Here is a 230,686-nt window from a genome sequence, read left to right on the forward strand (position 1 = left end):
GCCGCATAATTTTTAAACGTTTAAAAAAAGTCTAACCTTTAGGGTGCACTTCATAGTAATTAAATAATCGCTTCTGTCAACCGCTTCAATAGCTTTTTGCTTTACGCTTTCTGCTTTCTGCTTCAAAAAAAAACCGCCCTGGCAAAGCCGGCGCGGTTTTTTAAATACTTTTTAGCCTTAATTACTGGGCATCTTTTGCTACAAAACTTTCCTTAATCTTCTCCAGCAGTTTGCTATCAATCATTTGTTGTGCCAGCTGTATCATGTTTTTAAATGCGGTTCCTTTGGAAATACCGTGACCAATGATCACTGGTTTGGAAACGCCTAAAACGGGAGTACCGCCGTATGATTCAGAATCAAATTTGTTGATGTAGTCATCATGAATATTGCGTTTTAACGCGATTTCATGGAATGATTCAGCCATCTTAAGAACGATGTTACCGGTAAAACCTTCACAAACGATTACATCTGCTTTTTCAGAGAAGATATCTCTACCTTCAATGTTGCCGATGAAATTAATTTGTTTGTTTTCTTTTAACAGCGGATAAGTGGCTTGCGCAAGGAGATTGCCTTTTCCTTCTTCTTCACCGATATTCAGTAAGCCGATCTTAGGATTGTTTACCTGGAGGATGTGCTTTGAATAGAGAGAACCCAGAAGAGCAAATTGCGCGAGGTTTTCAGGTTTGCAGTCGGCATTGATACCTACATCAAGCAAGAGGCCGTACGAGCCGTTTTCACGGGGTACCAGAGTAGATATAGTAGGACGTTGCACTCCATCTATGGCTTTAATGGAATAATAGGTGCCTACCATCATGGCGCCGGTGTTACCAGCACTGATGAAAGCATCTATTTTTTCATTTTTCAGTAAATGAAAACCGATAGAGATGGATGATTGTGGCTTCTCTTTCAGTGCCTTAGTAGGGTGTTCATCCATCCCAACTACCTGGGATGAATGAACAACTGAATATTTTGATTGGTCCAGCTGTGCTTCTGCTAATAAAGGAGCTAACTGTTGCTCGTCCCCTATCAAAACCAGATGCACATCAGATGCAACAGCGTCTAAATATAATTTTACTCCTTTTACTGCTTCTGTGGGCGCGAAATCGCCACCCATCATATCAAGCCCGATTCTCATGTAACTCAAGTTTGTCTTGTTAGCTTCGGGTAAAAATAGTAAAATAATTATTTAGCAGCGCTCTGTTTTTCCAACACTACTTTTCCTCTGTAGTACAGTTTGTTTTCCACCCAATGAGCACGGTGTCTCAGGTGCACTTCACCGGTTGCGCTGTCTGTGCTTAAAGTATCCGCTACCGCCTTATAATGCGTTCTTCTCTTTGCTGATCTTTGCTGAGAATGTCTGCGTTTAGGATTTGGCATTTTATTTAATTTTTAATTGTCCTTAAATTTATCCAATCCTTTCCAGATTGGGTTATCGTTTTCTTTTGCCTGCTGGTTCATCTGTTCCAGCATTTCAAGCACTTTCGGATTACACCCGCTTTTGCCATCGGCATTGTCAGGATGTATACGCTGCATTGGAATGCTCAAATGAATGAATTCGTAAATATAGTCCGCCACGTTTAAATGGCTTTCGGTCCTTAATATGTACGATACATCCGGATCTTCTTCGGTACTCGCCAGCTCTTCCGGGTTATCAACCAGTTTTACAATCTGGTTGAAATCATCCCATAACTGCATCTCGAAGGGCTCTCCACAACGGTCACATGTAACCGTTACTTTGCCGCCTATTTCAAATTTCAGCAAAAAGAAGTTACTCTTTTTGTCCAGGGTGAGATTTACAGTCGCCACACAGTTGCTGAAATCCTTCGGCTCTTCAAAATTATCAAAGAAACTATCTCCGATTGCATACTGAAATGAATGCACCCCTGGATTTAGTCCTACAAAGGCAATATCAAATTCGCGGAGTGGTTTCATATCAATATCCTCACTTTTAGAGGGATGCAAAGGTAATTAAATATTTGCAATTGCAAAAATTTCATAAATTTGTTCACTAACGATATCTTATTTATATATATATTTATATCATAAAATATCAGCCATATTGACGTGTGAGCATCCAGGCGTGAGGCGCAAAGGTACATAAATTGAGCTTAAACTTATGCCTGTTTTTCACAATTCATCCTATTTTAATTGAAAACCCGTATTCCCCATTTCACCCGGAATGATGAAGGCCACAGGAAGAAACAGTAAGAAAAAAACTGCTACTGGTAGTACCGGCATGCCATTAAATGGGGCCCCGGACATCTTTTCCCTGCCCATAACTGCCTGGCTTAACAGTACCAATGCCGGCATCTTGGTAACGAATGAGAAACACCGCTGCATTTGGGTAAATGATATCTTTTCACAATATATGGGTGGCCAAAGCCCCCTCCACCTTCCTTATACAGCCCTCATCCGCTTCTTTAAACCAATGGTAGCCAATTCCCTGCTACTGGAAGAAAAAATGAAGACCCTCCGCCGGGAAAAAAAGCCCTGGTTCGGCTGGGAAGTGCCCTTCTTAAACGGACAAATCTGGGAAATCACTTACCTGCCCGTTTTTAATGGCGACGACTTCAGAGGGGCTATCTGGCAGGCTATTGATGTTACCCGCCGTCACAACGGACAGGAAGAAATAAGGCGTAATGAAGAGAAATTCCGGGTAATGCTCAATAACCTCAACGCCGCCATGTGCGAAACAGACGTAAAAGGCAACATTACCCGCGTATACGAAAGCTTTTGCCGCCTCTCCGGCTACCAGGAAGAAGAACTGATTGGCCGCAATATCACCGACGTATTTGTGCCGGAAAGCAACCGCGCCTTTGCCCGCGCTCTCCGCAGGAAACGCCTCGAGGAAAATGTGCCGCTCGTATACGATATGGAAATAAAGCTGAAAGATGGATCCTCCCGCTGGATCCTTGCCAGCTCCGCCAATGTCTACGACCGCAACGGTCAGATCACCGGCGGCGCCGGCATCCACATGGATATCACTGATCAGAAAAAATTACAGCAGGAACTGGAAGAAGCCCGCCAACAGGCAGAAGAAGCCCGGCATGCACAAAAAGATTTCCTCGCCAGCATGAGCCACGAAATCCGTACACCTCTCAATGCCATCATCGGGATGGCACACCTGCTGGAAGAAACCAACCTGGACACACAACAAAAAGAATACGTCAATATCCTTAAACACTCTTCCGGCATACTGCTGGGCATTGTCAGTGATATTCTCGATATTTCCCGTATAGAAGCCGGGGAAATACAAACAAACCAGCGCGAATTCAACCTCCGCGAACTGATTCAATCACTCCGGCATACCTTTGAACTAAAACTGGGCCGCCGCCCCGTGAAAATAACCGCCGAACTGGACGCTAATCTCAATACTTGGCTGATTGGCGATGACGTGCTATTGAACCAAATATTAATCAATTTGTTAGGAAATGCAGAGAAGTTTACCAGCGAAGGTGCCATTGCGATCAAGGCTACCCAGGAAAGCTGGCAGGATAATAAACTCTGGATCCGCTTCCGGGTATGCGATACCGGTATAGGCATCCGGAAAGATAAATTGGAACTCATCTTCCGGAATTATAAACAAGCAGAAGGCGATATCCGTGAAATGTACGGTGGTACCGGTCTCGGACTGGCGATCGCTAAACAGTTGGTGGAATTCCAGGGAGGCAGCATTGGTGTAGAAGACGTCCCCGGATTTACTACTTGCTTTAGCTTCAATATCCCCTTTATGGATAGCCGCAGATTGCTGACCACCCCTACCGGCAAATTAAGCAGGAAATTACTGCAACGCTCCTTTGAAGCTGCCAGGGTATTTGTAGTGGAAGATAACCCGATGAACCTCCGCTACATTATGAGCCTGCTGGAAAAATATAAAATTAATTATCAGCTCGCCACCAATGGACCTGATGCAACCTATTTCCTGGAATCCCGGCAATACGACCTTATCCTCATGGATATCCGTATTCCCGGTATGAACGGATTGGAGCTGGCGCAGAAAATCAGGGCAGATGAAGAACAACCCAATGTAGCTACACCCGTAATTGCCACTACAGCAGTTGCCATGGAAGGAACAGCCACCATGGCACGGGCAGCAGGAATAACAGACATACTCACTAAACCTTACACACCGGATCAGCTATTACAGATTTTTAATAAATATCTCAACGAAGACGAAACAGAACTAATAATGGAAGAAGTGCAGAACTTAAGTGGATTCGAGTTCAACAACGATTTGGATGTAAAGTACCTCACAGATCTCTATGAGAGTAATATTTCCTATGCCGCTGACCTGTTTGAAATTTTTATCAGAACCATCCGCGAGGAAATCGCCAAACTTAGTGAAATGGTCGATCAACGCGAATGGGAAAAAATGAAATTCCAGGTGCACAAACTCAAGCCCAACTTTGCTATGGTAGGCCTCACCTGGATCAGCGCCAAAATGCAGGAACTGGAAAACCACCTCCGCATTAACCAGGAATTATACAGCGCGGATATTGCCCGCCTTTTTAACGAAATTCAGGAAGATGTCAACAAATATTATCCACTGGTAGAAGAAGAATACGGCAAAATGCGTGAGTTTATTGATACACGCGGCGAAGAATCAGTAGGACTCTAAAATCTCCCGGATACTGTTATAATAATTCCCTCCAAATAAAATCATATGCACCATCAACGGATATAACTGGCAGATGCCTATCCGTTGTTGCCACCCCGGCAACAATGGGTAGGCTGCCTGGTAGGCATAATAGAAACGGGTGTCAAAACCGCCGAAAAGCCGCGTCATCGCCAGATCCATCTCCCTATGACCATAATATACCGCCGGATCAAACACACAAGCCTTCCCGTTGGCTCCCACCATAAAATTCCCCGACCATAAATCTCCGTGTAACAACGCCGGCACTTCTGCCGGAAATAATTGCGGTAACCGCTTGCACAACGATTCTACCTGCTGCACCATTTGCTTATCTGCTATCTGCTGGTCGTACGCCATCCGGATCAGTGGCAGCAACCGGTTGAACGCATAAAATACAGACCAGCTGCTATAAGGCGTATTATATTGTTTTAACGTGCCCAGGTAATTAGGGCCCGGGTTGCCAAAATGAGGCCTGGTAATACGATGCTGCTTTGCGAGAGATATAGCAAAATCTTCCCAGAAATCTCCCACAGCCTGCCCCTTTGTCAAAAATTCCAGCATCAGGTAAGCACGCCCATTCACGGAACCATAAGCCAGTGGCTTCGGGACAGGCAATGCCTTCGCTCCCTGTAATTCCAGTAACCCCGCATATTCCTGCGCAAACATATCCGGATAAAGCTTCGCATCATTCAGCTTCACAAAGAAATATCCCTCGTTGGTGGCTATACGAAAAGATTCGTTAATATCGCCGCCATGAACGGTTTTTGCATCATTTATATGTACTTTTACCTTCAATTGTTCGGAAAGCGCCGCACTTAATTGTTTTTGTAGAATTTCATCTATCATGTTCTGCCACATTATATGGAGACAAAAGCCCTGATTAAAAAGAAAATTGTCCGTATTGTACTAACACTTACGGCTATACTGTTGTTAAAAGGATTTTTCGCCTGGAGTAACCGCTTCAGCGATTTCTACTTCCATAGGTGGTATGAGTGGAGTAGTATGACGTTCAGACAAGTAACAGGTATAGTGCCATTTAGCATTGGTGATGTAATATATACCGCCTGGATTATTGGAGGAATATTTTATTTGTTAAAACTATGTTATAAAGTCATTCGCCTCCGTTGGGAACAGGTTGGTTTACAACTACTACGGGGTATACATTTTCTATTATCACTGTACCTCGCCTTCCTGGTACTGTGGGGATATAATTACCAGCGCAATTCCCTCACCATCGATACCGGCCTGGTAACCGGCCATTACAACACACAGCAACTGTACCAACTGTCAGATACCCTCCTTCGCCTCGTGAACCAGGATAAAGCCAATACCGGCGATACCCTCCACGCTATGAAGGCAGATACTGCCGGGCAACCTGTTTTCGCCAAAGCTATAGCCGCTTACGAGTCCGCTGCCAAAACCTGGCCCGCCCTGCGTTACCGCCATCCCAGTGTTAAACGTACGCTGTACGGCCATTGGCTCAACTACATCGGTATTACCGGCTATCTCAACCCCTTCACCAATGAAGCACAGGTAAATACTACCACACCCGCTGTATTGCAGCCTTATATTACTTGTCATGAAATAGCGCATCAGCTGGGATACGCCCCGGAAGAAGAAGCTAATTTTGTTGGGTACCTGGCCGCCACCAGCATTCCGGATAGCCATTTCCGTTATGCTGCCAATTTTGATATGTTTATGTATAGCGTAAGACAACTGGGGCAACGGGATACTACCCTCGCAAAAAGTATCTGGAACAGGGCAGTACCCGGCGTAAAAGCAGATCATAAAGCCATCATCGACTTCTATGAACCCTATACCGGCAAAGTGGATGAATACTCCGCCATCCTCTATGATAAATACCTGAAGGCCAATCAGCAGGAAAAAGGCATTCGCAGTTATAGCGAAGTAACCACCTGGCTGATGGCGTATTTCAAAATCCGCTAGTTGCCAGTTAGCAGTTAGCAGTTGGACTAAAGCGAATATCCGGAACGATGATGTTTAGCTACTAAAAGCTAATGGCTAATAGCTAACAGCTAGTTCATCATCAGCACGTTCACACTCCGCTGCAGGATATTAAAGGCAATTTCTGCCATCAGGTTCTCACGATCCAGCGTAGGATTTACCTCTGTGATTTCAAAGCAGCAGATTTTGCGATGCTGCATGAATTTGGCAATCAGATCTTCCGCTTCCCTTTCTCTTAAGCCATTACTAACCGGTGTACCCGTGCCTTTGGAAATAGACGCATCCAGGCTATCCACGTCAAAGGAAACATAAATGTATTCACAATCACTCAGGTAACGGAATACGGATCGGGAAATATTCTCCGGTCCCTTACGGCGTACTTCGCTGGTGGTAATCACCTTCATGCCGTATTGCTTGATCAGGTAGTCTTCTTCCTTCTCGAAATCCCGCAGGGAAATGAATACGATGTCTTCCGGTAACACCTTCGGTGCTATTTTACCGATGTTCTTCAACGCATTCCACATCCTCGCTGTATTCTCATCAATATCATGCACTTTGCAGTCCATGTTATCCTCTGCAATGGCGGTAGCCAGTGGCATCCCATGCATATTGCCGGAAGGAGTAGTGTAAGGCGTGTGCAGGTCGGCGTGTGCATCTATCCAGATCACTCCCAGTTTGGCTTTAGGGTGTGCCATTTTCAGCCCGGCAATAGTAGCCCCGGCGGTACTGTGGTCACCGGAAAGTAATACCGGGAACCAGTTGGCTTTTACTGTTTCTGCTACACTCTTGCTGATACGCTCATACATATTGAAGGTACCCTTGATTCTTTTGGCATAGGGCGATTCAATAGGTTCAAATAACAGCTTATTTTCCGTTTCAATTGCTTCGGTGGGGAAGTGCACAAAAAAGTTGCTCATGAAGTCCAGTGCAGCTATTTTAATAGCGTCTACGCCTAAACTGGCGCCCCGGGTTCCGGCTCCGATTTCTGATTTAACTTCTATTATTTTGATATTCTTCATAAACACATCATTATAGGCAAGCTACAGGATTTTAAGTGAACGCCCAAAGCAGTGTACCTTGTAATGGTGAAAAATTGGTATATATTAACTGAACCAAATCCAATACAGTAGCGTTATCGTAGCGATTTGTTCAATATTTTCCCAATTCTGGTTGACAATGTTGAATTTTATCCGGCCCATTTTTTTACGTCCTGATTTCTCAATAATTTGAGAGGATTACATTATAAAAATATAACCATGGATTTTCAATTGACGGAAGAGCATCTGATGATACAAAAGGCGGCGCGTGATTTCGCTATCAACGAGCTGCTGCCAGGTGTAATAGAAAGAGATGAACACCAGAAATTTCCTGCCGAACAAATCAAGAAACTCGGAGAACTGGGCTTTTTAGGTATGATGGTAGATCCTAAGTACGGGGGAGCAGGTCTGGACGCCATTTCTTATGTACTGGCAATGGAAGAAATTTCCAAGATAGATGCTTCCGCTTCTGTGGTCATGAGTGTAAATAATTCATTGGTATGCTGGGGCCTCGAAACCTTCGGCACCGAAGAACAAAAGCAAAAATACCTGGTGCCACTGGCTTCCGGTCAAATAATAGGGGCTTTTATGCTGAGTGAGCCGGAAGCCGGTTCTGACGCCACTTCTCAGCGTACTACTGCCGAAGATAAAGGAGATCATTACCTGCTGAACGGTACCAAAAACTGGATCACCAATGGTAACTCTGCCAGCGTTTACCTGGTGATGGCCCAAACCCATCCTGAAAAAGGTAGCAAAGGTATTAACGCCCTGATCGTAGAAAAGAATATGCCAGGGGTTACTATCGGCGCCAAGGAAAACAAACTCGGTATCCGCGGCAGCGATACACACAGCGTGATGTTCCAGGATGTAGTAGTACCTAAGGAAAACAGGATTGGAGAAGATGGCTTCGGGTTTAAATTTGCCATGAAAACCCTGGCGGGCGGCCGTATTGGGATTGCTTCCCAGGCATTGGGTATCGCCAGTGGCGCTTATGAACTGGCACTGAAATATTCCCAGGAAAGAAAAGCATTCGGTAAAGAAATATCCCAGCACCAGGCGATCCAGTTCAAACTGGCAGATATGGCTACCCGCATAGAAGCTTCCCGCTTGTTATGCCTCAAAGCCGCCTGGGAAAAGGACCAACACCTGGATTACACGCTCAGCAGCTCCATGGCGAAAGTGTTTTCTTCTGAAACGGCGATGTGGGTAACCACAGAAGCAGTACAGGTACACGGCGGATATGGCTACGTAAAAGAATACCACGTAGAACGCCTCATGCGGGATGCTAAAATTACCCAGATATATGAAGGTACGTCTGAAGTACAGCGTATCGTGATCAGCCGGTCTATCTTAGGATAGCAGAAAGCAGAAAGCAAAAAGCTATTGTAGCGAGTGATTAAAGCGTATATCCGCAGTGATCACTCGCTACAATAGCTTTTTGCTTTCTGCTTTCCGCTTTCTGCTTATCTTTGGCTGATGGCAATCAACATAGCAGCATACCAACAGATCATATCCGAACTGCAACCTTTCCATGCGCAACTGGTGGCCGTTTCCAAAACGAAACCAGTAGTAGACATTGCAGCGTTTTATGAAGCAGGGCAAAGGGTTTTCGGGGAAAATTACGTACAGGAGTTAGTCGAAAAACAGGCTGTTTTACCGGCAGATATAACATGGCATTTTATTGGTCACCTGCAATCCAATAAAGTGAAATTTATAGCGCCATTTGTACATACCATCCATGCAGTAGATAGTTTAAAACTATTGCAGGAAATCAACAAACAGGCCGCTAAACATCAGCGGATTATCCATTGCCTGCTACAGGTACATATTGCAGCGGAAGAAACCAAGTTTGGGTTAGATGAGCAGGAGTTACAGCAACTGCTCCAGGCATACGCCGCAGACCCGGCCGCATTTGCTGCTGTTCGTATTGCCGGTATGATGGGGATGGCCACCAACACCACCAACGAAGCACAGGTCCGTAAAGAGTTCCACCAGCTCCACCAGTTATTCGGATCTGTTAAAACCACTTATTTTAACAACGAAGCGTACTTTAAAGAACTGTCCATTGGCATGAGCGCTGATTATCCCATCGCCCTGCAGGAGGGAAGCACGATGGTTCGTATCGGTAGCCTGCTATTTGGAGAAAGGAACTATTCACAAAAGTAGTATTATGAAAAAATTTTGGATCTATTGCCTTACAGGTATTGGGTTAGCTGCCTGCAATAACGGCAACGCCATGAAATACCTGGCCGATGGTGTATGGCAGGCAAAACTTCACCGCAAAGATGGCGCCGACATCGTTTTCAACTTCGACGTAAAAAATGCCAACGGTAAATCTACGCTCTATGTTATCAATGCCACCGATAAACTGTTAGTAGATGAAGTCACCACGAAAGGCGACTCCGTGTTTATTAAAATGCCCTTCTTTGATTCTGAATTCAAAGCCCGTTTAATTACCAACAAGCAGCTCGAAGGCGAGTGGATCAGGCACCTGGCAGATAAAGACGTAAGCATTCCTTTTACTGCAGTGGCAGGAAATGCAGAACGCTTTGCAGTGAAAACACCCTCCACCGCCAATGTTTCCGGCCGCTGGGTGACACAGTTCGTATCTGCAAAAGATAAAGATAAAACGCCTTCCACCGCTATCGGAGAGTTTAAGCAATCAGGGAATATTGTGCATGGTACTTTCCTCACTACTACCGGCGATTATCGCTTCCTGGATGGGGTGGTTGACGGAGATACCCTTCGTCTCTCTACTTTCGACGGCTCACATGCCTACCTGTTCACCGCCCTGGTAGGAAAAGATAGTATCACCAATGGCCGCTTCTATGCTGGTATTGGTGATGGCCTCGAAAACTGGTCGGCTGTAAAAAATGATACGGCTACTTTGCCGGATGAAAGAACGATTGCCACTATGAAACCAGGTCAGCAACAACTGGATTTCACCTTCCCGGATCTGAATGGACATAAGGTGAGCCTTAAAGATGATCGGTTTAAAAATAAGGTAGTCATCATCACACTCATGGGTTCCTGGTGTCCTAACTGTATGGACGAAACCGGCTTCCTGAGCAAGTGGCATGAAAAAAATAAACACCGTGGAGTAGAAGTAATAGGCCTGGCTTACGAACGTACTACAGACTTTGAAAAGTCAAAGAAAAGCCTGGAAAATTTCCTCAAACGTTTCAATGTAAACTACCCGGTGCTTATTACAGGTGTAACACCAGGTGATCCGGACAAAGGAGAGAAGACACTGCCACAACTCACTGGTATCAAGGGTTTCCCAACCACTATCTTTATCGATAGGAAAGGGAATGTGCAGGAAGTACATACCGGTTTTTCCGGCCCCGGTACCGGCGAACACTACGAACAGTTCCAGGCAGATTTCAACCGGCTGGTATCCGGCATGCTGGACGAAATATAGCCTTAAATACACATGATGTTTTTAATAAAATGATCGCAATTTCATAATATATAGTAATTGTATAATATGTTTGCGCTATAGCTAAATCCCCGCTGGAATTGACTTTCGGCGGGGATTTACTTTTTAATAAAATTTATTATTTCATTTCTTTCAATAAAGTTTGAAAAATACGAGAATGTAATTATTTTACTGCTCCGTTTGACTTTTATAAATTCCATTATCTAATACGCTTATCTTATCCACCTGCCGGGACAATGTCAACTCTGATATTGTCCTGGATAGCGTTTCCACTGATGTTTTACGTTATTGAAACTTATCTTTAGACTTCTTTAATAGCAGGTGGTTTTTCTTCCCCTTTGGTTTAATAACATTTCTTTAAGACAGCTACCGGCTGTACTGGCCTGATATTTGAAAAATTCGTTTTCAAGTGTGAATGAACTACGCACCGCAATCATTTGTTAAACCATAAAATCCAGTAACTATGTCTACCACGAAATTTTTAGCTGGCGCCATAGCCGGGTTAACTACCGGATTAGTAATCGGGTTATTGACAGCACCGGATAGCGGCGATAGAACCCGCAAAAAAATCAAAACAAAAGCAGATGACTGGCGCCATAAAATCAATGGCCTTGTAAGAAAAAACGGAGAAGACTTATCGGAGCTGAAAGAGGTATTTGAACATGAAATCAGCGGTTTACAGGATGATGTTCGTGAGCGGGTATTGAAACTGATCAATAAAAGCCAGGGAACCTTTAACAGGTTTAAAAAGGAAGCACTGTCGTAGAGCAGAAAGCATAAAGCATAAAGCAAAAAGCTATTGTAGCGGGTGAATAGAGCGGATATTGTCTACGCTTTCATCACTCGCTATAATAGCTTTTTGCTTTATGCTTTATGCTTTCAGCCCTTCTGCTATCCCGCTATTTCCCCAGTCTCCATATAATTCTTAAAGCGCCTTACGTCTTTTACAATCATATTTTCGAAGGCGGGGTTCAATAGCCAGGCCAGCCCGGAGCCTACATAGCCGGCCGGTGGCCGGTAAGTAATCATCACATCTATTTCAGTACCACCATTAAAGGTTTCACGAAAAGTAATTCTACCGGCTGTGGCTATCGATGATCCTGGCAGGGAACGCCAGCCAATAATTTCTCCGGGTACTTCTTTCACTATTTCAGCATCCCATTCCAGCGTACCAATTCCTCCGGGACCCTTTACGATCCAGTGCGAATGAAACGGATCCGTTTCTTCAACAGATTGCAGGTGCTTCATAAACACCGGCAGATTGCTTAATTGCCGCCAGAAATAATACACTTCTTCCTTTGGATTATCAATACTGACAGAAGTACGGATATTTACAGACGCAGTATGCCGGTCTGGTTTTCTTTTGCCCATAAGCCCGTTAATCAGGTCATTGCCACTAATACCCCGGTACAATAAATAACCGGCGCCTAAGAGCTTTAAAAGGCTGGCCACAGGGCTTTTATCTATTTTGCTGATAGCATTGCCTACCAGCCATGCACCTGTGAAAATAGATACAATTCTACCTTCAGCCGTTACATTAATGATGTTCGAACTTTCGTATAAGGAGCCCGCTTTAGGTTGTTCTGCGTAACGATCGTGTTGTTGAGTTAAGGAATTCATATATACAGTTTGGGGAACCCACAGCTAAAACCCTGCACTTTTGTGTAAATGTATTTAACTGTTTGATATTTAGTGAGATAGATACGCACTTCATTCACTCGTTCCTGTGGCACATCCGGCACGGTGCGTATTTTCTTACACACTTGCTATTGATAAGAAGCCTGTAATGTTTCAAAAATAGCACGGCCCCAGTTTGGCGCCAGTGCATTGGCCGGTTTAAAAGCGGCAAACTTGGTCGCCGTAATATCTTCTACAAACCGTGCGCGTTTTTTACCACCACCGAAAATATATGCCAGCTGTTAATCAGCTTGGATATCTCTGCAGTATCTGCTATCTTAACCGGTCAAATCAAAAGAATATATGAAAAAAGCACTAACCGCGTTATTGTTACTCGCCGGATTGCACAGTTCCGCGCAAAAGGAAATTGCCCCCAACAAATGGCTCAAACTGTTCAATGGCAAAGACCTCACAGGATGGGATGTAAAAATAACAGGGCATGACCTCAACGATAATTTCGGTAATACCTTTCGCGTAGACAGCGGCATGATGAAAGTGTCCTACGATCAGTATGATGATTTCAATGGCCAGTATGGTCACATCTTCTATAATAAAAATTTCTCCGCTTACCTCGTCGTGGTTGAATACAAGTTTACCGGTGAACAGGTAAAAGGCGGCCCCGGATGGGCTTATCGTAACAGCGGTATCATGCTTCATGGCCAAACGGCTGCCAGCATGAAAAAAGACCAGGACTTCCCCATTTCCCTGGAAGATCAGTTGTTGGGAGGAAATGGCAAAGACCCGCGTTCTACGTCTAATCTCTGCACCCCGGGTACTAACGTAGTCATGAATGGTAAACTCATCACCGACCACTGTATCAGCTCTACTTCCAAAACTTACCAGGGTGATGTGTGGGTACATGCAGAAGCACTCGTACTGCGCGACTCCGTCATTAAACACATTGTGGGTCACGATACTGTAATCGTATACAATAAACCACAGGTAGGCGGTGGATCTGTATCTCATGCAGATCCAAGCCTGTTGCAGGATGGCCGCTTAATAAGCGAAGGCTCAATTTCCCTGCAGAGTGAAAGCCATCCTGTGGCATTTAGAAAAGTAGAACTGTTCGATCTTTCCCCTTATGTAAATGACCCTGTTAAACTGAATAAAATCCTGCATATGCTGCAACATCGTGCAGACGGTAAAAAGAAGGGTAAATAATAATACTACTATGACGGTGAGGCCTTGGTGGTCTTGGCGGTCTGGGTGGCCGGGGTGGTAAACAGCCGGCTGCCAGCAGTAATGCGCAGACAGCCAGGGCTGGCAAGGTTTTTCTTTTCATCACTTCCTGGTTTATAATGAATAGGATTGCTACTGATACGCCAAAGTCAGGCAAATCCGATACCATATTTGTTGGCTTTAAGTTACCTTTGACCCCTCGAAAAAAACAGCATGGAAAATTGTACCCTCTATACACACGAGATAGACATGGAGAAAGTGTTGACCCGCACGCGGGCGCACTTTGGAGAGAAAGCGGTAAAAGTAACAGGCCCGGAACATCACTGGGAACAGTTAACTATTACTTCCGGGAAAAAACTATTGCGTAAAGGAAATACCCTTACCATCAGATATCGTCAGCGTGCTATTCCCGGTTATCAGCTGGTAAGAAACGATGACCCGGTGACCACTAACCTGTTGGGGATGCATGGTTTTATACAGCAACTGCCCGCAGAAAATTCCAGGTTACAGGAACTCTTACTGGCCAAAGTGGCTACCATCAATACGGAAATCATTTTTCTCGCGGAACCTGCTTTTAATGGAGACCTTAGAACTGCGGTGATGGACCTCGCGCAGGAACTGGATGGTTTCTTCTTTTGCGAAAAGAATTTCATTTTCGATACAGATGTACAAGGATTCTGGGATAAAACAGGTGCTTTGCTACTTGATGTAAACGGACATTCAACGGCTACCAATCTCACCGTCAATATCAACGCCGTTTACTTCGATAACCAGGAAGCTCCTTCTGACGCAGCTACTGCCAGAAAACAAAAAAGTATCGCTCAGTTGAAACAGCTGCAGGTGAAAACAACACCTAACCTGCCAGTGATCACGGATGAAAGCCAGGTAACGCTTCGTTCCGTCAGGGAAGTGGCGGAGCGTGTAGCCGTACTCGCCGCCGTAAATGCCGTGGCATTCGATTATCTCGAAGGTGACACCGTGATCAGTTATTTACAGCAACATCAACTCTGGGATAAAACCACCCCTGCTGAAAAAGCATTCCTGGCAGATCCACAGGAAGAGCAGAAAACAAGGGAAACCTGGAAGTGTGAAGATATTTGGGTGCTGCTGTGGGCGTTGAATAAAGTGCCTTCCCTCGGAGAAATGGATACACTTTGCAACCTGGACATGGTACCAGAAGCAGAATTCCCTTTCCGTGGTTTGGATAGCGATCCTGCTGTATTTCTTGCAGGCGCCACTTCATTGCGTACTGCCGGTGATATACTCGATGCCAACGATTTGTATTATCGTGCTAACTGGGCCTGTGTAGATGCCCGTTTGAAAGGAGAAGAAGCACCGGTGCATCCCGGCATTGTATACGAAAGGCACTACGCCTTAAATTGGTTGATTAACTACAGAGAACAGCCATGGGATGACGTGAGCTGTGATACCTGATTGATAGCAATAATTAAGAAGGGGGAAGAAACAGTTGTTTCTTTCTCCCTTCTTAATTATTGTTGAAAGTATTTTATTTACTCCGCTGTTTATTCTCCACTTGTAAGGCTTCTACTTTTTTGTTCAACTCAATAATATACAATGTGAGTTCTTCTACTTTCTGTAACAATTTGCTGTTCATTTCTCCAAGGTCAACGCCATCTTTTTTCACTTCTTCAGCAGCAGGAATACCTGGCAGGTGTTGGTGAGTTTGCACATATTGCTCAAGCTCCGCTAAGCTGGGTAATTCATATCCCGCATGGAATACGTAGTCTGGCCAGTTGGCAAAGTCTTTTACTTTAATACGGGTAAATATGCCACTGCCATTTACCGCCAGTTTATAGCCTTTGGTATCTGTAGTACCAATACCTAAACTACCATTGGCTTTAAGTAGCAGAAGATTTTGTCCATATGAGTTAACGGCCAGCACATTGTTTTTAGTGAGTGGCGTATTGCCTTTGCTTCTACCATCCAGTACAACTGCAGCAGCATATTCATCTCCGGAGGCAGGTACGATATCATCGGATTCACCATTCAACATAATGCCGAAAGGTCGGCCAGCAGAATAGCCGCGTCCAACAATTGCGGGTATGTAGGCTCCTGTGGCGTTAGTAGCATTTACAATACTCAGGCAAGCATCCGAGATAGGAATATTTTCCTGAGAGAATTTAGCGAAGCTGAGCGCTGTCGCTTGAGGTGCGCTGACATGTAATCTACAGGCCGGGGTCGCCAGACCAATACCGACACTTCCCATATTATTGATTCTCATTCTTTCTGTTAGGTCTGTTGCCAGCAAACCAGTAGAGGTAGAAAAAACAAGATCCATACCCTGTATCAATGCATTGTCCGGGGCATAACGATTAATCCGCTCAGCCCTGATCCGTGCACCAATTTGATTGGGGGTATTATCGCGGTAGGTATGAAAATCGATATTGTAGCCACCAGGAACACCTCCCACTGGAACAGCCAGTTTCCCGGGATCTCCGGCAAAACCAATCCGAATAGCCGAACTATCCAGTAGCGATGAGATGGCAATATGCAATTTGCTTGTAGGCGCAGTGGTACCAATACCAACGTTCCCAGAAGTTTCCAGCTTATTACTATAGGTTTGACTAAACGATGTTGCAGCAAACAACAAGCTGACACTCGCTAAAAAAGTGAATTTCATGTATAGAGATTTTTAAAAAAATAGAATGAGGTAATAGTTGATATAGGTTTACGGGTTAACTCGTTTACAGAGCGAATATAAAGTAAAAAAGCATCCCTTTTACAAAAAAAGGATGCTTTTTAGGTAGATAAGATTGAACATTATTTCAACATCAGCAACCGGATATCTTTCACCGGCGCACTGCCATAGCTCAGGAATTTCTCATTAAATGCTTTCAGGCTGTAATCCTTGCCTTGCTGCTTTTTATAGGCTTCCCGCAAATCAATAATTTCTTTATAACCGGTGAAGTAGCTGGTTAACTGTACACTGGTGACACTCACTCTTTTCCATTTTCCTTCTGCTTCTGCTGCTTGTTGGAAAGCTTCTTTGGTTAATAAATGGATCGCCGCTTCCTTACTCATTTCTTTTACATGTACGCTGTAATCCAGGATGGTATTGCATACCGCGCGCAGATTCCATTTGTACCACATCAGCCACATTTCCGGTGCATTATTGCCATAGCCATTTTCCAGCATCATTTGCTCAGTATACACTGCCCATCCTTCAATCATGGCGCCATTGCTCATGAGTGATTTAATCAGGCTGGGAGATTGATTGGCATATACCAGTTGCGTGTAGTGGCCGGGAATAGCTTCATGGATATCCAGTATTTGCAGGATATACTGATTGTATTCACGCAGAAAACTTTCTGCTTTATCTTTTGGCCATCCTTCCAGACTGCCTACATTGTAATAGGTGTTGCCGCCTTTGTCGTAAGGGCCAGGTGCACTGATAGAGGCACCGGCTACACCCGCCATGTAGGCTGGTTCTTTACGCACTACCAACGGTTTGGAAGGATCAATGTATAAGAGATCTTTTTCTTTGATAAACGCAATGAGCGTAGGGAGCTGCTTTTCAATAGCTGATTGGAACTCTTCCGGTTTTACGTGTTGTACGGAAAGGGTGTCTATCATCCGGCCTACCAGCTCGAGAGAATCCGCAGGTATAGGTGCCTGGCCAAAGTATTTGGGCCAGAGTTGGCGGCTGATTTTTACCATCTCTCCATGGATAAATGCTTTACGGGCAACGGCGGAATCATAGATTTGTGCTGCGGTAAAAGAGGATTGTATGTCGAAGCTGAATTTTTTATCGTACAATGCTTTGCCCAGGCGGAAGCTACGTGGGTTGGCTGGTTTCAGTGCCTTTAACCAGTCAGCATAGTCGCGGATAGCTTTGGCCGCTGCTTTGGCATTGGCTATCATCGCGGTTTGTTCTGCTGCCGGAATAGTGGTTTTTTTTAGTGAATCTGCAAAGTCTTTTTCAAAAACTGACAGGCCGCCAGTATTCTGATCAATGGCCAGCGAAGTCAGTTCCGGCACCGGATTGTTGATCTGTTTTTTAGCTGCCTCATAATAAGCCGGTACGTGCTGTAACCTGCTGCCAAAGCTACGCAGCCTGGTTTCCAATGGCGCATAGTTTTCATTTAAGATAAAGGCAAAGGTACCACTGACGTTAAAGGAAGACGGGTCCCATTCATTGCTTTTTTGCTCATTGATAGCCCATTGTACCGACTGCAGGTAGTTCTGTATCAGTTGGTAGTCAATTTGGTTAGCATCACTCAATGCTTTGAGATCAAACGATTGGAGGGAATCCAGTTGTTGTTTCGCAAAAGCCAGCCGCGCTTGTGCGTCGGTGCTATCCGGTACCAGTAATACGCTGTCGTAGGCGTGATACCCTACACTGGTGGCCCAGTCGGGGCTTACTTTCCACAGGGCATCAATAAATCGTGCTTCGTATTTACTGAAGGCATTGTTCAGCGTGCTGTCGGAACCGTTGCTTTGCTTGCTGCTGCCGCTGTTGTTACAGGCAGCCATAGCTGCCAGGGCGGCGGCACAAAGGAAGAATTTTCTCATGGCGTTAGATTGGTGGTTGTTTTCAAAAAGCCTGCGTAATATACTATTAAATTATTTTCCTATTTTTGCTGCTCATTAATTAAAACGATTAACACTTGCGCCATGTAATCTCACAGGCATATTAACCGCTTTCCTTTCGCCGTTCCTTTCCGGAACCGGCCTGTGATTTTATTGTTTAATTTAAACCCCCTGACATGGCAATTTCTCAGAAATATGGCCGTACCTGGCATTATCCGTTTTCGCCGGGAACTACCAGCGATGACCGTATTCAATACGAATACTGGCAGCAGCTGCAACAGATTCCTGTGTTGATTCATACGGAAAAACTGGACGGTGAAAATAATTGTCTTTCCCGCTACGGTGTATTTGCGCGTTCCCATGCGGCGCCTACTACATCTGCGTGGTCAGAAAGCATCCGCCGTTACTGGCAAAGCATAAAGAATGATTTGGGCGACCTGGAAATTTTCCTCGAAAATTTATACGCCATTCATTCTATTGAATATAAAAACCTGGATCATCATTTTTATGTATTTGGTATCCGGGAGGGAGAGCGGTGGCTGAGTTGGGAGGAAACCCAATTCTATGCCGCTATGCTGGATCTACCTGTAGTGCCGGAAATTAAGCGGATAACGCCGCCGGCTACACGTAGTGAGTTCGAACAGGATACCTTGTCGCTTGTTAGCAGCCGTGGAACGTTCGATCCACATGATGTACATACCGGCATGCCCGCTACGATTGAGGGAATTGTGTCCCGTAATGCCGCAGGTTATGCGGTCAGCGATTTTGCAAACAATGTGTTTAAGTATGTCCGCAAAGGACATGTAAAAACAGACCAGCACTGGACCCGTCACTGGCGCCGTGCAAGGTTAAATAATGAAGGAGGTAGTTATGTGGCAGCTCAGTAACAATAAATCGTGGGCCGCGCTGGAGCAGGATTTTGAATGGGTACGCGTGATGCAGCAGGTACCACAGGATGCCCGTCACCATGCGGAAGGGAATGTAGCCATTCATACGCAAATGGTGTTGGCGGCGCTGGAACAGTTGCCGGAATACCAACAATTATCTATGGCAGACCAGGAGTTGCTATGGGCCGCCGCTTTGCTGCATGATGTAGAGAAATACAGCACTACGGTGACAGAGCCGGATGGTCGTATAACTTCTGCCGGTCATGCACGCAAAGGAGAGGGGCGGGCCCGGCAAATCCTTTACAGGGAAGTGCCAACGCCTTTTGCGATAAGGGAACAAATCGCTAAACTGGTAAGGTATCATGGCTTGCCGTTGTGGGTATTCGACAAACCGGACCCGCAGCGGGCGGCTATTATCGCCAGCCTGGAAGTAGATACCCGCCTGCTGGCCTTATTGGCCCGCGCAGATGCCCTGGGTAGGATATGCTTCGACCAGGCCGATTTGTTGTACCGGTTGGATTGCTTTGAAGAACTGTGCCGCGACAATGATTGCTGGGGGCAGCCACGGGCTTTTGCTACACCGGAAGCACGCATGTATTATCTCCGGAAAACGGACTCGCCGCCATACTATGTACCGTTTCAACAGCCGCAAACGGAAGTGGTCATGATGAGCGGCCTGCCCGGAGCTGGCAAGGATACCTATGTGCAGCAACATTATCAGCAGTGGCCGGTCATATCTCTTGATAATATCAGGAGGGAGATGAAAATCAGCCCAACAGATAAAAGCGGTAATGGTATTGTGATTCAGGCGGCCAAAGAACAAGCCAGGGCTTATCTGCGCCGGCAACAGCCTTTCGTATGGAATGCAACGAATATCACCCGGCAAATGCGGGAGCAACTGATCAGCCTTTTTACTACCTATCAGGCGGCGGTCACCATTGTATATGTGGAAGTGCCCGCGGCAAAGTTACTGCAACAAAACCGTCAGCGGGAGGAAGTAGTGCCATTGGCGGTGATGGAGCGCCTCATGGATAAGCTGGAAGTGCCTACGTTGGCGGAAGCACATGTAGTGGAGCATAAAGCATAAAGCTAAAAGCAAAAAGCTATTGCAGCGAATGAACGGAGCGATTATTTATACGCTTTGATTATTCGCTGCAATAGCTTTTTGCTTTCCGCTTTATGCGCTATTAAAATTCATTCTTCCACATCATGCTCTCAACGGGCTTGATGGTGCGGCCATTATATTTAGCGTTGCCTTTTTTATTGTAAAAAGTTTCTACATCACCTTCTACTACAAAATAGATCAGCTGCCCGATAGGCATGCCAGCGTATATACGTACGGGTTGTGCGCAGGAAATTTCCAGGGTCCAGGTGTTGCAGAAGCCTACATCTCCTTTACCAGCGGTAGCATGAATATCGATACCTAAACGGCCGGTGCTTGACTTGCCTTCCAGGAAAGGCACATGGGCATGTGTTTCAGTATATTCTTCTGTTACGCCCAGGTACAAGGTACCGGGTTGTAACACATATCCTTCTTCCGGTATTTCAAAATGCTCAATTTCATTGTGTTTGCGCGCATCCAGTACACGGTCTTTGTAGGTAGCCAGGTGTTTGCCCAGGTGTACATCATAAGAATTGGTACCCAGGTATTTCCGGTCATAGGGAGCAATGACGATAGTGCCTTTTTCAATTTCCTCCAATATCCGTTTGTCTGACAGAATCATGCTTAGGTTCGTTTAGTTTTAATAGCTTTTTGGTTTTCAGCTGTTAGCATTTCGTTAAACACGTGCTGCCAAAAGCTGTTTTTTCTGCTTTTTTGCTTTAATTTGGCAAGATATGCCATTAATACGAACGATACAAATTGATCCGGAAACGAAGCTGGGTGTATGGAAGATAACAGAGGAAGAAGACTTTTTCCGGGAGAAGGTAAATATCAGCCCATCGATTCATCATCCGCACAAGCGCTTACAGCATTTTGCGGGCAGATACCTGCTGGTAACGCTTTTTCCTGCTTTTCCTATTGGGCAAATCACTGTCACCAACAGCCGTAAGCCTGTGCTGGTATGTGAGAGCTACCATTTTTCTATTTCCCATTGTGGTGATTATGCCGCAGCTATTGTAAGCACCAAAGCCGCAGTAGGCATAGATATTGAAGAAGTGAAGCAAAAAATAGAACTGGTATCACATAAGTTCCTGTCGCCTGCCGAACGGTCATTTATAGACCCTGCACATGAACTGACCCATAAAACCATTTGCTGGAGCGCCAAGGAAGCGATGTTTAAGTGGTACGGACGGGGAAGCGTTGATTTTAAGGAAAATATGAAACTGCATCCCTTTGTGTATCAACAGGCAGGTTTTATTACCGCTGATTTTAACAAAGAGGATAGAAATACCCGGTTATATTTGCAATATATTATGGAAAATGACCTATGCCTGGCATGGACTCATCCTGCGTGAGGAAAGAATTTATTAAGCACTGTTGCGTTATTTATGAAGATATACTTACTCGGTTTTATGGGTGCCGGAAAATCCTATTGGGGAAAACAACTGGCAGATCACCTGCATCTTCCCTACTATGACCTGGATGAAGTGATTGTAGAAGCAGAAGAAATGGCTATTGCCGACATCTTTGCCACCAAAGGGGAAGATTATTTCCGTGAGAAGGAAAGTAAACTGCTCCGGGATTTATCAGAACAGGAAAACTTCCTGATCTCCTGTGGCGGTGGCACACCCTGCTTCCAGGAAAATATGGATTTCATGAATGAACATGGTACTACCGTATGGATCAATCCTTCTGTGGAAGCCATGGTAGAAAGATTGCAACGTAAAAAATCCAAACGTCCGCTGATTGCTGACCTGGATGACGAGGACCTGGTGGGATTTGTGGAAAAGAAAATGGCAGAGCGGCTGCCCTTCTACCAGCAATCCAGGCATATAATTTCATCAGATAATATTTCATTGGATACCTTTACGCAAAATTTCTAGTATGCATAAGAGTTTTTTAGTTTGGGCGGCGGTTTTAGGCGCATTGGCAGTTATCTTAGGTGCATTTGGTGCACATAAGCTGAAAGAACTGGTGCCACCGGAAACCGTATCTACTTTTCAGACAGGCGTTACTTATCAGTTCTATCACGTTTTTGCGTTAATAGCTACCGGCATTCTCTTCGCACATATTCCCGGTGCACAACTGGAATGGGCCGGCAGATGCTTTATTATCGGTATCATTTTATTTTCCGGTTCCCTTTATGCACTTACCATGCTCAAAATGACAGGTAACGTAGGCCTGAAAGGAATTGGTATCATTACGCCTATTGGTGGTGTATTCTTTATAGCAGGCTGGGTAAGTCTGTTGCTCGGTGTTTTAAAAATAAAAGCATAAAGAGGAACGCATATATGTACAGAGGTTTTTGGGTGTTGTTGCTGGGAATGCTGACAGGATCAATGGCGATGGCCCAGGATAATGCGGGCATCACCGGTAAATGGTATGGTACCTTCAAACATTACTACGGTGATAAATACCGCATGATAGTGCAGCTGGAAAAAGATGCCGCTGGTGGATATAAAGGCCTGATGGAATTACCAGACCTGGCAGCCGACGAAAAGTTTGACCTGGAAACAGTTGTATACCGGAAAGATACCCTGCTGCTCCGCATCGATGAGGTCCATTTTTCCTACACCGGTGTATGGGATCCGGCTACCAGGCAGTTCAAAGGGATCTCCAGCTTCGGCAGTGATGAAAACGAAGTAAACCTCGGAAGGAAGGAAATTACCAGGGAAGATCTGTACAAACGGCCACAGGAGCCGAAGCCACCGTACCCTTATTATACAGAAGAGGTTCGGTTTAATAATATCAAAGATTCCGTATCACTGGCAGGTACCTTTACCCGCCCTGCTGCCGCCGGCAGATACCCGGTAGTAGTAATGATCAGTGGATCAGGACCACAGAACAGGGATGAAGAAATCGCAGGACATAAGCTCTTCCTGGTATTGGCGGATTATTTCGCACGGAATGGAATCGCCTCGCTGCGGTTCGATGACCGCGGTACCGGAAAATCTACCGGCGACTATTCTAATGCTACTATCTATGATTTTGCGCATGATGTAAGTACCGCCAGCGCTTACCTGAAAACGAGAAGGGATGTGGAGCCCCTGAATGTAGGCCTGTTGGGACACAGCGAAGGTGGTGTGGTGGCACAAATAGTAGCGGCAAACAATCCGGGCGTGGCTTTTGTAATATCCATGGCCGGCGTCGGTATAACGGGCAGGCAACTGATAGATCAGCAGATGGCTATCCAACAAAGTATGGCAGGAAAGTCCGATAGTTTTATTGTGGCCGACCGTCAACGAATGAAACCATACTGGGACCTGCTGGCAAGCGATAGCAATATAGCTGTCATCCGGCCCAAAGCCATTGCCATCATCCGGGAATTGTACCGTACCTCTGATGAAACCGTGAAAAAGGAAATGTCCGAGAACGAGATGGTGAATAACGCCGAATTCAGTCCCGAAGTATTATCAATTCTGAAATACAATCCATTAACGTATCTTAAACAGGTGAAATGTCCGTTTATGGCGATTAATGGAACGAAAGATATACAGGTGGATGCCACTACCAATCTGAATGCTATTGAACGCGCATTAACCGAAAATGGGAATATGCTGGTAACAATCCGTAAGTTTGATGGATTAAACCATTTGTTCCAACGTTGTAAAACTTGTACAGCAAACGAATACGGAGAGCTGGAGCAAACCATTGATCCCCTGGTACCCGAATTTATTGCACACTGGATTTTACAGTTGCCATAGTTCACCAGGTAGTCCCAAAATTGAAAGTTATATAGCTGTCATCTGTTAGTAGTAGCCATGCTATCCACTAAAGTTGGCAGCTGGCAGCTAAAAGCTAATTATGTCCAGGAATAAACTGAAAACCGAAAAACCGGAAAGCAAGAAACCGAAAGGCCCCACACCGAACCCTGATGTGTTGACGAAAGACAAGGAGCCTGAGGTAAAAGTAAAAGAACTGGTGAAAGATGAACGTACCCATAAAGTAATGGGTGTGTTCTTCCTTTTGCTGTCTGTGTACTGTTTCATTGCTTTCACTTCTTACCTTTTTACCTGGGAAGATGACCAGGATAAAATATTCCATTACACTACCCGGGAACTTTTTTTCGGTGATGTAAAAGTTGATAACCTGCTCGGCCGCCTGGGCGCTTATGTTTCCCACAATTTCTTTTTCTACGGGGTAGGTATTGCGGCCTACCTGTTTTGCTATTTCTTTTTTATCATCGGTATTAACTTCATCGTAGGACGCCGCGTATTCCGCATCTGGCGCAACGTGAAATATATTTTGTTTGGCCTGCTCTTTATCAGCATGTCCATGGCATTTATGGCCGGAGGAAACGATTTCCCCTGGGGCGGTGCATTGGGAGATGCCCTGAATAAATGGACTTCCGGCTTTGTAGGGAAAACAGGTACCGCCCTCTTGCTACTTGTTGTGGGCTTCTCCTGGCTGATCTGGAAATTCAATTTTGAGTTTAAATGGCCGGAGAAGAAAGTAAAACCACCTAAACCTGTACCAGCAGCGGCTTCTCCTGCTCCTGTACCGGCCGCAACTGCTGCTACAGCTGCGGCTTCCGCTGCAACACCGGTCAAGGAAGACCCACGTGGAAATGGACTCAAAGGAGATGGGGGCGTAATGGTGATTCCGCCGCATGAAGAAGAGGAAGAAAATGAAGAAGACCTGCCGCCTATGCAGTTGGTAGAAAGAGAAGATATTACCGTGATTCCTTCCCACGCGCCCTATATGCCACCCGTAGCCCCTGTGGCAACGCCGGAACCGGAAGAACAATACGAACTGCCACCACTGGAGGAAGAAGAGGAAGAAGAAGATCCTGGGCCGTTGTTGTATATCGAGGAAACGGTAGAACAAACGCCCCCAGCCAATAAAAAGAAAAATGGTCCGCAGGAAGTAGCGTTTGAAATTAAACAAACTTTCCAGGACGAAGAAGATGAGATAGAAGAAATTCAGCCATCACGGCCGGTAGAACCAGTAGATCCTTATGATCCTTCGCTGGACCTGAGAGATTACAAGTTCCCCACATTGGACCTGTTGGAAAATCATAATGCAGATAAAGTAATTGTACAGGATACTTCTGAGCTGGAGAAAAACAAAAACCAGATCATTGATACCCTGAAAAACTACGACATCTCCATACAAAAAATAAGTGCTACCGTAGGACCAACAGTGACACTGTACGAAATTGTGCCGGCTGCCGGCGTTCGTATCTCCCGTATTAAAAACCTGGAAGATGATATTGCCCTGAGTTTGTCGGCGCTTGGTATCCGTATCATTGCGCCTATCCCGGGTAAAGGCACCATTGGTATAGAAGTGCCGAACGTGAAGAAAACAATTGTGTCGCTGAAAAATATGCTGGCCTCGGAGAAATTCCAGACCAGCACTATGGACTTGCCCATCGCTATTGGTAAAAAAATCGACAATGAAAACTTCATTGCCGACCTGGCTAAAATGCCACACCTACTCATGGCAGGTGCTACCGGTCAGGGTAAATCTGTTGGTATCAACACTTTGCTGGTATCATTGCTGTATAAAAAGCATCCATCCCAGCTGAAGTTTGTACTGGTAGATCCGAAGAAAGTGGAACTATCGCTCTATAAGCTTATTGAGAAGCACTTCCTGGCTAAGCTGCCGGGGGAAGACGATGCAATTATCACTGATACCAAAAAAGTAATTCATACCCTGAATGCGCTGTGTATTGAAATGGACCTGCGCTACGACCTCCTGAAAGAAGCCGGTACCCGTAATATCCGTGAGTACAATGGCAAATTTACCCAGCGTCGCCTGAATCCATTGAAAGGCCATCGCTACCTGCCGTTCATTGTGCTGGTGGTGGATGAGTTTGCCGATCTGATCATGACAGCCGGTAAGGAGGTGGAAATGCCGATTGCCCGTTTGGCCCAGCTGGCCCGTGCAGTGGGTATTCACCTGATCATTGCCACCCAGCGTCCATCTGTAAACATTATTACCGGTACCATTAAAGCGAACTTCCCGGCGCGTGTAGCCTTTAAGGTATCTTCCAAAATAGACTCCCGTACCATCCTGGATATTGGTGGGGCTGAACAGCTTATTGGCCAGGGCGATATGCTGGTTTCCTTCAATGGAGAGCTGGTACGTTTGCAATGTGCTTTCGTGGATACGCCGGAAGTGGAAAGCGTGGCAGAATTTATCGGTAACCAGAAAGGCTACCCTGATGCCTTCCTGCTGCCGGAATATGTAGATGACAAGGATCCGGATGGCAAAGAACTCAGTATTGCCGACCGTGACCCGCTGTTTGAAGAAGCTGCGCAGGTGATTGTTACCACGCAGCAAGGCTCTACCTCCTTGTTACAACGCCGTATGAAGCTGGGATACAACCGGGCAGGCCGGCTCATGGACCAGCTGGAAGCTGCTAATATTGTAGGCCCGAACATGGGTAGTAAAGCCAGGGAAGTGCTGGTGAGAACAGAAAGCGAGTTACAGGAAATCCTTAATAATTTGTTATAATATGTTAAGGTCTTTTGAAATAATTACCCTTTTTCAGGAAATATGCTGAATTTTGCAGCCTGTAAAAGACCAACCCGCTATACCGGCATGGCATTTGCCTAGGCTGGGAGAGCACAAACTAAAAAAAATTACGATGAAGAAACTTGTATTAACAGGAATGTTGTTGAGTGGTATCATTTTCAGCGGCATGGCACAATCCAAAGGCGCCTCTGACCCTAAGGCCAAGGTGGTATTGGATGGTGTTAGTAATAAATTCAAGTCATTAAAAACAGTAGTAGCTAATTTTATATTGAAAGTGGAAGGCGCCAATAACAGTGTATCTGATTCCAAAAAAGGAACTGTTTACCTGAAAGGCGCAAAATATAAAGTAACGCTGCCAGGTCAGGAAATTATCAGCGATAATAAAACTTCCTGGACTTACGCTAAAGATGTAAACGAAGTAACGATCAATAACGTAGACCAGAGCAGTGGCTCTATGACACCTGCCAAACTGTTCACCAATTTCTACGACAAAGATTATCTGTACAAACTGGAACCTGAAACCAACGAAAAAGGTAAAGTATTTCAGAATGTAGAGTTAACACCTACCGATAAATCCAAGAACGTATTTAAGGTAATTGTGTCTGTAGATAAGAAAAGCCAGAGTATTGCAAAAATGAAGGTTTTTGAAAAAAATGGCAACCACTACACCTACGAGATCACCAACTTTACACCAAATACCAACCTGAGCGACGCTACTTTTACATTTGACGCTAAGAAATACCCAGGCGTTGAAGTAGTAGATCTGCGATAAGCAGAAAGCTGAAAGCATAAAGCAAAAAGCCACCGAAAGGAATGATTAAAGCGAATAATCGCGCTGGTCATTTGCTTCGGTGGCTTTTTGCTTTATGCTTTGTGCTTTTAGCTTAATTAGCTACCTTTGGCGAGTTCAATTTAAAATTAAACAATATGGCATACGACGTAATCGTAATTGGTAGTGGCCCCGGCGGATATGTGGCTGCTATCCGTGCTTCTCAGCTGGGATTTAAAACTGCAATCGTGGAAAGAGAGAGTCTGGGTGGTATCTGTTTAAACTGGGGCTGTATTCCAACCAAAGCTTTATTAAAAACTGCACAGGTCCTTGAATATGCACAGCATTCAAAAGACTATGGTATTACTATAGGCGATGCACAGGTTGACTTTGAAGCTGTAATTAAACGTAGCCGCGGTGTTGCTGATAAAATGAGCAGGGGCGTTCAGTTCCTGATGAAAAAAAATAAGATTGATGTGATCATGGGCAATGGTAAAGTAAAAGCCAAAGGCCAGGTAGAAGTAACCGATAAAGACGGTAAAACTGCAGTACATGAAGCAAAACACATCATTCTGGCTACAGGTGCACGTGCACGTGAACTGCCTAACCTGAAAATTGATGGTAAAAATGTAATTGGTTACCGCGAAGCAATGGTATTGCCTAAGCAACCTAAATCCATGATCGTAGTAGGTTCTGGCGCTATCGGCGTTGAATTTGCTTACTTCTATGCTACCCTGGGTACCAAAGTAACCATCGTTGAATTCCTCCCACGCATTGTACCGGTTGAAGACGAGGATATCTCCAAAGAACTGGAAAAAATATACAAAAAGAAAGGTATCGATATCATGACCAATGCTTCTGTAGAAGCTGTGGAAGCAACTGGTAACGGTGTGAAAGCGAAAGTGAAAACTCAAACCGGTGAAATTACCCTCGAAGCAGACGTAGTACTGAGCGCTGTGGGTATTGCTGCGAATATCGAAAATATCGGCCTGGAAGGTATGGGTATTAAAACCGATAAAGGCCGTGTACTGGTAGATAAATACTACCAAACCAACGTTCCGGGTATCTACGCTATCGGCGACATGGTTCCTGGTCAGGCCCTGGCACACGTTGCTTCCAAAGAAGCGATCGTTTGCGTGGAAGCTATCGGCTACAACGAAAAGAAATACGCACACAAACCTGCTACTATCGACTATATGAACATTCCGGGCTGTACTTACTGTGCACCAGAAATTGCTTCTGTAGGTTATACTGAGAAAGCAGCGAAAGAAGCCGGCTACGAAGTGAAAGTTGGTAAATTCCCATTCTCTGCTTCCGGTAAAGCTTCTGCAGCAGGTGCTACTGAAGGTTTCGTAAAAGTAATCTTTGATGCTAAATACGGCGAATGGTTAGGTTCCCACATGATTGGTGCGAACGTTACTGAAATGATCGCTGAAACAGTTGTAGCACGTAAACTGGAAACTACTTACCAGGAAGTGCTGGATGCCATCCATCCACACCCAACTATGAGCGAATCTGTAAAAGATGCCATAGAAGTAGCTTACGGCGAAGCAATACATTTGTAATAAAAGCAGAAAGCTGAAAGCATAAAGCAAAAAGCTATTGTAGCGAATGAAAAAGCGAATATTAATCCGCTTTAGTCATTAGCTACAATAGCTTTTTGCTTTATGCTTTCAGCTTTCTGCTCTACCGCCCCTGTTTAACAAATTGTCTGGCATACACCCGTTTCCCATCCACATAAATACTACAGTTGAAAACGCCGTTGGGCAGCTGTTGTACGGGAATAATTTCCTGGCTGTCTTCCAGGTTGCGTTGCATCATAATACGACCACTCATATCTGTAATCACCATTTTCCGGCTGCGTGCCTGTTCATCCAGGATGTACAATTGTGAACTAACAGGGTTAGGAAAAAGGAGTATTTTATTATTTAGAAAGATATTCACGGAAGCAATATCTGAATAAATACTCCGGGCATCTATAGTGAGCAAACGCACGCGGTAATGTACCACGCCTTCAGAAGGCTGCTGATCCAGGAAGTTAAAATTCATGGCTTGCCCGATAGCCGTAGAATCCAGTGCTATCCACCCTTTAGGGGATGACCGCTCCCAGTAAAGGTTTTTAAGATGCCAGGTACTTCCGAGGGTAAGGGAAAGCAGTACCTTGTTTTCAGTGGTTTTGTCAGCCAGCAGGTTTTGCACATAGCAACCTACTCCCTGCTGTGCATAATTAGTAGCATAGCTACGCATGCCGCTCCAGCCGGCTGCCGCTACCGGGCTTACTGCAAAGTACAGGGATGCTGCTGTTGATTTCGGTACAAAAAGAAACGTATCACGGACCTGGCTATACGGAATGAGCGTACTATTTCCCATTGTATACAACTGATAGGCCGTGGCACCGGGTTGTGTGTCCCAGTAAAGCAATACCGTATCGGTGCAGTTAAAGCCGGTGCGTATCGTTAGTTGTGGTGAAATATAACAGGGTGCACTGATAAATGCGGTATCCGGTAAGGAGAATTTGAACCATGTCCGTTGAAAAATGTTAGGGGTGATCCAGTTGTAAATGCCGGAGGTCACCGGCACATTTTGCACAACGGGTAACCAGGTATGGCCACTATCGGTACTGTACGAAATATCACCGTTACCACTATACGTAGTTTCCCACTGCAACGGTACATTTTGTGCCGCACCCAATATGTTTTCCGGTGCAGGGCTTTGCCACTGAAAGCTTTGTAGTGGCGTAAATTCATAGACCAGGTAAAACGACTGTGTAGGAGTAGCCAGGGAGCTGCCTTTTACGCGTAGCTGTAATGGCCCCGCTACGGGACGATCGATGGTGATTTGCTCCGTGTTATTGATACTGTCGCGGCCACGTTTGGCAAGGGCTTTTAGGGAATCGGCGGCAGGGTAGGCAGAAAGCACCCACGGCAGCCAGGTGTTGCTACCGGTAGCGGCTACCAGGTCCAGGTCATTTATAAGCGCTTTAGCGGCGTTTACCGTTGCGGGTGGATCATTCCAGCACAAGGTTATTTTTACCTGCTGTAAGCCCGCAGGAACGTTGATCGTGAAAAGGGAAGAGGCACCGTTACTGACAGATCCTGTCAATACCCTGTTTTCCCGTAAGGTTTGCAAGGCTGCCAATGTATGAAAACGACCATATCCCTCCGTATAAGATGGCGCCACTCCCGCAGGACGCCTGGCACTGTTGATCAGTATCGCTTTTACCAGTGCGGAAGACATGGGAGCGTTGTGCTGTTGCAGCCACGCATCCTGTAGCAGGGCTGCCGCACCGGAAGTGAGTGCTGCCGCGCCGGAAGTACCATCTTCACCATATGCGGTGATATCCGGTTTAATACGGCCATCATAAGCAGGACCCCTGGAGCTCAGCGACATGATGCTTCCAATGCCGTCTGTTCCACCTGCTACAATTACATTTTTCGCCTGTTTAAAATTACCGGACAAGTTAGCATAGCTGGCAATGCCCTGGTAACGCCCGTCGGCAGGCGCGCTGTTGCCAATATTGCCGGAAGAATATACATGCACAATGGTATCTGCTTCATATATCTGTTGATCATAAGCGACTGCTTCTGCACCATAGTAATTTTCTATGCCCGTGCCGTAGGAATGGTTTTGTATGGTGATGCCGGATTGTTGGTAATACTTATCATCATCCGGTAATAAGCTATTGTTGTAATCTGCAGAACTCAGCTTTACCTGTGGTGCCACACCTTTTCCGTTTTGGCCGCTGTTGCCGGCGCCACCGATCAGCGTAGCCATGATCACAGCATGAGAGCTACTTAAGGCAGATGTATAGGCAGAAGGAAGATATCGCCCTTTTAAATCAATATCAGTAGTGTCAAAAAGATCTTCTTTAACGGAAACGGCTATACGTTTTCCCTGCACCAACGGAAATTGTTGTTGCGCAATAAGTACGCCGTTGAGTGTAAGATTACTGGTGTTGATAATAATTTCCGGTGCCGGACGTCGTACGCGGTCGGCAAACAGCAGCGCTGGTTGATTAATAAACGCTTTCCAATACCGCTTTTGCACGGTTACTACTGCGGTGGAAAAACGATCAGAACGGCTGTGTACACTGGCGTATGCCAGTGTAGCGTGTGGACTATAAGACACCTGTGCCAGGATACTATCGGCATCCGCGGTATGTTCCAGTTGTACCAGTAACAGCGCGCTGGCTTTATAATTAGCATTGGCGCTGTAACAATATCGGAGACTGCTGTCTGCAGGTGGCGTTTGCAGAATATAATGATACCGGCTGATAGCCTTTATTAATCCATGTTGCAGCAGTATCCCTGATGTGGGGGCTTTTTTGAATTTAACCAGGTAAGGCGGACCGGGATGTGAACGGGAAAACGTATCGGCTGCATATCGTTGCAATATGCTATCGGTTGAAATTTTTTGTTGTGCAGCAGTACTGCAACAGTAACATAACAGCAAAGTTAGCAGGGGCCATATTTTCAGAGGAGTACATTTCATGCGGCGTTGTAACAATAGTTCGTTGATGCAGGGTTTTATGTTGCTGCTTAAAGCTACTATATTTACGTTTTTAACGCAATTTTACCCGGATAAAAAACAAAATATTTTTTTTAAATAAAACGAAAGTTGTAATATTGAAACAGGGAAATCCTAAGAGCAAATTTTCGACAAAATCTGAACAATCTAAACAACGATCTGGAAAACCATTTCACAAGTTAGTTAATCTGTTAAGCAAATCCTTGTATCCGGAAATAGCCGGTATTACTGAATCAGAGCCAATCCATTGAAAAGCTGATGCTGTTTATTATAAGCATCATAGCTGTTGTAATTATCCAAAAACGAGAGCACACTTCACCGTGGTTTTTTGGGATTATAAACAAAGCGGAGCAATTGCATTTGTGGCAATAAGCCAGGTATTTTAATAAGTGTATGAGATGCGCTTATTAATCATGTTCCTGTTGCTGTAACACAAATCCTTGCGGGCATATTGTAGCTGTTAAAGCCGGAGAGATTGCGCCAGCAGCAATTAGCCGGGCATTATCCATGTGTGTCAACTGTACGCGTAATAACATGATGTGCCTGGAAATCATCGCCGGTATTGCCTTGATGTAGAATTGCCTGTTCACAGGAACGGGTAATCGGGATATCTTTTTTTTAAACCAAAACCCAAACAAACCAAAATTTGGATCTATGAGAAAACAATCAATTCCTGTTCTTTGCTGCGTGGCAGCTACTTTCCTGTTCGCCTCCTGCCAAAAAAATGGCGCACAAAAAGAAGAAGTAAAGCCTGGTGTATCAGCAGAAGTGTTAGCCCAAATTAAAGACAATGGTTTCAGTACAGATAATGTAGTGAAAACAGAAGATGGCTACCTCGTTGAAGGCGATATTCTGTTAACTGCAGATCAGCTGAAAGTGAAAGTAGTAAGCCCTGTACTCAGGGTGGCAAAAACAGAACAATACCGCACTAACTTATTAGTGACCGCCTTGCCACGCGTTATTAAAATTAAAGTAACTAACCTGGGTACTGCCTTTATTACCGGTACAGATACGGCAATTGCCCGCTACAACCGGTTAGGACTGCGTTTTACCTTCCAGCGTATCACCAGCGGTACTCCTGACATCACTATTAAAGGATTCAACCAGGGACCGAGCGGTGGTTACATCACACTGGGATCTTCCGGTTTCCCTACCAGCGCCGGTAATCCTTATGGCACTATTAAAATGAATACTAACCAGTATGCTTATGGTTCCAATCCTAACGTACTGTATGTAGGCTCTGTTATCCAGCATGAAATTGGTCACTGTATTGGTATGCGTCATACCGATTATATGGATCGTTCCTACAGCTGTGGTGGCAGCGCTGTAAATGAAGGTGATGGCGGCGTTGGCGCTGTATTCATTCCCGGTACTCCTTCCGGTCCGGATGCTAACTCCTGGATGCTGGCCTGCTCTAACGGCGGTAACCGCACCTTCAATGCCAATGATATTATTGCTCTCAATTACCTGTATCACTAATCGGTGTAAGTGCTAATCTGTTAAGGTATTTCCGGCTCCTGGAATTTTTTGATGCTGGAGCAGTACCAGAGCGGGATCTCTCTCCCGAAATAAATACTGTTATCAAAAAATTTCAGGCCGGAAATACTGTTAAGTAAAACACATCGCTATACCTGTAGTTGTAATGTAATCGCATACGCCCCATTATCTTCACTGATTTGTAATTCATATTTATCCGGATAGAGGTGATCCAGCCTTTGCCGCGTATTGGCAATGCCAATACCAGCATGCTTATTGTCCGATACCATCCGGAATAACTTATTACTGCAGAAAAAATGGATATGATTTTCAGAAGTAGCCAACTGGATATTAATTTCTGAAGGTTCATGATTGCTAACCCCATACTTAAAGGCGTTTTCCAGGAAAGGAAGTAATACCAGCGGCGCAATGCATTTGATACCCGGACTACCGCTAACAGAAAAGTTTACCTGTGTTTTAGTGGTCAGCCGCAGCTTTTGCAGGTCTATATAATTCCGCAGGCAATCAATTTCATTCTCCAGTAATACGTAGTCATGCCGCGTGTCTTCGGTAACATAGCGTAGCATCTTCGATAGCTTCATAATGCTCAGGGCCGTATTTTCATTACGCATTATGGCGAGCGAGTAAATATTGTTAAGGGTGTTAAATAGAAAGTGTGGATTGATCTGGGCTTTCAGGAAAGATAATTCAGCCTGTGTTTTACGTGTTTCTGCATACAGCGCCTGTTGTTCAGTTTGTCGGCGCCGGCGGGTAATCGCAATAGCAACGCTTAGGGAGAGGGTGAGCAGCAATAGGAAATCACTGACGATATCCAGTTTCAGTTGCGGCAACCAGCTGCCTGCTGCGGTATGTGGTACCCGGCTGAATAAATGATCAAACGGCCGCATATAGTTGATCATCAACAATAACAATAATACAGAGAAGCCATACAACACATATTGCTTACGAAAGTACAGGCGGGGCAGGAGAAAGTAAGTATGAAAATAGAATAATGCTACATACGTTACCCCGAAGACAAGGTAATGGGTGGAAAATAGTATGGAAAGTGCCGGATGGTCGCCCGTTTGCCCGCTAATAAAGAGCAGCGGTAAACTAAGGCATATCAGCCACCCTGTGATGTGTGCTATTACTACCGAAGATTTTAACCGGAACATTTGCGACAGATAGATAGAAAATGAAATTGCGGGAATCCGTCCAGATAAGCAATGGCATCTCTGTAAATAGCGGGTTTATGTCGATGAATCAGAGGAAACGCCGGGTTATCTTTTCCAGCCTCCCCGAATTATAGTAAATTGCCTGTTTTATAAAAAGAATATCAGATATGTTGCAACGAATCGTAAAACGGGTGCTAGTATTAGTATTCCTTGTACTGGCGCAGCAAACCTATGCTACTGAAGGCATGTGGCTGCCGCAGCTGTTATCCGGTCTTAATGAGAAAGAGATGAAAGGAATGGGCATGAAAATCAGTGCCGCGGATATTTACAGTATTAATAAAGGGAGTTTGAAAGACGCCATTGTCAGCTTCGGCGGCTTTTGTACGGCAGAAGTGATCTCTGAGCAGGGATTGCTGCTCACCAATCACCACTGTGGTTATGATGCCATCCAAAAGCACTCTTCCCTGCAGAATAATTTCCTGGAAAATGGTTTTTGGGCGAAATCAGCCGTAGAAGAATTACCTAACCCAGGTCTCTTTGCCACTTTCATTGTCCGCATTGATGATGTTACCAAAGCTGCCCTGCAGGATGTAAAACCTGGTATGAGCGAAAGAGAGCGTCAATCCGTAATTGATAAGCGTTTAAACGAAATTAAACTGGCCGCCCGCAAAGAAAGCTGGCAGGATGCCATGATAAAACCTTTCTATGAAGGCAACCAGTATTTCCTGTTCGTTACAGAAACTTATCGCGACGTACGACTGGTAGGAGCCCCACCATCTGCTATCGGGAAGTTCGGATCTGATACCGATAACTGGGTGTGGCCACGTCATACAGGCGATTTTTCGATGTTTCGTATCTATGCCGGTAAAGATGGTCGCCCGGCCCCTTATTCAAAAGATAATGTGCCTTTAAAGCCTAAATATGCCCTCACCATTTCCCTGAAAGGCGTGAAACAAAATGATTTCACCATGGTAATGGGATTCCCGGGCCGTACTACCGAGTACCTTCCGTCAGAAGCCGTTAAACAAACAGTGGAAGTTGTAGATGCTGCAAAGGTGGAAATGAGAGACGCTGCCCTCAAAATCATGGACGGCTACATGCGTAAAGATGAACAGATTAAAATTCAATATGCTGCCAAATACGCCGGTACTGCCAACTATTGGAAGAAATGGATGGGAGAAATGCAGGGCGTAAAACAAACCAATGGCATCGGCAAAAAGTTACAATATGAAGCTACTTACCGGCAACTCCTGGACGCAAACCCGGTATGGAAACAGCAATACGGTGGCGTACTCGATTCCTTGAATGGCTACTACCAGCAATTGCAGCCCTATGCACAAACACGCGACTATTACAGCGAATTAGTGAAAAACGTTGAACTGTTTACCATAGGCGATCGCCTCATCACTTTCCTGAACGACGTACACGAAAGAGGAGAGGGACAGTATGAAACCATGCGGGAACAATTCCTGACGTCGATGCAGTCGTTTTACCAAAACTATAATGCCAAAGTAGACCACGACATTTGTGTAAGCCAGGTAGCGCTTTACGCCAAAGGGGTACCTGCGCGATATGCCGGCAGTGATTTTACGCAGATCTGGCAGGAGAATAACAAAGACAGCCGCGCATTAGCGGATAAAATGTATGCACTTTCCGGTTTAACATCTCCCGAAAAACTCAAAACTTTTGTACAGCAACCCTACAATACGGTAGTAGCGCAAATGTGGACGGACCCGGCTACCCGCCTGATGATGGCTATGCGCAAAGGATTTGTAGACAATGTAAGTAAACCACTGGCAGACATCCAGGCCAATATCAACAATCTCCAGCGTACCTATATGCAGGCGCAAATGGAGGTGATGGGCAGCAAAAAAGCATTCTATCCCGATGCAAACAGTACGCTGCGCGTTACTTACGGGAAAGTAGATGGCTATAATCCCCGCGACGCTGTGCACTACGATTATTACACGTGGCTCGATGGTGTCATGGAAAAATATATTCCGGGCGACTATGAATTTGATGTACCGGCCCGCTTAATTGAGTTGTACAAGAAAAAGGACTACGGCCGTTATGGTGTTAACGGAAGAATGCCGGTGTGCTTTATAGCTTCCAACCATACTACCGGCGGTAATTCCGGCAGTCCTGCACTGGATGCCTATGGTCGTTTGATTGGCCTGAATTTCGACCGTACCTGGGAAGGTACCATGAGCGATATTAATTTCGACCCTTCTATTTGCCGCAATATCATGGTAGATATTCGCTATGTACTGTTTATAGTGGATAAGTATGCAGGATGTACCCGTTTAATAGAGGAGATGAAACTACAGTAGCTTTTAGCCATTAGCTTTTAGCAAAAATGCCGAGAAGATCATGCAATATGTTCTTCTCGGCATTTTTGCTAAAAGCTAAAAGCTAAAAGCTAACTGCTATATCCTGCATTCGTATACAATCGAGCTACATTGATCTACTACTTTTAATCCCTTTCTATAAGAGCGGAAACCATGGAAGAATCCCTGGAATAAGCGACTCTTACCGGTTTTATATTTTTCACTAAGTAAGCTTACATAGAAGCCATCAAACACCATCGGGTGTTTTTTTACCAGTTTGATCTGATGTTGTGTGAGTAATTTCTCCATGGCACCGGGAGAAAAATGATAAAGGTGCCTGGGTACATCATAGGCCGCCCAGTATTCTTTGTAGAAGGCAGCATCAGAAGACGTGTAGTTTGGAACGGCTATCAGCAAGGCCCCGTTAGGTTTCAGCAGGGTACGGATATGATCCAGGTAACGATGCAGGTCATGTACATGTTCCAGTACGTGCCACATCGTAATGGCATCATATTGTTGTGCCGGCAATGTATACAGGTCTTCTACAGGCAGTGCGGTAATATCATAAATTGTTTTAGCATTGTGGCGGGCATTTTCATCGGGTTCCAGGCCGGTAACGGTCCATCCACCTGTTTGCATATAATGCAGGAAAGCGCCGGTGCCACTGCCAATGTCTAACAGGTTACCTGTTTTCATACCGGCCGCATTACGTACCCAGTTTTGTTTGGAGCGCAACGTAATTTTTCTGACACTGTGGTATAAACGATTGATGAGGCCTTGTTTGGTTTCTGAGTGAGAAATATATTCCTGCGATTGGTAATAACGGCCAATAGATGCGCCGTCCGGTATATTTTGGGTAAACCGGCCGCCACAGCCTCCGCAATGGAAGATATTAAATGTTTCTTTGGATACAGTAAAGTCTTTGGCAGTTAGCGCTTCATGAATTTGTGAAGATCCACAAAGCGGACAGGTGTTGTGATAGATTAAACTCATTTGTTTGTTGAATACGCTTATATAATTATTTATACTCTCCCCATACTTCTCTCAGTACATCTGCTATTTCACCCAGTGTGGCCAGGTGTTCTACTGCGGCCACTACTAATGGCATCAGGTTTTCACTGCCGTTGGCTGCTTCACGGATACGGGCCAGCGACTGTTGTACTGCTGCATTATTGCGGCGCTCGCGTAGGGATTTCAGTCTTTCAGATTGTATTACGCGAATACTATCGTCGATACGGAATACTTCCGGTGCCGCCTGGTCAGCCGCTGTAAATTTATTAACACCGATGATAATTTTTTCATTATTCTCAATCTCCTGCTGATAGCGATAGGCGCTACGGGCAATTTCATCCTGTACAAAGCCTTGTTCAATAGCACTAACGGCGCCACCCATCGCATCAATTTTGTTGATCAGTTCCCAGGCTTTGCTTTCTACTTCATTGGTGAGTGCTTCAACGTAGAAAGAGCCGGCCAGCGGATCTACGGTGTCGGCTACACCGCTTTCGTAGCCAACAATCTGCTGGGTGCGGAGGGCAATGCGGGCTGCTTCTTCCGTGGGCAGCGACAATGCTTCGTCATAGCCGTTGGTATGAAGCGATTGTGTACCTCCCATGGTAGCTGCCAGTGTTTGGATGGCTACCCGTACAATGTTGTTGTGTGGTTGTTGGGCGGTAAGCGTGCTACCACCGGTTTGGGTATGGAAACGCAGCATCTGCGCTTTTGGATCTGTTGCACCCAGTGATTGGGTGATATGCGCCCACATTCGTCTCGCTGCGCGAAACTTGGCCACTTCTTCAAAGAGGTGGTTGTGTGCATTAAAGAAGAAAGACAACCGTTTGGCAAAAACGTTGATATCCAGCCCTACGTCCAATGCGGCTTTCAGATAGGCTTTACCGTTAGCAAGTGTAAAAGCAAGCTCCTGTACAGCATTAGCGCCTGCTTCGCGGATATGATAACCAGATATGGAGATGGTATTCCACTTGGGTACTTCTTTGCTGCAATAAGCAAAAATATCAGTAATGACCCGCATAGACGGTTTCGGCGGATAAATGAAAGTGCCTCTGGCCGCATATTCTTTCAGGATATCATTTTGAATGGTACCGGAAATTTTCTTCAGATCGGCGCCCTGTTTTTTAGCGAGGGCAATATACAATGCCAGCAATATAAAGCCCGTAGCATTGATGGTCATTGAGGTAGATATCTGTTCCAGTGAAATGTCTTTGAACAATATCTCCATATCTTCCAGTGAATCTATGGCTACACCTACTTTACCTACTTCGCCTTCAGACATCGGATGATCTGAGTCATAGCCGATCTGTGTAGGGAGGTCAAAGGCAACGCTGAGTCCCATTACACCCTGACTGAGCAGGTAATGATAACGCTTATTCGATTCTTCTGCCGTGCTGAATCCGGCATACTGCCGCATGGTCCACAGCTTATCGCGGTACATGGTGGCATGTATTCCCCTGGTGTAAGGGAAGCTGCCCGGTTGCTCTTCCATGGCTACCGGCTGGCTATACACCGGCGCTATCACAATGCCCGAATCAGTTTGAATGGTTTTTTCCATAGTATCAAAAACTAGCGTTGCAATGTTACATAATTATTATGGTACTTCGCCGCTGAGAAAAATATTGATAATTTGTGTGAAAGTTGGCAGGCAATTATGATCATTTATTGTTTATTAGGCATTACCCTCGTGCTGGCGCTATATAGCTTATACCTGGTATGGAAAGCTGGTAGCAGGCCACTGCGCGCTACTTATACATATTTGTTGCTGGGATTGTCGCTGGCGGTATTTCTTTATTTATACGGCACCTGGGTATATTTATCTATTTATGCAGGCTATGTGTTTGGTGGCCTGCTGCTGGCCGTTTGTGCCGCCTATGTACTGCGTAAGCATGATCATGCCGCCAGGCCAACGCCGCTATGGAAGCGGCGCAGTAACCTGATACTGTCTGCTTTATTTATCTCGCTCAGTATCCTTTATTTTACCGGTACTACCGGTACACCAGATACGGTGCGCTTATCGCTGCCGTTTAAATCCGGTAAATACTATGTATTGCAGGGTGGAAAAGGGTTGCCTACCAATGTGTTTCACTTTAGTTTACGCGGTGCCGTATATGCCATGGATATTGTGCAGCTGAACAACTATGGAGGACGTGCCAACCAGATCTTCTCCCGTAACCTGCACGACTACACTATTTTTGGCGATACGCTCTATGCCCCCTGTGATGGACAGGTAGCAAGGGCTTACAGCGATGACCCGGATAATATTCCCCCCAACATGAACCGCGGTCCTAAAAATACCAACCAGGTATTACTGGAAACCCCCGGCTATTATGTGTTTATGGGCCACCTCAAAAAAGGAAGCGTGGTAGTGAAGGAAGGACAGTATGTAAAACAGGGAGATCCCCTGGGCTGCGTTGGTAATTCAGGTTTTAGTACAGAACCACATCTGCATATACAGGTACATGCCAAAGCTGCCGGCACTCCCTGGTACCAGGGAAAACCACTTTACATACTATTTAATGGAAAAGGTTATTTATTGAATGAAGTGATCCACACGCGATAGTTATCGCATGAGGCGCTTGGCTTCTGCATTGATAATCTGGGAGGTTAGTTCAGCGGGTGATTCTCCGGCCTGTAAAAAAACTTCCAGTATCTGTTTGTTCAACTCCAGTGCCGGCGCATCGGGAGGCAGTTGTACGGCTACCTGGTTGATCACGGAAATAGTTTGTTCCTTCAGGGTTTTTACCGCATCCCAGGTAGCGGAAGATACATAAATCTGCTGCGTTACATTGTGTTCGTATTCCGCTTTGATTTGTTGTACCATGGCAATTTGCATATCCACTGCGGACAGGCCCGGGTGGTAGATCCTGCCAATCAGGCTTTGTGGCGTAATACGGTCTACATACAAGGCCATCCGTTCGTAAGCCTGTAACTGTAAGGGAAGTATGGCAGCGTTGACAGGTGTCTTTTTTTCTCCCTCCGGTGCATCCTCCGGCTTATTTTTTTTGAAGAGATCTTTTATGGTCGGATATATAATTGCTATTGCACCAATGGCAATGGCTATATACAAGAGTTTATTCACATCCATCTTTATAGGTTATGTGCACAAATATATAATAATATTATATATAATTAAGTGTTAAGAATTAAGAATTTACGGGAGATGAGCTACGCAAGGAGATGCTTCGCTGTCATTTTCCGTAAATTCTTTATTCATATAGCATGCTGCTTAGCTCAGTTTTGCCAGCCAGGTTCTCATCCTTTCTACGCCTTTCTCCAGGTTTTCCATACTGGTAGCGTAGGAGAGACGAATACAGTCGGGCTGCTGGAATGCCACGCCGGTAACAGTGGATACGTTGGCTTTATGCAGCAGGTACATGCAGAGGTCATCAGCATTATTGACCTGCATACCTTCATACGATTTATTAAAGAACGCACTTACATCCGGGAACATATAGAAAGCGCCTTCCGGATCATTTACTTTCAGGCCCGGAATTGTTTTCAGGGCTTCATGTATGTAGGCCCGGCGTTTTTTAAAGGCGGCCACCATTTCTATGGCGGTAGTCAGATCGCCGTTGAGTGCGGTAATAGCTGCACGCTGCGTGATAGAGCAGGTAGCAGAGGTAAACTGACTCTGAATTTTATCGCAGGCTTTGGCAATATCCAGCGGAGCTGCCATGTAGCCCAGGCGCCAGCCGGTCATTGCAAATCCTTTACTGAGGCCGTTGATAATGATAGTGCGGTTAATCAGATCTCCAAACTGCGCAATGCTTTCATGTTTGCCAACGTAGTTGATATACTCATATATTTCATCTGAAATAATAAAGATCTGTGGATGTTTGGCAAATACGGCTGCCAGCGAAGCCAGTTCTTCTTTGGAATATACAGACCCGGTAGGGTTGCAGGGAGAAGAGAACATGAACAGCCTGCTTTTTGGTGTGATAGCCGCTTCCAGCTGTGCTGCAGTGATTTTATAATTATTTTCAATGCTGCAGGGAACAAATACTACCTCACCCTGACAGAGGCTCACCTGTTCTGAATAAGTAACCCAGTAAGGGGTAGGGATGATCACTTCATCACCGGGGTTTACAATGCTCAGTACGGCGTTGGCCAGGCATTGTTTGGCACCGGTAGACACCACAATTTGTTCCGGCGTATAGTCAAGACCGTTATCTCTCTTCAGCTTATGTACTACTGCCTTTCTTACCTCGGGGTATCCAGCCACCGGGGTATAATGCGTAAACCCTTCATCAATCGCCTTTTTGGCGGCTTCACGGATATGTGCCGGGGTATCAAAATCCGGTTCTCCGATGCTGAGGTCCACAATATCTATACCCTGGGCTTTCAACTCGCGGCCGAGTTTAGCCATTTTAATTGTTTGAGGCTCGGAAATCCGTGACAGCCTTTCTGCTAGTTGATTCATATCTTAACATTGTACCGGAACAAACCTACAGAAAAAAAGTAGATTATACATGGAAAGATGCAGCATGGCTGCCATACCAACGCAGAAGGGGCCGTAATCACGGCCCCTTCTGTATTCTATCGTTAAGAATTTATCTGTTGCTTAGTAAAGGCTCGGGATCACATTTACGAATGGTTTATCTATACCAGTGCTGCCTTTGGTACCTATAAAGTAAATGGTATACACAGATCCGGCATTTAAAGAACGGCCGTCGATCCTGGTCAGGTCGTTGTTGGTAGCAAGTATCTCAGTGGTACCCGCCTTCTTTATGGTAACAGCACTATTAACGCTGAAATTGGTGAACTGGGCAAATTTAGTAGAATAAGCTACTTCGCTGATAGACATAGACCTGCGGTTGCTGTCTATTTTTTCATTACCTACGTAAAAGTCTACCAGGTCACCTGCGCCGGCGCCCTGAGACAGGTTCCAGCAACGGATGTTGATTTTCTGAGGGCTGGCAGAGGTAAAATCGCTTTGAACGTTTGCTGACATCACCGGGTTATTTCCTAATACTACATAGGTGTAGTATGAAGTGGAATCATAAACGGAAGAATTACTGGTGATCACGCTGTCGCCACCTCTCTTCTTCAGTGCAAAGGTATGTGAGCCGCCTAAAACAGGGTAGAAGCCATAGAAGCCATAGCCGATGTTAGCCGTATCGCCACTGATTCTTTGGCCATTATCATAGAAAGACGCCGGCACCATGTTGGTGGAGGCATTCAGGATCTGTACCATTGCTTTTGGTCTGCTGGGCGTTACCTTATCATTCTTCAGGCAGGAAGTGAATCCGATTGCTGCAGTCAACAGGGCGGCTGCGGCCCATACACGATTGTTCTTGGTTAGCATTTTGCTCTCAGTTTTTTGTTGTGTGTTATTGTCAGTTGTTTTTTCCTATTTTGGTTTGAAGCGGGACAGGTCTGGTAATATTTTTTTATTCCGTTGTACCTCTTCCGCATAAATTACTTCTCCTAGTGCCTTGAGAAAAGGTTTCCCTGTTTCCTCGAAAGCGGATTGATCATCGCCCAGCACTCCACTTGTATTCACAAAGATGCTGGCGGATAGCAGGAACTCTGTATTGTTGGCAAAGTCCACAATATAAGCGGTATCTGTCAGAAATCCGTATGCCCATCCTGGTTTGTTAAATATCCTGATATGGCCGGGTATGCGGCATTTGCTGTCTCCTCCAAAAAGCAAAAATCTGGTATATGCCTGGTAAAATTGCTCCGGATCATATATTGGATCGGTTGACTCCTCCGGATATTGTGACATATGTTGATACAAAAAGCTATAATCTTCCTCTGTTAAACGGAATCGTTGTTGATTTGTTACAGCTTCCGGAAAAATTATGCTTCGTAATATATCGTGTAAGTGAATGAGTGGAAGTTTATTGCGATGGGAAAAGTTCATGGGGCGGGTTTCCAGCTTGTCGAGATGATTATAGAAAGCCCGTCCGGCAAAATCCTCCCGTGGTGAAAAATGGAGCCCGCTACATTGTGCCGCCTGTTGATATAATACAATATTGCCCGCCTGGAATACGATCCCGTTTGTATGCTTATTGGCTGCTTCATAAAGGGGAAGCCCCACCCGGTGCCGGATTTGGGCCTGGTCATATCCCATTTCCCACAACCGGCGGTTAAAAGGCTCCTGGCCAATCAGCTCGTACAGCCGGTTAAAGGCGTCGTTATCACTTGTAAGGAATATTTTTTTAATATAGTGGGCTACGGAAGGATACCCGGAGGCGGCCGAAGGGTCGCGGCGAACGCCGGTATTGATGTCTGGCAACGGATCTGTGAATAAAGGGGTGTCCCGGTGCAGGCCCGGGATCTGCAAATCATTTATTTTTTCCAGTGCCAGCGCGGCTGCCGGTAATTTTACCGTAGATGCGGGGTAGAAGTAGGTATCTGGCGGAACGCCATAAAAATAGTCTGTAAAATGGGGCATTTGCCGTTCATCCCGGTTTATCCGGGTAAAAATTACCTGTAGCCGGTAGGTCGAAGGATCGCTGAAAACCGCGCCTAACCGGCTTTTTTGACTTTTCAGCAAAGCTTCCAGAAAATTATCTGTTGCCGGATAATGTTGGGTTTGCATATATTTGTCGCTGTTAGTGATTGTAAAGCAAAGGAATAATATTAAAAAGACCAGAATCCAGGATCGCAGATTTACAAAAAAGTATGCCGGCTAACCTGCAAAAGCGGGCGCAGATTGATTTTGCGCGTCTTTTAACAAGGACTTTAATATATCGATTTAAATTCTATCTTTGCAACTCTTAAAATTTTTTTTTATAAACCCGAAACAAACAGTATGCAACTTAAAGGACTGGTAAGATTTTTTGCCATCGCACTGATCCTTATCTCTTTGTACCAATTGTCCTTCACGTTTTTGGTGCGGAACTATGAGAAGAAGATAGAGCAGCAGGCCAAAGACGAAGTGGCCAAACAATACCCTACGCCTGTACAGAAATATCCGAACAATGCTGAATTGCGGGGTTTCTACGAAGATACACTGGCAGGGTTGACTAAACTGAGGAGACAAGAGATCGTGGACAGTACCAGCAGCACAAAGATTGCAGGCTTCCCATGGAATGTCACCTACACCAAAGCAAAAGAAAAAGAATTGAATCTTGGTCTGGACCTGGTGGGTGGTATGAACGTTGTACTGGAAGTGAACGTGGAAGATGTTATCCGCGCTTTATCCGGTCAATCCAAGGATGCCGCATTTAACAGAGCACTGGTAAGGGCAAATGAACTTAAAAAGACAAACCAGTCAGATTTTGTTACTTTGTTCGGTCAAGCATACGCCGAAGTAGCACCACAGGGTAAACTGGCAACGATCTTTGCAAACGCCTACCAAAAAGATATCACTTTCAATTCAACCAATCAGCAGGTGCTGGACATGATCCGCAAGGAATCACGTGTTGCCATTAAAAATACCTATATCGTACTGCAAAAACGTATTGATAAATTCGGGGTGGCACAACCAAACATCAGCCTGGACGAAAACAAAGGACTGATCTCTGTGGAACTGGCAGGTGTGGACAACGCCGCCCGTGTACACAAATACCTGCAGGCTACTGCTAACCTGGAATTCAGAGAAGTATACAAAAACAGCCCTGAGTTCTTCCAGAATGTACTGATGCCGATGAACGAAGCGATCAGAAATTCGCTGAAATCTTCTGCACCGGCTACTGCTGCTGTAGATACTGCTAAAGCAGCTACCACTACCGCTACTCCTGCAGATACTTCTAAAGATGGTAGCCTCACACAGTACATCGCTAAAGGTGATACCGGTAAAAATGCCAGCAAGGAACTGCAAATCAAAGAACAGCAGAAACAAAACCCGCTGTTCATGGTATTCATTCCTAACGCTGATCCTCAATCCGGTACTATCTTCCCAAGCTCTTCTATCGGAAGAATCTTCCCTAAGGATACCGCTACTTTCAACCGTTACCTGGAACTGCCTGCTGTAAAAGCAGTATTACCTAAAGATGGTGTGATTGCTTTCGGTCCTGAAAATAAAGAAGATAAACACGGTCTGATCGCTGTTTACCTCCTGAAAGTGAATCCTGCGAACCCTACTCCGCGTGTTGGTGGCGAAAGGATCGTAGATGCACGTCAGGATATGGACCAGAACAACCAACCGGAAATCAGCATGACCATGGACAACGTAGGTGCCCATGAATGGAAAAAACTGACCGGTGAACTGGCTCCAAGCAATCCAAAAGATCCTAATACTTTCAACTATGTAGCGATTGTACTCGATAACATCGTTTACTCCGCTCCGTCTATACAGGGTGAAATTGCCGGTGGCCGTTCGTCTATCAGTGGTAGCTTTACCATTGAAGAAGCGAGTGACCTTGCCAACATCCTGAAATCCGGTAAAATGCCGGCTCCTGCGCAAATCGTACAGGAACAGATCGTAGGACCTACCCTCGGTGCGGAATCTATCGCTGCCGGTGCCAAGTCTTTCATGATCTCCTTTGGTATCATCTTCGTACTCATGCTGGTGTACTACAATTCTGCCGGCTGGGTGGCTAACATTGCACTGGTACTCAACCTGCTGTTTACCTTCGGTATCCTGGCATCTATGGGCGCTACGTTAACAATGGCTGGTATCGCAGGTATGGTACTCACTATCGGTATGGCGGTGGATACCAACGTAATCATCTTCGAAAGAATCAAAGATGAGCTGACGCATGGTAAATCTTACCCAGAGGCGGTATCAGAAGGTTACAAACGCTCTTATGCACCTGTACTGGATGGTCACGTTACCTCTCTCCTCACTGCATTCATCCTGTTCTACTTCGGTTTAGGTCCTGTACTGGGCTTCGCTACCACTCAGATCATAGGTTTGTTCCTGTCTCTGTTCTGTGGTATCCTGGTATCCCGTATGGTAACTGACTTCTGGATGAAGAGAAAAAGACACTTTGAATACTTTACTCCTATTTCCCGTAAAGTATTTAAACACGCTGCTTTCGACTTCGTAGGTAAACGTAAATATGCTTACATCATCTCTGCCATTGTAATGGTAGCAGGTGTATCTTCCTTCTTCCATGGTTTCGACCACGGTATCGATTTCTCCGGTGGACGTAGCTATACGGTTCGCTTTGAACATCCGATGGACAGAGAGAAAGTAGCAGATGTACTGAAGAAAGAATTCGAATCAGAAGTATTCGTTAAAACGATCGGAACTACTAACCAGCTGAATATTACCACTTCTTACAAAATTGAACAACAAAGCCTGGCAGTAGATAAAGAAGTAGCAGATAAATTATACCAGGGTCTGAAGCCGTTCTATGACGCTTCTGTAACACCTGAAGCATTTGCTACCCGTTATATTGTTGGTTCACAGACAGTATCACCAACTATTTCCGACGACTTACGCGCCGGTGCGGTAAAAGCCACCGTATTGTCTCTCGTGGTAATCTTCCTGTACATCCTCTTACGTTTCAGCAAATGGCAGTACTCTATCGGTACTATCTTCTCTTTGCTGCACGACGTATTGGTAACACTGGCAGTATTCTCCTGGTGCAGATCATTTGTTCCATTCACCCTGGAAATCGACCAGCACTTCATTGCGGCGATCCTGACAGTAATCGGGTTCTCCATGAACGATACCGTGATTGTATTTGACCGTATCCGTGAATACTTCAGAACTGGTAAACATGGCCGCGACAGAGATACCGTAATCAATAAAGCGATCAATGATACGCTGAGCCGTACCATTATGACCTCCCTCACCGTGTTCCTGACCATCCTGATCCTGTTTATCTTCGGTGGTGAAGTAACCCGCGGTTTCGCCTTCGCGATGCTGATTGGTGTGATCACTGGTACTTACTCTTCCATCTTCGTAGCAGCGCCGGTACTGGTTGACTTTGACAAAAAGAACCAACTGGCCAATGAATCAGAATCAGTGGAAGTGACTGCGCAGAAAGCAACTGCTGCTAAATAAGTAGGATAACTGAAATGATGTTTGATAATAAAAACCTCCTGGCTTGCCAGGAGGTTTTTTGTTGAGCCGAAAGCAAAAAGCTATTAAAGCGAATGATCAACGCGAGTATTAAATTACTCATTCGCGCTGATCATTCGCTTTAATAGCTTTTTGCTTTCGGCTTTATGCTTTAGGCTCCCCGGAAAACGAACCCTTTCGCCTCCGGTTCATAATCTATTTCCATTCCCATCAGGTACATGCCATGGGCTTTTTTCATAATCACCGGGATCCCGGCCACCTCAAAAAGGTCATCATCTTCCATTATTGCATCAAATCCCAACATATAGGCTACGCCGGAACAACCGCCACCTTTAACGCCAACCCGCAGATAAGGGGCTTCAGTAGCACCTTGCAACAGCTTCTTCACTTCTTCTGCCGCACCAGGGGTGAGTCGTATGGGAGAAATATTCGCCTTATCCATTATCCTTATTTTTATCAAAGTTAGGCAAAACAGCAGGGGAGTACAGCAGTGCTATACCCCAGGTAACCTTTAGCGGGATGCTGCCAGTGCCAGTAATTCCTGGTGTAGTGCCAGTACTTGTGGTATCACCATGTGCTGCTCGTCGTTATGTATTACATAATCGCTCAGCCGCATTTTTATAGTTTCATCAATTTGTTTGTAAATGCGGGCCAGTACTTCATCACGGGTCATATGATCCCGTTTCATAACGCGGTGTACCCGCAGTGGCTGCGGCGCAAAAACGGCGATGATTTTATCCAGGTGGTGAAAAGATTCTGTTTCAAAAAGCAGGGCGGCTTCTTTTAGTACATAGGGGGTTGTTTGTTCACTGGCCCATCGGTCGGAATCCCGGATGGTGGCGGGGTGTACGAGAGAATTGAGAACAGCCAGTTTATCTTTGCTGTTGAATACAATATCTCCGAGATATTTTCGGTTCAGGCGACCATTTTCGTCGTATGTTTCATTGCCAAAATGTTGCTTCACCTGCGTCATCAGTTCCGGGTCGCGTACCAGTATATCTTTTGCCCTGTCGTCCGCATAATATACAGGGACGCCCAACAATTCAAATATTTTGCTGACGGTGCTTTTGCCGGAGCCAATGCCTCCGGTGATTCCTATCTTTAACATACTTCCAATTTAAATAAAAATACGAACCGGCCCATAAGAATTACGGAGTTACAGGCCAGGGCCCGCAACTCCGTAGTATTAAAAAGTAATCTGTAAGCTTATTTGGTTTCAGCTGGTTTTTGCTGTTGTTTGGCAGCAGTATATTCCATGCTGATAGCAGAACGTTCAATAATGAAGCTGGTGCCAGGGCTCACTTCCATTACAACAGTATTATCGTCGTTCATTTTCTTCACTTTACCGTGAATACCTGCGATGGTAACGATTTTGTCGCCTTCCTTCAGGTTATCGATAAATTGTTTTTGCAGTTTCGCTTTCTTAGTCTGAGGGCGAATCATGAAAAGCCACATGACGAGGATCATACCGCCAAAAAACAGGAAAGAAACCCAGGAGTTGCCACCACCTTGAGCACCTCCCTGAGGCGCCATTAATAAAATGTTCAGGATGTTCATCTATAATTGATTTAATAGTTTTGCCGGTCCTACTTGGTAATGATATTACACTGTATTTTAGGTCCTATCACATAACCGTCATTATTGTTGATTTTAACAGAAATCTCTTTCTCTGTGTAACCGGATTTGCCATGACTGTCAAAAATCACCTTCATATAACCGGACTGCCCGGGTTTAATAGGTTCTTTAGGCCATTCAGGTACTGTGCAACCACAGCTGGAGATGGCATCCTCGATTACGAGCGGACTGGTGCCTGTATTAGTGAATTTAAAAGAATACTCTACTTTTTCACCTGCAGCAATTTCTCCAAAGTTATGCACCTTTTCTTCGAAAGTCAGTGCGGAGGATTGCGCATCATTTTTTACTTGCCCGCTTCCGGTAGCGCCGGCTGCGGTAGTATTCTTTTGGGCATTATTGTTACAAGCCGCCACCAGCAGGCTTCCACAGGCTAATAAACAGAACAGCTTTTTCATGGTATTGCTATTTTTTAGGTAAAAATAACTTTTCCCACTTACTTTTTGGGACGGTCCTGTTTTTGAACCATCTGTTCCTTCTCCAGGTCTTTCAGGATGTTATCCAGGATCCCGTTGATAAACTGTCCGCTCTGTGGTGTGCTGTAAGCTTTAGCCAGATCGATATATTCGTTAATAGTTACTTTGGTCGGAATAGTAGGGAAGTAAAGGAACTCGCAAACACCCATTTCCATCAGTAACATATCCACTGCTGCAATACGTTCAGAATCCCAGTTTTGCAATTTGGGTTTGATCAGCTCCAGGCAGTATTCTTTTTTGTCGATTACTGTCAGCAGCAGCTCTTTTGCATAATCCAGCTTTTCTTTGCTGATCAGCTGGAGGAAGTTGAAGAGATGCGGTTTGTTGAAATAATTATTGAGCAGGATACCCATCATTTCTTCATCATCGCCCCAGTGGAGGAAGGTATCTTCCATATGCTGTATAAACAGCTCACTTTTCCCCAGTATTTCTTTATAGATGAATTCCAGTATCTCCTTTTCCCCGGCCTTTGTACGGTTATTATCTGCTATATAAGCTTTGTAGGTATCCGTAGCCACCAGCTGGTTATAAAGCTTTCTGAGCAGATCATCATCTGTCTGCAGCTTCATTTTCCATTGTTCCAGGTTTACCTGGAAGCCCTTGTCGCTGGTTATCTGGTAAATAAATTCATTCCCTGCAATTTTGGTATTCACCTGCAGGTCCTCGGCAGAGGGTAAGTGTTTGGAGGCACGGGCCTGCGCATCAATTTCTGCGTATTGTGCCACCTGTACCACTGAATTAAGTAAGTAGGTAAAGATCTGACAGGTCTGGTCCAGCTTTTCATTCAAAAGTCTGGTAGCCGTACCTGGCTTAATACTGCTTTCATCCATCGTTTCCAGGGCATAAAGTGTTTGCATTACTTTTACCCGGATGTTTCTTCTACTGATCATCGTATAAAAAAGAACTGGTATAAGGGCGCAAAACTAGAGAAAAAAATTCATATTTGAAGGATTTCACGCAAAGCAGCTGAGAAGCAATACCGCAAAGTCTTGGAATAAATGTGTAAATTCCCTTGCGGCTTTGCTTCTCAGCTGCTTTACGTGAAAAGTCTGTCATTTTTTCGGGTTGCCTGTCATGGTTTGTCAGTATGATTCTGCTCAATACCTTCGTAAACTGCAAATTTGACCCAAAAACCGCCTTGGCATAATTCTCGTGGACCGGAAAGAACAAATTTTTAAACATCTTTTTTAAATAAAATCTACTATGGCTAAACAATTAAGTATTAAACCTTTAGCTGACAGGGTAATTGTGAAACCTGCAGCAGCAGAAGAGAAAACAGCTGGTGGTATCATCATCCCGGATACTGCAAAAGAAAAACCAGTTAGAGGCACTGTAGTGGCTGCTGGTCCCGGTAAAAAAGATGAACCCATCACAGTTAAAGTAGGAGATACTGTACTGTATGGTAAATACTCAGGCCAGGAACTCCCTATCGAAGGCGAAGATTACTTAATCATGCGTGAATCTGATATCCTGGCTATCGTTTAAGATAGTCTTCCGGATATGTTTTAATTCCTAAAAGAAAAATCTACAAAGTATTATGGCAAAGCAAATTTTCTTCAATATAGACGCCCGCAACAAAATGAAAAAGGGTGTTGATACCCTGGCTGATGCAGTTAAAGTAACCCTGGGCCCTAAAGGTCGTAACGTAGTAATCGAAAAGAAATTCGGTGCTCCCGGCGTAACTAAAGATGGCGTTACCGTTGCAAAAGAAATTGAACTCGAAGACGCAATCGAAAATATGGGTGCACAAATGGTGAAAGAAGTAGCTTCCAAAACTGCTGATCTGGCAGGTGATGGTACTACCACTGCAACCGTTCTGGCACAGGCTATCATCGGCGAAGGTTTGAAAAACGTAGCTGCCGGTGCTAACCCAATGGATCTGAAACGCGGTGTTGACAAAGCAGTGAAAGCTGTTGTTGAAAACCTGAAAAAACAATCCGAAAAAGTTGGTAACGACAACCAGAAAATCGAACAGGTAGCGTCTATCTCCGCTAACAACGATAGCGAAATTGGTAAACTGATCGCAGAAGCAATGCGCAAAGTAACCAAAGATGGCGTTATCACTGTAGAAGAAGCGAAAGGTACTGATACTACTGTTGAAGTAGTAGAAGGTATGCAGTTCGATCGCGGTTACCTGTCTCCTTACTTCATCACCAACAGCGAAAAAATGCAGGCTGAACTGGCTAACCCTTATATCCTGATCTACGATAAAAAGATCAGCACTATGAAGGATATCCTCCACATCCTGGAAAAAGTAGCTCAGCAAGGCGCTCCACTGGTAATCATCTCTGAAGACCTGGAAGGTGAAGCTTTGGCTACCCTGGTGGTAAACAAACTGCGTGGCACCCTGAAAGTTGCTGCTGTAAAAGCTCCTGGCTTCGGCGACAGAAGAAAAGATATGCTGCAGGATATCGCTACCCTGACTGGCGGTATCGTTATCAGCGAAGAACAAGGATACAAACTGGAAAATGCTGACCTGACTTACCTCGGTAAAGCAGAATCTATCACTATCGATAAAGATAACACTACTATCGTAGGTGGTAAAGGCGATAAAGACGCTATCCAGGGCCGTATCGGTCAAATCAAAGCACAGATCGAAGTAACTACTTCCGACTACGATCGTGAAAAATTACAGGAACGCCTGGCTAAATTAAGCGGTGGTGTAGCTGTTCTCTACGTAGGTGCTGCTACCGAAGTAGAAATGAAAGAAAAGAAAGATCGCGTAGACGATGCTTTACACGCTACCCGCGCTGCTGTTGAAGAAGGTATCGTTCCTGGTGGTGGTGTGGCTTACATCCGCGCTATCGAATCCCTCGAATCACTGAAAGGCGATAACAACGACGAACAAACCGGTATCACTATCGTTAAACGTGCTATCGAAGAACCATTACGTCAGATCACCGCTAACGCCGGTATCGAAGGTTCTATCGTAGTACAGAAAGTGAAAGAAGGTAAAGGCGATTTCGGTTTCAACGCCCGCACTGAAGTATACGAAAACTTACTGGCAGCAGGTGTAATCGATCCTACTAAAGTAAGCCGTATTGCACTGGAAAACGCAGCGTCTATCGCTTCTATGCTGTTGACTACTGAATGTGTAATCGCAGATAAACCAGAACCTAAGTCTGCAGCTCCTGCAATGGGCGGCGGCGGCCACGGTATGGGTATGGATTACTAATCTATATTATTATAATAGCCAAAACTCCTGCAGGTACCTATCTGCAGGAGTTTTTTTATGCCGGCAACGGAATAAGTGTAACTTTCATGACCGATATCCGTTAAACAACCAGATCGTAAACAGAAGCGGATGAATACAGCTGTAAAATTATTAATGGCATGCATGGGGATGATAATAGCCACCTCCTGCATGAAACAAAAAGACGCCAGCCCCATGATGGATGCCATAGATGTCCGCATGGAGAATGTTATCCTGAGCTACCTTGCTTCCCATAATGAAACGGCGGTTAAAGACGTGTCAGGACTTTATTACAGAATCCTGCAACCGGGCGACAGTACCCATTTTGTAAAGGCAACATCCATTCCTACCATCATTTATACCAACCAGTTACTCAATGGGGATATCGTAGGCTCCTCATTCGGACCTACCGACTTTGATCGTCGGGAACTTAAAAATCATATTCCCGGCTGGCAGATAGGATTACAAAAAATTTCCCAGGGAGGCAGAATCCGGTTATTCATTCCACCAGCCCTGGCATATGGCGCCACAGGCGTTCCTGGCATTATTCCTCCCAATGCCGTATTAATTTCAGACGTAGAATTAGTAAATATCAGGTAAAAGTGATTACTTGCTTACCATCGTGTCACCTTTTAATTTATAATAAAACCGAAACCGTAATTGTATGAAGAAAGTTTTTCTGTTCGGAGGACTATTTCTATTGATGCTTGCCGCCTGTTCCAAAAAAGATGATAATAATACGCCTCCTTACGATAAGGCTGCACAGTATACCATCGACTCCACAAAGATTATGGCCTATGCAGCAGCTAATAATATCACAGACCTGAAACATGATTCAGCAGGTATATTTTACCAGATTGTAAACAGAGGTGATACAAGAGATACTGCCAATGCAGCTGCTTATGTGAACGTTGCCTACATTGGGACCTTCCTGGACAAAAAGGTATTTGACAGTAGCTATAATGCCAACTTTGGACTCAACCGCGTTATTGAGGGATGGACAATAGGTATACCTAAAATAGGCAGAGGTGGTGAAATCAATTTATTATTGCCATCTTACTTTGCTTATCGTCAATACGGGCAAGGATCGGTTCCTCCCAATACAGTGTTGATTTTCAATGTTAAACTGAAATCTTTCACCAACAGATAACTGGTGAATAAATAAATAGGAAAAGCGGCGTAGTGCCGCTTTTTGTTTTATCGCCTGCTTTCCGTTAATTTACAGATAAATAAAAAATAAAATCGAAATCTAATTGTATGAAGAAGGCTTTCCTGTTTGGTAGTTTATTCCTATTATTCCTTGCTGCCTGTACCAAGAAAAAAGAGGGGCTCCCTGCTTATAATTGGCAAGCGCAGTATACCATCGACTCTACAAAAATTGTAACCTACGCTGTTAATAACAATATTACTAATCTGAAACACGATTCTGCAGGTATCTTCTACCAGATTATCAACAGGGGTGATACAAAAGATACGGCTAATACAGCTGCTACTGTTACCATTAACTACGTTTGCAGGTTCCTGGATAATAGCGTGTATGATAGCGTCAATAACGCTACTTCAGGCCTTAACGGCGCGCTTGATGGCCTCAAATACGGTATACCTAAAATAGGGAAAGGAGGTTCGATCAAATTACTCCTGCCATCTGCGTTCGCTTATGGCCAGATGGGAAATACCCGTGTTCCCCCTAATACCGTATTGATCTTTGATATTCAACTGAAGGATTTTACCAACAGATAATTGGTGTACAAATAAATAGAAAAAGCGGTGCCGGCTGAGCCAGTACCGCTTTTTGTTTTATTCGCCCGCTTTCCATTAATTTTACAGATAAACGAAAAAATAGTGGCACACGAATGTATTTCAGTATTTGATATTTTCAAGATAGGCGTTGGCCCTTCCAGTTCCCATACACTGGGCCCCTGGAGAGCAGCACTGCGCTTTCTCGCAGCATTGGAGGCAGAAGGTAAATTAGCAGCTATCAGCAAAGTACAGGTTTTATTATATGGCTCCCTCGCCAAAACCGGCCATGGTCACGGTACAGATATCGCTGTACAGTTAGGCCTTTGCGGAGATGATCCCGTTACTTTTGATGTAAACCAGATTAATCCTAAAATGGACGATATCCGCCGCAACCGCAAAATGTTGCTGGCAGGTAAATATGAAATAGATTTTGATCCGGTACAGGATATAGACTTCCTCTTTGAAGAGTCTTTACCATTTCATCCCAATGCCCTCACTTTCCTGGTTACTTTCGCCGACGGTGAGCAAATCGCCTCTACCTGGTATTCCATTGGAGGCGGCTTTGTAGTGCAGGAAGGAGAAAACGGCAGCAATGCGCAACAGGTGGATCTGCCTTTCCCAATTGATACAGCCCGTCAGCTGCTGCAATGGTGTATCAAAACCGGTTACAGCATCTCTGAACTGGTGATGGAAAATGAATTGGCCTGGCGCCCGGAAGAGGCTACCCGACAGGGATTGCTCAATATCTGGCGTGTTATGCAGGAATGCACCTACCGTGGTTGCCATACCAGTGGCGAATTACCCGGCGGATTGAGAGTAGGCCGCCGCGCAGTAGCCCTGAATAAAAAGTTGCTAAAAGGACGTACCTATACCGATTATGCCTCCTGGATTGATGCCATCAGGGCAGGCGGTGAGCACTTTAGTTATACGCTCGACTGGGTAAGTTGCTTTGCCCTGGCGGTTAATGAAGAAAATGCTTCCTTTGGTCGTGTAGTAACTGCGCCAACCAATGGCGCCGCAGGTGTTATACCAGCTGTATTGCAGTATTTCATTGCCTTCTGCGACGGCTTCCACGAAGAAAAAATTCAGCAATTCCTCCTCACAGCATCAGAAATAGGCAGCATCTTTAAAAAACGCTCCACCATTTCTGCAGCAATGGGCGGCTGCCAGGCTGAAATAGGCGTGTCGTCCGCAATGGCAGCTGCGGCGTTGACTGAGTGCCTTGGCGGCTCCCAGCGCCAGGTATTAATGGCAGCAGAAATAGCCATGGAACATCACCTCGGACTTACCTGTGATCCAATCGGTGGACTCGTACAAATCCCCTGCATCGAAAGAAATACCATGGGTGCCATTAAAGCAATTACCGCTTCCCAACTGGCCCTGCAAAGCAACCCGGAACTGGCAAAGGTATCACTGGATGCCGTGGTAAAAACCATGTGGGAAACTGCACAGGATATGAACTCAAAATACAAGGAAACATCCGATGGCGGTCTGGCAGTAAATATTCCTATCAGCCTGCCGGAATGCTAGCAGATAGAATTATAAATTGTAAATGACAAATGACGGATCTGAGCGATTAAATACTGTTATATAAGGAAAGAAGCATATTTTCGTTTATACGGTATTTGATCACTCAGATCCGTTATTTGTCATTTGTAATTCGTAATCATTTATGCGCTTTTTCCTGGCCATTACCTTACTGACCCTTTCCCTTTCTTTATCGGCACAGCAATTTGGAGGTAATCCACCTTCGCTGAAATGGCAACAGATAAATACGGATACTATAAGGGTTATTTTTCCCAAAGGAATGACCACCGCCGGTGAGCGGGTAGCCAACATTACGCATTACCTGAATCGCTATACCCGTGCCTCTATAGGCCCGTTGGAACGGAAAATAAATATCGTATTGCAGAACCAAACGATGCAATCCAACGGATACGTACAACTAGGCCCCTTCCGCTCCGAATTTTACCTGACACCTGCGCCCAATTCACTGGACCTGGGCTCACTCAACTGGATAGAACAACTGTCCGTACATGAATACAGACACGTATTACAAAACATGAATTTCCGGCAGGGGCTCTCTAAAGTGTTCTCCATTCTGGGTGGCCAGCTGGGACAAGCTGCCATCACCAATATTGCTGTACCCAACTGGTTTTGGGAAGGTGATGCCGTGGTCATGGAAACAGCCTTAACGCCACAGGGCAGGGGCCGGCTTCCCGGTTTCTTCGATGGCTTCCGTGGACTTTCCCTGGCAGGTAAACAGTACGCCTATATGAAAATCCGCAATGGTTCTTATGTTGACTATGTACCGGATCATTATCCGCTGGGGTACCTCATGGCCACTTATGGACGCAATCATTACGGAGAAGCTTTCTGGAAGGGCGTTGCCACAGATGCGGTACGTTTCCGCGGACTTTTTTATCCTATGTCGCATAGCCTGAAAAAGAAAACCGGTAAAAATATCACCGGCTTTTATCATGCCATGTTAGCGGAGTATCAGCCTCTTTGGAACAGCTACGCAGCCCGCCCGGACACCACGCCTGCAGTAGCAGTACTGCCACTGGACCGACCTGTTACCAACTATAAATATATTTACAACGCCGGCGATAAAGAGTGGATTGTGCTCAAAGATGCCTGGAACAAAGTACCTGGCATTTACCGCCTGAATGCTGCCGGCGAAGAAAAGCTACTGGTAAGACCCGGCATCGTTTATGATGACTTCTTCAGCTATCGCAATGGCCGTATTGTATGGGCTGCCGCCCGCTTTGATGCCCGCTGGAGCTGGAAAGATTTTTCCGTGATCCGTATCTGGGATAACGCTACCGGCCGTACGAAAACAATTTCTTCCAAAGGCAAATTCTTCTCCCCGGATATCAGTGCAAATGGTCAGCAGGTAATAGCAGCAGTCACTACACCCGCTATGACCTATCACCTGCAACTGCTGAACGCGCAAACCGGTGCCATAGAAAAGGAGTTGCCCAACCCGGATAACTGGTTTTATACCTATCCTCGTTTTACGGCCAACGATCAGGCTGTGATCAGCGCCGTACGCAATAACAAAGGAGAAATGGCCCTGGTAGAGCAGTCGCTCGCCACCGGGGAAAGCACGATACTCACACCATTCAGTTACAATGTTATCGGCATCCCTGTGATAAGTGGGGATACCGTGTATTTCACCAACAGCCACAAAGACGTAAATAACGTATATGCCATTACGTTGACAGACAGGAAAACATTTGAAGTGACAGACAGGGGGAACAGCGCGATGCATGTAGCCCTGGACGCCCAAAAGGATAGCCTGATTTTCAGTGAATTTACCGTGAAAGGGTATAAACTTTATCATGCTGCATTGGACGTGCATTCGTGGAAAGAAGTACCGGTTACTGAAAATGGCCGGAGTGCCTGGTTACAGCCCGACTTTAAAGAAGGTGGAAATATCCTGGACAAGGTGCCACATGACTCTCTGCCGGTAAAGAAATATCCACAGTTATCTCATCCGTTCAATTTCCATAGCTGGGTACCTTCTTTCAATGATCCGGAATATGGCATTTCCCTGATTGGTGAAAACATACTGAATACTACATCTACCAGTATCGGCTATACGTACAACCATAATGAAGGCTACTCGGATTTTGCTGCCGGCTTTACTTTTGGAGGCTGGTTGCCGGTATTAAATATAGGAGCGGATTATGCTATTAACCGCAATGGCCTCAACCAGGACCGGCAACGGGTGTACTGGAACGAAGCGACCGCTCATATTGGCGCCAGTATTCCGCTCAGTTTTTCCAGGGGCCTCTATAGCCGCAGCCTGGTAGTGGGAAGCAATTATAATATCCGCCACCGCTACCTGGATAGTAAGTACAAAGGCAATGACATCCAGTTTCTCAGCAACACCTTCATATTCAGTAATCAGCGCCTCAAAGGCATACAAAATATCTTTACTCATTTTGGGCAATACCTGGCCGTTCAATATAATACTTCTGTCACCGGTTTATTTGCGGAGCAGTTGTACATGCGCTTCGATCAGTACCTGCCTGGGTTGTGGCAGAATCATAACCTGGTATTACAGGCCGCTTATCAGCAACGCGACAAGTCCTTCAATTATACTTTCTCGGATAACTTCGTATATGCGAGAGGGTATAATACCCCCTTCTATACCCGGGTATACAAACTGGGCGCTAACTACCATTTTCCACTGGCCTATCCCGACTGGGGATTTGCACAACTGCTTTACTTCAGCCGCATCAGAGCTAACCTGTTCTATGATTACAGCATGACGAACTACGTGCAAACGAATAAGGAAATTAATACGCGCTATGCATCTACGGGGGCGGAGTTATTCCTGGATACCCGCATAGGAAATGCAATACCTTTTACGTTTGGAGTACGGTTTAGTCACCTGTTAGATAAAGATCCGGTAGACAATGCGCAAAATCGCGTGGACTTTATCATTCCTATTCAGCAATTATTTAATTACTAGGCTATTTTACATTGATTTTAAGAGAAGGTGCTTTGTAGAGTTTCCCTTCCGCATATTTGATGATGATTTCATCGAAGTATAGGATATCCCCGGTTTGCAGGGTTTCCTTCAGGCCTTTACTCCACAAAGGGGAGAGAGATGCTGTTTTGAAGTTATCGCCGGTAAAGTCTTTATAGATGCCGGGTTGGCCGGTAGTATCGTTCAGGTAAGGTTCATGCTTTTCGTAAGTGAAAGCAAATGACAATACAGGGTATTTGATATTTTTTTCGTCGCGTACCACCAGTGCAGAATCCAACAGCTTCATTACTTCCGTTTTGGGTAACGTGTCACTCAGGTAAATTCCCCAGGTGCTACGCAGTTTTAGCGGACGTTTATTGGTAACGGTCGCAGGTGCAGCAGTAGCTGGCTTTTTATGCGTTTGCGACCATACCGGTGATGTTGCTGTGGTTAAAAAAAAACTAAGTAACAGGTGTTTATGCATGATAGTACGGGGATATAAAAAAATCGCCCGGTATAGTAACGACCGGGCGATCATAAAAATTATAAGGATTTTAAACTTTCCTCGATCACCGAAATCTTGGCTTCCGCATCTGCTTTTTTCTTGCGCTCAGCGTCTACTGCTTCCGGTTTTGCTTTCTGTACAAACCCTTCGTTGGAGAGCTTTTTCTCAACAGATACCAGGAATCCTTTCAGGTATTCCAGGTCTTTCAGCAGCGTTGCTTTCTGTGTGGTGGTATCCAGCGCTGTTTCTGTACCGAGGTAGAATTTATCTTTTCCGATAACTACTGTGATACAGCCAGGCACAGGTTCCTGTACATAGTTAATCGCAGATGCATTCACCTGTTTCGCGAGCATACTTTCAATTTGTTTGAAAGTGTTGTCGTGTTTGGTTTCTATGTGCAGTACAACTGTTTCTTTCGGTTTAACCTGGTTTTTGTTACGTGCATCACGGATGCCGGTAATCACTTCTTTCGCCAACGTTCCTTCCAGCAACGTAGCATGTACAGGAGCATCCGGTGTTGTAAACTGTTTGATCATCAGGGAATCATCATCAGCACGTGTAGCCAGTAACTGGTAGATTTCCTCCGTGATAAACGGCATATACGGATGTAACAACTGCATCAGTTGTTCAAAGAAGTATACCGTTTTATGATATACAGAAGCAGGAATTGGTTGCTCAAAACCTGGTTTCACCCATTCAAGATACCAGCTGCAGAAGTCATCCCAGATAAGGTTTAAGAGCGTTTTCAAGCCTTCGCTCAGGCGAAAATCTTTATGCAGTGCAGCAACTTCAGCCTGAACTTCATTTAACCTGCTCTCAAACCATTTCACCGCGAAGTTATTGGCGGCAGCTTCAGCGGCACTATCATCTTCCTGACGTTGTTCCCACATTTTCACCAGCTTCAGGGCATTCCATATTTTATTACAGAAGTTGCGTCCCTGTTCGCAGCTGGCATCATCGTAGAGCAAGTCGTTACCGGCAGGAGAGGAAATCATGATACCAAAACGTACGGCATCGGCACCAAAGGAGTGGATGAGTTCCAACAGATCGGGTGAGTTACCCAGCTGTTTACTCATCTTACGTCCTTGTTTGTCGCGCACCATACCGGTGAAATATACATCGTTGAATGGTTTCACGTCTTTGAATTCCAGTCCGGCCATGATCATACGGGCTACCCAGAAGAAGATGATATCCTGTCCTGTTACCAGTACAGAAGTAGGGTAGTAGTAGTTGATATCTTCATTATCCGGTTGGGAGATGCCATTGAATACTTCCATTGGCCATAACCAGGAGCTGAACCAGGTATCGAGGCAATCCTCATCCTGTTTTAGTTCTGCAGCGGTAATAGTAATATTGCGGGCAGCGAACTGTTGTACAGCTTCCGCAGCGGTGGCAGCTACTTCAAAAGTGCCGTCTGGTGCGTACCAGGCGGGTATTTGTTGTCCCCACCAGAGCTGGCGGGAAATACACCAGTCTTTTACATTCTCCATCCAGTATTTGTAGGTAGCGAGGAAACGGTCGCCGGGATGTATTTTTACATCTCCGTTTACTACCGCATCCAGTGCGGGTTTGGCCATTTCTGCCATCTTTACAAACCACTGTGTAGAGATGCGTGGTTCTACTACGGTGTCGGGGTTACGTTGGCTGTAACCCAGGCGGGTAGTATATTCCTGTTCTTTTATCAGTAAGCCTTCCTCAGCGAGGGCAGCTACTACTTTTTTGCGTGCCACAAAGCGATCTTCTCCAACAAATACAACTGCAGCGGCGCTCAGTGTACCGTCATCATTCAGGGTATCAACTATTTCCAGGTTATGTTTTAAACCGAGGTTATAGTCATTGATATCGTGTGCAGGCGTTACTTTCAGCGCTCCGGTACCGAATTCTTTATCTACATAGGTATCAAAAATAATGGGTACACGACGGTTTACCAGCGGTACTGTAGCGAAGTGGCCTTTCAGGTGTGCATACCTTTCATCTTCCGGGTTTACACAGATCGCAGTATCACCCATGATCGTTTCAGGACGCTGGGTAGCGATGGTAATAAATTCACCGGTAGGCGCACCAGCAGCATCAGTGATAGCGTATTTAACGTGATACAGCTTACCCTGCAGATCTTTGTATTCTACTTCCTCATCGCTCAAAGCAGTTTTGGCTTTGGGATCCCAGTTGATCATGCGGGCACCGCGATAGATCACGCCTTTTTTGTAGAGGTCAATGAAAACAGTGATCACTGCTTTATAGTAGTGATCATCCATGGTAAAGGTTACCCGGTCCCAGTCGCAACTGCAGCCGAGTTTCTTTATCTGGTGGTAGATGATATCACCATATTTATCTTTCCATTCAAAAGCATATTTCAGGAACTCTTCGCGGGTAAGCTGAGATTTTTCAATCCCTTTTTCCTGCTTGAGCATATTTACCACTTTTGCCTCAGTAGCAATGGAAGCGTGGTCGGAACCCGGTACCCAGCAGGCGTTGAACCCACTCATACGGGCACGGCGCACCAGGATGTCCTGGACGGTTTCATTGAGGGTATGGCCAAGGTGTAAGACCCCGGTTACGTTAGGCGGGGGGATGACGACAGTAAAAGGTTGACGGCCATCCGGTTTAGAGCGGAAATAGCCTTTGTCCATCCATTGTTGGTACCATTTTTCCTCTACCATTCCAGGCAGGTAATTTTTCGAAAGTTCCATGCTATTCATAATATAAGGTTGCAAAAATAACGGAGATTATGGAGAGATGGAAATTTAAAGGTCAATAATAGTACAGCTATTGGCATTTAGACGTTAGCTATTAGCCATTAGCTGGCTGCTAACCGCTAAATGCTAATAGCTAACGGCTGTTTAGGCCATTCCCGCAATAATATCGCAGGTAGTGGCTATCATGTCTGCTGTTACATCGAGGTGGGTAACAATTCTGACTTGTGTGGTGGAGATGGCCATGACCAGGACACCTTCTTTCTTCATATAATCAGCGAATAACTGGGGTGTCCAGTCGCCTGTTACTTCAAAGATGAGGATATTGGTTTCTACCGGCAGCATGTGTCCCACGAAAGACTTCTCCAGTAGTGCCTGCGCCAGTTGTTTGGCGTGGAGGTGATCTTCTGCCAGTCGCGCGATATTATTTTCCATGGCATAAATGCCGGTAGCTGCCATGTAGCCGGCCTGTCTCAGGCCGCCGCCAAATTTTTTGCGGATACGTCTGGCAGACTTAATAAATGCTTCGCTGCCCATCAATACAGAGCCCATGGGACATCCCATGCCTTTATTGAGGCAAACGGAAATGCTGTCGAACAGTTGGCCGTATGTTTTAGGGTCCTGGCCAGTGGCTACGAGGGCGTTGAAGAGGCGGGCGCCATCCAGGTGCAGTGAAAGACCGTGTTGTTTACAAACGTCTCCGATCTTCACCATTTCTTCCCAGTCGTAGCAACAGCCGCCGCCGCGGTTGGATGTATTTTCCAGGCAAACCAGGCTGGTACGTGCTTTATGTACATCGTCCGGGTTGATGGCAGCTTCTACCTGCGCGGCGCGGATCATGCCACGGTCACCGATAACAGGATGTACCTGGGCACCGGAATTAAAGGCAATACCTCCACCTTCATAAATGTATACATGTGCAAGATTACTGCAAACCACTTCGTCACCCGGCAACGTATGTACTTTAATGGCAATCTGGTTACTCATTGTGCCGGAAGGGCAGTACAAGGCTGCCGCTTTGCCAAAATAGTCTGCCATCATGGCTTCCAGTTTATTGATGCTGGGGTCTTCACCGAAAACGTCATCACCGGTTTCTGCCTGTAACATGGCCTGTAACATGCCAGGGCCGGGACGTGTAAAAGTGTCGCTTCTAAAGTCAATCATTTTATTGAAAAATTTGCAACGGCTTAACAAATAAATTAGTTAAGATGTTAATTTAAATATGATTCTTTATCAATTGTTAAAATTTGTATAAACCATCGCTTTTAGAGGACTAAAGCACTATAAAATTCCGTTATAAAACTGTACTTTGTTATATGGCTGACAAATATAAGAAGGATTTGGTAGAGTGATTCGTTAGCACGATCTTTGCAGACTTATTTTGAACAAACGAATAGAGCGCGGGAAACTTTGTAAGTTAATAATTTTAAAAATTCGAACAAAAAATTTCTTCCGCTGTTATTTTATTTATAAACCAATACAATTTTTCATATGAGGCAACTTAAAATTGCCACCCAGATCACCAATCGTGATTCGCAGGCGGTAGAAAAGTACCTGCAGGAAATCTCGAAGATCCCTTTGTTAACACCCGAGGAGGAGACCGTTTTGGCGCAGCGCATTAAAATGGGCGATCAAAAGGCTCTTGAAAGATTGACTACAGGAAACTTACGTTTCGTTGTTTCTGTTGCAAAGCAGTATCAACACCAGGGGCTCAGCCTCAGTGACCTTATTAATGAAGGTAATCTTGGCTTGATCAAAGCGGCACAACGTTTCGATGAAACGAAAGGTTTCAAATTTATCTCTTATGCAGTTTGGTGGATTCGCCAATCCATCCTGCAGGCGTTAGCAGAACAGGGACGTCTTGTTCGTCTGCCGCAAAACAAAATTGGCACTTATAATAAAGCTAACAAAGCTTACATGGCATTTGAGCAGGAAAACGAGCGTGAACCTTCTACCGAGGAACTCGCAGAAATCCTGGAAATGTCTGAATCAGAAATAAACAATATCTTCCAAAGCAACACCCGCCACATGTCATTGGATGCACCTGTGCACGAGGCAGAAGACGTAGCAATGGGCGACTTGCTGGAAGGTGGAGATATTACTGATGACGATGTTATGAGAGATTCTCTCCGTGAAGAAATACGCAGGGTACTGAAATCCCTGAGTCCACGGGAGGCGGAAATTGTGAATGCTTATTTTGGTCTGGATGGTGAAAACGGCGCAACAATCGAACAAATCGGTCAGAAATACGATTTGACTAAAGAAAGAATCAGACAGATTAAAGAACGTGCTATCAAAAGGCTGCAAAAAGCCCGCTATAGTGGCGCACTGAAATCTTACCTGGGATAAAATTCTTTTACTTCGTTGGCTATTTTGATATTTATCTCAAATAATAAAATAGCCAGATGAATAAATCTACTAATCCTCTTTATTCTATAAGAACACCGGCCTTGTAAATACATGGCCGGTGTTCTTATTTAGTTGACACCCCTTATTTTTGCAGCTATGCGCAATGGGCTCTTCCTTATACTGGCCGTATTTGTCTTTTCCGCCTGTGAAAAAGATATCAGCGTGAACCTGCCTGTGCAGGAATCGCAGCTCGTAGTGGAAGGCAAATTTGAAAGTGGCAGATATCCTGAAGTGGTGCTTACCCGCAGCCTGAATTTCTTTTCAAAAATGACACCGGCTACCTTGCTCAATGCCTTTGTACATAAAGCATTGGTCACGGTTTCAGATGGCAGCAAAGTGATGACCCTGTACGAGCAGGCAGTAGATTCAGGAAATACAAAGTTCTTTATATACAAACCAGATAGCCGGTTCCCCGGTGATAATTTTACAGGAAAACCGGCAGGGACTTACACCCTGCGGATTCAGGCTGACAATAAGACATATGAGTCAGTGACAACCATACCTTCCCGCGGTATGAAGCTGGACTCTGTCTGGTGGAACCTGGTGGTGCTGGAAAACGATAGTGCCATGGGCCGCTTATGGGTACGGATAACGGATTCACCCGAATTTGGTAATTATGGCCGGTACTTTACCAGGCGTAATAAAGGCCCGTTTCTACCTGGCCTCACCTCTGTCATAGATGACCAGTTGGTGAACGGCACAACATTTGAAATTCCTGTGGACGCTGGGGTGAATAAGAATGAAAAGCTTGATCTGACAACATATGCTTTCTTCAACCAGGGTGATACCGTAACCATGAAGTTTTGTAATATTGACAAAGCAACCTGGGATTTCTGGCGAACACTCGACTTTGCATATAACAGCAATGGTAATCCCTTCTCATCACCTACAAAAATACTGGGCAACATACCTGGTGCATTGGGCTACTGGGGAGGTTATGCAGTAACCTATAAAACAATTATTATTAGCAAGTAATTATACAGCAAAAAGTATGGAAAACAAGCAACAAGAGCATGTGCATTTACTGATCGTCGGTTCCGGACCTGCCGGTTATACCGCTGCGATTTATGCCGCGAGAGCCAACCTTAAACCAGTATTATACCAGGGTATTCAACCTGGCGGACAATTAACCATCACCACAGAAGTTGAAAACTATCCTGGTTATCCGGAAGGTATTCAGGGGCCTGAAATGATGGTGGATTTTGAAAAGCAGGCTACCCGCATGGGTGCTGATATCCGCTATGGTATGGCTACATCCGTGGACTTCAGCAAACAACCGTATAAAGTAATCATTGATGAAGAGAAGGAAATCACCGCCGATGCTATCATCATCGCTACCGGTGCTTCCGCCAAATGGCTGGGCCTTCCTTCTGAGCAACGTTTGAATGGTAGCGGTGTTTCTGCCTGCGCCGTTTGTGACGGATTCTTCTTCCGTGGTAAGGAAGTAGCGATCGTAGGCGCCGGTGATACCGCTGCTGAAGAAGCACTCTACCTCTCTAAAATGTGCAGCACCGTGCATATGCTGGTACGCCGCGATGAAATGCGCGCTTCCAAAGTAATGCAGGACCGCGTACTGAAAACTTCCAATATCATCGTTTACTGGAATTCAGAAACTGATGAAGTGCTGGGAGATAAGAAAGTAGAAGGTATCAGAATCTACAATAATAAAACCAAGGACAAGAAAGATGTGCCGGTAAGCGCCTTCTTCGTAGCCATTGGTCACCAGCCTAACTCAGCGATCTTTAAAGATTATCTCGAACTGGATGAACAAGACTATATCGTTACTGTACCTGGCTCTACCCGTACCACTGTAGAAGGTGTATTTGCCTGCGGTGATGTACAGGATAAAATATACCGTCAGGCGGTAACTGCTGCTGGTAGCGGATGTATGGCCGCACTGGATGCAGAAAGATACTTATCTGCAAAAGAACACCACCAATAATAGAAGAATTACGAATTGCGAATTACGAATTACGGATCTGTGGGTAGATAATAGCGAATACCGCGTTTACCATCTCCTCACAAATCCGTAATTCGTAATCCGTAATCCGTAATTATTAATTCCTCTCTTATGCTTACTATTGCCCTAGAACAGGCTACTTTCTACGCCTATCACGGCTTATACCCGGAAGAAACTATTATCGGTAATCACTTTGTATTGGACGTAGCTGTTCGTATACCCGGCACCGTGGCCATCGATGATTTGTCTGAAACCGTAAACTACCAAGGGATTTATGAGATAGCTGCCGCCATCATGGCCGTTCCCAAACCCCTGCTGGAAGAGGTAGTGTACGACTTATCAGGTGCGCTGAAACAACGATATCCCGCAATTCAACATAGTATCGTAACCCTCCGGAAGATGAACCCGCCCATGGGCGCCAGTATCCGTAACTCCCTCGTTTCACTGGAGAAGGATTACTAAGCCTCCTTTTTGCATATGCGTGATGTTTCTCATTTGTAATTTTCGTAAATTTAGAGCGTAGTTAATCAACAAAATTTTTACGTAGTAAAACCTGTCCTATGTTAAAACGGATCATGGCAGTTTGTTTTTTGTTATCTGCAGCCTTATGGGTAAAGGCACAGAGTGTTAGTGAAATGGTGGAAGAAGCCAGGCAGCTGGAGAAACAAATGAAAGAAAGTGAAGCATTCGAAAAAGATAAGGACATCTTAAAAATACAACCCACAGAACTGGATGCACTGAACCAGGCCAGCCAGCTATGCTCCCGCATCGGCAACAGGCAAAAAAGCAAAGACGATAAAGTGAATTACTTTAACATGGCCAAAAGCTATGCACAGCAGGCCCTGAAAGTAAATCCCAACAGCCCGGACGCTAACCTGTCTATGGCCATCGCTATGGGACGCATGGCCCTCATCTCCGGTGCAAAAGATAAAGTAGCTGCCTCCAAAGACGTTAAAAAATATGCAGAACTGGCCATTAAATTCAATCCTTCCCTGGCACAAGCCTATCATGTGCTTGGTAAGTGGAACTTTGAAGTAGCCAACCTCAACGCCTTCGAAAGAGGCGCCGCTAAAATGCTGTTTGGTGGCTTACCTGATGGATCTCTCCAAAACGCTATCAACAACTATGAGAAATGCAGGCAGCTGGATCCCGCTTTTCTGCTTAATTATTATGAGCTGGCCCGCGCCTACAAAGAAAATGATCAGCAGGATAAAGCCATTGAAGTACTAAAGAAAGCACTCACGCTCCGCAATATCGTGTATGACGACGCCACCACGAAAATGGATTGCAAAAAGATGCTGGACGATTTACAATAGCTTTTAGCTGTCAACAATTAGCTGTTAGGTATTCGCTACAATAGCTTTATGCTTTCAGCTTTCAGCCTGTTTATATTTCTTTCCCTTTCCATTTACCACTACGCAAATACCAATAGCTAATGCCGAAGATGATGATCCAGTAAATGAAGTCTGCTCCCCAGGCCCATTGCAGCTCACTGCGCATTCTTTCGATTACAATATCACAGTACAGCAGGTATCCAATTACAGCAGCAATTTCTGTCATCAGGTTGATACGGGTATTGCCGGTACCTATCACGCCACTCATCACCACCGCCGCAACCGCCATCAGGATGGTACTCAGGGTAATAATACGTATAGATGGAATCGCCGCCGCAATCAGGTCGGCGTTGGTAGTATAAATATGAAGTAAAGTATAAGGGAAGAGATTAACAAGTATACACACTGTAGTAGCGCAGGCCAGGCTGAGCACCACAATTTTCCGGATAGCCGTGAATACCAGCTCTGGTCGTCCCTGACCAATAACATTACTTACCATAGTATTGCAGGCAGCCGCCAGCGCCCAGGTAAATATGCCGAAGAAACCAAAAATACTGCGCAGCATATTCGACACTGCCAACGGACGTTCTCCCAGGTGTTCAATGAAGATGAAGAAAACGAACCAACTGCCAATGCTGAAAAGAAACTGTACAATCAAAGGCGCGGATACATTCAGGATATTTTTCACAATTCCCCAATTCAGGCGGAGGTAGCGGAACAAGCTGTATTCCAGGTGATAACGACGGATGAACAAGATGCTAAACGCTACGCCAAAGCCCGTTGCCTCTGCAATAACAGAAGCGGTGGCAGCCCCGTTCAATCCCATGGCCACAAAGCCAAGCTTACCAAAGATGAGGATATAGTCGAAGAAGATGTTGACCATTTCCTGGAACAGCGAGGTGATAATCAGTACTTTGGAATGACCGCTTCCGATATAAAAGGCATTGGCCATATTCAGCAGCATCAGGAATGGAAGCCCCCAGATACGGATACGTATAAACGAAACTGCCGCCATAAATATATGATGGTCATGCAAACTTTTGGAAAAGAACCAGGGTGCTGCCAGCAATGTCAGTAAAATAGCCAATAGGGAGAAGCAAATGCCCACCTGCAGCCCATTAGAAAAAAGTTGCCCGATACCGGCATACTGGCCTTGCCCCGCCCGGCGGGCAATTAAAACCTGCATACCGTTGTTGAGTCCATAGGCTATCATGTACATCACTAGGTAGTAAATGCCGGCAATTCCATTGGCCGCCAGCTCAAATTCTCCCAGGCGTCCCAGGAAGGCGGTATTGGTAATATGATTGATCTGCGGGATAATAAGGGCCAGGCATATAGGTCCTGCTATTTTTATAATCTGCCGCGTAGTAGCTTCCAGTTGCATGAATCTTTCGCTGAATTGAGGGTATAAAAACAAAGATATAGCTATATGTTGATCATCTGCCCTATATAAAACAACAAAACGCCCTCACCAATTAACTAAAATGGTTATTATTGTAATTCATTTGAAAGGTAACATATGCCCGTGGCTTACAACATCCATCCCGCATTTACAGTAGACGATGAAACCCTGCTGGAAACTGATCTCACTGCCTGTTATTTATTAGTACTGGTAGGGAACGGCACGTTTAGTTATGTAGTATACGAACCGGTGGCAAAGAAGTTCCTGGCGTTGAAGTCCTATCATTTTACCCCCCGGAAAATGGCGCTGGCAGATCTGGAAATGATAGAACAGGTATTTGATACCGACAAACTGCTGTTTACGGCATTCAAATCTATTTTACTGGCCTTTAACACCGGCAACGGCGTATTGGTGCCGCATATGTACTATATGCCCTCCATGAAAAAGGACTACCTGCATCTGGCCATGCCGGAAAAAGTGCAGGAAGCCATCTTGTCCGATTTATTGCCTCAGTTACCGATGGTCAATATATACAGTGTGGATAAAGACCTGCTGGGTTTTTTACGGAAAGAATTTTCTACTGACTTGGTTATTCATGCCAATTCAGCCCTGTTACAATCCTATCCAATGGATTTCGACTTTCAGGCGGCCAACGGCGTAGCCTTTGTGGAGGTTGAACAACATACCTTTACCGTGACCGTATATGCCGGAGGAAAACTGCTGATACAACAGGAGACCGACTACCAGACCGGGTTGGATGTGGTGTATGGTGTAGTGAACATACTGCGGCAACTGGGACTGGATGAGCAACAGGTGAAGGTAAAACTAGGCGGAATTGTAGCTACAGATGCGGGTGTTTACCAGGAAATGTACAAATTTATTCCACACCTGGAATGGATACAACGATTACCGGGTTTCCAATACATTACTAAAATGCAGGAGATACCGGGCTATTATTTTCATAATTTATATGCGTTAGCGTTATGCGTATAATCGGAGGAGCTAGTGGAGGACGAAAAATACAACCACCTGCAAAAATGCCGCATACCCGCCCTACTACAGATTTAGCAAAGGGAGGATTATTTAATATCATTGAGAACAATCTTGATATTCCATCTTTAAAAACACTGGATATTTTTGGCGGTACCGGAAGCATCAGCTATGAGCTGGCTTCCAGGGGAGCTACAGATATGACCATCGTAGAGAAAGACCCTGCTATGGCGGCGTTTATCAGCAAAACAGCCCAGGGTTTAGGGATTACCACCCTTAAAACGGTGAAAATGGACGTTTTTAAGTACCTCGAGCACTGTACAGAGAAATTTGACCTGATCTTCGCTGATCCGCCGTATATGATGGAAACGCTGGACCAGTTACCATTACTGGTATTTGAAAAGGAGTTGCTGAATCCGGAAGGGTGGCTCGTTGTAGAGCATACACAGCACGGCAAATTCCAGGACTATTCCTATTATCGGTCTGAGAGGAACTACGGTGCTACGGTTTTCTCTATTTTTATTAACCGCGAAGCATTAAAACGCTGATAGTAATTTATACATCATGAGAACATGTTTATTCCCAGGTACATTCGATCCCATTACCCTGGGCCATACGGATGTAATCAGCCGTGGGCTTGATTTGTTTGATCGCCTGGTGATAGGCATCGGTGTAAACAGCAGCAAGACGCCAATGTTTGCACTGGAAGAGCGGATGGCATGGATTAAGGAAATTTATAAAGATGACGCCCGCGTGGAGGTTACTTCTTACTCCGGTCTTACCATTGATTTCTGTAAAAAAATAGATGCCCGTTTTATTTTGCGGGGCATCCGCAACATAGGCGATTTCGAATATGAGAAAGCCATTGCCGACGTAAACCGGACTCTTGCCCCCCACATTGAAACTATTTTTTTAAGCACCGCATTACAATATTCCAGTATTGCCTCTACGCTGGTGCGGGATATTTACCGTTATGGGGGAGATGTAACCTCTTTTCTCCCAGAGGCAGTAATAGCAGGGATTAAGCGTATTAAGCAATAAATTTTTTTAAAGATAACTGATATGAAAACGATCTGGCATTCAACCCAAATTTCACTGGACCAACTCAACGAAATGGGCAGCAACACCATGGCGGCGTATTTGGGAATGGAGTTCACAGAAATAGGGCCGGATTATCTTAAACTGATGATGCCGGTAGATCACAGAACCGTACAGCCGTATGGGTTATTGCATGGTGGGGCGTCTGCTGCATTGGCGGAAACAGTTGGTAGCGTGGCATCGGGACTGATTATTGATCCGGAGAAACAGATTTGTGTAGGTATGGAAATCAATGCCAATCATGTGAGAGGAGTAAAGAGTGGCTATGTACATGCCTGTGCCAGACCTTTGCATATTGGCTCCAACAGCCATGTGTGGGATATCCGTATTACAGACGACCAGCATAAACTGGTATGTGTAAGCCGCCTTACGGTGGCTATCCTGGCGAAACGTTAATAAAGACCGGAGATTTAATGCTACGTAGACAGCATTAAATCTCCCAGCCATCACTTACAGATCGGAAGCCCTGAATACTTCCCGTATATTCTCATAAGAGAATTTCAGGTATTTGTCTACATGCTCCGGTTTAACCCATTGCACATCCTGGATATCTTCTTCAATTTGTGGTACAGTTAATTCAGTGCCGGTAAACTGCATACGGTACCAATGGGTATGTTTCAACACTTTTTTATTTTTCATCGGATAGTAGTGGAACGTTTCAATGATTTTATTTTCCAATGAAACGTTGTGCAGGCCTGTTTCTTCGGCTACTTCCCGGAGTGCGCAGGTTTCCAGGTCTTCCCCCGGATCCTGTTTCCCCTTTGGCAAATCCCATTTTCCTCTGCGGAACATCATCAGTACTTCTCCGGCAGGATTGGTGACGAGGCCGCCAGCAGCTACCAGGGTGGTAAAATGCAGGGATACTTTTTTAAAGAGTTGCTTTACATCAGGTGCAATAAAAACTGCTGCTTCTTTTTTTCCATCTTCCAGTTTTCGTAATACACTTTCCATTTTTTCAGGATTGGGGTTGTCGTATACTTTCACTTTTGCAAAGTGTTCCGGAATCGCGTTGGTATTGGCACTCAATAGGAGTGGTCGCTCGTTGAGATAGATCGTAATAGTTGCTTGCATGCCGCAAATTTAGAGAATTACAAATTACGAATTATGAATTACGGATTGGTGTGAAGATATTAGCGGGTACTTTGATTCCCGTTTACTATCTTCTTACAAATCCGGAATTCGTAATTTGTAATTCTTTATCTTTGGCGATCGTATGAGTAAAGTAAGCGAAAAACAAGTTGCAGAAAAGTTACTGCAGGTGCAGGCCGTAAAATTAAGCCCTGCACAGCCTTTTACATGGGCTTCCGGCTGGAAATCGCCGATATATTGCGATAACAGGAAAGTTTTATCTTTTCCGTATGTACGCGATTATATTAAATCTGAACTGTGCAACCTGGTATTCGAAACTTTCCCGGATGCAGCGGTGATTGCCGGTGTAGCTACCGCAGGTATTCCTCACGGTGCGCTGGTAGCGGATCAGCTGAAACTGCCTTTTATCTATGTTAGATCCAAACCGAAAGAACACGGTATGGGCAACCAGATAGAAGGAGTATTACAACCCGGTCAGCCTGTAGTAGTGGTGGAAGACCTGATATCTACCGGGAAAAGCAGCCTGGAAGCAGTACAAGCCATTCGCGCAGCAGGTGGGGAAGTAATAGGTATGGTGTCTATCTTCAATTATGGTTTTGATATCGCAGTGAAGGCTTTTGAAGCAGCAGGTGTGCCTTTCCATTCACTCAGTAACTACAGTGCCATGATTGCGCTGGCAGAAGAGAAAGGAATTGTTTCCGCTGATGAAATTGCCACCTTGCAAGCCTGGAGAAGCGCGCCTGATCAATGGGGCAAGTAGGAAAGAATTGTATATCACATTTTTTGTATATTCGGGTATTAATACTATAACTATGCGTATCCTAAAATTAGTAATGTTGTTCCTGGTGACCAGTGTTGGTATGGCAACGGCACAGCAGAAACAGAAGGCTATTGAAACGGTAAAAATCAATACGCCTACGGTACAATGCGAGTCCTGCAAGAACCGTATTGAAAGATATATGTCGCACGAGGAAGGTGTACAGTCAGTGAAAGTTGATTTCAAAAAACACGTAACTACTGTAAAATACTATACTGATCGTACCAACGTGGAGAATATCAAAACTGGTATTGCCAATGCAGGATATGACGCTGATAACGTAACTGCTAATCCTGAATCTTATGCGAAACTGCCTACCTGCTGCAAGAAGCCGGAAGATGGTGGTGGCATGGCCAAGGAAAAGAAGAACTAATATAGTCATTGCCTTTAGCAGTTGATTTATCGTAAAAACGGTAAGTAATAGCTAAAGGCAATTTTATTTGTGATAGCCCTGATCGATATATATCTTAAAAATTACGGTTATTCCCATTCTGTTTAATCCGCTGAAACATCATCTTGCTGCCCTTCGGCAGACCTTCTCTCTTTATTCGCCCACTGATTTGTTTGTTCCATTACTGGCCCTGGGAGGTTCACAAATGGATATGTATACTGGTTCGCTTTCTCCGGAAGAAATTTTTACGGAAATACGTATGCAACTGAAGGATGCTGGTATAGAAGGCCGTGGTGGCTATGAAGCCTGGTTGGCGCAAAGAAACCATTATGCCACGCTGGTATTATCAGATACCTCGAAATGGATATTGCGATTGGCGGCGGATAAAGCACATTATATCCACCTGCATCCGGGAAGATATAGCCCTCATACGCTCCGGGTGAAAGCAGCAGCGCTTAAAACAGCTTTGGCCTGGTGGGTAGCAAAGCAACACCGGACGTTAACGGGGAATCTGCTGGAAGATCTGAACCGGGTAAGAAATGAAATAAGGTTGTCTCCGCTTAGAAATGCAGCGGAAAGTAATCACATCCTGGAAATAATGGCTTTATTATCAGAAGAAGTTTAAGGCCTGTTTGGTTTCGCATTTAATAGGGAAGGGTAGGAAAATACCGCCTTTACCTACTTTGCAATTCCCGGTTGCCTTAATGGTAACTTCTTTATTGGAGAATGCGCTTAGTGCATTTTTGAAAACATTTCCCATATTCACTTCCAGTTTTACCGGGAAGTAAAAAGTATCCCTGGCTGGGATGGCGATGGTGGTATCCTGCATGGAATGGCCGACTTCGGTATCGTCAATGAACAAATCGAAATTGGCGTCTTTTAACTGCAGTCGGAAATTATTAGGGTTATAATATGCCAGGGTCATCCGTACAATACTTTTGCTCATACCGAGCTCGGCCAGGTCGACGCCGGCTACTCTCACAAACTGTAAATCTTTCGTTTTTTCGCAAGAGCTTGCTACTCCCCAAATGGCAAACACAACTATTAATACGCGCAACAATTTCATCGGCTGACCAGGTATTTTAATTTATGTAAACCTACTGCAAAGGTTTTAGTTATCAAAAAAGAGTAATTGAATTGGGAAACTTTTAACGGAGTAATAAGCGGGCAGCCGGAAAGAATAAAATATTAAACACATATAAATAAAAGGGTGTTTTAAAAAAATAGTTTATCTTCACATTTCCTCCTCTGCTCGCTAAAAATGAACACAAAAGCGACTAATATCTTTAGTATTTTTGCATTTTGGAAACTTTTGACTGGAAAAGTATCATGCTAAATAGCTTAGCATATGATTAATAATTCTATGAGCTGTTAATCATTTACTTAAAGTTAATTGTTAAACATTTATGTATAAGTGATTGTCAGGTGAGATAAACCATTTTTCTACATCCGGCTATAAAATTTTGACATTATGACAGAGAATGCAGAAGAGAAGATATTATTGATTGAATCCCAATATTTTCCACCAATTGATGCATATAAAGCTTTAGTTGAACACGATATATTACAGATTGAGAAATATGAGCACTATCAAAAGCTCAGTTACCGGAACCGTTGTTACGTAGCTGGCCCAAATGGCAGGATGATTTTAAGTGTGCCTTTATCAAGAGGGAAGAATCAGCGGACAGTGATGAAAGATGTCCGGATCAGCAACGAAGAGAAATGGCAGGACCTGCATTGGAAAACGCTGGTGTCTGCTTATCGCCGCTCTCCCTGGTTCGAATATTATGAAGCCGAGTTACAGGAATTATACGAACGGCCGTTTAACTTTTTGCTCGACTGGAACCTCGCTTGTTTTGAGTGGGCCAATAGCAAGCTCGGCATTTTGATACCCATTACATTTACCGAAAGCTATCAGAAAGAAGTGGCAGGAGTAACGGATGCGAGAGAAAGTATTTTGCCGGGAGCCGTAGAAGTGGGTGAACCAACATACACCCAGGTGTTCCAGGACCGTACCGGGTTTATTTCCGGCCTTAGTATACTGGACCTGCTTTTTTGTGAAGGAAAACAGGCCCTGAGCGTCATCCGACGGGGTTAATAAATTATCAATAATATTATTTAACTAGCTGGTTTGTAATTGTTTGTATATTTGCCCGGGTAATTGTGCTGTTTTAAGCAACACCTCCCGAAAAAAATTAAGGTGGCAATCAACAAAATATTTAGATTTGCAACCTATTTTGCTGGGGTTCGAACTGACGTAGGTGTGTAAACCAGGAGTTTCCCAGTAAGGGAAAAAAGGAATGTTATCCTGTTTTTTTTCTATTAATAATTCCTAAAAATTCATTTGTAGTACTAAATGAACAACACCTACACAGACCTCGTTAAACAGACCTTTGAATTTCCCCAGGAGGGCTTTGAAGTAAAAGACAACTACCTGGAATTTAATGGTTTGGACATTAAGGCTTTGATTGACAAGTATGGAACTCCATTTAAGTTGACCTACCTTCCTAAAATCGGAATGCAGATCAACAAAGCAAAGAAGATGTTCCAGGATGCTATCAAAAAGAACAGGTACGATGGAGAGTATTTCTATTGTTATTGTACTAAAAGCTCGCATTTCTCCTTTATAATGGAAGAAACGCTGAAGCATGGTGTACACATCGAAACTTCTTTCGCTTATGACATCGATATCGTCAATAAGCTGTATGAGCGGAAAAAGATCAACAAAGAAACTTATGTGATCTGTAATGGATTTAAGACCAAAGCTTATACGAGAGCTATTGCGCGATTGATCAACAGTGGTTTTAAGAATGTAATACCCGTACTGGATAATAAAGAGGAGCTGGAAGACTACAAGCGGAATGTTAGAACCAAAGACAAAGTGAAGCTGGGGCTGCGTGTAGCAGCGGAAGAGGAGCCAAGTTTTGATTTCTATACCTCCCGTTTAGGTATTCCTCCGCGTGATATCCTGGAGTATTATGTAGATAAACTCAAAGGCAATGAGAAGTTTGAGCTGAAAATGCTGCACTTCTTTATGAATAAGGGGATCAAGGACGATATCTACTATTGGAGCCAGTTTAACCGTGTAATGAACCTTTACTGCCAACTGAAGAAGATCTGTCCGGAGCTGGATAGCATCAACGTAGGTGGTGGCTTCCCGATTAAACACTCTTTAGGTTTCGACTACGACTATAATTACATCGTGAATGAAATTGTAGCCAACATTAAGAGCATGTGTAAAAAGAACAAGGTACCAGTACCTAATATTTACACAGAGTTCGGTTCCTTTACAGTGGGAGAGAGCGGTGCGGTTATTTATAGCGTGGTTGGTGAAAAAATGCAGAATGACAGGGAGTCCTGGTACATGATTGACAGCTCTTTCATTACCACATTACCGGATACCTGGGGCATTGGCGAAAAGTTCCTGATGTTGCCTATTAATAAGTGGGACCAGGAATACCAGGAGGTACATCTCGGTGGACTTACCTGCGATGGATACGATTTTTACACTTCTGAGGAACATATAAATGCGGTGTTCCTGCCTAAACAGCAGGCATCAGGCGAACCGTTGTATATTGGATTTTTCCATACAGGCGCCTACCAGGATCAGCTGAGCGGGTATGGTGGTATTAAACACTGCCTGATTCCTTCGCCCAAGCATGTGATTGTAGGGTACGACAAAAACGGTCAGTTGAAAGATTGGTTGTATGCGAAAGAGCAGACTTCCCAGAGCATGTTAAAGATTTTGGGTTATTAAAAAAATGGGTTAGTAATCCTACTGAAAGCCCCCCGATTATTCGGGGGGCTTATTTTTTTTCATTTTTTCTCTCAGTATGATAAAAAAAGGCTTTCATTTTAGTGAAAGCCCTATCATGGCATAGGTTAGATGATATTCACCGGCATAAGGGAAAATAGGAGATGAATATTTTGTACTGCAAAGATATGTCTCTCCTTTGCCACTGGTAAGCCCCGAAAGTTGTAATTTTTTCTAATCTTGTTTTGGCAAGAATACTTGTATTAGCAACAATATATTATCATGTTGCCCCCAAATGACACGAATGGTAATATTTACTTATCAATATAGTGTTAGAAAAACTAATATGATAGCTTTATTGCATAACACAGATGTGTAGTCTCATGGGTTTTTAGAGTCGTTGAGGTAGTCAATAGCCGTACCGCACTGTTTTTCAATTTCTGTAAAACACACTTCCAATAACTCCAGTTCTCCCTTCATAAAGGCAGATTTGCCGGAACGGGAAAATCCTTTCACCAGCAGAAACTGTTTGGTCAGGTGCTGATTGATCAGGGAAAGGTGTTGTTGTTGCCTTTCAGAAGTGCGTTTTTGTTCCATGGAAATGATGTTGCGGTAATACTGTCCCATTGCCCTGATCAGGAACAGCAGGTACATACCCACAATCAACGGATTGGCGAGGTATTGAAACGCTGAAGAATAGCCCGGACTAACGTAAATGGATATATTATTGAGTTTTACATAGGCAATAGCCACCATATAGCTGCAGAGAATCAGGCTCCAGGTGAGTGCCATGGTCAGATTCACCGTGATATAGCAAAGTAAAATGCTCATCACCCATATCATGGTGTATTTCGGGCTGAGATCCTGGTTATTCAGCAGGGACGAAATAATGGGAATACATAAGGTGACAAAGGAGGTGAACAACCCTACTTTTTTTGCAGGTACTCCTTTCCTCAACAGGTAGAGACAGGTAACCAGGCAACTGATCATCAACGGGATGAGCAGCATATTAACGATATTCTGACTCAGCATATTGATGAATAGAATGCTCATGAGCATAACAATGTAGAAGAAGGCATAATCAAAGATGAGTTTGATTTTTGCCTGCTCATAAGTATTTTCCGTATGAAGAATTACGTTCCCGATCACCTTTTTTTCGGTGTTCAGGTAAATACTTTTTATAAATAACCAGCCTTGTCGGAAGAGCTTTGCCATGGTTGCGCGCTTAGAGGAGCAAATTATTATATAATAAAGTACGGGGAATTCAACGTTTGTGTGAATTATACACAGCTAACAGCATTTAGCTATCAGTTTTTCGCAAAAAAATACCGGCAAAGTGGCGGCTGGGTACGGCATAAAAAAAACAGTCACGCTTTGGCGTGACTGTTTTTCCTTTAACACCAGACCACACTGAGGTGTGGTCTGCTTCCCTTATTCCACTACTATTTCTTTAGGAGCGTCCTGTTTGTTTTCCTTTTTACCAAGGGTTACTTTCAGGATACCATTTTCATATTTTGCATTGATCTTACCGGCATCTACCAATTCACTGATGGTGAAGGAGCGTTTGAAAGATTTGAAGCTGAATTCACGACGTACCTGTTTGTCGCTTTCATTTTTAGTTTCTGCTTTTCTTTCTGCACTGATGGTAATTGCTTTTTCATCGGCGCTGATCTTGAAATCTTCTTTGGAGAAGCCTGGTGCTACCAGGTCCAGCACAAAAGCTTCTGGAGTTTCAACGATGTTTACCGGAGGATGGGTGGTAAAATAATCGTTGGTCAGAAAATCGTCTTTTACATATTTATTCAATCCTCCATTCAGAATGTCTTCTACAATTCCACCAAATGATTTAGGAAGCGGGCTGTGGTTAAATTTAATGTGTGTCATAGTTTCTATAAATTTTTTAGTGTGAAATCAATTTTTGTTTGATACCGGGTACAGATCAAATGGGATACCATGCCGTAAAAACTGCTATTTTGTTAGTAAAAACGTTACAGATTGTGACATTATGTCATTTGTATTGTATTTGTTATGTCAAAAAGTCTAACAACGCATCCATTTTTTTACTTTTTGGCTGCATATAACTAACTTTGTAAAAAATTAAACAGAAAAAACTATAACATATGTATCCAGCGGAATTAGTAATGCCAAGAAAGGCGGAGTTAACGGATAACGGTTTCCAGGAGTTGCTGACAGCAGGTAGCGTGGATGAAACACTGAAACAGGAAGGAACTACATTGGTGGTGATCAATTCGGTATGTGGCTGTTCTGCCGGTACTGCCCGTCCAGGTGTATTAATGGCGGTAGCACATAGCGAAAAGAAACCAGACAGGCTGACGACCAGCTTTGCAGGTTTTGATGTGGAAGCAGTACAACAAATCCGTACGCATCTGTTGCCTTATCCTCCTTCTTCTCCGGCAATTGCCTTATTTAAAAATGGTGAATTGGTACATTTCATCGAGCGTCATATGATTGAAGGCCGTTCCGCGCAAATGATTGCTGCGAACCTGCTGGACGCTTTTGAACAATATTGCTAATATTCATATTTCTAAAATCCAAATTTAGAAATTCGAAATTGCATCGTACTTTGGTGGTTTGATTTTCCTTTTGATTAAATTCGGCTTTGTTCATAGGAAAGTTCAGATCACCAATTTTTTTTACGGCTATGTATCCTAATTTATATTACGCGTTCAGAGATCTGCTTGGCTTAGAGATTCCAGTTTTAAAGATTTTTCAGACGTTTGGCTTTTTCGTAGCCATCGCCTTCCTGGCAGGCGCTTATATTTTAACGCGTGAACTGAAACGCTATGAGCAACAAGGTTTGCTGAAAGGCGTTCCTGAGAAAGTAGTGACAGGCCTGCCTGCTACGCAGGGAGAAATTATTGGTAATGCGGTAGTAGGATTTATCATCGGGTATAAAATACTTGGCATCTTTTTTCAATGGGATGTAGCTTCTGCCGATTTACAGGCGTTTGTATTTTCCAGCCAGGGCAGCCTGATAGCAGGTATTCTGTTGGCAGCTGTGATGGCAGCCTATAAATATTACACGAAAAAGAAAAAGGCGTTAGCCAAACCCCAGGAGCAAACTGTAATGGTAATGCCGCATCATCGCGTACCCGATATCATTGTAATGGCGGCGATTGCAGGTTTACTGGGCGCCAAGATTTTCCATAACCTTGAGAACTGGGGCGACTTTGTAAAGGACCCAATCGGTTCATTGTTATCTTTCAGCGGACTTACTTTCTATGGCGGACTCATAGTAGCGGCTATTGTGATTATCAGCTATGCCCGTAAAAAGCAATTTAATATCCGCGCCTTGATTGATAGTGCAGCACCTGCATTAATGCTGGCTTACGCTATTGGCAGAATGGGTTGTCATTTCTCCGGAGATGGGGATTGGGGTATTTATAACAGCGCCTATGGTATTGATACTAACACCGGTCATACTGTAAAAATGGCCCCCGCTGCTTTTAATGATGCCGTACAAAAAAATACATTGTTCTTTCACCAACAATATAGCTCCACGGAACAGATCCCGCATGCAGCTTTTGAAAAACCAGCCGCACTGGGTTTTGTACCTGACTGGCTTTTTGCTTACGGATATCCACATAACGTAATCAAAGAAGGAGTACAGATGGCTGGCTGCGATGGTGTTTATTGTAAAGTATTACCTATTGCCGTATATCCTACACCGTTATATGAAATCATTGTTTGCCTGGTGTTCTTCCTGGTGCTTTGGGGCATTCGTAAAAAGATAAAGATACCAGGTGTTATATTTGGTATATACCTTATATTAAATGGTATAGAAAGATTTTTTATTGAGAAGATAAGAGTAGACACCCGTTACGATATCTTCGGTTTTCATCCTACCCAGGCAGAAATTATTTCTACGCTCCTGGTCATTGGTGGTATTATACTGATTGTCATCTACCGAAAAAATAGTACTGCCGCAAATAAGCTATCCTAATTACAATATGCAACGTCACCCTTCTTTAATTTCACTGTCGCACGAACACAAGCGCCTGTTGTTTGTGTGCCGCTACCTCAAAAAAGATGCAGCACCCTACGAAGGCTTTCCCCTGGAAACACAAGCCAGGTTTGAATATATTGTCAAAGTATTCCAGGAAGTAATGGTGCCGCACATCCAGAAAGAAGAATACCTTTTTGAAAAATGTGCAGGCAAAAGTGCCGCCATTGATGTCATGATAAAGGAATTACAGGCGGAACATCTCGTTATTTCCCGGATGTACACCACCCTTACCGATAGCACAGACCTCGATTCGGCCATGGATATACTGGCTACTCACCTTGAAACGCATATCCGCAAAGAAGAGCGGCAGTTCTTTGAACTCCTGCAACAGGAGTTGCCCGATCTGTTGAATGGCTTGCAACTGGCCCTTGAATAAATGGATTTAACGTGTTATTGCCCGCATTTAATTTTAGAAGTAATTTTTCAGTAGAGTTATAGTAGCACCAGGTAGTTGTATTTTTAATCTGTCTATTAATCGTAACCTTTTTCTTGCTTTATCCTTGTTTGTTGAGCTGGTAAATAACCTGTGGCTATTTAATTGGAGTTATGCGTACGTTTTATTACAGCTTCATGTCGTTTTTGTGCCTGATGGTCAGCCTCAAAAGCCTGGGATTATCCAGGGAAGACAGTTTAAGTAAGTATGACAAGCTGGATTCATCTGACATTATTGTGGCATCTTTTTCTTATAAGACGGGTGAACAGGAACTGGGACAAGGGGTTACTCTGCAGGTACCCAAAGGTTTCCGTTTGCTTGATGCTGCGCAAAGCCGCCGGCTGGTGGAAGGTTTATGGGGGAACCCGGATAATCCCAATACCCTTGGCATCTTGTTGCCTGCGCGCGTAAGTCCCATTGACAAGGACTTTCGTGGGGTAGTGATTTCCTTTGAACCTTTCGGGTACCTGGACGAACAGGAAGCCGGGAATATCAATTATAATAGGCTGCTCCGTGAGATGAAAGAGGAGCTAAAGAATGAGAATATATTGCGCCGTCGTAATGGCGGAGGGGAAATTACCAGCATGGACTGGGCATTTCCTCCTTATTTTGACAAAGGAACCCGCTCTCTTCATTGGGCCCGTATACTACGCTTCGAGGGTAGCACAGCCCCGGTATTGAATTATGAAGTACGCCTGCTCGGCAGAAGAGGTTCGCTGTGTTTTACTGCGATTGGTAAAATAGGTGAAGGCCCAAAAATAAGAGCACAGCTGGACCGCGTGGTTACCCTGGCCCGGTTTACCAATGGAAACAGTTATGCAGATTTCAACCCCCGTACAGACGAGTCGGCCCGCTGGACACCGCGGGAAAGTTTTTTTAGCAGCCGGGCATTATCTACAGAAAGCCTGCTGTTGGGCATACGCAGTACTTTATCTATGTTGCTGGTAGGTTTATGTATGGTATTGTTTATTTATTTGATGCAATTTTACCATCATCGCCGTAAGTCCGGATATCGTAAAATGATCGATTTTGACGAGCGTCTGAATTAAAACCACGCTGCCCTTCCCATCTCCCGGATATTCTATCCCCTTATAATACCGGCCATCCTGTATTAACACCGCTATTTAATATAGTGCATCTCTCCGTGCAACATTGTGCCATTCCAGTCGTCTTTTTAGTCGTTTCATCAATTTTTACCATTCGTCCCTAGCTATAGACCGCTTGTGTAATGCTATGTACTGTGTAATACATAATACCTACTTTTACATCGTAGTAGTTAATCTACTGTAGTAGTTTAACTACTGTAGTAGACAAGCTAAGGATCTAAAAAACCAAATAGAATACCTCTAAATCGCCCTTATATGAATACAAGTATTAAAGCTATAACATTAACAATTAGTGTGTTAGCTGCAGCTTTAACCTCCAACGCCCAAAATGCAGCCGGCGTGGCAGGACAAGTTAACCAGGCTGGAAATAAACCTGTAGAGTTTGCTACTGTAACCTTATTAAAAGCAAAAGATTCAACATTAGTAAAAGGAGCCATCGCTGATATCAATGGTCGTTACGAATTTGAACAGGTAAAACAGGGAAAGTACCTGGTTGCCGCTGTATCTGTTGGTATGACCAAAGCCTATAGTCCTGTTTTTGATGTAACCGGCAATAAAGTACAGGTACCTGCTGTATCCCTGGCCGCCGTTTCCAAGGCATTAAAAGGTATTGATGTTACCGCCCGCAAACCATTTGTAGAACAAAAGGCAGATAAAATGGTGGTAAATGTGGAAAGCAGTATTACTGCCGCAGGCGGATCTGCCATGGAAGTACTGGAGAAATCTCCTACCATCAATGTAGATAAGGATGGTAATGTATCTATGAAAGGTAAGGCCGGCGTTGTAATTATGATAGACGGGAAGCCTACCAATATGACTTCCCAGGATTTGGCAGAAATGCTGAAAAGCATGCCAGCTACTAATATTGATCAGATTGAGCTGATATCCAATCCTTCCGCTAAATACGATGCCGCCGGTAATGCAGGTATCATTAACCTGAAGCTGAAGAAAAATACCAGCTACGGTACCAACGGTAACCTGACCGCCAGTGTGGCGCAGGGAGTCCGGCCCCGCTGGAACGGTGGCTTGAACCTGAACCACCGCAATGCTAAACTCAACGTGTTTGGTTCTTATAATTATAGTCACCGGGAGGCGCAACAAGACCTGGGCGTATATCGTTCCTTTACGGATGAAAATGGCTTAAGGGTGTATGACCAAACAAATAAAATGCACCAGAAATCTGATTACCAGGGAGGTAAAATAGGTGCGGATTATTTTATCAGTAAAGGGCATACCATCGGTGTAATGGTGGATCTGGCCGACAGAACCCAACGCTATCCATCGCAGTCTGTCACTAATATTGGCAATGGCATGCGCATAGATTCTGCCTTGCATACCAATACCACTTATAATAGTAAATGGAGGAGAGGTAGTTATAACATTAACTATCGTGGTATCCTTGATTCAACAGGCAGAGAACTGAATGTAGACCTGGACTATGCACGGAATACAGACAAGCAGTTGACGGATATTTTGTCCCTGTCACGTGACGCAGAAGGAAAAAGAATAATGGGTAGCGACACTTCCCGTAATAATCAGCCATCCCGTATAGAAATCAAGACTGCCAAGTTCGACTATGTGCAGCCACTGAAAAATCAGGCGAAGCTGGAAGCCGGTGTGAAAGTGAGCTTTGTAACCACCGATAACAATGCCCGTTTCGACTCACTGAGGAACAATAACTGGGTATTGGATGATAACCGTTCCAATCATTTTATCTACAAAGAAAATGTGAACGCAGCTTATATCAACTTCAGCAAGCAGTTTAAGAAGCTGAATGTACAGTTGGGACTGCGTGGAGAACAAACCAATATCTCCGGTAATTCTCAATCGGTGAATGCGAAAGGTGATAATAAGGTAGTAAAGAATGATTCCAGCTACTTCAACCTGTTTCCTAATGTAGGCCTGACCTATGTGTTGAATAAAAGTAATACCCTGGGGTTAACGTATAGCCGTCGCATTGAGCGTCCGAGCTATGAAGATCTGAATCCATTTGAATTTTACATCGACAGATATACCAAACAATCCGGCAACCCTTATCTCCGTCCGCAGTATTCCAACAATTTTGAGTTGACGCATACTTTCAAGGATTTCCTGATCACGTCTATCGGTTATTCTCATACCAAAGATATGATGACCAGAATTCTGGAGGCGGAGGTAGACAGAACCACTGGTGATACTTCTGTGATACGTTACAAATATCAAAACGTGGCTAAGTCAGATAACTTTAACCTCAACGTTTCTGTACCGATGCCCATCACTAAATGGTGGATGAGCTTTACAACAGTGTCTGTTTCTTATGCTAAATATCAAACCGTAGTGGATAACAACCTGGTGAAACTGTCTTCCGGCGCATTCTTTGGCCGTACGCAGCAAACATTCACCCTGGCTAAGAACACGGCAGCAGAGGTAACCTTCTTCTATGTATCTCCACAGGTAACTAATGAGGGCTTATTTAAAATGAAGTCTATGAGCTCCCTGGATCTGGGTGTATCACAGAAGATAATGAAAGGTAAGGGTTCATTGAAACTAAACGTAACGGATATACTCGGCACCAACTATTTCCGTGGTGAGTTTGAGAATGCAGGCAGGTTTACTTCGATCTCCAGCAAATGGGACGCCCGCCAGGTTCGTTTAACCTTCAACTATCGTTTTGGTAACACCAATGTGAAAGCGGCACGTGCCCGTCAAACCGGACTGGAGGCAGAACAAAATCGTATAAAACAGGGTGGTAACTAATCAGCCCTGTCCTAAAGATGGTTTTTTAGGTATATAAGGACGGAAAAACGTAGCCTCTCATTGGGCTGCGTTTTCCTTTCAAACGATGAAGTCGCTGTTTATCCGGGTTTCGTCACAGAAAAAGGCCCTTTGGTGTAATTTGATCGTCGGCAATGTTCCATCCACATAATTTTGAGAAAAATTTCACGAGGGACCTTCTTTTTATTATCTACATAAAATATTCATAATTAAATAGATAGAAAGGTCATAACCCTAGCAGAAAGCGTTAAGTGAGAATAAATTGGAAAATCTTTCCAAAGCACATGCAACCTTTTTTACAATTACTGTCTTTATAATGAAAGCATCAGCAACTAACTTGAACCAAACGCAAATAGCAGAGAATGTAGTAGACCGCTGCAAGAAAGGGGATGTTCGCGCATTCCGCGAATTGTACGACGCGTACGCGGGGGCTATGTACAACATCTGTTTGCGGATGACCAACAACGTAAGTGATGCCGAAGACACCTTACAGGAGGCATTCATCCAGGTACACCGGAATATTGGTAAACTGGAACGTGAGCAAAGCGTGAGTGCCTGGATTAAACGGATCGTGGTAAATCATTGTTTAAATACACTGCGAAAAAAGAAAGTGTATTTTGAAGAGGTAGATGAAGTGGAAGTGATGACAGAAGATGGGATTGACGAGGCGCAGTTTACCTGGACGGTAGCTGCTGTTAAATCGGCCATCCATGGTTTACCGCAGGGATATCGTACCGTATTGAATCTCTATCTTTTTGAAGAGTATTCTCACCGGGAAATAGCAGACATGCTGGGTATCACTGAATCGACCGCGAAAACACAGTATATGCGTGCCAAAGAGAAAGTAAGGCAAATTGTAAAACAGCAAAATGTAACTCGTTAATGCCAGACAATTTTGAAAGTTTTATCCAGCAGCATCGGGAAGATTTTGAGATGCCCGGTCCTTCTCCAAGGGTTTGGGATGCACTGGAGAAAGAGCTCACAACGCAAAAGAGGGGAAGGGTAGTATCGCTTTTACAGAAAAACTGGTTTAAGGCGGCGGTGATTATTGTATTACTGGCAAATGCAGGTGCCCTGTTTTATTTCGCCAAACACAAACAGCACCAGCAACAGGAATTGGCGGTAATATCGCCGGAAATGCAGGAAGCAAAAGCTTATTATACCACCCGCATCGACGAAAAGCTGAAACTGATCAATGCCTATCCGGCAGAAGAGCTGGGGCTTGATAGTGCCGCCCGTAAAGAGTTAGAACTTCGCAACGATACCTATAAAGCGCTGGAGAAGGAATTAAAAAATAATCCCGGCAATGAAAGAATTCGCGCTGCTCTTGTACGCTACTACCAGTTGAAGCTGGATTTACTGGACAAAATATTAGAAGAGTTACAGGCGAAGCGCGTAACTCCGGGTCATACAAAAAAGCAATATGAAGCTGAGATTTAAATGCTTGTTATTCCTGTTATTCCCATTACTGGCACAGGCTCACGGTGGAGGAACAGCTTACAAAAAAACAGTTGTTAAGAATTTCACGGTAAGCGATAATGCTACACTGAGTATCGGAAATAAATATGGAAAGATCATTTTTCATACCTGGAACAAGAATGAAATAAAGGCTACCATTACGATTACGGGCTTTGGCAAAGACGATTCGCAGGCGCAGTCCATCGCAGACCTGGTAGATATTGCCACCGATAAAAGCAGCAATTCCGAGGTAGCGCTGCGTAGCGTATATGCCCCGTCTAAAGCCAGTTCTGGCTGGTTTTCCTGGGGAGGAAAAATGGATTCAAAAGACTATGTGAATATTGATTACGACGTATACATTCCGCAAAGCCTGCAGAAGTTGTTAGTGGATAATCAGTTTGGAGATGTGATTGCCGACAAATTTACTTTTCCTGCTTCGCTGAATCTGAACTATTGCACATTTGATATCAGGGAGGCGGAAGACCTCAGCTTCAGGATCAACTACTGTGACAAAGGAAAAATCGGGAAAGCCGGTAAGGTAGATGTACGCGGCAACTATTCCACTATCCGCGCAGATCAGTTGCGGGGGCTGGAAACCAATTCTAACTATAGTGAATATGTGGTTGGAAAAGTAGGTAGCCTGAAAGTAGCGGCCAACTATGATGATTATAAAATTGAGACAGCAGAGCAGGTAGAGGGACGTTGTACCTATTCTGATGTGAGAGTAGGAGAACTGCTGCAGGCTGTTAGTTTAAGAATGACTTATGGAGATGTGAAAATAGTAAAGGTAAGTACCGGGTTTAAACAGGCTTATCTGCAGCTCACTTATTCCGATGCAAAAATAGTTTTCACCCGTAAGCAGCCGTTGTCTATTAATGCGAACCTGGTAAACGGAGACCTCAGTACAGGTGGATTGGAGCTGAAGAATGTGGTATCTAACCGGCGGGGATCGAATTTGACGTACTCCGCGTTGTCGGCCACCGGAAATGAATCATCTCCCAATATAAAAATACAGGGAACTAACTCAGACGTTAATCTTGATGTTCAATAAAAAAAAACGCCATTCTATTTTTTTAAAAATTTGTTACACATATGAAACGTATCAGTACCTTTTTAATGTTAGCCCTGCCTTTAATATTTGCGGTGGGTGTATTGGCTTCCTTCAAAAACATCACCCAGGAACGGGTAACAGGAAACGGGAATGTAAAAGAAGAATCACGGGATGCCAGCTCCTTTAAGGATATCAGCACTTCCGGTATATATAAAGTGGTAATTACGCAGGGGAATAATCATAGTATCAGGATAGAGGCGGAAGAGAATCTGCTGCCTTATATCATCACTGAAATCAAGGGTGACGAACTCCGTATTTATTCTAAAAAAGGATATAACATCCAGCCTACAAAGGGAGTTAAAGTATATGTGACCCTGCAGCAGGTAGATAAATTGTCTGCCAGTGGAGCCGGAGGGTATAGTAATACAGGTGTTTTAAACAGCGATCGTATTCAACTGCAGTTCAGCGGGGCAGCAGATGCCAATCTGAATATCAAGACAAAGAAACTGGATGTAGGCTTGTCCGGCGCCAGCAATATCAAGCTGAAAGGCAGCTCTGATAAAGCGGAGTATGGTATATCCGGTGCAGCAGATATCCAGGCCCTGGACTTATCTTCCGATGATGTTTCCGTGGATATTTCCGGTACTGGTAAAGCACAGGTATTTGCACAGAAGAAACTGGCCGCCAGCATTTCCGGCATGGGGTCTATAAAATATAAAGGCGATCCGGGCGTAACAAAGTCTATCTCAGGCATGGGCCGGATCAGCAAAATTTAGTAACAAGTTAGATTTAGAGTATATATGCGGCAGGTAGTTCTCTACCTGCTTTTTCTTTTTTATATTTGCTGTTCGAATATAAAATTTTAAGTTATGCCGTCCTTTGATATTGTTAGTAAAGTAGATTTACAGACACTGGATAATGCCATTAACACGGTGAAAAAGGAAATTACCAACCGGTACGATTTCAAAGGTTCACATGTGGAAATAGCGCTGAATAAGAAAGAATTGGTGCTGAATATAGAAGTAGACAGTGATATGAAGCTGGGACAGGTACTGGATGTACTGGTGAGCCGTACTATGCGTCAGGGGTTGGATGCTTCCATCTATGATATGAGTAAGGAACCATACCAGAGTGGTAAGGTATTTAAGAAAGATATACCGGTGCGGAATGGTATTAAGCAGGAAGATGCCAAGAAGATTGTGAAAATGATCAAAGACGCAGGTTTAAAGGTACAGGCGGCCATTATGGACGATATTGTGCGGGTAACCGGTAAAAAAATTGATGACTTACAGGAAGTTATACAAAAGGCAAAGGAGTCCAACCTGGGTATACCTTTGCAGTACATTAACATGAAATCCTGATTTTTTTACGAATAATCTTTGGGTGTTAAAGAAAATTAGTTAACTTTGCACCCTGTATTTACAATAATTTTGATATGAAACAGGGAATCCATCCAGAAAGTTACAGATTTGTGATATTTAAAGATATGTCAAACGGTGACAGCTTTTTAAGCCGCTCTACTGCTCCTTCCAAAGAAACTGCAAAGTGGGAAGATGGCAACGAGTATCCGTTGATTAAGTTGGAAATTTCCAATACTTCTCATCCTTTTTATACTGGTAAGAACGTATTGGTGGATACCGCAGGACGTATTGATAAATTCAACAAGCGCTATGCTAAGAAAGCATAATTGCTAAGTAAAATATTTTTTAGTTAAATCCCATCGGCGTGTCGATGGGATTTTCTATTTTAGCCACTTATGGAGCGTAATTATATTCTTTTTGACACGCCCGTACGTGAACTGTTATACCCTTTTACGCATACCAGACCTATTGCCGCCTGTAGAGTAGGGATACTCACTATACAGGAAAAATGGGAACGCTGGCTGGGTACAGGAGTAAGTCATTTTACTGTACCGCACTTACAGGAAAAGTTTCCTTTGCTGCACAAAGCCAGCAACACCGTCAATATTTTATTGAGCGGACATATATTACCTGATGCCGGGTTAGTAGCAGCCATTGCTGCGCTGGAGCCGAACGAGGAGCTATATAAAGACCAGCAATTACTGGCCAAAGCCGTATTGGGAGCGGATGTACCGTTTCTGCAGGCAGGCGGCCGGAAAAATTATCCGGGGGAAGTACTGGGAATTTATAAGCCTTGGGATATCTTTGCGCTCAACGACAAAGCAATCAGGGCAGATTTTCAGTTGCTGACAGCAGGCCGGACGTCGGCGTCTTTAACACACACCAATCAACAAATCAATCATACGGACATTTTCCTGGAACCAGGTGCGAAGGTTTCGTGCAGCGTGCTCAATGCCAGTACCGGGCCTATTTATATAGGAAAAGATGCGGAAGTGATGGAAGGGTGTTTGATCAGGGGGCCTTTTGCTTTGGGAGAAGGAGCCGTGTTGAAGATGGGAACCAAAGTATATGGTGCCACATCACTGGGGCCGTTTTGTACCGGAGGAGGTGAAATCAAGAACAGCGTGATGTTTGGTTATTCCAACAAGGGACACGATGGTTACCTTGGAGATGCTGTGATAGGAGAGTGGTGTAACCTGGGGGCGAATACATCCTGTTCCAATCTGAAGAATAATGTGTCGACCGTGAAGGTATGGGAAGAAGCCAGTGGTACTGCGGTGGCGGCAGGTAAAAAATGTGGGGTGTTAATGGGCGATTATAGTCGCTGTGGCATTAATACCATGTTGAATACCGGCACTGTGATCGGCGTATCCTGCAATGTATTTGGCGGGCATTTTCCGCCGAAATTTGTGCCTTCTTTCAGTTGGGGCCATCAGGAGGTTTACCGGTTGCCGGAAGCGCTGAAAGATGCCGGAAACTGGATGGCATTAAAGGGGCATACCTTATCAGAAAAGGAGCAGGCGGTATTGACGGCATTATATGAATTAACACATCAGAAAGACCTTAAAACTTAATATCACAGTATTTATGAGAAAGAAAATTGTTGCAGGTAACTGGAAAATGAATCTTACGCTGGCGCAAGGCGAGCAGTTGATCAACGACATACTGCAGGCCGGACTTACCTTGAAAGAAGGACAGGAAGTAGTAGTAGCTACGCCTTTTCCTTATTTACTGAAAGCAAAAGCGTTGCTGAAAAACTATCCTGGTTTTTATGTAGCTGCACAGAACTGCCACAGTGAAAAGTCTGGTGCCTATACTGGCGAAGTATCTGCAGAAATGCTGCAATCAATAGGAGTAGATTATGTGATTCTGGGTCACTCTGAGAGAAGAGAATATTTCCAGGAAAGCAATGCTATGCTGGCAAAGAAAATCGACCAGGCACTGGCCAATGGACTGAAGCCCATCTTCTGTTGTGGAGAGCCGCTGGAAGTAAGACAGGCGGAAACACAAAACGCTTATGTAGCGAAACAACTGGAAGAAAGCCTGTATCACCTGACTGCAGAGCAGTTGAAACAGGTAGTGATTGCATATGAGCCTATCTGGGCTATTGGTACCGGGCTTACTGCCAGCGCTGCGCAGGCGCAGGATATGCATGCCTTTATCCGTTCACAGATCGCGAATAAATTTGGCCGTGAAGCTGGTTTACATATTTCTGTTTTGTACGGTGGTAGTGCAAAACCTGGTAATGCAGCAGAGCTGTTTTCCTGCCCTGATGTAGACGGAGGCCTGATTGGTGGTGCATCTTTAGTGGCTGCTGATTTTGTATCTATTATAGAAAAATTATCGTAGGCAATTATATTATTTGCGAAAGGGCTATCTCTGACAATGTGGGAGATAGCCCTTTTTATTTCGTATAAATTGAAATGAGCTGGTATTGGCAGCCGGGGAATATTCGCGATATTGTTGCTGATTTCCCTGTTGAAGATAAAAGCAATGGTATGAAAACGGCAAGACTCATTTTAGCAAAGCCTGCACTGGAAGATGTAACCACTTACTTTGAAATTTATGGCGACATCCGCACCAATCTGTATAATCCTTTTGGTCCTGTCCCTGATATTACTGCGGCGAAGGCCAATATGAGGAAGTTTACAACACACTGGGAACAATATGGTTTCGGGCCCTGGAAAATCAGCCTGGAAAGCAAGCCGGAAGAGATTATTGGATATGGAGGACTGAGTCATAAAATGTACGGTGATGTTGACAGAATAAATGTGGGGTATAGATTTGCAGAAAGTGCCTGGGGAAAAGGGTATGCGACAGAATTCTGTAAGGCAGCCATCCAATATGGATTTGAGGAGTTAAATTTTCCGGAGATATATGCAGTGGTAAGGCCTGTTAACCTGGCATCCATTAAGGTGTTGGAAAAGTCTGATATGGTGTTGAACGGTGAGCTGGATGATGTACCTGGCCAGGTAAAGAGCCTGGTGTATTATATCCGTAAAGCGGATCCATATGCATTATAAGAAGGTTTCATTACTATTCATTGTGCTAAGTGGCGCGATCGTGAGGCCTTGTAAATGTATCATTTACAAGGCCTTTACTTTTAATAATATTTGATTGATATTCAATTAACCGCATATTTTTGATTCACTATTTTCTTTAGCAATCCTCATTTTTTTAGTAAAAAATGCTAAAAAAATTAGTATTTCCGAAAAAAGGTTGTATATTCGTATTGTCATTCTAACAGGAAGAATTAAAATATCAGGTTATGAATACGAATTATGAAACTTCGGAAGAGTTATTTGATTATTTGTTGGTGGTGAATCCGGATGCAGCTGTCTCAAAGGATGTGACCCGTGTTCGTCAGTTTGTTGCCGCAGAATTAAATGATGTGGGAATGTCGGGAGCGCCGGTTCATGTGGCGTTGTTCAGATCAGCCTTCCCTGAGCGTTTTCAGGAAGATTTTATCAGCATGCTGGAAGAGGTAGCGCGTAAGCAGGCGGGATTTGCCGTTTATACCTCTAAAATGGATGCTTTCAGACATGCAGACGGACATAACAGTGTTTTCATCAATGTGGCGAACCCCAAGCCACTGATTGAGCTGCACCGTAGTATCATGCAGGCGTTTGAGCTAAAGCCGCAGTCTTTCAAACCACATATTATGTTGGCAAGAGGGTTGCAGGATGCGGAAGTCAACATGGTAATGCCTTTGCTGGCACAGCAGTTATTTGTACGCAGCTTTAATTGTCATTGTTTTAGTTTGCTGAAACGACCTGCTGCAGGTGGTAAATATGAACGCATTAAAGACTTTGTTTTTGGAGATATTGAGCACATGGTAGGTTCATTGTTCAATTACGCTGCATAAGCAACCATCATATTGTCTGATTCAGGATTGCCGGGTGGTAGATTCGCAGAATGAATGGATTGTAGGCGGAGAAAAATAATTTGTTATCCCCTATATCAATGTTCATCAGTGTTTGTTTCCCTCAAGTTAACCATCCTTTTATACTGTTGCTGTTGCAATCTGTTGTTTTGCCATCCATACCTGGCGATCAGCCATTGCAGCTGTTATTGATCCGTTAGCATTCCCATTTTCAACATGCTGCGCATCTATTGATCCGGCAAATCCTGGTTCAGATAGTCATATTTATTCGTCCATCTTTTGGGAGCTGGTGAGGCGTCTGTTCCTTCTACCCTTTTTATGGGCCTGTTACTATTTAATCCCTTTTGTAATAAGTTTTTTAGTTGTTTGTATCTTAGCGGAAATTTTGAATGTATTTAAGAATGTGTCCTTCTTCATTTGTATAGCACGCAGTCGGAATAGGACAACAACCGCGTTAATCGAGTAAATTTTATGGCAACTAAGACAATTGTACACAAGGAAATTATTGTGAAAGGCCGTGTGCAGGGAGTAGGGTTCAGAGCTAATGCAAAACGCGTAGCCGACTCAATGAAAGTACAGGGACAAGTGAAAAATCTGTTGGACGGAAATGTATGGATTCTGGCAGAAGCAGAAGAATCTGTTATGGAAGACTTTATCGACTGGTGTAAATCAGGTCCTGCTATGGCAGCAGTGAAGGAATTAGATATTACCACCGGTGAAGTACAACATATTAAAGGCTTTACTATCCTTTATTCATAAATCCCTGGTTCGGTTTAACAGCGGGTGTTCAGATACCTATGCCCCCGGAGCTTTTAGCTTTTGGCTATAAGCATTTAGAAATCGCAGTAAAAAAGTTAACCAGAACCTTTTAGGCGCAAAGAAATTTAACGGAGCAACGCAACTGAATACAACCGTTTAAATTTCTTTGCGCTTTTATTATTTAAGCGCGTAGCGATTAATGTTGCGACATCACATCTGCTGCCTGATAGCTGAAAGTGCGTCCTAAGGGAGCTTGACGGAGGGGAGCAGCTTTATGTAGCCCTTATTTTCCAGTAATATACTACAAACAGAAAGGGTAGCCACCGTTGAGGAAGCTACCCTTTCTATTGCGGATCATCGCTTAGTTAAGACTGAATTTCTTTTGCAACGTTTTATCCAACGCCGCTTTGGGCACCACTATCGTAATGGTGTTTACTGCGAAATAGGCTTCTGACACATTAAGGTAACCTCCAAATGGGCTGGCGTTAGCACCCCATGAATTTTTTACCAGGAAGAAAGTTTTGCCCTTGGGCGTTTTTTCTATGCCGGTAATATGCATTAGGTGGTCATCCTGTGTGATCAATTCTTCGTATAGTTGTTGACGTGATTCCTGTGTATAGGAAGGTTCTGCCATATCAGGATTGATGCTGTCTTTTTTCAGAGAGCTGTTGGGCTCAGGCAACATGGCGTATCCCTTACTACCTGAGAAACCTCTGTTGCTTACATCTGCATCCCATAATACGGTATATCCTTTTTCAAGGGCGCTTTCTGTAATGTTGGTCAGTTCTTTTAACGGCACGTTGTAATAAGCGCCATTAGAGAAGTTATCCGGCACTTCTATAATGAAAGACTGGTAGAAGGGATGGTGTGTAAAGGAAGTAAGAAATACATAATCATCTGCATTAAACTTCACTACTTCTTTTGCAAATGTTTGCGGGGTGTAAGTTTTACCATTGTATTCGAAGGTAGCAGGTGGTTGGCCCATGTAATTATCCAGGATGCCGGTAAACTGCGATACCCAGTTATCAGGAACAGGAGAAACCTTGATGATGCTATCGAGGTATTTTTTCATGGTAGTAACCATTTCACTGTGATTATGTACAGTGGCATTGCCTTTAAGGCCGCTATATACACTTTCCGGCTCTATACCATACAAGGCAATGGAGCGGATTACGTCGTGTGCGAGGCCCCCTTCATCAAAACGGGCAAATCCTTGACGGCGTACATAGTTCTTTGCTTTTTCAATATAAACATTGCGGGCGGTAAACATTTCGGAGAGATCCAGTTCAGGAACTCCTTTGCGGAGACATTCAGATTCTACCATAGACGTAGAAGAGAATGACCAGCAGGTACCTGACATACCCTGGTTTTTAACGGGGGTGGCAGCATTGATTTTTCCTTTTACCAGGTTGTTGATCACCATGCCTTTTTCCTGGGCATTTACCATGGTGGTGGCAAACATGGCTAGTGTAAGACAAAATGTTCTCATAATACTAAGTCGTTGATTTGTTAACCTAAAGATAAGGGAACGCTTATAATAAAAAGTACCATTACCGTATGAACGGTAATGGTACGGATCTCATCTGCAATTGATTTGCAGTAATTAATTTTCTGTGTGTGTGCTGGAAGTATTGGTAGATCCTTTGATGGTGACATGATCTCCTTTCAGGTATTTGCTGTATTTGGCAGCTACGTCGTCGGGTTGTTTTACGCCATTGATAAACAAACCATTATTGTTTTTTTCCACGCTATAGTTTTGGATATCCAACAGGTGATCTGCGGCCATTTCGCGGATCACGTCCTGGCGGGCTTTGTCTGCTATTCTTCGTTGTTCATCCGCCATTTTCCTGGCTTTATCAGTCTGTGCTCTTTGTTCATCTGCTATTTTCCTGTTTTTGTCAGCAATGGCTCTGAGTTCATCCGCTTGTTTCCGGGCACGGTCAACTGCTGCTGTTTGTTCGTCTATTTCTCTGCTGATATCGGCTTGTCTTCTTTTATTTTCTTCGCGTATTTTACCTGCTTCCTGTCTGGCTTTGGCAGCGTCGGCGAGTGCTGCGGCTCTTTGCTTGCGCACATCTTCTATTTTTGCCTCGTTGGTTTCTGCTATCTCTTTCCGCAATTTGCCAGACTTATCCAGGTTGGCGTAGGCCAGGTTCAGATTTTTATTGATGGCGGCGAAGTCGATATTTTTGAGCGCTGCGGCGACTTCAGCCTGCGCTTTTGTCACCTCATCCCAATTCACATTTTTCATGGCTGCGAGGCTTGCTTTCCGGGCTTCGTCAGAAATATCATTCCAGTTGATATTTTTGGTGGCAGCCTGAATTTCTGCCTGCACTTTTTTCATATCTACTTCTTTCAGCTGTTTCATGGCCATTTGCACACTGCGCTGGGCCTCCCGGATTTGTCTGCGTACTTCCTCCTTGTCAGCCTTGTCATCGCACGATATATCTTTGATCTTCGTAGAGATGGTGATAGGCGTGCTGTCTGTCATTTGATAGAAGCTGGAGTTGAAGTTGAAGTCAAAGCTGGATGCGGGTACGGGTGGTACAGGTGGAATGGGTGGTAGGGGTGCTACAGCTGCCATGTTGCTTTTGAGAGGCGTCACCGGAGGCAATGGAGCCATTGGTGCCATTGGAGCCGGGGCGGCGGGATTAGGAGCTGGTGCAGGAGGAGGAGGTGGTGGTGGTGTCCCAATACCTGACAGGTCTATCGTAGTATCCGCAGTAATGGCGTCCAGTTGACGTCTGAACTGTTCTTTCGCTTGCCAGGAGGGCGTTACGACTGCATTGTGATCTGTTGAGTTATCACAGGGTAAGGAATCCTGGGCGTGTTTTTCAGCGAATAATTTTTGTCCGTTAGCGTTGTCTTTTCCTTTGGCCGGATTGAGCCAGGCAATGGATACAAGGCTGGTGGCAATGATCAGGACCGCTAAAAATTTCTGGCTATAATTAAGGTGTTTTGTTTTCATTTCCATGATGCGTTTAATGCGGTAAAACAGATGTTGTTTATTATCTGCAGCAGCCATGGTGAGCCGGTTGGCGGTTAACCGGTATTGTTCGAGCGCTACCAGTGCCTGCGCATATTGCAGCGGCTGTACGGTATTCGCAATAACCAGGTCATCGCAGCAGTGTTCTCTTTCTATACGGATGGTTTTTGAAATCAGCCATACGAAAGGATTAAAGAAGAGAATGGTTTCAACGATTGATTGGAAGATATTCAGTAGATAATCATTGCGTTTAATATGCGCCAGCTCGTGTAACAATACAGCTTCGAGTTGTGCTTCGCTGAGATTGTTGACCATGGCTACTGGCAGCAGGATCAAAGGTTTTAAAAAGCCCAGCATTACCGGTACCTGTACATGGCTGGAGATCAGCAGTTTTACCTTGCGCGGGATCTGCAACTGAGCAGCAAGCCGGTCCAGGTGTTTATCCCATGCGGCGCCCATGGGTTCTGTCCGCGTAGTACGGATTTGTTGCAATTGAAAAAGATCCGAGCATAATTTGATGGTCATCACTGCCATTCCGGCTACATACAACATAACGAGGAATGGAAAGCACATTTCCAGGTTAGGAAACATCCACACCAGCGGGTCCTGGCTGGGATATACCGGAGGCAGGGAAGTTGCTGCCGGTAAAGAAACGATGTGGTCCCCTGTGAACAGGATGCTTTCCCGTATTTCCTGTAGGCGTTGCATATGCATATACAATGTGGCCAGGAACCAGGTGAAAATGCCTGTCAATGATAGGAGGGAAAGGTTGTATCGGATTCTTGCACCGGCCAGTGGCCAAAGCTTTAACACTATTCGCAGACAGGCATGAATGAAGAATGCCTGCCATATGGAATGAAGAATCGTCCATCCCAGGGCGCGTACAAAGTCGCCCGTAATAGGTAATAAGTTCATGGTACCAGATTTACCTGTTGTTCTTTTGTTGTTTTTCTATTGCAGCTAAATACTCACGAATCTTTTCCAATTCCTCCTCCGATGACTGATGATGCCCCAATGCCTGCATGACCAGCTGTGATGCGGATCCGCCAAAGATGGTATCAATCATTTTATTGACCAGTTGTTCCTGCGTTTTTTGTTGTGAAATGGCAGCCGTATATACATGTGTTTTACTGCTGGTATCGCGATCCAGGAGTCCTTTCTCATGCATAATCTGCATTAACTTAAGTGTGGTAGTGTAGCCGGCATCTTTCGTTTGAGATAAGATATCATGTACCTCACGAACGGTGCTGGGGCCCTTTTCCCAAAGTACACCCAAAATTTCCAATTCACTTTCTGTAGGCCGGATCTGTTTCAAAGCAATGTGTATTAAAGGATGATGATTATTGTACGAATATCTTCGTAAACGAATGTACGACAGTTTTCGTAATAACCAAATAGTTTGAAAAATTTTTTCTGTTAAGATGTGTGCAAGCTGGTGTTTTCTATTCCTGTCGCAGCTGCCTGGTGGTTTTCCGGCTACCATCCGCGCTCCAGCCTGGCGCATCGAAGATATAATGCCACACTTCCCGTGGCGACCGGGCCGTCCGGATATCCCGCCAGATGTCTACCCATTCGTGGGTAGCTATACGGAAAGGGTTGTAGCTGTGTATGTTTTTGGTAAGGCCGTATACCGGGCGTTGTTTTTCCGCTGTGAACGTGCCAAACAGGCGGTCCCAGATAATGAGTATACCTGCATGGTTGCGATCCAGGTAGTCCAGGTCGGAGCCATGATGTACCCGGTGATGGGACGGGGTGTTGAAGATATATTCTATGGGAGCGGGCAGCTTATTGATGACTTCTGTATGAATCCAGAACTGGTAAATCAGGCTGATGGCCTGCATACTCATCACCATCACGGGATGAAAGCCCAGCAATGGCATCCAGAGCCAGAAAACAAAGGTGCCGGTCAGGTTACCGGTCCAGTTTTGCCGCAGCGCCGTAGCCAGGTTGTATTTTTGGGAGGAATGGTGGATCACGTGGGAGGCCCAGAAGAACCGGATAGTATGACTGCTGCGATGGAACCAATAGTAACTGAAATCATCTGCAAAAAAACATAATACCCATGCCCACCAGGTAAAGCCTAAGGTAAATAGCCGGAACTGATACAGAAAAAGGTAGATACCGAAGATGACGGTTTTGGTAAACAGCCCGATGAATACGTTGCCCAATCCCATAGCAATGCTGCTGACGGCATCTTTGGGTTCGTACATGTTCTTATGTTCGATAGTCGTAAATACAATCTCCAGTAAGATGAGCAGTACAAATCCTGGGATGGCATATGCAATTAGGTCGGGAGCCATATCGTTGTAACTTTCTGTTACGGAAGTTAACGATTTTTTGTCCCATTTGGAGGAATGTCCGGCATAAAAAAAGAGCAGCGGAATAACCCGCTGCCCTCAACTTTAACTAATACTAACCTACAAAACTTACTTATTCGGGAAGGTTATTTCGGATCTGCTCACTGCAGAAGTACCGAACCAGCCTAATATTCTTATTTGCCCGTTGGAGGAGGTATTCTTTACATTACTCTTTACATTTTCCAGTACTTTAGCAAATAAGCCACCAGCAGTTACCTGCTCATTTACCTGTTTCAGGAATTCGTAATCAGGATTGGTGATGGACCTGATTTTTACGATTGCTTTTTCACCTGCCAGGAATGGTTTGTCATAGTTGGTGATGCCTTCTGTAATGGGTAAAATAAACGATGCCCCATCAGATACACCACTGTCATAAGACCCATCTACTGAGAAATTATCTTCCAGGCGTTTCAGTGTATCATTCCGGTAAGAACGGATCCAGTAGTAATCCACGGCGTCTTTGATATCTTTGGCGTGGAAGGTAGCATAGTAACCTTCTTTACCACTTATGGATTCCTCTTTTGTTTTGAATTTGTAGGTGATAGAATCAATGGCTGGTACACGTTTGATAGTATCCAATGCTTCAAAGGTTTCTCCTTTATACACTACTTTCAGTTTGTACGCATGACCCACTATCCCAATTGCTTTGGCAGTGGCATCATAGCTATATGCTTTGTTTTTGAATGCAAATGGATAAGAAGCGCCACTGGTGACATCGTACAAAGTAATTTGTGCGTCGTCAATAACAGGAGCGGGATTATCATCTGTGTAGGGCACAGACATGGTGAATTTTATTGTTTGTGGTCCGGCTTCGTCAGTAATCCATGCATCCAGTACCGGGAAAGAAGTACCCTTCTTGATATTCAGGTCTACTTTGTCTTCGCAGGCCGTCAGCGTTGCTACGGCAGCAAATAATATGAGGAAGATTGAGCTTTTCATCTGATCTTAAATTTTGGACAATTAGAACTTAAAGTTATACGTGATACCTGGGATCACAGAACCGATGATAGACAAGCGGGTAGATTCACGTTTGGTAGGATCATCATCATTCTGTTTAAAGTAGATGGTATAAGCATTTCTGCGGGCATATACGTTATACAGAGAGATTACCCATTCTCCTTTCCAGCGTTTGGTTTGTTTACCTTTGATGGTCATTGATAAATCCAGGCGGTGGTAAGATGGTAAGCGGTAGTTGTTGCGTTTTTCGGTACTGTTATAAGGAATATCCCAGTCCTGGAACTCCAGCCTGTTATCCGCGAAGGTACCTGGTGTGCCGGAAGCAAATACCCAGTTACCAGACAGGGAGAGGCGTTTGTTGAGCGTATGTGTTACTACCAGGTTCAGGTTGTGGGTACGATCATAACGATTCAGGAACCACTCATTCATGCTGATACCAGGCGTTTTTCTTTCTGTGCGGGACAAGGTATAGCTTACCCAACCGGTAGTTTTGCCAATATCTTTTTTAGCATACAATTCCAAACCATAAGCACGTCCTTCGGAAGGCAGCAGATCTGCTTCGATCAGGGGATTCAACTGCAGGTTGGCGTTATCGATATAATCTAACTGGTTATCTGTTTTCTTATAAAATACTTCTGCGGAAAACTCATATGCATCATTAGGTGCATTGTAGAAATAACCGGCAGTGTATTGATCCGCAACAATTGGCTTCACATTATTGGTGCTGGGAGTCCAGATATCCAGTGGTGTAGGAGACGCGGTGTTGGAAAGCTGGTGCATAAACTGGGTAGTTCTGCTATAGGCCAGTTTTACGGCGTGTTCGTCTGAGAAAGCATACCTGGCGCTGATTCTGGGCTCAAAGTAATAGTAGCCCTTAATCAATTCATTGTCGCCATATGTTTTCATGTCCACCAGTCTTTTGCGGATCCCCGGTGTGGTATCAGCATAGAAATAAGCGGTGCTGTTGCCGATGAACTGGTAGGAAGACAGGCGGCCACCATATTGAACGCCGAATTTTTTGGTCGGTTTCCACTCGTGGTCAATATACACTGCAGATTCCAGTGCATGCTGATCGTACAGTTTTTTCACATTTTGGATATCGCCGTTCTCGCTGGTACCAGTACCAGGTTTGAAGGTATAATAGATACCCTGTACGCCAAAATGCAGGCTATTGGAGGAGTTGATGTAATACGTGAAAGATGGTTTTAAGCCATAGTTAATGATGTTGGAAGTCCAGTCGTATGCCTGCTTATCTTCATTGGCGCTCTTCTTGGATTCATTATTAAAGTTGAGATGATAATCATACTTACTATAGTAAGTAGTCAGGTTCAGGAACAGGCGGTTGGTGAAAACGTGGTTCCAGCGAAGGGTTGCGGTGCTGTTACCCCAGTTCATGTTAACATCTTTCCCAAATCCAAACACATCTCTTCCGAAGTAGCCACTCACAAAGAGGGAGTTGTTTTTATCAAATTTGTAGTTGGCTTTCGCGGTGATGTCGTAGAAGTTGAGTTTGGTATCTTTCATATCTCCCTTTACAAAAGGCTTCATCAGTATATCTATATAAGATCTTCTGGCAGCTACGATGAAGGAGCCTTTGTCTTTCACAATAGGAGCTTCTACAGACAGGCGGCTGAAAATATTACCAATACCACCGTTGATAGCGAGGTTTTGGTTGTTACCATCTTTCATGCGGATATCCAGTACAGAAGAGGTGCGGCCACCGTATTCTGCGGGGAACCCGCCTTTGATGAGGTTCAAACTTTTCACTGCGTCGGGATTGAATACAGAAAAGAAGCCGAGCATGTGGGTGGAGTTATATACGGGGGCTTCATCCAGCAGGATGAGGTTTTCGTCGCTGTTACCGCCGCGTACGTTAAAGCCGGATGAACCTTCCCCTACGGTATTTACACCGGGGAGTGTCTGAATAGCGCGCAGTACATCTACCTCACCCATGAAGGTGGGCATTTTTTTCATCTGTGCAATATCCAGTTTGTTGATGCTGGTGTTGAGGGTATTAACGGTCTTTTCCTGTTTCTGACCGTTTACGGTTACCACATTTAGCTGGCTGCTGGTGGCTTCCATGTTCACATCAATAGTGGTGTTCTTTTTCAGGTTGACAGTTGTTTTATAGGTACCGTAGCCCATATAAGAGAACTGTATTTCGTGCTCACCTGCGGGTAGGGTGAGGGAGTAGAATCCGTATTGGTTGCTGACAGTACCGATAGTGGTACCACTTTTACCGATAGAGATGCCTACCAGGCTTTCTCCATTTTGTTTGTCTTTAACGTAGCCGCTTACGGTATATCGTTGCTGCTGTGCTATAGTTGTTTGTCCTGCTAATAGGAGAAGGAGCAGAGACAGCAACAGGGTTGCCTTAGTTTTCATAAAAATTAAGTCCTTTGTTTGCATAAAATCCATGGCTTTTTTCGAGCATGTGCTAATAAGACGTGGCAAAAATATTATACCCCTACGTTGAATAGATTATTTTTTTTATAAATGAAATAAAGCCACTATAGCGGAGAACAAAACATTTCTTCGCTACGGTGACTTTAAATGTTGTACCGGGTATTAAAGATTTTTATTCGAGAATGTCACAATTGAAGCCCAGGCGGGTCACAAAATCGATGATTGTTTGCTCGGCGAGTGACAGGGGGCTGACTACACGTAATACTTTATCACAGTCTTCCAGGTCTACGCTACAGGCATTTATTGTAAATTGTGCAGAAATTGCGTTGATGACGTTGTTTCTATCCTGAACAGTTGTAATATTGGTACGGAATATTCCCATCATGGCGTAATTAATTTATTATTCGGAATATTTTTTATGCAAATTTGCCGTTGTTATCCCACATAGCTGTTACACGAAACGGATAAACACTTATACGAAACGGATTATTTTATGGGCATAGTTATTACCAATGATGCCAACCATGTACTGTTGAAGGAAAGTATGCCGTTTGACTACCGGAAGATCCGGTCCAGGGCCATCGTAGAGGAAACCCAGGAGATGCGGCATGATTTCGGGGCGGCCACGCTCCAGGAATATTGTTTTGATGGGATCAGTATGGCCTATTGTGAGGCTGATGTGTTTGAAAACATCCATATTCACGCAGAATTTAAGGAGCCACGGGTAGTGATGATGTTTATGGAGCAGGGCGAAGTCAGCACTTCCCTGGAGGGAAGGAAGGATTTCCGGTTTTCCAGCCTGGAGCACAACCTGATGTTTAGTCCCAGCTCCAGTGAGTCGGCGGATGTAAAGAAGCAGCGGGATATCCAGTTTATGGGGTTGAGCTTTATGCCTCACCGTTTTTTAGAACTGGCGGAAGATAATGGACGGGTGCTGGAGAGCCTGGCCAACGGCGTGGCCGGTAACCGGACTACCACCTTAGCAGAAAAGTTTAATCCCCGGATTACGCCGCGTATGCAGATGGTGATCGAAGAAGCGCGCCAGTGCCAGTTTCAGGGGGGACTTAAAAAGTTGTTCCTGCAATCGAAGACGATTGAGCTGCTGGCATTGCAGTGTGAGCAGGTGGAAACCACTTTTTTTTCCAGTAAGCCGGTAGTGACTAAAATTTCCGCATCCGATGTGGAGAAGCTGTATTATGCCAGGGACTTGCTGCTGCAGCATATGCAGCAACCTTTAAGCCTGGAGCAGTTGTCGCGGAAGGCGGGGTTGAATGAGTTTAAGCTGAAATCCGGGTTTAAAGCGGTTTTTGATAATACCGTATTTGGTTACCTGAGTGAGCGTCGACTGGAATTGGCGCGGGAGCTCATTTTGAGCAGCAATCAACCATTAGCAGATATTGCCGATGAAACAGGATATTCGTCGCCCCAGCATTTCAGCAATGCTTTCAGGAAGAAGTTTGGGGTGAGTCCTTCAAAGATAAGAGAATAAAAAAAACAGGACCAGCTTCCATGGCCGATCCTGTTTCCTATTATATTAATAAGCCAGCGTGAAACGTTGCTGGATATGTTTGGGTTGTTCCAGTTCATCTATCAGTGCCACTGCGTAGTCAGCGGTGGAAATCCTGCTTTCTCCTTTTTCATTAAATACTACCTGGTCTTTTCCAAGGCGGAATTTACCGGTGCGGGTGCCAGGTTCAATCATCATGGCGGGGCTTATCACGGTCCAGTCCAGGTCGTTGGTGGCTTTTATTACGTGGAAAGCATCGCGGGTGGCGGAAGCGCCTTCCTTCCATGCTGCCGGGAATTCCGGTGTATCCAGTAATTGCACGCCAGGTGCTATTTCCAGGCTGCCGGCGCCACTTACGGCGATCAGTCTTTTTATGCCTGCTTTTTTGGTTGCATTAATAATGGAATGTATCGCTTTCAGGTAAGTAGCGGAGTCGTGTGCGCTATAAGAGCTGATAACGGCCTGGTTGCCCGCCAGCAAAGCCGTTAAGGCTGCTTCGTCGGTAACATCTCCTTGTTTAACCGTCAGATGCGGGTTTTGCAGGGTTATTTTTTCCGGATTACGCACAATAGCGGTTACTTCATGACCTCTGTTCAATGCTTCGTTTAAAATTGCAGATCCTATGAATCCGGAAGCTCCGATGATGGCTACTTTCATGTGATTAATTTTTTATGATAATTAGTAATACAGCTTGCTGATGCTGATTGTTTTAATTGTGATAATAATTGTGACAGTTTTGGAATAAAAAAATACAGACATTTAATCTGTAATAATTTTAATTACAGTACAAAGTTAGGAAAGATCATTAAACCACCAAATTTTTTTGAGCAGAAAGTATAAAGCAGAAGGCAAAAAGCTATTGAAGCGGAGGTCTGTGAACAAGATTAGGCTAATGACGATGATGCTGATTACATTTTTAAGATTAAAAAGAAGAAGGGAGATCAAAGCGGATATACCTACTTTGATCTCCCTTTCTTTCTTATTTAAAAAATAAAAATCAGTCTAATCTTGTTCACAGACCTCCGCTTCAATAGCTTTTTGCCTTCTGCCTTATGCTTTCTGCTTTACCAGGTAAGCGGTTGCTTTGCTGCTGATGGTTTTAGCTGCAGGCGCCACTTTTTCTGTTTTAGCAGTAGGTGGTACCGGTGGTTGTTTGGTATGGAACATCTCCGCCAGCGTAGGCGCAATCACCAATGACACAATAGACATCAGTTTGATGAGGATGTTCATAGAAGGACCGGAAGTATCTTTAAACGGATCACCTACGGTGTCTCCTGTTACAGAAGCTTTATGTGGCTCAGACTTCTTATAGTAGGTTTCGCCGTTAATTTCAACGCCTTTCTCAAAGGACTTTTTAGCGTTATCCCAGGCGCCACCGGCATTGTTCTGGAAGATACCCATTAATACACCGCTCACAGTAGCACCAGCGAGGAATCCACCCAATACTTCCGGACCAGCCAGGAAGCCTATTAATAACGGGGAAATCAGGGCAATAGCACCTGGCAGTAACATTTCGCGGATAGACGCCTGTGTGGAAATAGCCACGCATTTATCGTATTCCGGTTTGCCGGTTCCTTCCATGATACCTGGTATTTCGCGGAACTGGCGGCGTACTTCTTCTACCATGGCCATGGCTGCGCGTCCTACGGCCGCAATAGCGAGGGAGGAGAAGATGAATGGAATCATACCACCAACAAATAAGCCGGCGAGTACGTTGGCTTTATAGATATCAATGCCCTGGATACCAGCCACACCCACAAAAGCTGCAAACAATGCCAGCGCGGTTAATGCAGCAGAAGCAATGGCGAAGCCTTTACCGGTAGCGGCGGTAGTGTTACCTACGGCGTCCAGGATATCTGTTTTTTCTCTTACATCTTTAGGTAATTCGCTCATTTCGGCAATACCACCGGCGTTGTCGGCAATAGGGCCAAATGCGTCGATGGCTAATTGCATAGCAGTGGTGGCCATCATGCCGGCTGCTGCAATCGCAACACCGTATAAGCCTGCCAGGTGGAAAGAACCGGCAATACCTGCTGCCAGTACAAGTATTGGCAGTGTGGTAGACTCCATACCAACAGACAAGCCTCCAATGATATTGGTAGCCGCACCGGTAGCCGATTGACGGATGATGGATTTAACCGGGCGTTTGCCCATTGCAGTATAATATTCTGTGATAATACTGATCAGCGTACCTACCGCCAGTCCGACCATAATAGCACCGAATACCTGTCCACGGGTGAACTCATGGCCACGTAATACCATGGAGCTTTCCGGCAGTATCCAGTTTACCAGGAAGTAAGAAACAACGGCCGTTAAAATAATAGAACCCCAGTTACCCATGTTCAGCGCTTTCTGTACCACGCCGGTGTTCAGTCCTGCGGAGTCACTGATTCTTACAAAGAAGGTACCGATGATAGAAAAAATGATACCTGCGCCGGCAATGATCATAGGCAGCAGAATAGGAGCGATACCGCCAAAGGCATCCTGGGAAACGGTTTCAGAACCCAGTACCATGGTAGCTAATACGGTAGCCACATAAGAACCGAACAAATCGGCGCCCATACCGGCTACGTCACCCACGTTATCGCCCACGTTATCTGCAATGGTAGCAGGGTTGCGGGGATCATCTTCGGGGATACCGGCTTCTACTTTACCTACCAGGTCAGCACCCACGTCGGCAGCCTTGGTGTAAATACCACCACCTACACGGGCAAATAATGCAATACTTTCTGCACCCAATGAAAAACCAGTGAGTACTTCAATGGTTTTGATCATTTCAGGCGTGTTAGCAGCGGCGCCGAAATATGATTTTAGTATAATGAATAAAGATCCGAGTCCGAGTACTGCCAGGCCAGCCACGCCCATACCCATTACAGAACCGCCGGTAAAGGACACCTGCAGTGCTTTGGCAAGACTGGTACGTGCTGCGTGCGCGGTACGTACGTTGGCTTTGGTTGCTATTCTCATACCAATGAAACCGGCTACCGCTGAAAATACAGCGCCTATCACAAAGGCCAGGGCAATAGACCAGTGGGAATTGTCGTGGGTAGCACCCATGTAACCCAATAGCAGCGCGGCTATAATAACAAAGTAAATCAGGACTTTATATTCAGCTTTAAGAAATGCCATAGCGCCTTCAGCAATGTGCTGGGCTATCTCTTTCATCTTGTCGTTGCCAGCATCCTGTCGTGTAACCCAGGCGCTCTTGACGGCCGTAAATAACAAAGCCAGTAATCCAAAACATGGTACGAGGTAAACTATATTCATGTAAGCGAAATTTATTAAAACGTGGTTGACAAAAAGAGTTTAGTAATGAATTAATAATAGGATTCCAAAAAAATATTCAAATGAATATAAAACATAAATTAATAATTGTGTAGGTAATAAATAAAATTATTACGCACATGCCCCATGAGTCCATGTTTGGGCGCAAAAAAAATAACATGCCATCAGATGCCTTCCCGGAATGCCATCCCCAGCCAGTGAATGATATCGGCTGCGGTCATGGCTTCGGGAGAAAGATGTGAAGCTGCCAGGTCGCCAGCATAGCCATGCAGCCATACGCCCAGCAATACGGTTGCTTTCGGAGAATAGTCCTGCGCCAGCAGGCCGGTTAATATCCCGGTCAATACATCTCCACTGCCCCCTGTGGCCATACCGGGATTGCCGGTATTATTAAAGTATACTGCGCCATCCGGACAGGCCATCGCAGTATACCGGCCCTTTAAGATAATATAAATCTGCAGTCTTACCGCCTGTTTCGATAATAATTCAAGTCGTGCTACATCATTTGCGCTGGGACCAAACAGGCGTTCAAATTCTTTTGGATGCGGGGTGAGTATACTGCCAGCCGGTACCTTTTCTAACAGGAACGGATATACGGAGAGCAGGTTAAGCGCATCCGCATCTATTACCATCGGACGCTGCCAGCTATTCAGCAATAACTCCAGCGATTTGGCAGTGCCGGTTTGGGTACCGAGGCCGGGACCAATGCCGATGGTTTTATAGGTAGCGGTCTGAATATCGTGGTGAAAATGGGTGTTGTAGTGCGGATCTTCATCGGTGATACACATTGCACAGGGCTCACTGATCTGCATGATCTGGATACCACTTTGAGGAATGTGACAGGTGAGCAGTCCTACGCCTGCGCGTAAACAGGCTTTGGCGCTCAATACGGCGGCGCCCATTTTACCATAACTGCCCGCAATAATCAGTGCATGACCATAAGTGCCTTTGTGGGCAAATGGCTGTCGGGGCCGGTAAATGGTTTGCATGATGTCTTTATCGGACAGGTGATATCGTGCAGGCGTTTTCGTTATATAGTCCGGATGCAGTCCAATGGGCAGTATATGTACTTCGCCAGTACAGGCGGCATTTTCAGGTAAGAGGAACGCCAGTTTATAAAATTCGAAACTGAGGGTATGATGTGCCTGTACAACGGTCGCCCCCGGATGACTTTCATCCGCAATCAGCCCCGAAGGCATGTCTATGGCTACAATGGTATGTTGAGTGTATTGATCATTGATATGATGCACCAGGCCGGCTACCCAGCCTTCAATAGGCCGGCTCATGCCGGTACCAAAAATAGCGTCTACTATAACCGCATTCCCGGGAAGGACGGGGAAGTCGGATACATCTCCTATATTATATATCCCGGCGGGATATTGTTGTTGCAGTAGTTGTAACTGGTGTTGGTGGTCGGCACTGGCTTTGGCGCTACGTTGCACAATGCCGGTATGCACCGTGTAGCCATGGTTCAGCAATAAACGGGCGATGACTAATCCATCTCCCCCATTATTTCCTTTTCCGCAAAAAATATAAAAAGGGTGACTGGGGGAGAAGTGATCTTCCAGCCATGCGGCGCACTTGCCGGCGGCTCTTTCCATCAGGAGAACACTGCTGATAGGTTCATGAGCGATCGTGAAAGCGTCGGCCTCCCTGATTTGTGCTGCGGAGAAGATTTTCATGCCCGATAGTTGAGCATTAAAAATACTTCAAAATAGGGAACATAAAAAAACGGACCATGCTTGCCTCATGATCCGTTCGTAGATGAAGTGGTTGCCCGGTTTAGAAAGTATACCTGGCAGACACACCGCCAATCTCCTCACCTAAATAGTTGGTTGGTCCAACAAACTGTACGTAAGGTTTCAGATCAGCACTGATGTTTAAAGGGAATTTCTTGAAAGTATATTCGATACCAATGATGCCATCCAGACCTGGAGATACGTAAGCACCGTCTTTAAAGTGTTTATCCTCGTAACGGCTCCAGTCGTAATCCCGACGGTCGTAGAAGCCCAGGTGCGCACCACCACCGGCATACATATTCAGTTCCGGCATACCGATATTCCAGTTGTATTCATACAAACCGGTGATAGTCACGTTGTTCCTGTGCGAGTGATTGGTAGTCACCAGGCCTTCAATAGCATGAGGTCCCTGGATAAAATGTCTTACGGTAAAGCCCACTATCCATGGGTTTAAACGTACACCCAGCGCAGTTGTATAGTTAGAAGGGTCGCTGTTGTTGTAGCTTTTTTTCTTTTGTGCGTTAGCCTGACTTGCAAGGATGGCAATAAGGCTGAAAAGTAACACTACTTTTTTCATAGATGTGTTGTTTGAATTGATTCTGTAAAATACACGTTAAGAAACGTTGGCTTTTTTCTCTAAAGTATATATGGACGACGAAAATAAAATCACGGTTGCTTTACAATAACAATGCCAACTGGCTTTAATAAGCGAAGAAAAATAAATCCGGCGATACCTGCGAGGAGGGAGGCGGCTATCACGGAAATGATGGCAATGATTTGTAGTTCCCGTTCTGCATAGGCCAGAGAGGAGATAAATATAGACATGGTAAACCCAATACCGGCAATGAGTCCCACGCCGATTAACTGCAACCAGCCTGCTTTTGAGGGTAATGCCGCTAATTTTAATTTTACTGCCAGGAAGGAAAGTGTAAAGATACCGAGTGGTTTACCTAATACCAGACCTGCTATCACACCGTAACTGATGTTATTCTGCAGCGCCCCTGAAATGTCGGAAGGCAGCTGTATGGCGGTATTGGCCAATGCAAAGATGGGCATGATCACAAAGTTTACGGGATCATGTAAGTCATGTACCAGGGCGGCAATCTTTTCCTGTGGAATGCAAAATGCCAGCAGTACTCCTGCAATTGTGGCGTGTACACCAGAGTTAAAGAGGCAGTACCATAGCACAAGTCCGGGTATATAATAGAAGATCAGTCGTTGTACTTTTAAAAAATTCAATAGCAGTGGAATTAAAAATACGCCACCACCAATCAGGAGATATTTTACATCAAGGTGAGGAGTATAAAAGATGGCAATGGTCAGAATGGCACCGAGATCGTCGATAATTGCCAGGGCCATAAGGAATATTTTTAAGCCGACCGGTACTCTTTTGCCCAGCAGGGATAGTATGCCCAGGGAGAAGGCAATATCAGTAGCCATGGGGATGCCCCAGCCATGGGCATAAGGTGTATTGTTATTGAAAATGGAGAAGATCAACGCAGGAAACAGCATCCCGCCAACGGCTGCCAGTACCGGCAGAATCGATTTTCGGAGAGAAGATAATTCACCTACGGTGAGTTCCCGTTTTATTTCCATGCCAACCAGGAAGAAGAACAGCACCATCATACCGTCGTTTATCCATAACAGGTAGGAATTGGGCAGGTGTAGCGCGCGGTATTGATAATGATGTCCGCCGGCAGGGTCAAAGAGGTTATTCCAGAATCCCACATAATCCGCTTGCATGCTTGAATTGGCCAGCACCATAGAGGCGATGGTGCATACAATGAGTACAATACCTACAGCACGACTATCTTTTAAAAACGTGTGAATAGGGGAGAGTAATGTTTTGCGGATGATGTTAATAGAATTCCGGATCACGTTTATCAGTTTTAGTGAGAAGATAGCAGTGGGCTTAAATGAAACTGGAATTTGTTCCTGTAAAGTATACATATCTGGCCATCAGATAGTTTAAGTTACCGGCCCAAATTCCAGTTACGGGATTATCCCTATGCTTATTGCATTAACTCGTACTTACTTTTAGGTTGCCGTTTTTTGTCCCATTTAAAGTTTTCCAGTTGTAGCTGGTCCATTGGGCGTTTGGTAAACGGATAGTTGACGCCGTCTACATCTTTAAATAAAGATACTTTGTATACTTCTCCTTTGCGGAAGAAGATATCGATAGACGCGCATTGGGCTTTGTTAACGCTCATATAGGCGCCGGCGTTATCTTTAATATAATTGATGGTTTCAGCGTTTCCTTCCACGTGCATCCAGTCGAGCGTTTCCTCTTTCACATAGCCGGTAATGGTAGTGCCTTTGATCTGGTTATACATTCCTGGTCCTGCTTCGTTGATGATGAAGCCATTATTTTTCAGCAGCATTTTATCTGCTGTCTGGTTTTTGGTGAACATGAGGATAGTATCTCCACTTAACTGGGTGGAGTTATTAGACCAGATCACGGGATCGCGGTAGAGGCGGAAGGTGGAATCTTTGGAAGAATAAAACACGCTATCAGCCACGGCCTGCAGGGAATCGGAAAACACTCTTACGTTATGGTAGGCCAGGATGTATCGTTCTTCAGTAGTGTCTTTAGGTGCGGTGAGGGCAACGCTGTCGGCATGATGTTTAATGCCGGGCAGGGAGTCTTTCATCACCACAGCGGGCAGCGGAGCGATCTTTACATTTTTCACCAGGCCGGTATCGAGTTTCTGCCTGGTTTTAGTGAGGGCGCTATCGGCCATGAACATCATTACGTTGCCGGCTACTGTTTGCTTTTTAGCAATAGAGTCGCCTTTGGTGACGGGTGAAATGGTAGCAGAAAATTTATCCGGTGGTCGTATGGTTTTGATGCTGTGCAGGTTTTTCGTAGGCCCGTCAGGGATACGTTTGAGTCCTGCCACGGATGGGATAGAGAGACTGTCGCCCGGCTTGATGACACCTGAAAATAGTGTGTCGGCAGCCATGTACAGGGTATCTTTATTCTTCTCCATGATCAGCAGTGGTTTCTGGGTAGCGAGGATTGTTTTCTCGCGTTGGTTGGCAATTCCTTTGTTGGCCAGCAGTGACATTTTGCGGGCGGTATCCCGGTACACCATATTGCCGGTGGCGTAGGCCATACCGGTTATTTTATCCATTTCAATATTATCAGCGGTAATGGTGCTGGTACTATCTTCTATGGTAGGGCGGTTACCGAAATTGCCATAGCCTTTTTCCGTATCATAGTAACCACTGGTAGCGTACATAGTACTTTTGTCGTTACTGTTGATGGTGGTAGGTGCTATGATGTTGGCGATTTTGGTGCCGGTATTATACATTAGTTCGCTGGTGCTGAGGGTATATTCCGGATCTACCAGTAGTACATTGCGGATGAAGTGCATGTCTTTAGGTTCCGTGTAATAATATCCTTCATCGCTGGTGAGTACACTTTTACCGTTTACCAGCCGGCCGCCTTTTGTATAGGAGCCGATTTTTGCGTTCATATCATACTGTAATTCGGGACCGGTGATGGTTACTTTACCATCTGTTAGTTTGGCGTTATCCTGTAACAGGGCGATGCGGGTATTGGCATCGTAGTTCAGGTAATTACCGTAGATATGTACACTGTCGGCCTGGTTAATATGAATATTTCCGTAGGCGTCTATGACGTTGGTTTTATTGTTTTTGATGGCGCTGTCGCAGTTAAACAGGGTGGATCCCTGTCTGAATTGGGCGCTGCCAACGAAGCGGGTCATGCTCACAGAATCGCGTTCATACATGATGAGGGTATCCGCATGAATGATTTCAATAACAGACCCGGTTTTCGGAGCTGGTTTAGCCGGAAACTGGGCGCTGGCCGTGAATGCCAGCAGGCATGTCACGGCCAGAAAAATCCCTGATTTTATGTATCGATGCATTGATTCTTATTATTGTGCCGCTGCTGTATCAGAAGGTAACGGCTTCGTTTTGTCTTTTTTGCCGAAGAGGGAGAAGTGTACATAGCGTTTTGGATTGACGCGGAGGTCTTCCAGCAGCTTATTCAGGTTTCCGAGGGAATACTGAAGGTTGTTATACACTTTTTTGTCGTTCAGCAACATGCCGGCCGTGCCATCTGTGGTATTCAGTTTGGCAATGGTGGCGTTCAGGTTAGTGGCGGTTTGTTGTAACTGTTGCAATGTTTTATCGATATTCCCTTTCGCCAGTGCATCGGTTGCTTTCTGTGCGTTATCGAGGATACCGGTAATTTTTGCGTTGTTATCTTTCAGGTTACCGGTAACAGCCGCCAGGTTGTTGAATGTTTTCTGGATATTACCTGAATTAGGATCCAGCATACCATTGAGGGCAGCGGAAGTATGCGTAAAGTTGCGCATAGTGGTATTCAGGTTGCGGATAGCCTCCTGGAGATTTCCTTTTGCAGTGGTATCCAGGATAGCATTCACAGACATTAATACAGAATCGATATTGGAGAGGGTCCCTTCCAGTTTTTTGACGAGTGGGCTGAGTTGTCCTTTCAGTTCGTCTGTCATGGAGCCGTCTACAGCTGCGTAGATGGTATCACCACTTTTCAGATATTCGGTGGCGTTACCCAGGTCCATCTGTACTGTTTTGGTACCCAGCAGGTCGCCGGTGATGCGGGCTACGGAGTTGCGTGGAATTTCCACTTTTTTGGTAATAGTGAGGGTAACGAGGATGCGGGAGGCGTCGTTATCCATTACTTCGAGGTTGGATACACTACCTACTATTAAGCCATTTACCTGTACGGCATTGGCTGGCTGTAAACCATTTACCTGTTTATATACGGCATAAATGGTTTTGTTATGTGAAAAAAAGCTTTTCCCTTTCAATAAATTAAAGCCCAGCACAAGTAAGGTTATACCCAGCACCGTTAATATACCAACTTTGGTTTCATTAGATAATTTGAGCATGAGATTCGTATACGTTCACGCAAAAATAATCAAAAAGCATGCACGGGGAGTGATCGGGAAAAAATGTTGTTAATAAAAACGGGGAAGGGGGAGAAGAGCAGGGGGTAATTGGGGGAATGGGTGGTGATTAGCAGGAGGTCACAAAAGCGTCTTTGAATCCCAGTTTGCGGGCCTTACGCAGGGCACCGGAGGCTTGCTGATCTGTTTTGAAGCGTCCCCACATATATTTGTTCAGTTTTTTTTTATTCATGACTACTTGCTGGCGATTGATATCACCATGGAGCTTCCTGAAAATGGAAGCTCCTGGTTTATATAATTTATCTGTTATCATGAGTTGTACGCAGTAGCTGTCGGCAGCCTGAGATTTACTATTGGTGGCTTCTTTGCCAACCAGTGCAACGGCATGAGTACTTTTGTTTTTGGAAGAAATACGGGTAGTAGACGGGTGGGCGTTGCGGTTGTTGGTGAACCTGTCGAGTTCTTCACGGTAACGCTTAATCGCTTTATAGATACAGTTAGCCAGTTCTGTTTGTCCATTGCTGGAGTTGAGGTAATCTTCCTCTTCAGGGTTGCTGATAAATCCCAGTTCTACCAGTACGCTGGGCATTGCGGTGGCAGACAGTACCCAGATACCTTTTTCATTTCTTTGTCTTGCTCCGCGGCTGATACGTCCTACACGGGTAAACTCGTCTTCAATCAGGGTAGAGAGACGGAGGCTTTGATCGAAGTAGGAGTTTCTCAGGGTATTGAGCAGGATGAATGTTTCCGGGTCATCTCCGATCAGTTGTTTGCTTTCTTCTGAGTTGTCGTCCAGTACGATAACGGAATTCTGTTTAAGGGATTCCATTTTAGCGTTGTTTTTACTGGTGGCCCATATATACGTTTCCGTACCTTTGGCATTGCTGGGGTAGTAAGCGTATACAGGCTGTTTAACGGCTATTTTCTTTCTTCCTTTCTTCCGGTATACGGTTTTGTAATCCACTACTTTACGGATTTTACCAGTTGAGTTACAGTGGATAGACACGAACAGTTCACCTTTGTTATCATTGGCGATCTGGGCTTTAACGCGGGGATCGTCGAAACGGTCGGTTTTTCGTGTATACACTACCTTTACATCCGGCATATTTTCTTCGAGGATTTTGCCCAGCTTGAGGGCTACTTCGAGGGTTACCTGTTTTTCGGTAGAGTAGCTTCCCTTGGCGCCAGGATCTGTACCGCCGTGGCCGGCATCAATTACAATCGTTCGTATAGGCTTATCCTGTTTAGTGGAAACGGGATTATTTTTGGCCTGAATAAAAAAGGTACAGGTGAATAGTGTTCCCAGTCCTAAAATCCAAAATCGGTTCCAGCGCATGATTCTCATTTTAATGGGTGCTGTTTATCACAAAAAATAAAAAAATAAGTTTATCTGTTAAATTAATTATTGGCTTACTCCATGCGAGTTTGCGCCATTTTTTCACATATCCTTTCTACAACATTACAAGTTACCATTTGTAATAAATTGTATAATTTCTTGTAGGTTTGTGGCCGCCATAACACATGAACGCTAGCTACAAAAATAATTATAAAAAGTTTTTTCGACATACATACCTGGTTTTTGCCGGTATGTTCATTGCCATTCCCTTTATTATAGATGCAGTTGCAGGCTCCAGGCCACATGCAATTTCGTTTTTTAACAAAAGTTTGGCAGATACCGTTCCGGTGGTCCGGAAAGATACCGGTAAAACCAAACCTTCTGCCGTTAAGCCCGCTGCTGCAGCGGATACTAATGTGCTGTCGAAAGCCACAGATACCAGCGGTCCGGTTACCGTGGATACGCTTTATGTTCCAAAGATATCAAAAGACACGCTGGATGCGCCGGTTACTTATAAGGCCAAAGACTCTATCATCCTGATGGTGCCTGACAAGCGCTTTTATCTATATGGTTCTGCCAACACAAAATACAAAACCATTGATTTGACGGCCGAAAAAATGAATTTCGACCAGGAAACCGGTACCCTTGAGGCAACTAACTCCAGGGATACTGCCGGTAAACTGTTTGGCGGCCCGGTTATGAACGATGGTGGCCAGAGCTTCGAATCAGATACCCTCCGTTATAATTTTACCTCTCAGAAGGCAAAGATCTATAATACCCGCTCCCAATACGGAGAAGGCTATATTCATAGTGCACAAACCAAGAAAGCAGCAGATAATACCATCTTCGGCTTTAAGAATGGTTATACTACCTGTAACCTGGATACGCCGCATTTCAGCTTCCGGGCCCGCAAAATAAAGGTTATCCCTGATAAATTGGTGATTTCCGGGCCTGCTAACCTCGAAATTGAGGGAATTCCAACGCCTTTGTTCATCCCATTCGCCATTTTCCCTATTACACAGGGGCAGCGGTCGGGTATATTGCCTCCACAGTACGTGGTGAACCAGCAAAAAGGGATCGGACTTGAAAATGGTGGTTATTATATTGGTTTGGGCGATAACTTCGACCTTACCATGCGGGGGGATGTATATTCCTATGGTAGCTGGAGCCTCACCGCCAGTCCTACTTATCGTAAGCGTTATAAATACAGCGGGGGCCTCAACCTGAGCTTTGCCAACACCCGCTTCGGTGATCCGGCGGTGAAGTCGGAGTTCAGTACTTCCAAAGATTTCCGCGTAACCTGGAACCATAGCATGGACAGCAAAGCCCGTCCTGGTGTGAACTTTGGCGCTGCGGTGAACTTCGGTACTTCTTCCTATAACAGGTATAACGTGTATGATTATAATACGCGTGTTAATAATAACATCGGATCCTCTATCACGTTTTCAAAAACATGGATTGGAAAGCCTTATAACCTCAGCCTGGGCTTGAACCACTCTCAAAACCTTAGCACGCGCGATGTATCGGTTTCCTTCCCGGATGGAACCTTTACTGTAAATACTATTTATCCTTTCCAACGTAAAGAAATGATAGGTAGTCCAAAATGGTACGAGAAAATTGGTATTTCTTATAACACCGTATTGCGTAACCAGGCTAATTTCAAAGATTCTCTCTTTGGTAAGCAGGCTATGTTTGATGCGATGCAGACAGGTATGCAGCATAATATTCCGATCTCATTCTCTATCCCGGTATTTAAAACTTTTACGTTGTCGCCAGGTATTAACTATAGCGAATACTGGTATACCAAGAAGTTTAACCGTAAGTGGGATCCCAATAAATTCAATCCGGGTACAGGTATCAACGGAGCTATTGATACCTCTTACGAGGCCGGATTCTTTACTGCCCGCGACGTGAGCACCAGTCTGGCGTTGTCTACTGCCGTATACGGTATGTATGCGTTCAACAAAAATTCAAAGATAAAGGCCATCCGTCACGTGATGCGTCCTACATTAAGCGCCAGCTTTCGTCCGGATCTGAATCCACATCTCTATAAAGAATTACAGTATAATAATGCAGGTGATAAGTCCATGGTATCCGTGTATGATGGAGCTATTATTGGCGTACCTTCTTCCGGTTCCTTTGGTGGTTTGAACTTTGGATTGGATAACAACCTTGAAATGAAGGTATATTCTAAAAAGGACACCACGGGTAACCATGAACGAAAAATCAAGCTGCTGGATGGTTTCGGTATTAATGGCAGTTATAACCTGGTAGCCGATTCCTTTAAGCTGTCTACTTTTAGTTTGTATGCCCGTACCAACCTGTTCGATAAGTTAAACATCTCAGCCAGCGGTAATATCGATCCTTATCAGACAGATGCGCGTGGTCGCCGCATTGATAAATACGTATGGCAGAACGGAAAGATTTCCCTGGGACGTTTAACGAATGCGAGTATTTCCATGAGTACGTCGTTCCAGTCGAAGGATAAAAAGAGCAAGGCGAAGGAGCAAACGATGGACTCCATACAAAATGCACAAAGCACAGATGCGGCTTTTGCGGCGCAGCAGCGACAGCTGCAAATGGTGCGTAACAATCCTGGCGAGTACGTGGATTTTGATATTCCATGGCGTGTGGATCTCTCCTATAGCTTATCTTATACTAATACCATTATCCCGGATTCCGGTGGTGTAGTAAGACGTATTACGCAGTATGTCAGCTTTAACGGCGATTTCAGCCTGACGCCTAAATGGAAGATTGGATTGAACAGTGGTTTTGATTTTACCAATATGCAGATCGCCTATACAAATATGTATATCTCGCGGGATCTGCACTGCTGGCAGATGTCTATTAACCTGATACCGTTTGGTACTTTCCGGCAGTTTAGCATCACTATTAACCCGAAAGCCGGTATTCTGCGGGATTTGCGGATCAACCGATCGAGACAGTTCTATGATTTATAAGCTGAAAGCATAAAGCCGAAAGCATAAAGCTATTGAAGCGAATGATTAAAGCGGATATTTCAAAAGTACCCGCTCATATCATTCGCTTCAATAGCTTTATGCTTTCGGCTTTATGCTTTCAGCTACTTTGTATCATGCGCCATATAGTACTCCCACATTTGTTTGAATACTTTTTCCTTGAATGCCGGTATATCGTCCCTGGTAAGGCCTTTTGTAGGTATTGGTGGCAGGAAATGATATTCGATGCGATGCGGCCAGGCAAAAAACTTTCTATTTACTGGTAATATCTTTTTTGTATGAAATAGCAGTGATGGTATTAGTGGCAACTGTGTATCAATAGCCAGTGCGAAAGCGCCGTCGTAGAAGGCTTTTAGCGGTTCGTTGGTGCGGTTGCGTGTGCCTTCCGGGTATAATAAAATGTGCAGGCCCATTTGAAGGGCTTCTTTCATTTCCACCACACTTTGTTTTCTGCTGGCTTCACTGCTGCGGTCTACCAATATGCCGCCTATTTTATACAGTACGCTAAAGAGCGGTATTTTGCCCATAGATGCTTTGGCCAGTGTTTTATTGGCGCCGGGAATTTTAGCGGTAGTTACTGGTACATCTATCAGTGAATTATGATTGCAGACAATTACATAAGTTTGTCCGGGTGCAAAATAGCTGGTGCCTTTTAGTTTTACAGGGCATCCAATCAGTGGCATGTATACTTTCATCCATACCCTGCCGATTGCCAGGAATCCCCTGGATTTCGTGGGATCCGGCCAGAAGGAGATAATCCAGATAGGGATAAATACCACCAGCATAGTGCCTGCAAACAACAGCAAAGCCCAGAGGGCATATATTCTGCCGAAGATACTTTTCAACATAGTGTTTGCTTTTAGAGTCTCCAGTCTACTGGTGCAATGCCTGCCTTAGCGAGTATTTCGTTGGTTCTTGAAAAATGTCTGCATCCAAAAAATCCTTTGTCGGCGCTGAATGGCGAGGGGTGTGCTGCCTGCAAAATATGATGTTTGGTAGCGTCAATGAGGTATTGTTTATCCTGTGCAAACCGTCCCCAGAGCAAGAATACAACATCTGACCGTTTTTCAGAAATGGTTCTGATAACGGCATCTGTAAAATCGCCCCAGCCTATTTTGCTGTGGGAAGCGGGTTCTCCGGCTCTTACGGTTAGGAAGGCGTTTAATAATAACACACCATGTTCTGCCCATTTAGTAAGATTGCCGCTGGTGGGGATCTCCAATCCCAGGTCTGTTTTCATTTCCTTATAGATATTTACCAGGGAGGGAGGTGGTTTCACACCATCCAAAACAGAAAAGCTGAGTCCATGTGCCTGTCCTGGGCCGTGATAAGGATCTTGTCCCAGGATCACTACTTTTACCTTGTCTAAAGGTGTTTTATCGAAGGCATTAAAGATCAGGTTGCCAGCGGGATAAATCACTTTATTCAGGGCTTTTTCATGTTTCAGGAACATAACGATCTGGTTAAAATACGTCTTATTAAATTCGTCTTTCAGCGCTTCCTTCCAGCTACTTTCTATTTGTACATCCATAGTATGCAAAACTATATTTAAAGAAAAATTAAATTAAATTTGATTTATTGAGAGAAAATTACATAAATTTGCACTCCCAAAACGAGATAAATATAACAATTTATTTCACACTACAAGGGGAAGAAGATATATAAGTCTCGGTAGCTCAGCTGGATAGAGCAACTGCCTTCTAAGCAGTAGGTCATTGGTTCGAATCCAATCCGGGACACAAGAAAAGAGGAAAATTGCAAAAGCGGTTTTCCTCTTTTTCTTTTATGAAAGATGATTGCCTTAAAAATCTCATATTGAGATAAAATCCCTTCCTATACTATGAAATTTTTAAAACGCCTATTTAGCAAAAAAGAACATCTTATTGAGTGCCCCAGATGCCTTGGAAAGGGCTGTGTAGATGATAATGATATAAAAAGGCTTGGACAGGAATTAAGATGGAAAACTGGTCGTTGTGCCTATTGTACAGGTACCGGCAAAGTAGCGTCAGATATGATTAATAAAGTGGCGGTAGATGAAGCATATCTGACAACTAATTTAACCTCCATTGAGAGGAAGCGGTTTATTCATGGTCATCCGGATGCAATTGAAAGAAGTGAGATCGCTGAAATGCAGATACAGCAGGCTATAACGGAGATAAGACAATTACATTTTATAAAAAAGCTGGATGCTGAGCAGATAGCTGAATTATACCTGATATCTGAAGTGGGATTTGGTGATAAAAGATATAACATAGAGAAGGCGAAAATGATAGCATACATTAATAAAGTAATTGCCGCTGAAGATAAAGAATAACAGCGCATCTGTTTGTTTATCATTTTTCAAAATGCCCTTCATCCTTAACAGGTGTATACCGGAAACTCAGGATGCAATGCCTGATATGTTGTGCATCTGTTTCCTGGTCAAAAAGATGAATAACATGCTCACTACTGTTTAAAGCAGTTTGGATCTTTTTATTTCGTGGGATAGCATGGTATGAGATATGATAGGATCAATATCATTATTCCGCTGCACTTACCCAATCCGGCGCGCTGTCCGTGTCCCTTTTAAGTATCATATTAAGCTGCCCGGCATGATGTTGTACATGACGCATATTGTACAGGAATAATTCAAAAACCTGCATCTCTTTATCACCATCTATTTCAATCCATTGCTGCGTGAAAGCAGCTTCCGGTAAGGTAGTGATCACCTCGTGGCATTTTTTCCTGCTTGCCTGTAAATAAGTTGTTATTTCATGCTGACTATAAATACTGTTTGGAACAACGTCATCAATTCCATCTTCCGGAATATCGTTACTGAGGGTGTAGGGAAGTGGCGACGACATTGGTTGAGCGGGGACGTTTAAGTAATAGTCCAGGAAAACGGCCACGTGGTAAGAGATATAGAAAAATTTTTTACGGGTGTACCACAGGTGCTCCGGATAGGCGGAAATAGCATTTGTTAGCATGTCAATGCTGGCGCCAAATTGTTTCCACAGGCTTTCTCTGTAAGCGGTAATCATGGGGTGTTTTTTTAGTGATTGTTCTCATTTGAAACCTCTTGTTAAGCTACATCTTTTTAAAACTTTCTACTCCATAATTTCTTCCCAACAAAAAAAATTAAAGAAAAATTTGTGCAACTGATCAGTTGCGCTTATATTTGCAACCAATCAGTTTCATAAAAAGATGAGAAGAGATATTTTTCAGGCAATAGCTGATCCAACCCGAAGGGCTATTATCGCGTTAATAGCGGTACAGGCTATGACGCCTAACACCATAGCGGAGCATTTTGATACCACCCGTCAGGCAGTATCAAAACACCTGAAAATATTGACGGAATGTGAACTGGTGAAGCAGGAACAACGGGGACGGGAAATCTATTACTTGCTTGAAATAGAAAAAATGAAAGAAATAGACAAATGGCTGGAACAATATCGCCGGATATGGGAAAGCCGATATGCACAATTAGATCAACTCTTAGCAACTATCAAAAAGAAATAGAACATGAAGCCTAATCTAATCTTCGACTTTATTGCCGACAAGCAAAAAAATACCCTGACCATCAGGCGTGAGTTTTTGGCCGATAAGAACCTCGTATGGGATTGCTATACCAAAAGTGAATTGCTGGATCAATGGTTTGCTCCGAAACCATTAACCACTAAAACAAAGTCGATGGATTTCCGCGAAGGTGGCCACTGGCACTATGCTATGGTAGAACCCAATGGTACAGAATACTGGGGCTGGACAGATTATCTTACCATCAAGCCGGTTGAATACTACACATCTTCAGATGCGTTCAGCAACGCCGAAGGTGAAATAAATAAAGACCTGCCACGTGCACAATGGCTGGTTACTTTTCTGGAAAAAGGAGAGAACGCTATCGTGGAAACTGTTGTTTCCTATAAATCCCTGGCCGACCTGGAACAGGTAATTCAAATGGGCATGGAAGCCGGGCTGACCGCTACACTGGAAAAATTAGACGAATTATTAATCATATTAAACTCAAAAAAATGAGTAACAAAATCACTGTAGACGCTACTGTAAACGCAGGTATCAAAAAGGTATGGGATGCTTATACCAATCCGGAACACATCACTAAATGGAACTTTGCAGATCCTTCCTGGCAATGTCCTTCCGCCTCTAATGATATGCGGGTGGGTGGTAAATATGCAGCAAGAATGGAAGCAAAAGATGGTAGCTTTGGATTTGATTTCGAAGCTATTTACGACGAAATAATAGTAGGTAAAAATTTTACTTATACCATGGGCGATGGCCGCCAGGCAACCGTTACTTTTAACGAAGATGGTCAACAGACTTTTGTTAATGTTGTTTTTGATGCAGAGTCACAGAACTCCATAGAAATGCAGAAAGCGGGCTGGCAGGCTATTTTGAATAACTTCAAAGGATATGTAGAGGCTAATTAATTTTAGTAACACGCTGCGCTGCAGGAACAAACCGATCATCAGTTTATTCCTGTAGCGCCAACGTATAAAATAATTACATCCCTGTTAATGCTGCTCAGTTGCAGATGGCTTTTCTTCGTATAGCCGTATGTAGTATCCATCCCTGTAATACATAAGGTATCTTTGGATAACCACTCCAGGTGAATGTTACTATCACTTCCAAGAATGGTATTTTCCCTTATCCCTTCGTCAGTTGTGTCTGTGCCAACTACCAGCCGTACCCCATAAGATGGAGTAGTGGTGGCACCACAATCAGTCATCATTTTTAGCGCCTGTATAGTTTTATCCGGATTAACCAGCCGTAGCGGTATCTCTGTAGAACAAAGACTAACCCCATCAAAACAACCGGTCAGATAAAAACATGAAATAAACAGGCAACAATAGCGCAATATTCCAATCATTACAGTATAGGTTTATAGTATACACTAATAAGTTATTCTCTTCTCCACAGTTTCATAATTTCTGTTTATATTTAATCATACACTTACATCATGGCAGACTTCATCAAATCCTGCGTACAGCAGTCATATGTTTTTATTAACCTGGAATTTGTAACCGATATAGAAGTTACATCTGACAGAAAAGCTATCCATTTTCATTATTCAAAAGACAGAAGCATAACCTGGCAATATGAAGATGAAAAACAACTGGAAGAAGACCTGAATTTAGTCAAGTATCGTAGCTCCGATAAATATAAAAGCCGCCAGAGCGGTTTTAGAATGGGCAATGATTCCTGAATCACTCTGTGCCGGGAATAATCGGTGCTGTAGTGGGAACAGGTGCCTCTACGTTTTCAGCCGGGTTGTCGTATTTAATATAGCCGTTATAGTGATAGGATTTTTCTGATCCTTCCCCGCAAGTGCTAAAGAATATACTTCCTGCTGCAGCTTTATCTGTATCAAATCCTTCCCTGCGCATCGTTGCCGGCAGCAATTTTACATACTTGCGCAGGTAGCGGTCGTCTTTATACTGATTGCTCCGGTAATAACCCTCATTTTCTGCCGCCTGTTTACTGGTGTATTGGTTGGACGCCGCATCAAATGTATAGGTGGAGAGGTCTGCTTCCGGAAAAAAGCGATAGTGCCTGTTTCCATATGCGATGCCTTCGTCGTGTTGTTTAGCTTCATTGTACTCTCTCTTCACAGATAATACCCACGCCTGTTCTTCTTCGTTAACAGTCGTGTTTTTACGGTATCCGTTTTTACCGCCATAATTAGATAATAGCAACGTTTCACCATCGTTTGTTTTTATTAGCATCCCCCTAAAATCTTCATATACCCGTTTAGGTGGATTATGTACAAATACAAAGTCGTTCATTCCTTTATCCGCCTGGTAGCTCCAGAATGTATTAGAAGCTTCTTTACCTTCTCCTCCTTCCGGCAGCAACGCAGCCAGTGTAAAGGTGTGTGGCGCTTTTGCCGCCTCATATACAAATGGCGGATCAAAGCAGTTGGCATTGGGATTAAATACCCGCTGTGGAACGCTGTTATCAAATTGTACGAAGTTGTTGCCTTCCTGGAAGCCTACGAAATTGATGCGTACACTATCACCCCGATTGGGATATGCATGGGCATATACTTCAAAGAGCGCTGGTTTATCGGTAGTAAAAAGAAGGTAATCTTTCTCAAACAGATAAGTGCCAAATACCATGGTGGCATAACCATACATCAAAAACTGACCATCCTCAAACAGGCAAATGCCTGAATTGTCGCCATATTTCCCGGCATACTGTTTATAGCGCGGATCTTTTGGGTGATTTTGTGCGAATGTGTTCATAGCAAAAAAGAATATCGTATACAGTAAGATATATTTTTTCATTCCGTACAGCAGGTTATAGACGGCCGAATGTAGTGAAAATAGCGAATCGCTGTTGGGCCATTCATTTTTCGCCGGGATTGGGGCAATATTCGCCGGAGATTGGGTACCTGTATTATACTTTCTGCCAATTTCTATTTATATTTTCCGGAAGTAAAAATGAACGCATGAAATTTTATCCGAAGGTATTAGCAGGCTTCCTGCTATTGATCAGCGTTTTACCTGTTACTGCCCAAACCGCTTTTAAATTTGCAGAGGTATCTGATACGCATGTGGGTAGCGATCATGCGCTGGAAGATCTGCAACGTACGGTAAATGATATTAACAGTCAGCCGGATCTGGCCTTTACCATTATTTCCGGCGATATCACGGAATTTGGAGCAGATGAAGAACTGCGACAGGCGAAAGCCGTGCTGGATGGGCTGAAAAAGCCGTGGTATATTATTCCAGGTAATCATGACACCAAATGGTCTGAAAGCGGTGGCAATACTTTCCGTAAAGTGTTTGGCAGCGAAACATTTTCGTTTAGCTATGGTGGTTATCAGTTCCTGGGTACCAATTGCGGACCCAATATGCGGATGGGACCGGGACAGGTGCCCCGTGAAAATATTGTTTGGTTGGATGAAGTACTGAAAAAGCTGGATAAAAAAACGCCGGTCATCTACATTAATCACTACCCGCAGAATGCAGACCTGAATAACTGGTATGAAGCCATTGACCGCCTGAAGCAGCATAACATACAGTTGATTCTATGCGGCCATGGACATGCCAATCATGTATTTGATTTTGAGGAGATCCCAGGCGTGATGTGTCGTTCTAATCTTCGTGCTAAAGACAGCATAGGCGGATACAATATTGTGACTATCGCAAATGGAAAAGCTGCATTTGAAGAGAGAACACCGGTGATCGCGAAAAACAGGGAATGGGCAGCGATACCGTTGAACAGTCATGCTCTGGGAACCGGGAAGGGCGCCTTCCCTCGTCCTTCTTTTGCCATGAATGATTCTTTTCCCGCTGTGAAAGCTGGCTGGGTGTACCAGGACAATAGTGATATCGGCTCCGGCATGGCTGTATACAATGGGCTGGTGATCAGCACCAATACTGCCGGAGAAGTGTATGCGCTGCATTTAAAAAATGGCAAAAAGAAGTGGACATTTTCCACTAAAGGAAAGATATACGCTACACCGGCAGTGGCGGGTAATAGGGTGGTGGTAGGCTCTTCCGATCATTTCATTTATTGCCTGGATGCGGGCACGGGCAAACGGTTATGGCAGTACGAAACGGGGAAGCCGTTGGTCGCCAGTACGGTTATTGTAAACGATGTTGCTTACACCGGCTCGTCAGACGGGCATTTCAGAGCGCTGGAGCTGGCCACGGGAAAACTGTTATGGGATTTTGCGGGTGTCAATGGTTTTGTGGAAAACAAGCCATTGTACTACCAGGGTAATATTTATTTCGGTAGCTGGGGAAACGACTTCTATGCGTTGGACGCGCGTACGGGAACGTTGCAATGGAAGTGGAATAATGGCAGCTCCAACCGGATGTTTTCGCCTGCTGCCTGCTGGCCGGTAGCAGCCGCCAATAAAGTATTTATTGTGGCGCCGGACCGGTTTATGACAGCTTTTAACGCGGCTACCGGAGAAGTGATCTGGCGGAAATCAAGGCCGGATATTCGCATGCGGGAATCGTTGGGATTGGCAACGGATAGCAGCCAGGTGTTTATTAAAACGATGGAAGGGCGTTTATATGGTGTAAGTACGCAGGCGGATAGTATGCAGGTAAGCTGGCAATCGCCCCTGGAAATGGGCTACGAGCTGGATCCTGCAGCACCGGTGCAACAGGGCAGTGTTATTTATGTGCCTACTCATTCCGGTGTGGTATACGCCGTTAACACCAGTGATCATTCGCTGCTATGGAAATATAAATTATCCAATTGCCTGGTGAATGCGGTATTGCCCGTGGATAATCAGCAGGTGCTGGTAAGTACCATGGATGGCAAGCTGGCGTTGCTCCGGTATTAGATCATATGGCAGTAACTAAAAAGGATCAGGGTAATGCCCTGATCCTTTTTTTATTTTTTTTCGGGAGAGGTGGGTGCAGGAGTGTTATTCAGCCACGGTCTGCGCCCCGCTTCGAGTATAGGCAGGTTGGCTTCTGTAGGTACATAAATTACAGCCTGTGGATTTTTTTCGATGTTATCGATCCACAGCCAATGCAGATAAGCTTCATTGTTGCGCAACGATTCACCGATAATCTGGTTGGAACGGGCTACACCATGCGCACGGATCGTATCTGCGGCTGCCAGCATAGCGGCGCTTTCCATTTTGGCGCGGGCTTCTGCCACGGCCACTTCTTTCGAGGCCTGGGCATGCGCCAGTAATGCTTCCCCTTCCATACGCTGGGAATAAACACGGTATTGAGGACATCCCCATAAACCAAGGATAACTAATCCTGTAAAAACCAACAGCACGAAAGTAGATAATGAGATGACGGATCTTGTATTCATATAGGTTACGTCCTGAACCCCAGGACAGGGTTTGGTTTCGGGGTCGAATATAATCAGTTTCCGGGTAGCAGGTTATAACGGCGTAGATAAATTCTGCTTTTATATACTTCTTCTCCCTGTTCACCGTTTATTAAAATTATATTTGTAGCCTTTTATTATTGTTATTATGATCGCATCCATATTAACCAGGCTTGAGTCATCCCGCAAGGAATTACTGGATTTAGGTCTTAGGAACCCATTGTTGAATTATAAGTTGCCCGCAGGCAAAGGTTTACATATTGTAGAAGAACAATCCGCCGCTATCTATGAGATATTGGTGCGGGAAAATAAAACCATGTCTTTTCTTGGCCGGCCCGATAAAAAGCAGGGCGAGGAAGTAGTGGAGTACAATGAACCGGTGTCTAAAGAAGCGTATACCGATACCCGTTTGCAGACAAATGAAACACAGGTAAATCTGCATGCGAAATTATTGAATACTTATTATGCCGCGCGAATGAGCATGGAAGAGCAAGGGGTGAATATCCTCTATCTTTCATTGGGTATGTTGCAATGGTATGAAGATGCAGGTAGTGAGGAAGCCCGGCTGGCGCCACTTATCATGGTACCGGTGTTGCTGGACAGATCCAGTGCACGGGAACGTTTTCGTTTGAAATATTCGCTGGAAGAAGTAGGCGCCAACATTTCGCTGCAGGCGAAAATGAAGGCCGATTTCAATATCGTTATTCCCGATTTGCCGGAAGCAGAAGACTTTGATGTGAATGCTTACCTGGCTGCTGTTGCAGAAGCCGTAGAAGTAATGCCAAAGTGGAAAGTGATGCCAGACACCATCGAACTGGGCTTTTTCTCCTTTGGTAAATTTATGATTTACAACGACCTGGATGCATCCAAATGGCAACAGGAAGATGATATATTAACACATCCGATTATTCAAAGCCTTTTTGGTGGCGGATTTTCAGACGACAAGCCTCCTTTCCCGGAAGATGCTTTTATAGACCGGGATACGCCGGCACATGAACTGTTCCAGGTAGTAGATGCGGATAGTTCGCAGATCATGGCCATGCTGGCAGTACAGGAAGGACGTAACCTGGTGATCCAGGGACCTCCTGGTACCGGGAAATCCCAGACGATTACCAATATCATTGCTGACGCTATCGGACGTGGAAAGAAGGTATTGTTCGTGGCGGAAAAAATGGCTGCGCTGGAAGTGGTGAAACGCCGGCTGGATACCATTCAACTGGGAGAAGCCTGCCTCGAATTGCACAGCCACAAAGCGAATAAAAAAGAACTGCACCAGGAACTCCGGCGGGTACTGGAGCTGGGCCGTCCCTCTATCCAGAAGCTACAGGAAGAAGTATTACTCTTAGATAGTTGTAAGAAAGAACTGAACGACTATTGCCTCGCTATTAATGCACCTATCGATAGAAGCGGTTTAACTGCCCACCAGGTGATTGGCTACCTGTTACGGTTAAACGAAGAAACCGCCGGAGTAACGTTGCCCGCCATTCCTTTGCCACAAATTGAACAATGGGATGCAGTTACCATGAATAAAGCCACTGCCATGGCGGCACGTATACAGGCTTGTTTACAGCAAACCGGTGTACCCTCGGCACTTACTTTCCGTGGTAGCGAATTAACCGTATTGCTGCCACATGAACAGGTAGCATTGCAAGGCTTACTCACTGCAGCCTTGAACGGCCTGAACACCCTGCTGCAGTCGACCGCAGCAATCGCAGGAAAAATAGGTATCCCATCTCCCGCTGATATTCCGGCTACCAACGCATTAATCAGTATATGCGCGTTGCTGGCTGAACAACCTAACCTGCAGGATATAGATGTAACGAACAATGCCTGGCTGTTACACCAACAGGATATTGCTGAATGGCTGGAAGCAGGTGCAGCCGCCACCGCTATACAGCAACAATACCAGGATGTTTTTATCCCGGAAGCCTGGGAACAAAATGTAATGGAAATCCGCCAGGATCTGCTGGCACATGGCACCAAGTGGTATAAATTCCTGATTGGCGCGTATAAAAGAAGTAACCGTCAACTGGCAGCTTTGTGCAAGCAGCCGTTGCCTGGTGATAATGAAGAAAAATTACAGTATGTAGATGCCATCATGGAATTCCGGCGCCAGGACGTGCTGTTGAAAGAACATGCAACGCTGGGCAAAACCCTCTTTGGCAGCCGCTGGCAGAAATCGCAGACAGACTGGGAGGCACTGCAAACCGTTACCGCCTGGCTTACGGATATGCATAAACGTGTAGCGGCAGGTACTTATCCGGCTGCGGTAGTAGCTTATCTGCAACAAACCCGGGATGCCGCAGGTGCCCTGGCGGATAAAGAACAATTAGGGCGCCAGTTGCAGGAACATCAGCAACAGAGCCTGGCTGTCTTACAAAAACTTGAAATGACCGGCGGACGTTATCCCTCGCCGTTTACGGAAAAGCAGGTTACCCTGCAAACCTGGATAGATCAATTGCCGGAAATACATCACCTTATTTCCTGGAATAATATAACGGATACGGCTAAACAGGAAAACCTGGAATGCCTGATCACCACGGTACAGGACTGGCCCGGAGCACAACAATTCTTAAAAACGGCGCTGCTGAAAACCTGGTACGAATACCTGGTAGAAACCACCGTGAAACAACAACCTGCATTACGCAAATTTGAACGCGGTGGTCATGAGGAAATGGTGCAGCAGTTCCGCCGGCTGGATGTATTGAATTTGCAGTATAACCGCGCCCGCGCAGCCTTGCAGCATTGGGAACAAATGCCCCGTGCAGATGCAGGCGGACAGGTAAACATTCTCCGTACTGAATTTAACAAGAAGGCGCGGCATATGCCTATCCGCAAACTCATGCAGGAAGCGGGGTTGGCGATACAGGCCATCAAGCCGGTATTTATGATGAGCCCCTTGTCGATTGCTAACTTTTTACCACCGGCCGTGTTGGAATTTGACCTCGTTATTTTTGATGAGGCCAGCCAGGTGAAGCCCGTAGAGGCTTTGGGCGCTATACTCCGGGGTAAACAATTAGTAGTGGTGGGTGATAATAAGCAATTGCCACCTACCAGCTTCTTCGACTCCCTCACCAAAGAAGTAGATGACGAAGAGAATATTACTGCGGACATGCAGAGCATTCTTGGTCTTTGTGACGCACAAGGCGCGCCGCAACGCATGCTGCGCTGGCATTACCGTAGCCGGCATGAGTCGCTGATTACTTTGTCTAATCATGAGTTCTACGAAAGTAAACTGGTGATATTCCCGAGTCCGGGTTCCAAAGAACAAAAGGGATTAGTATTTCATCACCTGAAAGATACCGCGTATGATCGTGGTAAAACCCGTACCAACCCTAAGGAAGCGGAGATTGTAGCAGATGCGGTGATGGAACATGCGCGTAAAAATCCGGGGCTGAGTTTAGGTGTGGTGGCATTTAGTACGTCGCAGCGGCAGGCTATCAGTGATGCGCTGGAATTGCGCCGTCGCAAATCGCCGGAGCTGGAATCCTTTTTCAGCGGGCATGCCGATGAACCATTTTTTGTGAAGAACCTGGAAAACGTGCAGGGTGACGAAAGAGATGTGATCTTTATCTCTATCGGTTACGGACGTACGGAGGAAGGATATGTGGCGATGTCCTTCGGACCATTGAATAATGAAGGTGGTGAAAGAAGGCTCAATGTATTGATTACACGCGCCAAGAGTCGCTGCGAAGTATTTACCAATATCACCGCAGATGATATTGATGTGAGTAAAACAAAGAGTTACGGTATACAGGCATTGAAGAATTTCCTGTATTTCGCGCAGCATGGCAGGCTGTACATGACCACAGAAACGGGTTTGCCGGCCGACAGTCCTTTCGAGGAAAATGTAGCAGCCCGGTTGGAAGCACTGGGATATATTGTGCGCAAGCAAATTGGCTCAAAAGGATTTTATATTGATCTCGCCATTGTAGATGCAGAAAATCCTGGTCGTTATTTACTGGGAGTAGAATGCGATGGTGCGGCGTATCATTCCGCGCGCTCGGCCCGCGACCGTGATCGTTTGCGGCAGCAGGTGCTGGAAGCAATGGGCTGGAAGATACACCGGGTATGGAGTACAGACTGGTTCCGCAATCCGCAGCGAGAGCTGGACCGCTTGGTAGCGGCCATTGAAAAAGCAAAAATGGCAGCAGCTATTGATGACCAGGTGGCAGCGGATGCGATGAAAGAAGCGGCGCCGGCATTAACGCGTGAAGCGGTGGAGAGCACAGAAGATACAGTACCTGTTTACGAAACGGCGGTATTGCCGGAAGAAATCCGGGCGCAGGAGTTTCATCTGGCGCCTATCGGCCAGTTGTGTAATTGGATAGAGCAGGTGGTGGTAGCGGAAAGCCCCGTGCATTTTGATGAGCTGGCCCGGCGTATGGTGGAAGCGGCAGGCATTACCAGGGTGGGGCCGCGTATACGCGAAATATTACGTCATGCAGTGCGGCATTCTGATGCCAGCAAAAGAATAAAAATAAAAGGGCAATTCCTTTGGGATACGGCACTACCTACTCCTGTAGTTCGCAATCGTAGCCAGTTGCCGGCAAGTGCACGCAAAATCAGTTACATCGCTACGGAGGAAATTGGCGTAGCACTGGAGAAAGTGGTGAAAGATGCCGTCGCCATTCAACGCGAAGATGCGGTTCCTTTTATCGCCAGGATGTTTGGCTATAGCCGTGTAACGGAAGAAATGAAAGAGGAGATCCTGAAAGCGATTGATATCAGTGTGGAAAATAATTGTGTACAGCAGGAAGGTGAATTGTTGAAGGCATAAGGTAAAAAGCGGAAAGCATAAAGCAGAAAGCAGAAAGCTATTGTAGCGAATGATCATTGCGATTATTCATTCGCTACAATAGCTTTCTGCTTTCTGCTTTCCGCTTTATGCTTTATGCTGTCTGGAAGCATCGCATACTGATACTTCCATTTTGTATTTCTTCGTAAGTGAATTGTATCTCCTCATTTTTATTGATCAGACCAAGGGTATAGATCATGGGGAGATAGTGATCGTTAGTGGGAATCGACAGCAGCGCTTCTTTCCCGAGGGTATGATAATTTACCAGGTCGTTGAAGGCGCCTTGTTCCAGTTTCTGTTTTACGGTGGCATCAAAAGATACAGCCCAGTCGAATGGTTGGGCGTTATCGCTGAAGCTGATCTGCCGCAGGTTATGTACAATGTTGCCACTACCCATGATCAGTACGCCTTTGTTACGAAGGGCTTTTAATTCAGCGGCCAGTTTATAATGATATTCCGGTGGCTGGTGATAGTCGATGCTTAGCTGGAATACGGGTATATCAGCCATGGGATACATGTGTTTCAATACCGTCCAGGAGCCATGGTCGAGGCCCCAGTGGTCGTCTTCTATTACCTGGGTAGTCGTGATCAGTTGTTTGGTTTCCCTGGCAAATGCGGGAGCTCCGGGTGCGGGGTATTGTACTGCATATAATTCTGGCGGGAAGCCACCAAAGTCGTGGATTGTTTCCGGCTGTGGGGCTACCAGCACATGGGTGCCTTTGGTAAGCCAGTGGGCCGAGATAACGAGTATGGCACTGGGTTTTTGTGGCAGATTCTGCCCCATTTTGCCCAGGGCGCGGGTAAAAGCGTTATCGGAGATGCCGTTCATTGGGTTACCGTGGCCAATGAACATAACGGGCATTTCGTTGGTGCTTTTAAAGTCGCTGGTAATGTTCCTGAGATCGTTGAGTTGCATGCTATTCCTCCTGGCAGCGATGCCTTTGATGATAAAATTATTCGAACTGGCCTAAGAAGTCGGCCAGGGTCGTTTTTTCCAGTTTGCGCAGCAGCGCACCTTCAATTTCCACGTAGAGGTGGTCCAGGTGTTGTTTAATTTGCTTGCCTACAGGGCAGTCCGGGTTAGGTTCATTTTTACTGTTTCCCAGCAGGGCTGCCTGTTGTACGGCATGATATACTTCGGAGAGCTGAATTTTTTCCGCTGATTTAGCGAGTGTAGCGCCGCCGTTTTTACCTTCTTTGCTTTCAATCAGGCCGTGGTTGCGGAGGTTGCTGATTTCCTTCCGTACCAGTACGGGATTGATGTTAATGCTGCCGGCGATGTAGTCAGATGACAACAATTCCCCTTTCGCGCTGGCCAGCAGCGTGAGTATGTGCATTGATATGGGAAATCTTCCGTTGTTCATTCTGTAATTGTCTTTATTACAGTACAAAAGTACAATAATAGTAGCAAATGGAAAAATTTATGCGTTATCCGCGGTGGGTGTAGAAATAAATGACGCTGGCGACGATGAGTACCAATACGATCAGCACAATAACGCAGCCGTTTTTATTCGGTTTTTTAACGGCATTGGTGAGGCCACGGGTTGCCAGCAGGCTATCGACGGTATCTTTGGCCTGGTGCATGGAAATTTTGACACCAGGTTGTTTGTTCATTTCGGTGAAATAGTACATAACCCCATGTATTTTGCCTTTACTGAGGCAGAGCTGCATGGTATTTTCTTCAATATTATGTTTAACGGTTCTGGTTTTTCGGGTGTGGGAATCGTCTGGCTCGGAGATGACCCGATGGCATTTCTGGCAAACCAGCATTACATTAAACGGATCTTTTTCCGGAATAGTACGTATAATTTCGGTGCTTCCGCACCATGGACATGCTGTTTCAGTGTTCATTAATGGTGGAACTTTTTAGGTAACTGCTGTATAAGATAGGGAAAAAAGCAGAAAGCATAAAGCAGAAAGCAAAAAGCTATTAAAGCGAATGACCAAAGTGGATATTTAAGTTAATCATCCGCATTTGTCATTCGTTTTAATAGCTTTTTGCTTTCTGCTTTATGCTTTCTGCTCCCGTTTTACAATCCTTTCTTCAAATGACCTGCAAATGCTTTCCTGAATTTTTCCAGTTTGGGTTTGATCACAAACGTGCAGTAGGGCTGGGACCCGTTTTGATTATAATAGTTCTGGTGGTAGTCTTCTGCCTCATAGAAAGTAGTCAGCGGAGCAATTTCTGTCACAATGGGCTTGTCGTATGCCCCTGATTCCTGTAGTTTCTTTTTGTACAGGGTGGCTTTTTCCTTTTGATCTTCACTATTATAAAAAATCACGCTGCGATACTGAGTGCCTACATCGTTGCCTTGCCTGTTCAGCTGGGTAGGGTCGTGACTGAGCCAAAATGCCTGCAGCAGCTCTTCATAGCTGACTTTGGCGGGGTCATAGGTTACCTTGATGACTTCCGCATGGCCTGTAGTGCCTGTGCAAACCTGCTCGTAGGTAGGGTTGGCAACGGTACCGCCGGCGAAGCCGGATTCAACTTTAAGGACACCATCCAGTTCCTGGAATTGTGCTTCTGTACACCAGAAGCAGCCGCCTCCGAAGACGGCGGTCGCTGTTTTTTGATCTTTGCTTATTGCCATATCGCCGGGTACTTTGTCTTTGTTGCTTTGCGCGCAGGCAAAAAGCGCCAGGGCAATCAGACAAATGAATATTGAATATTTTCTCATAAAATAAAATTTCAAAGATGCAGACTATTTTTATATGATCCGAAAGCAACACTGTAAAGGGATTGCAGCCTGTTAGAGCATCTTTATATGACCTGCTTTCCTTATAATTTACGTAATAAATGATGCAGGAGTACAACAAGTTAAGTAACTTTAACATTCTTTTGGAGTTTCCAGGTGCCCGTGGAGCTTCAAAGATATCATATAACATACGTCAGCAGCAGCAGCAGGAACAGATATAAAAAGCCGGTCATAACCGGATAACGTTTGATAGCATAATGACAAAAACGATGAAGAAGAATTAAGATTATTCCCGGATAATGCTTCCCCCGCCACCTTGATGGCAGCGCCTTTACGCGCCTGATTGTAAACCTTTTACACAGACACAAACAACGGACGATTGTTTGTGCCTTCTTACTTTAAATAAAGAACACTTGAAATATTTTCCTGAATCTGCGTTAATGCAGTTGGAATTCGATAAAGTACAGGCATTGCTGCAAGAGCATTGCAAAACAGAACTGGGCAAGGAAATGGCTTCAGAGCTGCGCCTGCATACGCACATAGATTACGTTAAAACTGCCCTTCAACAGGCACATGAATATAAGCAGCTTACGTTGCTGCAAGAGAATTTCCCGAACGATTTCATCCTGAACCTGAAAAAGGAATTACGGTTGCTGTCTATCGAAGGCGCCGTGCTCACCGGGGAACAGGCGATGCTACTGCGCAAGCTGGCAGAAAGCATGCACAGTATCGTTCGATTTTTTGATCATGACCGTCGTATCCAATACGGAGGCCTTTTTGAAGTGATCAAGGATACCCATTACGAAAAGAAAATTACGGCCACCATCGATGAAGTGCTGGATGAACTGGGCCAGGTAAAGGACAATGCCTCCCAGGAGCTGGCCAAAATCCGGATGTCACTGTTTCGTAAACGTACAGAGCTGCGCCGGATTTTTGACCGTATCCTCCAGAAATTGCAGAAACTGAACTACCTGGCCGACCAGGAAGAAGCTTTCCTGAACGGACGCCGGGTGGTAGCCATTTACGCAGAAAATAAACGGATGGTGAAAGGGCTTATTCACGGGGAATCGGATACCCGGAAAACGGCCTTCATGGAACCAGAAGAAACCATAGAGCTCAATAATGAGATCCAGTCGCTCGAAAGGGAAGAGGGCCGCGAAGTATATCGTATCCTCAAAGCCATGACAGCGGCTCTCAGTGGCTATTCGGGGTTGTTGAACAACTATCACCACATACTGGGTACATACGACTTTATCCGCGGGAAAGCCAAGCTGGCCCTGGATATGGACGCCAATTACCCCATGTTGGTGCCAACCGCCCAGTTAAACCTGATCCAGGCTTATCATCCCTTATTATTGCTGTATAATCAGAAAAATAAGAAGCCAACGATCCCGGTAAACATTAACCTGGACAAGGATGCGCATATCCTCGTGATCAGCGGACCCAATGCCGGTGGTAAAACGGTGACCCTGAAAACCATCGGGCTGATACAGCTGATGTTGCAATCGGGTTTGCTGGTGCCGGTACATCCTTCCTCCCAGATGGGCATCTTTAAACAACTGATGATCCACATCGGGGATACGCAGTCGCTGGAGTTTGAGCTGAGTACATATAGTTCTCACCTGAAGAACATGAAATATTTCATGGAAAACGCCAACGGCAAAACCCTGTTCTTCATTGACGAGCTGGGAAGCGGTTCGGATCCTAACCTGGGCGGGGCATTTGCGGAGGTGATCATGGAAGAACTGGCCAAGAAACATGCTTATGGCGTGGTGACCACCCACTATCTCAACCTGAAGGTGATGGCCAACAAAGTAAAGGGTATCATTAACGGGGCCATGGGCTTTGACGAGGCTACCTTGTTACCCATGTATAAGCTGATGGTAGGAAAGCCGGGTAGTTCTTATACCTTCTCTATTGCAGAGCGTATCGGGTTACATCCTTCGTTGATTGCCCGTGCCAAGAAGCTGGTAGATGAAGGGCATTTCCAACTGGACAAGTTGCTGAATAAGGCTGAACAGGATCTGCAGAAGGTAGAAAGTAAAGAAAAGGAGCTGCAGAAATTACTGAAGGAAAATGAGCGTTTGAAGAAGGAGTATGAGGTACTGGCAGATAAAGAACGCAAGCAGCAACAGTATACGCTGTTGAAATTACAGAACCAGATTAAGGAAGATGACCTCCAGTATCTGAAGGATATGGAACGGAAGCTGAAGCAGATAGTGATTGAATGGAAACGTGCAGATGATAAAGAAAAGGTGATGAAGCAGGCGGAAATATTGCTGTTCCGTCGCCGTGAAAAGCAGCATACCGAACAACATAATAAGAAAGTGCAGGAGAAGTTCCAGGAAATAAAAGGAGAGATAGAAGTAGGCATGCAGGTGAAGATTGTAACAAACCGGCAGGTAGGTAAGGTGCTGGAGATCCGTGATAAGCGCGCCATTGTGAAGATCGGCAACATTCCTATTAATGTGAAGTTAAGTGACCTGGTACTTGTGCAGGAGAAAGTAGAAGAAGGGAAATGATATAGCTAACGATCGGATAGGATATAGAAAATATCTATGCCGCGTATAGTTGGAGGATAGAGATTTAATCAGCTACCTTTACTTCGTTGAATTTAAATGATTATAACCGATAAAGTATTAAACCAATGGAAGTATTAGAAAGTGTTGTAACACGCATTTCGAATGTACCGGTTTATAACTGTGATTATGCCAACGGCGCCAACTTTTTCATGGGAGAGTGGAGTGGCTGTGAAGGGTGTGTAGATTCTATGAATGTACCGCACCGGCATAACGGCTATAGTATAGATATATTAATTAAGGGAAGAATTAGCCAGTCTATCGATTTTAAACATTTTGAAATGGAGGCCCCCGCGCTGATGCTGATGGAACCTAACCAGGTGCATCAGCATCAGATGAGTGAGGATGCCGAGTTAATCAATATTTATTTCACCAGCGACTTCCTGGTACCAGAAATGCAGGGAGTGGTGAGTTGCTGGCATTGTATATTCAGTTCGGGGATGGTACCATTGAATGAGGAGCAGCTGGAGGAAGTGTTGGGTTATACAGACCTGATCCGGAAAGAATATAACAGTGATAAGGTCCGGAAGGACGCTATTATCCGCAACCTGTTAAATGCGTTTGTGATTGCCTGTGGACGGATTTCTGAACCTGCCGGTAACTGGATGAATTCAGAAAGTTCACAATATAATATGGCCCGTCAGTTTAAGATACTGGTAGACCAGCATTTTCATGAGAAAGCGCAGGTATCTGACTATGCGGAAATGTTGTACGTTTCACCGGGACACTTAAATGACACGGTGAAAGCGTTGTTGGGAAGAAATGCGAAAAACATCATTGATGAAAAACGCATTATGGAAGCAAAACGGCTACTGTATTGGGGTGAGCACTCCATTAAGCAGATTGCATCGCAGTTAAGTTTTGAAGATGATGCCTATTTTAACCGCTTTTTTAAGAAGCATTCGGGATATACCCCCGCATCATTTCAAAAGAGTATCCGTGAAAAGTACAATTAAACCCGTAATAATTTAAATGCCCGTTAACATTAAATATCTATTTTTGCATAGTGTTTAAAATAATGATGTCGCCCGTGCATCATTCAAAATTTGAAAACCGATGAGAATTTTTTAGCGGCCAACCGCACATCTTCAATTTCTTTTTTACAGTAGTAACATATTGCTGTACTCAAACGTATCATGTGCTGTAAGCATGTACGTGTCTGAGTTGCGGGGCTGCTTACCTGTATTTTACCACCCAATGCTGTCACTGATATTGATTGCTGCGAAGCAAGGCTGCTTGTTATTTGCCTGATTCGTTAAGGGGAATTTTATTGTTAGTCGTTAAAAAAAATGTAGTATGAAACCATTGAAATCAACATTGACCACATTGCCGGCAGGCTTACTTTATAGTTTTTTTGTTCTTTCGGTATTGTCTGCCTGCAGCACATCACAGGCAAAAAATGAAGCACCACCACCACCAGCGTTACCTGTAATTAAAGCAGTTACATTACCTGCTACCACGTTCCAGGATTTCCCTGCTTCGGTGGAAGGAACCCGTGATGTGGAAATAAGACCACAGGTAGACGGTTATCTGACGAATATTTCAGTAGATGAAGGTGCTTACGTTAGAAAAGGTCAAACACTTTTCACAATCGACAGAAGACCATATGTAGAGCAACTCAACAATGCTACTGCAAATTTACAAGCTGCAACAGCGGCATTAGCGAATGCACAAATCAACGTTGATAAATTGAAACCGTTACTTACTAATAATGTGGTATCGGATGTTCAATTAAAATCGGCTGAGGCAAGTTACAATTCAGCGAAAGCCAATGTTGCCCAGGCCCAGTCACAGGTAGAAGCCGCCCGTATCAATCTCGGGTTCACAAATATTACCGCCCCCAGCGATGGTTATGTAGGTAGTATTCCTTTTAAAACAGGAAGCCTGGTAAGCAGGGGAATGACAGGCGCATTGACTACCATTTCTGAAGTAAAGGATATGCGTGTTTATTTTTCTTTGAGTGAAACAGATTTCCTCAAATTCAAGGAAAAATATCCAGGTAACAACATTGCTGAAAAAGTAAAAGGAATGCCAGCAGTAGAATTAATCCTGGCAGATGGAAGTGTCTATCCTGAAAAAGGAAAAGTTGAAATAGTAGAAGGGCAGTTTGACAAAACTATTGGTGCAATTAGTTTACGTGCCAGCTTCCCTAATGCACAGGGAGTACTTAGAAGTGGTAGTACTGGTAAAGTCAGAGTACCTACTTTACATGCTTCTGCATTGGTAATTCCACAGGAAGCTACGTTTGAATTGCAGGACAAAGTGTTCGTTTATACAGTGGCCGATAGTAATAAAATCGTTACAAAACCACTCACCATTTCTGGCAAAACGTCTAATTATTATTTTGTTACTGATGGCGTAAAAGTGGGAGATAACATTGTATTATCTTCTCAATCTACCATGATGATGGGTGGTTTAAAAGATGGCGTTGTTATTCAGCCACAGATAGTATCTATAGATAGTTTGTTGAAAGCAAAGCCGCTGCTTTAAAATGATGAAGCGTGAAAGCACGCTGGTGTTAAGAACGTTTACACAAACCATTATTCAAATTGTGACGCAGGCAGTGTTACACAAATACACTGTTTGTGTTCGTGCGGACATACCGCATCCCATAATTGTTATTTATGTTAAAACGATTTATTGAAAGGCCGGTATTATCAACGGTTATTTCTATCATATTGGTTATACTGGGAGGGTTGTCTTTATTCTCCCTGCCTACGGCCTTATTTCCTGAGATTGCGCCGCCATCTGTACAGGTTATCGCCAATTATCCCGGTGCGAATGGGGAGGTGATATCCCGTACAGTTGCTACCCCGATAGAAGAATCGGTAAATGGTGTGGAGAACATGACGTACATGACCTCCAATTCCAACAACGATGGTAGCTACATCCTGACCGTTTTTTTTAAACAAGGAACGGATCCTGATATTGCGGCGGTAAACGTACAAAACCGCGTATCTAAAGCTAATAGCCAGCTACCTCCCGAAGTATTGCAAGCCGGGCTTTCTACACAGAAAGTACAGAGCAGCTTCCTGATGTTTGTGGCCTTATATAGTGAGGATAGCGTTAAGTACAACGAGCTGTTCTTAAATAACTATGCCAGAATCAATATCATCCCCCAGTTACAACGTATACCAGGGGTGGCACAGGTACAGCCGTTTGGTTCAAAAGATTATTCGATGCGTATCTGGTTGAAACCCGATAGGCTTGTTGCCAATAATCTTTCTACAGCAGAAGTAATGAACGCGATCAAAGATCAGAACGTAGAAGCTGCACCAGGACGTTTGGGACAAAGTAGTAAAGAATCTTTCGAGTATATTATTAAGTACAAGGGAAAGTTAAATAAGCCTGAAGAGTATGAGAATATGGTGATTAAGGCGAACAACGATGGTTCTGTTCTTCGTCTTAAAGATTTGGCCAGGGTTGAACTTGGTGGCTACACTTATACTGCCTCGAACTTACTTGATGGCAAACCGGCCACTGGTTTTGGTATTGTGCAGACACCCGGTTCCAATGCGAATGAAATTCTTACAGAACTGGAACGACAGATTGGAGAATTTGATAAGGCGTTACCCGGTGGTATGAAGTTTAAGATCATGTACAACTCCAAGGAATTTTTGGATGCATCTATTGACCAGGTAAAAGAAACACTGATCATTGCCTTCATCCTTGTGGCCATCGTGGTTTTCATTTTCCTGCAGGATGTGCGCTCTACATTGATCCCGGTAATTGCTGTTCCGGTTTCGATTATAGGTACCTTCTTCTTCTTACAGTTATTCGGCTTTAGTATTAACCTGCTTACATTGTTCGCATTGGTACTGGCTATTGGTATTGTGGTGGATGATGCCATTGTGGTGGTGGAGGCCGTACACTCAACGATGGAACGAGAGCATTTAGCGGCAAGAGAAGCAACTGTTAAAACCATGAGTGAGATATCCGGTGCGATTGTTTCGATCACATTGGTAATGGCAGCGGTGTTTGTACCAGTAAGTTTTGTGCAAGGTCCGGCAGGCGTATTCTATAAACAATTCGCCTTTACACTGGCCATCGCTATCTTTATTTCTGCGGTGAATGCGTTGACGTTAAGTCCGGCGTTGTGTGCTTTATTCTTAAAGAACCAGCATATAGGTGAAGGTGGACAGAAAAAAGGTTTTGGTGCCCGCTTCTTCTATGCGTTTAATACCGCCTTTAATGCAATGACCGCAAGATATATACGGAGCATCAAATTCCTGCTGAAGAACAGGTGGGTAGCTATTACCGGATTATTGCTTGTGGTGGTTGCTACAGTTTGGCTGATCAAAACAACGCCTACCGGGTTTATTCCGGATGAAGATCAGGGGTTTGTAGTTGGTATTACCCAAACACCTCCTGGTAGTTCACTGAGCAGAACAGAGAATGCAACCAGCCAGATTAGTAAAATTGTGATGAAAGATGATGGTGTGAGCGATGTATGGGCTGCCAATGGGATGAACTTCGTTACAAATGCGAACGCTTCCCCTAATGCTGCGGTATTTGTGAGGTTAAAAGATCGTAAGGAGAGAGGTGTTGTAAAAGACCCAACTGCTATTGCAGGCGGTTTGTTAGGCAAATCAATGCAAGTACATGATGCCTTGACTTTTTTCGTTGGTTTTCCAACCATACAGGGTTTCGGTAACGTGAGCGGTGTGGAAATGATGTTGCAGGACAGAACAAACGGATCGCTGGAAAAATTAGCAGGAACGGCATGGGGCTTTGTTGGTGCATTAAGTCAGCGGCCAGAAGTGGCAAGTGCGTTCACTACTTTTAATACAGGTAATCCACAATACACAATTGATATAGATGAAGTAAAAGTGAAACAATTGGGTGTATCTGTTGGTGATTTGTTGAGTACGCTGCAAACGTATTATGGTAGTAGTTTCGTTTCAGACTTTAACCGTTTCGGGAAATATAGCCGCGTAATGGCGCAGGCTGATGTTTCATACCGGATGGATAAAGGTTCGTTGGATGCTATTTATGTAAAGAACAACCTGGGTACGATGGTACCGGTAAGTACCGTGGCCAAATTCACACGTGTATATGGCCCGGAAACAGTTACACGAAACAACCTGTATACTGCTGTTACCATTAATGCTACACCTAAACCAGGTTATAGCACCGGTGATGTAATTACAGCCATTAAAGAAGTATCGAAAAAAGCATTGCCACAAGGATATGCTTATGAGTTCACGGGTATTACAAGGGAAGAGATAAGAGCGGGGAACCAGACTGCGTTCGTGTTTTTATTGAGTGTGTTGTTCGTATTCTTCCTGCTGGCTGCACAGTATGAAAGCTATATCCTGCCACTGGCAGTAATCCTTACAGTACCTACGGGGATATTAGGTGTATATAGTTTCATTGGCTTGAGCGGTATAGATAGTAATATCTACGTACAAATAGGTATGATTATGCTGATAGGATTATTGGCTAAAAATGCGATCCTGATCGTGGAGTTTGCCTTACAACGGCGAAGAGCGGGTTATAAGCTTATACCGGCGGCTTTGGAAGCAGCACAGCTCCGTCTTCGTCCAATATTGATGACTTCCTTTGCCTTTATTGTTGGTATGATGCCATTAATCTTTACACAAGGAGCATCTGCCAAAGGCAATCATTCCATTGGTTGGAGTACTGTAGGCGGCATGTTTACCGGGGTGGTCCTGGGGGTATTCATCATACCTGTGCTGTTTGTAATTTTCCAGTTCCTGCAGGAGAAAATCAGCCGTAAGCCGATAGTGCAAGTGGAAGCAGAACATGATGCAAAGCTGGTACACTAAAATATTAGCATTATCTATTATCAGAATTAGAAAAAAGACAGATGAAAACAAGATATAGCTCATTTTACTTTTTGTTGTTCTCCTTAGTTGTAGGGTTAGCAGCATGCCGGGTTGGCCGCAATTACGAGCGGCCCCCGGTGGCGCTGCCCCAGCAGTTTGGAACCGTGGCACCTTCCGATAGCAGCATAGCAGAAATAGAATGGAAGAAATTTTTTACCGATGCCACTTTGCAGCAGTTAATAGACAAAGCCGTTACCGGCAACTACGACCTGCAGCTGGCCGTGAAGAGAGTAGAAAGCGCACAGGCGTACCTGAAACAGGCGAAATTGGCGTGGTTGCCAGCCTTTAACGCTACGGCATCTGCCAGCACAAACTTCCCGTCCAAAAATAGCTTTACAGGTCTGAACCTCTCTGCCAATAACCTGGGAGATCACCTGGAAGACTTCAACTTAGGCGTTGGTATGTCGTGGGAAATAGATATCTGGGGCAAAATACGTCGGCAGAAAGAAGCCGCACTGGCTACCTACCTGCAGTCGTACGAAGGTGCCCATGCCGTGCAAACCGGCCTGGTAGCAGCTGTTGCCAACAGTTACTTCAACCTGCTGATGCTGGACAACCAGCTTAGCATTGCCCGCAGAAACCTGGAATTAAGCGATACCATTGTAAAAATGATCCGTTTACAGAAAGCTGCGGGTGAAGTCACCGAGCTGGGTGTACAACAGGCCATTTCACAGCAACAGACCGCAGAACTGCTGGTACCACAGCTGGAACAAGGCATTGCAATCCAGGAAAATGCACTGCGTATTTTAACCGGAGAACTACCGTCTACGATTACACGCAGCAGCACACTGGCTACCTTCCAGGTAGCGGATGCTTTGCCAACCGGTATCCCGGCTAATATGATCAGTCGCCGCCCCGATGTGCGTGCCAGCGAAATGGGACTGGTAGCAGCTAATGCACTGGTAGGCGCAGCACAAGGCAATATGTATCCAACACTGACCATCACTGGCAGCGGCGGCGTAAATGCCTTCAAAGCCAGCACCTGGTTTAACTTACCTGCATCCCTGTTTGGTACTGTAGCGGGTGGACTTACTCAGCCTATCTTCCAGCGCCGTGCCCTGAAAACACAGTTGGAAGTAGCTAAAATACAACGTGAACAAGCTGTGATCCAGTTTAAACAATCCGCCCTGAATGCAGTAGGAGAGGTGAGTGATGCGCTGGTAAAACTTGATAAAGTAAAAACACAGCAGGAAATTGCGATCAGGCAGGTAAATACCTCACAACTGGCGGTACAACAGGCACAATTACTGTTCCGCAGTGGTATGGCTAACTACCTGGAGGTGATCACCGCACAGGGACGTTCCCTGCAGGCGGAACTGGCTAAAGCCGATATTGATCGTCAGCGTTTAACTGCCATGGTAGATTTATACCGCTCTTTAGGCGGCGGTTGGAAATAAGATATAAGAAAGGTATAGGAAACAATGCTGCAGGGTAGCAGTCGATAGAAAGAGTAATACTGCCTGATGGCAGGTGGAAATAATGAATGACGAATTACGGATTAAAGCGAAGATCCAAAGACGAATTTTTGAATCAAATGCCCGGTAAAATAGCGCTTTAGGTCCGTAGTTCGTCATTTTGTATTTTATATATCCGCTCTGGTGGCTGGTTTGAAAAATTTTTGCAATTTTTTTTTTATTTTCAAATTCTTTTATACTTTTGCAACCCACACGGAGAGTTGGCAGAGCGGTCGATTGCGGCAGTCTTGAAAACTGTTGACTGTAACAGGTCCCGGGGTTCGAATCCCTGACTCTCCGCAAAAAGTGATACAAAAGTTCATTATTGAATTTTGTATCACTTTTTTAGTTTTAAGATGGTGTTTACCAGGTGTTTTCAATTTGAAAAGCGGATTCGATAGAGATGTTTTGTATTGAGATTTTTTTTGATCATGATTTCTGTAACCCATCTTTTTTTACTTATAAATATGATTATTAGTGAGTTAGGAATAGTTGAAATAACTCGTTAATCATGTGCGAATTGACCAAAAAGCAATAAGTATAAGAGATTCGAACCCCGATTAATTTTTCCCTTATCAAGAACCTGAGAGCTGATGTTTTTGTAATCGTATTGCCTTTTTATTTTCAATTTCGGCTATCGGAGCTAGGACCCCGTCAGTATAGGCATCATCAATATTTATGCTTTTTTGAGCGTCTGTATTATATTTAATATCTGTAGTTACTTTATAATGGTACAAACTAACAACTATGATATTTCTACGTTCTACGATTGTTTTCTTTCTGTTGTTAGTTATGCAACAAGGCTACAGCCAGTCAGCTGAAATAAACCTTAAATTTAGATATGGGAATGAAGTTAATCCCATAGGTATCGATGTAGAATACATTCTGTCGGCTGATTTTAGCAATAGTACTGAGAGGTTAGTATTTTTGTACGATAGAATGTATCCATTGCAAAGAAGCAGTGATACTGTTTCCAACCTCCAAGTGAAAGATAGGTTGGGCGTATTTCCCCTTAAACTTCTGCCCAATGATAAATTAGATGGTTCTGGCTACCTTAGGTGGAGTGCATTAAGGGCTCAGGATGGACCGGTAACGGTTTCGTACTTTGTACCACTAGCTCCCCCGCTTGCGTTGAAAAGTGGGCCTGTAAAGGATTTACAGGCTGCTGGGGATGGAATATCAGGCGCACTCGGAAGTTTTTTGCTATTCCCTGATCAATCAAAAAAAATTAATATTAATCTCCATTGGATATTAAATAATGGCCAGGATGCTGTCTGCAGCCAGGGGGTGGGTAAAAATATTTCATTCCAAACATCCTTAGACGACCTTTTTGAGATACAGTTTCTAGCGGGTAGTCTATATGCTTATGCAAACAATAAAATTACTGCCGGCTTTAACATGTACGGTCTTGGACAGGAAGTAAACGATGAATTAAATACTTCTGCCGACTGGTATTCAAAAGCGTATGAAATAATAAGAGATAGCTTGAATGGCTCACCAACTGTACCTTTTTATTATTTTTTTCGCTCTTATAATGGTAATCCAATGTCAAGTGGAAGAGCTGGTAGTGGATCGTTCCTGCTATATCTTCCCAAAAAGATATCGATGAATGATGAGGATATAAGAATATTATCTGCCCATGAAATGATACATGTATTTGTATCAGACCTCGTTGATCCTGATGATTTAACAGATTGGTATATCGAAGGTATCGCCGACTATCTTTCAGTAAAATTATTATACGATGGCCATTTGATTGACGTGAAAAAATATCTGGAGGAGATAAATGGCCAAGCGGCTGTATATTATACCAATAAGTTGAGGAGTATACCAAATCAAAAAATACCAGAAACCATGTGGTCTGGTACTAATGCCTGGACTACGCCATACAGTAGGGGAGCAATGTATTTTGCCGATCTTGAGGGTAAACTAAAACAGCACAGGGCAAAAGTAACTGTACTTTCGCTGGTTAATGTATTGAATGCTATGAAAAAGCGGGGAGAGAAGATCTCTTCGGAGTCATGGGTAAACTTGCTGGAAAAGGAGGTTGGAGCATGGGCATTAGCGGATTATGAGACCATGCTTTCTGGTAAGTTGCTGATTCCGGGAGATAATGCTTTTGGTGAGAGCTTTAAACGAAAACCTGTTAAGGCCAGCTTTTTTGATTTGGGATTTGATTATCCTAAGTCGATTAAAGCAGGAGAGCACATTAAAAACCTGAGGGCAAATTCTCCTGCTGCAAAAGCTGGATTAAAAGAAGGAGATATTATTAACAGTGATGTAGATCTTTTTCCATTATACAAAAGCTATTCAAAATTTTTAACCATTGACGTAAGAAGAAATGGAAAAATCATCTCAATTAGATATCATCCCCGTTCAACCTCGGCCAGTGCATATAAATGGATATTTTAAAGCCATCGAAGAATGTTAGAAGCGGTATAATTATCTGAAGTTTACCGTTTCAAATAATGTTAAAAGTGGTAGCAGGTGTTCGACTGTGATCCCTGACTCTCCGCAGAAATTTAAAAAAGCCTTTGGTGATGAACCAAAGGCTTTTTGTTTTGAGTGTATTGCGGCAGTCTTATCACAAACGATTTTGACTGTAGCAGATCCGAGGTTCGAATCCCTCTCTCTCCGCAACTAAGTAAAAAGTGGGTATAATCGAGCAAAATCGCTTAATTGTATCTACTTTTTTATGGTCATATTTTTCCTGTATTAGACTATACCAATTTCCTTTGCTCTTCTTCTATAATCTTTGCCAATTCATCTTCACTAGGCAGGTTAATAAGATACTTAGATACGAAAACTTGCTGTGGTAAACCGGAGGTTGCATACCTAACCAGGTTCTCATTCTTACTTGCACAGAGTATAATGCCTACTGGCGGATTATCGCCTTCATGCATTTCATTTTCTTTATAATAGTTCAGGTAGACGTTCATTTGGCCGGCATCTGCGTGTGTAAATTCGCCGATCTTTAAATCCAAAAGGACGTGGCATTTTAGTATACGATGATAAAATACCAAATCTATACGGTAATGCGTATTATCGAAAGTTATACGTCTTTGCCTGGCTTCAAAACAGAATCCCCTACCTAATTCCAAAAGGAAAGTTTGCAGATGAGTTATTATCCCATGTTCAAGGTCTGATTCGGTATATATGTCTTTTTCTTCCAGTCCTAAAAATTCAAGCATGTAGGCATTGCGAAATATATTCTCAGCTTTCAATTCCGCCTGTTTCACGTTCCTATTTAATACGGCATGTTTATTAGTACTTAATCCAGTCCTCTCATATAGCATACTGTTTATTGCCCGTTGCAAATCGCGCACACTCCAACTATTCCTAATTGTTTCCACTTCATAAAATTCACGTTTCAACGTGGTGTCCAATTTGAGTAACTCAATGAAATGTGAAAAACTAAGTCTTTCTAATAGTAGATTTGAGACCAAATTATTATCTGTCTCTACTGCTTCAGTTTGAGTTGTTATCGATTTTGCGGACAATAAGCGCAAAATCCTAACACCATGTGAATCAGATAAATACAATTTTGCGGACGATGTCCGCAAAATGTCGGAATATGCCTTATAAAAGTCTTTACAAATGTAGAGATGCCTTTCCCTAAGAGAAGTAATACCTCCATTTTTCAGATTTGCAGCAATCTCTTTATAAAGTCTTTGACCATAGACCGCCCTATCATTTCCATGTTGCTCGTACTCAACTATATAAAAGCCTATTATCCAGTTACGCAATGTTAAAGCAGTATTTACCTGCTTTTGCACTTTATTGAGGAAATATTGGTTAGTTTCTTTAATACTGTCGACAAGTGTTTCAATGTTAATTTCTATGGCGTTTTTCATATTGGAGATAAATCGTGTGGTTAACTTCTTTTTGCTAAAATAAATCATTTTCAGATTTATTTTAGCAAAAAAACCTCATAATAATATCAATATCAATTAGATAAATGTAATATTAATTGTAGTTATCTTCTCTCACTTCGTGGGAAAGCGAAACGCTCATTTAATGAAAGTCAGAATTTGAGATAAATCCCTTTCAAACTGGTTCGAAACTTGTCCCCAATAGTCCGCAGAAATTTAAAAAAGCCTTTGGTGATGAACCAAAGGCTTTTTGTTTTGAGTGTATTGCGATAGTCTTATTCTTATCAGCGTTCCATCATTCTTATCAGTTGTTATATAATTGCCGGCTCAAGACGCATTGAAGGAATAAATTGATACTTTAGCTATTGTAATTTAATAATAGTGCAGACCTATAAAGGAACCTATACAGACGCCTTTGGAACAATAGATATTATTGTTGAAAACGATTACAGTACATTGTCCTGTGAAATTGACGGCGTACGATTTTCCGGCGGACAGCTTTCAGATTTTGAAACAAATAATAAATATACAGCGGAAGAGCTTGCAAGATTTACTTTTTATGAAATCCAGATATACAATTCCGATCGCTCTGTCCAAATGCTTTGTAACTGTATATTTACGATTGTTATCCCACAGATCATTATTGATAAATCGTCGAATACAACGTTTGATGTTGATTTGAAACTTGAATGTTCACTAGGCAAACCAAGGCATCTGCCCGGACAAGGAATTGAACATGAATATATAAAAGCAAGTTTTATTATAAATGGACAAAACTTTGAAGGTACAGGGGAGAATGCGGAAGCGGTTTTTGATCAAATCAGTAAACAGTTTAACGACAGGTATCAGTTTAAGAACTGCTATGGCTGCATGTTTGGTGACTACAGTGTGTATGGACAAAATAGTTTTGGCGGAATGCTTTGCTATGTGTTGCAAAAAGAGGAATATCTAAAAGTAAAAACAAAAAATGATTATACTTTATTATCCGGAGAGGTAAGCTTGGTGCAGGAGACATATCTCTGTGAAAAATATGAACCCCGCAAACCGGGAACAGGTTACAGAGGTTGATCAAAAAGAGGTCCGCTCTCCGCAGAAATTTAAAAAAGCCTTTGGTTCATGACCAAAGGCTTTTTGTTTTGAGGGTATTACGTTAGTCTTATCAAAGTCTCTTGTTCATTGCTATTCATATTTAGGCCGGTACTTATGATATAATTCCTGTGCAACAGCGATACTTTCTCCAGTCGGCATATCACTAAATTTGTTTTGTTTGTTCACCCATTGCCATTCCCATTGTTTAATCTTCTCCTCAAATCCATTATAATCAGCGGGAGCCCCGTTTCTAAGCGATAACTGCAACATATCAAAATACTGTATCCATCTCTGGCAATAAAAGTTGCTGAGTAAACCGCTCCACTGCCTGTTGGAATATTCATGTAAAGGACTGTTTGCATCTCCCCATAATGTGATGAGGTCACGGGCGTTCCGCTCATATAAGGCGCTTTCTTCACTATTATTTCCCCACCTGGTAGCAGATGATAACCATGGTCCGAGCATAAAATCCTTTCTTGTAGCTAATAGCCTGTCCATATCATTGATCAGGGTTATAAACTGTTTACTGTATAGCAGGAAACGTGTACTGTCTTTGTCATTGTAAGCCTTCACCCACATACGTTGTAGCGGGTGTGCATAATTAGCTAATACCTGCCTGGTAATATCTACCAGGTCATAGCGGAATCCATCTGTGTTTACCCCATTTGCAGCCGCCGTCATAAAGATGTCCCAGGCTGGTATCAGTTCATTCCGGTTGTAGTTCAACCGGGTACGTGTCCATTCCGTAGTTGAGTCCAATGTTGGTCTGCCTGTGATGATAGACTCGGCTCCATCTCTGATCAGCTGGCCGTTATAAACCGTTTTTCTTAATATATCCCATGCGCCGACAAGCCGCTGATCAGTAGTACGATAGCGGTTTAAGACATATTTTTTTAGCCAATCACTGATCACCACAGGTGCCGATTGCCAGGTATGCTGCATCATTAATTCATACATGACAGGATTCTGTTCAATAGCTTCCATGGTTAAACCGATGCCACTCATACGCCCGGATGCCACATCTTTCAGGGCAAGTGCAGGTGCTACCGCCACACTGTCCATACGCCCGAAAAGATTTACATTCCCTCCAAAATTGTTGAGCATATTCCAGATCCAGGGCTTCCCATAAAATGCAGCTGTTCTTTTCCATACCGGTTCAATTTCCGCAGCCAGGTCCAGCAGGATCATCTTATCGTCGGGCACTGCTTCCAGCAAGGCCCTGGTTTGTTCATTGCCCCAAAACTTACGGTCGCTATAAAATAGCCATCCCTGCATCACCCATATTGCCGCGGTATCTGCCTGCCGCATACCATCATAAATTCTGGCACTTAACCTCGACAGGAAAAGCGAGTCGTTTGAAGGCGGTTCATTTTCGTTGAAGGTATCTGCAGAATACAGGTGGTCCGTACCATACAAACGGGTTTGTACTTCAAGAAACTTTTTCCCTATCAGCGCAAACCGGGGATCCTCTGCATCAAGAATATAAGTATCCGCAAAACCATTTTTCCAGTTGGTAGACTTAATTTTAGCGGTTGGAAATTTCTTTCTGAATGCAGGAGGCACATGACCGGTAAATGCGGGGAGTACAGGTTTCATTCCTAATTCTCTTTGCCGTTGCAGGATCTTTATCTGCAGATCTTTGTGGCTTTCTATCCAGCTCATAGGTAAGGGCCCTCCCCAGGCATCTAAATTACCCATCCAGAACCAGGCAGTATAGGCCGGTCCGCTGAAGAAACCGGCCAGTTCCTCATCTGTGAATCCCATTTCCTTGTATACCAGGTACCACGTGTATTCTTCACCCGTTATTGCCAGCGGCATATTGATACCATGCAATGCCATCCAGTCGATCTCTTTCTCCCATCGTGCCCAATCCCACCAGGTCATACTATAGTTGAAAGTGCAATAGTTCAGGTAATAGCGATACTTATAGGGAGACTCACGTTGTATTTTCTTTGTCACTACGGGCAACTTTGCCGGCAGATGAAGGTTAGTGCCATTCCAGGTGATCTGGCAATGGCAATATTCTTCAAGGTAATAATACAGCGCAGCAGCAATGGCTATTCCATTATTCCCACGCAGTATAATCTTAGCACCTTTACTCTCTATCTCAAAAATATCTTTGCCATGCTGCCCCTGTAACGGAGCCACTATAAAATGTTGCTGTTGGTACGGTAACACTCTTCCTACCAGGTTCTGTGCAGCAGTAATGTTTAACTGCCCGTAGGCATAATCAGCAGATAAAAAAAGAAGCAGACAAAGTAATTTCTTCATGAGAATAATGATATGATCAATGACATACGCGGGACATATAAAGAGATGACCCTATAGATCAATAGCCTGGATTCTGCACCAACGCAGGATTGAGTTGGAGAGCAGAGGTGGGTATAGGGAATATGCGATGATTCACATCAGCATCTGTTTTGAATCCCCATTTCCCTTCATACTTACCAAAACGGATCATGTCATTTCTATGCCAGGACTCCCATACCAGTTCTCTGCATCGCTCCGCATAAATGCCTTCGAGTGTAAGGGTGGTGAGTGCCGGAGAAGTTGTACGCTGTGCTCTCAGCTCATTTACGAGTGAGAGGGCTGTCTGCCCCATCGTTGCAGTGCCGCCACGAAGGATCGCTTCCGCTTTCATCAGCACCACGTCTGAATAGCGGAGTAAAGGAATATCATTTTTCTGATTCCGGTTAAGAGATGTTGCATCAGGATAGAATTTGATGTTGCGATATCCCATATTCCAGGCTATTTCATCGTTGCCGGCATCAAATGAATTTACATCCTGCCGTAATGTAATTTCCGGTTTGATATCTATCTGGTAGGTATACGGAGCGGCACCATCAGCACCGGTATAAAACTGATCATATCCTTTTTTGGTGGTGGTTACGGTTGCCGGAGTAACACCATCAGCGAGGAATTGAGGGCCGGTCAGCCATTGCCCGTTACGTACATCATTTGGATCGTTGAAGTTGGCATAAAACGACGGCAAAGTACTGATAGCACCATCCGGCGTGAAGGGCAGTTTATATTTAGTGGCGGCCAGTCCACGGGGCACATCATAGCGCGCGTGCAGGTTCTGAGCCCTGAATGGGAACGTATTTGTCCAGGAAGGATCAAAAGGTATTGCAAAAATAAATTCTTTCATCTGCGGACCATTATTGGGATAGAACATCTGGAGATATGTACTGGCAGGTTCTATTGCATACATGCCGGATTTGATCACGTTGTCGCATGCGGCGATGCAGTCATTGTTACGCTGTGTTCCGGTGTATACTTCTGCATTCAGATATAACTTGGCCAGTAAAGCATAGGCAGTCCATTTGTTAGCCCTTCCGTAGGTTGATACATCTGCGGCAGGGTTCAGCGATGGGATACAAGCTTTAATTTCATTTTCAATAAATGTAAATACCTGGGCTCTCGGTACATTGCGCTTAGGGGTAAAATCACCGTTGACAGTATCCAGTGGTATATTTCCATAGTTATCCATCATGAGATAATAGGCGATTGCGCGTACCATTTTCAATTCTGCCAGGGTGGTATTTTTATTTGCACCTTCCGGCATATTCTTCCCCAGAATGGCCAGGGACTGATTCACGGTACCGATAATGGTGGAGCACCAGGTCCAGTTTCCATTTACCCCTGAATGATCTTTTGTCCATGTGTGGTAGTGGTATTGCTGGAACTCCGCGCCATTAAACCAGTTGCCTCCTCTTGCAGGAAAGATCGCTTCATCAGTAGTTAATGTCTGAAGGAAAAAATACTCTACAGAAATATTTCCTCTCAGGGCAACATATGCAGGCCCTGTTGCTGCAATAAACTGTGCACTATCGGTGGGGAAAACGCCGGGTGTAAGTTCAGACGTTATAGGAACTTCCAGTTTGTAACAGGAAGCAAAAACGGACAACAGCAAAGGAAGAGATATATATTGAATTAGTTTTTTCATACAACGCTTTTTTAGAGATACTATTAAAACGATACATTTGCGCCCAACAGGAAGGTCCTTGTTTTGGGGTAGAAGTTATTATAATCTACACCTGGTGCAATACCACCCTGATTTACCTCAGGATCTACACCTTTGTAACCGGTAATCACAAAAAGGTTGTTGGCAGTTACATACAGCCTGATATTTTTGATGTAAGGATGTACGTTCTTAAAGTTGTAAGCCAGGGTAGCATTATCAAACCTTACATAAGTACCGCTTTCAACAAAGCGGGAAGAATAGAGGAAAGCATTGTAATCAGCTACACTTTCACTCGCCGCCTCTTTCAGAATGTTGGTATACTGTGCAGTGTTGGGTCTGAAAAGGTCAGCTCTTGTGGCATTGAATATTTTGTTGCCAAATACACCTCTCAGGAAAATATTCAGGTCAAAGTTTTTATAATGAAAACTGTTTGACCATCCCACTAACAATTTAGGTTGAGAGCTACCGATATAGTGATAATCTGTACCTATAACAGGAGTTGTGGTGAGTTTACCATCCCCGGTTATAAATTGGGACACGCCGTTTGCATCTTTTCCCGCATAAATTGGTGAGAAGAACTGCCCGAGTGGCTTACCCTGTTTCAGAATTTCCAGGGAATGGCTGGACTGTCCTAATCCTTCTGGAAAGGCCAACAGTACAGAGTCTCCACCGGAGAAGAGTGGATTGGATAAGCTGGTGATCTCATTTTTATTATGAGCGAAGTTAATGGTGCTGTTCCAGCCAAAGTTTTTGTTTTCTACAATGACAGCATTCAGGTTCAGCTCAATACCCTTATTACTCATACTGCCGCCATTGGCCACAATGGTACCTGCTGGCACAAGGATCGGGTCTACCCGGTAGGAATAGATCATACCGGTTGTTTTCTTGTTATACAAGTCCAGGGAGCCGCTTAATCTTCCCTTCAGGATGCCAAAGTCTACTCCTATATTGGTGGTGCTTGTTTTTTCCCATTGAAGGTCAGGGTTAGCAGCCTGGATCGGGCCACTGGCTGACACTGAGGAGCCGTTATAATAAAATACGCCCTGGGTACCCGAGATGAACCGTGCTGTATAAGCATTAAATCCTGAAGCATTTCCGGTGATACCATAGCTGGCCCTGAGCTTCAGGTCAGTAAATCCGGAATGCTGTTTCATGAATTTCTCCTCGTTGATCTTCCACGCCAGGCCTACAGAGGGGAAGTATCCCCATTGATGATTTTCTCCGAACACAGAACTGCCATCTCTTCGCAATGACGCCTGTACAAGGTACTTGTCATTAAATCCATAATTTAAGCGCGCGAAGTTGGAGATCAGGCGGTTTTCCTGGAATACCCCATCAGGTCCGAATCCAATCTGAAAGCCGGATATAGCATAAGGGTTGCTTAACGCGAGATTGGAATAGCCGATATTATCTACAGGAAAGTTGCTGGTTGTTACCTGGAAACCTTCTCCTACTTTGTTGTTTTGCCAGGAGTAACCAAGTACCGCACTGATGTTGTGTAATTTAAATGTACGGTTCCACGTCAGGAATGTTTCTAAGATCTTACTGGTATTCTGATATGCATTTCTTGTTGCCTGTCCGTTTGCGCCAAAGGTCTGTTGGTTATGAAACCCTAGCCCGGGATCAGGGTTGTCGTACATGCTGTTATACTTCGTGGTGAAGTATTTATTGTAAAACTCGCCATGCGTTGAAGTAAAGCCGATATAAGACAGGTTAATATCGTAGGTAAATCCGAAAGGCAATTTTACCTGGGTGTTAAAGCTTCCTACCAGGTTATTGTATTTGTTGTTCATCTGGCTATTGTTTATCATAGCCACCGGGTTATAGTATCCCTGTGTATTGAAATTTTCAAAATAACTGCCATCTGCGTTTTTTATAGGAGATACCGGCAGGTGCAGGGCCGACTGAAGTAATACTACATTCCGGTAAGGAATATCATTGGCGTTACTGTTTGAATTGGTAACGTTCAGCGCAAATTTCACTTTATCATTCAGGGTATACTGTTCTACGCTCAAACGTGCTACAACACGTTCCAGGTCACTGTTCAGCAGAATACCTTCTTTTTTTGTGTAACTTAAACTGGCGGCATAGGTACCGTGTTCCCCGCCACCGCTAATAGAGATATTATGGTTGTGAGATATGGCGCGATTCCGTTGAATGGCGCTCTGCCAGTCAGTATCAGCGTTCTTATCATCTGTAGGAGCGAGCGACTGCCCATTTTTAGTAAGGAACGCTCTTAACTCAGCGGCATTCATCATTTCCAGTTTGTTAGATACTTTTTCCAGACCGACATATCCATTATAGGACACCCTGGACTCACCTTTTTTACCCTTTTTGGTGGTTACCATGATGACACCATTGGCAGCCCTGTTACCATAGATCGCAGTGGCCGCGGCGTCTTTGAGCACATCAATGGAAGCAATATCATCCGGGGCTATCGCGGATATATCTACACCGGGCACACCATCTATCACATAAAATGGTCCTTGTGAACTGTTGAGTGTAGATGCTCCCCTTAGCACAACGGTAGCTACGGCATTCGGGTCACCGCTGGCAGAAATGTTCAGCCCGGGCACTTTACCTTGTAACAGTTGCCCAACATCGGTAATGGCTCCTTTATTCAATTCTTCCGCCTTCACTGTATTGACAGCACTGATCAGGTTTTTACGCGATTGTTTGCCATATCCTACTACCACAACGTCACCGAGACCGATGGAGGAGGATATAAGTGAGATAGATATGCTGCTACGGTTATTAACAGGCATTTCCTGCGACAGATACCCCAGGTAGCTAAAAACAAGTACAGCATCCGGAGCTATGCCGGTCAGCTGATATTCCCCTGCTGTATTGGTCTGCGTGCCTTTAGAGGTGCCTTTTACCTGGACAGAAACGCCGGGCAGCGGATTCCCTTTGTCATCAGTTACTTTCCCGGAAACTGTTAGGTTCAGGATGCTGGCATCTTCAATCATCAGCGCATTCAGGCGGGGTTTGATGATAATTGTTTTGTTGACGATCTGGTAAGTAAATGGCTGTTCTTTAAAGATCATATCCAGCACATTAGGCAGATCAGCGTTGTCTATGCGAATAGTTACTTTTTTCGCATTATTCAGCATATCCAGTTTGTAGAAGAATTTGTAGCCGGTCCTGGCTTTAATTTCCTGTAATACCTGCTCAAGAGGCTTGTCTTTCATAGACAGACTGAGCTTTTGTGCATATCCCACAGCACTCACCTGTAAACAGGCTATTGTCAGCAACACGACAATCATTTTCATAACAAGGAACGTTTTTCGTTGCCATAAGCATATTTTTTCAATGCTCATTTTGGTTAAATACAGCCAATTTACAGGCATGGCTTTTACATTATCATGCAATTGCATAGATTTGCAGTGTTTGGGTGTGAAATGATAATTGATCTTCGCTGGATTTTTGTCATCCGCAGTACCCAGGCATCACAGGGGCGGGCTCAATCGCCCCTGTTTCGGCCGGTACAGCGAACGAAGCATTCATGGTGGCTCGTTATTCATAATCTGACAATTTTTGGTGGAAATTTTGGTTGAATACTATTTATATCTTCTTACGGGCGAACGAGTATTTTACGCCCATCTACATTAAATTTGACTCCACTTACTTCCAATATCTTCAACACAGTTATTATATCTGCTGTTTTATCTATTTCCCCGCGGAAAAGTCCCCGGGGAATACCCTCCGGATAAATGATCTCAACATCATACCAACGGGCTATCTGTAGCATTACTTCTTCAATTGTGACGTCGTTAAAACTGAATGTTCCATTCTTCCAGGCCATCACATCGTCTACGTTAACCGCCACCACATTCATTTCTCCGTTATTGTTCAGTTTAGCCTGCTGACCGGGTTTCAGCAGCACTTCTTTATCTTTAGCTGCTACCTTTACCATCCCCTGCAACAAGGTTGTTTTGACCATAGGTTCGTCATCATAGGCTTTCACATTAAAACGAGTGCCTAATACCCTTACCTGCATATTATTGACGTTTAAGATAAATGGTTGATGCTCGTTAGGTGCTATTTCAAAATAAGCTTCTCCAATTAATTTTACCGTCCTGTCCTTTCCGTTGAATGACGTTGGGAAAATCAGCCTGCTGGCTGCATTCATCCATACAGTTGTTCCGTCGGCGAGCGTAACCTGATATTGGCCACCGCGTGGCGTAGACAATGTATTCAGCGCTGCCACATTCCCCGCATCCTTACCGTTCCCCGACTGGAAAGCCAATTGCCCGGTATTCAGTTTGATCACCTGCGTATTTCCCTGTTGCGCCAGCGTGCCGTCATGTTCGTCATTGAGGGTAATCGTATTGCCGTTTGCGAGTAATAATGTAGCCTTATTGCTTCCTGGCACAATAGCGGGTTTTGGAGCCATGCCTGATTGTGCCACTAATTGTTCCATGCTGGTTTGCCGGGTATAATAATAAGTTGTTCCTGCTATCAACAGGGTAAGAACAGCTGCTGCCCAATACCATTTCCTTACTGTTGTTTTTTGCCCCTTGATACGAAGGAGCATCCTGTTCTTCAGCTCTTCGGCGGTGTGTATTGTTTCATCGTTCCATTGAACTTCCTGCTCCGGGAATGTATTATACCAGTTTTCAAACAATACCTTCTCCTCATCGCTGATGGTGCCCTTCAGCATTTTTTCAGCCAGCAGAGATATTTGTTCAGGAGTCAGCTCACTCATTGTATGCCTGTTTTATATATAGTCTTGACAATAGACTCACTTCCCTTAGTCGGGGCAAAAAAAAATTTAATCTGAAGAATCAGCAGTCTATAACAGACCACTCAGAAGAAGACAGGAAGATGCCTGAGGGAGGTACGCAGGGTCTTGAGCGCACGGCTCATGTGGGATTCAACGGTTTTTATGGAAATATTGAGGGTTTCTGCTATCTGCTTTTCACTTAATCCTTTTTCTCTGCTAAGGCGGAAAACGAGCCTGCATTTTTCAGGCAGGGATTGAACAGTGCTTTCCAGGTCATCCCGTAATTGCTGATAACTAAGCCACTGCTCTGTACTGCTGTCTGTTTCACGCAAATCTATCATTGCCTGCCGGCTCATTTCATTTTTACGCTTTGCCAGTAATGTAAGGATCTTATATTTAAGTGCGGCGGATATATATGTGTTGAAGGTATGGCGTATCTGTATGTTTTCAGATCTTTTCCAGATATCCAGGAAGACTTCCTGTACCACCTCCTGGGCATCCATTGTACATTGAAGACGTAGATAGGCGATGGTCACTAATTTCTCCCAGTAGCGTTCGTAGAGGATGGTAAATGCAACAGCATCGCGATCCAGTTGCAACTTTTGTAACAGTGCTTCATCGCTGTGCTGGCATTTATGTATATCTAAGTCCCTTAGCATTAATGGATATTACCCTCCTATAAATGTAAAGATATTTATAACAATTTCATAGTTCATCTGGAGATTATAAAAGAAACATGTTTTGGTGAATATCCATTTTAAAGGCGTTTGCATTGTGATAACTGTAAAACATACACTTAAATAGTGAACTATATTTACTTATTGGCTGCGTGCATATTCGGTTAAAAATAAGTGGCCATAAACGGGAAGTCAGAATAATTTTACGGCGCCAGGCATTCACATATATGTGTAATATTTTAAATGTGTTTGCCTTCAAATACCCAATATTCCCATACTTGTACATATCCCTTTTTTGTCCTGCGCCTAATAAGATGGAGAAGGAATGAGATTCAAATTGGAAGCAAGTTATTGCTTCCAGCCAGCTTTGGGTGGGGCTATTAATGGTAATTTCTCCCGTGGTAACGCTCCCCTTCGTTTACAGTTATTCCTCTATATATGCTTATAACAATTAATAATTATAGTTAATACGAATTTATTTATTAAATAATAATATTTGTTACTAATTTATGCAGCAGAATTGACAGCCATTGGCTTTTGGAAACCTGGCTTTTTTCTAGCCATATAAATTATATTCCACGATATGATTTATATAAAAGAAGAAATATGACTATACTAGATGCTGAATTGGTAGCGCGATTACAAAACCACGAAGTAAGCGCCTTCGATGCCTTGTACTGGAAATATCATCAGGCGGTGTACCGTAATATTTTCAAGTTTGTGAAAGATGAGGTGGTAACAGAAGATATCTTGCAGGACGTATTTGCGCGACTGTGGGAAAAAAGACAGGATATACAATCGGACCAATCCGTTGGCGGATGGCTGTTTGTGATCAGCTTTAACATGTGTGTATCTTTTGTAAGGAAAAAGCTACGTGAACAGGCTTTTCACAAAAACATTTTCCAGGCCAATGCGGATGATCCGGTAGCTATTGAGCGAAAGAACATTGACGAAGAACAGTATCTTTTGCTGGAACAAGCCATTTCAAAATTATCTCCTAAAAAAAGAACGATTGTTACCCGCTGTAAACTGGAAGGTAAAACGTATGAAGAAGTAGCCCATGAACTTAATATCTCCCGGAATACAGTAAAAGAACATCTATCAGCTGCGATGATCAAACTAAATGATTATATGCAGCGCAACGGGGACCATAAGTATATTGTGCTGCTGCTCCTGTTTCTAAATTACCATGATTCTTAATCCATGCCAGTGGATTTTATATTATCTTTTAATTAATATTTCAATTTTCAAAAAAAGTTTGAAAAAAGACCCACCCTTTTTTATCAACTGCGCGTATTTAGATTAAACCATCACGCTAGTGCTCAACAGAAAGGAATATCTCAAACAATTACTAACGAAGGATATGTGGACTGCCGCAGAGCAGGAGTGGATGGCGGATTACCTGGAGGCCAACGATCTTTCAGAGCTGGAAATGGTAGCCACCTCGTATTTTGAAGCTGACCTGTTAACCGTAAAGCAGATATTGGATAAACGCCTGTCTGAACGGATGCTGAAAAATATCCATCAGCGTATAGGCGTCAGCGATAGTTCTTTTAAAGGTGTATTCCGTTTATATAAACAAAAAATAGCCGTGGCAGCCATGGTGTTGCTATTGGCAGGCGGTGCCTGGTTAATGCTATGGAAGGAACGGGGGAAACAAAAGGTATTTGCCACTACCACAGAGCGACAAACAATAAAGCTGCCGGACGGCTCTGTTGTTCACCTCGAGAAAGCTTCCAGCATCAGCTTTCCGGAGGAGTTTAACGGCAAGAACCGGGAAGTAGTTTTAAAGGGAGAAGCCTTTTTTGAAATCAACCATGACGCGAAACATCCTTTTATTATTTCTTCTTCGCTGATAAATACCACCGTATTAGGTACTTCCTTTAATATGGAAGTATACGGAGAAAATAGGGCCAGGGTAGTGGTAGTGTCAGGGATGGTACAGGTAAACACACACGGAAACCAGGTCCGCAAAAATGGACAACTGGTACTAACAGCCAATAAAGGCGCATTGTATAACCCGGTATCGCAAGATTTGCGGTTACAGGATGCCACCGAAGATGCCAGGTTTTTTACGCAGAAAATGAGTGGTAAATTTATTTATAAAGGAGATCCTTTATCTAAGGTTGCTACAGACCTGCAAAGATATTATAACGTACCCGTAGTAACAGATCAGCAGTCTGCACAGTGCAGGTTTTATGGATCCTTTAATACAACAGATGATTTAGATAAAGCGCTTGCGCTAATTGCATTTTCATTAGATACCAAAGTCAGGAAAGACAGTGCCGGCAATGGATACATTATCGTTGGTGGTAATTGTAAATAGAAAGAACAACCGAAATATCGTTAACCAAATTATATTCAAGATGAACTGCTATCAACAAAACTGAGCCCGATTCTAAGAAAGAAAATATTATAAGTTGGTATACTATCCTGGTGGCCTTTAGCCTGAATGAACTTCATGCTGGTTAACTGATTGATCAAATGTAACACATTGGATCAGATGGGTGCCTGTTGCCTATGCTTACCATAGCTATTGACTGTAACATAATTTCAACCAAAAACTACATCGCACATGATACCAAATAATCCTTTATTGTCCGGCTAACAATTGCCATCATATGATTGATTAAAAATGCTGCTGTTCATGCAGCAGACATGCTATTGCCCGGTTTCAGCCTGAAGCCGGAACGGAGATCCTATGGCCCGAACGAAACCAATAAAATATACTTATGTTCCGCAAAAAAAAGTCATTTATTTATTGTTTACTACTTCTGCTTGCAGTAACAAAAACCTATGCCAGGAATGGGTTACAGGATGCACTTGACAAAAAGATCACCATTGAATTAAAGAATGTTATTCTTAAAGATGCATTGGAAAAAATCGGGAATCTTGCTGAAGTATCCTTTGTATTTGTAAGCAACGAGGCGCTGGATGTTAATAAGGTGAGTGTGAATGCACATAACGAAAAAGTAGGTGATCTGCTCGATAAACTGCTTACTCCTTACTCTCTTTCCTATAGTGTGATGTACGACCGGGTAGTCATCAAACATGATAACAGCAAAAAGCCCGCTTCTTTATCTGTAACTGGTACACTGATGCGTATATCCCTTCCCGTTACAGATGTAAAGGGGGTGGTGACCAATGAAAAGAAAGAGCTCCTGCCAGGTGTAAGTGTCATGATCAAAGGCACTTCCCGTGGTGTAACCACTAATGACAAAGGTGTATTTGAGTTAAAGAAAGTAGCCAATGACGCCATCCTGGTATTTAATTATACCGGCTACAAAACAGAAGAAATCAGTGTTGCGTCTTTCAGAAGTGGTGCGCTGACCATTGTACTGAAAGAAAAGCCGACCCGCCTCCAGGAAGTGATAGTCACCGGTTTCCAGAGCATCGATAAAACAAAATTCTCCGGTGCCGCCACCCGGCTGAAAGGCGAAGATGTGAAAATTGACGGGCTCACCGATGTAAGCCGTATGCTGGAAGGACGGGTTGCCGGCGTAGCTATCCAAAATGTTTCCGGTACTTTTGGTACCGCGCCTAAAGTACGTATCCGTGGAGCTACTTCCATCAATGGCGATAACAAGCCATTGTGGGTAGTAGATGGAGTAGTGCTGGAAGATGTGGTCAATATCTCCAACGACCAGCTCTCCAGCGGCGACCCTACCACTTTGCTGGGCTCCGCAGTGGCCGGCCTTAATTCCAACGATATCGAAAGTTTCGATATCTTAAAAGACGCTGCAGCAGCGGCTTTGTACGGTGCCCGCGCCATGAACGGGGTAGTAGTGATCACTACAAAAAAAGGTCGTGCAGGCAAGCCCGTTATTAATTACAGCGGCAACTTCAGCACACAACTGAAACCCAACTACAACAACTTTAATATTATGAACTCCGGGCAGCAGATGTCCGTACTGGCCGAACTGGAAAGGAAAGGTATCCTCAATTCAGATATCCTCTCCCAGGGTGACATCGGGGTGTTCGGCAAATTATACGAAAAGCTCGATGCTGATGCTAACGGAAATTTCCCCGTAGAAAACGACCCTGAACACCGCAAGGCATTTTTATTGCGCTACGCCAACGCTAACACCGACTGGTTTGGCCTCCTCTTCCGGAATAACTTTGTACAGGAACATTCACTCAGTATTTCCTCAGGAACGGATAAAGCGCAATCCTATTTCTCCACCAGTTTTTACAGTGATAACGGATGGACGCTGGCGGATAAAGTTACCCGTTATACACTGAACTACCGGAATAGTTATAAACTGTCCGACAGGCTCTCCGCCGGATTCTCTACACTCGCCTCTGTTCGCCGTCAGAAAGCTCCCGGCGCACTCACACGCAGCAGTAATCCTGTAGAAGGCCAGTACGACCGCGATTTCGATATCAACCCTTTCAGTTACTCCCTCAATACCAGCCGCACACTGACTGCCTATGATGAAAACGGAAAGCTGGAATATTTCAGACGAAATTATGCGCCGTTCAATATCATCAACGAACTGGAAAATAATTACCTCAACCTTAATATGATGGACCTCCGTTTACAGGGAGATTTGTCGTGGAAACTGACGAAAAATATCCGCTACGAATTTACCGGCGCTATCCGGTATGTGAAATCTTCGAGGGAACACCAGATTACGGAAAATGCCAACATGGCGAACGCCTACCGCGCAGCCGGCAATGCCACCATTGCTGAAAGAAATAAATTTTTATACCGCGATCCGGATAACCCGGACGCTTTGCCGGTAATAGTATTACCTGCCGGCGGTTTCTATAACCGTACCGAAGACCAGCTGTTGAACTACGACTTTCGTAATGGCATCAATTACGCTGATACCTTCGCGCAAAAACATCATCTCAACATACTGGTAGGACAACAAGTAAAATATGCTGACCGCCAGAATGCATCCAACACCGGTTATGGCTATCAATACGACAACGGCGGCGCCACCTTTACCGATTACCGCATTCTCAAACAAACCATTGAAAGTAATTTCCCCTACTTCGGTATGGGCAGAGACTACGACCGTTTCGCCGCATTTTATGCTACCGGTACTTACGCCTTCAATAACAAATACAACTTCACGGCCACCGGCCGTTACGATGGTTCCAACCGTCTCGGGCAATCCCGCAAGGCCCGCTGGCTTCCTACCTGGAGCCTGGCCGGCTCCTGGAATATAGACAGGGAAGCTTTTGCTGAAAGGATCCGCCAACTGGACTATCTGACCCTTCGCGCCAGCTACGGCTTAACCGCCAGTATGGGGCCCGCTACCAATTCCAACATCGTATATCAAACCGTGAATACCAACCGCCCTCATCTCACAGAAGTGGAATCTGTTATCCGGTTATCGCATTTACAAAATGACGATCTCACCTGGGAGAAATTATACACCACCAACATCGGGATCGACGGCGGATTCTTTAATAACCGCCTCAACTTCAGCATCGATGCCTATACGCGTAAAAGCTTCGACCTGATCAGCCGTATCAAAACTTCCGGCATCGGTGGTGAAATGTTTAAAGCTGCCAACTATGCCGACATGGATTCTAAAGGATTGGAAGTAATGATAGGGGGAGATGTGATCCGTGCTAAAAACTGGAACTGGAAATCCAGCGCTACTTTTGGTTACAGCACCAACAAAATTACCAACGCAAAAAATATCCCGGGTATTTTCGACCTCGTAGTTGCCGAAGGCGGTAACACAGAAGGATACCCGGTACACAGTCTTTTCTCTCTCCAATATACTGGTCTTGATCCAAAATCAGGCGCTCCTTCATTTATTAACCAAAATGGCGTAAAGAGCGCTGACGTAGACCTGCAATCGTTAAACACCAGTCACCTTGTATACCAGGGACCGGTAGATCCTCCAATCACAGGCGGTTTCTCCAATACTTTCCGCTATAAAGCTTTATCGCTGAATATATTTTTTACTTACCAGTTTGGCAATAAGATCCGTTTGTATCCAGCCTTTAAAACCAGCTACTCTGACCTCGACGCCATGCCGAAGGAATTCTATGACCGCTGGGTAATGCCGGGCGATGAAGGTTCGACACATGTTCCATCTATATTGGATGCTTTTGAACAAATACTACTCCGGGGCGCTCATCCTTATAACAATTACAACTACTCTACGGAAAGAGTGGCCAAAGGGGATTTTATCCGCCTGAAAACTATATCGCTGACTTATCAGTTGCCTGCAGCGCTCACGAGGCGTGCCGGGTTGAGCAACATCGCAGTAAGCGCTGCTGCCATCAATCCATGGCTGCTCTACGCAGATAAAAAGCTGCAGGGTCAGGATCCGGAGTTCTTCAATGCCGGTGGTGTGGCACAGCCTATTCAGAAGCAATTCACATTTTCATTAAAAGTGGGTATTTAAAAAAGCATATATGTCAACCTGTTATATAACGTCAATATCTATACGAAAAATAAAACCCGCACTGACTGGCGTATTGGCATTTATCACGCTTATCGCCGGCGGATGCAAAAAATACCTGGAACAAGTGCCTGACAGCACCTGGACGGATCTCAGCACACCCGCCAAAGTGAGCAAACTTTTAGGCACTGCGTACCCGCAGGCCAGCTACATTACTATGTGCGAGGCCATGTCGGATAATGTAGGTGATAAAGGGGTAGGTATATACTATCGTCCCAACCAGGATGCTTACACATTTAATGATATCCAGTGGATCGAAGAAGATTCGCCCGAGGCTTATTGGAAAGGCTGCTATACTGCTATCGCGGCTGCTAACCAGGCGCTGACAGCATGTGAAAAAGCAGCAGATCCCGCCGCTTATAGCCGTCAGCGGGGAGAGGCTTTACTGGCAAGGGCGTACGCACATTTTATGCTGGTAAATATCTTTGCCAAAAGCTATGACGCTGCTACTGCCGCCAATGATCCGGGCATCCCCTATGTTACCGTACCCGAAACTGTGGTAATCAAACAGTATGAACGTAAAACGGTGGCCTATGTATATGACATGGTGGAAAAGGATCTGTTATCCGGCCTGTCGCTGATCAACGATGATGCGTATAGTGTTCCCCGTTATCATTTTAACCGGAGTGCAGCTTATGCATTTGCTACCCGTTTTTATCTTTTTAAGAAAGATTACCCTAAAGTAGTAGCCTATGCCGACCATACCTTTTCCAACAACGACCTGGCCGGCAATATGCGCCAGTGGAACAGTACCTACAGCAGCATGTCGCCCGCGCAGATCTTCGATTTTTATGCCAACGCCAACGAAAAGGCGAATCTGCTGATCGCGGAAGCGCCGTCTCTCTGGGGACGCAATGCCGGCCGGCTGCGGTACGACCTGGACTATGTGCATGAGGCACAGATACTGGGCCGTAATGTAACCGGTGGCGCCTGGTCGTATCCTTTATACTACTATGGCTCCCAGGATTATTTTGTTCCCAAGCTGTCAGAATACTTCGTGAAAAATTCCGTGAACGCTACTATCGGACAGCCCTATGTAATGATCCCTTTATTTACTACGGAAGAAGTATTGTTTAACCGCGCAGAAGCCAATGCCTGGCTTAATAACACCAGTGCTGTATTAGCAGACCTCAACCTGTTTGCCAGCAAACGTATCCGGAATTACAACGCCGCACAACATACTATCACGCTACAGGCCATGAAGCAATTCTACGGTATCACCGATACCAGGGGTGCCTGTATACGCACCATCCTGGATTTTAAGCGGGCGGAATATGTGCAGGAAGGACAACGCTGGTTTGACCTGCAACGCTACAAAATGCCGGTGACACACATTACCAGGGAAGGACAAATACTGGAACTGAAAGCTGACGATAACCGACGCCTGTTCCAGATCCCGGCGGCTGCTACTACTTCCGGAATAGCATTAAATCCAAGATAATAACATAGCGATACAACCAACATTAATACATCAACAAATGAAAGCATTATTACTCATCATCCCCCTATGCTTGCTGTTAGCCTGCAGCAAGAAAGATGACCCGGGCAAGGTGGAAAATATTCCCGGTCTTGGCGGCGATACCTGGGTGAACTCACCATTGGATAAATGGTTGCACGATACCCTGACCGTGCCTTTCAATATTGCGGTAAAATATAAATGGGATCAGTTCGAATTTGAACTGAACAAGACACTGGTACCACCCAAAGAAGAAAAGATAATACCGGTAATGTCGGCCATCCAAAAAGTTTGGATGAATACCTATATCGCCGAAGCCGGGGCTGTTTTCTTCAAAAGATATTCTCCCAAATATTTTATCCTGTCTGGCAGCGCCAGTTGGAACGAAAACGGCACCATTACCCTCGGAACAGCTGAAGGCGGCCGAAAAGTAGTGCTGTACCTCGTCAACGATTTCCTGACAAAAGGAATGGAAGGATACCAGCTTTCGGATTCTTCCAACGTAAAACAAATGTTCCATGTAATAGAGCATGAGTTTGGCCATATCCTGCATCAGACAGTAATGTACCCTGTTGCTTTTAAACGGATCTGCGCAGGATTCTACACCGGCAACTGGAATAACATTTCCGACGAGGATGCCCACCGCGATGGCTTTGTAACAGCCTACTCCATGGCCAGCTTTGACGAAGATTTCGTAGAGATGGTATCCACTATGCTGGTAGAAGGAAAAACGGGGTTTGATGCCATTGTTAACAGCATCCCGGAAGGCAGCAGCATCAATGGTGTATCCAAAGCGGAAGCCCAGTCGCGGCTGCGGCAGAAGGAAGCCCTCGTGGTCAGCTATTTCTCCATTGTATGGCATATTGATTTTTACAGTCTTCAAACACGCACGCGAAGAGAAATCAACCAGTTACTCTATTAAAAGCAACGCTCCGCAGAGCGTAAAAATAACAGTATGAGAAACAACCTGATCTTTTTATTATTCCTCATAGCCGGTATCTACTCCTGTAAAAAGGAAACAGATCCCGTTTTTGATAAATCACCGGATGAGCGTATTAATGATACGTTGTCACATTACCAGCAGGTACTCACCGGCGCTCCTCATGGCTGGCGGGCGCTGGTATACCCGGCAGGCGTTCCCGGAAGTGTATACAGTTTTTATTTTAGTTTTTCCGATGCCAACCGGGTACAAATGTTTTCCGATTTCGATGCTGCCAGTACCAACAACGCCCGTGAAAGCAGCTGGCGATTGAAAGCATTACAACAGCCGTCACTGCTATTTGATACCTACTCTTATCTGCACGTACTGTGTGACCCTGACGCCAGCCACAACGGCGGCGTATATGGAAACGGTCTGGGCTCCGATTTTGAATTTGCTATCAACGGCGCACAAGGCGATTCTGTTTGGCTCACCGGCCGCTTCCATGGCAGTAAGGCATTGCTGATAAAGGCCACGCAACAGGACCAGGAAAACTACCTGCAGCATAAGATCAACCGGTCGATCGATAGCATTGGCGTATTGCTCACCTACTTTCACCGGCTGTCTGCCAGCTTCGGCGACTATGATGTAAGCATTAACCAATACCTGCATCAGATCACCTTTACCTGGATAGCAGATGGGAAACCACAACAGGTAACTACCGGTTACGTATATACGCCAACTGGTATTACCCTCATCCCTGCATTTAAAGCCAACAACATCACCATCAGCAGCCTTGACCAGGTAAAATGGGAAAACGGCGCTATCGCCTTTACTATCAACGGTAAACCGGCTGCCATCACCAACTCAGCTAGTCCATTGGTCATTGATCCCTCAGCAGCTCAACGCTGGTACCGGTATGCCTTGCAAAATGAAAAGTATTGGGTAACGGTCAACGGGTTTCATGTCAATGGTACTGATGATGCCTATCATATCACTGACTTACCCAACTACTCCTTTCTCACCTATTACCCGCAGATCGATGGTCCCGGTACCTCACTGGATCTTCTCGGGTTTGTGATAAAGCAGGACGATGGTAAGAATAGCATCGAGTATGGCCCCGGTTACAGCGCGCCCACTTTTACCACAGATGGACGGATCATTTTTAATGACGATGGTTTTTATGGAGATCCCGCTAACTATGTTCCTGCCGTGCAAAAGACAAGAACGTTGATGGCTGATCCACAGGGCTTCTACCTGGTACAAACCGGCCCATCCTCCTTTGACATGGTCAATGCAAGGGATGGCAAATCGTGGATCAACTGGCAGACATTTTAATGGCAACAACCAAATTCAAAATAGCCTCATATGAGAAATTGTACGGTTCGTTATTTTTATAAAACAACATTACTTATAGGAGTACTACTGATGCTGGTAGCCCGACTATCTGCACAAACAGATATCAGCATTGGTAACAATACTTCCGGTAATACAGAAACAGGATATCCCTGTCCCTTGCAGGATTACTACGAAGGCAGCCGCGCACAGTTCCTGTACCGCGCTGGTGAACTGCATAAAGCAGGCATGGCCGCAGGCGTGATCAGTGGCCTTAAATTTAATGTGCTTAATCTCAATGCTACAGATACCATTGAGCAATACACCATCAAAATTGGTGTCACCAGCGACACCACGTTGAGCAGTACCTCCTGGATCACGGTTAGCAACCAGGTATACGGCCCGGTGGATTACCTGCCCAAAACAGGCATCAACATCCTGACTTTCTCTTCCGGCTTTTTCTGGAATGGAACTGATAATATTGTAATAGAAATATGTAATGGCGCTCCCGATTCAGATTCGCGCCTTACCTATACCTATAACCCGGAAGTACCTTTTACAACAGGACTCCCTTTTAACGGCTCGCATACCTACAGGAACGACAATCTCAACTACGCATGCGGTAACGTCAATACCAGCAACTCGGGTGCTATGACAACCCGTCCGGATATCAAATTTTCCTGGACACCTGCTGTTGCGTGTACTGGTACACCTACCGCCGGTACTGCCATTGCCAGTCCCTCTACCGTTTGTATAAACGGACAGGTAGTGGTTACCTTATCCGGTACCACGATCGCATCAGGGATGCATTATCAATGGCAGTCATCTCCCAATAACAGTACCTGGACAGATATTCCCAACGATACCACCAACAGGCTGGAAACCACACAAACAGTTACCACCTGGTACCGTTGTAAGGTGACCTGTACAGCCACCAATGCAACTGCTATTTCCAGCAGTGCAACAGTAACATCACCATTGGCAGTATCCGGTACCTTTACCATTAATAAGGCATTGCCTACCGGTGGTACCAACTTTGCTTCCTTTAATGACGCCTACAACTCGATTAAATGCGGGATCAACGGCCCCGTAATATTCAACGTAGCCGCCGGCGGCAGCGCCTATAACGAACAACTGCTGATCAGCCCTGTTCCCGGCGCCTCCGCTACCAATACCATTACTTTTAACGGTAACGGGGATACGCTGACCTACAGTGGTACTTCTTCTTCGCCGGCGGTCATTAAACTCTCCAACGCAGATTATTTCACATTCAATAATCTCGTGATCAAACCCATCGGCACCAACAACGGATGGGGGGTACACCTGACCAATGATGCAGATTACAACAGCATCCGCAATTGTACTTTTCTACTGGACACTACCTCCAGCTCTACCAGCAACGCAGGCATTGTGATCAGCAATTCTACTTCTGCCACCTCTACCGGCGAAGCAAAATGTGATTTCAACACCTTTGCCGATAACAATATCAATGGCGGCTACTACGGCATCGTCCTAACCGGCAGCAATACATTTGCCAACGGTAACAATAAGCTTATCAATAATAAAATCAGTAACTTCTACAGCTATGGTATTTATGTAACCGGCTCGTTTAATACACTGATTGAAAACAATATCATCAGCAGGCCTACCCGCAGTAATATTACTTCTTTCTATGGTATCTATTTTACAGACCTGAACACCAGGGCAAACATTACCCGTAATATTATCCGCAATCCTTTTGGTGGAGCACCCAACAATACCAACACTGCTTATGGCATCTATTTCTCCGGAACCGATGCACTTGCTCAATTGGAAAATGTGGTAAGCAATAACCTGCTGCATAATTTTACAGGCAGGGGAGATGTGTATGGGATCTATAACTATAGTTCAGACAACGTTTGGTATTATCACAATACGATTGCGTTGGATGGCGCCTCTACGGCCTCCGCGACTTACACTACCCGCGGATTTTACCAGACATCCAAAGCAGATGGTGTTGAATTTGTAAACAACATCATTTCGCTGACACGTACCGGTGGCGGCAATAAATACTGTATTTATTTCACTGCTACCAATGGTACCATCCACGCCAACAGGAATGACTATCACCTGGCAGTGGCAGGCGGTACCAATAACGTTGGCTATTATGGCGCCAACAACGCCAGCCTGCTTGATTGGCAAACTGCGTCCAAACAGGATAGTAATTCTGTAAGTTCCAATCCATTGTTCGTATCTGTTAGCAGCGGTAACTATCAACCTGCCAACGCCTCTATTGATAATAAAGGTACACCGGTAAATATCACGGTGGATATTAACAATGCTACCAGGAGCACCACTACACCGGATATTGGTGCATATGAATTTACTCCAGGTCCATGCGTAACACCACCTTTGGGAGGTAATGCACAGGTGAGTCCATCTGTGATTTGTGTGAATAGAAAAGTAGCCTTAACGCTGACAGACAATACCATCGGTTTGGGACAAACCTACCAATGGCAAAAATCTGCCACCGCTAACGGTACCTATACACCGGTAGGTGGTTTGTTGAGCAACCCGGATACTGTAATTACGGCTGTCACTACCTCGTGGTATCGTGTAGCCGTTACCTGCAGTGGTAATACGGCTTACTCACAGCCCATCCTGCTCACCGTAAACCAGGCTTTCCCGGCAGGATCATACACCATTAATAAAAATCTCCCTGCCAGCGCCACCAACTTTATCAGCTTCAACGCAGCTAAAGCGGCTATGGAATGTGGTATTCAGGGGCCTATCGTGATGAATGTAGCGCCGGCCTCCGGTCCTTACCTCGAACAACTGGTGCTGGATTCTATCGCAGGTACTTCTGCGATCAATACCATTACCTTTAACGGTAACGGCAATACGATAAAATTTGCGCCTTCCGAGAGCAACGAAAGAGCGGTCATCAAATTGCGTGGCGCCGATCACATCACGTTCGATAGTCTTGTTATTGACGCTACCAACGGCGATTATGGATATGGCGTACAATTGCTGAACAATGCTGACAGCAACAAAATCACCCGTTGTACCATCCTGACAGATACTGAAGGTACTTACTATGAATATGCAGGTATCGTGGTAAATGGCAGCGAATCCAGTCCTGTCAGCGGTACCAATAATGGTTGTGATGGTAATATCTTCTCAAAAAATACCATCACCGGTGGCTATTATGGTATCGCGATCTATGCGGAAACAAGCTCACCTGCTACCCGCAACAACATCAGCTATAATACCATCAAAGAGTTTTATGAAACGGGTATCTCGGTCGGCTATACAACCGGCACCCTGGTAGATCACAACGATATTTCCAGGCCGGGACGTACCAGTAGCAGCTATTCTGTATATGGTATCAGCGTGGATAATAAATCGGCAGATGTAGTGGTAAGTAATAACCGCATCCACAACATGCTTGGAGGTTCGCCTAATTCCACCTCATCTGTATACGGGCTTGAGTTTTCGTATGCTGATGCCACCGCTACCAATCCTGCCAAAGTTTTCAACAACGTGGTGTATGATATCCGCGGACAAGGTACACAGTACGGTTTCTCCAACTACAGTACCGATTACGTCTACTATTATCATAACACTATTGTGCTGAATGATAGTAAAAACACTTCTTCCAATACCACCACCGGTTTGTACCAGTCAGGTACTGCTACAGGTATACAGTTTTTCGACAATATACTTGACATCAGCAGGGCTGGCAGAGGCTCCAGAACGGGTGTGAGTATTGGCACCGGCACCGTGCTGACTTCCAACTACAATGACATCTTTGTAAAAAGTGATTTCAATACCGCTTATACCGGTGTAGCAGGTGCCAACTATGCTACCCTCGCGGCATGGACAGCCGGCACCAAACTGGATAGCAACTCACTGGCTGTTCCGCCTGTATTTGCAGATCCTGTTGCCGGCAACTTTGCCCCGGTAATATCTCCTCTTGACAACACCGGTAAATCAGTAGGCATCACCACAGATATTCTGGGTACAAGCAGAAGTACTACCAAACCTGATATGGGCGCCTATGAAGTAAGTGTGCCTAATTGCAGCAAACCGGTAGTACCAGGTACTGCTACGGTGTTCCCGCTTACTCCTGTATGTACAGGTACCGACATTAAACTGGACCTGACAGGCAATAGTACCGGTGGTACCCAAACCTACCAGTGGCAACGTGCTGCATCTGCTTCCGGTCCATGGGTAAATGCCAGCGATACCCAGTACGTAAGCGTATTTAATACTACCATCAGTATCGAAAATTACTACCGCTGCCGGGTTATATGCGGAGGCACCGATAGTGCTTATTCTACTGTTGTAAAGGCCAATCTGAATCCGCCATTACTGGCGGGGGTGTATACCATTAACCCGGCATTGCCTACCAGTACTACTAACTTCCAGTCGTTCAGCAGCGCTGTTTCCAAACTGGAATGCGGTATAGCCGGTCCTGTTACCTTCCTTGCAAAAGCAGGTACTTACACCGAGCAGATTACCATGCATCATATCCCGGGCGCGTCTGCGGTGAACAGGGTTACCTTTAGCAGCGAAACCGGCAACACTACCGCCGTAACGCTTACCTATACCGGTACCAGCGGACTGAATTATGTGCTGAAGCTGGATAGTGTGGACTATGTTACCTGGAAGGCGATCACGGTTAAACCTGCAGGTACTGCTAATGCAAGAGGCGTGGTGTATACTAACACCTCCTCCTACGACAGTATCAGTGGCTGTATCATTCCTTTACCGGCTACTACCAGCACAGGAACAGCAGTGAGTGGTATATACGGGGACGAATGTACCGGCACCGGCAACGTGATCAGTGGTAATATCATCAGCAACGGATCTAATGGTATCTACTGGTCAGGCTCTTACAGCTCTATTACGCCTGGCCTGGTACTGGACAGCAACCAACTGAATCAATCCTATGTAAACGGTATCTATGCAGAATATACCGACAGCCTGGTGATTCAGCGTAACCAGGTGAGTATGAGCGGCAACCTCGCTTTCGATGCTTATGGCATCCATGCAGATAACGCCAACGGGTATATTATTTCTGGGAACAAAGTTACCATCAACAATACGACAGACGATATCCACGGCATCTACCTGGAGAACGCAGAGGCTAATGCAGGTATAAAAGGACTGGTGTCCGGTAACCGGATCATTACAAGAGGAAATATTACGGGGGACGTACGCGGACTGGAGGTTTACCAGGTTAACGCTGCCACTATTTCCAACAACGTGATCAGCATGAAAGCTAGTGGTACCAATGCCTATGGCATTTACAGCGAAACCAGTTCCAATCTCAACTACTATAACAACTCCGTGCTGAACAGCAGTGTTACCACAGACGACAACTACGCTGCTTATTTCAGCCACACCTCCAGCTACTATGGTAATGTGAGGATTAAAAACAACATTTTTGCATCAGATACCAGTGGTGTGGCAATGTACGTAGCCGACCCGCTTTACCTGAAAAGCGATTACAATACGTTGTATACAAAAGGTACTGTACTCGTAAAACAGGCAACGCCTGCCGGCAGCTATGCTACGTTGCATGACTATATCAGCGCAGATACCCTTGATATCAATTCCATTGTTTATAAACCGGCGTTTGTAAGCGATACCACGTTGCAGCCTGCTATTGCCAACCCTGAAGTATGGGCTATCCATGGCCGTGGTGTGCAGATAGAAGGTAACGACAAAGATATCAACGGCGCAACCAGACCGGTTAAACTGACCGATGGTGTACCTGATATGGGGGCTTATGAGTTCCTGCCAACAGCTGTACCACCAGTGTTGACCGCCTTCCCCGCCGCACCGGCGCCAGGCGTAACACAAACATTTATGTTTGGTACAGACACGGTTACAAAAATCACCTGGAACCCGGGTACGGCTATCCCTGCCAACATAGCAGTAAGGCGTTACTCTGGTATTAAGCCACCTAACCTGGCTAACGGTACCGCACATATGTATTTCTATACAGATGTGGATGTAACACCTGCTAATGGTCAATACAACTTTAACATTGATCAGTTCTATCTCGATCCATGGCAAGGTTTTATCAGGCGTCAGAAAGACATCCGGATGGGACGTACTGACAGCGCCAATACCTGGGTAGTTGACTCGCTGAGTCATGTATATGATATCCCGAACATAATCAGGGATAGCTCGCTGCACTTCCTGGATAAGTTTACCGGTTTGAATGGTGGTATCAACAATACGCAGTTATTACAACCGGCCGACAGTTCAAACAGGGGCACCCGGTTCTGGGTAGGCTATGGCCATCACCAGTTCTTTGCAGGCGACAATACACAGAACATGGTATTGTATCTCAATGCACAGGATTCTGCCAATGTTACCGTTCATATCAATGGTACCAGCTGGGAACGTGTGTATCATATTCCGTCTAATAAAACCATCACTACGGAGATTATACCTAAGACCGGGCTGAATGATGCGCGTCTGATAGAAGAAGGGTTGTCTGATAGAGGCATTAGTATAGAAAGTGATGTGCCCATTGTTGCTTATGCACATATCTATGGCAGCGCCTCTTCCGGTGCCACCATGCTGCTGCCGGTAGGTACTTATGGATATGAATATGCGACTATGTCATCCAGGCAGAATTATAGTACCGATACCTATTCCTGGTTCTATGTGATTGCCGACTATGACAATACCAAAGTAGAAATTACCCCTTCTGTACCAACATTGGCCGGCAAGCCAGCCAATACAACGTTCACGGTTACACTGAATAAAGGAGAAGTGTACCAGGTGTTGGGTGCTATGATGCCAGGCGGTGGCAGCGAAGGATATGACCTCACCGGTAGCCATGTAAGATCGGTGATCAACGAAGAAGGCAAATGTTATCCGATGGCCGTATTCTCCGGCAGCAGCCGTACCGGTATTGGTTGTGGCGGATCGTCAGGCGGTTCCGGTGATAACCTGATCCAGCAGAACTTCCCATCGCAGGCATGGGGTAAGAAATACTTCACCGCACCAACTTCCAACAGCAGCGGCGCCAGCTCCTTTATGACCAACATATACCGCGTGCTGGTGAAAGATCCCGCTACCCAGGTAAAAGTAAATGGTATTGTGTTAACAGGTTTGATCAATAACCGGTTTTACCAGTTTGAAAGCAATACCGCTGACAATATTGAAGCTAATCAGCCTATCATGGTGGCCCAGTATATGTCGTCCAGCGGAAGCTGTTCCAATACCAATGGAGATGGTGATCCGGAAATGATCTACCTGAGCCCGGTAGAACAAGGTATCAGGAAAGTAGGGCTATACCGCAATACACGGGAAGCCATCAATGTCAATTATCTGACCCTTATTATACCAACAGCGGGTGTGTCCTCCCTGTTGATCGATGGCAGCGCGACTTTCGATCATACCTATCCGCATCCTAACGCCACAGGCTATACGGTAGTGGTGAAACGCTGGCCTGCTGCACCAGCACAGTGTACTGTTAGCAGCGACTCTGCGTTTACCGCCATTACCTATGGCCTTGGAAGTGTGGAAAGCTACGGTTACAACGCCGGTACTTTGGTGAAAAATCTGAACATCCTGCCTTCATTCAACAACGTAATGAATAACAGTGGTCAGAATAACACCTATACCTGTGCTAAAACACCGTTCCGCTTCTCTATGCTGATACCGGTGAAACCAACCAGTATTACCTGGAAATTCAGCCAGGTAGCTAATCTGGCGCCTAAAACAGATATAGTACAGAACAACCCTGTACCGGTAGATTCGATGATCAGCAATGAGCGTAAATACTATCGCTTCACTATACCAGCGGATTACATTTTCAGTAAACCAGGTTTGTACGATGTACCGATCCTCATTTCACATCCTGATATTGAAAGCTGCAGCAATAGCTTTGAAAGCATCCTGCAGATTAAGGTGATCCCTGCGCCTGTGGTGAATTTCAGTGTTGATTACACCGGCTGCTTAAATGACGGCGCCCTCTTTAAAGGAACCGCTGCTACCAGCAACGGTGTGGCTATCAGCAGCTGGAAATGGAACTTTGGCGATTCAACCCTGGGTACCGCAAAAGACACCCTGAAATACTACAGGTATCCAGGCGTGAAACAGGTGAAACTGAGCATTGTAGCGGCTGAAGGCTGCGTAGGCGATACCACCAAAGAAGTGGAAGTTTATGCGCCTGCTGTTGCCCGGATTGTAAAAGACTCCATGACGGTTTGTAGTGGCACCAATGTGACCCTGTCTGCCAAAGATCCGGAACCGGGTGTATTGTATAACTGGTACGACGCACCGGTAGCAGGTAACCTGTTGTTTACCGGAAACGACTATACGATTAATAATATCGCAGCTGATGGCACCTACTATCTCGAAACACTCACCCATGGATGTCCGGGTGCTTCCCGTGCCAAAGCCATCGTGCATGTGTTGCCGGTTCTTGCTACACCGGTAGTGACGGTAGACAGTATTGGCGTGAATTTGATCCGGTTTAAATGGAAGGCGATCGCCAATGCTACCGGTTACGAGGTATCTGTTGATGGCGGCAATACCTGGACCCTGCCTTCATCCGGAAGGGAAGGACTGGTACACCTTATCAGCGGCTTACAACCAGTGCAGACCGTGAAACTGATTGTACGTGCAAAAGGTTGTGAAGACAAGGAATCACTGCCAGCAGAAGGTAAGACGTTGCCTGACGGTGTATATATTCCAAATACGTTTACGCCAAACAACGATGGTAAAAATGATGTGCTGCTGGTCTATGGCTATATCATCAAACAAATGCACATGACCATTTTTGACCAGTGGGGCGAAAAAGTATTCGAATCCAACAACCAGACAACCGGCTGGGATGGCCAATACAAAGGAAAAGCATTGCCTTCCGGCGTGTATATCTATGTATGTCATCTTACCCTTACTGACGGCAGTAAAACAGAAAAGAAGGGAGTTATTAACCTGATCCGTTAAAACCAGTTGTATGAAGAAAATGAGCATAGCAAAACTGTTACTGCTTGCCACCGGATATATGATGTTGCATTGGCCTTGTGCCAATGCAACTATCCCGGTCTTCCGGCAGGGAATGGACTCTATAGCGATGAACAACCGGTCGGTACTGGTATATCCCAACCCGGTGATGGCGGCGCTGAATATACAGTCGCGCAAACCCGTTCAGCAACTGATACTCTACGCCATGGATGGCAGAACCATTAAAAAAGTTGCCACCAGCGGTAAACGCAACCAGCTGTATGTGCAGGATATAAAGAGCGGAGCATATATGCTGAACACCATCTTTGAAGATGGTACCAGGACGTCGAAGATGATCATCAAACAGTAATCATTTCAATATGAAAAATTGAAGCAGATGTCAACCAAGCTAATATATTACAAAGCACTTTTGATTGCCATATCTCAGATACTGTTTCAGTTCGTAGCCAATGTTGCATATGCCCAGAACCTTTCCAACAAAGGGAAAGATTTCTGGGTAGGCTACGGACACCATCAGTTCATGGAAATGGGACAAAGCAACAGCCAGGAAATGATCCTGTACCTCAGTGCTGAACAGCCGGCTACAGTCACTGTTAGCATCACCGGTACCAGCTGGACGCGTACGTATAATATCCCGGCCAATACCGTGATTGCATCGGACCTGATTCCAAAATCAGGCGCCATTGATGCCAGGCTTTATTCCCTACCTCCATCTTTTGGCGGCACCGGTGGGGAAGGTATTTTTACAGGTAAGTCTATTCACATACAAAGTAATGTACCTATTGTAGCCTATGCGCATATTTATGGCAGCGCCTCTTCCGGCGCTACCATGCTTATGCCGGAAGAAACCTGGGGCTACTCCTATATTTCTGTCAACAGTATGCAGAACTATGCTGATGACTGTTTTTCCTGGATGTTTGTGATCGCCAACCAAAATAATACCGTAGTAGAAATTACTCCTTCGGTACTTACCCGTAATGGCCGCCCTGCAGGGGTACCTTTTACAGTTACACTGAATCGCGGTGATATTTACCAGCTGGTAGGGGCCTCGCTGGGTGGTGGCGCCGGGCGTCAGTTGACAGGTACCACTATCAAGTCTATCGGCAACTCCGTGGGGCAATGTTACCCCGTAGCCGTATTCTCCGGCAGCAGTCGTACTGCTATCACCTGCAACAACACCAGCAGTAGTGGCGATAATAATATTCAGCAAATCTTTCCTTTCCAGGCATGGGGTAAACGTTACCTGACGGCGCCCACTTCAGAAGACGATGTACCATCCACGCTGCAGTATAATATCTATAAAGTAGCGGTAAAAGATCCTACTACTATCGTGAAACGAAATGGCGTCACCCTCACCGGCCTGATTGCCAATTCATACTACGAGTTTGTTAGTAATACCGCCGATTATATTGAATCCAATAAACCTGTACTGGTAGCACAGTTCATGTCATCATCAGGTGCCTGCGGCAACAACAACTTACTTGGTGATCCGGAGATGGTATACTTAAGCCCGGTGGAACAGGCCATTAAAAAGGTAGGTTTTTACCGGAACGACCGGGAATTTATAGAAACCAACTATCTCACCATGATTATACCCACGGCAGGTCTTACCTCCCTGAGTATAGATGGCAGCCCCTTATATGACTTCGCTTATCCCCATCCTAACCTCAACGGGTATACGGTAGTGATAAAGCGATGGCCTGCTGCTCCCGCGCAATGTATTGTAAGCAGCGACTCTGCATTTACCGCCGTTACTTATGGCATAGGCAGCGTAGAAAGCTATGGCTACAATGCCGGTACGATGATCAATAACCTCAACGCGGTAGGATCTATCCACAACAGTTATGATACCTCTAAAACATCTAATGACTTCACTTGTACTAATACACCGGTAGAGCTGTCTATTTTAATGGCTTATAAACCCACCAAAATGGTGTGGAAGCTCAGCTCCCTCGGCACAGTTATTACACCGAATACAGATGTAACGGTGAATACACCGGTAAGTACCGGTACGGTCCTGATCAATGGCATTACCTATTATAAATACTCCTTGCCAGGCACGTACCAGTTCAGCACTATCGGAGAATATGATATCCCGGTAATGTCCACACATCCCAGCATCGAAAACTGTAACAACACAGAAAAAGTAGGTTTTACGATATCGGTGAGAGGTAAGCCCCGTGCAGTAATGACTTATGCGCATACCGGTTGTACGCTTGATACGGTATATTTTAAGGGAGATACCAGCCTGAAAACTCCATTGATCGACCGCTGGAACTGGGAATTTCCGGGAGCAGTAAAAGACAGTGGTATACGGGTTGGCAAGGTATTCCCTGTAGGTACTGCCGCCATAAAGCTGACTGTTATATCAAAAGATGGTTGTGTGGGAGATACCGCCTTCCAGTTGACTACCGTAGCTAAGCCCGTAGCAACATTCACTACAGATGCCACTGCACTCTGCGAAGCTGGCGTGTTGAAAATTACAGATAACGCTACCTATGGCGGCACGGCCCCGCTGAAATCGTGGTACTGGGATTTTGGTAATGACTCTGTACTAACTGCCACTACCAACGCGGCACAAACGATTACCTACAAAGATCATAATACCTACACCATAAAGCATGTAGTAAAAGTAAGTGACCTGTGTATAAGCGACACCGTGTCTAAAACGGTAACGGTATATGCCAAACCCACACCACTGTTCAGTTATCCGGGAGATTGCCTGCCTGTTGGAGGCCTGGTGCAGTTTACCAGCGGTGCCACGGTGCCGGATGCGCAAACACTGACTACACATGCCTGGAATTTCGGAGATGCCAATGCAACGGGAACAAATCCGAATACGTCTGCACTGAAAGATCCTACACATTCCTATACGAAGTTTGGCACTTATTCCATTAAATATAGTGTTACTACCGATAAAGGCTGTACGAAAGATACTACGGTAACGGCTATCTTTAAATTAAAACCGCAGCTGGTGTATGCAGCCTTGACGGGTGTTTGCGTAAATACCCCGGGTACGGTAGCTATCGGTAAGGCAACTATTCAGAACGGCGTAACCGGAAAGGGTTACTACCGTGGACCAGCCACCGATTCGAGCGGTAACTTTACACCTGCTACAGCAGGTGCGGGCACACATACTATCTGGTATATATTTAACACCGATAGTGGTTGCGCCGATTCCATCTCCACCACCATGGTAGTGTATCCCAAACCTGCAGCCGCCTTTACGGCCGCCGCGGATCTGTGCCTGGGCCAAAGCACCACCTTTACCGACCAGTCTACTATTTCCAGCGGCAGCATTGCCAACTGGAAATGGGACCTGGCAGACGGTACTCAGAAAAACAACACCAATAACAATCCGTTTACCATCACTTATCAGAAAGACAGCAATTACCTCGTAAAGCTGGTAACGGTGAGTGATCATAATTGTATCAGTGATACTGCCAGTTTTGCTGTGCTGGTACATCCTTTGCCTGTGGCAGATTTTAGCTTACCGGCCAAAGTATGTATGCCGGATGGTAACGCTGCCTTTGTCAATCTCACAACAATAAAAGATAAAACAAGCCTGGCTTATCAATGGAATTTTGGTGACGGCGGCGCCGGTGCTGTAACCAAAGATCCTACCTGGCAGTACAAAGCTTTCGGACCGTTTGATGTGAAACTGATAGCCACCAGCGCTTACGGCTGTAAAGATTCGGCTACCAAAACGCTGAGCGCTTTCTTTGGACAACCAACAGCTTCCTTTAAGGTAACGCCAGACACTCTTTGCCAGGGTACTGATAACGTATTCACAGATCAAAGCACAGACGCCACCGGCACTATCAACAAGTGGGAGTGGAGCTTTGGTGATGGCACTGTTTCTACCGATCAAAACCCGGTGAAAAAGTATACAGCGCCTGGTGAATATAATGTGCAGTTACAGGTATCCAACCAGTCGGGCTGTGGTTCCGCTGCTTACAGCAGTTCAGTGATCGTTTACCTGCAACCGGTGATTGATGCGGGGCCTTCCTTTGTAGTACCGCAAGGCACTATCATCAGTTTCAAACCGGTGGCGAACGATTCGGTAAACCTGCAATTCGCCTGGGAGCCCGCAGCCGATTTTCCCAACCCAACATTGTTCTCGCCCGTAATACCTGCTATGCACGATGCCGCCTATACGCTGACCGCTATCGGCAAACACGGTTGCATAGCACGTGACGGCATGACAGTGAAAGTACTGAAACCCGTTGCACCTCCAAATGCTTTCTCGCCCAATGGAGATAACATCAACGATACCTGGATGATCACCAACCTGGCTGATTATGCAGAAAGTACTGTGGAAGTATTCAACCGGTATGGAGAAAGAGTATACCGTTCTACCGGCTATAACGTGCCGTGGGACGGCCGCTTCAAGGGTAACGTACTTCCGGTGGCCACTTACTATTATGTAATCAGGCTCCGTGCAGGCATTGCCCCTATAACAGGTTACGTAACAATTATTAGGTAAAGTAAATCATTCACATAAAATCATATTGTAAATGAGAACGATCATTGCAACCCTAGTCCTTCTTGTTGTGGCCACGTGCAGCGGTACCCGGCTGATGGCACAAACAGACCCTCACTTTTCGCAGTACTACGTGTACCCCTCGTGGTTAAATCCTGCATTAACCGGTGTATTTGATGGTGATTACCGTGTAGCAGCCATTTACCGTACCCAGTGGGGCAACATCAGTCCGTTTAAGACCTATGGGGTGAGCGGAGAAATACCTACCAACCGTAATATCAACATCGGGGCCAGCGTATTAAATCAAACTGCCGGCGACGGAGGATATAATTATACCACCGCTTATGTGAGCGCAGCATATACCGGCGTAAAGCTGGATGCATCACATTATCACCAGTTGAACTTTGGATTGCAGCTGGGTTTTATACAGCGCAGGTTTGATCCCTCAAAGCTTACCTATGGAGAGCAGTGGAACCCGGTAACCGGCTACAACCCCGGCAACCCGGTTTCAGATGCGCTGACCCGTACTTCGGCGGCTTCCTTTGATGCGGGCGCGGGTGCATTATATTATGATGCTACACCCGGAAAGAAATTCAATATCTATGGTGGCTTTTCTGTCATGCATCTTACAAAACCACAGGATCAATTCAGTGCAAAAGGTGATGCACGTTTCCCGATGCGATTTAATGTGCACGGCGGTGTAAAGCTAACGTTATCGGATATACTGAGTATTACACCCAACTTCCTCTTTATGCAACAGGGCCCCGCCCAGGAAAAAATGATTGGTGCTTATGGGCAGCTGAATGCAGCTCCCGGAACCGATTTCCTGCTGGGTCTGAATTACAGGTATAAAGATGCCATCACCACGCATGCAGGATTTATTTATAAGAACATGATGCTGGGTGCCAGCTATGATATCAACACTTCTGATCTCAGCAAAATGGCGCATGGCTCCAACAGTTTTGAAATATCGCTGACGTTCATTGGCCGCAGATCGGTAAGAACACCTGATGTGGAATTCATTTGTCCAAGATTGTAATCAACTTTTAAAGCAACAGTATCTCATGAAAAAAATATTTTTCACATCTGCCGTGTTGTTATCAACAATGGTATCGTACGGACAGTTTACGTATAACTACCTCAAGGCGGCGGATCAATACTATAGCAAAGCCGATTATAATTCAGCGGCTACTTACTATGAAAAGTATCTCGGCTCCCGTAATAAAGCCGTGAAGCCAGATACATATAAGCCTTATGCAGCGGTATCTGTTACCAAAAATAAAACGGTAAAAGTAAGCAGCGAACAACAGGCCGTTTATAAGCTGGCAGAGAGTTACCGCAACCTGCATAATTATGGTAAGGCGGCACCGTATTATGAATCGGCGATGGAGTTGGATAAAACCAGTTTCCCACTGGCCGCTTATTACTATGCTGTATCCCTGCGGGCGCTGGCTAAATACGAAGAGGCAGCCCAGGCATTCCGCAACTTCCTGAACGGTTACGGCGGTAATGATAAATTCACGGAAGCGGCGAAAAGGGAATTGCAAAACCTCGAATTTATCACCGCCCAGTTAAATAAAAAGGATTTGTCGGAGTACAAGGTAACAAAAGCGCCGGCGGCTTTAAATGCCACCGGTGCCAGTTACGCGCCTGTGTGGAGCAACAGCAGCAGCCTGATCTTTACTTCTACCAGGCCCGATAGTTCTTTCCAGAAAAATCACACTTATATCAACCGCCTGTATACAGCCGAGTATGACGCCGGGCAGGTGTCTAATATCCGATTGTTGCAGCTGGATCAGCCGGAAGGACTGCACCAGGGAGCAGCCTGCTTATCGCCCGACGGACAAATGCTGTTCCTCACCCGCTGGCATATAGATCACGGAAAAAAAATATCGTCCATCTATCTCTCCCGCAAAAATGGAGATCACTGGAATGAGCCGGTCCTCATGGATGCCATGATAAATACCACCGGTAATAATACCCAGCAACCATATCTTTTGGGAGATGGTAAAACATTGTTGTATGCCAGCGACAGGGCCGATGGATACGGTGGTTTTGACCTGTGGTATGCCAGCCTCGACGAAAACGGTAAGCCACTGCAAACCGCTAACCTGGGTGAAGTGATCAACAGCGCCGGTAATGAACAGGCACCCTTCTATCATGCAGCCACCGGCACCCTGATCTTTTCGGCGGATAACCGGGTAGGCATGGGAGGCTACGATTTTTTTTCTTCCAAAGGAAATATCGGTAACTGGAAAACGCCGGTGAATATGGGCTACCCGGTGAATTCTGTAAAAGATGATATCTATTTCACCAGCAGGAGCAATAATAAAAATCTGCTGGATGAAGTATTGCTGGGCACCGACCGGGCCGCCGAATGCTGCCTGGAATTATTCTTTGTACATAAAAACCGGCCGGTAAAACAACTCAGTGGCATGGTCGTATCCTGCGACAATCAAACGCCGCTGCCTGGCGTTGCCGTTAATATTATAGATACCATCAGCAATAAAGTGCTGTTTACCCAATCAACCGGCACAGACGGTAGCTATGCTTTCACGCTCCCGGAATTTCTGCCGTTAAAAGCGGTTGCTAACGCTGACGGATATACGACAAACTCACAACAGATCACCCTGCCGGTTAATGAAGACACCACCGCTATGACAGTGCCGGTATTATGTCTCGTGAAACTTACGACGCCGGAAGCGCCTGTGGTGCTGGAAAATGTGTACTATGATTTCAACAAAGCCACCTTACAGGAAGCCTCCTATGCTTCGCTGGATAAACTTGTAGACCTTCTCAACGCCAATCCGGGCATGTACATAGAACTCAGTGCACATACCGATAGCAAAGGCTCTGCTGCATTGAATCAGCGTCTCTCGGAAGCCCGTGCAAAGAGTTGTGTGGATTACCTGGTCAGCAAAGGCATCAACAGAAGCAGGCTCACCTACATAGGATATGGTGCTACACAACCGGTAGCTCCTAACACATTGGAAGATGGCAGCGACAACCCGGAAGGAAGACAAAAGAACAGGAGAACTGCTTTTACGATCATTAAAAAATAACAGCCCTGCTGTTTCACCCAAAATCACAGGTCCATGAAAAACGTTGTGCTCACAGGTTGGTTGCTGCTACTGCTACTGCATTTTGCGCAGGCACAGCAACAACCACATTATACGCAGTATATCATGAATCCATTTATTATCAATCCGGCTTTGGCGGGTATTGAAAATTACTGGGACCTGCGTTTAAGTCACCGGCATCAGTGGGTAGGTATGAAAGGTTCGCCGGTAACTACCTACCTCACGTTGCAGGGGCCTTTACGTAAATCAGATTACAGCACCGCCTCGCCTACCGGATTCGATCCTGCCGGTAATAATCCACGGGGAAAGGCTTACTGGCAGGACTATACAACGCCGCCTCCTCATCCAGGTGTGGGGCTTACTATACTGAATGACAAGACCGGCCCGTTGAATCGTTTTTCTATAACTGGTGCTTATGCGCATCATATCAACCTTTCTCCCAGAACAAGTGTGAGCGCCGGCATCGGAATAGGGATGCAGCAGGTAAGTATCGATGCCAGCAAAGTAGAGTTCTTTGATCCTTCAGATCCTGTGCTGGGAAGTAGTTCCGGGGTATTGAATAAATGGAGACCAGAAGTAAACGCAGGACTTTGGCTTTACTCCGCCGATTATTTCGCGGGCCTGTCTGTACAGAATATTATCCCGCAGCAAATTGGTTTTGATAATGGTAAGGTAGTAGGCGATGCTGTTTATAGCGGTAAACTGGTGCCTCACCTGTTTTTTACAACGGGCTATCGCCTGTGGTTAAACGACGATCTCAATGTGATGCCATCTGTAATGCTGAAAATGATTACAGCGATGCCGCTGAGCATAGACTTCAATGCCAGGTTTATGTATCGCGACCGGCTCTGGCTGGGTACCTCTTACAGGCTGCACGATGGCGTGGCAGCTATGTTTGGAGTGAACATCAGCTCACAGTTTAACATTGGTTACTCTTACGACTATACGGCATCTTCGTTAAACACTGTTACAAAAGGTACACATGAAGTCATGATCGGCATCCTGTTCGGTAACAAGTACGGCGATACCTGCCCGCGGAACGTATGGTAGCATTATCATTTTTTTATCCTTTTCATTCATAAATAAAAAACAAACAAACAATTGTCATTATGAAACAGGTTACACGCTTCATGCCCTATGCATTGATTACTGCGGTGGTATTATTTTTTGCGGCATGCTCCAAAGACGGAGCTCAGGGCCCTGCTGGTCCTGCCGGCCCTCCGGGTCCTTCCGGTATTCCCGGCCCCGTAGGCCCCAAAGGAGATTCAGGTGTTCCGGGCAGCGCCAACGTTATTTACTCTGCCTGGCAGGACGTAAAGTTTGCACCGGTAGATACCATCCGCAACCAGGATGGCAGTATTAATACCATCCTGTTCGGATACTCGCTCACTGCAGCGAAGCTCACTTCAGGATTACTGGCTAACGCTTCTATCAACGTATATATTAACCTGGGAACAGCGGCCACCCCGTTTGTGCAGCCGTTGCCATATGTAGATGAATATGGCTATCTCGTGAGGTTTGTGGCATACACTGGTAAAATTGACCTGATTGCCAACGCACCTATCAGCACTACTGCCACGGATAAACGTTACCAATACAGGTATGTAATTATTCCTGGTGGGGTAAACGCCAGAACAGCAGCGGGCATCGACTGGAATGACTACAGCCAGGTGAAAAAGTATTTAAATCTTAAGGACTAGGTTGGCTAATACAACCACCAGTATATACAGGGCTGCCTTATTGAGGGCGGCCCCCTTCCAAAATCTATTGACAACATTATACGAAACCAGCATGAACCTATATAGTAACCATACGGACCAGGAGCTGATCCGCCTGTACATTGCAGGAAATAACCCGGCGTTTACCACATTGGTACACCGCCATAAAAGCAGGATCCTGACCACTATCGTATTATTGGTCAGAGACCGTAACCTGGCAGAAGATATTTTCCAGGAAGTATTTATTAAAATTGTAAATGCACTGCAATCCGGCCAGTATGTGGATAACAGCCGTTTCCTGGCCTGGGCGGTAAGAATTGCACACAACGCCTGCATCAGCCATTTTAGAAAGGCACATACCAGGCCGCAAATAGCGGCGAGCTATAACGACGAGCTGGGCGATAACATAGAGCTGTCGGAGCATAGCCAGGAACACCGCATGATCAGAGCAGAGATCAACGAAGAAATCAGCCTGATGCTGGATCGCCTGCCCAGTTTGCAACGCGAAGCACTGATACTGCGTTATTATGCTGATCTGAGCTATAAGGAAATAGCGAAGATCATAGGTGTCAGTATCAATACAGCTTTGGGCAGGGTGCGTTACGCATTAATGAATCTGAGAAAACAGATGAGCGCAGAAAGCCTGGTATCAGCGTAGAAGGAACTCTGGTTTCAATACCACATCACGGGAGAATTGCCGGAAATACCCGTAATTGGCGGATCTCAGCACATAAGTATCCTGGTATTTATGCCAATAAAAAAAGCCGTTGGTGTGTAAACCAAAGGCTCTCTTTTGCGTATTATTTTGTAAGATGAATACCTCAATGCCCATACACTTTCAGCGCATAAATCCCCGTGGCTGTTTTTTCTGCAGCAGGTAGTACTGTAATACGTACCCATCGTGCGGTAGCTTTGTGCAGATCCACGAAACAAGGCTGCGGGATATCACCGTTACTACCTCTGTCTGCAAACAACTGCCAATGCACGTTATCTGTAGAATACTCCAGTTTGTAATGTGCTGGCTTGTCGGTAAGATCGATGAATGTTTCACAGCGGGTAATATTGTAAGAGCGCCCCAGGTCTACGGTTAACCATTGAGGCTGCGTTGCATCGCTGGCCAGCCATTTGGAAAGGGAATTGCCATCAAAGGCATTTACTGCCTCCAGTCCGGGAGATTCTACAGACGCAGTGGCTACTTTCCAATCGGACAATAAGTGACCGTTGATGGGCACATAGTGAATGGCAGTATTATCAAATTTTGCTTTATTCCAGCCAGAGGTAAGCCCGCAGGCGCCCAGCAGGTAAGTGTTATCCCGGATAGCAGCTACGGCCTGGTCATCAATAAATGCCTGGATGCTATCGGCATTGCAGCGCAGCCTGAGGCGATGCCAGGTATTGGCATCTATGCGGCCTTCTGCCAGGGTTTGTGTTTTCGTTTCTAATTTCCATTTGTTGTCTTTATAAATATTCAGCCTGTAACCCCATGGGATGTTGGCCTGGGATGATTTATCATAGGAAGTCCTGATAATGATGCCGGCATAGCCGGTACCGTTGAAGGCATTTTCTTCAGGTAATACATCGGCTGCCACTTCGCCGTTTTCCCATTCTGTACCCTGCGCCACAAAGGTATAGGCGCATTCATCGGGGATCCAGTGGGTGATGTCGTTGTTCAACATCTGCCGTAAACATTTACTTTCACCAGGTGCCTGGTAAATTTCAAAAGCGCCGGAGTTATCATAGAAATATTTGGGCGACATGGGTGCCTGGTTCAACGTATAACCGTCGAAGTTATCAGCATAGGTAGTGGGAAAACCGGTAGCGGCCGGGATGTTGTGTGTACCTTTATGTTGCCCCGTGGTGGTGGTGAGCGAGTAGATGCTCGCCGCATCCAGTTGAATGGTAAACACGCCGTTTACAGGTTTAATATCCCGTAGCTGCACGAACTGCCGGCTGCTGTCTGATTTCCATACATGTATAACGCCGCCGGATAGCCCGGTTGTTTTAAACGTCATTTTTTTAGGGAGATGACCTGTTACGGCAACGATGCTATAATCGCCCTGCTTTCCGGGACGTTTGTACGTGCAATAAGCGCCGTTTCCAGGCAGCCATCCGCAGCCATTGTCGAGGTATTGCCACCCGGGTTGCACAAACTGGTTGAAGTGCGCTACGGCCCAGATGGTGGGCCATACTTCATAATAGCCGGACCAGGGGCTCACGCCTTTCATCATGCCTACGCTGGAGAAGCAGGTGTTATCAGGCATGGAGGCGATAGGGCACCAGACATTCACTTTCACAATCTTTTGTTTGAGGTAGCATTTCAGGATGTTTAATGCCAGGTAGGTAGTGTTCTTCCACGACTTCCCACCCAATGAAAAGTCCTCTCCTGACCACAGTGGTACGCCACATTCAAAAGCATTTTTTCCGGCCAGCGACGTGCCTTCACGCCACATATAAGAGTCAGGGTAATGATAACTAACGGCGGCCACTGCGTTGCGAAATGCGGTATCGCGTATCAGCTCATCGCAAATCGCCCAGGCCGGCCCTGATCCTTCCGGCGCATTGATGCCGATATGGGAGAAGCCACTTTTATTCAGTAGAGGTCTTAATGTATCCACGATCCAGTTTCGGTTATATGCTCTTTCATTCCAGCAGCCGCCGATGTATTTCATGCGCAGGCCCCAGTGTTGTGCGCCTTCGATGAATTTAACGAGATAGGCGGCGTTGTCGGCCGACCAGGTACCATTGAACCACCCGGGCATGCTCCATTCCAGCGCATCCAGTTCTATATGGGGATTTCTGTTGGCGGCTTCGCGCATGAGCCAATATTCATATCCCCGGTTGTAATTGGGGGCGGCCATTTCTGCGCGGGTTCGTGCAAAGCTCGGTTCAGCGCCACAGGTGGTATTACCATCTCCACCGATTTCTGTTTTCAGGTAGATAAAACCTGCCCCAAAATTTGGTTTAAAAAGATAATCAAGGATATCACTCCTGTAGGATGCAGGGTAATCTATCAGCATACGGGACGAGGCGCCTGCGCTTACTGCACCTATGCCTTCAAATACTCTTCCTTCGCCATTTCCGTTGATAGGGATAGTGTCTGTATTAATAGCGTAGGTACAGGTAGCTGCAAGTAATAAGTAAGTGGTCATTATTGCTTTTTTCAACATCATGCGGCGCAATGGTTATATATTGTTTGCAAAGTAGGTTTTATTACCAACGTGGGATGGTGCAAAATAGGAAGGAGTTGGTTGATGAAAAATGGACAATCGTTTCATTAAGATGGATTATTTAATGTGGTTACTCCACATTTATTTGGTCTTAAATTCCCCTTTTTTTGTCCCGGATGCCCCCCGTTACGATTGATATATTATGCTACTTTTGGAAGGCACCTGTACAAACAAAACCGATCACATGAGACATATAATCTACGGTATCAATCTGACCTTGGATGGTTGCTGCGACCATACTCAAATGAGTGGCAGCGATGAAATGGTCGACTATTTTACGGACCTGATGCAGGACGTTGACCTGATCATCTACGGACGTACAACCTACGAGTTGATGGTGCCTTATTGGCCGGACGTTGCAAAAGCACAATCCGGGACGAAAGCAGAAAATAGATTTGCACAAACATTTGATGCGATTGATAAAATTGTTTGTTCTACCTCATTACAAGATGTACCAGGTAACACGAGGATTATTCGCACCAACCTCGCGGAAGAAATCAGGCAACTGAAACAGCAGCCGGGTAAAAACATTTCGATTGGTGGAGTTAGCCTGCCTTCAGAACTGATCTGGCTAGGGCTGGTAGATGAATATTACTTTCTCGTTCACCCCGTCCTTTCCGGGGAAGGTCGGCGCCTGCTCGATGGTATCAGTATTCCCGGTCAGTTACAATTGAAGCTGGCAGATTCAAGGACGCTGCCATCGGGAGCTATTGCACTCCATTATGTGAAATAATAATAGCGACCGGAGCCAGGAAATACGTTTTATCAGTGACACCTGCGTACGTATAATAGATACACTTTATTGCTGCGGTGCCATTTCCTTTTTATCTTATTATGCCACGGATATTCTTCCGTACCCGTGTTTCCGTTATACCTTAGTAAAGCTATAGATAGCCCTATTGGGCGATATTAACCACGTTATTACCTGCCAGGTATACTTCTTTTACCGTTGGATTACATTTGTGTGATAATTATCTTTCAGGGCTAAGTGCTATTGTCATGAAAAATAAACAAAGAAAAAAAGACTATCATCAGATAGTTTTTTTTACTAGCTTTATTTGAGCACAAACGACCAATTTCTGAATCCGAATCTGAGCGATCAACGAAAAATCCTGTTTGAAATACCTGAGCGCCGTGAGGGAAGTGACCCTAGAACAGGCCAGATACATCAGCACAACGAGAGAAATAAACTAAGCATTATTGTAATTGCGCTGTTCCAGCACTGTGGAGTATTATTTCTATGAACCAAAAGACTTTGTGAATCCGAATTTACTGTGAACCAATGAACTAATTAAAGTTGCCTTTATCAACTTTCAACCGCGTAATTCATGTAATTAACCAAATCACATATAAACAATGAAAAAGAATATTTCCCGGCTATAGCGTGCCTATGCCCAACGGCGTCGTATACCCGCTAAAGTTATAATCCAAAACCCAAATTAATACCAGATGAAAATCCTGATTAATTGTTTGCTGACAACAGTGTTGTCGCTTCATAGCTATGCCCAACAGGCAATACATGGGAAAGTGTATGATATCTACGCACAAACGCCCATTAAAGGCGCGTGCCTGTATTCCAACGGTAAACTGCTGACTTCAACAGACATCAATGGCAGCTTTAGTCTTGACTGTCCCAATTGTACTGTAACCATAGTGGCGATGGGATATGACGCCCAAACGATACCTTTCAAAAATAACAGCACACAATTGATGATCGGGCTTACTGCTGCATCTTATAACCTGAATGAAGTAATGGTGAATGCCGGCAAATCTAATATCAGCCTCTTACAGCCGAAATCAGTAGCGGTCCTCACCAACCAGGACCTCCACCGCAATGATGGCCTCTTTCTCGAAAATTCACTGAACCTGGTACCCGGTGTACGGATGGAAAAAAGAACTATGTCAGGCGGCCAGCGTATTACTATACGGGGATATGGTAATGGTACCAATTTTAATGGCACTGGCTACAAGGCATACCTGAATGGTATTCCCGTTACCGATGCGGAAGGCACTACTATCCTGGATGATATTGATTTCTCTATATTAGGAAAGGTGGAGGTGATCAAAGGACCTGCTTCCAGTTTATATGGCAGCGGTATTGGTGGCATATTGAAAATGTATACCCTGAAACCTGCTACCTACGGCACCCGTCTTTCCCAGGAGGTGTTAGCCGGGAGCTATGGCTTGTTCAGAACCAACACCCGGGTGGAATACGCAGATGAAAAGTCGTCTGTTATGATCAACTACGGCCATCAGAACTACGACAGCTACCGCATACAAAGCAGCTCCAAAAAAGACTTCGTTTCCTTCATCGCAGATTTTCACAGCAACGATAAACAAACGCTGTCTGTTTATGCAGCCTACAACAATTCCAACGACCAGTTAGCCGGACAACTCGATAGTATACAGTTTGCACAACGAAAGGATACCGGAGAAGTCCCTTATCTGAAAAATAACGGTTATGTATCGTTTGAATCTTATCGCGCCGGCATCTCCCACAACTACCAGTTTTCCCCGCATGTAAATAACCTGAGCAGTGCCTGGTTTACCGGGTACAAACAATCACAGGCCTTTGCGGTTGGTCTGTCAAGTAATATTGCCCAGAACTTAGGTGCACGTACCGAAATAGGATTTAATTTTACCGGTCGTGCCATTACTCTCAATGGCAGCGTAGGTGCTCAATACCAGAAAACAGGTTCCTTTAAAAAGAGCTACGGCCTTGCCAACAATATTACAGGTGCACTCAGCGGGGATATTGAATTGTCGGCTATGCAGTACAACATTTTCACGCAGTGGGAGTTGAAACTGCCACAGGGATTTATGGTCACCGCCGGCGTGAGTAATAATTACCTGGAATATTCCATTACTGATCGCCTCACTAACAGCGCAAATCCTACGCATAAGGACCAGTCGGGGCATAAAACCTTTACACCCGTTATTACTCCACAGGTAAGCATACTGAAAGCGCTGAATGAAAACGTGTCGGTATATGCCGGTGTAAGTAAAGGTTATTCGCCACCCGTATCCGGCCAGGTGGTTATTCCGCAGATCAGCCAGGTAAATAAAGACCTGCGGCCGGAGAAATCCGTGCAATATGAAGCAGGCGCCAAAGGCACGCTATTACATAAAAACCTGTTGTTCCAGGTAGCCATATTTGATATGGAGATAACAGACAAATTGACTTCACAGGCGGTAACAGACAATTCCGGTACTGTCCTGTATTCCATCACCACCAATGCCGGTGGGCAGCAAAACCGTGGCATAGAAGCGGAAGTATCTTATACCATAAAGCCGTTGCAACCGAAAGTCATCTCCCTCATACAACCATTTGTCAGCTATACTTATTCCCGTTTTATCTACAAACAGTTCCGGAGTGATAATAACAATAATGCCAAAACCATTGATTATAGCGGCAACAAGGCATCCGGCGTACCACCTCAACTCCTCAATGCCGGTGTAGATGTAATTTCCAAATGGGGCGTTTATTTAAACACTACCTGGCAGTTTGTAGACAGGATGCCGATTACTTATGATAACCGGCATTACGCAGACGCCTATACGCTGTTGCAAGCCAAATTAGGCTACCGCCATTCTCTTGGCCGGCATTTTCAGCTGGAGGTATTTGCAGGCGGTAATAACCTCACCAGTAGCCGTTATTACACGATGGTGTTTTTGAATGCCAACTTCAGTGGTGCTACTCCAAATATTTACTTACCGGGTCCCTATAAAGCCAACTGGTATAGTGGTTTTCATCTCAACTATAAATTTTAATCATGCAAAGAAATATACTCCGCGCATTGGCCATGTTGTTGCTTACTTCCTGCGGAAGATTTGGTCACCAGTCGCTCCTGCATAGTGATTCCACACGCATTGTTTGTTTGTCAAAACAATACAATGAGGTGATTTATGCACTGGGAGCGGAAAAGGGACTGGTGGCAGTAGATCTCTCCAGTACTTACCCACCCGCCATTAAAGCATTGCCCACTGTGGGCTATCATCGTGCATTAAGTGCTGAAGGGTTATTAGCGCAAAATCCAACGCTGGTGATACACGACAATAACATCGGACCGGAAAATGTAATGCGGCAACTGGAAAAAATGCAGGTCCCTATGAAAACCTTTATGGACAGCGTATTCACCATAGCACAGGACAAAGCCATGATACAGCAGCTGGGGGCGTATTTCCACAAAGAGGCACAGGCTGATAGTCTTTGTAAAAAGCTGGATACAGAAATGAACGAGGCATTAACTAACGTTCACCAATATACGGATACCCCCAAAGTAGTTATTATTCATTTTGGGCGAGCCATGAATATTTACCTGGCGCTTACCCAAAAAAGTACCGGTGCTAAAATGATAGGATGGGCGGGAGGCTACATTCCTATCAGCGGAGACAAAGGCATGCAGCAGGTGTCAGCGGAACTCATTGCACAAGCCGATCCTGATGTAATACTACTCACTGATTTTGGCTACGACCGGCTGGGCTCCTTCGATAAAATAAAAGAGTTGCCCGGTGTTGCCGGCACTAAAGCAGCGTTGCATCATCGTATTTACCGGATAGAGGAGCATGATATTGTATACCTGGGCCCGCGCACAGGTGCCAATGTACTTGCTTTTCAAAAACTGATACATGCAGGTAAATAAACATTACAATAGCGTGTACCCGATACTGATAGGATTACTGGTAGTAACAGCTTTGCTATCGGCCTGCTTCGGTGCTGTTAATATTGGTACCGGGGAAATGTATGATGCCATCCGTAAAACGGTTACCGGGTACAGCGACTTTTCTTTACATGAACGGATTTTTATGGAGATCCGTTTACCAAGAGTGCTTTTCTGTTTATTGGCAGGATCGGCGTTGGCGGTAGGTGGCGTGTTATTGCAGGCGCTCTTCAGAAATCCGATAGTAGAACCGGGGCTGGTGGGTACTTCCAGCGGGGCTGCTTTTGGAGCGGCGTTGTATTTCGTATTAGGAGCGTCGCTGCATTTTAATGCCGGCGAATGGACGCTGCCATTGGCGGCGGCAGTGGGAGCCACCGTAGCCACGTTCCTGGTATTGGGTTTATCCGAAACAAAACAAACAGGGAAAGCGGCTATCGGAACATTGCTGCTGATGGGCATTGCGGTGAATGCATTATTTCTCAGCGGTACCGGCTTTCTTTCTTACCTGGCCCGCGACCCACAGGCACGATCCATTACTTTCTGGAATCTGGGCACCCTTTCCGGCGCCAGTTGGAATGCAGTGATCATCACCGCTGTAGTAGTAGCGATCTGTTTCTGGCGCGCACTTTCTTATGCACCACAATTGAATTTGCTGATCCTGGGTGAAGACGAGGCCATGTTGACAGGTATTTCTGTTCAACGGCTCAAAAGAGAAATATTAATCATCAACGTGATCATGGTGGCTGTAGTGACGTCGTTCACAGGTGTGATCAGTTTTGTAGGATTGGTCGTTCCTCATCTGATGCGGATCTGGAAGGGAGCGGATAGCCGTTACCTGGTTATTAGCAGTGCATTGGCAGGGGCCATATTGTTAAGCCTGGCAGATATCGCTGCAAGAATGCTGTTACGCCCGGCAGAACTACCTATTGGTATCGTTACGGCTATTACAGGCGTACCTGTTTTCATCTATTTGTTAAGGAAGAAAAAATATTATTACTGATGTTGGTAGTATCTGATCTGACCTACGTAGCGGGTAACAGCCTGTTGTTGCAGTCTATCAACCTGCAACTGGATGCCGGTAAACTGCACCTGGTAGTAGGTCCCAATGGAGCGGGAAAGTCCACTTTACTGAAAGTGTTAGGTGGGCAAATTGCGCCTGCTTCCGGTATTATCCGGTATGCCGGCAGAAATATTTCCACTTTCGGAAGCAAGGAACTGGCGCGGGTGCGGGCTTCACTTTCCCAGCACCAGGAATTGTCGTTTCCATTAAAGGTGTGGGAGGTGGTGATCATGGGGCGGTATCCTCACATACGGGATGTTCCGGGCTCTAATGACATCCGGTATTGCCGGGAAGCGATGGCGTTGTTTCACCTGGAAGCATTAGCCGACAGGGACTATATGAGTTTATCAGGAGGAGAAAAACAACGAGTACATTTTGCCCGTATCCTATCCCAGATATGGGAGCCTGTTCCTGGTGCCTGCCGCTATTTGTTGCTGGATGAACCGCTCACTTTCCTGGATGTGCATTATCAGTTTCATCTGATGAAGCTGTTGAAGACATTATTGGAGCAGCCCGATCTGCTGATTGTGGGCGTGGTACATGACCTGAATATCGCTGCGCGGTTCGCAGACAATATCCTGTTGCTGCATCAGGGGAAATTAATAGCACAAGGGAGCCGGTCAGCCGTACTCACGCAAGAGAATATACGAAATGTATATCAGCTGGAACCGGTGATCTATGAGAAAGATGACCGGTATTTACTGGCTTTTTGAAAATGTATTTATCCACTTTATAATAACTATTACAAATGAAAACAAAATCTGTGAAAATTCCGCTATGGCGCTGTTTTTTACTGATGGTGCTCTTGCTTTCCGGCATAGCATCACCGGCGCAGCAGCATGCCCGTCAAAGTACCAAGGCTCCCGACTGGATCGCCATGATGGATGATCCGAATGTCAACTTTTTTGTGATTGAAAAATCATTTAATGATTATTGGAAAGGGAAGGAGTTACCAGTGGAAGAAGATGAAATACTGGATGTGAAAAATAATTCTGAAAGAAAGCGTGGATTCCTGGGTTTATTCAAACGAAAGGAATCTGCAGAAAGAAAAGAAAGTGAGAAGTATGCATTTCAATATAAAAAATACCAGTGGTGGCGCAGGCAAGTACTTCCTTATGTACAGCCCGATGGTACTATCCTCACCAAAGATCAGCAGATTAGGATCTGGCAGCAGCAAAAGGACTTAAAGAACAATATTAATGCGAAGCAGGCCAAAGACAGGAAAGAAAAAGAGGCAGACACCAGCAAATCCCAGCAGCGCTATTAGTATAGCCGGCGACAGAAAAAATAATTTCTCCATCAACCAGAAATAACTGAAATGCATATACGTAAATATCTATCACTGATTTTACCTGCCTGTCTGCTGTTATCATCAGCAGCATTTGCCCAAAACTATGGCAGCTGGCGGAATATAGGCCCGGTGCTCTTTCCCGTCAACTCTTCCGGTCAGATCAATGGTATAGGCCGTGTTACACAAATGAAGTTTCATCCTACCACTTCCGGTACCCTTTACGCCACCAGTGTATGGGGCTTATGGAAAAGTACAGATACCGCCAACACCTGGCAGCTACTGGGCACTGACGATCTTCCAAAAGCTTCCTTTGCCTCGGTGTGTATCGACAATACCAACGACCAGATTATTTATGTAGGTACCGGTGATCCCAACTACTACGGCACCTCCCTGGGCGTTTACAAAACAACAGATGGCGGACAGTCATGGTTACCTGCCAACAGCGGCCTTGATAACCGTATGGCCGTGGAATTACTGATGTCACCTACCAATCATAATGTATTGGTGGCGGCTACCAATGATGGCATCTGGAAAACCACAGACGGCGGTGTTTCCTGGTCGCAGCAGCTGGCCGGCGGCCAGTTTACCGACATGGTTTTTAAAGCAGTAGCTAACACTTCCACTTTGTTTGCCGTTACCATGGGTGGTAACTTTTATACTTCCACTAATATGGGAGATACCTGGACGGCTACTACAATTACCTTACCGGCAAATGGGGCCAACGGTACCAGGTTGGGTGTTACCCGTGCTGATTCCAACCGGGTATACGTGGGTATGGTAGGTTCCAACAGTGGTTCTGCCGGCGGCGTTATTTATCAATCTACCAATGGTGGTTCCTCTTTTACCCAGGTAAAAGGAGATGTTTCTCCTAACCTGAATGGTTACTCCGCTACCACCAATGGCCAGGGTAACTACAACTGGTCTATGTGCGGCGATCCTGCCAATGCCAACACGGTATATGTAGTAGGTCACCTGATCTGGAAAAGCACCAATGGTGGCAGTACCTGGACACAGATGGAGCCGAATTGGGCTTCTGTCATCCATACAGACATGCACGGCATAAAAGTAGATCCCTATAATAACAGCCGGCTGTTTAACTACAACGATGGCGGCGTATGGCTCTGCACAGATGGAGGTACCACCTGGACACCGAAAAGCAACGGCCTGTCTTCCACAGAAGTATATCATGCTTCCAACAGCCCTATCCGGCGGGATATGATTAGCATCGGTACACAGGACAATGGGGAACTATATTATAAGTATGGGACCAATCCATGGTTTACCAACAGAGGTGGTGATTGGGGAGAACGCTCCAACTTTGACTACAGTAATAATAGCCAGGTGTATTATTATAATGGGAAAAGAAGATCAGTGACTGGCAGTGATGCGTCTTACAACCTACCGTTCACCGGTACCAACAATATGCAACTGGAATTCACACCGCAAAATGTAGCTATTGCCTTTGCGGCAGATACGGGTTTATGGCGTAGCGCCAATATTACCGCTGCCTCTCCGTCATGGACCAAAGTAGCCAGTGCCGCAGAGAAAATTAATGCATTACAAATCAGTAATGTTAACGCTAATGTGGTTTTCTACGTCACCACCAACCAGAAAGTATACAGCTCACGTAATGCCACAGCAGCCACTCCTACTTTCACCAGTGTTGCTGCACCGGCAGCTACCAATGTGGCAGCCAGCGTTACCACTATCTCAAGTGATACCAATGTAGTGTACCTTGCCTGTGGTAGTCGTGTATACCGTTCCGGCGATAAGGGCAGCACTTATACTGATATCAGCGGAACGCTCCCACAAGTCAACGTGATACGGTTGCTGGAAGACCGCTTTTCCACTAACGAAACCGTATACCTGGCCACTGCACGTGGCGTGTATTATCGTAATAAAACCATGAACGATTGGGGGCTGTATTCCATAGGGTTGCCCACCGTAGCGGATATTACAGATCTTTTCGTGTATAATACGGGCAATGTAGATAGCAGTGAATTAAGAGTAAGCTTTTATGGAAGAGGTGTTTTTGGTACTAAATTAGGCAACGCTATTACGCCGCTGATCTCCTTTGCTGCTACGTCTATTGCCACCACGGCCGCCGGTACCAGTATATCGGGATGTAGACCTTATACAGATTACCCCGTGAACCTGACTATCAGCCCTGCGCCAACAGGCAATGCAAACGTACAGCTGGTGGTAGGCTCCACCTCCTCAGCGAAACGTGGAATTGATTTTGATGTAACCACCAATGGTAACTTTGTTACTCCAAGTGACACCGTCATTTTTGCTTCCGGGCAAACAGCCCCGCGAACCGTCACGATCAGGGTTTATGGCAGCAAAACAGATCCATCTGCTAAATTCTCCCTGCTTACTTTTAGTGTGAATGGTACTACCAACGCAATGGCTAATCCATCGGCACAAACAGCGCGCGTGGATATTACCTATCCGGATGCTTCTCCGGTAGGAGATACAGCCCGTGTTAACCTGGTATATGGTAACGGCACCACAGGCGGAAGCGCTTCCAGTCCGTTCAACGGTACGCAATCAGATAAGAAGGCGCAGACCATTTATCCGGCAAGTGAGCTCAGAGCGGCTGGCATACAAAAAGGATTTATTAACGCCATCTCTTATCATGTTATCTCGAGAACAGTGACAAGTACCAGCACTTTCCAGAACTTCAATATCGCGCTCGGACTCACATCACAAACCGCCTTTACCAACACCGTGTTCGATAGCAGCCCGCTTACGAATGTGTATTCAGGTACTATCAGTGTACCGGATACAGGTTGGATCCTGGTACCTTTCTCACAACCTTTCTACTGGGATGGTTATTCCAGTCTGCTTATTCAATCCTGTTACAATAATCCGGATGGTAATGATCAGGGAGATAACCTGGTGGCGTCCCTTTCTGTAAGCGGAGCTAATCCTACGGCCTTCCAGCGTCAAACCAGTGGTACCGGATGTACGTTTAATGCACCGGGTTATGGATCTACCAGGCCTAACCTGATCATCAATACCAAACCATCCGTTACACCAGTGGCCAGCATATTAAACCGTAGTACCACACAGTATCTCGGACCTAATGCCACCGTTTACTTCTCAGATACCAGTGGTGCTATTATCGCTAAGATACAGAACCTGACCAGTTTCGATTATGGCTGCACTACTGTAAAAGTGGATAGGGCAGGCAACGGTACCACCGCATTCTGGGATAGTACGGCCGCGCATTACCTGGCTGCTAAAACGGTGAAAATAACCCCTGCCAATAACAACCCTTCAGGCAGAGTGAGTGTAACACTCTATTATAATCCAACAGAGAAGCAAGGTTGGACTACCGCTACTGCACAATCATGGGATACCATAAAAATGGTGAAGGTGATCAGTAACATCAGCAATGTAACACCAGCTAATCCTTACCCGGATGGCGCCGGCGGTTTTGAGATCAGTCGTGACTCCAGCGGAAAGAAAGGTGCCACCATTTATTTTGTTTCCGCAACGTTTAATACCGGTCTGGGTGGATTTGGCGTAGGTATTCCGGGTACACCGCCGGCAACATCCGGCTGTAATACACCAATACCACGTGCACAGCTAAGGATCTCCGGATTCGACAGCCAGGAAACTGTTGGAGAAAACGCACCGGTAACCAACGTTATTGATGGTGATATCAATACTTTCTGGCATACACAATGGTATAACGCTACTGCACCGATGCCCCACTATGTATCTATCTACCTGGGCGGCTCCTATAATCTGAGCAAGCTTACTTATGTACCAAGGCAGGCGGCAGTAAATGGCCGTATTAATGCTTATAAGGTAGAAGTGAGCACGGACAGTCTTACCTGGACACAGGTGGCCACCGGTAATTTCGTCAACAGCACAGCGGCGCAGGATGTAGTTTTCAGCCCTGCAGTAAAAGCGAAATATGTGAAACTCACTGCTACTTCGGAAGTAAACGGCAATGCATGGACTTCCATAGGAGAGCTATCCTTTACAGGATGTCCGGATACAAGTCCGATGCTGAGTAAGGTAAGCACTTTGTCAGCCAGCAATGTTAAAGTATATCCAACTTTGTTGCGGAGAGGAGAGGCCGTTCATGTCCGGAATAATAACCCGGGCAGCTTCCTGATACAGTTGTATGATGTGAATGGGAAAATGATGAAGCGGGAATTGTTTAACAACAACGGCATTATTCAAACGAATGAGCTGCCGGCAGGAATTTATATTTATAGCATCTTCAGTAATAAAATGAATATCCGCAAACAAATTACGAGTGGAAAAATTATCATAACGGAATAAGATTCCACCTGCATGATGACGAATAGTAAGGGCTGGCCATTGGCTGGCCCTTACTGTTAAGTACTTTGTACCGATACTCACATAAATGTTAGTAGGAGAAATAACGGAATAGAATAAAGAATACTTTAAATTTGGATGGAGAAGTATCACGCGCAAAAGATTCTTGCAGGCAAATGACAAACAGATAATATCAGACTTATGAAGAAAATAGGGTTTTTATCGTTCGGGCACTGGTCTAACCATCCGGCTTATAACGCCCGTACAGCCAGCGACACGTTACTTCAGTCCATTGATTTGGCAGTTGCTGCCGAAGAAATGGGTGTAGACGGTGCCTATTTTCGTGTACATCATTTTGCAGCGCAGTTAGGTTCTCCTTTTCCTTTGTTGGCAGCTATTGGTGCCAAAACAAGCAAGATAGAAATAGGAACGGGGGTTATTGATATGCGCTACGAAAATCCGCTGTACATGGTGGAAGATGCCGGCGCTGCCGATTTAATTTCGGAGGGGCGATTACAATTAGGTATCAGCAGAGGGTCGCCGGAGCAGGTGATCGATGGCTGGCGCTACTTTGGATATGAACCGGCAGCAGGAGAAACAGATGCCGATATGGGACGACGAAAAGCACTGGAGTTCCTGGACAAATTAAAGGGCGTTGGATTTGCGGAGCCTAATCCATATCCTATGTTCCCGAATCCACCGGGGTTATTACGTTTGGAGCCATATTCAGAAGGCCTGCGCGAACGTATCTGGTGGGGAGCGGCTTCTAATGCCACCGCTGTATGGGCTGCTGAAAATGGGATGCATCTTCAGAGCTCTACCCTGAAGATGGATGAAAGCGGTAAACCTTTCCACGTGCAACAAGCCGAGCAGATCAGGCTGTATAAAGATGCCTGGAAGAAAGCCGGGCATCGGCGGGAACCAAGGGTATCTGTAAGCCGGTCTATTTTTGCATTGGTCAATGACCAGGATCGTCAGTTCTTTGGGCGGGAAGGCAAGCAGGTGGATCAGATCGGCATGATTGAACCAAACAAACGCGCCATTTTCGGGAGAAACTATGCGGCGGAACCTGATCAACTCATCAAAGAGTTGGCAAAGGATGAAGCGGTCCAGGAGGCAGATACTATTTTGTTGACGATACCTAATACATTAGGTGTGGCTTACAATGTACATGTGTTGTCTTCTATTTTAGAGCATGTGGCGCCGGGATTAGGCTGGCGTTAATTTTGACTGGATGCAGGAAGTATAGTTCTAAGAAGTTTTTTTAAAAAAAATATTGAATTCATATAGTACGTCGCAGCGATACAAGTTCTATTAGAACTGGTATCGCTGTTTTATTTTCAGCAAATTCATTTTCAGTGGTACTGCTAGCCTGTACTGCGTATCAGATGAAATCTACAGCGTCATTTTGAAATCATCATAGGCAAAATTTAATTTAAAAAGAATTTGTTAACCATTATTATCTCAATGTAAAAACCATTATCATGTTAATCAATCAGTCCTTTATTACGGACATCAAATCGATCATTTCAGACGCAAAAGAAAAAGCTATTCGCGCAGTAGACCATCAGCGGACGTTGATGTACTGGCATATTGGTAAGTGTATTTTTGAAGAAGAGCAGGAGGGGAAAGAACGGGCAGATTATGGCACCTATCTGATCAAGTACCTTTCCGAAAAGATTCAACCGGAGTTCGGCAGCGGTTTTTCAGTTAGACAATTGGAGCGTTACCGGCAGTTTTATCGCCTGTTTCCAATTGCGTCCGCACTGCGGACGCAATTGAGCTGGACCCAGTATAAACTGTTGTTAAGCGTTGATAATGAGGATGCAAGAGCTTATTACATTGCTGAAACAGTGAAAAATAATTGGACTTCGCGACAATTGGAAAGGCAGGTTTACAGTAATTTATATGAGCGGCTTCTGATGAGTAATGATAAAGAAAGTGTGCTGGCCGTCGCCAATGAAGAAAAGCTCCCATCTGATGCAAGGGAAATCATTAAAGATCCAATATTATTGGAGTTTTTAGGAATGAAGCGGGAAGCATCATATTATGAGCGGGATTTGGAAGGTGCCATTATTACTCATTTGCAGGATTTCTTATTGGAATTAGGCAATGGTTTTTCCTTTGTAGCAAGGCAACAACGCATTCATATTGAAGGAGACGAATTCTATGTGGATTTAGTATGTTATAACCGGCTGTTGCAATGTTTTGTCATCATTGAAATAAAAACGAAAAAGCTTACACACGGGGATCTTGGGCAGCTACAGATGTATGTCAATTATTACGACCGGGTGGTAAAAGTACCGCACGAAAATGCGACGATCGGTATCTTACTTTGTGCCAGCAAAAATGATGGCGTGGTACGATTCACGTTACCCGAAGGGCAAAAACAAATCGTTGCCAGTCAGTATGAGCTTTATTTACCTACTGAAAAGCAATTACTGGATGAGGTAAATAAAGAATTGGAGAGTTTTGAGGAAAAAGAGAGGGAAGCAACGTTGAATACGTGAAATCTAACAGCCGTTGAGGTTCCGGAAAAATGGAAAGGCCCATCAGCAAAAGTTGATGGGCGTTTTCTAACGGTAAACAGTCCCCCTTGCCAAGTGTTCTTATTTCCTTTCATTCAATATTTAAGGCCATACAATACCGGGTTGCCTGGTGTTGATGATCGTGGGATTATTGTCATCGGGGAAATACAGCATATAGGAATGGTGGTTTAAATAGCCTTCAAGCCGCCAGGTGATTTTGCCGGAAGAATTTTTTAAGTATTTTTTTATTCAAATCCTTTCCCAAGGGCGTCGAGCCGCCGCATTTGTAAATTCATGTGATGTAATACCACTTTTTCATAGTCATTACCGCGGTCTCCCATCTTACTAAATAGTACCAGCAGCTCTATAAACAGGAAAAATAAAATCCACAGGAACCAGAAACACAAAGCAACGTTAGAGGAGGACAGCATCTGTTTCATGATGATTAGCTCATCTAAAAAACCGGTATTGGCTTTCATTTCCTCTTCCAGTTTCGGTTTGATGAGGAGTAAATCGTTGTCCTTTTGGGCTTTTTGTCGCCGCATAGCGCCAATAGTGGAGTCGAGGGGCGACAGCAATGCTATTTTGGGATTGGGTATCGGGACGGATCCGGTGGTGTGATCCTGCACTGTTTTCCAAATCACGGAATCTCTGCCTGAAGCAGTTACTACATGTTCTGGTACCCGTCTGGTTGCAGTTTGTACAGTTGTTAGCGTTATAGTGGGATGTTGGCTCATATCCTGGATATAGTTAATCCTTTCCTGTTCTTTTTTATCGATAGTAGTGTCCAGTGCTGTAATTTGCTTCCTTAATTCTTCCGTTTTCGATGGTAATAATGTGTTTACTTTTTCCGATATATAGGCGTTTTTTTCGGTGTTGATATCTTTCTCGAATATGATCTGGTCGATGATAACAGCACCCAAAATGGACATGATGATAGCCAGGAAAGCTCTGAAAACTATTAACACACGGCCTGGATGCATAGATAAAACAATCTGTTTCTCCACCTGTACAATGATTACAGTGGCGAGTATCCCGGCCAGTGTGCAACCGGGGCCGCCGAGCGACAGGTAGCGATGCGCAAAAGTAAAACCGATAAAGAACCACAGGATACAAACAATCAACATCGCTGCCGTATATTTCTTCACGGATTTAAAAGCAGCTTCACTGCAGTTTCTCAGTATATTGTAGTTGTACCCGGTTAGAAAGCAGCCGAAACGAATCCATAGATGTTTCATAGCACCAGATTTTAAAAGTTTTTGTTTAGAATGATGTGACCCGAGATGGCCGCAAGACCATTTCTAAATCCACGGGTGTAGCTGATAACAATGCCATGCCCAACACCTTCGTTCACTTTCGCCTGTTCTTCGATTTCTATGACCTGGTTAATATGACTTTCAGCAATTTCTTTCTTTATGGTCAACTCTTCTACCGTATCAATCATTCCACTTCTGCTTCTGCTGGAGATGTGGAAGTTGATTTGCCGGATAAAGTCTTCATAAAATGTTTTCACCTTTCTGATAGATCTTTCCAGGTCATTTTTCAATGCGATTACATTTTGATCCAGATGGGTGGCGTCTGGATTAATTAATGCATCATTGTAGCCCTTGGATTCATAATTTTTGTCGAGGAAATCATATAGCTGGTGAATTCCTCCATTGAGCGGCGCAACAGGTTTCACTTCGGGGGCCTCTTTTTCCGGTGCCTCTTTCTCGATAAAAGTAGTTTCCGGAATATCTGGTATTGCGCTATCAATCGCCAGTGAATGACTATGTCCATTTTGGCGTTGCCTGTTAAAAATGTCAAATAAACTCATAAATATTTCATTTAATAGTGATGGTCGGCACTTTATATTTATTATGGCCTTTGTTGTGGCAAGCTTCACAAAGGGTGATGAGCAAATGGTCCGGATAGTCCCATGGAAGGCGGAATCGTTGCTCGCTTGCTATGAAATGGTATTGCCGGTGATGCACCTGTAGGTCTTTGTCGCTACGACAGTGTACACAACGATGCATGTCGCGGTACAATATTTCTTTTCTTTTCGCCTTCCAGTTTGGATGAAATAGAAGTGCACCATAACTGCCATGGGATTTGGCGTTCAGGAAAGGATGGTCTTCAGATTTTGCGGGAGGAGAGGTAGCGGGGATATACCTGCTATAAAGTTGATCTCCTTTAAACTGCAAATATCTATACGGTGCCTCGTTTGGAGTTGTCATAATAACGGTATTGGAGTTTATGGAACTATCTCTATTGTTCCCATTTACAAAGGGTTCTGTCTATCATTGCTTTCTCAAGGGGGATGCTGATGATTCGATGCTTGCAATTGCTTAGTCCACGGCAATTGGCATTGTAATGATATCTTGTAGCGCTTTTGCTATCGCAGATATACACCATTACCTGGTTACAATGAAGGGCGCTTATAAACAACCATGCTAATAAAAGTTTCATAGCTTAATTAATTCGGAAGACCAGGGGGACAAAAGCGTAGATATGATCCTTTAAGTTGTATGACAGGGTCTGTTACAAGTGCTACAACCATTCGACCTTGGAAAACGTTTCTTTGCTTCACGCACGGCTTCTTCGCAGGAGTTGAATTCACCCAGGTATATCCGGCTGTACATCACAGAGAAATAAGGGCAGCTATTAACGTGCACTTCATGATCGCCGTTGAGCTGGGCATTGTTGTTTACGTAGTACTTCTGTTTCATGATATTAATTTTAATTGATGAAACAAAAATATCTTGTGTCCAACTACTTTTTTTACGGGAAGCCGTAATTCGGCGTGTAAGGTGAGATTTTTTTTTTCGCTGTTATATCGCGCCTAACTCTTTGCAGTGAAGTACCAATTGCTCATTACTGGTAAATTCAAAAGCCTCTTTCATTTTATTCAGCCTTTTTTCAATGCTACTTAATCCTGAAGGAGTTATTCCATTGCGTTGAAGATATGCTGGAATGTCTTTCTGTAGCATTCCCTGCGACAGGAGTGTGATAATAGTGATGTCAAAATCTGAGAAGGAGTAGGCATTTTTTTTATCGATCAACTGTTTGATATGCCGGGGGAAGTAACGTCTGTAGCTTGCTATTTCATTAATAGCTTGTTTAAACTCCCTGGCATCGTTCCTGGCTTTAATTACGAAGCCATTGATGTCGTGGTGATTATAAAGTTGATCAATGGTCGCCGGACTGCCATTTTGTGAGAATACCAGTATATTGAGGTCCGGCTGTACTTTCCTGGCAGCGATAATCAATTCGATGCCATTCGACAGTATCTGCTTATTATCATCCTCACGAAAAGATAAATCTGTAACGAGGAGATCAAAAGCTCTTTTAGCTTTAACGGCCTGCGTGATCTTATACAGCGCGTCGTCGCAGTAATAGGCATATGCGATATCTATGATGCCTAGTTCTTCCAATGTTTTCTGCAAAGAAATATTAACTATTTCGTGATCTTCTGCAATAAGCACTTTTGTAATCATGACGATTGAGCGATTGGGAAAGAAATAATAATTTTTGATCCTTTATCAGGATGTTCAAATCTATATTGCCCGTTAATTCTTTTAATACGGTTTCCCGTATTTTGTAGTCCGTTTCCATACTTAACTTGCGGAGGAAAACCGATGCCATTGTCGGTATAGAGAATTTGAACCTGGTTATTTTGATATCCAAATTTTACCATCACGGAATTGGCCTGGCTATGTTTTTTCATATTAATCATCAATTCCTGCAGAATATGTTCCACTTCATGTTGTACCTGCGGGTTGATACGGCTCCAGGGGATGGTATCGTTGCCTACAATCATGACTTTGGTACGCTCGGATCCGAAAGACGTCAGCAGGTTTTCAATTTTAGTCAGGAAAGGAGTTGCTGTGGCGTTGGGTTTTTCATAAGAAATATCCCGGGAGCGTTCATACAGGATGTCAATTTTATCGATCAGCTCCTCCTTGTTTACCACTGGTTTATGCTCAAGGTCTGCCATGATGCGATACAAACCATTCGCTACTACGTCATGCACTTTTTGGGAGGTTTTAAGCTGATGTTCCTGTATGGCCTGTCGAGAGGCCTGTTCTATCTGTTGCCGGCGCCTGCGGTTCCGGAGCACTAACATACTCCCGGCTGCCAGGAAAACGAGGATGGTTAGCACTAAAATAAATCGTTGTATCAGCAGCAGATTTTTCTTTTGTGCATTATCCTTTTGCAACTGAAGATTATCGGCTTTACTTTTCGCTGCTTCGTACCGGATTAATGCGAATTGGTTTTTGGCAGTGTTCTTTGCCGTTTGGATACTATCCGTCAGGTATTGGTAGCGGATAAAATAAGGTTTCAACAGATTGGTGGGGCTAAGTGTTATAAGCTTTGAAAGTGCTTCTACCTGGTCATCGGGATTACCAAGGTCTCTGGCAACCTCATACCACTTCCTGGCATAGTGAAGGGCGGAATCAGGCAGGGAGAGGGAATAGTAGTCAGAAAGGTGCGCATAGCTGGCATTTAGTCCCCTGATATCGTTGGAATCCTTACGGATTTGCAAGGCCTGTTGTAGCTCCGGGCCGGCGGGATAAGTAGAGTCTTTCAACCATTTTGTTTTAGCATAGTTGGAAAGTACCCGGGCATACTCTTGTTTGTTGTCTTTGCTTTCAGCCAGCAGAGATTTGTATAGATTGAGCGCCTGGTCATATTCACCTTTCTTTTGGTAAGTGAGTGCAATGCTGTTTAAGGCAATGGGTTTATAGTCTGGGTTGCTGATATATTTAAGTGCTTTATGATAGTAATCAATAGCCGCATCGTAGTTTTTGAGATTAAGACAGGCATTCCCTAACTCAAAGTAGTCAGCGCCCATGCATTGCTGGTTTTCTTTTTTATGTTCATTGAGATAGGTTAAGGATTTCAGGAGGCTTTCCTGTCCTCCATAATGATCACCCTCGTGTGCCTGGATGATCCCCATATAACTATAGGCCGTTGCAATTTTCAAACTATCAGTAGCACTTGTGGCTACGATATTAAAGTAGTAAAAGGCGGAGTCATTGTTGTTGTTCTCGTAGAAAGACTCCCCTTTATCGAATGAGGGATCAGAAATGGGTGGTTTGGATACCTGCCTGGATGTGCAGGCGAAAAGGCCACAGCCGAGTAGGGGTAGTATGAATTTTGAGGGGCGCACCTGGGATTATTTTTTTAAAAGTATTCAATTTCTGCATGTTAAGGAATTATTATTGTCAGGTTGTTAAAAAAAGTGAGGCAAGAATTTTCTTGCCTCACAACGATACTACTTACGGTTTTTTCCTTGGAGGAATTGTGCCGGTTTCACCGCTGGTGTCGTCATCCAGCGTGGTAACCTGGGTGTCATGATTATGATTACCATTGTTGGTGTGGCCGGGGCTCAGGAATGCCAGGAAAAAACTTAATATATAAGAAAGCATTGTGTTAGTTTTTTAATGTTTAGGAAATAAGCCGCCGGTTGCCGGGCAGCCGGCAGCTGAGTTTTAAGTGAGTCAGGAAGCGCTTCTTGTTTTTTTTTGGGAAGGGTGGGTGTGGATTACGGAAGCTGATTATCGCTTCCCAGGCCGTTAACCGGCTTCCGCTTTCTTTACCCGGAGTGGATCGGGGCTGTACAGTACCTCGTAGCTACAGAGGTGTTTCCCGATTGCAGAACAAAGATACAGTGAGGTAAGAGGTTGATTTACAAACAATTCCAATAATTCCGATTATTCCTGATATGCGATAAGTAATTCCGGGAATGCCGGTCTGATTCCGATTATTCAGTTTTATAATTTCATTTATGGCAACCTTTTTTTTAGACTATCAGCAGCAGGTCTGGCAAGTGTACCAGCAGAAGAGGGATAACAATACGTTACCTCACGGGCTGATGTATCTTACCCCGGCAAAACTTAAGGAAGAATGCGTGAAGAGATGTACAAAAGATGTCGATAGATGGGATGAAAAGGTGGTCAGGGATTTCTGTGGAGATTTAAATGAATCAAAAAATTGTCACGCCCTCATTAAGAAGTGCGATACGGATAAGTTCAGGCCATTGGTCAATTATCTGAAGAAGAAGTCCGACAAAACGGATGAGAAGAATATCGAGCTCCTGGCATGGTTGATTGAATTTCCAGGCCGGCCATGGGAAAAGTGGAAGAAGGAAGCGCATGATGATAGTATTATTATTGGAACGCAGGAGGACGAGGAATCGGGAGAAGCGCCGGTAATAGTATTGGATCCCCAGGTAAATTCATCTGCCCAAAGCAGTATGCCCGACGGAAACCCGGCAATTCCGGAAAATCCGGTAATGCTAACCGGGATGGCTGTCGCCAGGGGAGCGGGAAGTGTAGAAGTGGAATCCCTGGAGCATTCCCAAAATCAGGTACAACGGAAACCGGCGAAGATGTTGGTGGCCGTGATGTTGTCACTGGCATTAGGAACTGGTGGCATGTGGTGGTGGAAAGATATGCATCAGCCATCTGGCGCTGGTGGTTGCATGTATTGGTTAGAAGATCATTATGAGCCTATAGCCTGTGATCAGAAATTACCCCACACCAAGGTTATAGCGTTAGATAGCATGAGGTTGAAATACTTCAGGAAAATAACCAGGCCAGACACCATCACTTACCAGTCCATAGGAAAGGTTTGGTATTCCAAGATGAACGGGAACCTGGAATTCTATACATGGGAAGGAGAACATCCGGTTGCTTTTGGTCGTTGGTTAAAGCCAATTACTCCTTATATTATCAGGGAGCATATCCTTCAGAGATGATCCCTCCTTTACCTTAGTATCCGCTTGTCAAAGAGAAGAGGATTTAGGATTAATTTTTTTATATCTTTATCAAGTTTAAAAAAATAACCTGCCAGATAACATGATATGCTGCCAGGTACCTAGTGCCTGTTTCTGAAATGAACCATATTTTTTTCCTTTGTCTATCCTTATTACGTTTTAACCCGGTGGAACCCGTTGCTGCAATGGATACCGTTCCGCATTATTTTATAAGACATTTTACGGATGAGGATGGCTTACCCCAAAACAGTGTTAAGGGTATGGTTCCTGATACCAATGGCTTTTTATGGTTGGCCACAGAGAATGGTTTATCCCGCTTCGACGGCAATTATTTTTTCAATTTTAATGTCGATAACGTGCCTGGACTGAAAAGCAGCAGGATGGGCAGAGTTTATCCCAATGATACGGCGATCACTGTTGAAACAGATATAGAAGAAATATTAACTGTAACTGGAAGTAAGGTGACGCGGGTAGGAAAAGAGATGCCGGGGTATGCCTACCAGCAATACCTGGCAAAGAAGAATGATTATTATCCTATCAGGGGATGGCCTGATGACTATGCGGAACAATTTGCTGCCATACGGCCTGTGGTTTTTCCCAATAGCAACGAAAGTTATTTTGCCGCCTATGGGGATACGATTTCTTTTGTGAAGAATGGTAGGGAGGCCTATCGCATTATACAACCAGACCTGGATCTGATGCGCTTGTTTGTATGCGGGCATCAGCTTTATTACTTTACCAGCAGCGGGCAGATATTAAGCTGGAAGAAAGACCGGCAGGTAAAAGTATCGCTTGTTGGAGACCTGTTGTCGGATTCCTCGTTTAATAAATCCGGTGTGGAATTATTATGGAACCTTGCTGCTCACCAGGTTTTTGCTTATACCGGAGGCAATTGTTACCAGTTGCAGCAGGAGGGAGAGCATATTCGTAGTGCAGTAGTATTACGGGGTTTCGATTTTCATGAAACATACATTAAGTCGATATATTATGATGTGGTCAACAGCCGGGTTTTCCTCGGAAGTTCTACGAAGGGACTTTATGTTTGCACGAGGCAACAGTTTACTTCGCATAAATCAGATATTCCGGATACCAGGGTATTTTATGCGCAAGCTCCTTTTGGAAAGAATGAAATAGTAACTGCATCGGGGTTATTGTTGGACGTGCATGGCAAATTCAGTCCCTTACCGCTATGGTTCAATAATAAAAACGTGCTGGAAAAATTTACCCTGGCCCGCGACAAACAAGGACGGTATTGGGGACGGGAGCAGGCAATGCTGATTAGTGTATCAGCGGACTTCAGTAAAGTGATGTCAAAAGTTAAAATGCCTGACGCCATTGGCCAGGTGTATGTGGATGCCGGTGGAACGTTGTGGGTGGGTGGAAAATACCGGGGATTGTATTATCTGAAGATGACAGCTCCCGGATTGCAATTATTGTCCGCAGGGGTAGAAGATGTTACCTATATCAAAGAAGGACAAATTCAGGGTGTTTTATGGATAGGCACCCATAAGGGCTTATATAGGGTTCATCAACCGTCGGGAAGTACCGACACCATTAAAGGCTTAGAGCAGGGAAACATAAGAAGCATCTATGTGGCCAGGCAGGGAGAAGTCTGGATTTCCACATATAACAAAGGCATTTTTCTTTACAGGAATGAAAGGCTGACAGCTTTGCCATTAGACCGGCAGGGATATATGTCTTCTACCCATTGCATTATAGAGGATGATTACGGCTATTGCTGGCTGACTACCAATAAGGGCTTATTCTGTGTTCGGCGGCAGGATGCGCTGGATTTTACAGACGGGAAAAAAGCAGATTTATTTTATTATTATTTCGGAAAAGATCAGGGATTTAATACGAACGAGTTCAATGGTGGTTGTGAACCCTGTGCACTGAAGTTTGAGAATGGCGACATTTCCTTGCCATCACTCGATGGGCTTGTTCATTATACACCAGCTTCTATCCAGATGGAGATGCCCGATAAGGGAATATTTGTAGACTGGATAGAGCGTGACCTGAAATTGACGGACGCAGTGGACAATATTGAACTGCCGCATAATTTTAAAACTTTCCGATTGCATGTCAGTTCTCCTTACTTTGGGGATCCCCGCAACCTGTATTTTAATTATTGCCTGGAAGAAAGTGACAAGGCAGGAGAGAAAAAGATATGGTTGCCAGTGAACAGCGACCGCACGGTTATTCTATCATCGTTGCCGTCAGGAGATTATCGTATTCATATCCGGAAGTTGAAAGGCTTTGGGAAAGATCAGTACATTGAAAAGGTGATCGATATCCACGTAGCGGAAGCTTTTTATGAAAAGAACTGGTTTCGCGTGTTGGTATTGATCGTGCTTATATGCCTGATCGTGTTATTTTATAAGATGCGTGTCCGTCATATTGAAGACCAGAACAAGCTATTAGAGTTAAAAGTATTTAACCGTACAAGGAAGCTGCAGGAAACCATGGCCACCTTGCAGGAGTCGGACGAACAGATACGCAAGCAGAGCCTGATGCATAAGCACCTGCTTACCGCCATTACGCATGATATTAAAACACCGCTGCGATTCCTGCTGATGGTCAATAAAGAAGAATCACTGTCGGGCAAACGGCAGGAAGAAGAAGTTGCCGCCGTAACGTATGAAAGCCTCTACCGCATGCATCACCTGGTAGATAACCTGATACATTACATGCGGACTACCTTCCAAACAGGTGCATTTACCCAGGATAGCGTATACCTGCTACCGTTAGTAGAAGAAAAGATGGCTATCTTCAAACCGGTTTCTGACGCTAAAGGAATTCAGCTTGCCTGTCATATTCCTCCGGAGATGACTATAGCGGTGAATAAGTTATTACTGGCCGTGGTGCTGCACAACCTGCTGGATAATGCCGTGAAATATACATCCCATGGAAGTGTGGAAATAACGGTGGAAGAAATGGCGACCGGCGTCATCATTAATATCAGTGACTCCGGTATAGGAATGCCGCAGGCCGTGCGGGATTGGATTAACCGGCCTGAAAACGATGGTACGGGGCATTCCCATAGTACCGGTATCGGGCTCATACTGGTAAAAGAGCTGTTACCGGTAATTAATGCCACTTTACGTGCTGGATCACGTGCCGGAGGCGGTACTATGCTTTCACTACAGCTCCACTATAATGGTTAGCCACCTGGTGCATTTGCGCTTTCTCTACTAAAGCGATCACATTTTTTACACCGGTTTTCTCAAAGATGCGCCCCTTATAAGTGCTCACCGTTGTGAGTTGCAGATGAAGTATTTCGGCAATTTTTATCAACGGAAGGCCTTTTATCAGCAGGTTCATCACTTCTATTTCACGACCGGAAAGCTCAGAGAACGGGTTGGAGGAATGCTCTTCCCGCCGGGTGTATTTCCTGATCAGTTGTTCGCGGACGGCTTTGCTGATATATTTCTCTCCTCCAAGCACCGCAGTAATGGCCGTTTTGAATTCGTCGTCGATGGAATTTTTTTCAATATATCCATCTGCACCGGTTTGGATATAGTCGAGCGCATACAGCAGTTCTTCATAGGCTGAACAAATGAGGATCCGGACATCGGGGAGCCGTAGTTTTACTGCATCAATCATCTGTCGGTTGTTGCCGCCGGGCATATTAATGTCCAGTATCAACAGGTCAAAATGTTGGGCTTCAATAAGAGAAATGGTTTCATCAAATGTTCTTGCTTCCGTTACCAGCATATTATCAGGCAGGGAACCAATAATTTGCTTTATACCAAGTCTTACAATAGAATGGTCATCAGCTATCAGTACATGTATCATCGCTATTCCATGTTAGGGACTACGGGTATCATAGATTTTCGTCGCACTAAAATAATATATTTTCTTTCCCTGTGTAATAATTATTATAATTTTTTAAGACAGGCAGCAGATGAAGTTGTTTCCATTTTCAGCAATGGTGCACTTCCCTGGTTATTATGTAGTATAACTACTACAAACATATCGAACTACAACGACAAGCGCGGGAAAATAGTTTGACTACTTTCGCAACTAGGATAGTTCATTGGAGTCATGTGAGCTATTCAGCGATAGTAGAATGAACCGATAATGCCCGTATCCTTTTCTGTAATCTTAATACTTTCCTATGGTGAACTTTACTCGATTCCCATTGCACGCGGACCTTTTTTTTTCGGCAGTATCAAATGCTGTCATTCATAAGGCGAATACCGTTTGTATATGATAATGCCGATCGTAGTGTTACCCATCGGTTTTAGCTAACAACCATATCGCGTTCCAGGTATAAAGATTTTTTAAAGAAATCTTTCCCGGTTCACCACGCCACTGCGTGGTGGATCAGTACCCTTATTACCCAATGTTTTTGAATGATGTCCCTCTTAAATATTTTTATGAATCCCGATGTAAGGTTTTTCAGCAAGCATTGCAAACGGCTGCTATTGGCCCTGTTTGGCATGACGATGACTGTTGCGGCTACCGCCACTACTTTCCCGGTCACCAATACGAATGATGCGGGGCCTGGCTCTTTCAGACAGGCTATCCTGGATGCCAATGCGGCAGGCGCTGGTATGCATGAGATCGTGTTTAATGTGCACGGGCAAATCACGCTGGCCACTTCTCTGCCAACTATTACGGCTAAAAAGCTGGTAATAGACGGGCAAAACAGGATTACGCTGTATTCTACCGGTGTTAACCCCGTCATCAATCCTTTTGTGATTAATGCGGACAGCGTGACTATCCGGAATTTCACGGTGCAGAATAATGGGGACATTAATGTGGACATCTTTCCAAATACATCGGGGATAACGGTTGAGAATATACGTTCTTTCAGTACTGTTGGAAACAACCTGAATTCATTTATGAGGGTACAAGGGGCCTCTGCAGGACTAACGGTGAGGAATATTTCTTCTACCGATGTAGAGCCGGCTGGCGCTTCAAACCTCCCTCCACACATTGGAAGGGCTTTTTATTTTACGGGTGGTACGCAAACCAACCTGGTTATGGATAATATCCAGCTTAGCACGGCCAACAATACACGTGGAGGAGAAGGTATTGTGTTTCGTGATGCGGGAGTGAATGGGTTAACACTGACGAATAGCAATATCAGTGGGTTTCAGAATGCCGTGTTGTTTGATAATACTGCGGGCGCTGTAGAAACAGCTAATAATGTGTTGATCCGGAATGTGACCATTGATAGTTTATGGAGCGGTGTTTCGTTAGGTATTTATTGTGACTACCCTGCTACTAATTTTAATATTAAGCGTACTACAATAGATATGAACGTGATCGGACAGGATGACGATGGGGACTATGCCATCCGTTTCGATAATACCGCGGGCAACATTACTTTGGACACTATTAATATTAATGAAAATGATATTCACGCTATTTGGTTTAATGGTACTTCCAGCAATGTCAGCATCAATAAAACAGTGGTGGAGAACCGGGTACCCGGACTCTATGGAGGAAATGCCTGTATCAGGTTTGAAGGCGCTGTGAACGGTTTAAGTTGTACAAATTCTGTATTAAACGGAGATAAGCTGGCCAACACGGATGATGCCGATGTTGGCATAGGATTTTATGCAGCCGCTTCCGGAGTGACGATCGACAATGTTTCTTTTAATGAATTTGATGTAGATGGTATCTATGCGGCCGCAGCAACCACCAACTTCCTGTTGGGCAATTCTACTTTCACCAATAACATGGATGGTATTGAATTTTATAACAACGCCGCCAGGACGAATGTAGATATTGTTAATTCTGCGTTTTATAACCAGACACGTTCCGGTATTGTGGTGACCGGCGCTGCCGGCGCCACGGATGTGGATATTAAGGGAGATACGCTGGCGAATAACGCCAACCATGCCATTTGGTTTTATGGCGCGGCCAATGTTACCGATGCAGAAGTAAGCGGTTGTGTGATTCATGACAACGGTGGTGCGGGCGTTGTTAACGTAGCCCCCACCAATGTACTCATCTCCAAAAACTCCATTTATAATAATACTGCCGCAGGTATTTCCCTGCAAGGCGGTAACTGTAGCTATACCAATGCCGGCGGCAAAACACCGGTGCTGGTATCGTCATCTGCGCTGGGCGGAGGGCAGTACCAGTTACAGATTACCATACCTGCTATTACAGCCGGTGCGCAATACACTATTGATATATATGCAAACGATCCCGCTACGAACAAAACGAGCGGGCAATATTATGTTACTACTTTAACAGGATTATCTGCAGGCACTTCTACACAAACGATTACTTATAATACTGGTCCCGGTGTTACCGGACTCGGTTTCTGGACAGCCACCCTGCGTATTCCTGCCAATACCTGCGGTACCTCTGAATTTAGCAATGGTATCCCTATGGCGGCAAAAGGGCCTGCCTGTGTAAACAACGGCGTGGTAGCATGGTATCGGGCAGATCAGGCGGTGAATGGTGTAAACTGGGGCGATATTTCCGGTAATGCCAATCACATGACGGTTGTCGGCGATCCTGACAATACCACCGGGATGGTCAACTTCAACCCGGCGATTTATTATGATGGTAATGATGCTCACCTGGTACCCGCTTCGGCTGCTGTATCTGGTACATATTCCATAATGGGTATGGGCTTGTTGGAAGGTAGCCAGACGGGACGTGTATTTGCCAGCTCCAGCAGCAATAAATTAATGGGATGGCATGCCGGCTTCGAGAACCGCTTGTATGTGGAAGGCTGGCTGAATACCGGTAATGCAATTACCGCTAAAGGAAAATTATATTCTTTTGAAAGAGCCGCCAGTGGCGCCTATGAGTTTAAGAGTAACGGTGCATTGGTGAAGAATGGCCCTACTGCGGATGGCACCACATGGACATTAGATGTCGGCGGGGCTACGTACTCCGAATATTCAAAAGTATTTATCCCGGAAGTATTTATCTACAACCGGGATCTTACGCAGGCCGAAGTACAGCGCATTGAATCTTACATGGCGCTGAAATACGGTATTACGCTAAACGCAGGTGCAACAGATTATATTAATAGCGACGGTACGGTGCAAATATGGACCGCCGCCGCTAATACCGGTTATGGGGCGCGTATCACAGGTATAGGCCGCGAGGATTGCAGCATGTTGAATCAGAAGCAGTCCCTGAGCCAGGATAGCGGCATAGTGACCATTGCATTAGGAAATGCCATTGCTGCTTCCAACGCTGTTAATGGGAACAACTTCACACAAGACAAATCCTTCTTCACCTTTGGTGATAACGGAGGAAATACCGGTTATTTTACCGCAGTGACCAGTACCAACGCTAACCAGCGTATGGGCCGCGTGTGGCGTGTGCAGAAAACAGCTTCCTGGGATAATACCCAGCAGGTAACGCTCCAATTAGCAGGTGGTGCAGGAAATAATTACCTGCTGATCAGTACAGATGCCGCTTTTGGTACTGTTACCAAAGAGTTGAAGCTGAGTAGTACAGGAACAGTTACGCTGAGTAGTGCAGACCTGGCCAATGGTGCTTACTTCACCTTCGGTCAGCAACAACGCTCCCCGGGTGGTGTAGCTACTGATTTGCAGACATGGGTAAAAGCGGATGCGGGTACCTCTGTTGTTGACGGTAACATTCTCAAGTGGCAGGACCAGGCGGTACAACGTGAGTGGCCGGTATTTGCATCCAACCTGCCTATAGGTTGGGAAAAGAATACCATTAACTATAACCCGGCGATCAGCTTCGCAGGAAATAACTATTTCACCGTGCCGAAATTCACCGAAGGTTATACTGCCGGTGAAATATTTTCCGTACAGTTATCTAACCTGCCGGCTACTTCTACTGCGGTGAGCTTCCCGTTTGAATTTGGTGGCGATCCTACCGTTGCTGGTGGTGCACCGTTCTATGTATATAACGGAAGTCACTATACGCATTTTGGTACTACTACGCGGCCAGGTTACGGGTTACCGGGTATCAACATACAGCAACCACATTTATTAAATAACTGGAGTGCCCCTGGTAGCTGGTCATTGAATTTTGATGGTAAAACAATGGGCAGCAGCGCCAGCTTCCCTGTTAATTTCACGAGGGGAGGAGCGCTTAACAATGCCATCGGTGCAGGTCATAACTCCATCTTCAATGGCCGCATTTCAGAAGTAATTTTCTACAACAGGCAGTTAAGTGCCACAGAGCGGGCGCAGGTAAATAGTTACCTGGGCCTGAAGTATGCGCTTACGTTGAAAACTTCGGCCGGTGCTCCTGTTGATTATATTTCCAGCAATGGTACCACGCGGATGTGGACAGTCTCTAAAAACACCGGTTATGGAGAACGCATCACCGGTATTGGCAGGGATGATAATGGTACTTTGTTACAGAAGCAAAGCCGCTCACAACTTGATGGCGCCAATGTAACCATTGGTATAGGAAGCCGCCTTGCCGCCTCCAATGCGGAAAATAGCACTGACATCGCCAACGATCTTTCTTACTTTACTTTCAGTGATAACGGACAACCTGCTACATACAACCAGTCCGTCACAGGCCTGGGCAGTCTTACTGCACGTATGGCGCGTATCTATAAAACAGACCGCACCAATTGGGCTAAGAGTCCTGTTACCTTATCACTCGCCGGAGGAAATAACACTACTTACCTGTTGGTGAGCAATGATGAAACTTTTGGTGCAGGCGATAAATCTTATGTGCTGGATGCAAACGGAGCGATCACTCTCGACAGTGATCAATTACCGGATGGTGCTTATTTTACTTTCGCCAATTCACAGGCCGGTCCGGCTGGTGTAGCTGCCGGACTGGAAGTATGGGCGAGAGCAGATAGTGGAACAGTGGGTGGTAATGCCGTTACCCAATGGAAAGAGCTGAGCGTTTCCCGTCGTACCTGGGCGCTTGGTGCCGCAGGCTCGGTGCCCTGGAAGGAAGCATCCTTCAACTTTAACCCGGGTATCAACTTTGCTGGTAATGGTCCCAGCGGCCTCTATTTCATACAAACACCGGAGATTGCAAATGCCTTTACTGCCGGCGAAATATTCTCTGTACAAACATCGGATATTGATGCTGCTACTGCCGCTGTAAGTTATCCTTTTGAATTTGGAGGAACTTATGCTGGTGGACAAGGTGTATATATATGGAGTAATAATCGTCAATATACCTACTCCGGTAGCGGAACCAGCCGCCGGGATTTTGCTTATCCTGCTGGTATAAATGTGCACAATTCACATATGCTCAATATCTGGAGCGCCACTAATGACTGGGCGGCAGGTATCGATGGCAAAGTATTATTGACGGACAATACCAACGCAGTGAATTTCGTGTCGCCTGCCGGTAATAAAGATTACCTGGGCGCTGGTCATAACGCCGTATTTAATGGCGCTATCCCCGAAGTCATTTTATATTCCCGCAAACTCAGCGTCCTTGAACGCAAGCAGGTACAATCGTATATGGCATTGCGTTATGGTCTCACGCTGGGCGTAGATGCGCCGATGGATTATATCGCCAGTGATGGTACTACCACTATGTGGAAAGCCGCTACCGGTGGCGCCTATGCCAAACATATTACCGGTATTGGCCGTGACGACAGAGGTATGCTATTACAGAAACAATCTGTAGCTGCCGACACCGGCATCGTGACCATTGCTGCTGGTGCAGCAGTGGCTATTTCTAATAAAGCCAATGCAGCCACTATTGCCAATGATCTTTCCTTCTTCACTTTCGGAGATGATGCCGGCGCAACTACTTACCAGACACCGGTTACGGGTGTCAGTAAAGTCAATAGTCGCATGACGCGTATCTTCAAAGCACAGAAAAATAACTGGGTAGACCAGGATATTACTTTGAAATTATCTGGTGGCAATGCACGCACCTACCTGTTGGTTAGTGCCAACAATACATTCGGGGCTGGTACAACGCTGTATCCATTGAATGCCGATGGTACTGTTACGCTTAACAGCAGCCTCCTGGCCGATGGTGCTTACTTTACTTTTGCGAAGAGTGTAACTGGTCCTAATGGTGTTAATAATGGTGTGTCTTTCTGGTTACGTGCAGATGACGGCATATCTGGTGGCAGCAACTGGAGTGACTACAGTAATAAAGGGAATGATGCTGTACAGGGCGTGGTAGGTAGTCAACCAATAACCGATGCTAAAGCGCTTAACTTCAACTATGGTCTTGTGTTTGATGGCACGGACGACTTCCTGGATATAACTACTACGCGCATTGATCCTGCTAAAGCCACCGTTTTTGCAGTAGGCAGCGGTTCCGGATTTGCGTCGGCAAGAGATCTTATCAGTAGCGGCGCCGTAGGCGCCCCTCATGGAATGGAATTCCGGCTCATTAACACCGGGCAGCTACAGTATCTCGAAAACGCTTCATCAGTGGTGGCCATAGGTGGTCTTTCCACTTATCAGCCCAATAAACCATATATTTTTAGTGCTACCCAATCCAATAATACCCCCAACGGAGTACGTATTTTTGGAAATTATACTTTCGACAATGAGGGCACTATCAATTTAACACCGCTCACCGACAATCTTATTTCCATAGGTTCCCGTACTATAGCAGCAAGGGGACTTTACTGGATGGGTAACATGGGAGAAGTGATCGCCTATAACCGGGTATTATCCGATGCAGAACGTCAGTCAGTGGAATCTTACCTGGGCCTGAAATACGGTATCACGCTCAACAATGGTACTACCGACTACCTCGCTACTGACGGCTCCAAATACTGGACTGCCAATCCTACCTATAAATTCCGTATCACAGGTATCGGACGAGACGATGCTACTGCGCTGAATACCAAACAATCACTCAGCGTGGATACCGGTTTTGTGACGCTCTCCCTGGGCAGCAATATTCCATTGACCAATGAACAGAATAGCAATATCATTACCAACGATAAATCGTTCTTTGTATTTGGAGATAATGGACAATCTGTTGCTACTTATACTACAGTAGTAAGCGGCGCCAATGCTACCCGTCGCCTACCACGTATCTGGAAAGTAGGTAAAACCAACTGGACAGATCAGAATCTTACGCTGAAAGCCAATGCTGCCGGCACTAAAGTATATATGCTGATCAGTACGGATCCAACTTTCGCTACCATCGATAAAGAACTGCCACTGAATGCAGATAAAACAATTACACTTAATTCCAGCCAGTTGCCTGATGGTGTATACTTCACCTTTGGCGCTGCAGCGAAATATCCCGGTGGCGTAGCCAGTGCAAACATGTTGTGGTTGCGTGCAGATATCGGTACTTCTGCTACCGCTGATAGTATGTTGATCAGCAGCTGGAATGACTATACTCCGAACGGAAATAATGTAACGCAGGCTACACCTGCTAATCAGCCTGTTTACAGGGATAACGGGGCTGTTAACCTGAACTTTAACCCGATCGTAAGATTTAATGGTGCGCCACATGCGATGACAGGCGGCTCCCTTCTGAAAACCGGTACTTACAATGCAGCGGCGGTATTTTATGCAGGTAGCCAGGCTGCCAGTGTTAACACCGTTGTGTTCACAGAACCTGCCGGAACCGGTACCCAGTTTACCTTGCACGCTACGTGGGGAGATAACGTGGTTTATTGGGATCCTCCTTATGTCAGCAACCGGTTAACATATAATGCAGGCAATGTTAATGACTCTGTTGTACTCTGGACAACAACCAGCGACATCAGCCTCGCTGCCAATAAGCAATCCATTTACAAAAATGGATGGAATGCCGCCAACGGAAATAATAACAGCATCTTCACTGGTAATAACAGTTCTTTCCAGTTGGGTTGGACAAACGCGCTCTCATATAATGGCCGCATGGGCGACCTGATTGTATATACCAATCCACTTACGCCGGTTGAACAGCAGCGGGTAAATAGCTACATGGCTATCAAGTATGGTATTACACTGAACAACGGTGCCAGCAACTACCTGGCCACCGATGGCAATACCATATGGGATGCTACCGTTAACAACGGTTATAGAAATAATATTACTGGTATTGGTCGTGATGATGCAGAAGATCTGAACCAGAAGCAATCCCGTAATACAACGGGAGGTATGCAACTGGCTATTGGTCTGAATAGTCTCTCAGAAACAAATCTCAGCAATACAAATACTTTCTCCGCCAATAAATCCTATATGATATGGGGTGACAATGGCGGCAGCAGTCTCTTTAAAACAGCGCTGACGGGCCATCCTGTTGCCAACTACCGCATGGCAAGGGTATGGCGTGCACAGGAAACCGGTACAGTTGGAAATGTACAGGTAGCCGTACCTTATAATGCACTGCCCAATGCTGCGCAGACTTACCTCATCATCAGTAACGACGCTATCTTCGATGGAAGCGACCAATTTATTCCGGTAACTGCCACAACGCTCGATGGTGTGAAGCATTACGCTGCCAATGTGGATCTGGCTAATGGTCAATATTTCACTTTCGGCGCTTCTATAAAAACACCGGGTGGAGTAGTAGGTACTTCTCTCTGGTTACGTGCAGATGCGGGTACTTCCAGTTCTACAGATAGTACTGCTATTACTGGTTGGACAGATTACGCTTCAGACCTGAATAACGCTACGCAGGCTACAGCAGTGAATCAACCGCTGTATATGAGCAATGCGGCGAATAACGCCAACTTTAACCCGGTAGTGAAATTTGATGGAGCAGATTTCCTGGATCTCGATATCAATAAACTACCAATGGGTACCAGCGCCAGAACAATTTTCGGTGCCGGCCGTCCTGCGGCGCTGGCGAATGGTCAATATATACTCTCCTATGGCGCGAAGGCTACCAATGCTGCCAGCGGTATAGCGGTGACGGCGGGAACCGGACAATCTATTTTTGTCGGGTATAACAACGACCTGACAGGTACTGCCGGCCAATGGCAACCAGGCAGGTTTGATGAAATGGTGGCAACGTGGGCTGGCAATGGTGGTAACACTGCGCTGTATAGCAAAATGAAATTGTTAGGCGGGCCTGCGGCTAAAACATTGAATACGCTTGCCGGTGGGGCAACGATTGGCACTGCTGCCTGGAATCTTGCTGCTGAGGCATGGAATGGGGCTATCGGTGAAGTGATCGTATATCCGGCTGCGTTAAATGCGAACGAATTACAGCGTGTATCTACCTACCTGGCTATCAAGTACGGCTATACGATAGATCAGACTTCTCCCATCGATTACCTGGCTACTGATGGCACCACTAAAGTATGGGATGCCACCGCTAATGCCACTTATAAAAATAACATCACTGGTATTGGTCGCGACGACGTAGAAGGCCTTGCTCAGAAGCAAAGCCAGAATATCAACACCGGCTTACAGCCCATAGTGGGCCTCGGCGGTATCGCGGCAGATAACTTTAGCAATACAAATACTTTCTCCGCAGATAAATCTTACATGGTGTGGGGCGACGATGCCGCCAGCACCACTTTCACTACAGCTATTACCGGTAATCCTGCTGTTACCACCCGTATGGCAAGAGTATGGAAAGTACAGGAGTCCGGTACGGTAGGTACCGTGAATATTGCTGTCCGGAAAGACCAGCTACCTAAAATTGCTGCTACCCCATACCTTGTAGTGAGCAACGATGCTACTTTTGATGGCACTGATCAGTTTATACAATTGTCTGCTACAGACGTGAATGGCGTAGCCAGCTATACTGCCAATGTTGATCTGACCAGTGGACAATACTTTACGTTCGCCAGCTATGTAACCGCACCAGGTGGTGTGCCTAATGAAATGCTGTGGGTAAAGGCAGATGCAGACCTGCAGGTGGATGGCAGCAACCAGGTACAGCAATGGCTGAACCAGGCGGGATCTATGGTGACCGAACTACGTGCAGCAGCGCCTGCACATACAGATGCAATCACCCCTTCTGCAGACATCGTTCGTGTACCGAACGGTATCAACTTCAACCCCGCAGTTGACTTCTCCGGTGCTATCGGCAAATCCCTGAAAGGAGATGCGGGTATCAGCTGGAATTCAACCACTGACCTGTCTATATTCACTGTCAATAAACCAGAAGGCCCTTCTGTCAATGGCCTGGTGGGTATTTTCACCACCAACGGCAACTGGACAACGGCCGCTAATGCGGGCAGGGGGCTGGTATACACTACCAGCAATAACTTTGCCCTCGACGGGGCAGGGTGCCTGGTGTCGCCATCCACACTTCCTTACACAGGGACTTTCCTGACCCGTGGTGTGTACGTAAAATCTAACGATGCACAGGGAGGAAGTACCTGGTTGAACGGCAAACAAAGTATCCTGGGTAACCCCTGCGGTACACACGTCAGTGGTTCTTTCTTTGAAATCGCAGGACGAACTACCGACAACAGCGCTTTTGATAATCGCATCTTCAACGGTAAGATCCCTGAAGTGATCGTTTACAAATCAGCGCTTACGCCTGTCGAATCACAGAAGGTAGAATCATACCTCGGTGTGAAATATGGCGTAACGCTCGACCAGAGCACTGCGCAGAACTACCTGGCAACAGATGGTTCCGTGATCTGGAACGCCACAAACAACAGCACTTATAAAAATAACATCTTCGGTATTGGTCGCGATGACCGCGAAGGCCTGGTTCAAAAGCAGTCCCGCAGCATTCACTCAGGTTCTATCCTCACTGTGGGCGTGCGTACGATCGCCGCTACCAATGCAGACAATGCCAATACTTTCAATACAGATAAAAGTTATATCCTGCTGGGCAGCAACAGCAATGCGCTCACCGTTGGCGGCACAGACCTGCCGGTGGGTAGCTGTATTCCTGAACGTCTTACACAGGAATGGAAAACGCAGTTCACCAACTACGATATCAGTACACAGCCACTCAGTATGCAGTTCGATCTGAACGGCATCACTACTACAGGTACCGCCACAGAGGATTTCAGCATAATGGTAGATGAAGATGGCGATGGTAACTTTGCTACCGGTACCATTACGGAAATCCCTGCTACCAGTTTTGCCGGTAAAATTGTGAGCTTCGAAAATATCAGTGCTTTGAAAGACGGCGTAGTGTTTACCCTCGTTACCAGCCACCTGAAACGTACCGCTAACCTGGTGCCGGATGCTGCTGTGAGAACAGTCACTAATACCTGTGTCAGCAACGACACCTTGTACTTCTACGACCCAACGGATGTTACCAGATATATTGCTTCCATTGCACTCAATGGCAATACCATGGACTTGTCTAAACTGTCTGCCATTGTAGATGTAAACAGGGATATGAATGCCGCATTAGGTAAAAATAATGGCCCGGATTATGGCACGCAGTTGATGCGCAGACTGGTACAGATCAATTATACCGGCGGCGCCCTGACGCAAAACGGCGGCGTGAAAGTTCGTTTGTTCTGGAACCCTGCTGAAAAAACCAATGCAGAAGCTGCCCTTTCAGCCCGTGGTGTAACAGGTACCCAACGCTGGACATGGTTTAAACATACCGGTGATATTACCACTACGCTCGGCGATCTGGCTCCGGAAGGCCTGGCCAATATCAATGAGCTGACGCCTTCTGCCACAGGACAACAGGACGGCGTAGACTATGTTGAATTCAGCGGAATACAAAACTTCTCCACTTTCGGTGGCGTAACAGCTGTAAACCAAACCCTGGCTATCACTAAAGTACAGGATGGTAAGGAAGGAACACCGGATGGCGCTTTCAAAATCAGTCTGCCCGGAACGGTTAACGCTTCGGAAGAAATTACCGTGAACTATACCGTAACCGGTACCGCTGCTAACGGAGCCGACTATACGACGCTTAACGGCACCCTGACATTCCCGGCAGGAAGCAATAGTATACCGCTGCCGGTGATAGTAACCGATGATAACATCCTGGAGATAACAGAAGATGTAACAATTACGTTGAATAGCGCCTTCGGCACCCTCAGCGGCAGTGTTTATAATATCAGCAGCACACAAGCAACGGCTTCGCTGAATATTGAGGATAATGACAGCAACGATCCTGTTAAAACCACAGTAGGTATCACCCGGAGCAGTGACGCGAAAGAACCTGCTACCAACGGCGCCTTCTATGTGAGCCTGCCGGCTAATGTAACTTCCGCAGAGGATATTACCGTGAATTACTCCGTTGCCGGTACGGCAATACCAGGTACAGATTATACAACACTGAGCGGATCCGTGGTGATTCCTGCCGGTCAGCCTGGTGTAGCACTGCCGGTATTGGTAAAGGATGATCAGTTGTTGGAAAAAACGGAAACGGTGATCGCAACGATCATCAGTGGCAGTTCCACGCACTTTACGCTGACACCTCGCGCCGTTGCCCTGAAGGATACGGTGAATATTATAGATGATGAAAATACACCGGCTAATCTCGTATTGAGTATAGCCAGGGCTGTGGATGGCGCAGAACCGGCTACAGATGGTGGGTTTACTATCAGCGTGCCCGCTAACGTGATGCCAACAGAAGCCATCACAGTCAACTACAGCGTTCAGGGTACAGCCACCAGTGGGTCTGATTACACAAGTCTCACCGGAACGGTTACCATACCAGCCGGCCAACAAAGCGTACCGCTGCCAGTGAATGTGTTGAACGATCAGATCATAGAAAAAACGGAAACCGTAGACGTGATCCTTACAGCTGGAAGCAGCAGCAGCTTTAACTTTACGGTGAGCACTACCGATGGTAAAGCATCTATCAATATAACAGATGATGACAACACAACGACTAACCGTGTACTGGGTATCCGGAAGAAATCGGATGCCGCAGAACCATCTGCCAATGGAGCGTTTGTAATTGGGCTCCCTACCGGTATTACTTCTTCAGAAGACATCACCATCAGCTATACCTCCTCAGGTACTGCCACCAGTGGCGCAGATTACACTGCCCTGGGAACTTCAGTTGTATTGCCTGCAGGCCAGGACAGCATCACCTTGCCCATCACCGTTATTGATGACAAAGTAATTGAGAAAACAGAAACGGTCATTGCAACGTTGACCAGTGGTGCCAGCACCAGCTTTGCTTTCACGGTCAGTGGATCTGACGGCAACGCAACAGCCAACATTACAGACGATGATAACACCGCGGCGAATCGCGTCCTTGGAGTACGCAACAGCGGTGGAGATGCGTCTGAACCTGCTACCCATAGCGCGTTTAAGATTGGCCTGCCAAAAGATATTACTTCCTCCGAGCCCATTAATGTAACATATACCATCAATGGTACCGCTACCGATGGTAGTGATTATGTATCGATACCAGTTTCCGTAACCATTCCTGCCGGCCAGGACAGTGTATTGGTACCTGTAACTGTGATCGATGACCAGTTAATGGAAAATACCGAAACGGTAGTGATGACACTTGGCGGCGGTAGCAGCAGCAGCTTTGCGTTCACTGCAAGTACTACTAATACCAATGCAACCGTAAATATCCTGGATGATGATAACACTGCGGCTAATCGCGTGCTGAGCATCACTAAAATGAATGATGGCGCTGAACCGGGTACCAATGCGGCGTTTAAGATCAGCCTGCCTAAAGGAGTTCTACCTTCTGAGGACATTACTGTGAATTATACCGTAGCAGGAACTGCTGCCAGTGGTGTTGACTACACCAACCTGGGTACCAGTATCATTATTCCTGCCGGAAAAGATAGTGTGGTATTGTCTGTACCAATATTGGACGACCAGGTAATAGAAGATACAGAAGACGTAACGGTAACACTCACCAGTGGTAGTGCTGCACATTTCAGTTATACCATCAGCCCTGCCAATGGCAATGCAGCAGTGAATATTGCAGATGATGATAACATACCTGCCAATCGTGTGCTGGGTGTGGTCAATAGCGGCAACGCGGCAGAACCAGCTACCAATGGCAGCTTTACTATCAGCTTGCCTGCAGGCATCACTTCTTCCCTGCCGGTTACCGTGAATTATACCATCACCGGAACAGCAGTTGGTAATGTGGATTATACGGCATTAAGCCTCACCGCCACCATACCTGCTGGTCAGCCTGGTGTAGTTGTGCCTGTAAATGTGCTGGACGATAAAATCATTGAACTGACAGAAAATGTTAGCATGACGATTACCGGTGGAACAAGAGGCAGCAACAGCTTTACCGCGTCTCCAACAGCTAAAACAGCTACAGTAGACATTGCAGATGACGACAACACACCGGCCAATCGTTTGGTAAGCGTGAAGAAAACCCATGATGGCGCAGAAGGGGGCAACACGGTGAAATTCGAGTTCCTCCTTGCGCCGGGCATCACTTCTTCCCAACCGGTGAAGATAAATTATACGGTAGCAGGAAGCGCTATTCTGGGCACTGACTACAATGGTTTAACCGCTGCCGATTTCAGCGGTAGTATTACTATTCCTGCCGGAAGTACCAACGCATTCATAGAGGCCAATGTAGTGGATGATCAGATTATTGAGGGTACAGAAACAGTAGACATCACTATTCTCAATGGATCTTCCACTGATTTCAACTTTACACCAGATCCTGTTGCAGGTAAGGCAACGGCTAATATTATCGATAACGATGATAATTCGGCTAACCGGGTGCTGAGTATTACCAAAGCCGGTGATGCCGCCGAACCATCTACAAATAATGTTTTCAAAATTAGTTTGCCTGCGG

At 45.0% G+C, this 230,686-nt stretch carries 170 protein-coding genes and 2 tRNA genes (1 of these 172 cut by a window edge); 102 read left to right on the forward strand and 70 right to left on the reverse strand.

Annotation, left to right across the window (positions count from 1 at the left end; translation table 11 throughout):
• Nucleotides 1-181: 181 nt before the first annotated feature.
• The 3 genes from plsX to J7623_RS05785 are packed head-to-tail and all read right to left on the reverse strand — an operon-like array spanning nt 182 to nt 1,932.
• Entirely contained in the window at nt 182-1,135 is a 954-nt protein-coding gene (plsX, locus tag J7623_RS05775) for a phosphate acyltransferase PlsX (RefSeq protein WP_291918368.1), read from the reverse strand.
• 47 nt (nt 1,136-1,182) lie between these two features.
• Nucleotides 1,183-1,377: a 50S ribosomal protein L32 gene (rpmF, locus tag J7623_RS05780; RefSeq protein ID WP_079473289.1), complete on the reverse strand. Its 195-nt coding sequence runs from the start codon at nt 1,375-1,377 to the stop codon at nt 1,183-1,185.
• Between the two features lie 12 nt (nt 1,378-1,389).
• Entirely contained in the window at nt 1,390-1,932 is a 543-nt protein-coding gene (locus tag J7623_RS05785; RefSeq protein WP_291918383.1) for a DUF177 domain-containing protein, read from the reverse strand.
• A gap of 247 nt (nt 1,933-2,179) precedes the next feature.
• Here J7623_RS05785 and J7623_RS05790 point away from each other — a divergent pair, with 247 nt between their 5' ends.
• Nucleotides 2,180-4,618 carry a PAS domain S-box protein gene (locus tag J7623_RS05790; protein ID WP_291918386.1) on the forward strand — a complete coding sequence of 813 codons (2,439 nt, stop codon included), beginning with the start codon at nt 2,180-2,182 and terminating at the stop codon, nt 4,616-4,618.
• On the opposite strand, the gene J7623_RS05795 is transcribed toward J7623_RS05790, so the two are convergent.
• Nucleotides 4,604-5,482 carry a fructosamine kinase family protein gene (locus J7623_RS05795; RefSeq protein ID WP_291918389.1) on the reverse strand — a complete coding sequence of 293 codons (879 nt, stop codon included), beginning with the start codon at nt 5,480-5,482 and terminating at the stop codon, nt 4,604-4,606. The two genes, J7623_RS05790 and J7623_RS05795, sit on opposite strands and share 15 nt — an antisense overlap.
• 15 nt (nt 5,483-5,497) lie before the next feature.
• On the opposite strand from J7623_RS05795, the gene J7623_RS05800 reads away from it, so the two are divergent.
• Nucleotides 5,498-6,583: a DUF3810 domain-containing protein gene (locus J7623_RS05800; protein ID WP_291918392.1), complete on the forward strand. Its 1,086-nt coding sequence runs from the start codon at nt 5,498-5,500 to the stop codon at nt 6,581-6,583.
• Nucleotides 6,584-6,672: 89 nt separating this feature from the next.
• Here the strand turns inward: J7623_RS05800 and J7623_RS05805 are convergent, their stop codons facing one another.
• The gene (locus tag J7623_RS05805; RefSeq protein WP_291918394.1) at nt 6,673-7,620 is read right to left on the reverse strand and encodes an arginase; all 948 of its coding nucleotides are present in this window, start codon (nt 7,618-7,620) and stop codon (nt 6,673-6,675) included.
• A gap of 237 nt (nt 7,621-7,857) precedes the next feature.
• On the opposite strand from J7623_RS05805, the gene J7623_RS05810 reads away from it, so the two are divergent.
• The 4 genes from J7623_RS05810 to J7623_RS05825 all read left to right on the forward strand — a co-directional run bounded on the left by J7623_RS05810 (nt 7,858) and on the right by J7623_RS05825 (nt 11,843).
• The gene (locus tag J7623_RS05810; RefSeq protein WP_291918398.1) at nt 7,858-8,997 is read left to right on the forward strand and encodes an acyl-CoA dehydrogenase; all 1,140 of its coding nucleotides are present in this window, start codon (nt 7,858-7,860) and stop codon (nt 8,995-8,997) included.
• A gap of 117 nt (nt 8,998-9,114) precedes the next feature.
• Nucleotides 9,115-9,804, forward strand: a complete 690-nt coding sequence (locus J7623_RS05815; RefSeq protein WP_291918401.1) for a YggS family pyridoxal phosphate-dependent enzyme — start codon at nt 9,115-9,117, stop codon at nt 9,802-9,804.
• A 4-nt stretch (nt 9,805-9,808) separates the two neighbouring features.
• Entirely contained in the window at nt 9,809-11,059 is a 1,251-nt protein-coding gene (locus tag J7623_RS05820) for a TlpA disulfide reductase family protein (RefSeq protein ID WP_291918403.1), read from the forward strand.
• Between the two features lie 481 nt (nt 11,060-11,540).
• Nucleotides 11,541-11,843 carry a YtxH domain-containing protein gene (locus tag J7623_RS05825; RefSeq protein ID WP_291918406.1) on the forward strand — a complete coding sequence of 101 codons (303 nt, stop codon included), beginning with the start codon at nt 11,541-11,543 and terminating at the stop codon, nt 11,841-11,843.
• A gap of 125 nt (nt 11,844-11,968) precedes the next feature.
• Here the strand turns inward: J7623_RS05825 and J7623_RS05830 are convergent, their stop codons facing one another.
• Nucleotides 11,969-12,697: an SRPBCC family protein gene (locus tag J7623_RS05830; protein WP_291918409.1), complete on the reverse strand. Its 729-nt coding sequence runs from the start codon at nt 12,695-12,697 to the stop codon at nt 11,969-11,971.
• A 360-nt stretch (nt 12,698-13,057) separates the two neighbouring features.
• Here J7623_RS05830 and J7623_RS05835 point away from each other — a divergent pair, with 360 nt between their 5' ends.
• Both J7623_RS05835 and J7623_RS05840 read left to right on the forward strand, forming a co-directional pair.
• Nucleotides 13,058-13,915: a DUF1080 domain-containing protein gene (locus J7623_RS05835; protein ID WP_291918412.1), complete on the forward strand. Its 858-nt coding sequence runs from the start codon at nt 13,058-13,060 to the stop codon at nt 13,913-13,915.
• A gap of 231 nt (nt 13,916-14,146) precedes the next feature.
• Nucleotides 14,147-15,367, forward strand: coding sequence for a DUF4272 domain-containing protein (locus J7623_RS05840; protein ID WP_291918415.1), 1,221 nt, complete (start codon nt 14,147-14,149; stop codon nt 15,365-15,367).
• Between the two features lie 73 nt (nt 15,368-15,440).
• Here the strand turns inward: J7623_RS05840 and J7623_RS05845 are convergent, their stop codons facing one another.
• Entirely contained in the window at nt 15,441-16,574 is a 1,134-nt protein-coding gene (locus tag J7623_RS05845; RefSeq protein WP_291918419.1) for a hypothetical protein, read from the reverse strand.
• A 140-nt stretch (nt 16,575-16,714) separates the two neighbouring features.
• The gene (locus J7623_RS05850; protein ID WP_291918422.1) at nt 16,715-18,466 is read right to left on the reverse strand and encodes a DUF885 domain-containing protein; all 1,752 of its coding nucleotides are present in this window, start codon (nt 18,464-18,466) and stop codon (nt 16,715-16,717) included.
• Nucleotides 18,467-18,660: 194 nt separating this feature from the next.
• Between J7623_RS05850 and J7623_RS05855 the strand changes: the two genes are divergently transcribed.
• Nucleotides 18,661-19,371, forward strand: coding sequence for an RNA ligase family protein (locus tag J7623_RS05855; protein WP_291918425.1), 711 nt, complete (start codon nt 18,661-18,663; stop codon nt 19,369-19,371).
• Nucleotides 19,340-20,458, forward strand: a complete 1,119-nt coding sequence (locus J7623_RS05860) for an AAA family ATPase (protein WP_291918427.1) — start codon at nt 19,340-19,342, stop codon at nt 20,456-20,458. The genes J7623_RS05855 and J7623_RS05860 overlap by 32 nt, the downstream gene beginning before the upstream one ends.
• A 100-nt stretch (nt 20,459-20,558) precedes the next feature.
• Here J7623_RS05860 and dcd read toward each other — a convergent pair whose 3' ends face one another.
• Nucleotides 20,559-21,095, reverse strand: coding sequence for a dCTP deaminase (gene dcd / locus J7623_RS05865; protein WP_291918430.1), 537 nt, complete (start codon nt 21,093-21,095; stop codon nt 20,559-20,561).
• A 112-nt stretch (nt 21,096-21,207) separates the two neighbouring features.
• Here dcd and J7623_RS05870 point away from each other — a divergent pair, with 112 nt between their 5' ends.
• The 7 genes from J7623_RS05870 (at nt 21,208) to lpdA (ending at nt 29,287) form a co-directional block, all read left to right on the forward strand.
• Nucleotides 21,208-21,828, forward strand: coding sequence for a 4'-phosphopantetheinyl transferase superfamily protein (locus tag J7623_RS05870; protein WP_291918433.1), 621 nt, complete (start codon nt 21,208-21,210; stop codon nt 21,826-21,828).
• 33 nt (nt 21,829-21,861) lie between these two features.
• Complete coding sequence (locus tag J7623_RS05875; RefSeq protein WP_291918436.1) at nt 21,862-22,356, forward strand: shikimate kinase; 495 nt, start codon at nt 21,862-21,864, stop codon at nt 22,354-22,356.
• A gap of 1 nt (nt 22,357) precedes the next feature.
• Nucleotides 22,358-22,750, forward strand: coding sequence for a DUF423 domain-containing protein (locus J7623_RS05880; protein WP_291918438.1), 393 nt, complete (start codon nt 22,358-22,360; stop codon nt 22,748-22,750).
• Between the two features lie 14 nt (nt 22,751-22,764).
• A complete protein-coding gene (locus J7623_RS05885; RefSeq protein ID WP_291918440.1) occupies nt 22,765-24,177 on the forward strand; it encodes a CocE/NonD family hydrolase in 1,413 nt (470 codons plus the stop codon).
• Nucleotides 24,178-24,277: 100 nt separating this feature from the next.
• Nucleotides 24,278-26,932, forward strand: coding sequence for a DNA translocase FtsK (locus J7623_RS05890; RefSeq protein ID WP_291918442.1), 2,655 nt, complete (start codon nt 24,278-24,280; stop codon nt 26,930-26,932).
• Between the two features lie 133 nt (nt 26,933-27,065).
• On the forward strand, nt 27,066-27,725 hold the full coding sequence (locus tag J7623_RS05895; RefSeq protein WP_291918445.1) for an outer membrane lipoprotein carrier protein LolA: 660 nt from the start codon (nt 27,066-27,068) through the stop codon (nt 27,723-27,725).
• A 155-nt stretch (nt 27,726-27,880) separates the two neighbouring features.
• Nucleotides 27,881-29,287 carry a dihydrolipoyl dehydrogenase gene (gene lpdA, locus J7623_RS05900; protein ID WP_291918448.1) on the forward strand — a complete coding sequence of 469 codons (1,407 nt, stop codon included), beginning with the start codon at nt 27,881-27,883 and terminating at the stop codon, nt 29,285-29,287.
• A gap of 121 nt (nt 29,288-29,408) precedes the next feature.
• On the opposite strand, the gene J7623_RS05905 is transcribed toward lpdA, so the two are convergent.
• A complete protein-coding gene (locus J7623_RS05905) occupies nt 29,409-32,114 on the reverse strand; it encodes a S8 family peptidase (protein ID WP_291918459.1) in 2,706 nt (901 codons plus the stop codon).
• A gap of 789 nt (nt 32,115-32,903) precedes the next feature.
• Here J7623_RS05905 and J7623_RS05910 point away from each other — a divergent pair.
• A complete protein-coding gene (locus J7623_RS05910; protein WP_291918463.1) occupies nt 32,904-33,728 on the forward strand; it encodes a M57 family metalloprotease in 825 nt (274 codons plus the stop codon).
• A 146-nt stretch (nt 33,729-33,874) separates the two neighbouring features.
• Here J7623_RS05910 and J7623_RS05915 read toward each other — a convergent pair whose 3' ends face one another.
• Complete coding sequence (locus J7623_RS05915; RefSeq protein WP_291918466.1) at nt 33,875-34,900, reverse strand: sensor histidine kinase; 1,026 nt, start codon at nt 34,898-34,900, stop codon at nt 33,875-33,877.
• A gap of 167 nt (nt 34,901-35,067) precedes the next feature.
• Here J7623_RS05915 and J7623_RS05920 point away from each other — a divergent pair, with 167 nt between their 5' ends.
• Nucleotides 35,068-37,230 (forward strand): S46 family peptidase, encoded by a 2,163-nt coding sequence (locus J7623_RS05920; protein ID WP_291918469.1) that lies wholly within the window; start codon nt 35,068-35,070, stop codon nt 37,228-37,230.
• A gap of 96 nt (nt 37,231-37,326) precedes the next feature.
• On the opposite strand, the gene J7623_RS05925 is transcribed toward J7623_RS05920, so the two are convergent.
• Both J7623_RS05925 and J7623_RS05930 read right to left on the reverse strand, forming a co-directional pair.
• On the reverse strand, nt 37,327-38,220 hold the full coding sequence (locus J7623_RS05925; protein WP_291918472.1) for a class I SAM-dependent methyltransferase: 894 nt from the start codon (nt 38,218-38,220) through the stop codon (nt 37,327-37,329).
• Nucleotides 38,221-38,245: 25 nt separating this feature from the next.
• The gene (locus J7623_RS05930) at nt 38,246-39,793 is read right to left on the reverse strand and encodes a methylmalonyl-CoA mutase family protein (RefSeq protein ID WP_291918475.1); all 1,548 of its coding nucleotides are present in this window, start codon (nt 39,791-39,793) and stop codon (nt 38,246-38,248) included.
• A gap of 96 nt (nt 39,794-39,889) precedes the next feature.
• Here J7623_RS05930 and J7623_RS05935 point away from each other — a divergent pair, with 96 nt between their 5' ends.
• A complete protein-coding gene (locus J7623_RS05935) occupies nt 39,890-40,798 on the forward strand; it encodes a peptidoglycan DD-metalloendopeptidase family protein (RefSeq protein WP_291918478.1) in 909 nt (302 codons plus the stop codon).
• Here the strand turns inward: J7623_RS05935 and J7623_RS05940 are convergent, their stop codons facing one another.
• The 4 genes from J7623_RS05940 to J7623_RS05955 all read right to left on the reverse strand — a co-directional run bounded on the left by J7623_RS05940 (nt 40,799) and on the right by J7623_RS05955 (nt 44,785).
• Nucleotides 40,799-41,323: a hypothetical protein gene (locus J7623_RS05940; protein WP_291918482.1), complete on the reverse strand. Its 525-nt coding sequence runs from the start codon at nt 41,321-41,323 to the stop codon at nt 40,799-40,801.
• 141 nt (nt 41,324-41,464) lie between these two features.
• Nucleotides 41,465-42,604, reverse strand: coding sequence for a pyridoxal phosphate-dependent aminotransferase (locus tag J7623_RS05945; RefSeq protein ID WP_291918483.1), 1,140 nt, complete (start codon nt 42,602-42,604; stop codon nt 41,465-41,467).
• 195 nt (nt 42,605-42,799) lie between these two features.
• Nucleotides 42,800-43,543, reverse strand: a complete 744-nt coding sequence (locus tag J7623_RS05950; protein ID WP_291918487.1) for a DUF4397 domain-containing protein — start codon at nt 43,541-43,543, stop codon at nt 42,800-42,802.
• A gap of 45 nt (nt 43,544-43,588) precedes the next feature.
• Nucleotides 43,589-44,785 (reverse strand): serine hydrolase, encoded by a 1,197-nt coding sequence (locus J7623_RS05955; RefSeq protein ID WP_291918491.1) that lies wholly within the window; start codon nt 44,783-44,785, stop codon nt 43,589-43,591.
• Nucleotides 44,786-44,998: 213 nt separating this feature from the next.
• Here J7623_RS05955 and secDF point away from each other — a divergent pair, with 213 nt between their 5' ends.
• Complete coding sequence (gene secDF / locus J7623_RS05960; RefSeq protein ID WP_291918494.1) at nt 44,999-48,145, forward strand: protein translocase subunit SecDF; 3,147 nt, start codon at nt 44,999-45,001, stop codon at nt 48,143-48,145.
• 169 nt (nt 48,146-48,314) lie between these two features.
• Here the strand turns inward: secDF and J7623_RS05965 are convergent, their stop codons facing one another.
• The 5 genes from J7623_RS05965 to nusB form a co-directional block, all read right to left on the reverse strand.
• Nucleotides 48,315-48,605, reverse strand: coding sequence for an iron-sulfur cluster assembly accessory protein (locus J7623_RS05965; protein WP_291918497.1), 291 nt, complete (start codon nt 48,603-48,605; stop codon nt 48,315-48,317).
• Nucleotides 48,606-48,674: 69 nt separating this feature from the next.
• Entirely contained in the window at nt 48,675-49,271 is a 597-nt protein-coding gene (gene coaE, locus J7623_RS05970; RefSeq protein ID WP_291918500.1) for a dephospho-CoA kinase, read from the reverse strand.
• Between the two features lie 98 nt (nt 49,272-49,369).
• On the reverse strand, nt 49,370-49,720 hold the full coding sequence (gene yajC / locus J7623_RS05975) for a preprotein translocase subunit YajC (RefSeq protein WP_291918503.1): 351 nt from the start codon (nt 49,718-49,720) through the stop codon (nt 49,370-49,372).
• Nucleotides 49,721-49,749: 29 nt separating this feature from the next.
• On the reverse strand, nt 49,750-50,193 hold the full coding sequence (locus tag J7623_RS05980) for a DUF1573 domain-containing protein (protein WP_291918506.1): 444 nt from the start codon (nt 50,191-50,193) through the stop codon (nt 49,750-49,752).
• A 38-nt stretch (nt 50,194-50,231) separates the two neighbouring features.
• A complete protein-coding gene (gene nusB, locus J7623_RS05985) occupies nt 50,232-51,161 on the reverse strand; it encodes a transcription antitermination factor NusB (protein ID WP_291918509.1) in 930 nt (309 codons plus the stop codon).
• Nucleotides 51,162-51,474: 313 nt separating this feature from the next.
• On the opposite strand from nusB, the gene J7623_RS05990 reads away from it, so the two are divergent.
• From J7623_RS05990 to J7623_RS06020, 7 genes are all read left to right on the forward strand, one after another.
• Entirely contained in the window at nt 51,475-51,756 is a 282-nt protein-coding gene (locus J7623_RS05990; RefSeq protein WP_079473337.1) for a co-chaperone GroES, read from the forward strand.
• 52 nt (nt 51,757-51,808) lie between these two features.
• Nucleotides 51,809-53,446, forward strand: a complete 1,638-nt coding sequence (groL, locus tag J7623_RS05995; protein WP_291918513.1) for a chaperonin GroEL — start codon at nt 51,809-51,811, stop codon at nt 53,444-53,446.
• A 129-nt stretch (nt 53,447-53,575) separates the two neighbouring features.
• The gene (locus tag J7623_RS06000) at nt 53,576-54,064 is read left to right on the forward strand and encodes an FKBP-type peptidyl-prolyl cis-trans isomerase (RefSeq protein ID WP_291918516.1); all 489 of its coding nucleotides are present in this window, start codon (nt 53,576-53,578) and stop codon (nt 54,062-54,064) included.
• Between the two features lie 64 nt (nt 54,065-54,128).
• On the forward strand, nt 54,129-54,614 hold the full coding sequence (locus J7623_RS06005) for an FKBP-type peptidyl-prolyl cis-trans isomerase (RefSeq protein ID WP_291918519.1): 486 nt from the start codon (nt 54,129-54,131) through the stop codon (nt 54,612-54,614).
• Between the two features lie 107 nt (nt 54,615-54,721).
• Complete coding sequence (locus J7623_RS06010) at nt 54,722-55,204, forward strand: FKBP-type peptidyl-prolyl cis-trans isomerase (RefSeq protein WP_291918522.1); 483 nt, start codon at nt 54,722-54,724, stop codon at nt 55,202-55,204.
• A 102-nt stretch (nt 55,205-55,306) separates the two neighbouring features.
• A complete protein-coding gene (locus J7623_RS06015; protein ID WP_291918525.1) occupies nt 55,307-56,734 on the forward strand; it encodes an L-serine ammonia-lyase in 1,428 nt (475 codons plus the stop codon).
• 142 nt (nt 56,735-56,876) lie between these two features.
• Nucleotides 56,877-59,687 (forward strand): hypothetical protein, encoded by a 2,811-nt coding sequence (locus J7623_RS06020; protein ID WP_291918528.1) that lies wholly within the window; start codon nt 56,877-56,879, stop codon nt 59,685-59,687.
• 1 nt (nt 59,688) lies between these two features.
• On the opposite strand, the gene J7623_RS06025 is transcribed toward J7623_RS06020, so the two are convergent.
• The 3 genes from J7623_RS06025 to J7623_RS06035 all read right to left on the reverse strand — a co-directional run bounded on the left by J7623_RS06025 (nt 59,689) and on the right by J7623_RS06035 (nt 64,046).
• On the reverse strand, nt 59,689-60,168 hold the full coding sequence (locus J7623_RS06025; RefSeq protein WP_291918530.1) for a hypothetical protein: 480 nt from the start codon (nt 60,166-60,168) through the stop codon (nt 59,689-59,691).
• A 59-nt stretch (nt 60,169-60,227) separates the two neighbouring features.
• Complete coding sequence (locus J7623_RS06030; protein WP_291918532.1) at nt 60,228-62,879, reverse strand: valine--tRNA ligase; 2,652 nt, start codon at nt 62,877-62,879, stop codon at nt 60,228-60,230.
• A 150-nt stretch (nt 62,880-63,029) separates the two neighbouring features.
• Entirely contained in the window at nt 63,030-64,046 is a 1,017-nt protein-coding gene (locus J7623_RS06035; RefSeq protein ID WP_291918534.1) for a GntG family PLP-dependent aldolase, read from the reverse strand.
• Nucleotides 64,047-64,373: 327 nt separating this feature from the next.
• On the opposite strand from J7623_RS06035, the gene J7623_RS06040 reads away from it, so the two are divergent.
• From J7623_RS06040 to J7623_RS06060, 5 genes are all read left to right on the forward strand, one after another.
• Nucleotides 64,374-65,231 (forward strand): RNA polymerase sigma factor RpoD/SigA, encoded by an 858-nt coding sequence (locus J7623_RS06040; protein WP_012793808.1) that lies wholly within the window; start codon nt 64,374-64,376, stop codon nt 65,229-65,231.
• 156 nt (nt 65,232-65,387) lie between these two features.
• Nucleotides 65,388-66,266 (forward strand): DUF4249 domain-containing protein, encoded by an 879-nt coding sequence (locus J7623_RS06045; protein WP_291918537.1) that lies wholly within the window; start codon nt 65,388-65,390, stop codon nt 66,264-66,266.
• Between the two features lie 16 nt (nt 66,267-66,282).
• A complete protein-coding gene (trxB, locus tag J7623_RS06050) occupies nt 66,283-67,233 on the forward strand; it encodes a thioredoxin-disulfide reductase (protein ID WP_291918541.1) in 951 nt (316 codons plus the stop codon).
• 129 nt (nt 67,234-67,362) lie between these two features.
• Nucleotides 67,363-67,713 carry a dihydroneopterin aldolase gene (locus tag J7623_RS06055; RefSeq protein ID WP_291918545.1) on the forward strand — a complete coding sequence of 117 codons (351 nt, stop codon included), beginning with the start codon at nt 67,363-67,365 and terminating at the stop codon, nt 67,711-67,713.
• 98 nt (nt 67,714-67,811) lie between these two features.
• Complete coding sequence (locus tag J7623_RS06060) at nt 67,812-68,567, forward strand: tetratricopeptide repeat protein (RefSeq protein ID WP_291918548.1); 756 nt, start codon at nt 67,812-67,814, stop codon at nt 68,565-68,567.
• Between the two features lie 70 nt (nt 68,568-68,637).
• On the opposite strand, the gene J7623_RS06065 is transcribed toward J7623_RS06060, so the two are convergent.
• Complete coding sequence (locus tag J7623_RS06065) at nt 68,638-69,969, reverse strand: MATE family efflux transporter (RefSeq protein ID WP_291918551.1); 1,332 nt, start codon at nt 69,967-69,969, stop codon at nt 68,638-68,640.
• 135 nt (nt 69,970-70,104) lie between these two features.
• On the opposite strand from J7623_RS06065, the gene J7623_RS06070 reads away from it, so the two are divergent.
• Genes J7623_RS06070 through J7623_RS06085 form a run of 4 tightly spaced genes read left to right on the forward strand, consistent with a single transcriptional unit; the run spans nt 70,105 to nt 72,471 of the window.
• Complete coding sequence (locus tag J7623_RS06070) at nt 70,105-70,980, forward strand: DUF3822 family protein (protein WP_291918554.1); 876 nt, start codon at nt 70,105-70,107, stop codon at nt 70,978-70,980.
• Nucleotides 70,971-71,525 carry an RsmD family RNA methyltransferase gene (locus J7623_RS06075; protein ID WP_291918558.1) on the forward strand — a complete coding sequence of 185 codons (555 nt, stop codon included), beginning with the start codon at nt 70,971-70,973 and terminating at the stop codon, nt 71,523-71,525. Before J7623_RS06070 ends, J7623_RS06075 begins: the two co-directional genes overlap by 10 nt.
• A 16-nt stretch (nt 71,526-71,541) precedes the next feature.
• Nucleotides 71,542-72,018, forward strand: coding sequence for a pantetheine-phosphate adenylyltransferase (coaD, locus tag J7623_RS06080; RefSeq protein ID WP_291918562.1), 477 nt, complete (start codon nt 71,542-71,544; stop codon nt 72,016-72,018).
• Nucleotides 72,019-72,039: 21 nt separating this feature from the next.
• On the forward strand, nt 72,040-72,471 hold the full coding sequence (locus J7623_RS06085; RefSeq protein ID WP_291918565.1) for a hotdog fold thioesterase: 432 nt from the start codon (nt 72,040-72,042) through the stop codon (nt 72,469-72,471).
• 54 nt (nt 72,472-72,525) lie between these two features.
• Here the strand turns inward: J7623_RS06085 and J7623_RS06090 are convergent, their stop codons facing one another.
• Nucleotides 72,526-73,146 carry an NUDIX hydrolase gene (locus J7623_RS06090; protein ID WP_291918567.1) on the reverse strand — a complete coding sequence of 207 codons (621 nt, stop codon included), beginning with the start codon at nt 73,144-73,146 and terminating at the stop codon, nt 72,526-72,528.
• Nucleotides 73,147-73,288: 142 nt separating this feature from the next.
• Between J7623_RS06090 and pyrE the strand changes: the two genes are divergently transcribed.
• From pyrE to J7623_RS06105, 3 genes are all read left to right on the forward strand, one after another.
• Nucleotides 73,289-73,924, forward strand: coding sequence for an orotate phosphoribosyltransferase (pyrE, locus tag J7623_RS06095; protein ID WP_291918570.1), 636 nt, complete (start codon nt 73,289-73,291; stop codon nt 73,922-73,924).
• A gap of 52 nt (nt 73,925-73,976) precedes the next feature.
• Nucleotides 73,977-74,354, forward strand: a complete 378-nt coding sequence (locus J7623_RS06100; RefSeq protein WP_291918573.1) for a heavy-metal-associated domain-containing protein — start codon at nt 73,977-73,979, stop codon at nt 74,352-74,354.
• A 187-nt stretch (nt 74,355-74,541) separates the two neighbouring features.
• Nucleotides 74,542-74,997 carry a hypothetical protein gene (locus J7623_RS06105; RefSeq protein ID WP_291918575.1) on the forward strand — a complete coding sequence of 152 codons (456 nt, stop codon included), beginning with the start codon at nt 74,542-74,544 and terminating at the stop codon, nt 74,995-74,997.
• Here J7623_RS06105 and J7623_RS06110 read toward each other — a convergent pair.
• Nucleotides 74,983-75,438, reverse strand: coding sequence for an LEA type 2 family protein (locus J7623_RS06110; protein ID WP_291918579.1), 456 nt, complete (start codon nt 75,436-75,438; stop codon nt 74,983-74,985). The two genes, J7623_RS06105 and J7623_RS06110, sit on opposite strands and share 15 nt — an antisense overlap.
• Before the next feature lie 405 nt (nt 75,439-75,843).
• On the opposite strand from J7623_RS06110, the gene J7623_RS06115 reads away from it, so the two are divergent.
• Both J7623_RS06115 and J7623_RS06120 read left to right on the forward strand, forming a co-directional pair.
• A complete protein-coding gene (locus J7623_RS06115) occupies nt 75,844-76,470 on the forward strand; it encodes a WbqC family protein (RefSeq protein ID WP_291918582.1) in 627 nt (208 codons plus the stop codon).
• 258 nt (nt 76,471-76,728) lie between these two features.
• Nucleotides 76,729-78,129, forward strand: coding sequence for an arginine decarboxylase (locus J7623_RS06120; RefSeq protein ID WP_291918584.1), 1,401 nt, complete (start codon nt 76,729-76,731; stop codon nt 78,127-78,129).
• A 378-nt stretch (nt 78,130-78,507) separates the two neighbouring features.
• Here the strand turns inward: J7623_RS06120 and J7623_RS06125 are convergent, their stop codons facing one another.
• Both J7623_RS06125 and J7623_RS06130 read right to left on the reverse strand, forming a co-directional pair.
• Nucleotides 78,508-79,341, reverse strand: coding sequence for a hypothetical protein (locus tag J7623_RS06125; protein WP_291918586.1), 834 nt, complete (start codon nt 79,339-79,341; stop codon nt 78,508-78,510).
• A 216-nt stretch (nt 79,342-79,557) separates the two neighbouring features.
• Nucleotides 79,558-80,010, reverse strand: coding sequence for an Hsp20/alpha crystallin family protein (locus tag J7623_RS06130; RefSeq protein WP_291918588.1), 453 nt, complete (start codon nt 80,008-80,010; stop codon nt 79,558-79,560).
• A gap of 236 nt (nt 80,011-80,246) precedes the next feature.
• Between J7623_RS06130 and J7623_RS06135 the strand changes: the two genes are divergently transcribed.
• From J7623_RS06135 to J7623_RS06210, 16 genes are all read left to right on the forward strand, one after another.
• Nucleotides 80,247-80,660, forward strand: coding sequence for a BrxA/BrxB family bacilliredoxin (locus J7623_RS06135; RefSeq protein WP_291918592.1), 414 nt, complete (start codon nt 80,247-80,249; stop codon nt 80,658-80,660).
• Between the two features lie 128 nt (nt 80,661-80,788).
• Nucleotides 80,789-82,090 carry a prolipoprotein diacylglyceryl transferase family protein gene (locus J7623_RS06140; RefSeq protein WP_291918595.1) on the forward strand — a complete coding sequence of 434 codons (1,302 nt, stop codon included), beginning with the start codon at nt 80,789-80,791 and terminating at the stop codon, nt 82,088-82,090.
• A gap of 7 nt (nt 82,091-82,097) precedes the next feature.
• Nucleotides 82,098-82,529 (forward strand): hemerythrin domain-containing protein, encoded by a 432-nt coding sequence (locus J7623_RS06145; RefSeq protein ID WP_291918598.1) that lies wholly within the window; start codon nt 82,098-82,100, stop codon nt 82,527-82,529.
• A 170-nt stretch (nt 82,530-82,699) separates the two neighbouring features.
• Nucleotides 82,700-83,635: a DUF2167 domain-containing protein gene (locus tag J7623_RS06150; protein WP_291918601.1), complete on the forward strand. Its 936-nt coding sequence runs from the start codon at nt 82,700-82,702 to the stop codon at nt 83,633-83,635.
• A gap of 312 nt (nt 83,636-83,947) precedes the next feature.
• The gene (locus J7623_RS06155; protein WP_291918604.1) at nt 83,948-86,428 is read left to right on the forward strand and encodes a TonB-dependent receptor; all 2,481 of its coding nucleotides are present in this window, start codon (nt 83,948-83,950) and stop codon (nt 86,426-86,428) included.
• A gap of 334 nt (nt 86,429-86,762) precedes the next feature.
• Nucleotides 86,763-87,329 (forward strand): RNA polymerase sigma factor, encoded by a 567-nt coding sequence (locus tag J7623_RS06160; protein ID WP_291918607.1) that lies wholly within the window; start codon nt 86,763-86,765, stop codon nt 87,327-87,329.
• A complete protein-coding gene (locus J7623_RS06165; protein WP_291918610.1) occupies nt 87,329-87,886 on the forward strand; it encodes a hypothetical protein in 558 nt (185 codons plus the stop codon). The genes J7623_RS06160 and J7623_RS06165 overlap by 1 nt, the downstream gene beginning before the upstream one ends.
• The gene (locus J7623_RS06170) at nt 87,870-88,955 is read left to right on the forward strand and encodes a hypothetical protein (protein WP_291918613.1); all 1,086 of its coding nucleotides are present in this window, start codon (nt 87,870-87,872) and stop codon (nt 88,953-88,955) included. The genes J7623_RS06165 and J7623_RS06170 overlap by 17 nt, the downstream gene beginning before the upstream one ends.
• 41 nt (nt 88,956-88,996) lie before the next feature.
• A complete protein-coding gene (locus J7623_RS06175; protein ID WP_291918616.1) occupies nt 88,997-89,731 on the forward strand; it encodes a head GIN domain-containing protein in 735 nt (244 codons plus the stop codon).
• A gap of 93 nt (nt 89,732-89,824) precedes the next feature.
• Nucleotides 89,825-90,316, forward strand: a complete 492-nt coding sequence (locus J7623_RS06180) for a YajQ family cyclic di-GMP-binding protein (protein ID WP_291918619.1) — start codon at nt 89,825-89,827, stop codon at nt 90,314-90,316.
• 74 nt (nt 90,317-90,390) lie between these two features.
• Nucleotides 90,391-90,642: a type B 50S ribosomal protein L31 gene (locus J7623_RS06185; protein WP_145674946.1), complete on the forward strand. Its 252-nt coding sequence runs from the start codon at nt 90,391-90,393 to the stop codon at nt 90,640-90,642.
• A gap of 69 nt (nt 90,643-90,711) precedes the next feature.
• Entirely contained in the window at nt 90,712-91,890 is a 1,179-nt protein-coding gene (locus J7623_RS06190; RefSeq protein WP_291918626.1) for a putative sugar nucleotidyl transferase, read from the forward strand.
• Between the two features lie 13 nt (nt 91,891-91,903).
• A complete protein-coding gene (tpiA, locus tag J7623_RS06195; protein ID WP_291918628.1) occupies nt 91,904-92,665 on the forward strand; it encodes a triose-phosphate isomerase in 762 nt (253 codons plus the stop codon).
• Nucleotides 92,666-92,814: 149 nt separating this feature from the next.
• On the forward strand, nt 92,815-93,339 hold the full coding sequence (locus tag J7623_RS06200; RefSeq protein ID WP_291918629.1) for a GNAT family N-acetyltransferase: 525 nt from the start codon (nt 92,815-92,817) through the stop codon (nt 93,337-93,339).
• 245 nt (nt 93,340-93,584) lie between these two features.
• A complete protein-coding gene (locus tag J7623_RS06205) occupies nt 93,585-94,181 on the forward strand; it encodes a 2'-5' RNA ligase family protein (RefSeq protein ID WP_291918631.1) in 597 nt (198 codons plus the stop codon).
• A gap of 489 nt (nt 94,182-94,670) precedes the next feature.
• Entirely contained in the window at nt 94,671-94,958 is a 288-nt protein-coding gene (locus tag J7623_RS06210) for an acylphosphatase (protein WP_291918633.1), read from the forward strand.
• A gap of 361 nt (nt 94,959-95,319) precedes the next feature.
• On the opposite strand, the gene J7623_RS06215 is transcribed toward J7623_RS06210, so the two are convergent.
• From J7623_RS06215 to J7623_RS06245, 7 genes are all read right to left on the reverse strand, one after another.
• Complete coding sequence (locus J7623_RS06215; RefSeq protein WP_291918635.1) at nt 95,320-96,447, reverse strand: C1 family peptidase; 1,128 nt, start codon at nt 96,445-96,447, stop codon at nt 95,320-95,322.
• A 114-nt stretch (nt 96,448-96,561) separates the two neighbouring features.
• Complete coding sequence (locus J7623_RS06220; RefSeq protein WP_291918637.1) at nt 96,562-98,859, reverse strand: M56 family metallopeptidase; 2,298 nt, start codon at nt 98,857-98,859, stop codon at nt 96,562-96,564.
• Between the two features lie 10 nt (nt 98,860-98,869).
• Nucleotides 98,870-99,259, reverse strand: coding sequence for a BlaI/MecI/CopY family transcriptional regulator (locus tag J7623_RS06225; protein ID WP_291918639.1), 390 nt, complete (start codon nt 99,257-99,259; stop codon nt 98,870-98,872).
• Between the two features lie 127 nt (nt 99,260-99,386).
• Complete coding sequence (locus tag J7623_RS06230; RefSeq protein WP_291918641.1) at nt 99,387-100,244, reverse strand: sterol desaturase family protein; 858 nt, start codon at nt 100,242-100,244, stop codon at nt 99,387-99,389.
• Between the two features lie 126 nt (nt 100,245-100,370).
• Entirely contained in the window at nt 100,371-101,240 is an 870-nt protein-coding gene (locus J7623_RS06235; RefSeq protein ID WP_291918643.1) for a DUF4249 domain-containing protein, read from the reverse strand.
• Between the two features lie 21 nt (nt 101,241-101,261).
• The gene (locus J7623_RS06240; protein ID WP_291918645.1) at nt 101,262-103,643 is read right to left on the reverse strand and encodes a TonB-dependent receptor; all 2,382 of its coding nucleotides are present in this window, start codon (nt 103,641-103,643) and stop codon (nt 101,262-101,264) included.
• Nucleotides 103,644-103,836: 193 nt separating this feature from the next.
• Nucleotides 103,837-104,049 (reverse strand): hypothetical protein, encoded by a 213-nt coding sequence (locus J7623_RS06245; protein WP_291918647.1) that lies wholly within the window; start codon nt 104,047-104,049, stop codon nt 103,837-103,839.
• Nucleotides 104,050-104,157: 108 nt separating this feature from the next.
• Here J7623_RS06245 and J7623_RS06250 point away from each other — a divergent pair, with 108 nt between their 5' ends.
• Nucleotides 104,158-105,153: an AraC family transcriptional regulator gene (locus tag J7623_RS06250; protein WP_291918648.1), complete on the forward strand. Its 996-nt coding sequence runs from the start codon at nt 104,158-104,160 to the stop codon at nt 105,151-105,153.
• A 45-nt stretch (nt 105,154-105,198) separates the two neighbouring features.
• On the opposite strand, the gene J7623_RS06255 is transcribed toward J7623_RS06250, so the two are convergent.
• From J7623_RS06255 to J7623_RS06290, 8 genes are all read right to left on the reverse strand, one after another.
• Nucleotides 105,199-105,828, reverse strand: coding sequence for an NAD(P)-dependent oxidoreductase (locus J7623_RS06255; protein ID WP_291918650.1), 630 nt, complete (start codon nt 105,826-105,828; stop codon nt 105,199-105,201).
• A 393-nt stretch (nt 105,829-106,221) separates the two neighbouring features.
• Entirely contained in the window at nt 106,222-108,438 is a 2,217-nt protein-coding gene (locus J7623_RS06260; protein ID WP_291918652.1) for a sodium-translocating pyrophosphatase, read from the reverse strand.
• A 182-nt stretch (nt 108,439-108,620) separates the two neighbouring features.
• Nucleotides 108,621-110,138, reverse strand: coding sequence for an NAD(P)H-hydrate dehydratase (locus tag J7623_RS06265; RefSeq protein ID WP_291918654.1), 1,518 nt, complete (start codon nt 110,136-110,138; stop codon nt 108,621-108,623).
• Nucleotides 110,139-110,238: 100 nt separating this feature from the next.
• Nucleotides 110,239-110,772, reverse strand: a complete 534-nt coding sequence (locus tag J7623_RS06270) for a hypothetical protein (protein WP_291918656.1) — start codon at nt 110,770-110,772, stop codon at nt 110,239-110,241.
• 89 nt (nt 110,773-110,861) lie between these two features.
• Entirely contained in the window at nt 110,862-112,073 is a 1,212-nt protein-coding gene (gene nhaA, locus J7623_RS06275; RefSeq protein WP_291918658.1) for a Na+/H+ antiporter NhaA, read from the reverse strand.
• 134 nt (nt 112,074-112,207) lie between these two features.
• Nucleotides 112,208-114,088, reverse strand: coding sequence for an OstA-like protein (locus J7623_RS06280; protein WP_291918660.1), 1,881 nt, complete (start codon nt 114,086-114,088; stop codon nt 112,208-112,210).
• Nucleotides 114,089-114,097: 9 nt separating this feature from the next.
• A complete protein-coding gene (locus tag J7623_RS06285; protein WP_291918664.1) occupies nt 114,098-115,096 on the reverse strand; it encodes an MlaD family protein in 999 nt (332 codons plus the stop codon).
• Nucleotides 115,097-115,223: 127 nt separating this feature from the next.
• Nucleotides 115,224-116,450 carry an N-acetylmuramoyl-L-alanine amidase gene (locus J7623_RS06290; RefSeq protein ID WP_291918666.1) on the reverse strand — a complete coding sequence of 409 codons (1,227 nt, stop codon included), beginning with the start codon at nt 116,448-116,450 and terminating at the stop codon, nt 115,224-115,226.
• Nucleotides 116,451-116,701: 251 nt separating this feature from the next.
• Here J7623_RS06290 and J7623_RS06295 point away from each other — a divergent pair, with 251 nt between their 5' ends.
• Entirely contained in the window at nt 116,702-119,410 is a 2,709-nt protein-coding gene (locus tag J7623_RS06295) for a putative LPS assembly protein LptD (RefSeq protein ID WP_291918669.1), read from the forward strand.
• Between the two features lie 122 nt (nt 119,411-119,532).
• Here the strand turns inward: J7623_RS06295 and J7623_RS06300 are convergent, their stop codons facing one another.
• The gene (locus J7623_RS06300; protein ID WP_291918671.1) at nt 119,533-120,276 is read right to left on the reverse strand and encodes a lysophospholipid acyltransferase family protein; all 744 of its coding nucleotides are present in this window, start codon (nt 120,274-120,276) and stop codon (nt 119,533-119,535) included.
• Between the two features lie 11 nt (nt 120,277-120,287).
• Nucleotides 120,288-120,959, reverse strand: a complete 672-nt coding sequence (gene ung, locus J7623_RS06305; protein WP_291918673.1) for a uracil-DNA glycosylase — start codon at nt 120,957-120,959, stop codon at nt 120,288-120,290.
• Between the two features lie 134 nt (nt 120,960-121,093).
• Between ung and J7623_RS06310 the strand changes: the two genes are divergently transcribed.
• Together J7623_RS06310 and J7623_RS06315 are read left to right on the forward strand one after the other, a co-directional pair.
• A tRNA-Arg gene (locus tag J7623_RS06310) sits at nt 121,094-121,167 on the forward strand.
• 101 nt (nt 121,168-121,268) lie between these two features.
• Nucleotides 121,269-121,742, forward strand: coding sequence for a hypothetical protein (locus tag J7623_RS06315; protein ID WP_291918676.1), 474 nt, complete (start codon nt 121,269-121,271; stop codon nt 121,740-121,742).
• 205 nt (nt 121,743-121,947) lie between these two features.
• Here J7623_RS06315 and J7623_RS06320 read toward each other — a convergent pair whose 3' ends face one another.
• Nucleotides 121,948-122,448, reverse strand: coding sequence for a DinB family protein (locus J7623_RS06320; protein ID WP_291918678.1), 501 nt, complete (start codon nt 122,446-122,448; stop codon nt 121,948-121,950).
• 163 nt (nt 122,449-122,611) lie between these two features.
• On the opposite strand from J7623_RS06320, the gene J7623_RS06325 reads away from it, so the two are divergent.
• The 3 genes from J7623_RS06325 to J7623_RS06335 are packed head-to-tail and all read left to right on the forward strand — an operon-like array spanning nt 122,612 to nt 123,849.
• On the forward strand, nt 122,612-122,926 hold the full coding sequence (locus J7623_RS06325) for a metalloregulator ArsR/SmtB family transcription factor (protein ID WP_291918681.1): 315 nt from the start codon (nt 122,612-122,614) through the stop codon (nt 122,924-122,926).
• A 3-nt stretch (nt 122,927-122,929) separates the two neighbouring features.
• Nucleotides 122,930-123,439 (forward strand): SRPBCC domain-containing protein, encoded by a 510-nt coding sequence (locus J7623_RS06330; RefSeq protein WP_291918683.1) that lies wholly within the window; start codon nt 122,930-122,932, stop codon nt 123,437-123,439.
• Nucleotides 123,436-123,849 (forward strand): SRPBCC family protein, encoded by a 414-nt coding sequence (locus J7623_RS06335; protein WP_291918685.1) that lies wholly within the window; start codon nt 123,436-123,438, stop codon nt 123,847-123,849. Before J7623_RS06330 ends, J7623_RS06335 begins: the two co-directional genes overlap by 4 nt.
• 38 nt (nt 123,850-123,887) lie before the next feature.
• Here J7623_RS06335 and J7623_RS06340 read toward each other — a convergent pair whose 3' ends face one another.
• Nucleotides 123,888-124,289: a hypothetical protein gene (locus J7623_RS06340; RefSeq protein WP_291918688.1), complete on the reverse strand. Its 402-nt coding sequence runs from the start codon at nt 124,287-124,289 to the stop codon at nt 123,888-123,890.
• Nucleotides 124,290-124,379: 90 nt separating this feature from the next.
• On the opposite strand from J7623_RS06340, the gene J7623_RS06345 reads away from it, so the two are divergent.
• Nucleotides 124,380-124,625 carry a hypothetical protein gene (locus J7623_RS06345; protein WP_291918690.1) on the forward strand — a complete coding sequence of 82 codons (246 nt, stop codon included), beginning with the start codon at nt 124,380-124,382 and terminating at the stop codon, nt 124,623-124,625.
• A 1-nt stretch (nt 124,626) separates the two neighbouring features.
• Here J7623_RS06345 and J7623_RS06350 read toward each other — a convergent pair whose 3' ends face one another.
• A complete protein-coding gene (locus J7623_RS06350) occupies nt 124,627-125,664 on the reverse strand; it encodes a hypothetical protein (RefSeq protein ID WP_291918693.1) in 1,038 nt (345 codons plus the stop codon).
• A gap of 206 nt (nt 125,665-125,870) precedes the next feature.
• Between J7623_RS06350 and J7623_RS06355 the strand changes: the two genes are divergently transcribed.
• Nucleotides 125,871-127,724, forward strand: a complete 1,854-nt coding sequence (locus J7623_RS06355) for a PQQ-binding-like beta-propeller repeat protein (RefSeq protein ID WP_291918695.1) — start codon at nt 125,871-125,873, stop codon at nt 127,722-127,724.
• A gap of 50 nt (nt 127,725-127,774) precedes the next feature.
• Here J7623_RS06355 and J7623_RS06360 read toward each other — a convergent pair whose 3' ends face one another.
• Nucleotides 127,775-128,209 carry a hypothetical protein gene (locus J7623_RS06360; RefSeq protein ID WP_291918697.1) on the reverse strand — a complete coding sequence of 145 codons (435 nt, stop codon included), beginning with the start codon at nt 128,207-128,209 and terminating at the stop codon, nt 127,775-127,777.
• A 166-nt stretch (nt 128,210-128,375) separates the two neighbouring features.
• Here J7623_RS06360 and J7623_RS06365 point away from each other — a divergent pair, with 166 nt between their 5' ends.
• Complete coding sequence (locus J7623_RS06365; protein WP_291918699.1) at nt 128,376-133,007, forward strand: DUF3320 domain-containing protein; 4,632 nt, start codon at nt 128,376-128,378, stop codon at nt 133,005-133,007.
• A 112-nt stretch (nt 133,008-133,119) separates the two neighbouring features.
• Here J7623_RS06365 and ygiD read toward each other — a convergent pair whose 3' ends face one another.
• The 4 genes from ygiD to msrA form a co-directional block, all read right to left on the reverse strand.
• The gene (gene ygiD / locus J7623_RS06370) at nt 133,120-133,941 is read right to left on the reverse strand and encodes a 4,5-DOPA dioxygenase extradiol (RefSeq protein WP_291918701.1); all 822 of its coding nucleotides are present in this window, start codon (nt 133,939-133,941) and stop codon (nt 133,120-133,122) included.
• Nucleotides 133,942-133,978: 37 nt separating this feature from the next.
• Nucleotides 133,979-134,389: an Rrf2 family transcriptional regulator gene (locus tag J7623_RS06375; protein WP_291918703.1), complete on the reverse strand. Its 411-nt coding sequence runs from the start codon at nt 134,387-134,389 to the stop codon at nt 133,979-133,981.
• 64 nt (nt 134,390-134,453) lie between these two features.
• Nucleotides 134,454-134,876 carry a hypothetical protein gene (locus J7623_RS06380; protein WP_291918706.1) on the reverse strand — a complete coding sequence of 141 codons (423 nt, stop codon included), beginning with the start codon at nt 134,874-134,876 and terminating at the stop codon, nt 134,454-134,456.
• Between the two features lie 179 nt (nt 134,877-135,055).
• The gene (gene msrA, locus J7623_RS06385; RefSeq protein ID WP_366838652.1) at nt 135,056-135,616 is read right to left on the reverse strand and encodes a peptide-methionine (S)-S-oxide reductase MsrA; all 561 of its coding nucleotides are present in this window, start codon (nt 135,614-135,616) and stop codon (nt 135,056-135,058) included.
• Between the two features lie 518 nt (nt 135,617-136,134).
• Between msrA and J7623_RS06390 the strand changes: the two genes are divergently transcribed.
• From J7623_RS06390 to J7623_RS06420, 7 genes are all read left to right on the forward strand, one after another.
• On the forward strand, nt 136,135-138,243 hold the full coding sequence (locus J7623_RS06390; protein ID WP_291918712.1) for a MutS2/Smr-associated SH3 domain-containing protein: 2,109 nt from the start codon (nt 136,135-136,137) through the stop codon (nt 138,241-138,243).
• A 125-nt stretch (nt 138,244-138,368) separates the two neighbouring features.
• The gene (locus J7623_RS06395) at nt 138,369-139,256 is read left to right on the forward strand and encodes a helix-turn-helix domain-containing protein (RefSeq protein ID WP_291918714.1); all 888 of its coding nucleotides are present in this window, start codon (nt 138,369-138,371) and stop codon (nt 139,254-139,256) included.
• 340 nt (nt 139,257-139,596) lie between these two features.
• On the forward strand, nt 139,597-140,790 hold the full coding sequence (locus J7623_RS06400; RefSeq protein ID WP_291918716.1) for an efflux RND transporter periplasmic adaptor subunit: 1,194 nt from the start codon (nt 139,597-139,599) through the stop codon (nt 140,788-140,790).
• A 134-nt stretch (nt 140,791-140,924) separates the two neighbouring features.
• A complete protein-coding gene (locus J7623_RS06405) occupies nt 140,925-144,089 on the forward strand; it encodes an efflux RND transporter permease subunit (RefSeq protein WP_291918719.1) in 3,165 nt (1,054 codons plus the stop codon).
• Between the two features lie 41 nt (nt 144,090-144,130).
• A complete protein-coding gene (locus J7623_RS06410) occupies nt 144,131-145,546 on the forward strand; it encodes an efflux transporter outer membrane subunit (protein WP_291918721.1) in 1,416 nt (471 codons plus the stop codon).
• Nucleotides 145,547-145,818: 272 nt separating this feature from the next.
• Nucleotides 145,819-145,903: transfer RNA gene (locus J7623_RS06415), tRNA-Ser, on the forward strand.
• A gap of 492 nt (nt 145,904-146,395) precedes the next feature.
• Nucleotides 146,396-148,015 (forward strand): hypothetical protein, encoded by a 1,620-nt coding sequence (locus tag J7623_RS06420; protein ID WP_291918723.1) that lies wholly within the window; start codon nt 146,396-146,398, stop codon nt 148,013-148,015.
• A gap of 308 nt (nt 148,016-148,323) precedes the next feature.
• Here J7623_RS06420 and J7623_RS06425 read toward each other — a convergent pair whose 3' ends face one another.
• Complete coding sequence (locus J7623_RS06425; protein WP_291918725.1) at nt 148,324-149,457, reverse strand: PDDEXK nuclease domain-containing protein; 1,134 nt, start codon at nt 149,455-149,457, stop codon at nt 148,324-148,326.
• A 399-nt stretch (nt 149,458-149,856) separates the two neighbouring features.
• On the opposite strand from J7623_RS06425, the gene J7623_RS06430 reads away from it, so the two are divergent.
• Entirely contained in the window at nt 149,857-150,543 is a 687-nt protein-coding gene (locus tag J7623_RS06430; RefSeq protein ID WP_291918727.1) for a DUF6304 family protein, read from the forward strand.
• Between the two features lie 111 nt (nt 150,544-150,654).
• Here the strand turns inward: J7623_RS06430 and J7623_RS06435 are convergent, their stop codons facing one another.
• The 5 genes from J7623_RS06435 to J7623_RS06455 all read right to left on the reverse strand — a co-directional run bounded on the left by J7623_RS06435 (nt 150,655) and on the right by J7623_RS06455 (nt 159,913).
• Nucleotides 150,655-152,835: an alpha-N-acetylglucosaminidase gene (locus tag J7623_RS06435; RefSeq protein ID WP_291918729.1), complete on the reverse strand. Its 2,181-nt coding sequence runs from the start codon at nt 152,833-152,835 to the stop codon at nt 150,655-150,657.
• A 58-nt stretch (nt 152,836-152,893) separates the two neighbouring features.
• Nucleotides 152,894-154,510: a RagB/SusD family nutrient uptake outer membrane protein gene (locus J7623_RS06440; protein WP_291918731.1), complete on the reverse strand. Its 1,617-nt coding sequence runs from the start codon at nt 154,508-154,510 to the stop codon at nt 152,894-152,896.
• A 23-nt stretch (nt 154,511-154,533) separates the two neighbouring features.
• Nucleotides 154,534-157,800: a TonB-dependent receptor gene (locus tag J7623_RS06445; protein WP_291918732.1), complete on the reverse strand. Its 3,267-nt coding sequence runs from the start codon at nt 157,798-157,800 to the stop codon at nt 154,534-154,536.
• A gap of 302 nt (nt 157,801-158,102) precedes the next feature.
• A complete protein-coding gene (locus tag J7623_RS06450; protein WP_291918735.1) occupies nt 158,103-159,236 on the reverse strand; it encodes a FecR family protein in 1,134 nt (377 codons plus the stop codon).
• Between the two features lie 101 nt (nt 159,237-159,337).
• Entirely contained in the window at nt 159,338-159,913 is a 576-nt protein-coding gene (locus J7623_RS06455) for an RNA polymerase sigma-70 factor (protein WP_291918737.1), read from the reverse strand.
• Nucleotides 159,914-160,537: 624 nt separating this feature from the next.
• On the opposite strand from J7623_RS06455, the gene J7623_RS06460 reads away from it, so the two are divergent.
• From J7623_RS06460 to J7623_RS06525, 14 genes are all read left to right on the forward strand, one after another.
• A complete protein-coding gene (locus J7623_RS06460; protein WP_291918740.1) occupies nt 160,538-161,131 on the forward strand; it encodes a sigma-70 family RNA polymerase sigma factor in 594 nt (197 codons plus the stop codon).
• 118 nt (nt 161,132-161,249) lie between these two features.
• Complete coding sequence (locus tag J7623_RS06465; protein WP_291918742.1) at nt 161,250-162,257, forward strand: FecR domain-containing protein; 1,008 nt, start codon at nt 161,250-161,252, stop codon at nt 162,255-162,257.
• Between the two features lie 406 nt (nt 162,258-162,663).
• The gene (locus J7623_RS06470; protein ID WP_291918744.1) at nt 162,664-166,305 is read left to right on the forward strand and encodes a SusC/RagA family TonB-linked outer membrane protein; all 3,642 of its coding nucleotides are present in this window, start codon (nt 162,664-162,666) and stop codon (nt 166,303-166,305) included.
• 10 nt (nt 166,306-166,315) lie between these two features.
• Entirely contained in the window at nt 166,316-167,803 is a 1,488-nt protein-coding gene (locus J7623_RS06475) for a RagB/SusD family nutrient uptake outer membrane protein (RefSeq protein WP_291918746.1), read from the forward strand.
• A gap of 37 nt (nt 167,804-167,840) precedes the next feature.
• A complete protein-coding gene (locus J7623_RS06480; RefSeq protein WP_291918748.1) occupies nt 167,841-168,740 on the forward strand; it encodes a putative zinc-binding metallopeptidase in 900 nt (299 codons plus the stop codon).
• Nucleotides 168,741-168,773: 33 nt separating this feature from the next.
• Nucleotides 168,774-170,075 (forward strand): DUF4302 domain-containing protein, encoded by a 1,302-nt coding sequence (locus J7623_RS06485; RefSeq protein WP_291918751.1) that lies wholly within the window; start codon nt 168,774-168,776, stop codon nt 170,073-170,075.
• 30 nt (nt 170,076-170,105) lie between these two features.
• Nucleotides 170,106-179,033 (forward strand): gliding motility-associated C-terminal domain-containing protein, encoded by an 8,928-nt coding sequence (locus J7623_RS06490; RefSeq protein WP_291918754.1) that lies wholly within the window; start codon nt 170,106-170,108, stop codon nt 179,031-179,033.
• A gap of 10 nt (nt 179,034-179,043) precedes the next feature.
• The gene (locus J7623_RS06495) at nt 179,044-179,400 is read left to right on the forward strand and encodes a T9SS type A sorting domain-containing protein (RefSeq protein WP_291918756.1); all 357 of its coding nucleotides are present in this window, start codon (nt 179,044-179,046) and stop codon (nt 179,398-179,400) included.
• A gap of 27 nt (nt 179,401-179,427) precedes the next feature.
• Nucleotides 179,428-183,537 carry a PKD domain-containing protein gene (locus J7623_RS06500; RefSeq protein ID WP_291918758.1) on the forward strand — a complete coding sequence of 1,370 codons (4,110 nt, stop codon included), beginning with the start codon at nt 179,428-179,430 and terminating at the stop codon, nt 183,535-183,537.
• A gap of 31 nt (nt 183,538-183,568) precedes the next feature.
• Entirely contained in the window at nt 183,569-184,573 is a 1,005-nt protein-coding gene (locus J7623_RS06505; RefSeq protein WP_291918760.1) for a PorP/SprF family type IX secretion system membrane protein, read from the forward strand.
• Between the two features lie 25 nt (nt 184,574-184,598).
• The gene (locus J7623_RS06510) at nt 184,599-186,596 is read left to right on the forward strand and encodes an OmpA family protein (protein WP_291918762.1); all 1,998 of its coding nucleotides are present in this window, start codon (nt 184,599-184,601) and stop codon (nt 186,594-186,596) included.
• 33 nt (nt 186,597-186,629) lie between these two features.
• Nucleotides 186,630-187,664, forward strand: a complete 1,035-nt coding sequence (locus J7623_RS06515; protein ID WP_291918765.1) for a type IX secretion system membrane protein PorP/SprF — start codon at nt 186,630-186,632, stop codon at nt 187,662-187,664.
• Between the two features lie 59 nt (nt 187,665-187,723).
• A complete protein-coding gene (locus J7623_RS06520; RefSeq protein ID WP_291918767.1) occupies nt 187,724-188,314 on the forward strand; it encodes a hypothetical protein in 591 nt (196 codons plus the stop codon).
• A 91-nt stretch (nt 188,315-188,405) separates the two neighbouring features.
• On the forward strand, nt 188,406-188,990 hold the full coding sequence (locus tag J7623_RS06525) for a sigma-70 family RNA polymerase sigma factor (protein WP_291918769.1): 585 nt from the start codon (nt 188,406-188,408) through the stop codon (nt 188,988-188,990).
• A gap of 163 nt (nt 188,991-189,153) precedes the next feature.
• On the opposite strand, the gene J7623_RS06530 is transcribed toward J7623_RS06525, so the two are convergent.
• A complete protein-coding gene (locus tag J7623_RS06530; protein ID WP_291918771.1) occupies nt 189,154-191,481 on the reverse strand; it encodes a discoidin domain-containing protein in 2,328 nt (775 codons plus the stop codon).
• A 262-nt stretch (nt 191,482-191,743) separates the two neighbouring features.
• On the opposite strand from J7623_RS06530, the gene J7623_RS06535 reads away from it, so the two are divergent.
• The 9 genes from J7623_RS06535 to J7623_RS06575 all read left to right on the forward strand — a co-directional run bounded on the left by J7623_RS06535 (nt 191,744) and on the right by J7623_RS06575 (nt 205,380).
• Entirely contained in the window at nt 191,744-192,292 is a 549-nt protein-coding gene (locus J7623_RS06535) for a dihydrofolate reductase family protein (RefSeq protein ID WP_291918773.1), read from the forward strand.
• Between the two features lie 716 nt (nt 192,293-193,008).
• Nucleotides 193,009-195,330: a TonB-dependent receptor gene (locus tag J7623_RS06540; RefSeq protein ID WP_291918776.1), complete on the forward strand. Its 2,322-nt coding sequence runs from the start codon at nt 193,009-193,011 to the stop codon at nt 195,328-195,330.
• Nucleotides 195,331-195,332: 2 nt separating this feature from the next.
• Nucleotides 195,333-196,202 carry an ABC transporter substrate-binding protein gene (locus tag J7623_RS06545; RefSeq protein WP_291918778.1) on the forward strand — a complete coding sequence of 290 codons (870 nt, stop codon included), beginning with the start codon at nt 195,333-195,335 and terminating at the stop codon, nt 196,200-196,202.
• On the forward strand, nt 196,189-197,220 hold the full coding sequence (locus J7623_RS06550) for an iron ABC transporter permease (RefSeq protein ID WP_291918780.1): 1,032 nt from the start codon (nt 196,189-196,191) through the stop codon (nt 197,218-197,220). Before J7623_RS06545 ends, J7623_RS06550 begins: the two co-directional genes overlap by 14 nt.
• Entirely contained in the window at nt 197,220-197,993 is a 774-nt protein-coding gene (locus J7623_RS06555) for a heme ABC transporter ATP-binding protein (protein WP_291918782.1), read from the forward strand. The genes J7623_RS06550 and J7623_RS06555 overlap by 1 nt, the downstream gene beginning before the upstream one ends.
• Nucleotides 197,994-198,028: 35 nt before the next feature.
• Nucleotides 198,029-198,547, forward strand: a complete 519-nt coding sequence (locus tag J7623_RS06560; RefSeq protein WP_291918784.1) for a hypothetical protein — start codon at nt 198,029-198,031, stop codon at nt 198,545-198,547.
• Nucleotides 198,548-198,598: 51 nt separating this feature from the next.
• Complete coding sequence (locus tag J7623_RS06565; RefSeq protein WP_291918785.1) at nt 198,599-202,873, forward strand: discoidin domain-containing protein; 4,275 nt, start codon at nt 198,599-198,601, stop codon at nt 202,871-202,873.
• 198 nt (nt 202,874-203,071) lie between these two features.
• Complete coding sequence (locus J7623_RS06570; RefSeq protein WP_291918787.1) at nt 203,072-204,094, forward strand: LLM class flavin-dependent oxidoreductase; 1,023 nt, start codon at nt 203,072-203,074, stop codon at nt 204,092-204,094.
• 260 nt (nt 204,095-204,354) lie between these two features.
• The gene (locus J7623_RS06575) at nt 204,355-205,380 is read left to right on the forward strand and encodes a PDDEXK nuclease domain-containing protein (RefSeq protein ID WP_291918789.1); all 1,026 of its coding nucleotides are present in this window, start codon (nt 204,355-204,357) and stop codon (nt 205,378-205,380) included.
• Between the two features lie 263 nt (nt 205,381-205,643).
• On the opposite strand, the gene J7623_RS06580 is transcribed toward J7623_RS06575, so the two are convergent.
• The 7 genes from J7623_RS06580 to J7623_RS06610 all read right to left on the reverse strand — a co-directional run bounded on the left by J7623_RS06580 (nt 205,644) and on the right by J7623_RS06610 (nt 210,809).
• Nucleotides 205,644-206,636, reverse strand: coding sequence for a DUF4407 domain-containing protein (locus J7623_RS06580; RefSeq protein ID WP_291918791.1), 993 nt, complete (start codon nt 206,634-206,636; stop codon nt 205,644-205,646).
• Between the two features lie 11 nt (nt 206,637-206,647).
• Nucleotides 206,648-207,214, reverse strand: a complete 567-nt coding sequence (locus tag J7623_RS06585) for a hypothetical protein (RefSeq protein ID WP_291918793.1) — start codon at nt 207,212-207,214, stop codon at nt 206,648-206,650.
• 7 nt (nt 207,215-207,221) lie between these two features.
• Complete coding sequence (locus J7623_RS06590; RefSeq protein ID WP_291918794.1) at nt 207,222-207,614, reverse strand: hypothetical protein; 393 nt, start codon at nt 207,612-207,614, stop codon at nt 207,222-207,224.
• A 282-nt stretch (nt 207,615-207,896) separates the two neighbouring features.
• Nucleotides 207,897-208,106, reverse strand: coding sequence for a hypothetical protein (locus J7623_RS06595; RefSeq protein WP_291918796.1), 210 nt, complete (start codon nt 208,104-208,106; stop codon nt 207,897-207,899).
• A gap of 102 nt (nt 208,107-208,208) precedes the next feature.
• Complete coding sequence (locus tag J7623_RS06600) at nt 208,209-208,874, reverse strand: response regulator (protein WP_291918798.1); 666 nt, start codon at nt 208,872-208,874, stop codon at nt 208,209-208,211.
• Entirely contained in the window at nt 208,871-210,550 is a 1,680-nt protein-coding gene (locus J7623_RS06605) for a tetratricopeptide repeat protein (protein ID WP_291918800.1), read from the reverse strand. The genes J7623_RS06600 and J7623_RS06605 overlap by 4 nt, the downstream gene beginning before the upstream one ends.
• Nucleotides 210,551-210,659: 109 nt before the next feature.
• A complete protein-coding gene (locus J7623_RS06610; protein WP_291918801.1) occupies nt 210,660-210,809 on the reverse strand; it encodes a hypothetical protein in 150 nt (49 codons plus the stop codon).
• 359 nt (nt 210,810-211,168) lie between these two features.
• Here J7623_RS06610 and J7623_RS06615 point away from each other — a divergent pair, with 359 nt between their 5' ends.
• Nucleotides 211,169-212,140, forward strand: a complete 972-nt coding sequence (locus tag J7623_RS06615; protein WP_291918802.1) for a hypothetical protein — start codon at nt 211,169-211,171, stop codon at nt 212,138-212,140.
• 203 nt (nt 212,141-212,343) lie between these two features.
• Nucleotides 212,344-215,322, forward strand: a complete 2,979-nt coding sequence (locus tag J7623_RS06620; RefSeq protein ID WP_291919588.1) for a sensor histidine kinase — start codon at nt 212,344-212,346, stop codon at nt 215,320-215,322.
• Here J7623_RS06620 and J7623_RS06625 read toward each other — a convergent pair.
• Nucleotides 215,288-215,953 (reverse strand): response regulator transcription factor, encoded by a 666-nt coding sequence (locus tag J7623_RS06625; protein WP_291918804.1) that lies wholly within the window; start codon nt 215,951-215,953, stop codon nt 215,288-215,290. The genes J7623_RS06620 and J7623_RS06625 overlap by 35 nt on opposite strands.
• Nucleotides 215,954-216,537: 584 nt before the next feature.
• Between J7623_RS06625 and J7623_RS06630 the strand changes: the two genes are divergently transcribed.
• Nucleotides 216,538-230,686 carry part of the coding region annotated (locus tag J7623_RS06630) for a Calx-beta domain-containing protein (protein WP_291918806.1) on the forward strand (this coding region is incomplete at its 3' end). Its footprint extends 5,074 nt past the window's final position, so 14,149 of the 19,223 annotated nt are shown.

The sequence above is a fragment of the Chitinophaga sp. genome, from assembly GCF_017745275.1.
Lineage (GTDB): Bacteria > Bacteroidota > Bacteroidia > Chitinophagales > Chitinophagaceae > Chitinophaga.

Coding starts and splice junctions, on each gene's coding strand:
- J7623_RS05875 (WP_291918436.1), top strand. CDS start 21,862: ATGAAGATATACTTACTCGGTTTTATGGGTGCCGGAAAATCCTATTGG.
- J7623_RS06085 (WP_291918565.1), top strand. CDS start 72,040: ATGAAAACGATCTGGCATTCAACCCAAATTTCACTGGACCAACTCAAC.
- J7623_RS06100 (WP_291918573.1), top strand. CDS start 73,977: ATGCGTATCCTAAAATTAGTAATGTTGTTCCTGGTGACCAGTGTTGGT.
- J7623_RS06585 (WP_291918793.1), bottom strand. CDS start 207,214: ATGAGTTTATTTGACATTTTTAACAGGCAACGCCAAAATGGACATAGT.
- J7623_RS06005 (WP_291918519.1), top strand. CDS start 54,129: ATGAAGAAAGTTTTTCTGTTCGGAGGACTATTTCTATTGATGCTTGCC.
- J7623_RS06145 (WP_291918598.1), top strand. CDS start 82,098: ATGCAACGTCACCCTTCTTTAATTTCACTGTCGCACGAACACAAGCGC.
- J7623_RS06210 (WP_291918633.1), top strand. CDS start 94,671: ATGGCAACTAAGACAATTGTACACAAGGAAATTATTGTGAAAGGCCGT.
- J7623_RS06485 (WP_291918751.1), top strand. CDS start 168,774: ATGAGAAACAACCTGATCTTTTTATTATTCCTCATAGCCGGTATCTAC.
- J7623_RS05800 (WP_291918392.1), top strand. CDS start 5,498: ATGGAGACAAAAGCCCTGATTAAAAAGAAAATTGTCCGTATTGTACTA.
- J7623_RS06020 (WP_291918528.1), top strand. CDS start 56,877: ATGCGCTTTTTCCTGGCCATTACCTTACTGACCCTTTCCCTTTCTTTA.
- J7623_RS05890 (WP_291918442.1), top strand. CDS start 24,278: ATGTCCAGGAATAAACTGAAAACCGAAAAACCGGAAAGCAAGAAACCG.
- J7623_RS05845 (WP_291918419.1), bottom strand. CDS start 16,574: ATGAAATTCACTTTTTTAGCGAGTGTCAGCTTGTTGTTTGCTGCAACA.
- J7623_RS06395 (WP_291918714.1), top strand. CDS start 138,369: ATGGAAGTATTAGAAAGTGTTGTAACACGCATTTCGAATGTACCGGTT.
- J7623_RS05950 (WP_291918487.1), bottom strand. CDS start 43,543: ATGCTAACCAAGAACAATCGTGTATGGGCCGCAGCCGCCCTGTTGACT.
- J7623_RS06150 (WP_291918601.1), top strand. CDS start 82,700: ATGCGTACGTTTTATTACAGCTTCATGTCGTTTTTGTGCCTGATGGTC.
- J7623_RS06550 (WP_291918780.1), top strand. CDS start 196,189: ATGCAGGTAAATAAACATTACAATAGCGTGTACCCGATACTGATAGGA.
- J7623_RS06165 (WP_291918610.1), top strand. CDS start 87,329: ATGCCAGACAATTTTGAAAGTTTTATCCAGCAGCATCGGGAAGATTTT.
- J7623_RS06530 (WP_291918771.1), bottom strand. CDS start 191,481: ATGACCACTTACTTATTACTTGCAGCTACCTGTACCTACGCTATTAAT.
- J7623_RS06025 (WP_291918530.1), bottom strand. CDS start 60,168: ATGCATAAACACCTGTTACTTAGTTTTTTTTTAACCACAGCAACATCA.
- J7623_RS06000 (WP_291918516.1), top strand. CDS start 53,576: ATGAATACAGCTGTAAAATTATTAATGGCATGCATGGGGATGATAATA.
- J7623_RS06570 (WP_291918787.1), top strand. CDS start 203,072: ATGAAGAAAATAGGGTTTTTATCGTTCGGGCACTGGTCTAACCATCCG.
- J7623_RS06420 (WP_291918723.1), top strand. CDS start 146,396: ATGCAACAAGGCTACAGCCAGTCAGCTGAAATAAACCTTAAATTTAGA.
- J7623_RS06030 (WP_291918532.1), bottom strand. CDS start 62,879: ATGGAACTTTCGAAAAATTACCTGCCTGGAATGGTAGAGGAAAAATGG.
- tpiA (WP_291918628.1), top strand. CDS start 91,904: ATGAGAAAGAAAATTGTTGCAGGTAACTGGAAAATGAATCTTACGCTG.
- J7623_RS06590 (WP_291918794.1), bottom strand. CDS start 207,614: ATGACAACTCCAAACGAGGCACCGTATAGATATTTGCAGTTTAAAGGA.
- J7623_RS06610 (WP_291918801.1), bottom strand. CDS start 210,809: ATGCTTTCTTATATATTAAGTTTTTTCCTGGCATTCCTGAGCCCCGGC.
- J7623_RS06580 (WP_291918791.1), bottom strand. CDS start 206,636: ATGAAACATCTATGGATTCGTTTCGGCTGCTTTCTAACCGGGTACAAC.
- J7623_RS05805 (WP_291918394.1), bottom strand. CDS start 7,620: ATGAAGAATATCAAAATAATAGAAGTTAAATCAGAAATCGGAGCCGGA.
- pyrE (WP_291918570.1), top strand. CDS start 73,289: ATGAGTAAAGTAAGCGAAAAACAAGTTGCAGAAAAGTTACTGCAGGTG.
- J7623_RS06500 (WP_291918758.1), top strand. CDS start 179,428: ATGTCAACCAAGCTAATATATTACAAAGCACTTTTGATTGCCATATCT.
- plsX (WP_291918368.1), bottom strand. CDS start 1,135: ATGAGAATCGGGCTTGATATGATGGGTGGCGATTTCGCGCCCACAGAA.
- J7623_RS06455 (WP_291918737.1), bottom strand. CDS start 159,913: ATGCTAAGGGACTTAGATATACATAAATGCCAGCACAGCGATGAAGCA.
- J7623_RS06345 (WP_291918690.1), top strand. CDS start 124,380: ATGGCAGACTTCATCAAATCCTGCGTACAGCAGTCATATGTTTTTATT.
- J7623_RS06355 (WP_291918695.1), top strand. CDS start 125,871: ATGAAATTTTATCCGAAGGTATTAGCAGGCTTCCTGCTATTGATCAGC.
- J7623_RS06245 (WP_291918647.1), bottom strand. CDS start 104,049: ATGATGGGAATATTCCGTACCAATATTACAACTGTTCAGGATAGAAAC.
- J7623_RS06520 (WP_291918767.1), top strand. CDS start 187,724: ATGAAACAGGTTACACGCTTCATGCCCTATGCATTGATTACTGCGGTG.
- J7623_RS06285 (WP_291918664.1), bottom strand. CDS start 115,096: ATGCTCAAATTATCTAATGAAACCAAAGTTGGTATATTAACGGTGCTG.
- J7623_RS06505 (WP_291918760.1), top strand. CDS start 183,569: ATGAGAACGATCATTGCAACCCTAGTCCTTCTTGTTGTGGCCACGTGC.
- J7623_RS06065 (WP_291918551.1), bottom strand. CDS start 69,969: ATGCAACTGGAAGCTACTACGCGGCAGATTATAAAAATAGCAGGACCT.
- J7623_RS06315 (WP_291918676.1), top strand. CDS start 121,269: ATGAAATTTTTAAAACGCCTATTTAGCAAAAAAGAACATCTTATTGAG.
- J7623_RS06045 (WP_291918537.1), top strand. CDS start 65,388: ATGCGCAATGGGCTCTTCCTTATACTGGCCGTATTTGTCTTTTCCGCC.
- nusB (WP_291918509.1), bottom strand. CDS start 51,161: ATGATCAGTAGAAGAAACATCCGGGTAAAAGTAATGCAAACACTTTAT.
- J7623_RS05790 (WP_291918386.1), top strand. CDS start 2,180: ATGATGAAGGCCACAGGAAGAAACAGTAAGAAAAAAACTGCTACTGGT.
- J7623_RS05835 (WP_291918412.1), top strand. CDS start 13,058: ATGAAAAAAGCACTAACCGCGTTATTGTTACTCGCCGGATTGCACAGT.
- dcd (WP_291918430.1), bottom strand. CDS start 21,095: ATGATTCTGTCAGACAAACGGATATTGGAGGAAATTGAAAAAGGCACT.
- J7623_RS06270 (WP_291918656.1), bottom strand. CDS start 110,772: ATGAAAAAAGTAGTGTTACTTTTCAGCCTTATTGCCATCCTTGCAAGT.
- J7623_RS05955 (WP_291918491.1), bottom strand. CDS start 44,785: ATGCAAACCCAACATTATCCGGCAACAGATAATTTTCTGGAAGCTTTG.
- J7623_RS06560 (WP_291918784.1), top strand. CDS start 198,029: ATGAAAACAAAATCTGTGAAAATTCCGCTATGGCGCTGTTTTTTACTG.
- J7623_RS05940 (WP_291918482.1), bottom strand. CDS start 41,323: ATGGATGTGAATAAACTCTTGTATATAGCCATTGCCATTGGTGCAATA.
- J7623_RS06625 (WP_291918804.1), bottom strand. CDS start 215,953: ATGATACATGTACTGATAGCTGATGACCATTCTATTGTAAGACTTGGT.
- J7623_RS06445 (WP_291918732.1), bottom strand. CDS start 157,800: ATGAAAATGATTGTCGTGTTGCTGACAATAGCCTGTTTACAGGTGAGT.
- J7623_RS06240 (WP_291918645.1), bottom strand. CDS start 103,643: ATGAAAACTAAGGCAACCCTGTTGCTGTCTCTGCTCCTTCTCCTATTA.
- J7623_RS06350 (WP_291918693.1), bottom strand. CDS start 125,664: ATGAACACATTCGCACAAAATCACCCAAAAGATCCGCGCTATAAACAG.
- J7623_RS06525 (WP_291918769.1), top strand. CDS start 188,406: ATGAACCTATATAGTAACCATACGGACCAGGAGCTGATCCGCCTGTAC.
- J7623_RS06470 (WP_291918744.1), top strand. CDS start 162,664: ATGTTCCGCAAAAAAAAGTCATTTATTTATTGTTTACTACTTCTGCTT.
- J7623_RS06250 (WP_291918648.1), top strand. CDS start 104,158: ATGGGCATAGTTATTACCAATGATGCCAACCATGTACTGTTGAAGGAA.
- coaE (WP_291918500.1), bottom strand. CDS start 49,271: ATGTTAAAGATAGGAATCACCGGAGGCATTGGCTCCGGCAAAAGCACC.
- J7623_RS06480 (WP_291918748.1), top strand. CDS start 167,841: ATGAAAGCATTATTACTCATCATCCCCCTATGCTTGCTGTTAGCCTGC.
- J7623_RS06475 (WP_291918746.1), top strand. CDS start 166,316: ATGTCAACCTGTTATATAACGTCAATATCTATACGAAAAATAAAACCC.
- J7623_RS05870 (WP_291918433.1), top strand. CDS start 21,208: ATGCCATTAATACGAACGATACAAATTGATCCGGAAACGAAGCTGGGT.
- J7623_RS06440 (WP_291918731.1), bottom strand. CDS start 154,510: ATGAAAAAACTAATTCAATATATATCTCTTCCTTTGCTGTTGTCCGTT.
- J7623_RS05930 (WP_291918475.1), bottom strand. CDS start 39,793: ATGGAAAAAACCATTCAAACTGATTCGGGCATTGTGATAGCGCCGGTG.
- J7623_RS05815 (WP_291918401.1), top strand. CDS start 9,115: ATGGCAATCAACATAGCAGCATACCAACAGATCATATCCGAACTGCAA.
- J7623_RS06115 (WP_291918582.1), top strand. CDS start 75,844: ATGACAGAGAATGCAGAAGAGAAGATATTATTGATTGAATCCCAATAT.
- J7623_RS06035 (WP_291918534.1), bottom strand. CDS start 64,046: ATGATTGACTTTAGAAGCGACACTTTTACACGTCCCGGCCCTGGCATG.
- J7623_RS06490 (WP_291918754.1), top strand. CDS start 170,106: ATGAGAAATTGTACGGTTCGTTATTTTTATAAAACAACATTACTTATA.
- ung (WP_291918673.1), bottom strand. CDS start 120,959: ATGGATGTACAAATAGAAAGTAGCTGGAAGGAAGCGCTGAAAGACGAA.
- J7623_RS06615 (WP_291918802.1), top strand. CDS start 211,169: ATGGCAACCTTTTTTTTAGACTATCAGCAGCAGGTCTGGCAAGTGTAC.
- J7623_RS06070 (WP_291918554.1), top strand. CDS start 70,105: ATGCCCGTGGCTTACAACATCCATCCCGCATTTACAGTAGACGATGAA.
- rpmF (WP_079473289.1), bottom strand. CDS start 1,377: ATGCCAAATCCTAAACGCAGACATTCTCAGCAAAGATCAGCAAAGAGA.
- J7623_RS06255 (WP_291918650.1), bottom strand. CDS start 105,828: ATGAAAGTAGCCATCATCGGAGCTTCCGGATTCATAGGATCTGCAATT.
- J7623_RS06075 (WP_291918558.1), top strand. CDS start 70,971: ATGCGTATAATCGGAGGAGCTAGTGGAGGACGAAAAATACAACCACCT.
- coaD (WP_291918562.1), top strand. CDS start 71,542: ATGAGAACATGTTTATTCCCAGGTACATTCGATCCCATTACCCTGGGC.
- J7623_RS05855 (WP_291918425.1), top strand. CDS start 18,661: ATGGCAATTTCTCAGAAATATGGCCGTACCTGGCATTATCCGTTTTCG.
- J7623_RS05820 (WP_291918403.1), top strand. CDS start 9,809: ATGAAAAAATTTTGGATCTATTGCCTTACAGGTATTGGGTTAGCTGCC.
- J7623_RS06175 (WP_291918616.1), top strand. CDS start 88,997: ATGAAACGTATCAGTACCTTTTTAATGTTAGCCCTGCCTTTAATATTT.
- J7623_RS06055 (WP_291918545.1), top strand. CDS start 67,363: ATGCTTACTATTGCCCTAGAACAGGCTACTTTCTACGCCTATCACGGC.
- secDF (WP_291918494.1), top strand. CDS start 44,999: ATGCAACTTAAAGGACTGGTAAGATTTTTTGCCATCGCACTGATCCTT.
- J7623_RS06330 (WP_291918683.1), top strand. CDS start 122,930: ATGAAGCCTAATCTAATCTTCGACTTTATTGCCGACAAGCAAAAAAAT.
- J7623_RS06575 (WP_291918789.1), top strand. CDS start 204,355: ATGTTAATCAATCAGTCCTTTATTACGGACATCAAATCGATCATTTCA.
- J7623_RS06565 (WP_291918785.1), top strand. CDS start 198,599: ATGCATATACGTAAATATCTATCACTGATTTTACCTGCCTGTCTGCTG.
- J7623_RS06120 (WP_291918584.1), top strand. CDS start 76,729: ATGAACAACACCTACACAGACCTCGTTAAACAGACCTTTGAATTTCCC.
- J7623_RS05840 (WP_291918415.1), top strand. CDS start 14,147: ATGGAAAATTGTACCCTCTATACACACGAGATAGACATGGAGAAAGTG.
- J7623_RS06535 (WP_291918773.1), top strand. CDS start 191,744: ATGAGACATATAATCTACGGTATCAATCTGACCTTGGATGGTTGCTGC.
- J7623_RS06620 (WP_291919588.1), top strand. CDS start 212,344: ATGGATACCGTTCCGCATTATTTTATAAGACATTTTACGGATGAGGAT.
- J7623_RS06495 (WP_291918756.1), top strand. CDS start 179,044: ATGAAGAAAATGAGCATAGCAAAACTGTTACTGCTTGCCACCGGATAT.
- J7623_RS06405 (WP_291918719.1), top strand. CDS start 140,925: ATGTTAAAACGATTTATTGAAAGGCCGGTATTATCAACGGTTATTTCT.
- J7623_RS06170 (WP_291918613.1), top strand. CDS start 87,870: ATGAAGCTGAGATTTAAATGCTTGTTATTCCTGTTATTCCCATTACTG.
- J7623_RS06545 (WP_291918778.1), top strand. CDS start 195,333: ATGCAAAGAAATATACTCCGCGCATTGGCCATGTTGTTGCTTACTTCC.
- J7623_RS06540 (WP_291918776.1), top strand. CDS start 193,009: ATGAAAATCCTGATTAATTGTTTGCTGACAACAGTGTTGTCGCTTCAT.
- J7623_RS05825 (WP_291918406.1), top strand. CDS start 11,541: ATGTCTACCACGAAATTTTTAGCTGGCGCCATAGCCGGGTTAACTACC.
- J7623_RS06400 (WP_291918716.1), top strand. CDS start 139,597: ATGAAACCATTGAAATCAACATTGACCACATTGCCGGCAGGCTTACTT.
- J7623_RS05920 (WP_291918469.1), top strand. CDS start 35,068: ATGTTGCAACGAATCGTAAAACGGGTGCTAGTATTAGTATTCCTTGTA.
- J7623_RS05965 (WP_291918497.1), bottom strand. CDS start 48,605: ATGGATAAGGCGAATATTTCTCCCATACGACTCACCCCTGGTGCGGCA.
- J7623_RS05810 (WP_291918398.1), top strand. CDS start 7,858: ATGGATTTTCAATTGACGGAAGAGCATCTGATGATACAAAAGGCGGCG.
- J7623_RS06290 (WP_291918666.1), bottom strand. CDS start 116,450: ATGCGCTGGAACCGATTTTGGATTTTAGGACTGGGAACACTATTCACC.
- J7623_RS06060 (WP_291918548.1), top strand. CDS start 67,812: ATGTTAAAACGGATCATGGCAGTTTGTTTTTTGTTATCTGCAGCCTTA.
- J7623_RS06205 (WP_291918631.1), top strand. CDS start 93,585: ATGAATACGAATTATGAAACTTCGGAAGAGTTATTTGATTATTTGTTG.
- ygiD (WP_291918701.1), bottom strand. CDS start 133,941: ATGCAACTCAACGATCTCAGGAACATTACCAGCGACTTTAAAAGCACC.
- J7623_RS06280 (WP_291918660.1), bottom strand. CDS start 114,088: ATGCATCGATACATAAAATCAGGGATTTTTCTGGCCGTGACATGCCTG.
- J7623_RS06155 (WP_291918604.1), top strand. CDS start 83,948: ATGAATACAAGTATTAAAGCTATAACATTAACAATTAGTGTGTTAGCT.
- J7623_RS05980 (WP_291918506.1), bottom strand. CDS start 50,193: ATGAAAAAGCTGTTCTGTTTATTAGCCTGTGGAAGCCTGCTGGTGGCG.
- J7623_RS06600 (WP_291918798.1), bottom strand. CDS start 208,874: ATGATTACAAAAGTGCTTATTGCAGAAGATCACGAAATAGTTAATATT.
- J7623_RS06335 (WP_291918685.1), top strand. CDS start 123,436: ATGAGTAACAAAATCACTGTAGACGCTACTGTAAACGCAGGTATCAAA.
- J7623_RS06010 (WP_291918522.1), top strand. CDS start 54,722: ATGAAGAAGGCTTTCCTGTTTGGTAGTTTATTCCTATTATTCCTTGCT.
- J7623_RS06235 (WP_291918643.1), bottom strand. CDS start 101,240: ATGAAAAGCTCAATCTTCCTCATATTATTTGCTGCCGTAGCAACGCTG.
- J7623_RS06200 (WP_291918629.1), top strand. CDS start 92,815: ATGAAAACGGCAAGACTCATTTTAGCAAAGCCTGCACTGGAAGATGTA.
- J7623_RS06130 (WP_291918588.1), bottom strand. CDS start 80,010: ATGACACACATTAAATTTAACCACAGCCCGCTTCCTAAATCATTTGGT.
- J7623_RS06425 (WP_291918725.1), bottom strand. CDS start 149,457: ATGAAAAACGCCATAGAAATTAACATTGAAACACTTGTCGACAGTATT.
- J7623_RS05880 (WP_291918438.1), top strand. CDS start 22,358: ATGCATAAGAGTTTTTTAGTTTGGGCGGCGGTTTTAGGCGCATTGGCA.
- J7623_RS05830 (WP_291918409.1), bottom strand. CDS start 12,697: ATGAATTCCTTAACTCAACAACACGATCGTTACGCAGAACAACCTAAA.
- J7623_RS05925 (WP_291918472.1), bottom strand. CDS start 38,220: ATGAGTTTAATCTATCACAACACCTGTCCGCTTTGTGGATCTTCACAA.
- J7623_RS06450 (WP_291918735.1), bottom strand. CDS start 159,236: ATGAGTGAGCTGACTCCTGAACAAATATCTCTGCTGGCTGAAAAAATG.
- trxB (WP_291918541.1), top strand. CDS start 66,283: ATGGAAAACAAGCAACAAGAGCATGTGCATTTACTGATCGTCGGTTCC.
- J7623_RS05935 (WP_291918478.1), top strand. CDS start 39,890: ATGATCATTTATTGTTTATTAGGCATTACCCTCGTGCTGGCGCTATAT.
- J7623_RS05850 (WP_291918422.1), bottom strand. CDS start 18,466: ATGAGAAAATTCTTCCTTTGTGCCGCCGCCCTGGCAGCTATGGCTGCC.
- J7623_RS06555 (WP_291918782.1), top strand. CDS start 197,220: ATGTTGGTAGTATCTGATCTGACCTACGTAGCGGGTAACAGCCTGTTG.
- J7623_RS06090 (WP_291918567.1), bottom strand. CDS start 73,146: ATGCAAGCAACTATTACGATCTATCTCAACGAGCGACCACTCCTATTG.
- J7623_RS05860 (WP_291918427.1), top strand. CDS start 19,340: ATGAAGGAGGTAGTTATGTGGCAGCTCAGTAACAATAAATCGTGGGCC.
- J7623_RS06365 (WP_291918699.1), top strand. CDS start 128,376: ATGATCGCATCCATATTAACCAGGCTTGAGTCATCCCGCAAGGAATTA.
- J7623_RS06110 (WP_291918579.1), bottom strand. CDS start 75,438: ATGAAATTGTTGCGCGTATTAATAGTTGTGTTTGCCATTTGGGGAGTA.
- J7623_RS06410 (WP_291918721.1), top strand. CDS start 144,131: ATGAAAACAAGATATAGCTCATTTTACTTTTTGTTGTTCTCCTTAGTT.
- J7623_RS06325 (WP_291918681.1), top strand. CDS start 122,612: ATGAGAAGAGATATTTTTCAGGCAATAGCTGATCCAACCCGAAGGGCT.
- J7623_RS06220 (WP_291918637.1), bottom strand. CDS start 98,859: ATGAACTTATTACCTATTACGGGCGACTTTGTACGCGCCCTGGGATGG.
- J7623_RS06185 (WP_145674946.1), top strand. CDS start 90,391: ATGAAACAGGGAATCCATCCAGAAAGTTACAGATTTGTGATATTTAAA.
- J7623_RS06230 (WP_291918641.1), bottom strand. CDS start 100,244: ATGGCTCCCGACCTAATTGCATATGCCATCCCAGGATTTGTACTGCTC.
- J7623_RS06435 (WP_291918729.1), bottom strand. CDS start 152,835: ATGAAGAAATTACTTTGTCTGCTTCTTTTTTTATCTGCTGATTATGCC.
- J7623_RS06380 (WP_291918706.1), bottom strand. CDS start 134,876: ATGAACACTGAAACAGCATGTCCATGGTGCGGAAGCACCGAAATTATA.
- J7623_RS06140 (WP_291918595.1), top strand. CDS start 80,789: ATGTATCCTAATTTATATTACGCGTTCAGAGATCTGCTTGGCTTAGAG.
- J7623_RS05795 (WP_291918389.1), bottom strand. CDS start 5,482: ATGATAGATGAAATTCTACAAAAACAATTAAGTGCGGCGCTTTCCGAA.
- J7623_RS06215 (WP_291918635.1), bottom strand. CDS start 96,447: ATGAGAACATTTTGTCTTACACTAGCCATGTTTGCCACCACCATGGTA.
- J7623_RS06320 (WP_291918678.1), bottom strand. CDS start 122,448: ATGATTACCGCTTACAGAGAAAGCCTGTGGAAACAATTTGGCGCCAGC.
- msrA (WP_366838652.1), bottom strand. CDS start 135,616: ATGGCAATAAGCAAAGATCAAAAAACAGCGACCGCCGTCTTCGGAGGC.
- J7623_RS06260 (WP_291918652.1), bottom strand. CDS start 108,438: ATGAATATAGTTTACCTCGTACCATGTTTTGGATTACTGGCTTTGTTA.
- J7623_RS05895 (WP_291918445.1), top strand. CDS start 27,066: ATGAAGAAACTTGTATTAACAGGAATGTTGTTGAGTGGTATCATTTTC.
- J7623_RS05945 (WP_291918483.1), bottom strand. CDS start 42,604: ATGGCTAAACTCGGCCGCGAGTTGAAAGCCCAGGGTATAGATATTGTG.
- J7623_RS06595 (WP_291918796.1), bottom strand. CDS start 208,106: ATGAAACAGAAGTACTACGTAAACAACAATGCCCAGCTCAACGGCGAT.
- J7623_RS06125 (WP_291918586.1), bottom strand. CDS start 79,341: ATGGCAAAGCTCTTCCGACAAGGCTGGTTATTTATAAAAAGTATTTAC.
- J7623_RS06190 (WP_291918626.1), top strand. CDS start 90,712: ATGGAGCGTAATTATATTCTTTTTGACACGCCCGTACGTGAACTGTTA.
- J7623_RS06510 (WP_291918762.1), top strand. CDS start 184,599: ATGAAAAAAATATTTTTCACATCTGCCGTGTTGTTATCAACAATGGTA.
- J7623_RS06160 (WP_291918607.1), top strand. CDS start 86,763: ATGAAAGCATCAGCAACTAACTTGAACCAAACGCAAATAGCAGAGAAT.
- J7623_RS05990 (WP_079473337.1), top strand. CDS start 51,475: ATGGCTAAACAATTAAGTATTAAACCTTTAGCTGACAGGGTAATTGTG.
- J7623_RS05885 (WP_291918440.1), top strand. CDS start 22,765: ATGTACAGAGGTTTTTGGGTGTTGTTGCTGGGAATGCTGACAGGATCA.
- J7623_RS06295 (WP_291918669.1), top strand. CDS start 116,702: ATGTTCATTGCCATTCCCTTTATTATAGATGCAGTTGCAGGCTCCAGG.
- J7623_RS06135 (WP_291918592.1), top strand. CDS start 80,247: ATGTATCCAGCGGAATTAGTAATGCCAAGAAAGGCGGAGTTAACGGAT.
- lpdA (WP_291918448.1), top strand. CDS start 27,881: ATGGCATACGACGTAATCGTAATTGGTAGTGGCCCCGGCGGATATGTG.
- J7623_RS06040 (WP_012793808.1), top strand. CDS start 64,374: ATGAGGCAACTTAAAATTGCCACCCAGATCACCAATCGTGATTCGCAG.
- J7623_RS06460 (WP_291918740.1), top strand. CDS start 160,538: ATGACTATACTAGATGCTGAATTGGTAGCGCGATTACAAAACCACGAA.
- J7623_RS06515 (WP_291918765.1), top strand. CDS start 186,630: ATGAAAAACGTTGTGCTCACAGGTTGGTTGCTGCTACTGCTACTGCAT.
- J7623_RS05785 (WP_291918383.1), bottom strand. CDS start 1,932: ATGAAACCACTCCGCGAATTTGATATTGCCTTTGTAGGACTAAATCCA.
- J7623_RS06300 (WP_291918671.1), bottom strand. CDS start 120,276: ATGTTGAAAAGTATCTTCGGCAGAATATATGCCCTCTGGGCTTTGCTG.
- J7623_RS06340 (WP_291918688.1), bottom strand. CDS start 124,289: ATGATTGGAATATTGCGCTATTGTTGCCTGTTTATTTCATGTTTTTAT.
- J7623_RS06180 (WP_291918619.1), top strand. CDS start 89,825: ATGCCGTCCTTTGATATTGTTAGTAAAGTAGATTTACAGACACTGGAT.
- J7623_RS05915 (WP_291918466.1), bottom strand. CDS start 34,900: ATGTTCCGGTTAAAATCTTCGGTAGTAATAGCACACATCACAGGGTGG.
- groL (WP_291918513.1), top strand. CDS start 51,809: ATGGCAAAGCAAATTTTCTTCAATATAGACGCCCGCAACAAAATGAAA.
- J7623_RS06360 (WP_291918697.1), bottom strand. CDS start 128,209: ATGAATACAAGATCCGTCATCTCATTATCTACTTTCGTGCTGTTGGTT.
- J7623_RS06375 (WP_291918703.1), bottom strand. CDS start 134,389: ATGAACAACGGAAGATTTCCCATATCAATGCACATACTCACGCTGCTG.
- yajC (WP_291918503.1), bottom strand. CDS start 49,720: ATGAACATCCTGAACATTTTATTAATGGCGCCTCAGGGAGGTGCTCAA.
- J7623_RS05910 (WP_291918463.1), top strand. CDS start 32,904: ATGAGAAAACAATCAATTCCTGTTCTTTGCTGCGTGGCAGCTACTTTC.
- J7623_RS06265 (WP_291918654.1), bottom strand. CDS start 110,138: ATGAAAATCTTCTCCGCAGCACAAATCAGGGAGGCCGACGCTTTCACG.